Source organism: Embleya sp. NPDC008237 (assembly GCF_042956465.1).
In the GTDB taxonomy this organism is placed as follows: Bacteria; Actinomycetota; Actinomycetes; order Streptomycetales; family Streptomycetaceae; genus Embleya.
Map to the genome: position 1 here is coordinate 450,603 of NZ_JBIBGL010000004.1, position 230,686 is coordinate 681,288.

General features: G+C 72.3%; 183 protein-coding genes, 2 pseudogenes and 2 riboswitches (2 of these 187 only partly in view). Of the genes and pseudogenes, 99 read left to right on the top strand and 86 right to left on the bottom strand.

The window, feature by feature from the left end; genetic code table 11:
- The 4 genes from ACFZBU_RS12495 to ACFZBU_RS12510 form a co-directional block, all read left to right on the top strand.
- A protein-coding gene (locus ACFZBU_RS12495; protein WP_391583476.1) for a DUF742 domain-containing protein crosses the window boundary here: on the top strand, positions 1 to 195 show its 3' portion. Its footprint begins 174 nt before the window's first position; the window shows 195 of its 369 coding nt (coding positions 175-369); its start codon lies beyond the left edge, outside the window; it ends in the stop codon at positions 193 to 195.
- Positions 176 to 784 carry an ATP/GTP-binding protein gene (locus ACFZBU_RS12500; protein ID WP_391583477.1) on the top strand — a complete coding sequence of 203 codons (609 nt, stop codon included), beginning with the start codon at positions 176 to 178 and terminating at the stop codon, positions 782 to 784. Before ACFZBU_RS12495 ends, ACFZBU_RS12500 begins: the two co-directional genes overlap by 20 nt.
- Positions 785 to 942: 158 nt before the next feature.
- The gene (locus tag ACFZBU_RS12505) at positions 943 to 2,172 is read left to right on the top strand and encodes a cytochrome P450 (RefSeq protein WP_391583741.1); all 1,230 of its coding nucleotides are present in this window, start codon (positions 943 to 945) and stop codon (positions 2,170 to 2,172) included.
- 248 nt (positions 2,173 to 2,420) lie between these two features.
- A complete protein-coding gene (locus ACFZBU_RS12510) occupies positions 2,421 to 3,674 on the top strand; it encodes a cytochrome P450 (protein WP_391583478.1) in 1,254 nt (417 codons plus the stop codon).
- Positions 3,675 to 3,741: 67 nt separating this feature from the next.
- Here the strand turns inward: ACFZBU_RS12510 and ACFZBU_RS12515 are convergent, their stop codons facing one another.
- Together ACFZBU_RS12515 and ACFZBU_RS12520 are read right to left on the bottom strand one after the other, a co-directional pair.
- Positions 3,742 to 4,500, bottom strand: a complete 759-nt coding sequence (locus ACFZBU_RS12515) for an enoyl-CoA hydratase/isomerase family protein (RefSeq protein ID WP_391583479.1) — start codon at positions 4,498 to 4,500, stop codon at positions 3,742 to 3,744.
- A gap of 347 nt (positions 4,501 to 4,847) precedes the next feature.
- A complete protein-coding gene (locus tag ACFZBU_RS12520) occupies positions 4,848 to 6,467 on the bottom strand; it encodes an alpha/beta hydrolase (RefSeq protein ID WP_391583480.1) in 1,620 nt (539 codons plus the stop codon).
- Between the two features lie 457 nt (positions 6,468 to 6,924).
- Here ACFZBU_RS12520 and ACFZBU_RS12525 point away from each other — a divergent pair, with 457 nt between their 5' ends.
- Complete coding sequence (locus ACFZBU_RS12525; protein ID WP_391583481.1) at positions 6,925 to 8,706, top strand: glycoside hydrolase family 3 protein; 1,782 nt, start codon at positions 6,925 to 6,927, stop codon at positions 8,704 to 8,706.
- A gap of 44 nt (positions 8,707 to 8,750) precedes the next feature.
- Here the strand turns inward: ACFZBU_RS12525 and ACFZBU_RS12530 are convergent, their stop codons facing one another.
- The 6 genes from ACFZBU_RS12530 to ACFZBU_RS12555 all read right to left on the bottom strand — a co-directional run bounded on the left by ACFZBU_RS12530 (position 8,751) and on the right by ACFZBU_RS12555 (position 13,540).
- Positions 8,751 to 10,217, bottom strand: coding sequence for an MFS transporter (locus ACFZBU_RS12530; protein ID WP_391583482.1), 1,467 nt, complete (start codon positions 10,215 to 10,217; stop codon positions 8,751 to 8,753).
- A gap of 203 nt (positions 10,218 to 10,420) precedes the next feature.
- Positions 10,421 to 10,981 (bottom strand): DinB family protein, encoded by a 561-nt coding sequence (locus ACFZBU_RS12535; RefSeq protein ID WP_391583483.1) that lies wholly within the window; start codon positions 10,979 to 10,981, stop codon positions 10,421 to 10,423.
- A gap of 149 nt (positions 10,982 to 11,130) precedes the next feature.
- Positions 11,131 to 11,883: a class I SAM-dependent methyltransferase gene (locus ACFZBU_RS12540; RefSeq protein ID WP_391583484.1), complete on the bottom strand. Its 753-nt coding sequence runs from the start codon at positions 11,881 to 11,883 to the stop codon at positions 11,131 to 11,133.
- 104 nt (positions 11,884 to 11,987) lie between these two features.
- Complete coding sequence (locus ACFZBU_RS12545) at positions 11,988 to 12,455, bottom strand: MarR family winged helix-turn-helix transcriptional regulator (protein ID WP_391583485.1); 468 nt, start codon at positions 12,453 to 12,455, stop codon at positions 11,988 to 11,990.
- 217 nt (positions 12,456 to 12,672) lie between these two features.
- Positions 12,673 to 12,996 carry a plasmid stabilization protein gene (locus tag ACFZBU_RS12550; RefSeq protein ID WP_391583486.1) on the bottom strand — a complete coding sequence of 108 codons (324 nt, stop codon included), beginning with the start codon at positions 12,994 to 12,996 and terminating at the stop codon, positions 12,673 to 12,675.
- A gap of 154 nt (positions 12,997 to 13,150) precedes the next feature.
- Complete coding sequence (locus ACFZBU_RS12555; protein WP_391583487.1) at positions 13,151 to 13,540, bottom strand: helix-turn-helix transcriptional regulator; 390 nt, start codon at positions 13,538 to 13,540, stop codon at positions 13,151 to 13,153.
- A 199-nt stretch (positions 13,541 to 13,739) separates the two neighbouring features.
- Here ACFZBU_RS12555 and ACFZBU_RS12560 point away from each other — a divergent pair, with 199 nt between their 5' ends.
- Positions 13,740 to 14,213, top strand: a complete 474-nt coding sequence (locus ACFZBU_RS12560; RefSeq protein WP_391583488.1) for an STAS domain-containing protein — start codon at positions 13,740 to 13,742, stop codon at positions 14,211 to 14,213.
- A gap of 66 nt (positions 14,214 to 14,279) precedes the next feature.
- Here ACFZBU_RS12560 and ACFZBU_RS12565 read toward each other — a convergent pair whose 3' ends face one another.
- From ACFZBU_RS12565 to ACFZBU_RS12580, 4 genes are all read right to left on the bottom strand, one after another.
- Positions 14,280 to 14,768 carry a DUF6328 family protein gene (locus ACFZBU_RS12565; RefSeq protein ID WP_391583489.1) on the bottom strand — a complete coding sequence of 163 codons (489 nt, stop codon included), beginning with the start codon at positions 14,766 to 14,768 and terminating at the stop codon, positions 14,280 to 14,282.
- Positions 14,769 to 15,058: 290 nt separating this feature from the next.
- Complete coding sequence (locus ACFZBU_RS12570; RefSeq protein ID WP_391583490.1) at positions 15,059 to 15,670, bottom strand: dihydrofolate reductase family protein; 612 nt, start codon at positions 15,668 to 15,670, stop codon at positions 15,059 to 15,061.
- A gap of 168 nt (positions 15,671 to 15,838) precedes the next feature.
- On the bottom strand, positions 15,839 to 16,915 hold the full coding sequence (locus tag ACFZBU_RS12575; protein ID WP_391583491.1) for a cation diffusion facilitator family transporter: 1,077 nt from the start codon (positions 16,913 to 16,915) through the stop codon (positions 15,839 to 15,841).
- A 657-nt stretch (positions 16,916 to 17,572) separates the two neighbouring features.
- Positions 17,573 to 18,700: a M20 family metallopeptidase gene (locus tag ACFZBU_RS12580; protein ID WP_391583492.1), complete on the bottom strand. Its 1,128-nt coding sequence runs from the start codon at positions 18,698 to 18,700 to the stop codon at positions 17,573 to 17,575.
- 314 nt (positions 18,701 to 19,014) lie between these two features.
- On the opposite strand from ACFZBU_RS12580, the gene ACFZBU_RS12585 reads away from it, so the two are divergent.
- The 4 genes from ACFZBU_RS12585 (at position 19,015) to ACFZBU_RS12600 (ending at position 22,778) form a co-directional block, all read left to right on the top strand.
- Positions 19,015 to 19,341, top strand: a complete 327-nt coding sequence (locus ACFZBU_RS12585) for an SCO0607 family lipoprotein (RefSeq protein WP_391583493.1) — start codon at positions 19,015 to 19,017, stop codon at positions 19,339 to 19,341.
- Between the two features lie 110 nt (positions 19,342 to 19,451).
- Positions 19,452 to 19,898, top strand: a complete 447-nt coding sequence (locus tag ACFZBU_RS12590) for a PPOX class F420-dependent oxidoreductase (RefSeq protein WP_391583494.1) — start codon at positions 19,452 to 19,454, stop codon at positions 19,896 to 19,898.
- Positions 19,899 to 20,110: 212 nt separating this feature from the next.
- Positions 20,111 to 21,388, top strand: a complete 1,278-nt coding sequence (locus ACFZBU_RS12595) for a cytochrome P450 (RefSeq protein ID WP_391583495.1) — start codon at positions 20,111 to 20,113, stop codon at positions 21,386 to 21,388.
- A 181-nt stretch (positions 21,389 to 21,569) separates the two neighbouring features.
- On the top strand, positions 21,570 to 22,778 hold the full coding sequence (locus tag ACFZBU_RS12600) for an acyltransferase family protein (RefSeq protein ID WP_391583496.1): 1,209 nt from the start codon (positions 21,570 to 21,572) through the stop codon (positions 22,776 to 22,778).
- 120 nt (positions 22,779 to 22,898) lie between these two features.
- Here the strand turns inward: ACFZBU_RS12600 and ACFZBU_RS12605 are convergent, their stop codons facing one another.
- A complete protein-coding gene (locus ACFZBU_RS12605) occupies positions 22,899 to 23,417 on the bottom strand; it encodes a hypothetical protein (RefSeq protein ID WP_391583497.1) in 519 nt (172 codons plus the stop codon).
- A gap of 225 nt (positions 23,418 to 23,642) precedes the next feature.
- On the opposite strand from ACFZBU_RS12605, the gene ACFZBU_RS12610 reads away from it, so the two are divergent.
- From ACFZBU_RS12610 to uppS, 3 genes are all read left to right on the top strand, one after another.
- On the top strand, positions 23,643 to 25,151 hold the full coding sequence (locus ACFZBU_RS12610) for an MFS transporter (RefSeq protein WP_391583498.1): 1,509 nt from the start codon (positions 23,643 to 23,645) through the stop codon (positions 25,149 to 25,151).
- A 36-nt stretch (positions 25,152 to 25,187) separates the two neighbouring features.
- On the top strand, positions 25,188 to 25,475 hold the full coding sequence (locus tag ACFZBU_RS12615; protein WP_391583499.1) for a hypothetical protein: 288 nt from the start codon (positions 25,188 to 25,190) through the stop codon (positions 25,473 to 25,475).
- A 431-nt stretch (positions 25,476 to 25,906) separates the two neighbouring features.
- A complete protein-coding gene (gene uppS, locus ACFZBU_RS12620; protein WP_391583500.1) occupies positions 25,907 to 27,880 on the top strand; it encodes a polyprenyl diphosphate synthase in 1,974 nt (657 codons plus the stop codon).
- Between the two features lie 29 nt (positions 27,881 to 27,909).
- Here the strand turns inward: uppS and ACFZBU_RS12625 are convergent, their stop codons facing one another.
- From ACFZBU_RS12625 to msrA (ACFZBU_RS12635), 3 genes are all read right to left on the bottom strand, one after another.
- Positions 27,910 to 28,905, bottom strand: coding sequence for an ornithine cyclodeaminase family protein (locus tag ACFZBU_RS12625; protein ID WP_391583501.1), 996 nt, complete (start codon positions 28,903 to 28,905; stop codon positions 27,910 to 27,912).
- Complete coding sequence (locus tag ACFZBU_RS12630; RefSeq protein WP_391583502.1) at positions 28,905 to 29,939, bottom strand: proline racemase family protein; 1,035 nt, start codon at positions 29,937 to 29,939, stop codon at positions 28,905 to 28,907. Before ACFZBU_RS12630 ends, ACFZBU_RS12625 begins: the two co-directional genes overlap by 1 nt.
- 152 nt (positions 29,940 to 30,091) lie before the next feature.
- Positions 30,092 to 30,640, bottom strand: a complete 549-nt coding sequence (msrA, locus tag ACFZBU_RS12635) for a peptide-methionine (S)-S-oxide reductase MsrA (protein WP_391583503.1) — start codon at positions 30,638 to 30,640, stop codon at positions 30,092 to 30,094.
- Positions 30,641 to 31,337: 697 nt separating this feature from the next.
- Here msrA (ACFZBU_RS12635) and ACFZBU_RS12640 point away from each other — a divergent pair.
- Both ACFZBU_RS12640 and ACFZBU_RS12645 read left to right on the top strand, forming a co-directional pair.
- Complete coding sequence (locus ACFZBU_RS12640) at positions 31,338 to 31,847, top strand: hypothetical protein (RefSeq protein WP_391583504.1); 510 nt, start codon at positions 31,338 to 31,340, stop codon at positions 31,845 to 31,847.
- A gap of 272 nt (positions 31,848 to 32,119) precedes the next feature.
- Complete coding sequence (locus tag ACFZBU_RS12645; protein WP_391583505.1) at positions 32,120 to 32,917, top strand: hypothetical protein; 798 nt, start codon at positions 32,120 to 32,122, stop codon at positions 32,915 to 32,917.
- 107 nt (positions 32,918 to 33,024) lie between these two features.
- On the opposite strand, the gene ACFZBU_RS12650 is transcribed toward ACFZBU_RS12645, so the two are convergent.
- Positions 33,025 to 33,723, bottom strand: a complete 699-nt coding sequence (locus ACFZBU_RS12650) for a hypothetical protein (protein ID WP_391583506.1) — start codon at positions 33,721 to 33,723, stop codon at positions 33,025 to 33,027.
- 147 nt (positions 33,724 to 33,870) lie between these two features.
- Positions 33,871 to 34,377 (bottom strand): MarR family winged helix-turn-helix transcriptional regulator, encoded by a 507-nt coding sequence (locus ACFZBU_RS12655; RefSeq protein ID WP_391583507.1) that lies wholly within the window; start codon positions 34,375 to 34,377, stop codon positions 33,871 to 33,873.
- Positions 34,378 to 34,469: 92 nt separating this feature from the next.
- Here ACFZBU_RS12655 and ACFZBU_RS12660 point away from each other — a divergent pair, with 92 nt between their 5' ends.
- Both ACFZBU_RS12660 and ACFZBU_RS12665 read left to right on the top strand, forming a co-directional pair.
- Positions 34,470 to 35,423 (top strand): EamA family transporter, encoded by a 954-nt coding sequence (locus ACFZBU_RS12660; RefSeq protein WP_391583508.1) that lies wholly within the window; start codon positions 34,470 to 34,472, stop codon positions 35,421 to 35,423.
- Between the two features lie 38 nt (positions 35,424 to 35,461).
- Positions 35,462 to 36,379, top strand: coding sequence for an SDR family oxidoreductase (locus ACFZBU_RS12665; RefSeq protein WP_391583509.1), 918 nt, complete (start codon positions 35,462 to 35,464; stop codon positions 36,377 to 36,379).
- Here ACFZBU_RS12665 and ACFZBU_RS12670 read toward each other — a convergent pair.
- From ACFZBU_RS12670 to ACFZBU_RS12680, 3 genes are all read right to left on the bottom strand, one after another.
- Positions 36,336 to 37,484, bottom strand: coding sequence for an erythromycin esterase family protein (locus ACFZBU_RS12670; RefSeq protein WP_391583510.1), 1,149 nt, complete (start codon positions 37,482 to 37,484; stop codon positions 36,336 to 36,338). The two genes, ACFZBU_RS12665 and ACFZBU_RS12670, sit on opposite strands and share 44 nt — an antisense overlap.
- Positions 37,485 to 37,785: 301 nt before the next feature.
- A complete protein-coding gene (locus ACFZBU_RS12675) occupies positions 37,786 to 39,021 on the bottom strand; it encodes a sensor histidine kinase (protein ID WP_391583511.1) in 1,236 nt (411 codons plus the stop codon).
- Complete coding sequence (locus tag ACFZBU_RS12680; protein ID WP_391583512.1) at positions 39,018 to 39,686, bottom strand: response regulator transcription factor; 669 nt, start codon at positions 39,684 to 39,686, stop codon at positions 39,018 to 39,020. Before ACFZBU_RS12680 ends, ACFZBU_RS12675 begins: the two co-directional genes overlap by 4 nt.
- 318 nt (positions 39,687 to 40,004) lie before the next feature.
- Between ACFZBU_RS12680 and ACFZBU_RS12685 the strand changes: the two genes are divergently transcribed.
- Positions 40,005 to 41,513 carry a S41 family peptidase gene (locus tag ACFZBU_RS12685; RefSeq protein WP_391583513.1) on the top strand — a complete coding sequence of 503 codons (1,509 nt, stop codon included), beginning with the start codon at positions 40,005 to 40,007 and terminating at the stop codon, positions 41,511 to 41,513.
- A gap of 108 nt (positions 41,514 to 41,621) precedes the next feature.
- Here ACFZBU_RS12685 and ACFZBU_RS12690 read toward each other — a convergent pair whose 3' ends face one another.
- The gene (locus tag ACFZBU_RS12690) at positions 41,622 to 42,473 is read right to left on the bottom strand and encodes a siderophore-interacting protein (protein WP_391583514.1); all 852 of its coding nucleotides are present in this window, start codon (positions 42,471 to 42,473) and stop codon (positions 41,622 to 41,624) included.
- 431 nt (positions 42,474 to 42,904) lie between these two features.
- Between ACFZBU_RS12690 and ACFZBU_RS12695 the strand changes: the two genes are divergently transcribed.
- From ACFZBU_RS12695 to ACFZBU_RS12730, 8 genes and pseudogenes are all read left to right on the top strand, one after another.
- The gene (locus ACFZBU_RS12695) at positions 42,905 to 43,876 is read left to right on the top strand and encodes a FecCD family ABC transporter permease (RefSeq protein ID WP_391583742.1); all 972 of its coding nucleotides are present in this window, start codon (positions 42,905 to 42,907) and stop codon (positions 43,874 to 43,876) included.
- Complete coding sequence (locus ACFZBU_RS12700; RefSeq protein WP_391583515.1) at positions 43,873 to 44,961, top strand: FecCD family ABC transporter permease; 1,089 nt, start codon at positions 43,873 to 43,875, stop codon at positions 44,959 to 44,961. Before ACFZBU_RS12695 ends, ACFZBU_RS12700 begins: the two co-directional genes overlap by 4 nt.
- Positions 44,962 to 45,283: 322 nt before the next feature.
- On the top strand, positions 45,284 to 46,060 hold the full coding sequence (locus ACFZBU_RS12705) for an ABC transporter ATP-binding protein (RefSeq protein ID WP_391583516.1): 777 nt from the start codon (positions 45,284 to 45,286) through the stop codon (positions 46,058 to 46,060).
- Positions 46,061 to 46,396: 336 nt separating this feature from the next.
- Positions 46,397 to 47,776 (top strand): lysine N(6)-hydroxylase/L-ornithine N(5)-oxygenase family protein, encoded by a 1,380-nt coding sequence (locus ACFZBU_RS12710; protein WP_391583517.1) that lies wholly within the window; start codon positions 46,397 to 46,399, stop codon positions 47,774 to 47,776.
- Positions 47,777 to 47,779: 3 nt separating this feature from the next.
- Complete coding sequence (gene entS / locus ACFZBU_RS12715; RefSeq protein WP_391583518.1) at positions 47,780 to 49,174, top strand: enterobactin transporter EntS; 1,395 nt, start codon at positions 47,780 to 47,782, stop codon at positions 49,172 to 49,174.
- Positions 49,175 to 49,180: 6 nt separating this feature from the next.
- Positions 49,181 to 49,390 (top strand): MbtH family protein, encoded by a 210-nt coding sequence (locus tag ACFZBU_RS12720; protein ID WP_391583519.1) that lies wholly within the window; start codon positions 49,181 to 49,183, stop codon positions 49,388 to 49,390.
- A 231-nt stretch (positions 49,391 to 49,621) separates the two neighbouring features.
- Positions 49,622 to 50,070, top strand: a pseudogene (gene panD / locus ACFZBU_RS12725) (aspartate 1-decarboxylase).
- 124 nt (positions 50,071 to 50,194) lie between these two features.
- A complete protein-coding gene (locus ACFZBU_RS12730; RefSeq protein ID WP_391583520.1) occupies positions 50,195 to 50,515 on the top strand; it encodes a DUF6191 domain-containing protein in 321 nt (106 codons plus the stop codon).
- Between the two features lie 33 nt (positions 50,516 to 50,548).
- Here ACFZBU_RS12730 and ACFZBU_RS12735 read toward each other — a convergent pair whose 3' ends face one another.
- Genes ACFZBU_RS12735 through ACFZBU_RS12745 form a run of 3 tightly spaced genes read right to left on the bottom strand, consistent with a single transcriptional unit; the run spans position 50,549 to position 69,036 of the window.
- Complete coding sequence (locus ACFZBU_RS12735) at positions 50,549 to 51,640, bottom strand: ABC transporter substrate-binding protein (protein ID WP_391583521.1); 1,092 nt, start codon at positions 51,638 to 51,640, stop codon at positions 50,549 to 50,551.
- Positions 51,641 to 51,646: 6 nt separating this feature from the next.
- A complete protein-coding gene (locus ACFZBU_RS12740) occupies positions 51,647 to 61,369 on the bottom strand; it encodes an amino acid adenylation domain-containing protein (RefSeq protein ID WP_391583522.1) in 9,723 nt (3,240 codons plus the stop codon).
- Positions 61,366 to 69,036 (bottom strand): amino acid adenylation domain-containing protein, encoded by a 7,671-nt coding sequence (locus tag ACFZBU_RS12745; RefSeq protein ID WP_391583523.1) that lies wholly within the window; start codon positions 69,034 to 69,036, stop codon positions 61,366 to 61,368. Before ACFZBU_RS12745 ends, ACFZBU_RS12740 begins: the two co-directional genes overlap by 4 nt.
- Before the next feature lie 182 nt (positions 69,037 to 69,218).
- Between ACFZBU_RS12745 and ACFZBU_RS12750 the strand changes: the two genes are divergently transcribed.
- The 3 genes from ACFZBU_RS12750 to ACFZBU_RS12760 all read left to right on the top strand — a co-directional run bounded on the left by ACFZBU_RS12750 (position 69,219) and on the right by ACFZBU_RS12760 (position 77,267).
- On the top strand, positions 69,219 to 72,752 hold the full coding sequence (locus ACFZBU_RS12750; RefSeq protein ID WP_391583524.1) for an amino acid adenylation domain-containing protein: 3,534 nt from the start codon (positions 69,219 to 69,221) through the stop codon (positions 72,750 to 72,752).
- A 661-nt stretch (positions 72,753 to 73,413) separates the two neighbouring features.
- Positions 73,414 to 76,113: a SpoIIE family protein phosphatase gene (locus tag ACFZBU_RS12755; protein ID WP_391583525.1), complete on the top strand. Its 2,700-nt coding sequence runs from the start codon at positions 73,414 to 73,416 to the stop codon at positions 76,111 to 76,113.
- A 224-nt stretch (positions 76,114 to 76,337) separates the two neighbouring features.
- Entirely contained in the window at positions 76,338 to 77,267 is a 930-nt protein-coding gene (locus ACFZBU_RS12760) for an alpha/beta fold hydrolase (RefSeq protein ID WP_391583526.1), read from the top strand.
- A gap of 6 nt (positions 77,268 to 77,273) precedes the next feature.
- Here the strand turns inward: ACFZBU_RS12760 and xylB are convergent, their stop codons facing one another.
- Positions 77,274 to 78,731 (bottom strand): xylulokinase, encoded by a 1,458-nt coding sequence (xylB, locus tag ACFZBU_RS12765; RefSeq protein WP_391583527.1) that lies wholly within the window; start codon positions 78,729 to 78,731, stop codon positions 77,274 to 77,276.
- A gap of 1 nt (position 78,732) precedes the next feature.
- The gene (gene xylA / locus ACFZBU_RS12770; RefSeq protein WP_391583528.1) at positions 78,733 to 79,890 is read right to left on the bottom strand and encodes a xylose isomerase; all 1,158 of its coding nucleotides are present in this window, start codon (positions 79,888 to 79,890) and stop codon (positions 78,733 to 78,735) included.
- A 1,051-nt stretch (positions 79,891 to 80,941) separates the two neighbouring features.
- On the opposite strand from xylA, the gene ACFZBU_RS12775 reads away from it, so the two are divergent.
- Entirely contained in the window at positions 80,942 to 82,135 is a 1,194-nt protein-coding gene (locus ACFZBU_RS12775; protein ID WP_391583529.1) for an ROK family protein, read from the top strand.
- A 74-nt stretch (positions 82,136 to 82,209) separates the two neighbouring features.
- Here the strand turns inward: ACFZBU_RS12775 and ACFZBU_RS12780 are convergent, their stop codons facing one another.
- Entirely contained in the window at positions 82,210 to 82,515 is a 306-nt protein-coding gene (locus tag ACFZBU_RS12780) for a hypothetical protein (protein WP_391583530.1), read from the bottom strand.
- Between the two features lie 136 nt (positions 82,516 to 82,651).
- Between ACFZBU_RS12780 and ACFZBU_RS12785 the strand changes: the two genes are divergently transcribed.
- Together ACFZBU_RS12785 and ACFZBU_RS12790 are read left to right on the top strand one after the other, a co-directional pair.
- Complete coding sequence (locus ACFZBU_RS12785; RefSeq protein WP_391583531.1) at positions 82,652 to 83,497, top strand: amidohydrolase family protein; 846 nt, start codon at positions 82,652 to 82,654, stop codon at positions 83,495 to 83,497.
- A gap of 2 nt (positions 83,498 to 83,499) precedes the next feature.
- On the top strand, positions 83,500 to 84,462 hold the full coding sequence (locus tag ACFZBU_RS12790; RefSeq protein ID WP_391583743.1) for an IclR family transcriptional regulator: 963 nt from the start codon (positions 83,500 to 83,502) through the stop codon (positions 84,460 to 84,462).
- A 58-nt stretch (positions 84,463 to 84,520) separates the two neighbouring features.
- On the opposite strand, the gene ACFZBU_RS12795 is transcribed toward ACFZBU_RS12790, so the two are convergent.
- Entirely contained in the window at positions 84,521 to 84,874 is a 354-nt protein-coding gene (locus ACFZBU_RS12795; RefSeq protein ID WP_391583532.1) for a GNAT family N-acetyltransferase, read from the bottom strand.
- 111 nt (positions 84,875 to 84,985) lie between these two features.
- Between ACFZBU_RS12795 and ACFZBU_RS12800 the strand changes: the two genes are divergently transcribed.
- Positions 84,986 to 85,474: a carboxymuconolactone decarboxylase family protein gene (locus ACFZBU_RS12800; RefSeq protein WP_391583744.1), complete on the top strand. Its 489-nt coding sequence runs from the start codon at positions 84,986 to 84,988 to the stop codon at positions 85,472 to 85,474.
- A gap of 123 nt (positions 85,475 to 85,597) precedes the next feature.
- On the opposite strand, the gene ACFZBU_RS12805 is transcribed toward ACFZBU_RS12800, so the two are convergent.
- Positions 85,598 to 87,700, bottom strand: a complete 2,103-nt coding sequence (locus ACFZBU_RS12805) for a SpoIIE family protein phosphatase (protein ID WP_391583533.1) — start codon at positions 87,698 to 87,700, stop codon at positions 85,598 to 85,600.
- 323 nt (positions 87,701 to 88,023) lie between these two features.
- On the opposite strand from ACFZBU_RS12805, the gene ACFZBU_RS12810 reads away from it, so the two are divergent.
- Entirely contained in the window at positions 88,024 to 88,530 is a 507-nt protein-coding gene (locus ACFZBU_RS12810; RefSeq protein WP_391583534.1) for a hypothetical protein, read from the top strand.
- Between the two features lie 250 nt (positions 88,531 to 88,780).
- Positions 88,781 to 89,524, top strand: coding sequence for an SDR family NAD(P)-dependent oxidoreductase (locus ACFZBU_RS12815; protein WP_391583535.1), 744 nt, complete (start codon positions 88,781 to 88,783; stop codon positions 89,522 to 89,524).
- Positions 89,525 to 89,599: 75 nt separating this feature from the next.
- Here ACFZBU_RS12815 and ACFZBU_RS12820 read toward each other — a convergent pair whose 3' ends face one another.
- Complete coding sequence (locus ACFZBU_RS12820; RefSeq protein ID WP_391583536.1) at positions 89,600 to 91,735, bottom strand: MMPL family transporter; 2,136 nt, start codon at positions 91,733 to 91,735, stop codon at positions 89,600 to 89,602.
- A gap of 233 nt (positions 91,736 to 91,968) precedes the next feature.
- On the opposite strand from ACFZBU_RS12820, the gene ACFZBU_RS12825 reads away from it, so the two are divergent.
- Entirely contained in the window at positions 91,969 to 92,187 is a 219-nt protein-coding gene (locus tag ACFZBU_RS12825; RefSeq protein ID WP_391583537.1) for a hypothetical protein, read from the top strand.
- Between the two features lie 326 nt (positions 92,188 to 92,513).
- Complete coding sequence (locus tag ACFZBU_RS12830; protein WP_391583538.1) at positions 92,514 to 92,870, top strand: hypothetical protein; 357 nt, start codon at positions 92,514 to 92,516, stop codon at positions 92,868 to 92,870.
- A gap of 187 nt (positions 92,871 to 93,057) precedes the next feature.
- Here ACFZBU_RS12830 and ACFZBU_RS12835 read toward each other — a convergent pair whose 3' ends face one another.
- The gene (locus ACFZBU_RS12835; RefSeq protein WP_391583539.1) at positions 93,058 to 94,248 is read right to left on the bottom strand and encodes a serine hydrolase domain-containing protein; all 1,191 of its coding nucleotides are present in this window, start codon (positions 94,246 to 94,248) and stop codon (positions 93,058 to 93,060) included.
- 301 nt (positions 94,249 to 94,549) lie between these two features.
- Between ACFZBU_RS12835 and ACFZBU_RS12840 the strand changes: the two genes are divergently transcribed.
- Entirely contained in the window at positions 94,550 to 95,725 is a 1,176-nt protein-coding gene (locus tag ACFZBU_RS12840; RefSeq protein WP_391583540.1) for an epoxide hydrolase family protein, read from the top strand.
- 121 nt (positions 95,726 to 95,846) lie between these two features.
- On the opposite strand, the gene ACFZBU_RS12845 is transcribed toward ACFZBU_RS12840, so the two are convergent.
- Positions 95,847 to 96,521 (bottom strand): class I SAM-dependent methyltransferase, encoded by a 675-nt coding sequence (locus ACFZBU_RS12845; protein WP_391583541.1) that lies wholly within the window; start codon positions 96,519 to 96,521, stop codon positions 95,847 to 95,849.
- A 1,049-nt stretch (positions 96,522 to 97,570) separates the two neighbouring features.
- Between ACFZBU_RS12845 and ACFZBU_RS12850 the strand changes: the two genes are divergently transcribed.
- The 7 genes from ACFZBU_RS12850 (at position 97,571) to hutH (ending at position 105,796) form a co-directional block, all read left to right on the top strand.
- Positions 97,571 to 98,044 carry a pyridoxamine 5'-phosphate oxidase family protein gene (locus ACFZBU_RS12850; protein ID WP_391583542.1) on the top strand — a complete coding sequence of 158 codons (474 nt, stop codon included), beginning with the start codon at positions 97,571 to 97,573 and terminating at the stop codon, positions 98,042 to 98,044.
- 69 nt (positions 98,045 to 98,113) lie between these two features.
- Positions 98,114 to 98,284: riboswitch (cobalamin riboswitch) on the top strand.
- A gap of 197 nt (positions 98,285 to 98,481) precedes the next feature.
- Entirely contained in the window at positions 98,482 to 99,981 is a 1,500-nt protein-coding gene (locus ACFZBU_RS12855; RefSeq protein ID WP_391583543.1) for a CoA-acylating methylmalonate-semialdehyde dehydrogenase, read from the top strand.
- 4 nt (positions 99,982 to 99,985) lie between these two features.
- Positions 99,986 to 101,128 (top strand): acyl-CoA dehydrogenase family protein, encoded by a 1,143-nt coding sequence (locus tag ACFZBU_RS12860; protein ID WP_391583544.1) that lies wholly within the window; start codon positions 99,986 to 99,988, stop codon positions 101,126 to 101,128.
- Positions 101,125 to 102,204: an enoyl-CoA hydratase/isomerase family protein gene (locus ACFZBU_RS12865; RefSeq protein ID WP_391583545.1), complete on the top strand. Its 1,080-nt coding sequence runs from the start codon at positions 101,125 to 101,127 to the stop codon at positions 102,202 to 102,204. Before ACFZBU_RS12860 ends, ACFZBU_RS12865 begins: the two co-directional genes overlap by 4 nt.
- Positions 102,201 to 103,127 carry a 3-hydroxyisobutyrate dehydrogenase gene (gene mmsB, locus ACFZBU_RS12870; protein ID WP_391583546.1) on the top strand — a complete coding sequence of 309 codons (927 nt, stop codon included), beginning with the start codon at positions 102,201 to 102,203 and terminating at the stop codon, positions 103,125 to 103,127. Before ACFZBU_RS12865 ends, mmsB begins: the two co-directional genes overlap by 4 nt.
- A complete protein-coding gene (locus tag ACFZBU_RS12875) occupies positions 103,124 to 103,900 on the top strand; it encodes an enoyl-CoA hydratase (RefSeq protein WP_391583547.1) in 777 nt (258 codons plus the stop codon). The genes mmsB and ACFZBU_RS12875 overlap by 4 nt, the downstream gene beginning before the upstream one ends.
- A 132-nt stretch (positions 103,901 to 104,032) precedes the next feature.
- Positions 104,033 to 105,796 carry a histidine ammonia-lyase gene (gene hutH / locus ACFZBU_RS12880; protein WP_391583548.1) on the top strand — a complete coding sequence of 588 codons (1,764 nt, stop codon included), beginning with the start codon at positions 104,033 to 104,035 and terminating at the stop codon, positions 105,794 to 105,796.
- Here the strand turns inward: hutH and ACFZBU_RS12885 are convergent.
- The 5 genes from ACFZBU_RS12885 to ACFZBU_RS12905 all read right to left on the bottom strand — a co-directional run bounded on the left by ACFZBU_RS12885 (position 105,762) and on the right by ACFZBU_RS12905 (position 109,821).
- The gene (locus ACFZBU_RS12885; RefSeq protein WP_391583549.1) at positions 105,762 to 106,385 is read right to left on the bottom strand and encodes a S26 family signal peptidase; all 624 of its coding nucleotides are present in this window, start codon (positions 106,383 to 106,385) and stop codon (positions 105,762 to 105,764) included. The genes hutH and ACFZBU_RS12885 overlap by 35 nt on opposite strands.
- An 11-nt stretch (positions 106,386 to 106,396) precedes the next feature.
- Positions 106,397 to 108,262: an ABC transporter ATP-binding protein gene (locus ACFZBU_RS12890; protein WP_391583550.1), complete on the bottom strand. Its 1,866-nt coding sequence runs from the start codon at positions 108,260 to 108,262 to the stop codon at positions 106,397 to 106,399.
- Positions 108,259 to 108,816 (bottom strand): hypothetical protein, encoded by a 558-nt coding sequence (locus tag ACFZBU_RS12895; protein ID WP_391583551.1) that lies wholly within the window; start codon positions 108,814 to 108,816, stop codon positions 108,259 to 108,261. Before ACFZBU_RS12895 ends, ACFZBU_RS12890 begins: the two co-directional genes overlap by 4 nt.
- A gap of 2 nt (positions 108,817 to 108,818) precedes the next feature.
- Entirely contained in the window at positions 108,819 to 109,382 is a 564-nt protein-coding gene (locus ACFZBU_RS12900; RefSeq protein ID WP_391583552.1) for a MauE/DoxX family redox-associated membrane protein, read from the bottom strand.
- Between the two features lie 238 nt (positions 109,383 to 109,620).
- Entirely contained in the window at positions 109,621 to 109,821 is a 201-nt protein-coding gene (locus ACFZBU_RS12905) for a hypothetical protein (RefSeq protein ID WP_391583553.1), read from the bottom strand.
- A gap of 769 nt (positions 109,822 to 110,590) precedes the next feature.
- Between ACFZBU_RS12905 and ACFZBU_RS12910 the strand changes: the two genes are divergently transcribed.
- Positions 110,591 to 112,918: a HelD family protein gene (locus ACFZBU_RS12910; RefSeq protein ID WP_391583745.1), complete on the top strand. Its 2,328-nt coding sequence runs from the start codon at positions 110,591 to 110,593 to the stop codon at positions 112,916 to 112,918.
- A 247-nt stretch (positions 112,919 to 113,165) separates the two neighbouring features.
- Here the strand turns inward: ACFZBU_RS12910 and fxsT are convergent, their stop codons facing one another.
- The 6 genes from fxsT to ACFZBU_RS12940 all read right to left on the bottom strand — a co-directional run bounded on the left by fxsT (position 113,166) and on the right by ACFZBU_RS12940 (position 124,188).
- A complete protein-coding gene (gene fxsT, locus ACFZBU_RS12915) occupies positions 113,166 to 117,158 on the bottom strand; it encodes an FxSxx-COOH system tetratricopeptide repeat protein (RefSeq protein WP_391583554.1) in 3,993 nt (1,330 codons plus the stop codon).
- Positions 117,155 to 118,357 carry an FxsC protein gene (gene fsxC / locus ACFZBU_RS12920; protein WP_391583555.1) on the bottom strand — a complete coding sequence of 401 codons (1,203 nt, stop codon included), beginning with the start codon at positions 118,355 to 118,357 and terminating at the stop codon, positions 117,155 to 117,157. The genes fxsT and fsxC overlap by 4 nt, the downstream gene beginning before the upstream one ends.
- Positions 118,358 to 118,390: 33 nt before the next feature.
- The gene (locus ACFZBU_RS12925) at positions 118,391 to 120,520 is read right to left on the bottom strand and encodes an AAC(3) family N-acetyltransferase (protein WP_391583556.1); all 2,130 of its coding nucleotides are present in this window, start codon (positions 120,518 to 120,520) and stop codon (positions 118,391 to 118,393) included.
- Complete coding sequence (locus tag ACFZBU_RS12930) at positions 120,517 to 121,665, bottom strand: FxsB family cyclophane-forming radical SAM/SPASM peptide maturase (RefSeq protein ID WP_391583557.1); 1,149 nt, start codon at positions 121,663 to 121,665, stop codon at positions 120,517 to 120,519. Before ACFZBU_RS12930 ends, ACFZBU_RS12925 begins: the two co-directional genes overlap by 4 nt.
- Positions 121,666 to 121,707: 42 nt before the next feature.
- Complete coding sequence (fxsA, locus tag ACFZBU_RS12935; protein ID WP_391583558.1) at positions 121,708 to 121,917, bottom strand: FxSxx-COOH cyclophane-containing RiPP peptide; 210 nt, start codon at positions 121,915 to 121,917, stop codon at positions 121,708 to 121,710.
- Between the two features lie 102 nt (positions 121,918 to 122,019).
- Positions 122,020 to 124,188 (bottom strand): tetratricopeptide repeat protein, encoded by a 2,169-nt coding sequence (locus tag ACFZBU_RS12940; RefSeq protein WP_391583559.1) that lies wholly within the window; start codon positions 124,186 to 124,188, stop codon positions 122,020 to 122,022.
- Between the two features lie 221 nt (positions 124,189 to 124,409).
- On the opposite strand from ACFZBU_RS12940, the gene ACFZBU_RS12945 reads away from it, so the two are divergent.
- On the top strand, positions 124,410 to 124,706 hold the full coding sequence (locus ACFZBU_RS12945) for a hypothetical protein (protein ID WP_391583560.1): 297 nt from the start codon (positions 124,410 to 124,412) through the stop codon (positions 124,704 to 124,706).
- A 138-nt stretch (positions 124,707 to 124,844) separates the two neighbouring features.
- Here ACFZBU_RS12945 and ACFZBU_RS12950 read toward each other — a convergent pair whose 3' ends face one another.
- On the bottom strand, positions 124,845 to 125,702 hold the full coding sequence (locus ACFZBU_RS12950; RefSeq protein WP_391583561.1) for a haloalkane dehalogenase: 858 nt from the start codon (positions 125,700 to 125,702) through the stop codon (positions 124,845 to 124,847).
- A gap of 153 nt (positions 125,703 to 125,855) precedes the next feature.
- On the opposite strand from ACFZBU_RS12950, the gene ACFZBU_RS12955 reads away from it, so the two are divergent.
- Complete coding sequence (locus ACFZBU_RS12955; protein ID WP_391583562.1) at positions 125,856 to 126,365, top strand: MarR family winged helix-turn-helix transcriptional regulator; 510 nt, start codon at positions 125,856 to 125,858, stop codon at positions 126,363 to 126,365.
- Between the two features lie 336 nt (positions 126,366 to 126,701).
- Here ACFZBU_RS12955 and ACFZBU_RS12960 read toward each other — a convergent pair whose 3' ends face one another.
- A complete protein-coding gene (locus ACFZBU_RS12960; RefSeq protein WP_391583563.1) occupies positions 126,702 to 127,127 on the bottom strand; it encodes a hypothetical protein in 426 nt (141 codons plus the stop codon).
- 320 nt (positions 127,128 to 127,447) lie between these two features.
- Between ACFZBU_RS12960 and ACFZBU_RS12965 the strand changes: the two genes are divergently transcribed.
- The gene (locus ACFZBU_RS12965) at positions 127,448 to 127,762 is read left to right on the top strand and encodes a PadR family transcriptional regulator (RefSeq protein WP_391583564.1); all 315 of its coding nucleotides are present in this window, start codon (positions 127,448 to 127,450) and stop codon (positions 127,760 to 127,762) included.
- 125 nt (positions 127,763 to 127,887) lie between these two features.
- Here ACFZBU_RS12965 and ACFZBU_RS12970 read toward each other — a convergent pair whose 3' ends face one another.
- From ACFZBU_RS12970 to ACFZBU_RS12980, 3 genes are all read right to left on the bottom strand, one after another.
- Positions 127,888 to 129,153 (bottom strand): APC family permease, encoded by a 1,266-nt coding sequence (locus ACFZBU_RS12970; RefSeq protein WP_391583565.1) that lies wholly within the window; start codon positions 129,151 to 129,153, stop codon positions 127,888 to 127,890.
- 224 nt (positions 129,154 to 129,377) lie between these two features.
- The gene (locus ACFZBU_RS12975; protein WP_391583566.1) at positions 129,378 to 129,776 is read right to left on the bottom strand and encodes an SSI family serine proteinase inhibitor; all 399 of its coding nucleotides are present in this window, start codon (positions 129,774 to 129,776) and stop codon (positions 129,378 to 129,380) included.
- 202 nt (positions 129,777 to 129,978) lie between these two features.
- Positions 129,979 to 130,179, bottom strand: coding sequence for a hypothetical protein (locus ACFZBU_RS12980; RefSeq protein ID WP_391583567.1), 201 nt, complete (start codon positions 130,177 to 130,179; stop codon positions 129,979 to 129,981).
- A gap of 452 nt (positions 130,180 to 130,631) precedes the next feature.
- On the opposite strand from ACFZBU_RS12980, the gene ACFZBU_RS12985 reads away from it, so the two are divergent.
- The 6 genes from ACFZBU_RS12985 (at position 130,632) to ACFZBU_RS13010 (ending at position 137,554) form a co-directional block, all read left to right on the top strand.
- A complete protein-coding gene (locus ACFZBU_RS12985; RefSeq protein WP_391583568.1) occupies positions 130,632 to 132,251 on the top strand; it encodes an ABC transporter substrate-binding protein in 1,620 nt (539 codons plus the stop codon).
- Complete coding sequence (locus tag ACFZBU_RS12990) at positions 132,251 to 133,210, top strand: ABC transporter permease (RefSeq protein WP_391583569.1); 960 nt, start codon at positions 132,251 to 132,253, stop codon at positions 133,208 to 133,210. The genes ACFZBU_RS12985 and ACFZBU_RS12990 overlap by 1 nt, the downstream gene beginning before the upstream one ends.
- Positions 133,207 to 134,106: an ABC transporter permease gene (locus tag ACFZBU_RS12995; protein ID WP_391583570.1), complete on the top strand. Its 900-nt coding sequence runs from the start codon at positions 133,207 to 133,209 to the stop codon at positions 134,104 to 134,106. Before ACFZBU_RS12990 ends, ACFZBU_RS12995 begins: the two co-directional genes overlap by 4 nt.
- Positions 134,103 to 135,176 (top strand): ABC transporter ATP-binding protein, encoded by a 1,074-nt coding sequence (locus tag ACFZBU_RS13000; RefSeq protein ID WP_391583571.1) that lies wholly within the window; start codon positions 134,103 to 134,105, stop codon positions 135,174 to 135,176. Before ACFZBU_RS12995 ends, ACFZBU_RS13000 begins: the two co-directional genes overlap by 4 nt.
- Positions 135,173 to 136,012, top strand: a complete 840-nt coding sequence (locus tag ACFZBU_RS13005; RefSeq protein WP_391583572.1) for an ABC transporter ATP-binding protein — start codon at positions 135,173 to 135,175, stop codon at positions 136,010 to 136,012. Before ACFZBU_RS13000 ends, ACFZBU_RS13005 begins: the two co-directional genes overlap by 4 nt.
- 93 nt (positions 136,013 to 136,105) lie before the next feature.
- Positions 136,106 to 137,554 carry an amidase gene (locus tag ACFZBU_RS13010; RefSeq protein ID WP_391583573.1) on the top strand — a complete coding sequence of 483 codons (1,449 nt, stop codon included), beginning with the start codon at positions 136,106 to 136,108 and terminating at the stop codon, positions 137,552 to 137,554.
- Between the two features lie 390 nt (positions 137,555 to 137,944).
- On the opposite strand, the gene ACFZBU_RS13015 is transcribed toward ACFZBU_RS13010, so the two are convergent.
- From ACFZBU_RS13015 to ACFZBU_RS13035, 5 genes are all read right to left on the bottom strand, one after another.
- Positions 137,945 to 138,535 carry a TetR/AcrR family transcriptional regulator gene (locus tag ACFZBU_RS13015; RefSeq protein ID WP_391583574.1) on the bottom strand — a complete coding sequence of 197 codons (591 nt, stop codon included), beginning with the start codon at positions 138,533 to 138,535 and terminating at the stop codon, positions 137,945 to 137,947.
- Between the two features lie 151 nt (positions 138,536 to 138,686).
- Complete coding sequence (locus tag ACFZBU_RS13020; protein WP_391583575.1) at positions 138,687 to 140,210, bottom strand: MFS transporter; 1,524 nt, start codon at positions 140,208 to 140,210, stop codon at positions 138,687 to 138,689.
- A gap of 312 nt (positions 140,211 to 140,522) precedes the next feature.
- Entirely contained in the window at positions 140,523 to 142,166 is a 1,644-nt protein-coding gene (locus ACFZBU_RS13025; protein WP_391583576.1) for an alpha/beta hydrolase, read from the bottom strand.
- Positions 142,167 to 142,454: 288 nt separating this feature from the next.
- Positions 142,455 to 143,021, bottom strand: coding sequence for a dihydrofolate reductase family protein (locus ACFZBU_RS13030; protein WP_391583577.1), 567 nt, complete (start codon positions 143,019 to 143,021; stop codon positions 142,455 to 142,457).
- Positions 143,022 to 143,307: 286 nt separating this feature from the next.
- Entirely contained in the window at positions 143,308 to 143,676 is a 369-nt protein-coding gene (locus tag ACFZBU_RS13035; protein WP_391583578.1) for a VOC family protein, read from the bottom strand.
- Between the two features lie 63 nt (positions 143,677 to 143,739).
- On the opposite strand from ACFZBU_RS13035, the gene ACFZBU_RS13040 reads away from it, so the two are divergent.
- Positions 143,740 to 144,198 carry a MarR family winged helix-turn-helix transcriptional regulator gene (locus ACFZBU_RS13040; protein ID WP_391583579.1) on the top strand — a complete coding sequence of 153 codons (459 nt, stop codon included), beginning with the start codon at positions 143,740 to 143,742 and terminating at the stop codon, positions 144,196 to 144,198.
- Positions 144,199 to 144,326: 128 nt separating this feature from the next.
- On the opposite strand, the gene ACFZBU_RS13045 is transcribed toward ACFZBU_RS13040, so the two are convergent.
- The gene (locus ACFZBU_RS13045) at positions 144,327 to 144,821 is read right to left on the bottom strand and encodes an NUDIX domain-containing protein (protein ID WP_391583580.1); all 495 of its coding nucleotides are present in this window, start codon (positions 144,819 to 144,821) and stop codon (positions 144,327 to 144,329) included.
- A 502-nt stretch (positions 144,822 to 145,323) separates the two neighbouring features.
- Here ACFZBU_RS13045 and ACFZBU_RS13050 point away from each other — a divergent pair.
- A complete protein-coding gene (locus tag ACFZBU_RS13050; protein WP_391583581.1) occupies positions 145,324 to 146,745 on the top strand; it encodes a DUF2252 domain-containing protein in 1,422 nt (473 codons plus the stop codon).
- 119 nt (positions 146,746 to 146,864) lie between these two features.
- On the opposite strand, the gene ACFZBU_RS13055 is transcribed toward ACFZBU_RS13050, so the two are convergent.
- The 3 genes from ACFZBU_RS13055 to ACFZBU_RS13065 all read right to left on the bottom strand — a co-directional run bounded on the left by ACFZBU_RS13055 (position 146,865) and on the right by ACFZBU_RS13065 (position 152,119).
- Positions 146,865 to 149,408 (bottom strand): ABC transporter permease, encoded by a 2,544-nt coding sequence (locus ACFZBU_RS13055; RefSeq protein WP_391583582.1) that lies wholly within the window; start codon positions 149,406 to 149,408, stop codon positions 146,865 to 146,867.
- Complete coding sequence (locus ACFZBU_RS13060) at positions 149,408 to 150,157, bottom strand: ABC transporter ATP-binding protein (RefSeq protein ID WP_391583746.1); 750 nt, start codon at positions 150,155 to 150,157, stop codon at positions 149,408 to 149,410. Before ACFZBU_RS13060 ends, ACFZBU_RS13055 begins: the two co-directional genes overlap by 1 nt.
- Before the next feature lie 1,068 nt (positions 150,158 to 151,225).
- Entirely contained in the window at positions 151,226 to 152,119 is an 894-nt protein-coding gene (locus tag ACFZBU_RS13065) for an NAD(P)H-binding protein (protein WP_391583583.1), read from the bottom strand.
- Between the two features lie 204 nt (positions 152,120 to 152,323).
- On the opposite strand from ACFZBU_RS13065, the gene ACFZBU_RS13070 reads away from it, so the two are divergent.
- Positions 152,324 to 153,184 (top strand): LysR family transcriptional regulator, encoded by an 861-nt coding sequence (locus ACFZBU_RS13070; RefSeq protein WP_391583584.1) that lies wholly within the window; start codon positions 152,324 to 152,326, stop codon positions 153,182 to 153,184.
- 136 nt (positions 153,185 to 153,320) lie between these two features.
- Here ACFZBU_RS13070 and ACFZBU_RS13075 read toward each other — a convergent pair whose 3' ends face one another.
- Positions 153,321 to 154,169, bottom strand: coding sequence for a DUF4344 domain-containing metallopeptidase (locus ACFZBU_RS13075; protein ID WP_391583585.1), 849 nt, complete (start codon positions 154,167 to 154,169; stop codon positions 153,321 to 153,323).
- Positions 154,170 to 154,810: 641 nt separating this feature from the next.
- On the opposite strand from ACFZBU_RS13075, the gene ACFZBU_RS13080 reads away from it, so the two are divergent.
- Both ACFZBU_RS13080 and ACFZBU_RS13085 read left to right on the top strand, forming a co-directional pair.
- Positions 154,811 to 156,460, top strand: coding sequence for a serine/threonine-protein kinase (locus tag ACFZBU_RS13080; protein ID WP_391583586.1), 1,650 nt, complete (start codon positions 154,811 to 154,813; stop codon positions 156,458 to 156,460).
- Positions 156,461 to 156,555: 95 nt separating this feature from the next.
- Entirely contained in the window at positions 156,556 to 157,839 is a 1,284-nt protein-coding gene (locus ACFZBU_RS13085) for a serine/threonine-protein kinase (RefSeq protein ID WP_391583587.1), read from the top strand.
- 102 nt (positions 157,840 to 157,941) lie between these two features.
- On the opposite strand, the gene ACFZBU_RS13090 is transcribed toward ACFZBU_RS13085, so the two are convergent.
- Positions 157,942 to 159,198: a serine hydrolase domain-containing protein gene (locus tag ACFZBU_RS13090; protein WP_391583588.1), complete on the bottom strand. Its 1,257-nt coding sequence runs from the start codon at positions 159,196 to 159,198 to the stop codon at positions 157,942 to 157,944.
- 716 nt (positions 159,199 to 159,914) lie between these two features.
- Here ACFZBU_RS13090 and ACFZBU_RS13095 point away from each other — a divergent pair.
- Positions 159,915 to 160,874 (top strand): LysR substrate-binding domain-containing protein, encoded by a 960-nt coding sequence (locus ACFZBU_RS13095; protein ID WP_391583589.1) that lies wholly within the window; start codon positions 159,915 to 159,917, stop codon positions 160,872 to 160,874.
- 223 nt (positions 160,875 to 161,097) lie between these two features.
- Positions 161,098 to 162,603 carry a S1 family peptidase gene (locus tag ACFZBU_RS13100; protein ID WP_391583590.1) on the top strand — a complete coding sequence of 502 codons (1,506 nt, stop codon included), beginning with the start codon at positions 161,098 to 161,100 and terminating at the stop codon, positions 162,601 to 162,603.
- Between the two features lie 241 nt (positions 162,604 to 162,844).
- Here the strand turns inward: ACFZBU_RS13100 and ACFZBU_RS13105 are convergent, their stop codons facing one another.
- Both ACFZBU_RS13105 and ACFZBU_RS13110 read right to left on the bottom strand, forming a co-directional pair.
- The gene (locus tag ACFZBU_RS13105; RefSeq protein ID WP_391583591.1) at positions 162,845 to 163,363 is read right to left on the bottom strand and encodes a DUF1990 family protein; all 519 of its coding nucleotides are present in this window, start codon (positions 163,361 to 163,363) and stop codon (positions 162,845 to 162,847) included.
- A 301-nt stretch (positions 163,364 to 163,664) separates the two neighbouring features.
- On the bottom strand, positions 163,665 to 164,522 hold the full coding sequence (locus ACFZBU_RS13110; protein WP_391583592.1) for a class I SAM-dependent methyltransferase: 858 nt from the start codon (positions 164,520 to 164,522) through the stop codon (positions 163,665 to 163,667).
- A 76-nt stretch (positions 164,523 to 164,598) separates the two neighbouring features.
- On the opposite strand from ACFZBU_RS13110, the gene ACFZBU_RS13115 reads away from it, so the two are divergent.
- Positions 164,599 to 165,207 carry a TetR/AcrR family transcriptional regulator gene (locus ACFZBU_RS13115; protein WP_391583593.1) on the top strand — a complete coding sequence of 203 codons (609 nt, stop codon included), beginning with the start codon at positions 164,599 to 164,601 and terminating at the stop codon, positions 165,205 to 165,207.
- Positions 165,208 to 165,294: 87 nt separating this feature from the next.
- On the opposite strand, the gene ACFZBU_RS13120 is transcribed toward ACFZBU_RS13115, so the two are convergent.
- Complete coding sequence (locus ACFZBU_RS13120) at positions 165,295 to 165,660, bottom strand: hypothetical protein (protein WP_391583594.1); 366 nt, start codon at positions 165,658 to 165,660, stop codon at positions 165,295 to 165,297.
- Between the two features lie 268 nt (positions 165,661 to 165,928).
- Positions 165,929 to 166,795 (bottom strand): class I SAM-dependent methyltransferase, encoded by an 867-nt coding sequence (locus ACFZBU_RS13125; RefSeq protein ID WP_391583747.1) that lies wholly within the window; start codon positions 166,793 to 166,795, stop codon positions 165,929 to 165,931.
- Between the two features lie 308 nt (positions 166,796 to 167,103).
- On the opposite strand from ACFZBU_RS13125, the gene ACFZBU_RS13130 reads away from it, so the two are divergent.
- Complete coding sequence (locus ACFZBU_RS13130; RefSeq protein WP_391583595.1) at positions 167,104 to 167,496, top strand: hypothetical protein; 393 nt, start codon at positions 167,104 to 167,106, stop codon at positions 167,494 to 167,496.
- 65 nt (positions 167,497 to 167,561) lie between these two features.
- Here the strand turns inward: ACFZBU_RS13130 and ACFZBU_RS13135 are convergent, their stop codons facing one another.
- The gene (locus ACFZBU_RS13135) at positions 167,562 to 168,377 is read right to left on the bottom strand and encodes a class I SAM-dependent methyltransferase (RefSeq protein WP_391583596.1); all 816 of its coding nucleotides are present in this window, start codon (positions 168,375 to 168,377) and stop codon (positions 167,562 to 167,564) included.
- 141 nt (positions 168,378 to 168,518) lie between these two features.
- Positions 168,519 to 169,517, bottom strand: coding sequence for an EamA family transporter (locus ACFZBU_RS13140; RefSeq protein ID WP_391583597.1), 999 nt, complete (start codon positions 169,515 to 169,517; stop codon positions 168,519 to 168,521).
- A 103-nt stretch (positions 169,518 to 169,620) separates the two neighbouring features.
- On the opposite strand from ACFZBU_RS13140, the gene ACFZBU_RS13145 reads away from it, so the two are divergent.
- Entirely contained in the window at positions 169,621 to 170,133 is a 513-nt protein-coding gene (locus tag ACFZBU_RS13145) for an Lrp/AsnC family transcriptional regulator (RefSeq protein ID WP_391583598.1), read from the top strand.
- A 315-nt stretch (positions 170,134 to 170,448) separates the two neighbouring features.
- Entirely contained in the window at positions 170,449 to 171,429 is a 981-nt protein-coding gene (locus ACFZBU_RS13150) for a universal stress protein (RefSeq protein ID WP_391583599.1), read from the top strand.
- A 162-nt stretch (positions 171,430 to 171,591) separates the two neighbouring features.
- Here ACFZBU_RS13150 and ACFZBU_RS13155 read toward each other — a convergent pair whose 3' ends face one another.
- A complete protein-coding gene (locus ACFZBU_RS13155) occupies positions 171,592 to 171,858 on the bottom strand; it encodes a hypothetical protein (RefSeq protein WP_391583600.1) in 267 nt (88 codons plus the stop codon).
- 613 nt (positions 171,859 to 172,471) lie between these two features.
- On the opposite strand from ACFZBU_RS13155, the gene ACFZBU_RS13160 reads away from it, so the two are divergent.
- From ACFZBU_RS13160 to ACFZBU_RS13170, 3 genes are all read left to right on the top strand, one after another.
- The gene (locus ACFZBU_RS13160) at positions 172,472 to 173,410 is read left to right on the top strand and encodes an alpha/beta fold hydrolase (RefSeq protein WP_391583601.1); all 939 of its coding nucleotides are present in this window, start codon (positions 172,472 to 172,474) and stop codon (positions 173,408 to 173,410) included.
- Between the two features lie 192 nt (positions 173,411 to 173,602).
- A complete protein-coding gene (locus ACFZBU_RS13165) occupies positions 173,603 to 174,385 on the top strand; it encodes an SAM-dependent methyltransferase (protein WP_391583602.1) in 783 nt (260 codons plus the stop codon).
- Between the two features lie 240 nt (positions 174,386 to 174,625).
- Entirely contained in the window at positions 174,626 to 175,405 is a 780-nt protein-coding gene (locus ACFZBU_RS13170; protein WP_391583603.1) for a tRNA-dependent cyclodipeptide synthase, read from the top strand.
- Positions 175,406 to 175,527: 122 nt separating this feature from the next.
- Here the strand turns inward: ACFZBU_RS13170 and ACFZBU_RS13175 are convergent.
- A pseudogene (locus ACFZBU_RS13175) lies at positions 175,528 to 176,541 on the bottom strand (FAD-dependent oxidoreductase); the annotation flags it as partial.
- Positions 176,542 to 176,986: 445 nt separating this feature from the next.
- Between ACFZBU_RS13175 and ACFZBU_RS13180 the strand changes: the two are divergent.
- Positions 176,987 to 178,096, top strand: a complete 1,110-nt coding sequence (locus ACFZBU_RS13180) for a glycosyltransferase family 4 protein (protein ID WP_391583604.1) — start codon at positions 176,987 to 176,989, stop codon at positions 178,094 to 178,096.
- Positions 178,097 to 178,283: 187 nt separating this feature from the next.
- On the opposite strand, the gene ACFZBU_RS13185 is transcribed toward ACFZBU_RS13180, so the two are convergent.
- Together ACFZBU_RS13185 and ACFZBU_RS13190 are read right to left on the bottom strand one after the other, a co-directional pair.
- Positions 178,284 to 178,781 (bottom strand): Asp23/Gls24 family envelope stress response protein, encoded by a 498-nt coding sequence (locus ACFZBU_RS13185; RefSeq protein WP_391583605.1) that lies wholly within the window; start codon positions 178,779 to 178,781, stop codon positions 178,284 to 178,286.
- 213 nt (positions 178,782 to 178,994) lie between these two features.
- Complete coding sequence (locus ACFZBU_RS13190; protein ID WP_391583606.1) at positions 178,995 to 180,149, bottom strand: alpha/beta hydrolase; 1,155 nt, start codon at positions 180,147 to 180,149, stop codon at positions 178,995 to 178,997.
- Between the two features lie 419 nt (positions 180,150 to 180,568).
- On the opposite strand from ACFZBU_RS13190, the gene ACFZBU_RS13195 reads away from it, so the two are divergent.
- From ACFZBU_RS13195 to ACFZBU_RS13205, 3 genes are all read left to right on the top strand, one after another.
- Positions 180,569 to 181,210, top strand: a complete 642-nt coding sequence (locus ACFZBU_RS13195; RefSeq protein ID WP_391583607.1) for an FMN-dependent NADH-azoreductase — start codon at positions 180,569 to 180,571, stop codon at positions 181,208 to 181,210.
- Positions 181,211 to 181,223: 13 nt separating this feature from the next.
- Positions 181,224 to 181,667, top strand: coding sequence for an NUDIX domain-containing protein (locus tag ACFZBU_RS13200; RefSeq protein WP_391583608.1), 444 nt, complete (start codon positions 181,224 to 181,226; stop codon positions 181,665 to 181,667).
- A 137-nt stretch (positions 181,668 to 181,804) separates the two neighbouring features.
- Complete coding sequence (locus tag ACFZBU_RS13205; RefSeq protein WP_391583609.1) at positions 181,805 to 182,428, top strand: hypothetical protein; 624 nt, start codon at positions 181,805 to 181,807, stop codon at positions 182,426 to 182,428.
- Positions 182,429 to 182,620: 192 nt separating this feature from the next.
- On the opposite strand, the gene ACFZBU_RS13210 is transcribed toward ACFZBU_RS13205, so the two are convergent.
- Complete coding sequence (locus ACFZBU_RS13210) at positions 182,621 to 184,804, bottom strand: transporter substrate-binding domain-containing protein (RefSeq protein WP_391583610.1); 2,184 nt, start codon at positions 184,802 to 184,804, stop codon at positions 182,621 to 182,623.
- A 216-nt stretch (positions 184,805 to 185,020) separates the two neighbouring features.
- On the opposite strand from ACFZBU_RS13210, the gene ACFZBU_RS13215 reads away from it, so the two are divergent.
- From ACFZBU_RS13215 to glpK, 3 genes are all read left to right on the top strand, one after another.
- Positions 185,021 to 186,685, top strand: coding sequence for a glycerol-3-phosphate dehydrogenase/oxidase (locus ACFZBU_RS13215; RefSeq protein ID WP_391583748.1), 1,665 nt, complete (start codon positions 185,021 to 185,023; stop codon positions 186,683 to 186,685).
- Entirely contained in the window at positions 186,682 to 187,539 is an 858-nt protein-coding gene (locus ACFZBU_RS13220; protein ID WP_391583611.1) for an MIP/aquaporin family protein, read from the top strand. Before ACFZBU_RS13215 ends, ACFZBU_RS13220 begins: the two co-directional genes overlap by 4 nt.
- Before the next feature lie 65 nt (positions 187,540 to 187,604).
- The gene (gene glpK, locus ACFZBU_RS13225) at positions 187,605 to 189,119 is read left to right on the top strand and encodes a glycerol kinase GlpK (protein ID WP_391583612.1); all 1,515 of its coding nucleotides are present in this window, start codon (positions 187,605 to 187,607) and stop codon (positions 189,117 to 189,119) included.
- Between the two features lie 52 nt (positions 189,120 to 189,171).
- Here the strand turns inward: glpK and ACFZBU_RS13230 are convergent, their stop codons facing one another.
- From ACFZBU_RS13230 to ACFZBU_RS13240, 3 genes are all read right to left on the bottom strand, one after another.
- Positions 189,172 to 190,539, bottom strand: a complete 1,368-nt coding sequence (locus tag ACFZBU_RS13230; RefSeq protein WP_391583613.1) for an NtaA/DmoA family FMN-dependent monooxygenase — start codon at positions 190,537 to 190,539, stop codon at positions 189,172 to 189,174.
- Between the two features lie 64 nt (positions 190,540 to 190,603).
- The gene (locus tag ACFZBU_RS13235) at positions 190,604 to 191,830 is read right to left on the bottom strand and encodes an LLM class flavin-dependent oxidoreductase (protein ID WP_391583614.1); all 1,227 of its coding nucleotides are present in this window, start codon (positions 191,828 to 191,830) and stop codon (positions 190,604 to 190,606) included.
- 493 nt (positions 191,831 to 192,323) lie between these two features.
- Positions 192,324 to 192,503 carry a hypothetical protein gene (locus ACFZBU_RS13240; protein ID WP_391583615.1) on the bottom strand — a complete coding sequence of 60 codons (180 nt, stop codon included), beginning with the start codon at positions 192,501 to 192,503 and terminating at the stop codon, positions 192,324 to 192,326.
- Positions 192,504 to 192,540: 37 nt separating this feature from the next.
- Positions 192,541 to 192,651: riboswitch (SAM riboswitch) on the bottom strand.
- 231 nt (positions 192,652 to 192,882) lie between these two features.
- Between ACFZBU_RS13240 and ACFZBU_RS13245 the strand changes: the two genes are divergently transcribed.
- Complete coding sequence (locus tag ACFZBU_RS13245) at positions 192,883 to 192,978, top strand: putative leader peptide (RefSeq protein ID WP_391583616.1); 96 nt, start codon at positions 192,883 to 192,885, stop codon at positions 192,976 to 192,978.
- Positions 192,979 to 193,231: 253 nt separating this feature from the next.
- Positions 193,232 to 193,948, top strand: a complete 717-nt coding sequence (locus tag ACFZBU_RS13250; protein WP_391583617.1) for a GNAT family N-acetyltransferase — start codon at positions 193,232 to 193,234, stop codon at positions 193,946 to 193,948.
- 87 nt (positions 193,949 to 194,035) lie between these two features.
- Here ACFZBU_RS13250 and ACFZBU_RS13255 read toward each other — a convergent pair whose 3' ends face one another.
- From ACFZBU_RS13255 to ACFZBU_RS13285, 7 genes are all read right to left on the bottom strand, one after another.
- Positions 194,036 to 194,242, bottom strand: coding sequence for a hypothetical protein (locus tag ACFZBU_RS13255; protein WP_391583618.1), 207 nt, complete (start codon positions 194,240 to 194,242; stop codon positions 194,036 to 194,038).
- A 29-nt stretch (positions 194,243 to 194,271) separates the two neighbouring features.
- Complete coding sequence (locus ACFZBU_RS13260) at positions 194,272 to 194,679, bottom strand: hypothetical protein (RefSeq protein ID WP_391583619.1); 408 nt, start codon at positions 194,677 to 194,679, stop codon at positions 194,272 to 194,274.
- Between the two features lie 340 nt (positions 194,680 to 195,019).
- Positions 195,020 to 196,537 carry a sensor histidine kinase gene (locus tag ACFZBU_RS13265; protein ID WP_391583620.1) on the bottom strand — a complete coding sequence of 506 codons (1,518 nt, stop codon included), beginning with the start codon at positions 196,535 to 196,537 and terminating at the stop codon, positions 195,020 to 195,022.
- The gene (locus ACFZBU_RS13270) at positions 196,534 to 197,298 is read right to left on the bottom strand and encodes a response regulator transcription factor (RefSeq protein WP_391583621.1); all 765 of its coding nucleotides are present in this window, start codon (positions 197,296 to 197,298) and stop codon (positions 196,534 to 196,536) included. The genes ACFZBU_RS13265 and ACFZBU_RS13270 overlap by 4 nt, the downstream gene beginning before the upstream one ends.
- Positions 197,299 to 197,526: 228 nt before the next feature.
- On the bottom strand, positions 197,527 to 198,039 hold the full coding sequence (msrA, locus tag ACFZBU_RS13275) for a peptide-methionine (S)-S-oxide reductase MsrA (RefSeq protein WP_391583622.1): 513 nt from the start codon (positions 198,037 to 198,039) through the stop codon (positions 197,527 to 197,529).
- A 222-nt stretch (positions 198,040 to 198,261) separates the two neighbouring features.
- Entirely contained in the window at positions 198,262 to 199,935 is a 1,674-nt protein-coding gene (locus ACFZBU_RS13280) for an alpha/beta hydrolase (protein ID WP_391583623.1), read from the bottom strand.
- A gap of 382 nt (positions 199,936 to 200,317) precedes the next feature.
- Entirely contained in the window at positions 200,318 to 200,656 is a 339-nt protein-coding gene (locus ACFZBU_RS13285) for a hypothetical protein (RefSeq protein WP_391583624.1), read from the bottom strand.
- A 547-nt stretch (positions 200,657 to 201,203) separates the two neighbouring features.
- Here ACFZBU_RS13285 and ACFZBU_RS13290 point away from each other — a divergent pair.
- The 3 genes from ACFZBU_RS13290 to ACFZBU_RS13300 all read left to right on the top strand — a co-directional run bounded on the left by ACFZBU_RS13290 (position 201,204) and on the right by ACFZBU_RS13300 (position 204,976).
- Positions 201,204 to 202,034, top strand: coding sequence for a hypothetical protein (locus ACFZBU_RS13290; protein WP_391583625.1), 831 nt, complete (start codon positions 201,204 to 201,206; stop codon positions 202,032 to 202,034).
- A complete protein-coding gene (locus ACFZBU_RS13295) occupies positions 202,027 to 202,695 on the top strand; it encodes a class F sortase (RefSeq protein WP_391583626.1) in 669 nt (222 codons plus the stop codon). Before ACFZBU_RS13290 ends, ACFZBU_RS13295 begins: the two co-directional genes overlap by 8 nt.
- Before the next feature lie 232 nt (positions 202,696 to 202,927).
- Complete coding sequence (locus ACFZBU_RS13300; RefSeq protein ID WP_391583627.1) at positions 202,928 to 204,976, top strand: hypothetical protein; 2,049 nt, start codon at positions 202,928 to 202,930, stop codon at positions 204,974 to 204,976.
- Between the two features lie 175 nt (positions 204,977 to 205,151).
- On the opposite strand, the gene ACFZBU_RS13305 is transcribed toward ACFZBU_RS13300, so the two are convergent.
- Complete coding sequence (locus tag ACFZBU_RS13305; RefSeq protein WP_391583628.1) at positions 205,152 to 207,146, bottom strand: hypothetical protein; 1,995 nt, start codon at positions 207,144 to 207,146, stop codon at positions 205,152 to 205,154.
- A 97-nt stretch (positions 207,147 to 207,243) separates the two neighbouring features.
- Between ACFZBU_RS13305 and ACFZBU_RS13310 the strand changes: the two genes are divergently transcribed.
- The 3 genes from ACFZBU_RS13310 to ACFZBU_RS13320 are packed head-to-tail and all read left to right on the top strand — an operon-like array spanning position 207,244 to position 208,459.
- Complete coding sequence (locus tag ACFZBU_RS13310; RefSeq protein WP_391583629.1) at positions 207,244 to 207,468, top strand: helix-turn-helix domain-containing protein; 225 nt, start codon at positions 207,244 to 207,246, stop codon at positions 207,466 to 207,468.
- Positions 207,469 to 207,495: 27 nt separating this feature from the next.
- Complete coding sequence (locus ACFZBU_RS13315; RefSeq protein ID WP_391583630.1) at positions 207,496 to 208,014, top strand: Clp protease N-terminal domain-containing protein; 519 nt, start codon at positions 207,496 to 207,498, stop codon at positions 208,012 to 208,014.
- 7 nt (positions 208,015 to 208,021) lie between these two features.
- Positions 208,022 to 208,459, top strand: a complete 438-nt coding sequence (locus tag ACFZBU_RS13320; RefSeq protein WP_391583631.1) for a hypothetical protein — start codon at positions 208,022 to 208,024, stop codon at positions 208,457 to 208,459.
- Between the two features lie 177 nt (positions 208,460 to 208,636).
- Here ACFZBU_RS13320 and ACFZBU_RS13325 read toward each other — a convergent pair whose 3' ends face one another.
- Positions 208,637 to 210,088: an aminopeptidase P family protein gene (locus ACFZBU_RS13325; protein ID WP_391583749.1), complete on the bottom strand. Its 1,452-nt coding sequence runs from the start codon at positions 210,086 to 210,088 to the stop codon at positions 208,637 to 208,639.
- A gap of 272 nt (positions 210,089 to 210,360) precedes the next feature.
- On the opposite strand from ACFZBU_RS13325, the gene ACFZBU_RS13330 reads away from it, so the two are divergent.
- Together ACFZBU_RS13330 and ACFZBU_RS13335 are read left to right on the top strand one after the other, a co-directional pair.
- Positions 210,361 to 211,299, top strand: coding sequence for a polysaccharide deacetylase family protein (locus tag ACFZBU_RS13330; RefSeq protein ID WP_391583632.1), 939 nt, complete (start codon positions 210,361 to 210,363; stop codon positions 211,297 to 211,299).
- A gap of 93 nt (positions 211,300 to 211,392) precedes the next feature.
- Entirely contained in the window at positions 211,393 to 212,379 is a 987-nt protein-coding gene (locus ACFZBU_RS13335) for an NAD-dependent epimerase/dehydratase family protein (protein WP_391583750.1), read from the top strand.
- Between the two features lie 36 nt (positions 212,380 to 212,415).
- On the opposite strand, the gene ACFZBU_RS13340 is transcribed toward ACFZBU_RS13335, so the two are convergent.
- Positions 212,416 to 213,174, bottom strand: a complete 759-nt coding sequence (locus ACFZBU_RS13340; protein ID WP_391583633.1) for a DeoR/GlpR family DNA-binding transcription regulator — start codon at positions 213,172 to 213,174, stop codon at positions 212,416 to 212,418.
- A 300-nt stretch (positions 213,175 to 213,474) separates the two neighbouring features.
- Between ACFZBU_RS13340 and ACFZBU_RS13345 the strand changes: the two genes are divergently transcribed.
- The 7 genes from ACFZBU_RS13345 to ACFZBU_RS13375 all read left to right on the top strand — a co-directional run bounded on the left by ACFZBU_RS13345 (position 213,475) and on the right by ACFZBU_RS13375 (position 221,518).
- Positions 213,475 to 214,359, top strand: a complete 885-nt coding sequence (locus tag ACFZBU_RS13345) for an endo alpha-1,4 polygalactosaminidase (protein ID WP_391583751.1) — start codon at positions 213,475 to 213,477, stop codon at positions 214,357 to 214,359.
- A 301-nt stretch (positions 214,360 to 214,660) separates the two neighbouring features.
- Positions 214,661 to 215,977, top strand: coding sequence for an extracellular solute-binding protein (locus ACFZBU_RS13350; protein ID WP_391583634.1), 1,317 nt, complete (start codon positions 214,661 to 214,663; stop codon positions 215,975 to 215,977).
- Positions 215,978 to 215,993: 16 nt separating this feature from the next.
- Positions 215,994 to 216,944: a carbohydrate ABC transporter permease gene (locus ACFZBU_RS13355; protein ID WP_391583635.1), complete on the top strand. Its 951-nt coding sequence runs from the start codon at positions 215,994 to 215,996 to the stop codon at positions 216,942 to 216,944.
- Positions 216,941 to 217,837, top strand: coding sequence for a carbohydrate ABC transporter permease (locus ACFZBU_RS13360; RefSeq protein ID WP_391583636.1), 897 nt, complete (start codon positions 216,941 to 216,943; stop codon positions 217,835 to 217,837). Before ACFZBU_RS13355 ends, ACFZBU_RS13360 begins: the two co-directional genes overlap by 4 nt.
- Positions 217,838 to 217,993: 156 nt before the next feature.
- Entirely contained in the window at positions 217,994 to 218,950 is a 957-nt protein-coding gene (locus ACFZBU_RS13365; RefSeq protein ID WP_391583637.1) for a carbohydrate kinase family protein, read from the top strand.
- Positions 218,950 to 220,260 (top strand): alpha-glucosidase/alpha-galactosidase, encoded by a 1,311-nt coding sequence (locus ACFZBU_RS13370; RefSeq protein ID WP_391583638.1) that lies wholly within the window; start codon positions 218,950 to 218,952, stop codon positions 220,258 to 220,260. The genes ACFZBU_RS13365 and ACFZBU_RS13370 overlap by 1 nt, the downstream gene beginning before the upstream one ends.
- A gap of 4 nt (positions 220,261 to 220,264) precedes the next feature.
- Positions 220,265 to 221,518: a Gfo/Idh/MocA family protein gene (locus ACFZBU_RS13375; RefSeq protein WP_391583639.1), complete on the top strand. Its 1,254-nt coding sequence runs from the start codon at positions 220,265 to 220,267 to the stop codon at positions 221,516 to 221,518.
- A 112-nt stretch (positions 221,519 to 221,630) separates the two neighbouring features.
- Here the strand turns inward: ACFZBU_RS13375 and ACFZBU_RS13380 are convergent, their stop codons facing one another.
- Positions 221,631 to 222,842, bottom strand: coding sequence for a GNAT family N-acetyltransferase (locus tag ACFZBU_RS13380; RefSeq protein ID WP_391583640.1), 1,212 nt, complete (start codon positions 222,840 to 222,842; stop codon positions 221,631 to 221,633).
- A 189-nt stretch (positions 222,843 to 223,031) separates the two neighbouring features.
- On the opposite strand from ACFZBU_RS13380, the gene ACFZBU_RS13385 reads away from it, so the two are divergent.
- Positions 223,032 to 223,340 (top strand): chaplin, encoded by a 309-nt coding sequence (locus tag ACFZBU_RS13385; RefSeq protein WP_391583641.1) that lies wholly within the window; start codon positions 223,032 to 223,034, stop codon positions 223,338 to 223,340.
- Positions 223,341 to 223,569: 229 nt separating this feature from the next.
- Entirely contained in the window at positions 223,570 to 224,832 is a 1,263-nt protein-coding gene (locus ACFZBU_RS13390; protein ID WP_391583642.1) for an MFS transporter, read from the top strand.
- Here the strand turns inward: ACFZBU_RS13390 and ACFZBU_RS13395 are convergent.
- Positions 224,823 to 225,044, bottom strand: coding sequence for a hypothetical protein (locus ACFZBU_RS13395; protein WP_391583752.1), 222 nt, complete (start codon positions 225,042 to 225,044; stop codon positions 224,823 to 224,825). The two genes, ACFZBU_RS13390 and ACFZBU_RS13395, sit on opposite strands and share 10 nt — an antisense overlap.
- A 463-nt stretch (positions 225,045 to 225,507) precedes the next feature.
- Between ACFZBU_RS13395 and ACFZBU_RS13400 the strand changes: the two genes are divergently transcribed.
- The 4 genes from ACFZBU_RS13400 to hpaD all read left to right on the top strand — a co-directional run.
- Positions 225,508 to 227,031, top strand: a complete 1,524-nt coding sequence (locus tag ACFZBU_RS13400) for a fumarylacetoacetate hydrolase family protein (protein WP_391583643.1) — start codon at positions 225,508 to 225,510, stop codon at positions 227,029 to 227,031.
- Entirely contained in the window at positions 227,028 to 227,969 is a 942-nt protein-coding gene (gene dapA, locus ACFZBU_RS13405) for a 4-hydroxy-tetrahydrodipicolinate synthase (protein ID WP_391583644.1), read from the top strand. Before ACFZBU_RS13400 ends, dapA begins: the two co-directional genes overlap by 4 nt.
- On the top strand, positions 227,966 to 229,486 hold the full coding sequence (gene hpaE / locus ACFZBU_RS13410) for a 5-carboxymethyl-2-hydroxymuconate semialdehyde dehydrogenase (RefSeq protein ID WP_391583645.1): 1,521 nt from the start codon (positions 227,966 to 227,968) through the stop codon (positions 229,484 to 229,486). The genes dapA and hpaE overlap by 4 nt, the downstream gene beginning before the upstream one ends.
- Before the next feature lie 127 nt (positions 229,487 to 229,613).
- Positions 229,614 to 230,686, top strand: partial view of a 3,4-dihydroxyphenylacetate 2,3-dioxygenase gene (gene hpaD, locus ACFZBU_RS13415; protein ID WP_391583646.1) — the 5' portion only. 49 nt of this gene lie beyond the right edge of the window; 1,073 of the gene's 1,122 nt are visible here — the first part of the coding sequence; its start codon is at positions 229,614 to 229,616; the stop codon falls past the right edge of the window.

Genomic DNA, 230,686 nt, shown 5'->3' on the forward strand with positions numbered 1-230,686 from the left:
GCCCTGTGCCGCGGCGGGATCCTCTCGGTCGCCGAGGTCGCCGGACACCTGAAGCTGCCCATCGGCGTGGTCAAGGTGCTGCTGTCCGACCTCATGGACACCGGCCTGGTGGCCACCCGCCGACCCATCCCCGCCGCCGAGCTTCCCAAGGCCCAACTTCTACAGGAGGTGCTCGATGGGCTCGCCCGTCTCTAACGGCGCCGCCACCGACGTCTACCTGGCCGACTCCGTCAAGGTCGCGGCGAAGATCCTGGTGGTCGGGCACTTCGCCGTCGGCAAGACCACTTTCGTCGGCACGATGTCGGAGATCCGTCCCCTCAGCACCGAGGAGACGATGACGCAGGCCGGCGCACACGTCGACGACCTGACGGGCGCGGGTCGCAAGACCACCACCACGGTCGCGCTGGACTTCGGCCGACTCACCCTCAGCGACCGACTCGTGCTCTACCTCTTCGGCACGCCCGGGCAGCAGCGCTTCGCCCAGGTGTGGAAGGACATGACCCTCGGCGCCCTCGGCGCGATCGTCCTGATCGACCCACAGCGCTTCGACCAATCCTTCGACGTCATCGGCCTGTTGGAGGAGTACGACGTGCCCTACGCCGTCGCCGTCAACCGGTTCGACGGCGCCCTCGAACATCCCCTGGAGAAGCTGCGCGCCGCGCTCGACCTGTTGCCGGAGACCCCGTTGGTCACCTGCGACGCCCGCGACCGCGCCTCCTCGACCGAGGCCCTGATGGCCCTCGTCCGCTACCTCCAGCTCCGGGCATCCAAGGAACTCGCGTGAACACTGGCCCACTCGACCGTCCGGCATCCTCGTCCGGCGATCACCCCACACCGCCCCCGGGCTGCCCCGCCCACCACGCAGGCGGAGCGATCCCCCTGTACGACAAGGCGTTCTCGGCCGACCCGCGCGCCGCGTACGAACACCTGCGCCGCCAGGGCGTGGCCGCGCCGGTGGAACTGGCGCCCGGAGTCGACGCGATGCTGGTCACCGATCACGCCGCCGCGCTGCGCGTCCTGCACTCCCCCGAGTTGTTCGCCAAGGACCCACGACGCTGGCTCGCGCTGGCGGACGGTACGGTCCCCGCCGACAGCCCGGTCGTGCCCATGATGATGCACCGCCCCAACGCCCTGTTCTCCGACGGCGCCGAGCACCTGCGGCTGCGCCAGGCCGTCACCGACAGCCTGGACCGGATCGACCCGTACCAGCTGCGCCGCTTCGTCGAACGCAGCTCGGACTACCTGGTCGACCAGTGGTCCGGCGCCGGCACCGTCGATCTGCTGAACTCCTACGCCAAGACCCTGCCGCTCCTGGTGTTCAGCGAACTCTTCGGCAGTCCTCCCGAGTTGGGCGACCGCCTGGTCGCGGGCATCGCCGGCATCTTCGACGCCGTCGGGGACGCGGAGGCGGCCGACCGGATGCTCACCGGCGCCCTGATCGAACTCGTCGCGCTCAAACGCGAACAGCCCGGCGCCGACGTCACCTCCTGGCTGATGGCCCACCCCAACCGGCTCACCGACGAGGAGATGATCCATCAACTCGTCATGCTCATGAGCGCCGGTACCGAACCGCAACGCAACCTGATCGCCAACGGATTGCGGCTGATCCTCTCCGACGAGCGCTTCTCGGTCAGCCTGTTCGGCGGCGGGGCATCGGTGGAGGACGCACTCGACGAAGTGTTGTGGACCGACCCGCCGATGGCCAACTACGCCGTGCACTACCCGGTGCGCGACGTCGACCTGGCCGGCGTCCCGCTCCGCCGGGGCACCCCGGTGGTGATCAGCTTCGCCGCCACCAACAGCGACCCCGCGCTGTTCGCGAACGGCCGCAGGCCCAACAACCGCTCCCACCTGGCCTGGAGCGCGGGACCGCACGCCTGCCCGGCCAAGGATTCCGCCTGGCTGATCGCCACCGCCGCGATCGAAAAGCTGCTCAACCGCCTGCCCGACCTCGAACTCGCGGTCCCGGTCTCGGAGTTGGACTGGCGACCGGGCCCCTTCAACCGGGCGCTCACCGCGCTGCCGGCCCGCTTCACCCCCGTCGCGCCGCGCAGTGCGGCCCGGCCCGCCGATCCGGCACCCGCACGCCCCGCCGCCCCCGAGCGGCCGGACCCCGGCGCGCGCAAGGGCGGAGTGTGGAGCTCGTTCCTGAACTGGTGGCGAGGCCAATAGCCGCACCCTGACCCGCCGCCCGGGCGGGCCGCACCCACCGCCGGGACCCGCCGTGGCCCGGGAGACGCGCGTCTTTCGGGCCCGTCGCCGATGCCCACGGGCGGGGCGTTCGACATGCGTGCCGAACACCCCGCCCGACAACCGCAGACACCCTTCACCGTCGGTCGCCCACACCCGGGGCGGCCGATCGATCAACGCTGTGTCGAGTCGTCGTCAGCCGACCTCGTGTCGAGCCAGAAGGAGCCGTCGTGCAGTCTTCAGCGCCCACCACCGTCATCGACAGCCGAAGTGTCGTCGCCCTGTTGTCCCGGCTGCGCTCCGTGGCCGGCCAGGCGGATCCCCTGCCGCTGTACGCGAGTCTACGCGAGATGGGCGAGGTGGTGCCCGCGCCCTGGGGCGGCTTCCTGGTGACCGGTCACCGTGCGTGCGACGAGGTGCTGCGCAGCCCCGACTGGCTCGCCCTGGACCGGGCGTGGCGGGCGCGGCAGACGGAGGGCTCGCGCTGGTCGACGCCGTCGTCCCGCGAACTCGAACAGACCCTGGTGGCACTCAATCCGCCGGAGCACACCCGGATTCGCAGGTCCGTGAACAACATCTTCGACCGCGGCACCCTCGAAGCGCTGCGCCCGACGGTGCAACGAGTGGCGAACACCCTGCTCGACACCCTGATCGAGCAGGCCGGGGACACCGACGCGGACTTCGCCGAACTCGTCGGCGAGCAACTGCCGGTGGCCACCGTCGGACACTGGCTCGGCCTGCCGCCGGAGGACTTCGACCTGCTCCGCGCGCTCACCCACGCGCAGGCGTACGCCCAGGAGTTGTTGCCCACCAAACGGCAACTCCTGGCGGCGGACGACGCCATCCGGGGGTTGCGCGAGTACTTCACCACGCTGATCGCGCGCCGCCGCGCCGACCCCGGCGACGACGTGATCTCCGGATGGCTGCGCGCCTGGGACGCCCTCGAACCCGATCGCGAACTCGCGGACGAGAACGTCTACTCGCTGGCCATGTTCGTGGTCATCGCGTCCCTGGAGACCACCTCCACGCTGCTGTCCACGATGATCTGGACCTTCGACCGGCACCCGGCGCAGCGGGCGTGGCTGCGCGCGCACCCGGCGGCCCTGGCCGATGCCGTCGAGGAGGTCTTCCGCTACGACCCGCCGATCCATGTGACCACCCGCCACGCGGGCAGGGACCTGATTCTGGCCGGTGTGCCCATCGCCCGCGGCGAGGTCGTGCACACGATGCTGGGCGCGGCCAATCACGATCCCGCCCTGACGCCCGACGCCGGCACCTTCGACGTCTCGCGCCGGGCCCGGCACATCTCCTTCGGCGGCGGCATCCACTACTGCATCGGGGCCGGCCTGGCCCGCCTGGAGGCCGGTGTCCTGCTGGAAACCGTCCTGCGTCGCCTCCCGGCGCTGCGGGTGGTGGCACCGCCCACCTGGGAGCCCCGGCTGGCCTTTCGTCGGATCACCCTGATGCCGGTGAGCGTGCGCTGAGCGATCGGCCGGCGGGGGGGGGGGGGGGGGCCCGGCCCCCCCCCCCCCCCCCCCCCCCCCGCCGGCGTCAGCGCGCGGTCCCGGCGCCCAGGAACGCGGACAGGAAGTGGCCGTCGAGCATGGACAGATCACCGAACCGGTCGCCCCGGCTGTAGGCGTTCATCAGCGTCTTCGACGCGTGCAGTGCCGCGACGGGCCTACGGATCACCGGCTTGACCCAGCGGCTCACCGCGCCGTCGAGTTCCTCGGCCGGCACGACCTGATGCAGGATCGACAACCGGTGCGCCGTATGGGCGTCGAACGCGTCGGCGGTCAGCACGAGTTCGCGGATCCGGGCGGCACCGACCTCACCGATCAAGCGGGCCATCGCCCCACCCCACGCGGTCGGCAGTCCCAAGGCCAACTCCGGCATCCGAAACCGTGTCCCGGTGTCGCCCACCCGCAGGTCGCAGAAGATCGCCAGAGCCAACCCGGCCCCGACCACCTGACCGTGCACCCGGGCGATGGTGACCGGATCGGCCGCGGCAAACCCCTCGCACACCGACCGTGCCTTGTCGCCGATCCGGCGCACGGCCGGTCCGCCGGGGTCCTCGGCGGCCAGCCGCAGCAACTCGCCGCGGTCACCGCCCAGGCAGAAGGAATCGCCCTCCCCCGACAGCACGAGCACGCGCACGTCGGTGCGCGCACGCAGGTACGAGAGCACCGCCAGGAGGTCGTCCAACATCTGCTCGTCGAGCGCGTTGCCGACCTCCGGCCGGGCCAACCGCACCTGCAACACCGCCCCTTCGAGGCTGGTGCGCACGGTCTTCAGATCCAGCGAGTCCACGAACGTGGCCCCTTCCGGTCATGGGAAACGCCGCCGCACCAGCGCGGAAGCCCCGTCGATCACCAGATCGTCGCATTGATGATCACGACTTGAGGAGCCGAATCCACGCCATTCGACGGCTCCCCCGGGGCGTCGACGCCCCGCCGCGCACGGCCGGTCGACCGGCGTCGATCGCAGGATGTCGGTCGACCACGACACACAGTGCCTGGCCTACTCCGTAGTGCATTCGCGGCGCCGCGATCGCCGCGGGCGAAATGTCGCCACAGCACCGCGGAAGTCGCTTCCGGACCCCTGGAAGCGTGCATTCCACGCCCCCCGTGCCGGCTGAAACCATCCGTTGCCGGCCACTAGCGAAGCACGCCGCGGACGGCTTCGGGGTCGGTGGGCGGGAGCGGAGTGGCCGCGCCGGCGGTCCTGGCGGTGAGCGTCGGGGTCACGTAGACGGGGGTGGGATCGGCCTGGGGGGCACACGTCTTGGCGATGCGGCCACCGCCCCTGGGGAGGCTGCCGTCGCGGAGGTACGCGGTGAACGTGTCGTCCAGGCAGGCGTTGCCGTGGAACAGGATCTCGTGGAAGCTGCCGCCGGTCTGGACGACCAGCTTGGAGCCGGGCAGTGCGTCACGCATGGCCAGTCCGCCCTCGTACGGCGTGGCGGCGTCCTCGGTGGCCTGGAAGAGCAGGACGGGCGGCAGGCCCTTGCCGGTGATCTTCATCCGACCCGCCGGGTTGCCCTGGCCCGGCCAGAACATGCAGGCCGCGTTGTACCACATGTTGTTGTAGGTGTAGAAGGGCGCGGTGGCGTCGACCCTGGCCTGGTCCTTCTTCCAGAACTCCCAATCGCGCGGCCAGGCGTTCTCGTTGCACTGCGCCGCGTTGTACGCCGGGAAACCGGCGTCGTCGGTGCCCGGCGCCGCGTAGCGGTTGTACGCGATGTTCAGCGGTCGGGTGTCGTGTTGCGTGACGTAGGCGGAGAGCACGGTGGCCATCCTGGGCCAGCGCAGGAAGTTGTAGCCGCCGCCGTAGAAGGTGTCCTCGAACTCGGCGGGGCCGATCTTGCCGGGGGCCGGGGCGGCGTCCACCGGTTCGGTCCGCAGGGCGGCCTCGACCCGGTCGTACGCCCTCTTGACGCCGGCTGCGTCGGTGCCCAGGTGGTAGACCGAGTCGGCCTTGGCCGTCCAGTCGGCGAAGGCGTCGAAGCGGCGCTGGTGTTCCTTGTCCTGGAGGATGTTGTGGTCGTACCAGGGGATGGTCGGGCCGACGATGCTGTCCAGCACCATGCGCCGCACCCGCGAGGGGAAGAGCTGCCCGTACGTGGAGCCCAGCGAGGTGCCCCAGGAGCCGCCGTAGAAGTTGATCTTCGGGGCTCCGAGCGCCCGCCGGATGCTGTCCATGTCGCGTGCGCTGTCGACGGTGGTCATGTGCGGCATCAGCCAGGACCAGTCGGCCGCGCAATCGGCGGCGTACCCGGCCGCCTTCGACAGCCAAGCCTTGGAAGTGCCCTGATCTACCCGGTAGTCGGGCCGCGGGCCATGGAAGTACTCGGCGTCGCAGACCACATGGGGTTCGCTGCTGTTGGTGCCGCGCGGGTCGAAGCCGATCCAGTCGTAGGTAGAGGCGACGTCCTGCGGGATCTGCCCGGAGATGAAGGCGGGCATCCACAGCCCGGAGTTCCCGGGGCCGCCGGGATTGAGCAGGATCGGACCCTGCTGCCTGTGCCTGGGCGCGGTGGCGGGAAGCCGGTTCACCGCGATCTTGATCTTGGGGCCGTGCGGGTTCGCGTAGTCCACCGGCACATCGAGCATCGCGCACTGCAGCGCGGGCGTGGTGGCGTCGTTACAGGAGCTCCAGACGAGTTTTCCCTGCCCGGTGTCCTCGGGGCCGGCGGAATCGGGTGCGGCGCCGACGGAGGCTCCGCTGAGGGCGACGAGTGCCACGGCTGCCGAGAACAGGGCTATGACTTTTCTCATGCACGCATGATGTGACATGTGAAATTGTATCGCCGCTCATACGGATCGGACGTTACCAAGCTGTGACCAACGCCGGCTCGGGACCCGGTGCGGACCGGTTCCCGGCCGGGATCCCGGATTACAACCTTCCCCACCGCAAGCGTTTGCACTACTGTCGCCTGGCAGTTGTGCCACTCGACCGGGGGGCTGAGCTGATCCACCCCGACACCGGCGTGCCGGGCGCACCGGCGGACCCGGTTGCCGCGAGCACGTCGCCCTCGGCAACGGCCCCTGCTCGCCGTCGACCCGCCTCCCCTCGGCCCCGCCGTCCGGCTGCCGGTTCCGCACCCGCTGCTTCGAGTGCGACCGGGCTGCGCGCGACCGCGGACCCTCGATACGCGCCGTCGGCGAACAACGCACCGTCGCCTGCCACCACCCGCTGCCCACACCGGTCACCCACCACAAGGAGTCATCCGCCATGCCCCGGACACTGCGCCACCACGACGGCACCCGCTTTCGCGACCTGAACCACAACGGGACCATGGAGCCCTACGAGGACCCTCGGCTCCCGATCGACGAACGCGTCGCCGATCTGCTGGGCCGAATGACCCTGGAGGAGAAGGCCGGACTGATGTGCTGCGGCCGGATGATCCCCGGCGACGGCGCCCGCAGACCCTCCGGGGCCGAACTGATCGCCGAACGCGGCATCAACACCTTCGGGTTGACCGCCATGCCCACACCGGTGGAAATGGCCCGGTGGAACAACCACGTGCAGGACCTGGCCGCCGCCACCCGCCTGGGCATACCCGTCACCCTCGCCTCCGACCCCCGGCACGGCTTCACCGAGAACCCGGCCACCGCGTTCACCGGCGGCGCCTTCAGCCGCGGCCCGGAACCGATCGGCCTCGCGGCCACCGACGACCCCGCACTCGTCGAGGAATACGCCGCCGCGATGGCCGCCGAACTGCGCGCCGTCGGCGTCCGCGTCGCCATCCACCCGATGGCCGACCTGGCCACCGAACCCCGCAAGCCGCGCACCGGCGGCACGTTCGGCGAGGACGCGGACCGCGCCGCACGCATCCTGGCCGCCTACATCCGCGGCTTCCAGGGCGAACGCCTGGGCGCCGACAGCGTCGCCTGCATGACCAAGCACTTCCCCGGCGGCGGACCCCAGGAGAACGGCGAGGACCCGCACTTCGCCTACGGCACCCGCACCGTCTATCCGGGCGGCAACCTCGACTACCACCTCAAGCCCTTCGAGGCGGCGTTCGAGGTGGGCACCGCCCAGGTCATGACGTGCTACTCGATCCCCGTCGGCACCGCGCTCGCCGAAGTCGGCTCCTCGTTCAACCGCGACGTGCTCACCGGCCTGCTGCGCGAACGGTACGGCTTCGACGGCGTGGTGTGCAGCGACTTCAACGTGCTCACCGGCATGGAGATCCCCGGCGTCGTCGCCCTGCCGGCGCGCAACTGGGGCGTGGAACACCTCTCCCTCGCCGAACAGGCCGCGATGATGCTGCACGCCGGCGTCGACCAGTTCGGCGGCGAGACCCGATCCGACCTGATCGTCGACGCGGTGCGCTCCGGCGCCGTCGAGGAGAGCCGCATCGACGCATCGGCACGGCGCATCCTGCGCGACAAGTTCCGACTCGGCCTGTTCGACGACCCCTACGTCGACCCCGAGGTCGCCGCGCAGGTGGTGGGGCACCCCACCCGTACCGAACTCGGCCGCCGCGTACAACGGCGCTCCCTGGTCCGCCTCACCGGGGACGCGTTCGCGGCAACTCCCCGGCACCGGCTGTACGTCGAGAACATCGACCCCGAAGTCGCTTCCCGCTACGGCACGGTGGTCGAGCGCCCCGAGGACGCGGACCTGGCCGTCATCCGGATCGACGCCCCCTACGAACCCCGCGAGGGCCTCCTGGAACGCCACTTCCACGCCGGCTCCTTGGACTTCTCCGCCGCCGAACTCGAACGGCTGCGCAAGCTGTGCGCGACCGTACCCACCGCCGTCGACGTCTTCCTCGACCGCGCCGCGATTCTCACCGAACTCGCCGGCTGCGCCGCCGCCCTCCTGGCCGACTTCGGCGCCGACGACGACCTGGTTCTGGACGCCGTCTTCGGCAACAGCCCCACTCCCGGAACCCTGCCCTTCGACCTGCCCTCGTCGATGCGGGCCGTCGAGGAGTCCCGCGAGGACGTCCCCTTCGACACCCGCGACCCGCTGTTCCGCTGCGGCCACCCGCACGCCCCCCGGTAACGACGCTAACCCGTCGGCCGGTTCGCCGCTCCGCTCGTCGGGTGTCAGGAGCCTGCCCGGGATGCCCGGCGGAGCGGGCCACGCGCCTCGACCCCGGCGGGGTGGACCGCGGTGCGCGGGATCGCCGCCGCGGTGACCGCCGCGGCCAGCGCCGCGGCGGCGGCGAGCGCGAAGACGATGCGGTAGGCGTCGAGCGAGGCGTACCTGCCGCCCCCCGCCGCGGCCGGCAGGGTCGACGTCACCGTCGTCAACACGACGGCGACCACGGTGCTGCACAGCGCCTGGCCGATGGTGCGCATGAGCACGTTCAAGCCCGTCGCCGCCGCCGTCTGTTCCGCGGGCACCGCCTGGATCACCAGCGTCGGCAACGCCGAGTACACCAGGCCGGTCCCCACCGAGCACAACGTCGCCCCGGCCGCGATCGTCCACATCTGCTCGCTGGTGAACACCCGCACGACGTACGCCCCCGCGATCACCAGCGCCCCCGCCACCAGCGTCGACCGGGCACCGCGCGCCGCGGACAGCCGAGCCGACACCGGCGACATCGCCACCATCGTCAACCCGCCGGGCAGCAGGCACAGGCTCGCCACCAACGCGGACGCCCCCAGGCCGTACCCGGTCTCCTCGGGCGCCTGCACCAACTGCACGGTGGCAAGCCAGTTCGCGTAGAAGGCGAATCCGGTCACCAGAGCCGCCAGGTGCGGCAGCAGGACCGTACGGCGGGCCGCGAGGCGCAGATCCACGAGCGGTTCGCGCACCCGCAGCTGATGCCATCCCCAGATCGGCAGGACCAGGACACCCGCCGCACCCACCCCCAGCACGAGCGGGCTCCTCCAGCCCCAGTCACCACCCTTGGAGACCGCGAGCAGCACCCCCACCAGGCCGGCGGTGAGCAGCAGGGCCCCCACGACGTCGAAACGGCCCGGGGTACGCGTCGCCGAGCGCGGCACCACCCACCACGAGAGCGCCACGCCGAGCCCGCCCAGGCCGGTCGTCACCCAGAACAACATGTGCCAGTCGGCGTGCTGCACCACGATCGAGGCCAGCGGCAGCCCGGCGGCGGCCCCGATCCCCACCGTCGAGCTCATCAGCGCGACCGCCGAGCCGACCCGGTGCGGCGGCAGTTCGTCCCGCAGGACGCCGGTGGCCAGCGGCACGACCGCGGCGGCCGTGCCCTGCAGGGCACGCGCGGTGATCAGCACGCCGATGTCGGTCGTCATCGCGCACAGGGCCGATCCGACCGTCATCACCGCGAGGGCGCCGAGCAGGATGCGGCGCTTGCCGTACATGTCGCCGGCACGGCCCAGTACGGGGTTGAGCACCGCACCGGACAGCAGCGTCGCGGTCAGCATCCAACTCACCGTGCCCGGCGACGACCCGGTATCGCCGGGAAGTGCGGGCAGCAGCGGCACGATCACCGTCTGCATGAGTGCCATGAGCGTGCCGCCGAAGGCCAGGGTGGGCACGATCAGGCGGGAACGAAGGCCGGACGAAGGTACGGCGGTTGCCATGTGACGGCTCCCGGATCCAGGGGCCGCCAACCGAACTGACGACCCGTCAGATCAGTTGTGTCACGATCTCCCCTCGAACGCCGGCACACGTGACGGAGGTCGCACCACGACCCGCCCCGTCGACCGCGTCGGCACTGGTCGCGGCATCGCCGTCGAGCCGGGAGCGGTCGCGGGAGCGGTCGCGGCGGGCCCGAGGGGGCGGGTCACAGGCCGATGGCGCCGTCGATGCGTTCGCGCAGCAGATCGGCGTGGCCGTTGTGGCGCGCGTACTCCTCGACCATGTGGATCAGCACCCAGCGCAACGACACCGTCCCCCGCCACCCGTCGTCGCCCGCCACGTCGAGGTCGGGTGCCTCGATCGTGAAGCGCTCGGCGAAGGCGACCTCCGTACGCCATGCCTGCCACGCCTGCTCGACGACCACGGCGTCCGGCACCGCGCCGTCGAAGTCGCCGTCGGGGTCTGCGCGGGAGGAGAAGTGGGCCGGTGCGTCCTGCCCGGCCAGGACGTGCCGGAACCAGCGGCGCTCCATGTCGGCGAGGTGCCGCACGATACCGAGCAGGGACAGTGTGGAGGGCTCCACGGATCGCCGGGCCAGTTCGGTTCCCAGACCCGAGCACTTCAGTTCCAGCGTCGAGCGCTGTGCGGCCAGGACGTCGATCAGGATGGCGCGCTCGTCGCCCGTGGTGGGGCCCTCGAACCGACGGTTGCCGGCAACGCCGACGAACAGGTCGCCTCTTCTGGTCGGATCGGTCGTGTCCGTCATGGTCGGCCCTACGATCTGCCCGGTGCGGGCCTCGGAATCGTCGAATTGTCGGCGGGATCGGTTCTCGCGGTGCCTCGGGGTGCATGGGGCCGTCGACAGCACATCGGGACGTGGCCCGCAGCCCTGGGTCGGGACCCGGAGGCCGCCGGTCAGACCTTGACGGCGTGCAGGATCCGGATGCCCCTCGGACCCGCCGTGTCGTCGCGAACGTCGAGTCCGGCCCGGCGGCACTGTTCGCTCAGCCAGTCCGAGCCGATGCGCAGCTTGGGATAGCTGCCGGCTTGCAGGTTCCAGGAGTCCCCGGCCCGGGTGTGCACAAGGTCGTGAATCATGACGGTGTCCTCGTCGACGTACTCCAGGAAGCACGTGAACACGCGGTCCCGGTCGCTGCGTACGGGGATGAACCGGTCCGTCCCGCGCAGCGGACGGGACTGGTCGCGGTAGGTGGCCACGAACCGGCCTCCCGGAGCGAGCGCACGGGCGGTGTCGGCGAGCAGCGCCGTCACGTCGGCCCTGCTCGGCAGGTGGGGAAGGGTGTCGCCCATGCACACCACGACGTCCACGGTCCCGGGCCGGGCGACCCGGGGAAGTACGCCGCGTATGTCGGCATGGACCGGCTCGATCCCGCCGAGCCCCCGGACGTGCCGGGCGAGTTCGGCCAGCAGGGCCGTGTTGCCGTCGACGGCGATCACCGACGCGAAGCCGGCGCGGGCCAGGGCGAGCGTCTGTTGGCCGGGGCCGCAGCCCAGGTCCACGGCCACCCCCGGGGTCGGCCCGGGGACCACGCCGAGGTCGCGGAGCAGCGCGCCCTGTTCGGCGGCGAGGGCTTCGATGTCGCCGCCGAGCATCCAGGTGTACTGCTCGGCGAGGAGTCGGTCGTAGTGAACGGCTGCGTCGGTCATCGGTCCTGGTCCTTCGTTCCGGGCGGGGCGGGGCCCATCGCACAGGCGTCGGCCGCCGATTCCGGCCTGTCGGCGTCGGCGTCGGGTCAGGTACCGGCGGAGGGTCACGTGCCGCGGACCCAGCCGGCGAGTTCGGCCAGGTGGACGTTCTCGCGGGCTGCGTGCAACTCCGCGCCGAGTGCGGCCCGGTAGGTGGCGGTCGCCTGCTCGTAGCGGAGGTGCCCGGCCGTACTGACGGTGGCTCGCACCCCTCGACCGTCCTCACCGCCGACGGAGGTTCGTTCCGCCATGCCCTGGGCCTCCAGTCGCCCGACGAGTCGGGTGACCGAGCTGACCTTCAGGCCGATGCGCTCGGCCAACTCCCCCATCCGCAGGCTTCCCCCGCTGTCCTCCCGGCTCAGCGCGCACAACGCCCGATACTCCGAGAGCTGTAGACCATGGGCCTGTTGCAGGGCCCGATCCAAGCGCTGTTCGATCCGACCCAACAGACGCACCGCCATACACCAGCGGTCGTCCTCGTCATCACCGGCAGGCTCCACCTCGGACCCGCCGGTCGGCGTGAAGTCCGACATGGCCTCAACCTACATACTGCTTGTACAAGCAAGCAACCCGTCTCGGCATGGAAACAGCCGAGCCGGTCCGCATGTGACGGTCGGTCGGCTCGGCTTCAGGACGCAGGCAGGCGGCCGGCTCGCCGGCAGAAGGTGCGTCGGGTCCCGGACGCCTGCCTGCCGTTCCCGACACGGGCCCGGATCGGCCGCCGACATCGGGCAGCCGAGGTCGGCATACTCAGCGACCGAGGGCCTGCTCCAGTTGTTTCTTGTTCATCGACGAACGCCCCTTGATGCCGCGACGTTTGGCGTCGGCGTAGAGCTGGTCGTAGGTGGGGCCCTGGGCGCCACTGTGCGAGCGCAGACCGCCGCGCCGGGACGAGGACATGTCCTGGAGGGAGGTCCGACTCGCCGTCTCGGCCTCGCCGGCGCGGGCGCGTTCCTTGTTCACCGTGCGGGCCGCGATCTCCTCGGCGCGCTTGGTGCTTTCGCCGCGATTCTTCGCGCTTTCCCTGATGTGCTCGTACTGGCGTTCCCGCTTGGGACTCGATCCCCTCGGCATGGCACTCACCTCGCATCTCGCGCAGTCCGACGCTCGAACCGCGCTCCCAGGCTCGAACACCGAGCCGCTACCCGATGTCCGACCGGGCATGCGGAACGGACGGAGCGGAACGGTCGGGGAGGGCGCGGACCGACGCCGGGGGCGAGGTCGTCGGTCAGCCGCCGGAATCCGAGCGTTCGCGCCGCCCGAACTCCCGGTCGCCCGCGTCGGCCCGAAGCAGGTCCGCGTCCGCGTCCGTCCCGTCCGGAGGCGCCTGTTCGGGCAGGTCGAGGGCGTCGGCGACGGCCCGGCCCCGGTCGGCCGGATGTCGCACCTCGGTTCCGGGCACGACTCGATAGATGTTGCGCCGTCCGCTGCGCTGCCGGGTCAGATACCCGCCGTCCTCCAGGTCCGCCAGGATGGCCTGCACCGCGCGCTCGGTCAGCAGACACGCAGCCGCGATGTCGCGCACCCGCACCTCGGGATCACGGGCGATCACCGAGAGCACACGGGCGTGATTGGTGAAGAACGTCCACGACGGCCTGGACTGCTCCGCATCGCTCATGCCCACCATCATAGGCGCGATCGTTCCGGCAACTCGATACACGAATTGCAGTTCATGAATTACTTGACGCACGTTCGGCGACGACCGATGCTTGACACACCGCAGGCCGGAACCACCGGCCACCCGAATCCCGCGAAAGCACATGTCGCCCCCCAACGATCGAGGTCCCCGCCCGACATGCCAGGGAGGGAAGCCCGTCATGGCCGCCCCACGCCGCCCCGCCACCCGCCAGTCGCTGCGCCCACCGGGCCGCCCCAGGATCCGCCATCGCGAAGCCACGCCGAAGCACCTGCGCATTCGGGTGACCGTCGTCGACGACGGGGTTCTGTTGCGGATCGGCGGTGAACTCGACATCGACACCGGGCCACCGCTGCGCCGCGCCCTCGACACCGCGCTCGACTCGGGTGCGCCTCGGGTGGACGTGGACATGAGCAGCATCACCTTCTGCGACAGCACGGGTCTGCACGCCCTGCTCTATGCGCGTGCCAGAGCCCTGGAAATCGGGACCCGACTCGGTCTCGTGCCCGGCGACAAATTCCGCCGCCTGCTCGAAGTCACCGGCACGGCACACCTGTTCAACCCGCTCGCCGTCCCGCCGCCGGCTCGTGGGGCCGGGGACGACACCGGCGCAGGGCCGAGCCGCGGGGCGGCCCAGGAGGAGACGACGCCCTGAGCGCCCCGGCCGTCGCGGGCATTGCGACCGCGAACCGACTCCTCGTCAGCCGGGCGTCGCGGGGCTTCACTTCCCCGTGGGCGACCCCGGTACGCGCAGCCGAAGGACCAAGGGCAGGACGAGCCACCAACAGAGGAACCACACCGCGGCCAGCGTCGTGAGCACCGCGGCCGTCACCGTGTCGGTGGCCACCCGCAGCAGCAACAACAACGAGCAGCCGATGGTGCACGCCAACAGCCCCACGCCCACCGTGAGAAGGTGGTTCGCCAGGTGCACCAGGCGGGGTTTGAGGTGTTGTCCGGCGACCGCGCGGTGCAGCGAAACCATGGACACCAGGACACCCATCGAGGCCGCGCCGAGCACGACGGCGGCCACGTAGAGGCCGTTGTCGAAGTCGCCCAGCGTGTCGAACTTCGGCGTGAAGACGACGCTCAGCAGGAATCCGAACAGCACCTGCGCGCCGGTCTGTACGACGCGGACCTCCTGAAGCAGTTCGTTCCAGCGCCGATCCGCGCGCTCGTCCGCGCGCTCGCGTCGGCCGTCCTGCTCGCCCATGGTGTGCCTTCCGTCGGCGGTTCCGCGTGTGGGGAAGACGATTTCCCGGCACTCGCCGGACCACACCGGCGCAGTTCGCCGCCCCCGCCCCACGTGTTGTTCCGGGACCGGATTCGAGGTGGCGCGCGGGAGCGTGACCCACCGCTCCCGCGTGCCACCTCGGGCGAGGGCATCCCGGACGGGCCCGATGTCGGGACACCGCCATTCGGACCGCCCGGCCCCGATGCCGCCCCCGACCGGACACCGCCATCCGGCGCCGAGGTACGACACCGGCCTCCGACGCCTACCGGCTATGCGCCCTGGGGCAGGTGCGGCTTCGCCTCCTGATACGTGCCGCCGTCCGTCGACTCGGCCCGAGCGTAGACGAGGTGCATCACACCGGTGCGGAAGGTCCGGGACGAGATCAGGGTCAGCGCAAGCGTGCTCTCCGCCTCCTCGAACAGGCGCATGCCCTTGCCCACCACGATCGGGTGCAGCAGCAGGTGCAGTTCGTCCAAGAGGCCGGCCACCAGGAGGCTGCGGACGATCGAGATCGAACCGCTCAGCGAGATGCCCCCGCCCGGCTCGTTCTTCAGGGCGGTGACCGCCTCCACCAGGTCGCCCCGCAGTTGCTCGGAATTGCGCCAGGTGAATGTGGGCCGCCCGGTCGACACGACGATCTTGCGCGTGTCGCCGAGGACCTTCGCAAACGTGGCGTCCTCGCCACCGGCCGCCTCCCGCTCCGGCCACGCGCCGGCGAAGCTGTCATAGGTCTTGCGGCCGAGCAGGAGGGTGTCGCCCGCCTGGGCGAGGGCGCCGACGGCCGCGCCCATCTCGTCGTTGAAGTACGGGAAGTGCCACTGGTCGGGCGCCTCGACGACTCCGTCGAGGGAGATGAACAGGCCGGCGGTGATCTTCCGCATGATGTTTCCTTCGCGCGAGGTGCTCGGTGAACGTTGTCCATGGTTGGACTGCGCGCGGCGAGCGAACTCATCGGTCGGAGCAGCACGCATCGACGGGCGACCGTACGTGCCGGCATCCCGGCCGACGGGCGCCGCGATCGCGGGCTGCCGCAGACGGCCGACCGTGGCTCACTCGACCGACCGCGGCTCGCGGTCCGCCGCGGCCTCGTCCAACGACGCGCGGTACCGGTGCGCCTCCCGCCGCTCCCCGGCACCGGCCCGCGTCACGTCCAGGAAGACCTGGTCCACATGTGGCCATCGTTCGCCGATGGAGCGCTTGAGTCGTACCGACATCACCTCGACGGCCTCGCTGTCCAGACCGTCGGCCAGGTCGATGCGTGCCGCGAGCAGCGTGGAGTGCAGGCCCAGGCGCATGGTCAGCAGTTGGGTCACCACGTCGATCTCCGGCTGCGCGTCCAGGTACTTCAGGATGTCGCGTTGCAGTGCCACGTCCACGGCTTCGCCGATCAGCTCGCCGCGCGCCTCGCGGCCGAGCCGGTAGGCGATGAGCACCAGCAGCAGGCCGATGCACAACGACGCCGCGGCCTCCCAGACCGCATTGCCCGTCGCCATGTGCAGACCCAACCCACCCATCGCGAGCAGAACGCCCAGCACGGCGGTGGCGTCCTCGGCCAGCACGGTGCGCAGGGCGGGGTCGTCCACGTCCCGGATCGCGCGCATCACGGAGACGCCCGACTCCCGGGCCTGCCGGCGTACCTGGAGCACCGCGCGCACCAGCGACCCGCCCTCCGCGCACAGCGCCACGAACAGGACGGCCAGGCCCGCGAGATAGCCGGCGACATCCGGCTCGCTCTCCTCCCGCAGCGCCTCCCACGCCTGGAAGAAGGAGAAGCCGCCGCCGAGCACGAAGATGCCGACGGCCGCCAACAGCGACCAGAAGTAGCGGTCCTTGCCGTACCCGAAGGGATGCTCGGCATCCGGTGTGCGCCGGCTCCGGTCGAGCGAGGCGAGCAGGAATGCCTCGTTGAGGGTGTCCGCCACCGAGTGCGCCGCCTCCGACAGCAGGGCCGGCGCTCCGGCGACGAGACCCGCGACCGCCTTCCCGACCGCGATGACGAGATTGGCCGCGAGTGCCACCAATACCGTCAGGCGGGTCCCCGCATCGTCGTCACGACCGCCCGCGCGCCGTGCCGGGTCGGAGTCGACCTCGTCCCCCGCCGCGTTCTCGTGAGTTCGAGCTCCCACGCCCGATCACCCCCCACTCCACGATCCCCATGGCGCCACCCGTCGAGACGAACGACGCCTTTCCGCCTGCCGCTCGTTCACCGCGGGCAGGTGCGTGGACCTCGACGATCGGCCCGACCCCGCCCCGGTGTACGGACCGGTGGCCAGGAACGACTACCCCCCGATGCGAGCACCACACGGACCCTTCGGCCCACCGGTTCCCCGCCGTCCGCTCTCGCGCCCGGGCGACGACGGAGGGGTCCCGGTACTCGCGTACCGGTCTGCGCCGGACACGACCGGTTTCGTCTCCTCCTGCGGTAGCCCGAGTCGGCCGACCGGCCGACGCGCTCGCTCGGCCCGCAGGGCGACGCGCGCCGGAAGCGATCCCTGTGACCATGGGATCAGCCCGACACCGGGAGGGATCCACCGACGTGCGCACGAACTCCGAGCGAAACGAGCCGCGTCGGCCGGGTACCCGTTGAACCACCCGACCCACGTCCGGTCCGTACCGGACGTGTCCCGTCGTCGCGGACACACCGGCTCTCCCGGCCCGCGACGACGGACCCGCGCCGGATCCGGCCGACCCTCCCCCCGTGGGGCCGGCCGGACCGGCGCGGCGCTCCCCGACGGAGCCGACGGGCCGACGGGCCGACGGGCCGACGCACGGTCGGGCCCGGGCTACTCCTCGCCGCCGAGTCGGTCCAGCGTCGCGGCCAGAAGTGCCGTACGGGCGGGCATGGTCGCGATGTCGACGAATTCGTCGCGGGCGTGCGGATGCCCTCCCACGGCGCCCATTCCGCAGAGGGTGGGCACGCCGATCGCGGCGGTGAGATTGCCGTCCGAGCCGCCGCCGGAACGCACCGACCCCGGTTCGGGGATGCCGATCTCGCGGGCCGCGGCGCGTACGTGGGCGAACAGTTCGGCAGACATCGCCTCTTCGAGCGGGTAACGATTGACACCGCCGGTCACGGACAGCTCGGCCTGCGGCAGGGTGGCCCGCAGACCGTGCATGTGCCGTGCGACACGGTCGAGTTCGGCCCGGCTCCAGCCGCGAACGTCGATGTCGAGCGTCGCCGTCTCGGGCACGGTGTTGATGGTGGATCCGGACGTGGCGACGGTGGGGGTGACCGTGGTGCCCAGGTCGATGCGCTCCGCCGACAACATCGCGATCACCTGGTGGGCGAGTTCCACGGTGGCGTTCACCCCGAGTTCCGGTTCGAGGCCCGCGTGGGCGGCCCGGCCGCGAACCGTCACCCGGAAGCGGGCCACGCCCTTGCGGGCGACCTTGACCGCGCCGCCGTCCCCGCTCGGTTCGCCCACCAGTACGGCGCCGGACTTGGCGGCGAGTTCCTCGACCAGGGCACGAGAGATGATCGATCCGGTCTCCTCGTCGCCGGTCAGGAGCAACCCGACGCGATCATGCGCCGCGGAGATCCGGGCCGCGTACAACATCTGCACGATGCCGGCCTTCATGTCGAACACGCCCGGGCCGCGTGCGACACCGTCCCACGTCGAGAAGGGCAATTCGGCGAGGGAACCCATCGGCCACACGGTGTCGTAGTGCCCGAGCAGCAACGGGCCGCTCCCCCGCGGCCGCCAGACCAGGTTCGTGACGCCGCCCAGGACGACCCGCTCGGGTTCGCGTCCGAGAAGCCGCGCGCCGACCGTGGCCAGCAGCTCCGCGCACCGGTCCAGGGCCGCAGGGTCCTCGGACGGGGATTCACAGGTCACCAGGTCGCCCAACAGGGCCACCATCGCGTCGAGTTCGGCCGACATGTCGTCGAGATACCGCTGAGAGGGAGCCATGCCCGGATACCTGTCCAGCCGAACGGCCCCGGTCACCTCGAAGGCGGTCCCGGTCGGGCGTGGCCGGTGCGTACGGATGCGGCGGTGGACCTTCGTGCCCGGCGACGATGGCAGGCCGCCCGGTCCGCCCACCGTGATCGTTCTCTTCGGCACGCGCCGCATTCCTCGCGGTGACCACCGGCGGCAAGGGAGTGGTCGCGACCCGGCTCGGCGCCACCATGGGGCCGCATCGGGAGGTGTGTGCGCGACGCCCCGGGGGCAGGCGTCGACGGAACGACCGAACGACGGAAGGGAGTGGGCGGATCGTGTGGATCGTGCGCACACCCCGCCGGGTGCCGAGCGCCGTCGTCGCGAGCCGCGGCTTCCGCGGCGTCGTCGTCCCCCTCGTCGGGACGGCGGCGGTCGCGTGCCTCCTGACGGCCGGGTGTTCGATGCGTGAGCGCGTCTGCGGTTCCGGCGAATATCCGGTCAAGGCCGTCGGCAGCGGCACCGGCCGGGCGTGCGTGCCCGACGGCCGGCCGCCGGACCCGGGCTGGGTGCGCTATCCCGAGGGCAAGGTGCCCCGCTATCTCGACGACAAGTGGGACAGGCACTGGTCGACGGTCGTCTTCGACGCCGACGGCAACGTCGTCGCGAGCTGACGCGCGGCACCCGCGGAATCCCATGGCCCGCCGGTAGTGTCTTGCTGCGGTCCGGTGCGGCGAACCGCCGTGAAGAACCCACCGCGGCCGGACACCGACGAGGAGGACACATGTCGAAGCCACCGCTGCCCGAAAAGGCGATCGCGATGTTGCGGCAGCCCAATCCCGCAGTCGTGACGACGCTCCGGGCCGACGGACAGCCCGTCTCCACGGCGACCTGGTACCTGTGGGACGAGGGGCGCATCCTGCTCAACATGGACGAGGGACGCAAACGGCTGAACCACATCCGCAACGATCCCCGGGTCTCCCTCACCGTGCTCGACACCGGGAACTGGTACACCCACCTCAGCATCATCGGCCACATCGACGAGATCCGCGACGACAAGGACATGGTCGACATCGACCGGCTGGCCCGTCACTACACCGACCAGGAGTACCCGCAGCGGGAGCGGGGTCGAGTCAGCGCCTGGGTCCGGATCGACCGCTGGCACGGCTGGGGCACGCTCAAGGACAACGACCAGGCCGGCGGCAGCCGGAACACGACGGACACCGAGTAGCCGAACCCGGCCCCGGACACCGGGTCCACGCCGAGCGGCACGGGCGAGCCCGGAACGAGTGCTCCGGGCAAACCCGGTCGGCACGGGTCGCGCGCCCACCACCTGGGCTACTTGTGCGACTTATCAATTTCGTTCCCAAAAACCCCGCTCATACGCTTCGACCCGTCGGTGGCGGCCCGTCGGGCCGCCATCTCCCGATGGTTCGGAGATCCATGATCTTGCAAGAGTCGTTGTCCGCGCCCTGGTTGCATGCCCCGTCGCTGTACTGCCCGGCGGTGCCCGCGCAGGACTTCGCCGAGCGGTACCCGGAGCCGCCGGCCCGGCCCGGTGTGATGGCGGTGCGTCTGGCCGGCGGGCTGCCGGCGTGGGCGGTGACGGGGCACGCGGCCGTCCAGGCCATGCTCACCGACCCGCGGCTGGTCAACGACATGACCATGGTGGGCACCCTCCCCACCGGAACGCCGCACGGGCTGCCGCACGCCCGCTATCCCGAGAGCTTCCTGTCCACCGAGCCCCAACTCCTCGCGCGCGACGGCGCCGAGCACCGCCGGATGCGCCGGATCGTCAGCCCCTACTTCCAGGCCACCGGAGCCGGGCTCGACGAGGCCGAACTGGAAGGCCTTACCGCCGACTTGGTCGAGGCCCTGGCCCAGCGGCCGCAGGCCGACCTGGTCGCCGACCTCGCGGTGCCACTGGCCGCCGCGGGCGTCTCCGCCGTGCTCGGGCTCACCCCGGAGCGGGCGACGGCCGTCGTGCGGGCCACCACGGCCGCGGGCCTGGCCGGCCACCCCGACACCCCGCACGGCCGGGCCGCGAACCAGGCCTTCGTCCTGCGGGTCGTGCAGATCGTGGCCGCCGCCCGCAGGACACGGCGGGACAATGCCGCCCGAGCGCTGCTGACCGCCCACGACGAAGGACGTCTGACCGGCCCGCAGACCGCCGCGATGGTGGGACTGCTGCTCGTCGGCATGGTGGAGTCGCTCACCACCGTCATCCCCACCGCCGCCCTGATCGCCATGCAGCGTCCCGAGGTACGAACCGCGCTCCGGTCCGGCGACGCCGCACGCACCGACGCGGTGGTGGAGGAACTGCTGCGCCTGTCCGCGCCGTTCCACCACAGCGCCTGGCGCATGGCCCGCGAGCCGCTGGTCCTGGACGGCACGCGCATCGCGGCCGGCGACGTGGTGGTGGCGTCCTTCCTGCACGCCAACCTCGACGCGCGGCGCTGGCCGCAGCCCACCGAGGTCTGCCCCGCCCGCCCGACACCCCGCGGCCACCTCTCCTTCGGGCACGGCGCGCACTACTGCCTGGGCGCCGCCCGCGGTCGCACCCAGACCCGCATCGCACTGACCCGCCTGTTCACCCGCCTGCCGCACCTCGCCCCGGCCGCCGACCCGGCCGAGTTGTCCTGGCATCGCGGCGGTCTGCGGCACCTGCACAGCCTGCCCGTGCACACCACCGGCCCGGCCGGCCGGGGCGACGTCCACTGACGATCGCCGGAAGCCGCCCGGCGCCGTCTCCTTCGCGCGTCTTCCCCGGTGGGCCCGGCCTCCCCGGCGGGCCCCGCTTCCCCGCTCGGCCCCGGCGCGCTCCGCCGGCCCTAGGTGCACAGGCGCACCCCCGTTACGCCTCCCCGAAGTGCCGGCCCTGCCCGGCCAAGGAGATCAGCCCGTGTCCGACCAGGTCCTCCCCGCACGTCTTCCGTCGCTGACCAGCCTGCGGTTCGTCCTCGCCCTCGCCGTGGTGCTGTGTCATCTCACCCTCATCTCGGGCATCTTCGACATCGGACCGGAAAGTCCGCCGGCACTGCTGGAACCGATCGCCACCGGCGCGGTCAGCGGCTTCTTCGTGCTGTCCGGATTCGTCCTGACCTGGGCCCACACCCCGGGAGAAACACGCCGGGCGTTCTGGCGCCGGCGCTTCTGGAAGATCGCCCCCAACCACGTCCTCGCCTGGGCCCTGGCCGTCGCCTTCTTCGGCGTCATCGTCGCCACACCGGCCACCGTGCTCGCCGACGGCGACAGTACCGGCGCCGCGGTGGCGGACCTGTTCCTGGTGCAGAGCTGGATCCCGGACCCGGACTTCTTCTTCAGCTTCAACGCCCCGAGCTGGTCGATCTCCTGTGAAGCCTTCTTCTACGCCGTCTTCCCCACCCTCCTGGCCGCGGTGTCGCGGATCCCCGCGCGCCGGCTGGGCAGTTGCTGGGCGGCGCTCGCCGCGGCGACGCTCCTGATGCCGCTGGTCGCCACCCTCGTGCCGGGGCCGCCACTGTACGACTGGCTGCCCATCAACGCGAACAGCATGTGGTTCGTCTACCTCTGCCCACCGATGCGGCTGTCGGAATTCGCCCTGGGGATCCTCACCGCCCGCCTGGTCCGGACCGGCCGTTGGCCGCACCTGAACCGGGTGCAGGTCACCGTCCCCGCGGTGGCCGTCTTGGGGCTACTGCCGTGCCTGCCCGCCCAGTACGCCCTCGGCATGGCCATGGCCGCCCCGCTCGCCCTGATCATCGCCGCCCTCACCCGGGCCGACCTTCACGGCCGCGCCCGTCTGATGCACCACCCGTACCTCATCGCCCTGGGCGAGGCATCCTTCGCCCTCTATCTGACCCACTACCCGCTCATGCTGACCGTCCGCCACATGCTCGGCGTGGAACGAACCTTCGCCGCGCTGCCCGGCGTCGCGATCATCACGGCCCTGACCACGCTCTCCATCGCGGTGTCCCTGGCGGTGTACCGCTACTACGAACTCCCGATCATGCGCCGCTGGTCCCGCCCTCGGACCCCGCCCGCCGCCGCCCCCGCACACCTCGCCACAGGCACCACGGCCACTCCCGCACCCCGACGACCCGTCGCCGACCGCCGATCCGATCACCGCTGACGAACCCGACCACCCGACCACGCCGGCCGAACGAGGGCGGGTCGAGCTCCCCGAACCCGTCACCGGACCACCGGGTTCGCGGGGGTGGTCGGCCCGGTCCGACCGCCCGCCGCGAACGGGCTACGCGACCTCGGTGGGTGCGCCCGAGCCCTTCGGGAGCCAGGTGAGGCCCAACTCGCTGCCTGCGGTGGCGGTCCAGCGGACCAGGATGCGATCACCGGCGGCGATCGGCACGTCGAGAGCGTTTTCCGTGGGTGGACGGGACATGTCGGAGTTGTCCGAGGTGAACTCCGCGCGCCGGGAGCCGGCGGTGATCCGGACGACCGCCCGGGTGCCGGGTGATCCGTTCCAGGTGAGTTCGACGGTCTTCCCGTTGCCCACCATCAGTGCGCTCGCGCGCAGGTCGGCGAAGGTGAAGCCGGAGGGGAACTTGCCGAGGACGGTGCCGTCGGTCTCGGCTTCGTAGTTCAGCGACTCGCCCGGTTTCGGCGCGGTGATCGCGGTCCCCGCCCCGATCACCCGGGTGGTGCCGTTGACCTCGAGGTTGCCGGCGATCAGATCCGGACGCTCCACGGTGACGGCGGTGGTGAGCACGTGTTCGACCTGTGTGCCGTCCTCGGTGATCCTGGCACGCAGCATGAAACCGGTGGTGCGGGTCAGCCCGCGTGGCGTGGTCCGACACGGTCCCGCACCCCCGAATCGGCCCAGCCGCACACGACCGAGCCCGCGGACCCCGGACGGTCGGCCCTTCGATCCGCACGGGCGACGAACCCGTCTCCGGCGGCAACGTCCCGATCAGGAAAGGGGTTTCCCGGGCCGATGCTCGGGCAGCCGCGAAAGCGAACTGATCGGAGGACCCCCGCCATGCCGACCGCGACGACCCCAGGCAGCAACACACCGGCCGAGCCCACGACCTTCAGCACCGACGTCCCGGCTCGCCTGGACCGATTGCCGTGGTCACCGTGGCACTGGCGGATTCTGATCGGTCTCGGCACCGTCTGGATCCTCGACGGTCTCGAAGTGACCGTCGTCGGCAACGTCGCCGGCCGGCTGTCCGAGCCGGACAGCGGCCTCGACATCACGGCGGCTCAGGTCACCGGGCCCGGCGCCGCGCTGTACGTCGCGGGGGCGTGTGTGGGCGCGCTGCTCTTCGCATGGCTGACGGACCGGTTCGGCCGCAAGAAGTTGTTCATGGTCACCCTCGCCGTCTACCTCGTGGGCACCGCGCTGACCGCACTGTCCGTCCAGGCCTGGATGTTCTTCCTGTTCCGCTTCCTGACCGGCCTGGGTATCGGCGGCGAGTACGCGGCGATCAATTCCGCCATCGACGAACTGATGCCGGCCCGCTACCGAGGCCGGGTCGACCTGGCCGTCAACGGCACCTACTGGGCCGGGGCCGCCGGCGGCGCGCTGCTGTCCGTGCTGATGCTCGATACCGCGTTCTTCCCCGCCGATCTCGGCTGGCGGCTGACCTTCGCCCTCGGCGTCGTGCTCGGTCTGGTCATCCTGCTGGTCCGCCGGCACGTCCCCGAATCCCCGCGCTGGCTCTACCTGCACGGCCGCGGCGACGAGGCCGAAAAGCTGGTCGCCGACGTCGAGCGGGAGGTGGTGGCCGAAACCGCGAAAGGCACCGGCGACCGCCGTACGCTGCCCGAACCGCACGGCGAACTGACCATCGACCCGAGCAAGGCCACCGGCCTGGGCGCCATCGCCCGCAGCGTCGTGCGCGAACATCCGCGCCGTTCGGTCCTGGGCCTGTCGTTGTTCATCGGACAGGCGTTCCTCTACAACGCCATCACCTTCGGCTTCGCGTCGATCCTGGAGACCTTCTACGACGTGCCGAGCAACCGCGCCGGGTACTACTTCGCCGTCATCGCCGTCGGCAACCTGCTCGGCCCGCTGCTGCTGGGCCCGCTGTTCGACTCGATCGGTCGACGCGTGATGATCACCTCGACCTACATCGGCAGCGCCGTCGCCCTCTTCGCCACCGCCTGGCTGTTCGGTGCGGGCCACCTGAACGCGACTACGCTGACCGCGTGTTGGTGCGTCGTACTGTTCCTCGCCTCCACCGGTGCCAGCAGCGCCTACCTGACCGTCTCCGAGATCTTCCCGATGGAGGCCCGCGCCTCGGCCATCGCGCTGTTCTACGCCGTCGGCACCGCGGCGGGCGGCATCTCCGGCCCCCTGGTCTTCTCCGACCTGACCAAGTCCGGCGACGTCGCGGACACCGTCCTCGCCTTCTGCATCGGCGCCGTCCTCATGCTCGGCGCGGGCATCGTGGCCGCGTTCCTCGCCATCAACGCCGAAGGCCGTTCCCTGGAAGACATCGCCCCACCGCTCTCCTCCGTCGACCGCAACTCGGCGCAAGCCTGACCGGCGGAATCGGACGGAGCGACGCAGACTCGGACGATGGAGATCCACCACGCCAAGGGACACCTCACGATCCCCGGCCACGACACCGAGGTCGAGGTCGCACTCGACCTCTTCGACTGGCCCATCGACGGCGAAATCCTGCCCCGCACCTGGAGCGCCATCATCGACAACGGCCCGGTCCTGGACGTCGGCACCGAAGGCGCCCTGCGCCTGAGCACCGAGCCCGCCACGGTCGCACACCCGTTCGTGGTCACCGCGAGCGGCTACCACGTCATCCGAATCAACGGACGCGAAACGCCGCGAGCGGGTGGTCGACCCTTCTGACCGACCACCCGCGGGCGGCCGACGTACATCCGGACCGCCTCGCCCGGCGAACGCCCGCGCCGGGCGAGGCGGTCCGCGCCGCCGCACAGAGTGCGTCCCGTCCACACCCCGGAGATCCCGAACCGGCCCGGGCGAGGAAGCACGTCCCCGACGCATGTGCGCCGTCGGCGGGAGCCTCCCACGCACGACCGTCACCCGTTCGGCCCCCTCCGCATCACTCCTACGAGGCATTTTTGAGCCATTCGCGTGACACCGCGCGCCGCCGGCCGGTTGTCTCTTCCCGTGTCCGGGCCATGCGCCAACGCCGCGTCGTGGCATGGGCGTTGCCCGGTACCGGGTGGGATCCGCGCGGTCTCCCCCGAGGAGTGTGCCGTCCCGCACCACGATGCCCGCCGCCCGGTGGATCCCGTCACGTCCGGCCGAGGAGTCCCATGCCGCGTCCCCGCTCCGTCTACCGCGCGGCCGCGATCGACGACCCGCATCTGGTCGAAGCCTACGAGGCGTGCCGCACGGCGGTCCGCAGGGCGGGTGGTACGGAGTACCGAACGGCGCAGCTGATGCCACCGGCGTTACGGCCGGCGCTGTGGGCGATCTACGCGGCCGGCCGGGTGATGGACGACATCGCCGACACGGGTGATCCCGGCGGCCGGAAGGCACTGTTCGACGCCTGGACCACCGCGTTCCACGACGACCTGCGAAACGGCGCCGGCACCGACCCGGTACGCCGGGCCCTGGTACACACGATGCGCACGTGGGACCTGCCGACCGACGGCCTCTCCGCGGCCTTCGCCGCGACCCGCGCGGACATCGACGGCCGTACCCACCCCACCTGGCAGGCGTGGAGCGCCTATTCCCAGGCCGTCAACACCTCCTTCTTCGCCCAGGGCGCGGCGCTGTTGGCCGCCGCGGGCCTGTATCTGCCGCTGCGGCTGCGCTACCTGGAGGCCGCCCGGCAGTGGGTGGACGCGCTCGGCATCATCGACAACCTCGAAGACCTCGCCGAGGATCTCGCCCAGCGCCGGATCACGCTGCCCCTGGAGGTGCTCGACGAACATGCCCTCACCGCAGCGGATCTCACGAGCGCCGCCCGGGACGCGACCCGGAGCGGCCACCCGAGCGGCGCACCGGTTGCACCCGTCGAGGCCCTGATCGGCCGGCTGGCCGCACGGGCCCGGCGCGGGCTCGCCCAGCCCGACCTGTTCCGCGAACTGCCGCCCGCGCTCGCGGTGGTGGCCCGCGCGGTGTCCGACATCGGCCGGCTGCGGCTGGACCGCGTCGAGCGCGCCGGGGCCGACCTGCTGCGCCGCAGGCCCCGCCTGCCCCGCCTGGCGACCTGGCGCATCTTCATCCCCGCCCGGCTGAAGGCCCACGTCGCGTGGACCTTCCTCACCCCGATCTCCCCCGCCCGGTCCGGACGCGACGGCACGACCGCGCGTCCGCCGACCCTGGCCGGCCTGCTGCCGACCCCCCGCTCGGACACTCCCGCACCCGCCCGTCCGCATCCCTCCGGCGCCCGCCCGCCGGCCTGGCCCGCGCACCGGCTCCCGGGGCACGTGGCCGTCGTGATGGACGGGAACGGCCGCTGGGCCACCGACCGGGGCCTCCCCCGCACCGAGGGCCACCGCGCGGGCGGGGAATCGATGCGGGACGTCGTTCACGGCGCCTTGGAAGTCGGCCTGCGCCACCTGACCCTCTACGCCTTCTCCACGGAGAACTGGCGCCGCCGACCCGAGGAGATCGACGGCCTGCTCGCGCTCGTGCGCGACAACATGGTCGAGGAGACCGTCCTCGACCACGACATCCGCGCCCGCTGGGCCGGTTCCGCCGAAGGGCTGCCCCAGGACATCCTGGAGAAGCTGGTCCGCCTGGAACACGTCACCGGCAAACGCACCGGCCTGACCCTGACCCTGTGCATCAACTACGGCGGCCGGATCGAACTCACCCGGGCCGCCGCCTCCTTGGCCCGAGCCGCCGCCGCGGGCCGGATCGACCCGGCACACATCTCCGAGCGCACGTTCGCCGCCCACCTGGCCCTGCCCGACCTGCCGGACGTCGACCTGCTGTGGCGCACCGGCGGCGAACAACGCACCTCGAACATGCTGCCCTGGCACGCCGCGTACGCCGAGCTGCACTTCACCGACACCCGCTGGCCCGACGTCGACCGTCGCGACCTGTGGCAGGCCATCGCCACGTACACCGACCGGGCCCGCAACTTCGGCGCCGCCCCGGGGCCTTCGGCACCGGCAACCGTCGTTCCGCAGCCGGCCGCGCCGCCGGCGGTCCACGGGCCGACACCGCCCCCCGGCACTCCCGGCCCCGGACTCGGGCCCGAGTCCGGGGCCGAGTCCGGGCCCGGGTCCGCCGCAGGGCAACCCGCTTGCGACGCGGACGCACCTGGCCGCTGAGAAGGCCGCCCCGCACGGACACCGCGCGTTCAGTGGCCGGCCGGAGCAACCGAATCGGCGCGGCCCGGCATCGACAAGCGCCGCGCCGGAGTCGTCGGCGAATCGGTGTCGACCTCGGTGCGGCGGTGGAGCTCGACCGCGACGGCCAGGTCCTGCCAGGACATGCCCACGCTCTTGAACAGGCGGGGTCGGTCGGCGGGAACGGCCGCGCTCCCCCGCACCAGTTCCGCGAGGTTGGTCGGCCCGGAGCCCTTCTCGAAGATCTCGTCCCACCCGGCGACGAGCAGGTCGCCGGCCTCCCGGGCTGCCGCGGTGCGGGCCTCGACGTACACGGCGGAGCGACGTACCAGCGCGGTGTCCACTTCCCGCGCGGTCGGTTCGTGCGAGCCGACCGCCGCCACGGCCGCGTGGGCGGGCACCAGGGTGCCGTCGAACAGCGGGGTGCGGGCCGTGGTGGCGCACACCACGAGGTCGGCGTCGGTCACGGCGTCCGCCGTCCCGGTCGTCGCCGCGAGGCCGAGGGAGCGGGCGTGCTCGACCAGCGCCCGGGCCGGGGCGGGGCTGCGGGCGACCACGGTGAGCCGGGTCAGCGGACGGATGGCGAGCATCGCGGCCAGGTGCCCGTACGCCTGCGGTCCGGTGCCGAACAGCACCAGGTGCGCGGCGTCCGGAACGGCGAGGCGACGCATGGCGACCGCGGTGACGGCCGGGGTACGCACGGCGGTGAGTGCGGCGCCGTCGAACAGGGCCAGCGGCCGGAGTGTGGGTCCGTCCAGCAGCAGGTAGCTGCCGGTGATCCGGGGCAGGCCCCTGGCCGGGTTGCCGGCGGCCACTCCGGCGATCTTGACGCCCACGTGCGACTCTCCGGCCGCGGGCATCAGCAGCAGTTCGCCGGCGGGCACGGCGACGCTCGACCGGGGTGGGGCAGCTTCGGGATCCAGCCCCGCGAGCAGCGTCCGCTCGATCGCCCCGACGGCCTCGATCGGCGTCAACGCGACCGCGATCGTGGGGAGTTGCTCCGCCATCACAGGAGGAACCCCGTTCCGAGGGTGTCCTCGACATCGAGGATGAAGCGGTGTTCGCCGGTGCGATGGGCCGTGCCGGTGACCTCGGTGATCACCCCGCCGGAGTGGGTTGCGACGACCCGGCCGGTGAAGACCGTGCCGATGATGGATTCGTGGCGCAGTTCGTCGTTCGGTCCGATCAGTCCGCTGTCCGCCAGCAGGGCGAGGCGGGCGGAGGTTCCCGAGCCGCAGGGGGATCGGTCGATCTGTCCGTCCGCGAACACGGTGACGTTGCGCTGGTGGGGACCTGCCGGGCCGGCGGGGAGATCCTCGTACAGGATCACGCCGTAGACGCCGGAGAGTCGCGGGTCGTCGGGGTGCCGGGTGGCGGGTTCGTCCGCGAGGGCGGCGCGGATCTCCCGGCCGATCGCGGTGATTTCGGGAAGGCGGTCCGGGCTGACGACGAGGCCGAGCGAGGTCGCGGAGACGGAGGCGTAGCACGCGCCGGAGTGGGCGAGGTCGACGTGCACGACGCCGCGGGAGGTGGCCACCGGGATCTTTCTGGCGGCGACGGCCGTGGGCACGTTGCGGAAGGTCACCGAGGTGGTGCGGCCGGTGCGACGGTGCACGATGGCGGTGACCCGACCGGAGGGCACGTCGATGTACACCCGTGCCGGACCGTCCGCGGGCGCCGCGACCAGCCCCGAGTCCACGGCCCACGCGCCGAGTGCGATGGTGCCGTGGCCACAGGCGGTGGAGTAGCCGTCCTTGTGCCAGAAGAGCACTCCCAGGTGTGCCTCGTTGTCGTCCGCGGGTACGACGAAGCCCCCGTACATGCCGCTGTGTCCGCGCGGTTCGTGGGTGAGCAGCCGTCGGATGTCGTCGAGCGGACCCGGACGCGGGGCGGTGGCGGTACCGCCCGTGCCGAGGGCGATCGCGCGGCGTTCGGCGACGGTGTCGCCGGCGATGACGGGCAGCCCGCGGGAGACGATCCGGAAGGGTTCGCCTGCGGTGTGGTAGTCGACGGTGTCGATGATCACGGGTTCGGGGCTCATCTCGACGTCCTCGTAGACATGACGACTCCTTTGTAGGATGTGACATTGTACTGAGGTGCGGCAAGACGTCGCAAGGGCCTCGACCGGCGACCGACCCGGCGATCGGGACCGGGCCGGCGCCGGCATCCTCGGCCGCGGCGGCCGGTTCGGGCTCAGTCGGTTTCGAGCCCCAGCGTGCGCAGTTTCGGTTCGATGACCGCGCGGCAGTACGGCTCGAAACGGTGCCTGTTGTAGAAGTCCTGCTGGTCGGATTCCGCCTCGATGAACTGCCCGTACGGCCGCAGATCGGTCACGATATCCCGGCCGAGTTGCCGCCGTACCGAATCCATGACTTTCTCGGAACGCGCCCGTTGTTCCTCGTCGGCATAGAAGATCGTCGAGTGGTAGATGGAGCCGTGGTCGGCGCCGCTCTGGTTCGGCGTGGTCGGATCATGACTCCGGAAGAAGAAGATCAATACTTCTTCGAAGGAGATCTCGTCCGGCCGGAATGTCAGCTGTACCGCCTCGACGAATTTCTGCGGGTTGAGCCCGTGGCGTACGTACGCCTCGTAGTCGGGCGGCGGACCGCTATCCCCGGCGTATCCCGCGACGCTCGAGGCGATCCCGGGGGTCCGACGCGCCACCGCATCAAAGGACCAGAAACAACCGGGACCAAGTGTCACCGTCTCGCTATTGCCGTCCGCGGACATTGCCTCGACCATCGGAATCCTCCCCCGGAACTCTTCCGTATTCTGCGCCGAAGAGTAGCAGGATCGAACCTTTCGGTTACCGGATGGAACCTTTTTCATTCGGGTCGAAGCCCACCCGGGTCGGCGCCTCCCCCGGTGCGCTCCCCGATTGCTGCGGGAGGCTCGTGTGCGCCGTCGGTGCGCCGCTACCGATCTTGCCGCGACCGATGCCAGGCTCTCGCGCATGGCCGAACGCCGAGCGCGGCCGCGAGCAGATCCCGGGGAAAAAGAAGCGCCGCACAGGCAACCGGACGGATCCGGGAGTCGTATTTGGTCAAGAGCGGCCGACTATGCCCGGCGCCCACGCACACCCCGGACCGCAACCCGCACGAGGCGGCCATCGCCCCACTGTGTTGTGCCGTCGTCAGGATCACATTCCTCGCCGGTATGGGTCTCGTCGTCCTTCGTGTTGTGCCGGTTCGGGTGCCGGTCGGCGGACGAACGGACGCCGTCGGCCGCAATGTTCATGGAATTCACGCACAATCCGCACAGTCCCGCACAATCCGCCCAGACTCTCACAACTCGCACAACCGTACGGATTCGTATCGATTCACACCGACTTATGGCACACCGGCGAACCGGCCGTCGAGACTCGGATCCGCCGCCCACCCGCACGCGACCACCATCCGCACCGCGCCTTCCCCGAAGGCCCTCGACCCAGGAGAGTTCCGTGAACCCCGACGACAAGCACATCGACCAGATCCTCGGCGGCCGGGCCGCCGGGGCCCTCGTCAACGCGTGGATCGACGCCTTCATGACCGACGACCTCCTCAGCCGTGCGGCCGCCACACGCGTGGCGTGCGAGCGGCTCGCCGACCGTTCGCCCTGGCTGATCGCCGAGACCGGGCAAACCTGGCGCCTACGCGGGGACTTCACACCCACGGCGGACTTCTCTCCGGGTCTGGTCCGGGTGCTTGCCGTGCGCCATGCCGTCGACCTGCGCCCGCACGAAGGCACCGCGGCCGTCCTGCTCGGCGACGCCGAACACGACCCCGGCCACCCCATCGGCTGGATGGACCTCTGCGACTTCGACATCCTCTACGCGCTCGACGGCTGGCCCCGGCCGAGTTCGACGACCCGCGACTCCGACCCCGCCGTGGACGCCGCTTCGGCGACCGAACCGCCGCCGCAACGCCTCCAGGAGTTCGAATGCGGCCTGCGCGACCAGGGCATCGAATGACCGATGCCGGCAACACCCGTACCACTCGCCCGAGTTGACCCGAAGCCGGCCTCGGCACCACGTCCTCCCGGGGCAGCGGAGCACTCCGCACCCGCCTCCGGGCGGCGGGTGTTCGGGCGGGCCCGGGCCCGATCGATGGATCGACATCCGGCCATGTGTAGCCGAATCACCTGGTGAAGCACGGAGCTTGGCGCAATACCTACCTGCGGGGCGTTCGCTGAAAGTGATTGGCTGACTTCTGTCGGTTATCGCGCTGAGGTGGGGAGTCACGCGTGATCATTCAGTTGTACGGCGAACGGACCGGGCGTTCGGATACGGTCGCCGGCTACGAAAAGGCGGTGGCCGGCTGTCCGAGCCTGGCCTACCGGCACGGAGGGCATCTCGCCGTCGGGCGGCGCACGTTCGAGCGCGCCGCGGTCGACAAGGGCCTCGCCCTCTACATCGACGTCCCGCACCATCTGCTCGGGTTCGACGATTCCGGCGCCCGTGGCATCGCCGAGATCAAGCCGAACAGTTGGGACGGCGGCTTCCTGAACTTCGAGGTGGGTGGTGGCCGGCACTGGACCGACGGCCTGGTCACCGCACCCGAATCGGTGCTGTGGCAGGCGATTCACGCCTACTGGAGCGTGAAGGTGCCGGAGTACGAGGGCGCTTCCGCTCGCGAGCGGCAGGCATATCGCCGGGGGCGTCTGCCCTCGGACGCGAAGGGAGTGCCCACCATCGAAGACCTGTCCGGCCTGATCGACTACGGCCGGTGTCGGCAGTCGGGGCCGGTTCTGGTGGTGAGGGGCTGGAGCATGGAGTTCGAGGAACCCGACAGCCGGGACGAGGAGTTGCCCTTCCTCGTCGCGTTGTCCGACCCGCTTCGCCATCCGGTCCCGCTCACCGGCCCGTACGGCTCAGGGGGCGACCGGGACGAGATCGCGCGGCTGGAGCGGATCAGGAACCAGGATTCCCCGATGCGCATGGGCCGCCGCCGGTGGCCCCGGCCGGGGCAACGTGGTCGACCGCCGAGAAGTCGTGCGTTCGATCACGGAAGGATCGACCCGGGACGCTCGCTCGCGCATTGATCACGCCGATCCGCCGACTCCGCATCCGGCGGCCCGGCAGCCCGGCAGCCCGTTCCGGGGTATCGGAGCGGGCCGCCGGGCGTCGCGGGACGCGGGCGCGAGTCGGGTCAGTGGCCGCCGCCGTCGCCCGGCGCGGCCTCGGCCTTGTCGGTGTGCCAGTTGGTGACGATCGGCTTGTCGATGCCGGTGTCGCCACCCCTCGGGGTCAGCTTCACCCCGGTGCCGCCGTCGGTCAGGCCGATGTGGAAGGAGTCGAACAGGATCTCGTTGTTGTCGTTCGTCGTCTTCGGGTTGATCCCCGCGTAGGCGGACGAACCGCCGCTCAGGGTGAGCTTCGGGCCGACCGAGTGTTCGGCGGGCGAGGCCTGCGCCTTGGAGCCGAACGTGACGACCGGGTGCGTCTCCGGCAGCACGCAGGTGACGCCACTGTTCGCGGTCGCCTTCACCAGGAAGTAGCCGCCCGCCACGCTCTCGGTGGTGACCGAATAGGTCAGGTCGTCGTCCTTGCACTGCCGGGCGCTCCCGCCCCCGCCCCCGGTGCCGCCCGTGCCGCCGCCGACAGCGGAGGACGTACCCGTCCTGGCGCCTCCGGTAGGCGGTACGGCGGCCGATCCACCCGCGGCGCCGGCCGTGCCCGGCGCCGAGGGTGTCGTCCGGGTGGAGGGTACGGCCGCGGGGGTGGTGGGAGCCGTGCCCGCGGCGTTGTCCTTCGAGTCGTCGTCGTTGCACGCCGTGGTCAGGGAGATCAGTGCGGCGCAGGAGAGGCCGAGCACGGTCTTGAGGGCGGATTGCCGAAACGAACGCATGAACTTCCAACTCCGGAACCGATGGGACGTCGGAGCGCGTGGGCTCCCGTTCGGGGATGGACACGCCACGGGATCGTCCCGGGTTGCAAAGGAGTTCGCGGATGTTGGCTGGATCTCATCCGCGTGCCGCCACCTCCCGACGGGGGCCTACGTCCGGTCGGATGCCCCGTCGCCGAGGCCGATCAGGAGTTTGCGCAGCAGCCCGGCCAACTGTTCCTGCTCGGTGGGGTTCAACGGCGTCAGGAGTTCCTTCTCGCGGTCGACGTGGTCGACGAGGATCTCGTCTACGAGTTCGCGGCCCTGATCGGTCAGCGTGACCAGGACGCAGCGTCGATTGCTGGAATCGGTCTCGCGGGTCACCAGTCCCCTGGCGACCAGGCGGTCGATGCGGTTGGTGATCGCCCCGGACGTGACCATGGACGCCTCGACGAGAGCGCCCGTGGTCAGCCGGAAGGGGGGCCCGGCCCGGCGCAGCGTGCCCAGTACGTCGAACTCCCACAGTTGCAGGCCGTGGGTGCCGAAGTTGTGGTGCAGTTCGCGGTCCAGGATGCGCGAGGCGCGCTGGATCCGGCCGACCACACCCATCGGCGCGGGGTCGATGTCCGGTCGCTCGACTCTCCACTGGTCCAGGCGCCAGTCGACGTTGTCCCGCACGGCACTCCTCAACGTTGAACTGTTTGACCTGATGCTAACAGGAGCACTACCGTCGGCCAACGTTGAACAGTTCAACGTTGAAAGGACGGGCGATGGCCCAGACTCATGAGGTCACCGGCCCCGCCGCCGGCACCGGCGCCGCCGGGAACCCGGCGCACATGTGGGGGTTCACCGGTCTTGCCGCCGTGGCGCCGGTGACCTGGGGCACCACCTACCTGGTGACCACCGAATTCCTGCCTCCGGGCGTTCCCCTGGGGGCGGGCGTGATCCGAGCGCTTCCGGCGGGGTTGCTCCTGCTCCTGATCTCCCGGACGCTGCCGCGCGGGGACTGGTGGTGGCGCTCGGCCGTGCTGGGCGCGCTGAACATCGGGGCGCTGTTCGCCCTGCTGTTCGTCGCGGCCTACCGGCTCCCCGGCGGTGTCGCGGGCACGCTCAGCGCCGTACAGCCACTCCTGGTCGCCGGAATCGCCCTCGTGCTGCTGGATGTACGCCCCACTCGATGGCAACTCGGCTGGGGCTTGGCCGGCGTGGTCGGGGTCGGCCTGATCGTGCTCCGCGGTCAGGTCTCGTTCGACCTGATCGGCATACTGGCCGGCCTCGGCGGCGCCGCGTCGATGGCACTCGGGCTCGTGCTGACCAAGCGCTGGGGGCGTCCGCCGGGCGTCGGGGCGCCGGCCTTCGCGGGCTGGCAGCTCACCGCGGGCGGTCTGTTGCTCGTCCCCGTCGCGCTCGCCGTCGAGGGACTGCCGCCGGCACCGGACGCCGCCGCGCTCGGCGGATACGCCTGGCTGGCCCTCGTCGCCACGGCGCTTGCGCACTCGTTGTGGTTCCAGGGACTGGGCCGACTCCCGGTCACGGCCGTCTCGTTCCTCACGCTGCTGTCACCGGCGGTGGCCGCGGCCCTGGGTTGGCTGGTGCTGGATCAGTCCCTCACTCCGCTCCAGGGTGTCGGGTTCGCCCTCGCCCTCGCGTCGATCGCCGCCGCTCAGCTCACCCCCGACGCCGCACGCGCGCTGATCCGCAGGAAGCGCACCGACGTTCGCTGATCGACGACAACCCCTCACCTCACGAAGGACGCAGAACCTTGGACCGCACCCTGCTGATCACCGGAGCCACCGGAACCGTGTCCGGCGCTTTGATCGAGGCCCTCCACGACTGCGGGTTCCGGCTGCGGGCACTGATCCGCGACCCGTCGAAGGCGGAACCGCTGCGGGCGCGCGGCATCGACGTCCGCATCGGCGACCTCGACGAACCACGCTCCCTGCCCCCGGCCTTCGAAGGCGTCCACGACCTCTGGCTGGTGGTCCCCAACGGCCCACGGGCAGCCGAGAACAACATGAACGCCGTCTGGGCGGCTCGCCGGGCGAACGTCGAGCGTGTGGTGCGCCTGTCCGCGGTCGGCGCGGCCCACGATGCCCCCACCCGCAGCGGACGCCTGCACGCGCTGTCCGATCACGAAGTCCGACGGTCCGGACTCGGCTGGACCGTCCTGCGCCCGCACTGGTTCATGCAGAACCTGCTCGCCGAGGCCGACGACATCGCAACCGAGGGCACGTTCCGGCTCAACACCGCGGACGGTCGCCTCGGCATGGTCGACGCACGCGACATCGCCGCACTCGCCGCGAAGGTACTCACCGACGGCCCGAACCACCACCACGAGAGGATCTACACCCCCACCGGGCCGCAGTCGATCGGCTTCGCCGACGTGGCGCGACAATTCGAGCGGGTACTCGGCGCACCCGTCCGCTACGTCCCGACCGCGGACGACGAACGCGAGGCGCGTCTCCTCGGGTTCGGCGTGCCGGCCTGGATCGTCGGAATGCTGACCGAGTACGCACGGGCCTATGCATCCGGCTGGGGAGACTTCACCACCACCGACGTCGAGGACGTCACCGGCCGACGGCCGCGCGGCATCGCGGACTTCGCCCGCGACCACGCCGACGCGTTCACGGGCGGGGTCAGCGGCGGTGGGTCGGGCCGATGTGGTGCAGATGGACGATGATGTCGTGGGTCGGGAGCAGGCGGGTGTCCTCGTATTCGCCACAGGGCCGGTACGCGCCGATGTTGCGGGTGGGGCGGGCGGCGGCGAGCCAGTTGCGGGCGGTGCCGGCGGCCACGGCGCGGGTGTCGAGGTACCAGTCGCGCCGGGAGACCCGCTCCAGGACGTCCTCGCTGCCGTGCGCCATCGCCGGGCCGACGTCGAACCGACGCCAGGGCGTGCCGGGGGCGTTCGCGTCGATGGCGTTGAACGACCCCTGGCCGAAGGTGAATCCGACGTTGACGTAGCGGGAGCCGAGGTGTTCGCGCAGGAGGCGGCCCAGGGTCGCGGGCCGCCGGTCGGGCAGCGCGGGGCCGGCGGCGACCTGGCTGTTGTGCGCGGACAGGAAGACCTTGGTGCCGGTGTGGCGCTGCCACCACAGGGTGGTGTCGGCAGGCCCCCGGTCGCGGTGGCGCAGCGCGGCTTCGTCGGTGGGACCGGGCAACGCGGAGTCGGCGTGGTCGGCACCGTTCCCGGCCACCCGGACCGGGCTTTCGGGGTGGCGCACGTTCCAGGTACGCATCCACCGGAACAGGTCCCGCGTCTCGGTGGTGTTCCACTGGCCGCTGCCGGCCCGGAATTCCTCGTCCATGATCGTCCGCAGGTGGCCGGTGCCGCGCAGTACCCACGCGTCCAGGCGGACGCCGGCATCCCAGGAAGCCCCGAAGACGAAGCTCCGGAACCCCTGGCCTTCGACCAGGTGCCGGAACAGCCGATGCTTGACGGTGCAGAACTCGCTCGAACCGTACGTGGCCGCGCCCACCGCGACCACGTCCGCACCGCGGACCATCGTGTCGAACGCCCGGAGATCCGCCCCGGAACCGCCCGGCACGGTGCTGCCCAACGTGTACGCGGAGCGCGCCAGCCCGGACACCGGGTCACCACGTGATGTGGCGCCGGTCGTCGGCGTCGCGAAGGGGGTGGCGGTCCACGTGGGCGCGGTGGCGGTCGTATCCCACGGCGACAGGACCGGCATCGGGCCCCGGACCGGGTGCGACCCCGGCCCGTGCCGGTACCCGGCCGTCCGGGTCTCGACGCCTTGGGGTGGGGGAAAATCATCGGATTTCATGACTCCGACGCTAGGCAATGCACCGCACCGTGCGCCTCGTCCGAAAGACCCAGGACTCCGGTACCCCTTCCGTCGGATACGACAAGTACCCGGGGACCGGGAAGCCGCCGCCGCAGGGCGGGCGCAAGCCACCTGCATGGGCTCTCACCTGGGAAGACACCACTGGGAAGACACCCGCCGACAGGCAGGGCTCCTCCGGAGCGCCCCGTCGCTCCGGCCCCGTCGGCGTGCTCCTGTTCCACTTGCCGTTCGCCCGATGCGTCGACCGGCCGTGATGCCGCCCCCTCGTCCGGATGCGCGCTCAGACCACCGGGATGCCCCGCCCGGCCGGGCTCTCGGTCGTCGCATGGGGGACGGGACGATCCGGTGGGAATGTCACGGTCACCGTGAGGCCGCCGTCGGGGCGAGGGGTCACGGCGAGTTCGGCGCCGTGGCAGGTCACGACGGCGTGCACGATGGCCAGGCCCAGGCCGTGCCCGTCGCGGGCGGCGGTGCGGTCGCGGCCGAGGCGCCGGAACGGCCGCAGGAGGCCGGGGATCTCGTCGGGACGGATGATCGGGCCGGTGTTGGCCACGGTCAGCGTCGCGCCGCCGGCGGGCGTGCTCGACGTCGCCACCTCGATGCTGCCGCCGGGCACATTGTGCCGTACGGCGTTGTCCACCAGGTTTGCCACGAGCCGTTCGACCAGGCGAACGTCTCCCCACATGGGCGCCACCTCGACCCGGGAGCGGATGCGGGGGCGCGGGGTCGGCGTGGCCTCCTCGTCGGGGGCCGCGGCGCTGCGAAGCGCGTCGCGGGTGATGCGGTCGAGTCGGAGGCGGTCCCGGCGTTCGACGCCCCGTTCGCCGCGCGCGAGGGTCAGGAGCGCTTCGATCAGGCGTTCCTGGTGGCGACCGGCGATCAGGACGCGCTCGCACACTCGGCGCAGTGATTCGACGGTCGGTTGTGGGTCGGCGAGGCCGACTTCGACGAGGGTGCGGGCTCGGGTCAGCGGCGTGCGCAGCTCGTGCGAGGCGTTGGCGGCGAAGGAGCGCTGTGCGTTGAACGCGGCTTCGAGCCGGGACAGCAAGTCGTCGATGGTGTCGCCGAGTTCCTTGAGCTCGTCGTCGGGGCCGCGGAGCGCGAGGCGGCGATCCAGGCTGCCGGCCGAGATGTCGCGCGTGGTGACGATGATGGTGCGCAGCGGACGCAGCACGCGACCGGCCGTGAACCAGCCGAGTCCGACCGACACCACGGTCATGATCGCCACCGCGATGCCGGACTGGGTGAGGAGTTCGTGCAGCAGGTCGGTGGAGCGCGCGTCGACCCGCTGTTGCAGCCCACCCTCGGCCGGGGGCGGGCCGGCGGCGGGCGATGCGTGGTCTCCGCCGCGCACGGTGCGTTCGGAGAACGGCGCTTGGCCGGATTCGTGCGCCACGAGCAGGTAGGTGATGGCCAGGAGGGCGATCCCGGAGACCAGGAAGAGTGTCCCGTACAGGACGGTCAGCCGCAGTCGCACCGATTGCCGGCGGCGTGTCGGCGACGCCGGGCGGGTCACGACGGATCCTCCCGGACCCGGTAGCCCGCCTGCGCGACCGTGTGGATGATCCGCGGCTCGCCGAGTTTGCGGCGCAGCCGGCTGACGGTGACCTTGACGGCGGTGGTGAACGGATCGGCGGCTTCGTCCCAGACGCGTTCGAGCAGTTCCTCGGCGGACACCACCCGGCCCCGCGCGGCCAACAACAGTTCCAGGACCGCGAACTCCTTCGGACCCAGGTCGAGGCTGCGCCCGCCGCGCGACGCGTGTCGGCGGGCCGGGTCGAGGACGATCCCGCCGCCGACCAGCACCGGTGGCACCGCCGGGTGGGCGCGGCGCAGCAACGCCCGGATGCGGGCGATGAGTTCGGCGAAGGCGAAGGGTTTGCCGAGGTAGTCGTCGGCGCCCCGGCCGAGGCCGTCGACCAGGTCCTCGGTCGAGCCGGCGGCGGTCAGCATCAGGACCCGGCTGCCGCGTTCGGCCGCGATCAGGGCCGCGCACACGTCGTCGCCGTGCAGAAGCGGCAGATCCCGGTCGAGGACGATCACGTCGTAGGTCGTGACCAGCGCACGTTCCAGTCCGGCGGCGCCGTCGAAGGCCACGTCGACCGCCATGCGTTCGCGCCGCAACCCGAGCGCGATCGTCTCGGCAAGTTCCTCGTCGTCGTCGATCACGAGCACGCGCACGCTGGTCCCTTCGCGGATGAGGTCGACACCGCCCATGATGCCCGGCCGCGGGTTGCACGGAGGTGACAGCGCGCGCCACGGCCCAGCAACCGGTGCGTCCGTAGAACTGGTGGCCGTGGCCCGCCGGTTCGGCGCGTCGCCTCCACCCACTCGTGAATCGTCTGAACGGGAGTACGGATGTCCGAGGAAAAACCGACCACCGGGGCTGTCGCGCCGGGCCGCGATCGGCGTGCTCACTCGCGCCGCACCGGGCGACCGGGCACGGCGTCCCGCAGGATCGGCGCGGGGACCGTAGTGGTCGTCGCGGCGGCTCTGGCCGTGAATATCGGGGTCGCCGGTGCGAACGCGTCCGACGGTGGCGCGAGCAAGAACCGCGACAGGCCGCCCGCGTGCGTGCAGCTGGACGACAACAAGCCGCCGGAGCACCCGCCGACACCCCGGGCGGCCGGCCTCACCACCCTGGAGCAGGCGTACCACTGCATTTTCGACAACTCCTACAGCGGACCGATCCTGGACTCGCGGACCCTGCTGGTCGGCGCGTTCGGCGCATTCACCAAGGAGCTGCGGCGGCGCGGTTCGGATCGGGCGAATGCCGTCCTGCCCGCGTTGACGGGTCAACGCTCCCGGGACTGGCGGGCGTTCGCCGGACGGTACCAGGAGATCCTGGACACTCTCGCGGACGACGCCGAGCTGCGCCAGGCGCTGTTCACCGCTTCGGTGCGCGGCATGGTCGCGGCGTTGCACGACGATCATGCCGCCGTCGGCACGCTGTTCGCGCCGCCCGGGGGATCGGAGGCGTCGTTCGGGTTCGGGTTCCGCACCTTCCCGGTCGGCGGGCACAACCCGACCGCCACCGAAGGCGTCACCGAGCCCGTGTACCTGGACGATGTCACCCCGGGAACGCCGGCGGCGCTGGCCGGGCTCAGGCCGGGCGATCTCGTCGTGGCGGTCGACGGCGTACCGGCGTTCTCGAACGGGGTCCTCAACGGCGGCATCTTCGCGCTGTTGTATCCACTGCGCACGCAGACCGATCCGGTGCGACTGACCGTTCGGCGGCCGGCCGACGGCGGGACCCGGACGGTGGAGATGACACCGACGCAGCTCGGCCCCGGGGGCGGCCCGGCACCCGGCGGAGGCCCCGCCACCGGAGGTGATCCGGCACCCGGGGGCGGTCCCGCGCCCGGAGGTGGCCCCGCACCGGGAGGTGGGCCGGGGCCGGGCGGCGGGCCGGAGGCGACGCTGCTCCCGGGCGGCATCGTCAAGGTCCGGATGGCCGGGTTCTCCCCCGGCATCGCCGGACGGGTTCTCCAGGCCATCGCCGACTTCCGCCGGGCCGGCTCGGTGAACGGGGTGATCCTCGACCTGCGCGGCAACCATGGCGGCGATCCGGCGGAAGTCGGCACGCTGCTGGGCGCGTTCGTACACGGCAAGGTGTGGGGCCACAGCTGCGATGTCAAGGACCATTGCAAACCCATCCACCGAACCGACGACACGGTGCCGCTGCTGAATCTGCCGCTCGTCGCGCTCACGGACGGCCAAACCGTTTCCGCGGGCGATGCGTTCGCCGCCGCCGTCAAGGACTTCGGCATCGGCACGCTCGTCGGCGACCGCACGGGAGGCATGGCGTCCGGGGACGCGCACGGCTATCTGCTCGACGACAACAACACCGTCATCGGCATGCCGTCCACCCACATCCTGGGCGGCAACCGCGAGATCATTTCTGGCATCGGCGTGCCGGCGGACCACCGGATACCGACCACCCCCGAGGACATCTCGGCCGGTCGCGACCCGGCCACCGACAAGGCGGTGGAAGTGCTGACCCACTGACCCCGCGCGCACCCGCCGACCGGAACTCCCGCCCCGCCGAACCGCCCACGCGGCGCGGCGGGGCGACCGGCCCCGGGGTCGGGGTTGTTCCGGCCGGGCCGGCCGCCCTCAGCGGTCCGTGTCCTCCGGTTCCGCCAGCCACTCCTCCACGGTCTTCCCGCGGCGCCAGTAGCCGGCGGCGTGCAGGGTGTGCCGACTCAGGCCGCGTTCGTTGCGCAGGTAGCGGCGGATGGTGCGGACGGTGAGTGCCTCGCCCGCGACCCAGGCGTGCACGGTGCCGTCGGGCCAGGGAAACTCGCAGACCGCGTCGGCCAGTCGGTCCTCGTCGGGGTCGGTCGCCCCGTCGCGGTGCAGCCAGTGGATGCGCACGTCGGTGTCGGGGGCCGCGGCGAGGTGCTGTTCCTCGTGCCGGTCGGCGACCTCGACGAAGACGTGTGCGCGGGTGCCGGGGGCGAGGCGTTCCAGGATCGAGGCGACGGCCGGCAGCGCCGTCTCGTCGCCGGCGATCAGCAACTGCCCGGCGTCGGCGGGCGGGAGCTCTCCGAGGGCGGGGCCGGCGATGCCCAGTACGGCACCGGGTCGGGCCTCCCGGGCCCACTCGACGGCTCGACCGCTGCCGTGGATCACGAAGTCGATGTCGAGTTCGGGCCCGGCCGGGTCGAAGCGTCGCACCGTGTAGTTGCGTGCGTGCGACGGAGTGGCGCCGGCGGGGTACACCGGGCCGTCCGGGCCGAATTCGGGCAGCACCGGGATCGGCTCGCCCTTCGACGGAAAGAACAGTTTGACCCGTTCGTCGGCTTGCCTGCCGCCCTCGAAGCCGCGCAACCCGTCCCCGCCGAGCGTCAGTCGCAACATCCTGGGCGTCACCTCGACCGAGCGCACGACCGTGGCCAGACAGGTGCGGATCGGCGAACGCCCGGTGCGTCCGCGGCGGTCGGTGGCCTCGTCGTCTCGCGCCATGGGGGCTCGCTCCTTCGTCGTTGCGGACCCGATTGCTCCGGGTCGTCGTGGCCGGGATCGTCTGCCGGATGCGCGCGGTCGGGCGGGTGGACGAGCGGGGCGGCCGCCGGGTGCCCCGCGCGCGATCGGGCGAACGCTCGCCCACCGGGTCGAGCCGCGCGACGCCGCCGCACCCCGAGGCGAGCGAATCCCGCCGCCCCACACCCGAGTTCGGAGGCGGGAGCACCCCGGACCGGCCGTCGATAGCCCCGCCCCGGATGCGACGCTGGGCGGGATGCCACCGTGACCGGGCACACTGGGCAAGGTGGTCAGGCATGCCTTACCTTACTGGAGTGTCTCTCCGGGTCGATTCCCCCGATGCTCCGTCCGTCGTCGGCGCCGCGCCCGATGCCCGGGCCGGGTCCGGCCGTTCGCGACGGCTCGCGCTGCTCGTGATCCTGGCCGTGCTGTTGCTCGGCGCACTGTTCGCATCCCTGGCCATCGGCACCCGCAACGTCGCGCCCGGCGAGGTGTTCGCCATGCTCGGCGGCGAACGCGCGGGTGACGCCGGGCTGATCCGCGACCTGCGGGTTCCCCGTACGCTCCTGGGGCTCCTGGTCGGCGTCGCGCTCGGCGTGGCGGGTGCGGTCGCCCAGGACGTGACCCGCAACCCGCTGGCCGACCCCGGACTTATCGGAGTCAGCGCGGGTGCGGCATTCGCGGTCGCGGCGAGTGTGGGGTTGCTCGGATTGACCGGATCGCACGGCTACCTGTGGTTCGCCTTCGCGGGCGCGGCGATCGCGGGCGCGATCGCCTATCTCGTGGGCGGCGCGGGCGTGGGCGGCGCGACGCCCGCCAAGCTCGCGCTCGCCGGGGCGGCGGTCAGCGCCCTGCTGGAGGCCGGCACCAGCGCTCTCGTACTGAGCGACCCCGGTTCACTCGGTCGCTACCGGTCCTGGGCGGTCGGTTCGCTTGCCGGCCGGGACAGCGAAACCACACTGTTCCTGGTGCCGTTCGTCGTGGTCGGCGTGTGCCTCGCGCTGGGTCTGACCGGCCGGCTCAACGCGTTGGCCTTGGGCGACGAACTCGCCACCACGCTCGGCACCCGAGCGGGCACCACCCGGGCCCTGGGCGCACTCGCGGTGGTCGTGCTGACCGGCACGGCGGTCGCCGCCGCCGGACCGATCGTGTTCGTCGGCCTGGTGGTCCCGCACGTGCTGCGGGCCTTCACCGGGCCCGACGCCCGCTGGCTGGTGCCGTGTTCGGGGCTGGCCGGCGCGGTGTTGTTGCTGCTCGCCGACGTGATCGGGCGAGTGATCGCGCGCCCGACGGAGGTGGAGGTGGGCGTGGTCACCGCCTTCCTCGGGGCGCCGTTCCTCATCCATCTGGTCAGGCGCGGAAGAATCGGGGAGCACTCCGGATGAAGACTGCCCGGATCGAAACCGCCCGGCGCGTACCGCACATCGTGCGATGGGAGCGCGGTCCGCTCGGGATCGCCGTGCACCCGCGCACGCTCGTCGCGGTCGCCGCCCTGATCGCGCTGGTCTTCGGTGGGCTGATCGCGTCGCTGGCGTTGGGCGACTACCCGCTCGGATGGCGTGACGTGGTCACCGGCCTGTTCTGGGCCGGACCGGCCGATGCCGAGTTGGTGGTGCACGAACTCCGGCTACCGCGCGCCCTGGTGGGGATGCTGGTCGGGCTCGCGCTGGGGATGGCCGGCGCGGTCTTCCAGGCCGTGACCCGCAATCCGCTCGCCGGGCCGGACCTGATCGGGATCACCGCCGGTGCCGGTGCCGGCGCCGTCCTGGCGATCCTGTTGGGCGGGGTGAGCACGACGCGGTCGACGACCTACGGCGCGGTCCCGCTCGGCGCGCTGATCGGCGCGCTCGCGACGGCTGCGGCCATCTACCTGTTGGCGTTTCGCGGCGGCACCATCTCCGGCTACGGCTTCGTCCTCGTCGGCATCGCGGTCAACGGCATGCTGGCCGCCTCCACCCGCTGGATGCTCGCGCGCGTCGACATCGACGCCGCGACCCGGGCCACCTCGTGGCTGACCGGCAGCCTGGACGGACGCGAGTACACCCATGTGCGCTGGCTCGGCTATGCGCTCGTCGTGCTGGTGCCGGCCACCATCGCGCTCGCGCGGCCGTATCGCATGCTCCAGTTCGACGACGACACCGCCGCGAGCCTGGGAATGCCGGTCACCCGCTCGCGGATCGCCCTGCTCGTGCTGGCCACCGCGCTGACGGCGGCGGCGACCGCGTGTGCGGGGCCGGTGGTCTTCGTCGCGCTCGCCGCCCCGCAGATCGCCCGCAGGTTGGCCGGCACCCCCGGGCTGCCCCTGGTCGTCAGCGGCCTGGTCGGAGCGGCCCTGGTGGTCCTGGCGGACGTGGTCGCACGAACCGCGTTCCCCACCGAACTCCCGGTCGGCATCGTCACCGGCGCCGTCGGGGCACCGTACCTGCTGTGGTTGCTCGCCCGGAACAACCGGGCCGGAAAGGGAGGCTGACGTGGGTTCCGCGCCAGAGCAGACCAGGCCGACGGGGCACCCGGACGGCACGGAGCCGACCGAACCGACCGGGTCGAGGCCACCGATCGCACCGGCCACACCGACCCGACCGACGAAACCGAGCGTCTCGACCGAACGGGCCGAACGGGCCGAACGGGCCGAAACAACCGCGCATGCGGAGCACATGAGGCAACACCGCGAGTCGGCGACGCAAGACGAGGCTCGGGCTCCGAAGTCCGGCCCCGTGTCGACTCTGCCGCACCCGTCCACCACTCCCGGCTCCCCCACCTCCCCGGCGACATCCCCCGCGCCCGCTCCCGGGATGAGCGCCGAAATGCTCACCCTCGGCTACGGCGAGCGTGTGGTCGCCCGAGACCTGGACCTCGACATCCCCGCAGGCCGGGTGACCGCCCTGGTCGGCCCCAACGCGTGCGGAAAATCCACCGCGCTCCGGGCGCTGGCCCGATTGCTGAAACCGCGTCAGGGCACCGTCCTCCTCGACGGCGAGAGCGTCGCCCGCTTGTCCGGACGGGACTTCGCCCAACGACTCGCGCTGCTCCCGCAGTCGCCGACCGCCCCCGAGGGCATCACCGTGCGCGACCTGGTCGCCCGCGGTCGTACGCCCTACCAGCGCTGGTGGCGACAGTGGTCCTCCGCCGACGACGCCGTGGTGGACGCCGCACTGTCGGCCACCGGCGTGGACACCCTGGCCGGACGAGCCATCGACGAACTCTCCGGCGGCCAGCGCCAACGCGTATGGATCGCCATGGCATTGGCCCAGGACACCCCGGTGCTGCTGCTCGACGAACCCACCACCTACCTCGATCTGGCCTACCAGGTCGACGTGTTGGAACTGGTGGCCGACTTGGGGCGGGCGGAGGGCCGCACGGTGGTGATGGTCATCCACGAGCTCAACCACGCGTGCCGGTACGCCGACCACCTGATCGCCATGCGCGACGGCCGCGTGGTCGCCGCCGGACCACCGGCCGAGGTCGTCACCCCCGACCTGGTACGGGAGGTATTCGACCTGCGCGCCGCAGTGATCGAATGCCCCATCGCCGGAACCCCCTTGGTCATCCCTCTCGGCGGCCGTCGCTAGGCCGTGTCCGGTGGATCTCGGCGGCCCCACCAAGATCCGCCGGACACGGCCTGGTGCCGCCCGGCGGAACCGGGCCCAAAGCCGTGCCGCAGGCGGGCCGCAGGCCCGCCCGTGTCGGGGTTCCGCGCCCCAAAGCGCGGTCCGGCAGCAGGAGTTCACACTCGACCCGGTCGGACCCCGCAGCCTCCGCGATTCGGCACACAAGCAGGTCGGGGAAGCCGGAACACCGGCTCCGACCTCTGGTCACATCCGACGAAGTTAGGTTAGCCTCGCCTACGGAAGGCCGTAAGTGCTCTGTGTGCCCTTCGAGGCCACCACCCGGAAGGGACGCGTGCATTGACCTCATCTCGGCACGACGGAAAGACCGTTCACGACCTCGTGGGGGTCGGATTCGGGCCTTCGAACCTGGCGCTCGCCGTCGCGATCGAGGAGCACAACGCACTCGCCGCCCCTGACCACCGGATGGACGCGCTGTTCCTGGAGAAACAGCCGGCCTTCGGCTGGCACCGCGGCATGCTCGTCGACGGCGCGACGATGCAGGTCTCGTTCCTCAAGGACCTGGCCACGATGCGCAATCCGACCAGTGACTTCAGCTTCGTCGCCTACCTGCACTCGATCGACCGCCTGGTCGACTTCGTCAACCACAAGGTGTTCTTCCCGCTCCGGGCCGAGTTCCACGGCTACCTCGAATGGGCCGCGAACCGCGTCGCCCACCAGGTGCGCTACGGCGCCGAGGTCCTCGCGATCGAACCCGTCGTCACCGACGGCAGGATCACCGCCTTCGACGTCGCCGTCGCGAACGACCCGGTCGTACACCGCGCCCGCAACGTCGTCCTCGCCCCGGGCCTGACCCCGCACCTGCCCGACGGCGTCGGCACCACCGCGCGGGTGTGGCACAACTCCCGCCTCGTGCCCAACGTCGCCGCCCTCGACCCGGCCGACGTGCGCACCGCGGTGGTGGTCGGGGCCGGCCAGAGCGCCGCCGAGACCGCGGACTACCTCCACCGGCGTTTCCCCGACGCTCAGGTGCACGCCGTCTTCAGCCGCTACGGCTACTCCCCCGCCGACGACAGCCCGTTCGCCAACCGCATCTTCGACCCCGGGGCCGTGGACCACTACTTCGAGGCGCCCGAGCAGGTCAAACGCCAACTGACGGAATACCACCGCAACACGAACTACTCGGTGGTGGACGGCGATCTGATCGAGGAGCTGTACCGGCGCGTATACGAGGAGCGCGTCCAGGGCCGGCAGCGCCTGCACATCCGCCACGCCACCCGGGTCGTCGAGGTCCGCGAGGATCCCGAAGCCGCCCACGTGGACGTCGAGTTCCTGCCCACCGGCAAAACCGAGACGCTGCGCGCCGACGTGGTCGTGTACGCGACCGGCTACCGCCCGGGCGACGGGCTCGCCCTCCTGGGCGACACCGCCGACGCCTGCGCACGCGACGAGTACGGGCGCCCCCGGCTGGGCCGCGACTACCGCGTGGTCACCGAACCCCCGCTCGACGCCGGGATCTACCTCCAGGGCGGGACCGAGCACACCCATGGCCTCGGCTCCACGCTCCTGTCCAACATCGCGGTCCGCGCCGGCGAGATCCTCGCCTCGATCGACGACCACACCGGCCCGGACCCCACCCCCGAGGCCGAGACCGCGCCCCCAGCCATGACGGGCACCGCCACCGCGCCCGGCCCGGTGACCTCCTCCCGACAGGGCTGATCCGTGCGTCTGGGCGAGATCGCGGTGGACGTGACACCGCTGCGGGCCAACCGCGACTTCCGACTGCTGTTCACCGCGACCGCCCTGTCCATGCTCGGCACCGCGTTGACCTCGGTCGCCGCGAGCATCCAGGTGTACGACCTCGGCAACTCCTCGCTGCACGTGGGGCTGGTCAACCTCGTGATCGGCGTCAGCCTGTGCGTGGGCCTGCTGGCGGGCGGCGTCCTGGCCGACCGCACCGACCGGCGCCGACTGATCCTCGCCACCCGCGCCGGCTCCGCCGTCGTGGTCCTGGCCCTGGCCGGCAACGCCCTCGCCCCCGAGCCGCAACTGTGGTTCGTCTACCTCGCCGCCATCGCCGCAGGCATCGCCGGCGGCCTGGGCGCGCCCGCGCTGATGGCCGTCACCCCCGCCCTCGCCGGACGCGAACACCTGGCCGCGGCCGGGGCGTTGCTCACCCTGACCACCCAGTTCGGCGCGATGGTGGGTCCCAGCCTGGCGGGCCTGATCGCCGCCGGCCCGGGCGTCGCGGTGTGTTACCTGATCGACGCGGCCGGATTCGTGCTCGGCGCGGCCCTGCTGTGGCGGCTGCCGCACCTGCACCCCCGGCCCGACGAGGAGGACACCGACACCGACCACGCCGCAGCCCAACACCCGGTGCGGGCCATCCTGGACGGCCTGCGGCACGTGCGCGCGAACCGGGTCATCCGCGGACTCATGCTCGTCGACCTGGCCGCAGTCGTGTTGGCGATGCCGTACGCACTGTTCCCGGAGATGGGCAACGAGGTGTTCGACGGCGGGCCCACCGCGGTCGGCCTGCTCTACACCGCCCCCGCCGTGGGCGCCTTCCTGGGCGCACTGGCGAGCGGCTGGATCGGCCGGGTCCGCCGCCCCGGGGTGACCCTGATCGTGGTGGCCGCGCTCTGGGGCGCGGCGATCGCCGCGTTCGGCCTGAGCCGGCACCTGTGGCTCGGCCTGCTCCTGCTGGCCCTCGCGGGCGGCGCCGACACAATCTCCGAGATCCTGCGCCGTGCACTTCTCCAGCAGCACACGCCCGACCGGCTCCAGGGCCGGGTGGGCAGCCTGTGGCTGGCCCAGGCCACCGCGGGCCCGGCCACCGGCAACGCGCTCTCCGGCGGCGTCGCCAGACTGCTCGGCCCCGGCACCACCCTCGTGGCGGGCGGCGTCGCGTGTGTCGCCGCGGTCCTCGCGGTCGCCGGCGCGCTGCCCGCCCTGCGCGCCACCGGACCGACGTCCGCGCCGATCGCGGACGAGACACCGACAGCCGGCCCGGCCCGGACGCCGGAGGCGCCCGACCGGGTCCCCGCCGCCGACCGATCCCCCACCGACTCCCCCGCCGGCTCGCCGACGACGAACACGACGACCACGAAAGGCTGATCCGCCGTGACGAATCCCTTCGACGACGATTCCGGGACGTTCCTGGCCCTGCTCAACGACGAGGGCCAGTACTCGCTGTGGCCCGCGTTCCTCGACCCGCCCGACGGCTGGCGCACCGAGCACGGTCCCGCGTCCCGAGCGCAATGCCTGGAACACATCGAGAACCATTGGACCGACATGCGACCGCGTTCCCTCGTGGCCGCCACCGAGAACTGAGCGGAGAGCAACGGTGTTGCGCACCCTGCTGAGCGGCTAGGCCGTGTCCGGTGGATCCTGGTGGATGAGGTCGCGTCGTCCGGTGCCGTGGCTCGGCGTGCCGGAGAAGCGGCCGCATGGTGGTTCCATTCGGCTGTTTCTCCGGTGCGGCGAGACGAGCGCAGCGAGGAGCCCGCGAAGGGCGGATGCCAGGCGGCGCGGCCCCACCAGGATCCGCCGGACACGGCCTGGATCCATCGGGCCCGGGTGACCCGGGCCGACCTGCACTACGTCGGATCACTGACGGTGGACGAGGACCTGCTGGACGCGGCGGGCATCACCGGGAACGAGGTGGTCCAGGTGGTCGACATCGACACCGGGGCGCGTCTGACCACGTACGCGATCCCCGGCCCCGCGGCAGTGGTGTGATCGGCGCCAACGGGGCCGCCGCGCGGCTGATCCACCCGGGCGACCTGGTCATCGTGATGGCCTTCGTCCTCCTGGACGAGACCGAGATCGCCGGACACCGGCCCCGCGTCGTGCACGTCGACACGGACAATCGCATCATCGCCCTCGGCAGCGACCCCGCCGAGCCGGCCCCCGGCATGCCGGGCCGGATCGCCGGTACCACCATCGCCGTGCTCCGACCCGCCCGACATCTCGGTGTAGGCCCCAACTCCGCTGGGCGGCCGCCTGGTTGAGGCCTCAGGCAGATCGCGCGGCTACCGGTGATCGCTCGGCCCGACGAATCCCCGGGCCGGGACGAGAACGGAAATCCTCCTGAAGGAGCATGCCGGTTCGCGTCTCGCGTTCGGTACTCGAACCATGCAACTCGTCGTCTTCATGGCCTTGCCCACCCTGGTCGTCGTGCTGACGTTCGTGGCCATCGTCGATCAGCTACTGCTGCGCGCGGGCCGAGCCGGGCTGTTGCCCTGGCGCAACAGCGTGCGCCAGGGGCAGATCTCGGCAACCGGCTTCGAACAGCTGCACGCGACGTTCTCGCCGGGAAAGCAGCACGAGCTCACGGAACGCCGGACGGCGCTCATGCTGCGCGACGACGAGGAGGACGGGGCGCCCCCGAACCGCACGACCGTGGATCTCGACCGCGAAACGGCCGTCGTCCGCCTGCCGCACACCGACCGGTGACGGCGCCCCCATCCGAGGGTACGTCCGCCGCGCTCAGCTCTTCGCGGCCTGCGCCGCGACGTCCACCCGCGGCATGATCTTGTCGACCACGTACTCCACCGCCAACGGGGTGGGTGCGCGCAAGGCCCAGAAGTCGTTGGAGTCCAGCGGCACGTACGACCCGCGCTTGACCACGTTCAGTTTCGCGAACTGCGGATTGCCCTCGATCGCCTTGCGCAGCACGTCGTCGCCGTTGTAGTTGCTCAGCAACACGCCCACTTCGAGTACGTCCAGCCGCTCCATGCTCAACTCGGCCGCGAATCCGGCCCCCGGCAGGCCCGCCAGGTTGTCCGGGAAGGTCATTCCGAACCCGGCGAGCAGCTTCACCGACGTGTCGGAGCGATCCTTGAGCACCGCTACCGTGCCCGCGTTCTGCGCATTGGTCAGCGCGAACGACTTCCCGGCGATCGCCGGATGGCGCTTGGCCACACCGGCGACCTTGGCCTCCAGGTCGGTCACCAGCTTCTCGGCCTCGGTGGACTTGCCCAGCGCCTTGCCCACCTGCCGGGTCACCTGCTGCCAACTGTCCTGCGAGGGGCCGGTCTCGAACGCCGTGGTCGGCGCGATCTTGCTGAGCTTGTCGTACTCCTGCTCGACCCAGTAGTCGGTGTTCGCCAGGATCAGGTCGGGCTGGAGCGCGAGCACCTTCTCCAGCGGCGCGCCGTTCTCGCCCATCGTGATGATCTGCGGCTTGTCCCCGCCCAGCTTGGGCTTGGCCCACGGAGCCACCCCGTCCGGCGGGGTCGTCTCGACCATGCCGGCCAGCTTGGTCGCCAGCGCGAGCGCGGCGTCCTGATCGCCCTCTCCCAGCGCGACGATGCGCTTCGGCGCCTTCTTGATCGTGGTCGTGCCCAGTTTGTGCGTGATGGTGATCGGATACGTCGGCGCCGCCGCTCCGCCCGCCCCGGGAGAGGCCGGCGCCGGGGCGGGCCCGCTGCCGGCGGAGTCCTTCTTGTCGTCGCCGTCGCCACAGGCCGCCAGGCCCAACACGAGGGCCGCGGCTATCCCGGCCGCGGCGAACCGGCCGGGGCCGGGGCGGCGGGCGGTGTGCCGGCGGGCGAAGGCCGGCGCTGCGAATGTTCGCATGATGGATCAGAGCCTCTCTCGGTGTGGTGCGTCCAACCGTCGGCGTACGTGCGGGCCCCACTGGTCCACCGCGGCCGAGGTCAGCAGATCGTCGTGCGCGTGGTCGACGACGTGCTCGTCGACCACGCCGAGAACGTGCGCCGCCCAGGCCCGGCGGCCGGTGCGCTCGGCGTTCTCGCGCGCGGCCACGCACAACACGTCGCCGCGAAAGGCCGGGTAGGGCTCGGCGGGCGCGAGGTGTTCGTAGGCGACCCGCGTGCGCAGCAGTGCCGCCACCAACTCCTCGCCCAGCGCGCCGGCCGGGTCCACCCCGCCCGGGGTCGCCCGCAACAACTGCGCCCGCGCGGCCGCCTCGCCGAACCCGTTGCCCTCGGCAGCCGCCTCGGCGCTCGATCGCGGCACGGGCGGCTCCGCGTCGATCAGCACCAGCAGGTCCACCGGCTCGCCCGCGCGCTGCAACTCGGCGGCCAGCGCGTAGGCGAGTTCGCCACCGAAGGACCAACCCAGAAGCGAGTAGGGGCCGTGCGGCCGGATCGTGCGCATGCTGCGCAGGTGCTCGGCGACCACGTCCTCGAAGCGGGCCGGCGCCGGGGCCCCGGACAACATCGCGGACTGGAGGCCGTACATCGGCCGCTCGGCCCCCACGTGCGAAAGCAGCGTCGTGTAGGGCCAGGCGAACCCGAATCCGGCGTGCACGCAGAACAGCGGCGGGAGTTCGCCGCCCGCACGCAGCACCGCGACGGGCGCGGTCGGGTCGTCCGCGTCGCCGCCTGCGCGCAGCCGCTCCGCGAGGTCGGCGACCGTCGGCGCGGTCAGCACCGCGGCGACGGTGACGGTGTCGGCGTCGCGTACCGGGCCGGCGGCCCGGATCGCGCCGACCAGACGGACCGCGAGCAGCGAATGTCCGCCGAGGGTGAAGAAGTTGTCGTCGATGCCCACCCGGGGCAGGTCCAGCACCTCGGCGAAGACCCGGCACAGCACGGCCTCGACCGTGTCCCGAGGGCCTCGGTCGGTGACCGCGGCGGCGAAGTCCGGCTCGGGCAGCGCGGCCCTATCCAGTTTTCCGTTGACGGTCAGCGGCAGCACCTCCAGCGGAACGAACGCGCTCGGCACCATGTAGTCCGGCAGCCGGGCCGCGGCCCACGTGCGCAGCGCCTGCGATCGGGCTCCGCCGACCACGTAGGCGGTCAACCGCGACCCGTCCGCGCTCGGCACGACCGCGGACCGCAGTACGTCGGGGTGCGCATCCAACACACCCTGGATCTCGGCCGGTTCGATCCGGTGGCCGCGGATCTTGATCTGGTCGTCGGTGCGGCCGAGGTAGTCGATGATGCCGTCCGGGCGGCGCCGGGCCAGGTCGCCGGTGCGGTAGAGCCGGGAGCCGGGCGGCCCGAACGGGTTGGCGACGAAGCGGGCCGCGGTCGGCGCGGGGCTGTCGAGGTAACCGCGGGCGAGGCCGATCCCGGTGACGTACAACTCGCCCGGCACACCCACCGGTACCGGTTGCAGGTTGGCGTCGAGGATGTGGGTGGCGGTGTTGAGGATCGGCCGGCCGATGGCGGGTGTGGCACTGTCCTCGGTGCCGGCCCCGAGGGTGTTGATGGTGTATTCGGTGGGCCCGTACAGGTTGTAGCCCAACACGCCCTCGGTGTCCCGCAACCGGTTCCACACCGCGTCCGACACCGCCTCGCCGCCGAGCAGCACCAGACACGGCCGATGCCGGCCCTGCGCCGGGTCGCCGTCGACCAGGCCGAGGTCGAGCAGGTGTTGCGCGTAGGTGGGGGTGACGTTGACGACGTCGATCCGGTGGCGGTCCACGTACCGGGTCAGCGCATGTGCGTCACGGCGCAACTCCTCGTCGCACACGTGCACTTCGTGCCCCTCGACCAGCCACAACAACTCCTCCCACGACATGTCGAACGCGAACGACACCGTGTGCGCCACCCGCAACCGCCGCCCCGCCGCGGCCACCACCGGATCGAAGATCTCCCGACGATGATTGACCTGCATGTTCGTCAACCCGCGATACGGAGTCACCACACCCTTGGGCCGACCCGTCGAACCCGACGTATAGATCACATACGCCGGATGCTCCAGGCGCCGCGCATCCCCCCGCACGAAATCCGCACGCTCCGCGTCCGTCAGGTCCGCACCCGACAGGCCCGCCAACTCCGCCCGCACCGACGCATCGTCAAGATCGACCGTGTTCCCGGGCACGGTGTCGTCACCGGCGGTCAGCACGCAGACCGGGCGGGTCTCGTCGACCATCCACACACTGCGCTCGTGCGGCAGATCACGCTCCAACGGCAGATAGGCGGCGCCGGTCTTGAGCACCGCGAACAGGGCGGCCACCATGTCCGCGGTGCGCGGCAACGCCAGACCCACCACCCGCTCCGGACCCGCCCCACGCACCCGCAACAACCGGGCGATCCGATTCGACCGCTCGTTCAACTCCCGATACGTCCACACCAACGGCGCCGCACCATCCGGATCCTGCACCACCGCCACCACATCCGGAACCGACGCCGCCCGCTCCTCCAGCAGATCGGCCACGGTGGCGTCGGGGATGGGCAGTTCGGTCGCGTTCCACTCGTGCACGATGCGCGAGCGCTCCGCCGCCGACAGCAGCTCGTAGGCGCCCACGCGGCGGTGCGGGTCGTCGGTGACCTCGGCGAGCAGGCGCAACAAGCGCTCGGCGAAGTCCTCGGCGGTGCCGTGGTCGAACAGGTCCGCCGCATACTCGATGCCCAACTCGACCGCGCCGTCGGGCACGGCCGCGAGATCGGTCTCGCGGAAGACGAAGTCGAGATCGAACTTGGCGGTCGGCGGGGTGAATCGTGCGCCGACCGGTGCCATGTCGCCGAAACGGACCTCGCCCACACCCTGGTTCTGGTAGCCGACCATCACCTGGAACAGCGGGTTGCGGCCGAGCGAGCGGGCCGGGTTGAGCTCCTCCACGAGGCGCTCGAACGGCAGGTCCTGGTGGGCGAAGGCGTCGAGGTCGGTGTCCCGCACCCGGGCCAGCAGTTCCGCGAAGGTCGGGTTTCCCGTCACGTCCGCGCGGATCACCACGGTGTTGACGAAGAATCCGATCAGCTCGCCCAGTGCCTCGTCGTCGCGTCCGGCCACCGGGCTGCCCAGCGCGATGTCCGTACCCGCGCCGAGCCGGTGCAGCAGGGTCGCGACCGCCGCCTGATAGAGCATGAACGCACTCGCGCCGGCCGCCGAGGCGACGGCGCGCACCCGGTTCGCGAGTTCGGCCGGGATCAGCCGTTCGACGGTGCCGCCGCGGTAGCCGGCCACCGTGGGGCGCGGGCGGTCGGAGGGCAGCCCCGGTTCCTCCGGCAGCCCGGCCAGGGCCGTTTTCCAGTAGGCGAGTTGGCGGGCATAGCGACCGGCGGGGTCGGCCGGGTCGCCGAGCAGGTCGCGCTGCCACAGGGTGTAGTCGGCGTATTGCAGCGGCAGTGGCTCCCACGCGGGCGCGTGTCCGGCGGCGCGTGCGGTGTAGGCCGCGGCGAGGTCCTGCGCGAACGGCCGGATGGACCATTCGTCGATCGCGATGTGGTGGAACACCGCGAGCAGCACGTGTTCGTCGGGACCGACCCGGAAGACCGTGGTCCGCAGCGGCAGTTCCGTGGCCAGGTCGAACGGGCGTCGGGTGGCCTCGGCGACGAGCCCGGCCAGGTTCTCCTCGATTCGCCCCACCGGCTCGGCGGCGGCAAGGTCGACGAACTCGACGACGGCCCGGGCGTATTCCGGTTCCAGGATGTGCTGGTACACGTCCGCGCCGCTCTCGGTCACCCCCTGCGCCGCGACGCACACCGTACGCAATGTCTCGTGACGGTCGGTGACATCCTGTACGGCCGCGTGGAGAGCTACCCGGTCCAGGTTTCCGCGCAGCCGGACCGCGATCGGTTCGTGGTAGGCCGCGCTCGCCGTCTCGAACTGGCCGAGCAGCCACAGCCGCCGCTGCGCGAACGACAGCGGCACCCGGTCGGGACGCTCCCGACGCGTGACGGCCGGACGCAGCGGCTCGGCGTCGGGGGCGTGTGCTCCGGCGCGTTCGGCGAGCAGTGCGGCCAGTGCGGCGGTGGTGGGGGCGGTGAAGACGTCGCGGATGGCGATCTCGACGCCGAGCGCGCCGCGGGCCTTGGCGGCGAGTCGGGCGGCGAGCAGGGAGTGGCCGCCGAGGTCGAAGAAGTTGTCCTCGGCGCCGATGTCGGCGACGCCGAGCACGTCGGCGAACAGGGCGCTCAGCGCGAGTTCGGCGGCGCCGGCCGGTGGGCGGGTGGTCGTGCGGCCTGCGCCGGCGTCGGGCGCGGGCAGTGCGCGGCGGTCGAGTTTGCCGTTGACGGTGAGCGGGAGGCGGTCGAGCGGGACGAATCCCGCGGGCACCATGTACTCGGGCAGCCGTTCGCGCAGGTAGGCGCGCAGTCGGGGGACGAGGGTGCCCGCCTCGCGCGCGGCGGCCGGGTGGTTGGCGTAGCCCGACGGGTCGGCGCGACCGGCCCCGGTGGGCACGTACGTCCCCAGCACGCCGTACTCGGCCGCGTCGCCGGCGGTGAACACGGCGTCGAAGGCGCCGAGGCCACCGGCCGACCAGGTCGCGGCCACGGTGTAGCCGAGTTCGGCGCCGAGCGTGTGCAGCGTCTCGGGTTCGACCGCCGCGTCGCCGGCAGCCCGCTCGGCCTCGGTGCGGGCCGACCGGGCCCGGGCCGTGCTGCCGCCGTTCGCCAGGACGCGCTCGGCGGCGAGTTCGCCGGCGAGACGGGCGTTGGGCACGCCACGCAGGCGCAGCGCCTCGGGGCGATCCGTGGTCAGTCGGCGCACGATCGCGTCGGTTCCGGTAGCGGCGTCCCACGCCAGGATCGGTACGTCGGTGAGGTCCGTGGCGCGGGCGCCGCCGGTGCGGCGCAGGACGGCGTCGTAGCGGTGTCGGGTCAGTTCGTTGTGCAGGTGTCCGCGTTTGATCCGCAGGTCGACCCCGGCGAGGTCGGGCAGCAGGTCGGCCAGGCCGGCGAAGTAGTCCGGGTCGACCAGGAGTTCCTTCTCCAGCAGGACGGCACGTTCGATCGCGGCGCGCACGGTGGCGTCGTCGGTGTCCGGGGTCGCCTGGCCGAGTCGGATCGCGCTGTGGAAGGTGCGGGCGAGTCGTAGATTGCGGATGTCGCCGAGGAAGACCGCTCCGCCGGGGCGGACCAGGGCGAGGGCTCGGCGCAGGACGTCGGTGAGGTAGTCCAGACTGGGGAAGTACTGGGCGACCGAGTTGATCACGACCGTGTCGAAGAACGCCTCGGGCAGGTCGCCGAGTTCGTGTGCCGGGGCGGTGCGCAGTTCGACCTTGGCGGCGAGTTCGGGGTCGCGGGCCAGGTCCGCGCGCAGCTTCGCGACGACCGGTGCGGCGAAGTCGGTGGCCCAGTAGCTCTCGCTCGCGGGAGCGAGTTCGCCCAGGAGCAACCCGGTGCCGACGCCGATCTCCAGGATTCGGGACGGATGCAGTTCGGTGATGCGGCGTACGGTCTCGGCCCGCCATTCGCGCATGTCCGCGAGCGGGATCGGTGCGCCGTCGTAGCTGCTGTCCCAGCCGGCGAAGTCCTCGGTGAACACCGCCGTGTCGATGGCGGTGTATTCGTCGGCGTAGATCTGCCGCCACTGGGCGAGGTGCTCGGCGTCGGCGTGGGCATCGCCGGTGCCGGCGGTCTCGGGGACGAGGTAGGCGGTGAGCTGTACGGCGCCGTCCGGGCCGGTGGTGGGTACGACCGCGCTGCGGGCCACCTGCGGGTGGGCGTCCAACACGCTCTGGATTTCCCCGGGTTCGATCCGGTGGCCGCGGATCTTGATCTGGTCGTCGGTGCGGCCGAGGTAGTCGATGATGCCGTCCGGGCGACGCCGGGCCAGGTCGCCGGTGCGGTAGAGCCGGGAGCCGGGCGGCCCGAACGGGTTCGCGACGAAGCGGGCCGCGGTTTGTCCGGGGTCGTTGAGGTAGCCGCGCGCGAGCCCGATGCCGGTGATGTACAGCTCGCCGGGCACGCCGACGGGTACCGGTTGCAGGTTGGCGTCGAGGATGTGGGTGGCGGTGTTGAGGATCGGCCGGCCGATGGCGGGTGTGGCACTGTCCTCGGTGCCCGCGCCGAGGGTGTTGATGGTGTATTCGGTGGGCCCGTACAGGTTGTAGCCCAACACGCCCTCGGTGTCGCGCAGCGCGGCCCAGACGCCGTCGGAGACGGCCTCGCCGCCGAGCAGGACGAGGGCGGGTCGATGGCGTCCGGCGGTGGGGTCCGAGTCGAGGAGACCTTCCTCCAGGAGGTGCTGGGCGTAGGTGGGGGTGACGTTGACGACGTCGATCCGGTGGCGGTCCACGTACCGGGTCAGCGCATGTGCGTCACGGCGCAACTCCTCGTCGCACACGTGCACTTCGTGCCCCTCGACCAGCCACAACAACTCCTCCCACGACATGTCGAACGCGAACGACACCGTGTGCGCCACCCGCAACCGCCGCCCCGCCGCGGCCACCACCGGATCGAAGATCTCCCGACGGTGATTGACCTGCATGTTCGTCAACCCGCGATACGGAGTCACCACACCCTTGGGCCGACCCGTCGAACCCGACGTATAGATCACATACGCCGGATGCTCCAGGCGCCGCGCATCCCCCCGCACGAAATCCGCACGCTCCGCGTCCGTCAGGTCCGCACCCGACAGGCCCGCCAACTCCGCCCGCACCGACGCATCGTCAAGATCGACCGTGTTCCCGGGCACGGTGTCGTCACCGGCGGTCAGCACGCAGACCGGCCGGGTCTCGTCGACCATCCACGCGATGCGCTCGTGCGGCAGGTCGCGCTCCAACGGCAGATAGGCGGCGCCGGTCTTGAGCACCGCGAACAGGGCGGCCACCATGTCCGCGGTGCGCGGCAACGCCAGACCCACCACCCGCTCCGGACCCGCCCCACGCACCCGCAACAACCGGGCGATCCGATTCGACCGCTCGTTCAACTCCCGATACGTCCACACCAACGGCGCCGCACCATCCGGATCCTGCACCACCGCCACCACATCCGGAACCGACGCCGCCCGCTCCTCCAGCAGATCGGCCACGGTCAGTTCCGGTACCGGGTGCGTCGTGCTGTTCCACGTGTCGACCACACGCCGGCGTTCGGCCGGCGCGAGTACGTCGATACGGGCGCAGGCCCGGGTGGGATCGTCGGCGAAGGCTGCCAGGATCCGCAGGTAGCGTTCGGTGAGCACTTCGACGTCGGCCCGGGCGAAGGCGTCGTCGTGGTACATCGCGCGCAGCCGGGTCACCTCGCCGGGGGTGATCACCACGGACACCGGGTAGTGGGTGGCGTCGCGGACGCCGTGGCCGAGCACTCGCAGGGCCGCGTCGGGGCCGAATCCGCGGTTCTTGTCCGGCAGGGGCAGGTTCTGGAACACGAAGAAGGTGTCGAAGAGCGGGCCTGCGCCCACCATCGCCTGGAGTTCGCTCAGGCCCAGGTACGGATGGTCGTGCAGGTCCGTCTTGTCGTCCTGGGTGCGCCGCCACAGGTCGGCGATCGGCTCGTGCGGTGCGAGGCGCACGCGTACCGGGACGGTGTTGAACAGCACGCCGACGGTCGTCTCGATGCCCTCGACGTCGGGATGCCGGCCGGAGACGAGTGCGCCGAAGACGGTGTCGTCGCGTCCGGTGAGCCGGCCCAGCAACAGGCCCCAGGCGCTTTCGTAGAGCGTGCCGACGGTGACGCCGGCCTCGCGGGCACGGGCCGCGAGGCGGGCGGCGAGGGCTGCGGGCACCTCGCGGTGGATCTCCCCGGCCGAGGCCGGGGTGGCGTCGTCGCCGGGCGGGCGCGGGCCGGCCAGGAGAGTGGGCTCGGTGACATCGCCCAGGTACGCGGACCACGCGTCGCGGGCGGCGTCGTGGTCGCGGGTGCCCAACCAGCGCAGGAAGTCCCGGAACGGGGTGGTGGGTCGCGCGGCTTCGGCCTCGGCGTCGGTGTAGAACTCCAGGAGCGAGGTCAGTGCGAGGCCGCCGGACCAGCCGTCGAGCAGGGCTACCTGTGAGGTGAGCAGGAGTCGGTGGCCGTCGGCGGAGGTGCGGGCCAGCGCGAAGCGCATCAGCGGCGGGCGGGCCGGGTCGAACGGGATCGCCCGTTGGGCGTCGGCGAACGCCTCGAACGCGGCCTCGACGTCCGCGACTTCGCCGTCATGGTCCGCTTCTCCGGTTCCGGTGAGGTCGGCGTAGGCGAACGGCACGGCGAAGCGCTCCGGCACCACCTGCACGGGTCCGTCCTCGGTGCCGACGAAGCCGGCGCGCAGGTTCGGGTACTTCTCCAGGACCCGGCGCGCCGCTTCCGCGAGCCGGTCGGTGTGCACGGGGCCGGTCAGGAACAGCACGGCCTGCTGTACGTAGATGTCGCGGGCCGCGCCGTCGAGCATGAGGTGGAAGAGCAGGCCCTCCTGCAGCGGGGACAGCGGCAACACCTCGGCCACGCCCGCCCCGCCGATCGCGCGGTCGAGCGCGGCCTGGTCGACGCGGGCGGGCACCTCGCTCGGGGGCGGGACGGCGTCGCGGAGGGCCGGGAGCAGGGCGCCCCGCCAAGCCTGGAGCAGGGCCGCGACGTCGAGTTCGGGCAGCGTCTTGGGGTCGGCGACCACCCGCAGTGCGATCCGTCGCCCGGCTCCGGTGGGCGAGTGGTCGACCCACAGGTCCAGGCGCAGCGGATAGCGCGAGAAGGAATGCCCGTCGCTGTCGCGGTCGTGCGCGAGCAGGGGGTCGTCGCCGAGGTCGGTGTGTCCGTAGGCCAGGAGGACGCCTGCCTCGGGCGCGTCGGCGAGGGCGCCCGAGGTCTGCTCCGCGAGGTGGAGCGCGATGCCGAAGTCGGCCGCGCTGCGCGGGTCGGCGGGCAGCGCGCCGGGGGCCCCTTGTCCGGCCTCCAGCAGGGCGGGGAAGACGCGTCGCAGGTCGCCGACGGTGTGTGCGAAGCGCCCGCCGTACCGGTCGCGGTCGTCCTCCGCGACGTCCAGGTACAGCGGTCCGGGGGCGAGCTCGCCCAGCACCTCGGCCACGGTCGCGGCCAGGATCGTGCGCAGCGGCCTGTGCGGGGCCAACGCCTGAGCCTCGGCAGGCAGTTCGAGGATTTCGGCGACGGCGACGGGAGGCGTGTCGGGGATGCCGCTTTCGCCAAAGGGCCACGGCGCGGACGCATCCAGCTCGTCCACCCGGTCCATCAGGGTGAACCAGCGGGTGGCGCGGTCGAGCAACTGCGGGTCGGCGGCGTCCAGGGCGACGGCGGCGGCGTAGTCCGCGGTGGTCGCGGGTTCGGGTCCCATCGGTGCGCCGCGCAGTCCCGCACGCAGTTCGTCGGCGAGGATGCGCCACGAGGTTCCGTCGGCGATGCCTCCGGGCAGTGCGACGACCAAAAGTCCCGGGCGGGTCGGGCCGCGATCCACCCACCCGGTGGCGGGTGTCGCCGCCACGCGGGCCACTCGGGCGGTGGAGCGCCGGGCGTCCGCACCGACGGTGAAGGTGCCGCACCACGCGGTGGGCTCCTCGGTGCGCAGGCAACGATGTCGGGCCAGTACCTCGGTCGCACGCAGGTGTGCCATGTCGGCGGTGATCTCGGGCGGGGCGACCATCGCCCGCACGGTGGGTGGCGCGTGCTCGAACGCCTCGCGCCGCCACAGTCCTGCGGGGGTGTGGGTCGGGCGGTCGTTCGAAGGGTTGAGGTCGCTCACGTCGTCCGCCCCGGGTCCGTGTTCGGTGTGGTCGTCTCGCTGTCGGTGATGGTCCTCGCGCCCGGGATGCGGGCACGCGTCTCCGCGGCCCAGGTCGCGAGCAGGCGGCGGGCGTCGTCCGCGTCGACGGTCGGTCCGGCGCACAGGGTGAGCCGGCATCGGGGTCCGTGCTCCCCTGCCGCCACGGCGATCGCCGCGTCCAGGGGCCAGCGCGTACTCACCGCCGAGGGCACGTCGTCGGCCCACCCGTGGGCGGGCGCATCCCGCAGCACGATCTCCGCGTGGGCGACCCGGCCCAGCACCCGGGCGCCGGATCGGCTCGCGTAGCGCACCCGGGTGTAGCCGGCGCCCCGCAGGTCGGCGGCGGACAGGTCCGGCGCGGGTCCTCCCCGGGTGGCTGCGAGCGGGTAGGCGTAGGCGAACGAGCCCACCGGGGGCGCCGATTCGGGCGCCCGGTGCCGATGTGGGTCCACTATCCGGTCGATCAGCAGCCGGTCGACGTCGGGGGTGCGTGCGTGCAGGGCGGCCAGGAACGCCTCGCCGGCGGCGGCTCGGACGGCCTCGATCGAGGCGGCGGCCTCGCCGCTGCCGTCGCCGAGCTCGGGATCGCCGCCGGCGAGGACGGTCGCCAGGAACAGCGTGCGACCCGAAGCCGTGCCGAGTAGCGCCGGGGCCGGCACCGCGCCGCGTAGTTCCTCGGCCCACGTCGTCTCGTCCGCCTCGACCGGTGCCACATCGACCCGCTCCGGGTCGGACATCTCGGCGGGCGGGGCCGGTGTCCTCGGTCGCTCCTGCCCCAGCGCGGCGGCCAGTTCGTCCGCGACCCGTTCGACCGCCGCGGCGTCCAGCACGAGCGCGTGCGCCACCACCAGCAGCCGCCCGGGTGTCAGGGTCACCGCCAGTGTCGGTCCGCCGGTGACGTCCAACTCGGCCATGGCCCGCTCGAGTTCCCCGGCCGTGCCCTGCGGCGTGCCGGCCACGACGCGCACCCTCGGGTTCGCCTCGGCGACCGAGGTGGTGCGCCACAGCCGCTTGCCGACCGTCTCGATCCGCAGCCGCAACGCCGGGTATCGGCGTTCCAGTTCGGCGACGATCCCGGTCAGGAGGCGGTCCCGGCCGGCCGCGACCGGGCGGACCGCGCACACGTGGTGGCCGTTCGGCCCGGTCCCGCCGTCGCGGAACACGTGCGACAGCGGCGGATCGGCGAGCATCACCGGTGCGGGCGGCGACGCCTGCGGGTCCTCGCGTCGGGCGACGCGCGCGAGCGCGCTCACGCTCTGGTGCCGGAAGACGTCCTTGACGGTGAACCGCAGCCCGATCGATCGGGCCTTGCCGGCCACGAGCGTGGCCCCGATGCTGTCGCCGCCCAGCGCGAAGAACCCGTCCCGCACGCCGACCCGCTCCACCCGCAGCACCTCGGCGAAGATCCGGGCGAGTTCGGCCTGTGCGCCGTCGCTCGGCGCGGTGTCCGGGGTGTGCGGTGCGACGTCGGGGTCGGGCAGCGCGGCGCGGTCGAGTTTGCCGTTGGGCAGCAGCGGCAGCGCGGGCACGACCACGATCGCGGCCGGGACCAGGTGTTCGGGCAGACGATCGGCCAGTTCGCCGCGCAGCGCCTCGGGATCCACGTCGGCCGCGGGCGCGGGCACCACGTGGGCGACCAGGATCGGCGCACCGGTCGGCCCGGGCCGGGCGCCGACCACGGCAGCGGCCAGATCGGCCCGAGCGGTCAGGTGCGCCTCGATCTCGCCCGACTCGATGCGCACGCCGCGCAGTTTGACCTGGTGGTCGGTCCGGCCGAGGTAGACGAGTGCGCCGTCGGCGCGCCGGCGCACCAGGTCTCCGGTGCGGTACATCCGGCTGCCGGGGGGTCCGTACGGATCGGCGACGAAGCGTTCGGCGGTCTGTCCGGGGCGGTGCAGGTATCCCTCGGCAAGTTGCGCGCCGGTCAGGTACAGCTCGCCCGGCAGTGCGATCGGGGTGGGCCGCAGCCGGGCGTCGAGGACGAGGGCGCCGGTGTTCCACACCGGTCGTCCGATCGGCACGGCGTCCGCGTCGAGGGCGCCTGCGGGGTTCCACGCGGTGGCGGTGATGGTGGCCTCGGTGGGCCCATAGGTGTTGTGCGGCGTCGGGCCGAGCAGCCGGGCGCTGCGGCGGGCGGTGGCCGGCGGCAGCGCCTCACCGCCGCACAGGAGCAGTCGCAACGACGTGATGCGCGGGGCGGACGCGGCTTCGACGGCGTCGAGTACCGCGTCCAGCATCGGCGGGACGAAGTGCGCCACGGTGACCGCGTGGGTGTGCGCGAGCGCGGCGAGGTGGGCCGGGTCGCGGTGGCCGTCGGGTGCGGCCAGGACGACGGTGGCGCCCTCGCACAGCGGCCAGAACACCTCCCACAACGACACGTCGAACCCGATCGGCGCCTTGTGCAGCACGCGGTCGGCGGGGGTGAGCGCGTACTCGCCCTGAACCCAGGCCAGTTGGTTCGCCAATGCCGCGTGCGAGACGAGCACGCCCTTGGGCCGGCCGGTCGAGCCGGAGGTGTACAGCACGTACGCGGGGTGCGCGGCCTGCGGCGGCGGCATCGGGCCCTCGGCAGCGTCGGGCTCGGCCGGGTCGTCGCCGATCACGACGACCGGCCGTCCCCAGGGTCGTTGCGCGTGCGCGGTGTCGGTGAGCACGAGTGTGGGCCGTGCGTCGGCGATCGTCTCGGCCAGGCGTGCGGGCGGGTCGTCGGCGTCGAGCGGTACGTAGGCCGCCCCGCTCGCGAGCACCGCCAGGAGGGCGACCACCAGGTCGGGCGAGCGCGGCAGCGCGACGGCGACCAGGGTGTCGGGCCCGGCACCGGCGCCGATCAGCCGCCGGACGTTCGCCTCGACGCGGGCGGCCAGCCGGCCGTACGTGGTCACCGTGCCGTCGGCGGCGATCAGGGCGGGTGCGTGCGGGGTGCGCCGGGCCCGGGAGGTGAAGCGTTCGACCACGGTGATGGTCGGCACGTCGTGTGCGGTGGCGTTGACCTCGTGCACGAGCAGCCGGCGTTCGGCGTCGGTGAGCAGGTCCAGGCTGCTCAACGGCGTGTGCGGGTCGGCGAGCACCTGCGCGAGCAGTCGGTGCAGCCGCTCCAAAAGCGCGACGACGGTGGCGTGTTCGAACAGGTCGCATGCGTATCCGGCGTGGATCCGAATGTCGTCGTCGGCCGATTCCACGAACCGCAGGTCGAGATCGAACATCGCCGCGCCCGTGCCCGGTGCGAAGGGTTCGGCGTGCGTGTCGGGCAGCGCGAGGTCGATCTCCTCGGCGCGGTGATGGGTCAGGGTGGCCTGGATCAGCGGGTGTCGGGACAGGGTACGGGTGGGCCGCAGTCGATCCACCACCCAGTCGAAGGGCACGTCGGCGTGCGCGAACGCGGCCAGGTCGGCGTTTCGGGTGCGGTCGAGCAGGTCGGCGAAGGTCGGGTCGCCGCCGACGTACGTGCGCAGCACGACGGTGTTGACGAACAGGCCGACCACGCCGTCCAGATCCTCGTCGGTGCGGCCGGCGACGGGTGCGCCGAGCAGGATGTCCTCGCCCGCGCCGAGGTGGTGCAGGACGGCGACGACGGCGGCGTGCAGCGTGGTGAACACGCTTGTGCCGGTGTCGTGCGCGAGGCCGCGCAGGGCGTCGGCGAGATCGGCGGGCAGGGTGTGCTCGGCGCTCGCGCCGCGGTGGCCGCGCTCGGCGCGGCGCGAGCGGTCGGCGGGCAGCGCCAGTTCCTCCGGAGCGTCGCGCAACACAGCTGCCCAGTAGTCGAGTTGGCGACGTGTCAGATCGGTGGGCGTGTCCCGCGTGCCCAGGATCGCGCGCTGCCAGGCCGCGTACGCGCCGTGTCCGGTGACCGGTTCGGGACGCGGCGGCGGCACCGTCCCGGCCGAGCGCGCGACGTAGGCGGCGGAGAGGTCGGCCAGCAACGGTCCGAACGACCAGCGGTCGGCCGCGCTGTGGTGCAACACCAGGGCCAGGACGCTCTCCCCGTCGGGCGCGCCGACGAACAGCGCGGCCCGGACGGGTGGATCGACACCGATGTCGAAGGGCCGCTCCGCGAGGGCGGCCACCTCGGCAGGGACCTGCTCGGGCGATCGGGTGTGCGCCGCCACGACGGCGCAGTGCATCCCGGCATGCGCGGCCTCGGGCGTGAGCACCTCACGCACGGGTGTACCGTCCGCGCCGGGCACCAGCAGGGTGCGCAGGCTCTCGTGCCGCGCGACCACGTCGTGCAGTGCCGCGCGGAGCGCCCCCGGGTCGAGCCGGCCGCGCAGCCGCAGGCCCAGCGGCAGGTTGTAGGCCGCGGACGGCCCGCGCACCTGTTCCTCGAACCACAGGCCGATCTGGGCGAAGGACGCGGGTGCCGGGCTCGGTACGGCGATCTCGCGCACCCGGGGGCGCACCGGTTCGGCCGTGTCGACCAGGCGGGCCAGTGCGGCGGGTGTGGGTGCGTGGAAGACGTCGGGCACGGCGAGTTCGACCGCGAAGGTACGGCGCAGCCGGTTCGCCAGCCGCGCCGCGAGCAGCGAATGGCCGCCGAGGGCGAAGAAGTCGTCGTCCGGGCCGATGTCGTCCGCTGCCAGGCTGAGGAATTCGGCGAAGATCGTGCACAGTTCGCTTTCGCGCTCGTCGGCCGGCGCCCGCTTGGGCGCGGTGGACGTCTGCGGGGCGGGCAGCGCGCCGCGGTCGAGCTTGCCGTTGGGGTTGAGCGGGAACGCGTCCAGCACGACGTACGCGTCGGGCAGCAGGGCTGCGGGCAGGGTGCGGGCGAGGTCGGCGCGCACCGCGTCGATGTCGATGCGAGTGCCCGGGGTGGGCACGAGGTAGGCGCACAGGGCGGTGCCGGAGCGGATCGCGACCACGAGCGCGCGGGCGATGCCCGCGTGCCGCAGCAGGCAGGCTTCGATCTCGCCGGGTTCGATCCGCACGCCGCGGATCTTGATCTGGTGGTCCGCGCGGCCCAGGAACTCCAGTTCGCCGCTCGCTCGTCGGCGCACCAGGTCGCCGGTGCGGTAGAGCCGGGAGCCCGGCGGCCCGTACGGGTCGGCGACGAAGCGTTCGGCGGTGGCGGCGGGTCGGCCGAGGTAGCCGCGGGCCAGGCCGTCGCCGGCGAGGTGGAGCTCGCCCGGGACGCCGATGGGCACGGGGCGCAGCGCGGCGTCCAGGACGCGGGCGCGGGTGCGGGCGATCGGCCGGCCGATCGGCACGGTCGGTGACGCGGTGGCACTGCTCGGGGTGTGGATGTGCGCGAGGCTGTCGCCGGCGGCTTCGGAGCAGCCGTACAGGTTGACCACGGTGGTGTGCGGTCGGCGGGCGACGACGGCGTCGGCCAGGGCCTTGGGCAGGGGTTCGCCGGAGCAGATCCAGGTGTGCACGCTTGCCAGGGCGCCGGGCGGGGCGGTGTCGAGGAGGGTCTCCAGCAGGCTGGGGACCACGGTGAGTACGCCGGCGCCGCTGCGGTCGGCGAGTTCGGTCAGGCGCAGCGCGTCGCGGGCGGTGGCGTCGTCGGCCAGGACGAGCATGTCCCCGGCGACGAGGGCGCCCAGGAGTTCGGTGCTGCCGTCGATGAAGGCGAGCGCGCTCTTGGCCAGGCGCACCCGGCTCGCGCCGGGCCCGGGCGGCAGCGCGGTGCGACCCCAGCGCAGGCGGTTGGTCAGGGCGCGTTGGGTGCCGACGACGGCCTTGGGGCGGCCGGTGGAGCCGGAGGTGAAGACGACGTAGGCGGGCGTCTGCGGGTGGATCGGCGGGCGGGCCGGGGCGGCGTCGGCGAATGCGGCCGGGAGGTCGTCGAGGTGCAGGACGGGGGTGGTGTCGGTGGGCGGGGTGTAGTCGGCGCCGCAGAGCAGGAGGTCGGGCGCGGCGTCGGCGAGCATGGCGGCGATGCGCTCGGGCGGGTGGGTGCGGTCGAGCGGCAGGTAGGCGGCGCCGATGCGCAGGATGGCGAGCAGGGTCGCGACCAGGTCGGCGGTGCGCGGCAGGGCCAGCGCGACGACGGGTTCGCCGCCGATGCCGCGCGGGTGCAGGGCGTTGGTGAGGGCGGCGGCGATGTGCTCGGCGCGGGCGTCCAGGTCGGCGTAGGTCCACGTGGTGTCACCGGCCCGGACGGCCGGGGCATGGGGGCGCTCGCGGATGACGGCCTGCACGAGTTCGGCGACGCCTCCGGCGGGGAAGTCCTCGATGTCGTCGGCGGGTTGCTCGGGCGCCTGGTCCGGCGGGGTCGCGTCGAGCAGGGCCAGGGGTGTGTCGGGCCGGGCGAGTGCGGCGGTGAGCAGGGTTTCCAGGTGGGCCAGCAGGCGTTCGATCGTGTCGGGCTCGAACAGGGGTGTGCGGTAGGTCGCCTCCACGAGCAGGTCCTCGTCCCGAAGGAAGCCTTCCAGGGCCAGGTCGAACTGGGTGGTGCCGTTGTGCACGTGCCGCCAGGAGGTGTCCAGGCCGGGCAGGTCGAGGTCGCCGAGGTCGCGGGTGAGCAGGCCGAACATCACGTCGAACAGCGGTGGTCGGCCCGGCCTGCGTGGTGGTCGGACCTCGTCCAGGACCCGGTCGAACGGCACGTTCCGGTGCTCGAACGCGTCGGTGCACACGTCGCCGAGCCGCGCGGTCGCCTGACGGAAGGTCAGTTTCCGGGTGTGGTCGGAGAGATCGGCGCGCAGCACGACGGTATTGCCGAAGTTGCCGATCAGTTCGGCGGCGTGCGGGTCGGTGCGGTCCATCACGAGCGTGCCGATCGGCAGGTCGGTGGACCCGGTGTGGCGGCGGAGCAGCTCCGCGAACGCGGTGAGCACGACGGTGAACGCGGTGACGCCGCACTGGGCGGCGAAATCGCGGATGCGGGGCGGTATTTCCGGGGACAGTCGGCGGGTGCACCGGCCGCCGCGTTCGTCCGGGGCCGGTGTCCTGGGACCGTCGGCGGGCAGGTCGGGCGGGAGCGGCGGCGGGGTCAGCCGGGCCCGCCAGAACTTCGTTCCGGCCTCGTCGGGGGGCCTGCCGTGCGCCCATGCGGCGATGTCGGCGTACTGCACGGCGGGCGCGGTCGCGGTGCGGGTGCCGTCCGGGCCGGCGGCGCGGCGGTAGAACGCGGCGAGGTCGCGCGCGAGCACGCCCCACGTTCCGCCGTCCCACGCGATGTGGTGCACGACCTGCACGAGGGCGTGGTCCGCGGGCCCGAGGGCGAGGAGTTCGTAGCGCACGGAGCGTTCGCGGGCCAGGTCGAACGGGCGGGCGGCCAGGCGCCTGGCGACGCGCTCGGCCTCGGTGTCCCGGACGTCGGCCGGCAGTCGGGTCAGGTCGCGGACCGGCAGCGGGTCGTCGGGCGGGTCGGCGATCGTCTGGTAGGGAACACCGGTGGCGTCGGCGTGGTAGGTGGTACGCAGGACCTCGTGGGCGCACAGGAGTTCGCGGGTGGCCACGCGCAGCGCGCCGACGTCGAGCGGGCCGCGGACGCGGATGAGCAGGCAGCCGTTGTAGGACGTGCCGGCCGGGTTGGCCTGCTGGTGCAGCCACAGACTGTGCTGCACGGCGGACAGGGGTGCGGGGGTGCTTCGGTCGCGGGGGCGGATGCCGTCGGCTGGGGTGTCCGGTTGTACACCCGCTTCGGCCAGCAGTCGCCGGATCAGCTCTCGGCGGCGTTCGTCGGCCGGGTTCGCACTCGTCAAGTCCGGGCCCCTTCGGCGCCGACTCCGGGGAGCCGCGCGTTCTCGAACAGTCGAAAAGCCTTGCCTGACTTAGGTTTGCCTACCCTATATTTGTGACGCCGGAGGCGAGTGTCAAGAACGGGTCGCCCGGGCGACCGCCCACTCGCGTCCCGCGGACCCTTTCGCGATCGAAGGAGAACAGCGTGCGGCTGACCGTCGAGGACGTACGACGCGACGTGGCGCAACTGCTCGAAGTGGCACCGGAGTCCCTGCACGACGAGGACGACCTGATCGCGCTCGGACTCGACTCGCTGCGACTGATGCGCCTGGCCGGCGGCTGGCGCCGCAGCGGTGCCCGGGTCACCTTCGCGGACCTGGCCACCGTCCCGACCCTCGCGGCATGGATCGCCCTCCTGGACGACGACACCGCACCGCCGCCGCCCGCTCCGCAGCCCGCACCCGCAGCCGAACCGGCGAGCGAACCCGCCCCGGAATCGGGAACGTTCGCGCTCGCGCTGATGCAACACGCCTACTGGATCGGTCGCTCCGAGGCACAGCCCCTGGGCGGCGTCGCCGCGCACCTGTACACCGAGTTCGACACCGAACCCGGCGACGCGGTGGACCCCGCCCGCCTGCACGCCGCCGCACGCACCCTGATCGCCCGCCACCCCATGCTGCGCGTACGCGTCACCGACGACGGCCGCCAGGAAATCCTGCCCACCGCGCCCGGCGAGGCGCTGCGGGTGCTGGACCTGCGCGACGCGGACATCGACACCGTCGCGGACCGCCTCGACCGCATCCGCGACGAATGCTCGCACCAAATGCTCGACATCGAATCCGGCCGCGTCATCGACCTGCGCGTGACGCTGCTGCCCGGTGGGCGCAGCCGGCTGCACCTGGACGTGGACATGGTCGCGGCCGACGCGCTCAGCTACCGGGTGCTGCTCGCCGACTTGGCCCAGCTGTACGCACACCCCGAACACCCGCCGGCCGAACCGGGCTACGACTACCGCGACTACCTCGCGGCCCGGCCCCCGCTGCGCCGCGCCGCCGCCGAGCGCGCCGCCGCGTACTGGACCGAGCGCCTGCCCGACCTGCCCGGCGCACCCGAACTCCCGCTGCGCAGCCCGCTACCGGCCGACCTGACCCGGGTGACCCGGCGCCACATGTGGCTGGACCCGGAGGAGCGCGGCCACTGGTCGGCGCGAGCGCACGCCCACAGGATCACCCCCGCGATGGCCTTCGCGACCGCGTTCGCCGCCGTCCTGGCCGGCTGGAGCGCCACTCCCCGATTCCTGCTGAACGTACCGCTGTTCGACCGCGAGGACCTGCACCCGGACGTACCGCGCCTGGTCGGCGACTTCACCGGTTCCGTGCTCCTGGACGTCGACATGTCCGAGCAGCGCTCCTTCCTCGATCACGCCCGCGCGCTCCAGCTGCGCATGCATCGCGACGCCGCGCACGCCGACCACTCGGGCCTGCACGTGCTGCGCGATCTCGCCCGCGCCCGCGGCGAACAGGTACTCGCGCCGATCGTGTACACCAGCGCCCTGGGCCTGGGCGAACTCTTCGACCCCGACGTGCGCCGCCTGTTCGGCGAACCGTCCTGGATCGTCTCGCAGGGACCGCAGGTGCTGCTCGACGCCCAGATCACCGAGGTGCGCGGCGGTCTGCTGATCAACTGGGACGTGCGCGAGGACGCCTTCCCCGACGGGGTCGCGGACGCGATGTTCGCCGCCTACCGCGAGTTGCTCACCCGCCTGGGCACGGCGCGGGCCGACTGGCGCGAGCCGATCCACGAACTGCTGCCCGCCACCCAGCGGGCCGTCCTCGATCGGGTCAACGCCACCGACGGCCCACGCTCGCACCGCGCCCTGCACGACGGCTTCTTCGCCCACGCCGCCACCCGACCGCACGCACCCGCCCTCGTGTGGGGCCTCGCGGACACCGACGGCGGCACCCTGACCTACGGCGAACTCGCCGACCGCGCACGGCGCGTGGCCACGGCCCTGCGCACGCGGGGCATCGCGCCCGGCGACACCGTCGCGATCACCCTGCCCAAGGGGCCGGACCAGATCGTGGCCGCTCTGGGCGTACTCGCGGCCGGCGCCGCGTACGTCCCGATCGGCGTCGAACAACCACCCGCACGCCGCGAACGCATCCACCGCACCGCCCGGGCCCGCCTGGCCCTGGACGCCGACGGCGCCACCGGCGACTCGCCGCTCGCCGCCGCCCTCGCGCTCACCGAAGCCCTCGCCCACCCCGCCGAAGACCTCGTTCCGGTGCCCGTCGACGAGGAGAGCGTCGCCTACGTGCTCTTCACGTCCGGCTCCACCGGCGAGCCCAAGGGCGTCGAAGTCCCGCACCGCGCCGCGATGAACACCATCGACGACCTCGTCGACCGGTTCGCGCTCGGCCCGGACGATCGCGCACTGGGCCTGTCCGCACTCGACTTCGACCTGTCGGTGTTCGACGTCTTCGGCCTGCTCTCGGTCGGCGGCGCGGTGGTCCTGCCCGCCGACGAGGACCGCCGCGAGGCCGGCCGCTGGGTCGACCTGGTACGCGAGCGGCACGTCACCGTCGTCAACTGTGTGCCGGCCCTGCTCGACATGCTGCTCACCGCCGGCGCCGCGGCCGGCTCGGCGGGCCTGGGCACCGGGTTGCGCGTCGTGCTGCTCGGCGGGGACTGGGTCACCGTCGACCTCCCGGGGCGGCTGCACGCGCAGGCCCCCGGCTGCCGCTTCGTCGCACTCGGCGGCACCACCGAGACGGCCATCCACTCCACCGTGTACGAGGTGCCCGCCGGCACCGAACTCCCCTCCCACTGGCAGGCGATCCCGTACGGCACCCCGCTGCGCAACGTCCGCTGCCGGGTCGTGGACGCGGTCGGCCGGGACAGCCCCGACCTGGTGCCGGGCGAACTGTGGATCAGCGGCGAGGGCGTGGCCGCCGGCTACCGCGGCGATCCCGCACGCACCGCGGACCGCTTCCGCGAGGTCGCGGGCCGCCGCTGGTACCGCACGGGCGACCTGGCCCGGCGACTGCCCGACGGCATCCTGGAGTTCCTCGGCCGCGCCGACCACCAGGTCAAACTGCGCGGCTTCCGGATCGAACCCGGCGAGATCGAGGCCGCCCTGGCGGGCGTGGCCGGGGTCCGGCGCGCGGTGGCCGGCGTGCACGAGGGCGCCCTGGTCGCAGCTGTCGCCGCGGAACCGGACGTGAGCATCCACCGCCTGCGCGACGCGGCCGAGAAGTCGCTGCCGGCCCACATGATCCCCGAGCACATCGCCCTGGTCGACGAACTCCCGCTGACCGCCAACGGCAAGATCGACCGCCGGGCGCTGGCGCCCGTATGGGCACGCGGCCCCGCCGGCCCGCCGCCCGAGCCGCCGCGCACCGACCTCGAACGCCTGATCGCGTCGATCTGGCAGGAGGCGCTGCCCGCCGGCACCCGCGAACTCGGCCGCGACGACGACTTCTTCGCCCTCGGTGGCGACTCGATCCTGGCCACGGCCATCGTCGGCCGACTCCGCGAAACCCTCGGCCCCGACACCGTGACCGTGCGCCGACTCTTCGCCTCCCGCACCGTCGCTTCCCTGGCCACCCACCTACGCACGCACGAGCGAACCCCCGGCCGCCTGGAGCACATCGCCCGAATCCACCTCCAGGTCGCGGCCCTCTCCGACGACGCGGTAAACGCCGCCCTGACCACAACCCCCGGCTCGCCGCCGGCCTGATCGCGGCCGGCGGGACGCACCACGAGGCCTCGCAGACAGGCCTGGTCACGGGTGCGACGGGAGCGGTCTGCGACGGGGGCGGGCCGCGACGCCTGAGGCCGGCTCGTGAGCCTGGTTCGTGCGGCCGGCTCGTGAGTCCGCTTCGTGCGGCCGGTTCGTGCGGCCGGTTGGCGAGCCCGGTCCGGCGGACAGGATCGCTTGGGACCCGTGGAGCGTGCCGGGCCACTACCATCGGTCCCGAGCACTCCACCATGGGTGATGCGCGCGGGCGGGTATTGCGCCGCGGGGGGCGAGTGCCGCCGTCGGAACGGCGCCGAGCAGACCTCCGGCGTGGCCGCCGCGTCCGCAACCGGGCGGCGTTCGCCGTACAGGAACACGTCACGTGGAGGTCACCCGGAGGTCCGGCGCGCCACCCGCGCCCGGCTCGCCCGGGCCGGGACGGCCGGGCGCGTGCATGGCCGCGGACGCCGCTTCGGCCGGGGGCGCGCACCGGCCCGCGTCGGAAAGATCCCGCCGCGTGCGAGGCGACTCGCGCCCGCCCACCCCGCCGACCGCGTTGCCGTCGCCGACCGCACAGTTGCCGACCGCGTCGCGGTCCCCGGCTGCCCCACCCGAGTGTCGCTCTTGGTCAGAGGCGGCCGAGCGGGGTAGAACGATAGACATGGCCGACAGTTTCGGCCGATTCCGGGGCGCATCGGTTCAGTCGCCGTCCGACCGGCGCCCGAGAAGCGTCGCCGGGCAGGTTTTCGTACTGCAAGTGGCCGTCGTGATCCTGCTCGTGGCAGGCGCGGTGCTCGCGCTCGTGCTCCAGTCCCGGTACGACAACGACCAGGAGGCCCGGCAGCGAGCGATCTCCGTCGCGCAGGCTTTCGCGCACTCCCCCGGCCTCGTGGCCGCGTTGGAGTCCCCCGACCCCAGCAGCGTGCTGCAACCGCTGACCGAGGCCGCCCGCCGGGAGGCCGACGTCGACTTCATCGTCGTCACCGACACCCAGGGCATCCGCTACACCCACCCCAGACCGGAACTGATCGGGCAGCGCGTCGTCGCCACCATCGAACCGGCGTTGGCCGGCCACACCCTCGTGGAGAGCGTCCACGGCCCGCTCGGCCACGAGGAACAGGCGGTCGTGCCGGTGATGGATGCCGCCGGCACCGTGCACGGCGTGGTCATCGCCGGCCTCAAGGTCGAAAACGTGAACGGCGTGCTCGACCGGCAGCTGCCGATCATCCTCGGCACCGCCGCGGCCGGTCTCGCGGTGGCCACCGGTGGAACCGCGCTGGTGACCCGTCGGTTGCGGCGCCAGACCCACGGCCTGGACCCCGCCGAGATGACCCGCATGTACGAGCACCACGACTCGGTGCTGCACGCCGTCCGCGAAGGTGTGCTCATCGTCGGCGCGGACACCCGCCTGTTGCTGGCCAACGACGAGGCCGCCCGGCTGCTCGATCTGCCACCCGGCGCCGAGGGCCGGCGGATCACCGACCTGCCCGACCTCGACCCGGGCATGGCGCAATTGTTGGCCTCCGGTCGCCTGGTCACCGACGAGGTACACCTCGCCGGAGGCCGGTTGCTGGCGGTCAACCAGCGGCCCACGGACCGTCACGGCGGCCCCAGGAGCTGGGTCGCCACCATCCGCGACTCCACGGAGCTGACGGCCCTCGCCGGCAAGGTCGAGACGGCGGGCAGGCGACTCAGGCTGCTGTACGACGCCGGCGGATCCATCGGCACCACCCTCGACGTGGTGCGCACGGTCGAGGAACTCGCCGAGATCGCGGTCCCCCGGTTCGCCGACTTCGCCACCATCGACGTGGCCGACCCGGTCCTGGCGGGCGGCGAGCCCACCGGAAACGACGCCAGGATGCGCCGGATCGCCGTCCGCGGCATCCGCGACGACCACCCCCTGTACCCGCGCGGCATGCTCATCGACTTCGTCTCCTCGACCCCGCAGGCGCGCGGACTCGGCAGCGGCCGACCCGAGATCGTCGCCGACCTGTCCACCGCGACCGGGTGGCATGCGCAGGATCCGGAGCGGGCGGGCGAGATCGTCGCGTACGGCATCCATTCACTGATCACGGTCCCGGTCCAGGCCCGCGGCGCCGTGCTGGGCGTGGCCAACTTCTGGCGCCTGGAGCGGCCCGAGCCGTTCGACGAGGAGGACCTGTCCCTGGCCGAGGAACTGGTCGCCCGCGCCGGGGTGAGCATCGACAACGCCCGCCGCTACACCCGCGAACACACCCTCGCGGTGGCCCTGCAACGCAGCCTGCTGCCGCGCGCCCTGCCCGAGCAGAGCGCCCTGGAGGTCGCGCACCGCTACCTGCCCGCACAATCCGGAGTCAGCGGCGACTGGTTCGATGTGATCCCGCTCTCCGGGTGCCGGGTGGCGCTGGTCGTCGGCGACGTCGTCGGCCACGGTCTGCACGCCGCCGCGACCATGGGGCGGCTGCGCACCGCCGTGCACAACTTCGCCACGCTCGACCTGCCCCCCGACGAACTCCTGGATCACGTGGACGACCTGGTCGCCCGGATCGACCAGGACGAGACCGATTCCGCCGTCGGCTCCGGCATCATCGGCGCCACCTGCCTGTACGCGATCTACGACCCGGTCTCCCGACGTTGCACCATGGCCCGGGCCGGACACCCGCTGCCCGCGCTGGTCGACCCCGACGGCCGCGTGGAGTTCCCCGACCTGCCGGCCGGGCCGCCGTTGGGACTGGGCGGCATGCCGTTCGAGACCGCCGAATTCGAGGTGGCCGAGGGCAGTTCGCTCGTGCTCTACACCGACGGCCTGATCGAGGATCGCACCCGGGACTTCGACGTCGGGATGGACCTGCTGCGCCGGGCCCTGGCGCACGCGGGCCGATCGCCGGAGGAGAGTTGTCTGGCCGTGCTGGAGGCGCTCCTGCCCTCGCGCCCCAAGGACGACGTGGCGTTGCTGATCGCCCGCACCCGCGTCCTGGGGCCCGACCGGGTGGCCGACTGGGACGTGCCCGCGGATCCGGCCGCCGTCGCCGGGATGCGCGAGGCGGTGTCCGCGAAACTGGACGAATGGCAGTTGGAGGACCTGTCGTTCGGCACCGAACTCATCCTCAGCGAGTTGGTCACCAACGCCATCCGCTACGGCACCGAGCCGATCAGGGTACGGCTGTTGCGCGACCGCAGCCTGATCTGCGAGGTCACCGACGGCGGCAGTACCGCACCGCACATGCGCTACGCGGCAACGATGGACGAGGGAGGCCGCGGGTTGTTCCTGGTCGCCCAGGTGGCCGCGCGGTGGGGCACCCGCTACCTCCCGGAGGGCAAGGTCATCTGGGCGGAGCAGCCGCTGCCGACCACCGGACCCGCCGGCGAGGGCAAAGGCTGAGCCGACCGAGCCGAGCGCCCACCTCGACACGCCGACAAAGCAGCATCCGGGCGGGCGGCGACGCACCCACCCGCCCGAAAATTCTAATGCCTCAACTCATCTTGACGCATTAGATAGTTCGCCTCTAATGTTCATGGAGTCACCTTCGCATTAGAAGAAGCGGGCTGGGTGTCATGCCGACCACCGGACCCGCCCCACGGCACCATCGACCTCGGAGCACTGCCATGAACCCCATCGCCACCACTGCCACTGCCACTGCGGCCACCGAGACCACCACCGCCGCCGACGCCCGTGTCGTGCGCAGCCACACCGTCGAGATCGACGGTCTGCCCGTGTTCTACCGCGAAGCCGGGAACCCGGCGGCCCCGACCATCGTGCTGCTGCACGGATTCCCCTCCAGTTCCGCGATGTTCCGCGACCTGATCCGCGAACTCGCCGACGACTTCCACCTCGTGGCACCCGACCACATCGGCTTCGGCCGATCCGCGATGCCGTCCGTCGACGACTTCGCGTACAGCTTCGACGCACTGACCGACATCACCCTGGCCCTGCTCGACCGACTCGGACTCGACCGCTTCGCGCTCTACATCCACGACTACGGCGCCCCCATCGGCCTGCGCATCGCCTCCGCGCACCCCCAGCGCGTCACGGCGATCGTCAGCCAGAGCGGCAACGCCTACGTGGAGGGCTTCACGCCCTTCTGGGACATCCTGTTCGCCCATGCCAAGGACCGCGCCACCCACGAACCCGACGTCCGCGCACTGTTGGAAGCCGACGCCACCCGGTGGCAACACACCCACGGCGTGCCCTCCGACCGTCTCGACCGCGTCGACCCGGACGCCTGGCACCTCGACCAGGCCTACCTGGACCGGCCGGGCAACAAGGAGATCCAGCTGCAACTGTTCTGGGACTACCAGTTCAACCTGGACGGCTACCCGACGTTCCAGGAGTACTTCCGCACGCACCGTCCCCCGACGCTGATCACCTGGGGAGCCAACGACGAGATCTTCGGCGCCGAAGGCGCCCGTGCCTATGCCCGCGACCTGCCGGACGCGGAAATCCACCTCCTCGACGCGGGCCACTTCGCCCTGGAAACCCACGGTCCCGAAATCGCCGACCACATCCGCGACTTCCTCGGCCGCAACCGCACGTGACCGGAATCAGCGCGGCGCGGCGGGAGTGAACGCGCCCGGGCCCGGCCCACTTTCGGGTCGGTCGAGGTGGTGCCTGCGGGCCGCCGCGTAGCGTGCGCGGACGGCGGCGTCGGAGCGGCCCGGGGTCAGCACGGTATGCGGTCGGTGCCAGGTCGGCGGGAGGGCGTCGTCCCCGGCCAGGGCCCAGGCGGCCTGGCGGGCCGCGCCGAGGGCGACGTACTCGGCGGGTTCGGGCAGCACGACCGGGCGTTCGAAAAGCGCGGGGGCGATCTCGGCGACGGCCGCGGACCGGGCGGCGCCGCCGGTGAGCACGACCCGCTCACCGGCGACGCCGGCGACGGCCAGCGCGTCGAGGGCGTCCGCCAGTCCGCACAACATGCCTTCCACCGCGGCCCGGGCCAGGTGCGCGGGGGTGGCGGTACGCACGGTGAGGCCGTGCACGGCGCCGGTGGCGTCGGGGAGGTTGGGAGTGCGTTCGCCGTCCAGGTACGGCACGAGCACCAGGCCGTCGGCGCCGGGTGGGGCGGACACGGCGAGTCGGGCGAGCCGGGCGTGGTCCACGCCGAGCATGCGCGCGGCGGCGTCGAGCACCCGGGCCGCGTTGAGCGTGCACACCAGCGGCAGGAACGCTCCGGTGGCGTCGGCGAAACCGGCGACGGCGCCGGTCGGGTCGGCGGTGGCCCGGGTGGTGCGCGCGTACGCGGTGCCGGAGGTGCCCAGGGACACGACGATGTCCGTGCCCGCCGCGCCCAGGCCCAGGGCGGCGGCCATGTTGTCGCCGGTCCCGACGGAGACCGGCGTGCCGCGGTCGGTGTGTCCGGCCAGGGCGCGGGGTCCCGACACCCGGGGCAGCACGGGTGTGCGACCGAAGGCCAGGCGCAGCAAGTCCTCCCGGTAGGCGTCGGCCGCGGGCGACCAGTAGCCGGTGCCCGACGCGTCGCCTCGGTCGGTGACCAGGTCGGCGAGGTCACGACTGCCGGTCAGCCGCCAGGTGAGGTAGTCGTGGGGCAGGCAGACCGCGGCCACGCGGGCCGCGTGGGCGGGTTCGTGTTCGGCGAGCCAACGCAGCTTGGTCACGGTGAACGACGCGACCGGGACGCTGCCGACGGCCCGGGCCCAGGCCGTCGGGCCGCCGAGTTCGCGCACCAGGTCGGCGGCGGCGGGCGCGGACCGGGTGTCGTTCCACAGCAACGCGTCGCGGACCACCCGGCCGTCCTCGTCCAGGCAGACCAGGCCGTGTTGTTGGCCGGCGATGCCCACGGCGGTGACGTCGGCCAGGCCGCCCGCGTCCTCGATCGCGCGACCGAACGCCTGCCACCACGCCTCCGGGGGCACCTCGGTGCCGTCCGGGTGCGGGGCGCGGCCGTGCCGCACCACCGTGCCGGTGTCCGCGTCGCAGACGACGACTTTGCAGGACTGGGTGGAGGAGTCGACGCCGGCGACGAGGGTGTGGGCGGCGGGCATGTCAGCGGGCTCCCAGGATGTGCTCGACGGCCAGTTGGTCCAACCGCTCGTAACCGAGGCCGCGTTCGGCCGCCGCGGCCGGGTCGAAGTCGTCGCCGACCAGGTCCGCGTAGGTCTCGCCGGCGGCGAGCGTGGGCACCGCGAGCCGGTCCAGGCCCGCGGCGGCCATGGCCTCGCGGACCTCGGGGTCCGCCCGGAAGGCGCGGGCGCGCTCGCGCAGCAGCAGATAGGTGCGCATGTTGGCCGCGGCCGAGGCCCACACGCCGTCGGCGTCCTCGGTGCGCAGCGGCTTGTAGTCGAAGTGGCGCGGCCCGTCGTAGCCGCCGTGTTCGAGGAGGTCGACGAGGAAGAACGCGCTCTTGAGGTCGCCGTGGCCGAAGACCAGGTCCTGGTCGTACTTGGGTCCGTGTTGGCCGTTGAGGTCGATGTGGAACAGCTTGCCGGCCCACAGCGCCTGCGCCACGCCGTGCACCACGTTCAGGCCGGCCATCTGCTCGTGCCCGACCTCGGGGTTCACGCCCACCATGTCCGGGTGTTCCAGCCGTTCGATGAAGGCGAGGGCGTGGCCGACCGTGGGCAGGAAGATGTCGCCGCGCGGCTCGTTGGGCTTGGGTTCCAGCGCGAACCGCAGGTCGTAGCCGCGGTCGAGGACGTAGCCGCACAGGATGTCGACGGCCTCCTTGTAGCGGTCGAGTGCGGCGCGTACGTCGGTGCCGGCGTCGGATTCGCCGCCTTCGCGTCCGCCCCAGAACACGTAGGTGTGCGCGCCGAGTTCGGCGGCCAGGTCGAGGTTGCGCATCACCTTGCGCAGCGCGAACCGGCGTACCGAGCGGTCGTTCGCGGTGAACGCACCGTCCTTGAACACCGGGTGGGTGAACAGGTTCGTGGTCGCCATCGGCACCACGAGGCCGGTGGCATGCAACGCGGCACGAAACGCGGCGATCCGCTTGTCCCGGACGGGCTCGTCGGCGCCGAACGGGACCAGATCGTCGTCGTGGAACGTCACCCCGTACGCCCCCAGTTCGGCCAGCCGATGCACGACCTCGACCGGCTCGACCGGCGCCCGAGTGGCATCGCCGAACGGATCACGCGCCTGCCACCCGACCGTCCACAACCCGAAACTGAATCGATCCCCCGGCCGCGGCGCCAAGACGCTCACAGGACCTCCACCCCAATAAGTCTACCCACTGGACTAAACCCCCACCCAACCCCCACCCACCCGACCCTGTCAACCAACCCCGGCCGCCCGACCGCCTGCCCGGGGCGCAACGCGGCGCGGAGAGCGAGGCAAGCGGGCTGCGACGCAGCGTGGGGCGGAGCGGAGGCACGGAGCGTGGGGCGGGGCGGGGCGGAGCGGGGCGGAGGCACGGAGCGTGGCAGGGGCGCGGCAAGGCGGCGAGCGCGGCGGGGCGCGGCAAACGCGGCGGGGCGGAGGCGCGGAGCGGCGCTAGGCGAACGAAACGCGGCGCGGCGCGCTGTGGCAGGGCGTCAGGGCGGCGGGGCAGCGCGGTGCGGCGGGGCAGCGGCGGCGGGGGGGGCGATGCGGTGAGGGGCGGCGCGGTGGAGCGGGGTGTGGCGGAGCGCGGTACGGCGGGGTGCAGTGGGGCGCGGCGCGGCGCGGCGCGGCGCGGAGGAGCGGGGTGCGGCGGGGTGCGGCGCGGTGGGGCGCGGCGCGGTGGAGCGGGGTGTGGCGGGGTGCGAGCGCGGTGGGGCGCGGCGCGGCGCGGTGGGGCGCGGCGCGGCGCGGCGCGGCGCGGAAGAGCGGAGTGCGGCGCGGTGCGGCGCGGAAGAGCGGAGTGCGGCGCGGTGCGGCGCGGAAGAGCGGAGTGCGGCGCGGTGCGGCGCGGAAGAGCGGAGTGCGGCGCGGCGCGGCGCGGAAGAGCGGAGTGCGGCGCGGCGCGGCGCGGCGCGGAAGAGCGGAGTGCGGCGCGGCGCGGCGCGGAAGAGCGGAGTGCGGCGCGGCGGGAGCGCAGCGGCAGGTACGGCGCATACGGCGGGGGTGGGTATGTCAGCCGAACGGTGCGGGGGGTTCGGCCGATGCTGCGGGTGCACGAAGTGCGGCGGGGGCGGTGGGTGCGGGCCGAGTGCGGCGAAGATGGCCGGCGCGGGGTGGGGCGAATGCGGCGAGGTGGCGGCGCGAGGACGTGTCGTGGGCGGCGTGGGAGTGCGTGGTGGGTGGGGTGGGCGGGGGCGGTGCGAGGATTGTCGGCATGAGTACGCCGCGGCCGACGCGCGTTGGCACCATGCGTGAGCGCAACCTTGTGTTGGTCCTCGGCGAGATCGCTCGGCACCAGCCGGTCACGCGTGCCCGGCTCGCCGAGTTGACCGGGCTGACCAAGACCACCGTGACCGCGCAGGTGGCCACGCTGGAGGAACTGCGCCTGGTCACCGGTGCGCTGCCGGTGCGCGAAGGCACCCGGGGACGCCCGGGGGCGCCGCTGTCGCTCGCCCCGGGACCGGTCGCGGGCCTGGGCCTGGAGGTCAACGGGCACTACCTGGCGGCCTGCGTGCTCGACCCCACCGGCGCGGTGCGGGTGCGCGAGAGCCTGGTCTGCGACAACCGGGGCCGCGAACCGCAGGAAACCGTCGCCGCCCTGGCTGCGTTGGCCCGCCGGATCACCGCCCGGGCCGCCACCGCCGGCCTCGACGTGGTCGGAACGGCCGTCGCCCTGCCCGGCGTCATCGTCGAGGACCGGGTCAACGCGCCCAACCTCGGCTGGGAGGCCGTACCCGCCGCAGCACTGCTCACCGACGCGCTCCCGGCCCAGGCGCTCGGCGTCACGGTGGACAACGAGGCGAACCTCGGCGCGCTGGGCGAGCTCTGGTACGGCGCGGGGCGCGGCGCCGGCAGCTATCTGTACCTCTCGGGCGAGACCGGAATCGGCGCCGGCATCGTGGTCGACGGCGAACTCTTCCGCGGCGCCCACGGCGCGGCCGGCGAACTCGGCCACGTCGTGGTCGACCCCGACGGACCCGCGTGTCGCTGCGGCGGGACCGGCTGCCTGGAGCGGGTCGCCGGCCTCGACGCGGTACTGGGGGCGGCGGGCGTATCCGCTGCGAGCGGACGGTCCGAAACCCGACTCGCCGAGTTGATACGGCGTCTGCACGACCACGACCACGACGCCGTGCTCGCGGTGGGTGCCGCCGGACGCGGGCTGGCCGTCGCCCTGGTCGGAGCCGTGAACCTCCTGGACCCGGACACGATCGTGCTCGGCGGCCTGCACGCCCGCCTCGCGCCGTGGCTCATCCCGCCGATCGAGGCGGCCCTCGCGCCCGGCGGCGGCACGCTACGCGGCCGCACCCCCGCCCTGCGCGCCTCGACCCTGGCCGCGGAGAGCGCCGTACGCGGCGCCGCCGGAACCGTCCTCGCCCGGATCCTCACCGACCCGCTCGACCTCGCCTGACCGGCCCCGGCCGAGCACAGACAAGCGCGAACGAACGCGGCCGAGTCGAGGTCGCCACGCCGGTGCGCCCCCGGTCACCCACCCGCGTCGCCCGGATAGGCGATCTCGACGAGCCATTCCGCGCGGGCGAGTGCGTTCAGGTGTTGTTCGGCCATCCGCCGGGTGATGTGCTTGGGCACCAGGCAGGTCGGGCACGCCGTGGGACCGGCCGTGACGGTCAGCGTGACGCCGAGGGCGCCGGTGCAGCTCACCTCCAGCCGGAAGTCGTCGGCGGCGAGCACCGTCGACAGCGGCTCCAGGGCGCGGGTGATGTCCTCGGGGGACGGCGGCATCCTGCTCTCCTTCTCCTGCTGTTCGCCGTGGTCGACGGCGCGCCTCACCTTAGCCGTGTTCGAAATAACCATCAACGAAGTACGAGTATTCGAACCACTCTGCAACTGCCGGCCGCGTCGCGTTGTCCCGGGTGGCCCGGACTTCTAGGATTCGAATATGCGACCTGCTGATCCGACTATCCGGATGCCCCTGGTCGTCGACGCCCACGTGCACGTGGCCTCGGCGGACCGTGAGCGCTTTCCGCTCGCGCCCTCCGGGGTCGGCAGCCCCTGGTTCCACGCGGACGACGTCGGCGCCCGCGAACTGTCCGCCGCGATGCACGCGGGCGGGGTGCACCGCGCGGTGGTGGTGCAGGCGGTGGGCGCCTACGGCTACGACTGCTCGTACGCGATCGACGCCGTGCGGGCCGACCGGGACCGATTCGCCCTGGTCGGCGCGGTGGACATGGACTCCGCCGACCCCGCCTGCGCCCTCGCCGCCCTCGCCCGCCGGGCGGGCGAACTCCTGCGCGGGGTCCGGATGTTCGGCGCACACGGGCACCGGCCGAGCTGGCTGGAGGACGGCCGCGCGGACGAGGTGTGGGCCCTGGCCGGCGAGCTCGGGCTGACCGTGGTCCCGGTGCTGTTCCCCGACGCACTGCCCCGGCTGGGCGCGGTAGTCGCCCGGCACCCGGACGTCCCGGTGGCCCTCGACCACTGCGGCTTCGTGGACCTGACGGGCGGCGCCCCGTTCGCCGCCGCGGCTCCGCTGTTCGACCTGGCCGCCCTCCCGGCGATGCGGGTCAAGGTCTCCACACACGTGCTGAACCGCGCGGCCGTCGAGGGCGACCCGGCCGACCTGGTGGACCGGCTCGCGCAGACATTCGGCGCGGACCGGATGGTGTGGGGATCGGACCACCCGCAGACCGTCGGCTCGCCGTATCCGGCTATGGTCGCCCTGGGCCGGCGGGCCGCACGCCGACTCTCCCCCGCGGATCGCGACGACTTCCTCGGCCGCACCGCACTCAGCCTCTGGTGGAGCGCCACGTGACCATGCCCCAGCCGCCCCACCCGCCCGGGCACGCCCCCGCCGACTCGGGCGATCGATCCGCGTCGCCGCCCACCGACCGGGTGATCGCCGTACTCGACCTGCTCTCGGCCCATCCCGGCCGCGAGTTCACGCTCACCGAGATCATCCGGTACAGCGGGATCAGCAAGGCGACCTGCCACGCGGTGGTGCGCCGACTGGCCGACGCGCACTACCTGTTGCACACGCCGACCGGGTACTCGCTGGGGCCCGCGCTGATCGCGGTCGGCCACTCGGCCGAGCGCTCGTTCCCGGCCGCGCGGGCCGCGCAGCACCATCTGGTGTCCCTGGCCGAGGAGTTCGGCGTACCGTGCACCGCCGCGGTGCACGACAGCAAGACGATCACGGTCGTGGACGCGGCCGGGCCGCGACCCCCCGGCGACGCCTTCGGGAGCGGCCTGCGCATCCCCCTGGTGCCGCCGTACGGCGCGGTGCAGATCGCCTGGTCGGGCGAGGACGAGATCCGAGCCTGGCTCGATCGTGCACCGCGCGCCGACGAGGAGTTCCGCAATCGACTGATCGGCGAACTGGAGACCATCCGCCGGCGCGGCTACGACGTGCATCGCGAGAGCACGGCGTCGATGCGGCTGCGCGAGGCGCTGTACGGGCTGATGCGCGAGGACCTGTCCGCGTCCCAGCAGGAGGCGGTCACCCTGCTCTACACCGAGCTCAGCCACATCGATTCGCTGCCGGAACGTCTCGACGACCGCACCCGCTACAGCGTGAACACGATCTCCGCCCCCGCGTTCGACGCCGACGGACGCACCTCCGTCGTGCTCTCCCTGCTGATGGCCAAGCCGCTGCGCGGCGCCGAGATCGCCCGCGCCGGCAAACGGCTGCTGGCCGCCGCCGCCGACATCACCAGGTCCACGGGCGGCCGGCCCGCCGAGCGCAATAGGGAGTCCCGCCCCACCCGCGCGCCGAAGTAGCGCCGACCCGGCACCCGAGTAATGCTCGAGTAGCGCCGAGCAACCCGGTCCGCATCCCCTATCCGGCAGCCTCCTGCTTGGCGGCCTCGTCGAGCCATTGCAGGATCTCGGGGGTGACCGGGTCGGTGATGTCCGCGAACTCCTCGTGCTTGCCCAGGAATTGCTTGACGTAGGGGCAGACCGGCACGATCCGCTTTCCCGCGGCGCGCACGTCGTTCAGCGCCTCCCGCACGAGTACGGAGGCCAGGCCCCGTCCGGAGAAGGCGTCGTCGATCCTGGTGTGGTAGAAAACACGCTGCTCGCCCCGGTCGCGGTACATCGTGAGACCGGCGAACGCGCCGTCGATCCGAATCTCGTAGCGGTGCCTGTCGGCAACGTTTCGAACGGTGGGTTCCACGGCCTGACCCGTCATCCGCATTTCCTTTCCCTGCCATAAAGTTCCAATTTCAACAATTCCCGAATCGATGATAGGACGAGCGACGAGAGATCGCGCGATGAGGGAGTGCACGTGACGGAAGCGGCAATGGCAGTGGCGACCACCGGCGGACGGGTGTACGTCGACAAGCAAAGCCCGCGGGCGTACAAGGCATTGGTCGCGACCGCCGAGGCCGTTCGGGAGGTCGCCGCCGAGGCGGGCCTGGACCGGCCGCTCGTGGAGCTGATCAACATCCGCGTGTCCCAGCTCAACGCCTGCGCGTTCTGCCTCGACCTGCACACCCGAACGGCCCTGCGCGCGGGCGAGACGACCCAACGGCTGGCGGTGCTGCCCGCCTGGCGCGACACCGCACTGTTCGGCTCCCGGGAACGGGCCGCACTGGCCCTGGCCGAGGCCACCACGCATCCCGCGGACGCCGGCGCCCAGGAGAGCGCCTACGCCGCGGCGCGGACCGTGCTGTCCGACGACGAGATCTCCGCGGTGATCTGGGTCGCGATCACCATGAACGCCTTCAACCGGGTGTCCGTCATGAGCAAGCACCCCGTGCGCCCGGCCGTCCCGACGCCGTCGGCCTGACCGGCGGGTCACCGAGGCCGACCGAGGAGCCCGACCCGGCGACCCGCCGGGCCGGGGTCGGCGTTCGTGCCACGAGCCGGGTGCGGCCGCACGAAGGCCCGAGCGACGATGGGCGAACCGGCGTCAGCCGAGGTCCCATACGTCCGCGGCCGGCGCGATCTCCTGCTCGGCCCAGATCGTCTTGCCGCGCCGCTCGTAGCGACTCCCCCAGCGGCTGGTGAGTTGCGCGACCAGGAACAGACCGCGCCCGCCCTCGTCGGTGGAGCGGGCGCGGCGCAGGCGCGGTTGGGTGTTGCTGGGGTCGGAGACCTCGCAGATCAGGACGTCCCGGCCGCGGACGAGCCCCAGCGTGATCGGGCCGTGTTCGCCGTAGCGGACGGCGTTGGTGACCAGTTCGCTGACGACCAGTTCGGTGGTGAACACGAGGTGGTCCAGGTCCCAGGCGCCGAGTTGCGCGGTGGTCAACTCGCGGGCCCGCGCCACGTGTTCCGGGTCGGCGGGCAACTCCCAGAACACGCTGTCCCGGTCGGGCAGCTTGCGCACCCGGGCCAGCAGCAGGGTGGCGTCGTCGTCGCGCGATCCGGCCGCCCCGGCGTCGAGCAGTTCGCGCCCGACGTCGCCCAGGTCCCGATGGGTGAGGCCGCTGTGTTCGAGGCGCCCCCGAAGGCGGCGCATGCCCGCGGCGAGGTCGTGGTCGGGTCCGGAGACCAGGCCGTCGCTGTAGAGGATCAGCACGCTGCCCGGGGCCAGGTCGATCTCGGCGATCTCGAACGGCATGCCGCCGACCCCCAGCGGTGGGCCGGCCTCCAACTCCACGAAGCGGGCGCGCCCGTCGGGTTCCAGGACCACCGGCGGCGGATGTCCGGCCGAGGCCATCCGGCACCGGCCGATCACCGGGTCGTATTCCACGTACAGGCACGTGGCGCCGGTCACCTCGGCGGTATCGCTCGACCGGCTCGGGAAACGCTGGACCAGGTCGTCCACGTGGGTCAGCAACTCGTCCGGGGGCAGGTCCATGTCGGCGAGCGCCTGAACGGCGGTACGCAGGCGGCCCATCGTCGCGCTGGCCTGGAGGCCGTGCCCGGCCACGTCGCCGAGCACGAAGGCCAGGCGCAGCGAGGACAGCGGGATCATGTCGTACCAGTCGCCGCCGATCCCGGCCGAGGAGGAGGTGGGCAGGTAGGCCGCGAACGTCTCGGCGGCCGGTTCGTCGGTGCCCTCCTCGGGCAGGAGGCTGCGTTGCAGGGCGAGCGCGACGTTGCGTTCGCGGGTGTAGCGACGCGCGTTGTCCACGCTCAGCGCGGCGCGCGAGGCGATCTCCTCCAGCAGGCGGGCATCGCCCTCGTCGAAGGGTTCCCGGCGGTCGGTGCGCCACAGTTGCACGGTGCCGAGCACATGGCCGCGGGCGAACAGCGGTACGGCCAGCAGACTGTGGGCGTTGTCGGGCACGACACCCACGGCGTCGGCCGGGAGCACGGCCAGGTGCGGGATCAGCAGGGTGGCGCCGCTCTCCATGGCCCGGACCTCCGGGATGTCGGGCGGGACGGGCAGGCGTTCGCCGACCTGGACCAGTGCCGCGGGCCATGCCTCGCCCGTTTGGGCCACCCCGGCGCGGACCTCGGGCGTGTAGCCGGTCACCGGGTCGACCGCGGGCTCCTCGCCGGCCAGGACCGTCTCGGCGAGGTGTACGGCGGCCAGGTCCGCCAGGCGCGGCACGACCAGGTCGGCGAGTTGCCGGGCGGTCTCGGCGACGTCCAGGGATGCGCCGATGCTCTCGGCGGCCTCGCGGACCACGTCGAGGCGGGATTCGGCGCGCGCCAGCTCGGTCGTGTCGTTCATCGTCACGAGCAGGCCGAGGGTGCGACCCGGCGTGCGCTCGACGCGCAGGATGCCGACGCCCAGATGCAGGAGGAGGTCGCCGTTCGCGGCGCGCGCGGGGAGCGGTTGCCATCTGCGCAGGACCGGGCCCGCGGGCGACAGCGCCGCTTCGAGGGCGGGCACCAGCTGCTCGAGGCCGAGGGTGGTGAGGGCGGCCCGCATGTCGTCCCCTCGGCTCATCGGGGTGCGCGGGAAACGTTCGGCGGACGCGTTGGTGGCGATGATCCGAAGGTCGGGGTCGACGGCCGCGAGGACCATCGCACCCTGGTCGAAGACGGCGCGCGCCAAGGGTCCCGTCCACTCCGCGGGCAGCTCGAGGTCGGACCCGCCGTGACCGTCTTCCGTCACCCTTCGATCCCTCCGGACACCGAGGACGATTTGCCCAGTATCTACCACTTGGCACGGCCATCCACACGATCCCGGACCGAACGGGGTCACGCCCTGCCGCACCCGGAGCGCCCCGGGCACGCAACGGCCCCTGCCCGTTGATCGACGGACGGTCGAGGCGAATTCGGGTACCGCCTCACCCGCCGCCGACCCCGAGCTCGGCCCGGGCGTGTTCGGGGACGCGCAGCCGGCAAGGGCGCGTCGTCGCACGGCGGCACCGGGTCTCGGTGCGCCCGTCGAGCACGAGGCCCCGGGCCTCGCACGACTCCGCGGCGACCGCTCGGATGACCGCTCCCGACGCCGGCCCCGGCCTGGTCGCCCGGGCGGGCGAGCCGGAGATCGCGCGCCGGCTCGGCCGCGCCCCGCACGCCGACCCCGCCCGCACCCGTCACTTCCGCGACGTGCCGGCCACCGTGCGCCGGCGCGGCTACACCGTCGAGAGCGACACGCCCGCCTCCCGGCGCCTGCGCGCCCTCCGGGTCGAACTCGACTCGCTCTCGCCGCGCCAACGCCCGGCCGTCACCGAACTCCTGCACGAGATCGGCACCATCGAGTACCTCGACGACGACCTCCGCGAGGCCCGCACGTACTCCGTGGGCGTCATGTCCGCCCCGGCCTTCACCGGCGACGGCGCCGGCGCACTCGACATCAGCGTCTACGTGTGGGCCGACCCGGACCCGGCCGGCATCCGGGCGATCGGCGACCGCCTGCTCGCCGCTTCCCGAGCGATCACCCACAACCTGGGCGGGACGGCCCCACCCGACTTCCCGCAGACCTCGGCCGACACCTGAACACCGGCCCCCCACCCGCCGCGACGCCCATGGGCGGCCTCGCCGACAACGCCCGGGCCTGCCCCACGAGCGCGAGACCGATGCCTGACGCCGGGACGTCCGGGGCGGTGGGCGGCACGGATCCGGCCGGGCCGGTCCCGAAGCCGCCCGCGGGCCGCGTGAACGCGACGTCCGATTGTCGCCGGACTTCCTGTCGGAGGCGCGGGAGCATCGATCCCGTCTGCACATCCGATCGAGGGAACGAGCGAACATGACTGCGGTATTGCACGGCAAGGTGGCTTTCGTGACCGGTGGCAGCCGGGGCATCGGGGAGGCCGTGGCGCTGCGGTTGGCCGAGGACGGGGCCGATGTCGCGGTGACCTACCGGGACGGGGCCGAGGGCGCGGCGGATGTGGTCGAGCGGATCGAGGCGCTGGGCCGGCGGGGCCTGGCGGTGCAGGCCGACAGCGCGGACCCGCGCGCGGTGCGCGACGCGGTGGATCGGGCCGCGGCGGAGTTCGGGCGGCTGGACATCCTGGTCAACAATGCCGGGATCGGCGTGCTCGGCGCGGTCGAGGACCTGTCGTTGGACGACGTCGACCGGGTGCTGAGTATCAACGTGCGGGCACCGTTCGTCGCGGCACAGGCCGCCGCCCGGCACATGGGCGAGGGCGGGCGGATCGTCAACATCGGCAGCTGCATGGCCGAGCGGGCCGCGGTCGGCGGGGCTTCCCTGTACGCGATGAGCAAGACCGCGCTGATCGGCCTGACCACGTCGCTGGCCCGGGAGTTGGGCCCGCGGGGCATCACCGCCAACATCGTGCACCCCGGTCCGATCGACACCGACATGAACCCCGCCGACGGGGCCTCGGCCGACACGCAGCGGGATTTGACGGCGCTCGGGCGCTACGGGAAGCCGTGGGAGATCGCCGCGACCGTGGCGCACCTGGCGGGCGACGGCGGCGGGTACATCACCGGCGCGTCGGTCGCCGTGGACGGCGGCTTCGCCGCGTGAGCCCCGGGTGGTCGGCGGGCCCGGGGGCGCCGACCACCCGCAGGTCGAACGCGTACCTCGGCCCGGCGTACGTCCTCAACGGCGTCGGTGGCTCGGTGGCGCGTCCGCGGGCCGGGCGCCCCTGCGCCACAGGGCGCTCGGCCACCACATGCGCTCGCGCAGGTCGAGGATGAGGGCGGTGACGACCACCGAGCGGACCACCATGGTGTCCAGCAGCACACCGAGCGCCACCGCGAAGCCGATTTCGGCGAACCCGACGATCGGCAGGGTGGCCAGGGCCGCGAAGGTGCCGGCCAGGACCAGCCCGGCCGAGGTGATCACGCCGCCGGTCGCGGCGAGCCCGGTCAGCGCACCGGTGCGAGTGTCGCTGCGGATGCTCTCCTCGCGCACCCGGGTGGTCAGGAAGATGTTGTAGTCGATGCCCAGGGCGACCAGGAAGACGAAGACGAGCAGCGGGAACGAGGTGTCCTCGGCGGCGAAGTCGAACACGTGCCGAAATGCCAGCGCGCTGATGCCCAGTGCCGCGGTGAAGGACAACACCACGGTGGCGATCAGCACGACCGGGGCGACCAGGGCGCGCAGGAGCAGCCCCAGGATGATCAACACGACCGCGAGGATGACCGGGATCAGCAGCTTCTCGTCGCGTTCCGAGGCCCGGTTGCTGTCGAGCTGGGCCGCGGTGCCGCCGCCCACGAGCGCGTCGGCCTGCGGTACCGCGTGCACGGCGGTGCGGGCGTCGTCGACGGTGTTCCGGGCCGCGCTGCTGTCTGCGGCGTCGACCAGGGTCGCCTCCAGGTACGACCGCCCGTCGCGCTCCGCCGGCACCCCCGGCGGGACCAGCACGCTGTCCGGGACCACCCCGGGCACGCCCGCCAGCGATGTGCGGACCGCGTCCACCGAACCGGTGTCGGTGATCACCTGGAGTGGTTGCCCGGTGCCTGCCGGGAAGTAGCGGGCCTGGACCTCCTGGCCGACCACCGAGTCCGGCTTGTCGGTGAAGCTCTCGGCGGTGGTGAGGCCGGTGGAGTTCAGGGCCAGCATGCCCAGGGAAAGCGCGGCCAGGATCGCCGAGGTCCCGATCCAGACGGCGCGCGGTCGGCGGGCGATGCGTCGGCCGATCCGGGCCCACAGCCCGGTCTCGGTCGGCTCGGGCGAGCCCAGGTGCGGGATGACGGGCCAGAAGATCCACCGCCCGACGATGAGCAGTACCGCCGGGAACAGGGTCAACATCGCGAGCAGCGCCACCGCCACACCGATCGCGGCGACCGGTCCGAGGCCGTTGGTGGAATTCATCTCGGCGGCGAGCAGGCACAGCATGCCGATGATCACGGTGGAGGCACTGGCGATCACCGCTGGGCCGGCACGGTGCAGGGCCAGTGCCATCGCCTCGTGTCGGTCCTCGTGCCGACGCAGTTCCTCCCGGTAACGGGCGACGAGCAGCAGCGCGTAGTCGGTGCCGGCGCCGAACACCAGGACGGTCAGGATGCCCGCGCTCTGCGCGTTGACCACCAGGGACGCGTGTCGGGCCAGTACGTAGATCACCGCCTGGGCGGCCAACAGGGCACCGACCACGCAGAAGACCGGGACCAGGAGCAGCGTCGGGCTGCGATAGGTGAACAGCAGGATCACCACGACCACGCCCAGGGCCGCGAACAGCAGGGTTCCGTCGATGCCCTCGAACGCGTCGCTGCTGTCGGCGGCGACGCCGCCCGGCCCGGTGATGTGGGATTCCAGCCCGGTGTCGGGATCGGCGTCCAGGATCGCGCGGATGTCGTCCACGGCCTTGGCGATGCTGTTCCAGCCGTTGTCGCCGAAGGTGATCGGCACCAGGACCAACGCGGCACGCGGGGCGACGGGGCGGTCGGGGACGGGGCCCTGTACCTGGGCGCCGACGATCCCGTGCTCGGTGAGGGTGCGCATCCGTGCGGCATCGGCGGCGATGGTCGCCTCGTCGGCCGGGGTCAGACCGGATGCGCGGGCGAACACCACGACCGCGGTGACGTTTTGCGGCAGGAATGCCTTCGATTGGTCGACGACCTTGGTCGACTCGGCGTTGCCGGGCAACCACGCGGAGGCATCGTTCTTCTCCGCGTCCATCAGCTTGCTCGCGGCCGGCCCGGCCACGACCAGTACCAGAATCCAGATCACGAGAATGATCCACTTGGCACGCCGGCCGCAGACCAGTCGCGCGACTCGCCCCGCTCCGCCCATCCCGGCCACCTCCACCGCTCGAACGTGTTCCGGTGTCGCCCGAGGAGCACTCTCCTCAGGATGGCATCGGGGTCGGCATCACGCGTCCGCTGGCGCGGCACCGGGCGTCGCGGGTGCGGCGATCGGTTCCCTCCGGCGGGCCCTGCGGGGGGATGCGCACGGGCCGCTGCGGACCTGCCGAACGGGTCCGGCGGGGGTGGCCGATCGGGTCCCGGTGCGCGACCGTGGAAACCATGAGCGACAAGGCGCACGGCCGTTTCGACCTCGTGGTCGAGGCGTATCGCCCGGGTGACGACTACCGGCTGGTGATGCTCGCCGACGGCACCTACCGGCAACTGCACAGCCGCCGGGAGCTGGACGACCTGGCCGCCCGGCTCGGCCTCGACCCGACCGATCGGGACCGGGTGGCCTGGGAGGGCGGCGACGAGTGGCCGGCGGACGACGCCGGGTGACGACGCCGGCTGACGGCGCGAGGTGACGGCGCGGGGTGACGGCTGAGCCCCATTCGACCGCTCGGTGTGCGCTCGGCCGCTCTCGGGACCGACTTCACACCCCGCAAGCGTGATTCGTGATCGATCCGCGTGGCGCTGCGATCCGGCTCCGGCTACGCTTCGGCGGCCGTCGGACGTGCCGGTGTGGGCCGGCCGGTCGCCGCCAGGCCCGGTGCTGCCCTCGATTTCGTCTCGTTTGCGTATCGGACCGTGCGGGGACTCCCGGCGTGCGGTGGACTCGAAGAAGCGGAACGCCCCGCCCCTGCGGGCGTGTTCTTCGACGTGGGATGGGGGAGACAGTGGTCGACACCTGGGCCTGTGAGTGTCTGGTGGAGCAGGGCCGTGCGCGGGTGGTGGTACCGAGGACCGTGGACGCGTCCGTCGCGCACCGGCTGCGCAAGGATCTGGTGGCGCGGATCAACGCCCTGCCCGACGACGTCGTCGAGGTGACGTTCGACCTGATGGACACGGACGTACTGGACGAGGCGGGCGCGGCGGCGATCGCCTCCGCCTACCGACACGCCTTCCTCCTCGGCCTGCGCCCCACCTGGTGCGCCGCGGCACCGACCACGCGCGCCACGCTGATCGGGGCGGACGGCGAGCTCCGCACCGGCGAACACGCGTTGTACGCCCATCCCGGGTGACTCGCGTACCGCACACGTGCGTACGAGCACGGTGGTCGCCGCTCCCCCGAGGGTTCGGGCCCCGGGGGTTCGGACCTCGATGGTTCGGGCTTCGGGGGTTCGGCCCCCCGGGGGTTCGGGCCTCGGGTCCGCGGCGGAGTCCGCCGGGCTCCGCCGCGGGCCATCGGCTGCGACGAGTGGGCGCAGGCTACGCGGGTGACCCGGGGAAGACCTTCGCCAGGATGAGTTTGGTGAGTTCGTTGGCCGGGGCGTTGCCGTCGGGCGACTGGTTGAGGTTGACCAGGACCACGACGGTCGCGCAGGACTGCGGGTTGTACCCCACGAAGCTGTTGTAGCCGGGCAGTTGGCCGTCATGGCCGAGGAAGCCGGCGAAGTCCGCGATGGCGAGGCCGTATGTGGGCGCCCCGGGTTGGTCCGACGCGGGCACGAACTTCAGCCGCTCGCGCTGGATCTCGGGGCTGAGCAGGGTGCCGGTGGCCAACGCCGGGGCCCAGCGCAGCAGATCGTCGACGGTGGAGACCGCGGCGCCGGCCGCCCAGGCCCACGAGGGGTTCGCGTCGGTGACGTCCTTGGGATTGCCGGCCGACCAGTCCGCCCAGGCCGCTTCCTTGCCGGTCAGTACCGGCGCGGTCAGGCTCTCCACGTTCCCGATGAACTCGTAACCGTGGGCGTGCGGGAGCGGCAGTCGGGAGTCGTTCGGCAGGCTGCTCTCGGACATGCCGAGCGGGCGGAAGATGTGCTGTTGGTACAGCTCGGCGAGCGGTTGGCCGGTGAGCTTCTCGGCGATCAGGCCGAGCAGCACCGTGTTGGTGTTGGAGTAGTGGAATCCCCCGCCGGGCGGGAAGTACGACGGATGCCGGAACGCGATCGCAAGCAGCTCGTCCGGAGTCCACCGGGTCTGCGGCCGCTCGTCCAGAGTGCGGTTGAAGTCGGGATCCTCGGTGTAGTTGTACAGACCGCTGGTCATCTGGAGCAGTTGGCGGATGGTGATGTGTTCCCCGTCGGGTACGTCCGACCGGAACGCGGACACCGGGTCCTCCAGCGACAACCGTCCCGCCTGAACGAGTTGCAGGATGATCGTCCCGGTGAAGGTCTTCGTGATGCTGCCGACCCGCATGTGGTCCGCGGTACGCATGGGTGTGCCGTCGGCGAGGTCGCCCGTGCCCAGGGTCGTGGTCCACGTGCCCCACTCCGGGGTACGGATGGACACGATCGCCCCGGGGATGCGCAGCCGCTGCATCATCGCGACGAGTTCGGGGGTCAGCGTCTTGACGAACGACGGCACCTGCTGCGCGGATCCGGCCGGGGCATCGGATCGCACCGAGGTGCCCGACGGCGGTGCGGCGGCCGTCACGCTCAGCAGCGCCGCCACCGCCACCGCGGCGATTCGGGCACGCCTTCGGGCCGACCCGGCGCGGCGTGGACGTCGTTCGGGGATCGGGAGCTGACGCGGCAGTCGGGTTCGCACGAGGAGTCCGTTTCTTTCGGGAGCGAGGGACCCCACACATACCTGGCCGATTCGGCCCCGGACCGATGTTGCGCCACCGGTGGGCGTGTTCGCACACCACCGCAGCGCGCGTCGAGCGCCTGCCCCCGGTCCGGTGGGGGCTACGCGCGAGATGTGGCAGGCGGCGCGGCCCACACCAGGATCCACCGGGCGCGGCACTAGCATGCATGGCATGTCGGATGCTCTGCCTCGCCCGGAACCGTTCACCTCCCGGACCGCGGCCGCGGATCTCGAGGATCTTCGGGCGCGGTTGCGCGCGACGCGTTGGCCGGACGCGCCCGAGGAGGCCGGGTGGTCGCTCGGTACCGATCTCGACTATCTCCGTGAGCTCGTCGCCTACTGGGCGGACGGCTTCGACTGGCCCGCGCAGGAGGCGGCACTGGCCCGGCTGCCGCGCTTTCGCGTCCCGCTCGGCGGGCTCGGGATCCACTTCGTGCACGCTCGGGCCGTCGCACCGACCGGGCCCGTGCTGCCGCTGGTGCTCGGCCACGGCTGGCCGGACTCGTTCTGGCGGTACACGAAGGTCGTCCCGCTGCTCACCGATCCCGGCGCGCACGGCGCCGATCCCGCCGACGCGTTCGACGTGGTGGTGCCCGACATGCCGGGCTACGGGTATTCCGACCGCCCCACCGGCGCCCCGCTCGACTCGATCGCCGTCGCCGGCCTGTGGGCCGAACTCATGGACGTCCTGGGCTATCCGCGCTTCGGCGCGGCCGGTGGCGACATCGGCAGCCATGTCAGCCGTTACCTCGCCCTCGACCACCCCGACCGGGTCGTCGCCGTGCACCGGACCGACGGGGGCGTGCCCCTGTTCACCGGGGACCCGGCGGAACTCACGCCCGAGGAACGCGCCTGGATCGAGAGCGTCGCCGTCTGGGGCGGTGCCGAGGGCGGGTACGCCGCGATGCACCGCACCAAGCCGCAGACCGCCGCCGTCGGGCTCAACGACTCGCCCGCCGGTCTCGCCGCGTGGATCGTCGAGAAGCTCCGGGCCTGGAGCGATTGCGACGGCGTCGTGGAACGGTCGTTCACCCGGGACGAGATCCTCACGAACCTCACGCTGTACTGGTTCACCGGGACGATCGGCTCGTCGATGCGCATGTACCACGCGAACTCCGCGATCCCGCCCGCGCAGCTCGCCCGCCGGGTGGAGGTACCGTCCGGCTTCTCGCTCTTCCCCGGTGACATCGTGCGCCCGCCGCGGGCCTGGCTCGAACGTACGACGAACCTCGTGCGGGTGACCGAGCCCGCACGCGGCGGGCACTTCGCGGCGTTCGAGGAGCCCGAGTTGTACGCCGAGGAACTGCGCGCGTTCTTCCGGCCCTACCGGGCGGCGATGACGCGGTGACGCCCCGGCGGTGTGCCGGCACCGCACACCGCGCACCCGGAACGGGCATCGCGAGCGCGCCGACCCGGGATCCCTGCTCCCCCGCACCGGAGCGGCCCGCGCTGCCCACTCCCGGCGCGTGTCAGTGGAGGGCCGTGACGACCGCGCGGTCGCGGGGGCCGGACAGGGGGCCTCGGTAGTTGATCGTCGCGGTGGTCGCGTCCCGGAAGCCGGCCTCTTCGGCTTCGTCGGCCAGGGCGAGGGCGCACAACCAGGAGAAACCGGGAACGTCCGGGCCGGTCCGGGCGTCCGGGTCGACGTGGAGCGGGTCGTCGGACAGGACCAGGCTGCCGATGCCGGGCTGCGACCAGGTATGGAAACGTTCCAGGGCCGGGCCCAGACCCCGGGTGTACCGGTGCAGGTCGCCGGCCAGGCCGTCGGCGTAGACGACGGTCCAGGCGCGGGTCGGCGGCGTCCACACCAGGACGTCCGCGCAGACGGCGTCCACGCCCTTGCGGTGGGCGAGGTCGACGGCCTCGGGCAGGGCGTCCACGGCGAGCACCCGGTGGCCCGCGCGTACCAACTCGGCCTCGACCATCGCATTGCCGCAGCCCAGGCTCAGCAGCGCGGAGTCGGGGCGTCCTCGGTCCAGCAGGCGTGCCAGATGGGCGACCATCCAGGTCCGGTACTCGGGATCGCAGGTGGCCGGGGTGATCGAGTCGCCCACGGCGCGGCCGACTTCCCATGCCTGGTAGCGGCTGGGGCGGCCGTCGGGGGTCGCGGCGTAGTGGGCGCGCAGCGATTCGAGGTCGGTCATCGGTGCCTCGGATTCCTGGCAGGCGTCCGGTCGCCGCACGGCGGCCGGACGGGCGGGCGGGATCGGGCCGGCGGTGCGGTGGGGTGGGCGACCGCGGTGATTCGCTTCCGCCCCACACCTGCTCCCGTCCCGCGGATCACATCATGGGCGGCCACACCCGACGACGACGCACCGATGCCCGGTGTCGCGTGTGCATCCGTGCCCGACCGCTCGGCCCGCGACGCACGCCGCGGACGGAGTGCGGAGGCACGAACGGGGCGCGTCCTCGTGGGAACGTACGCCCTTGGACCTCACGGCGAGCCGGTCGGCGGTCCGCCGCGCGCTCCTGGTGTTCGACGTCCCCATGCAGCCGATTGGAGCGTAGGAGACCCCTCGACCACATGCAACGCACGTGCAGCAACTTGCCGATGTCAAACGCTGATCCGAGCCCGATTCCGTCGGTGGCGACGGCACCGGTCGGGCGCCCGTCCGTTCCGTCTCGGGGGCGTCCCGTCCCGGTCGTGCGCACACGAAGGGACCTTCGCCGGAACCGACCGGGCCGAACGGCTCTGCCCGACGTTGCGGACGGGGAGCAGAGTCGGGCGTGCGGGCCGGCCCAGCGGGCAGGCTCCGGTAGCCACGGGTCGAACCCGATCGACGTCGCTCCGTGCGCACCCATGATCGGCCCGGCCGCCGTACCCATCGCCCGGGAAGGCGGCCGGGCCCAGGGCCGCCCGCATCCGCGCTGCGCCGCGTTGCGTCGGTGGCGGGCCGCCCCCGTCGTTCCTGCCCCGCCCGGCGCAACTCGCCGTCGCCTGGGTGCGTTCGCAACGTGCCCGTCCCACGAGGTCGACCCGGTCCCGGCGGCAACCGGCCGTTGGGCCTGTGGGATCGGGTCGGTCGGCCCTGGTCTGGGCGTCGGGCGCGCGGAAGGCTGAGGTCAGGGTCCGGGAGAGCAGACGCGCGGTCGAGCGCGCGGGGCGTCGGGCCCGGCGTCGACACGAGGGAATCGACCGGCACGAGCCCGTCGGCCCCGTGTCGGCGCCCGCGCGGGATTCGAGGGTTGAGACATGAGCGAACACGCCGTGATGAAACGCCCCCTCGGGCGCCACGAGGCACTGGAGCTGATGGCGAGCGCGGGGGTGGGACGCGTCGTGGTGAGCGAGGGCGCTCTTCCGGCCGTGCATCTGGTGGCGTTCGCCCTCGACCGGGAGTGCGTGGTGTTTCGGGCTCCGACCGACTCGCCCCTCGCGAAGGCCGCGCTCGACACGGTGGTCGCGTTCCAGGCCGACCGCATCGACCGCGCGGCGCAAACCGGTTGGACGAGTACGGTGACGGGCCACGCCTCCCGGGTCCGCGATGCCTCCGCCGTCGCGCACCTGGATCGCCTGCTCCCCGACATCGACGGCGACGGCGCGGAAACGGTGTGGATTCGGGTCACCACGGAATTCGTCACCGGACTCGTCGCCGAACGCCGGGACCACACCGGGAGGCCCGCGGGACCCGACCTTCCCTACGCCCGGAAGCCACCGCCCGTGGCCTGACGCACCAGGCCGGTCGCGGTCGCCGGGACCGGGTCGGCTGGACTTACTAGGACGTCCGACTATATCGTCTTCAACAACAAGGTCCGCGGTGCAGGGAAGTCGGTGCGAATCCGACATGGTCCCGCCACTGTGACCGGGGAGTGCGCTGCCGCAGCACCAAGCCACTGGCGAAGGCCGGGAAGGCGGGCATCGTGCGTAGATCCGGAAGTCAGGATACCGGCCGCGGGTATATCCGTGTTGTCCACGAGGATGGAGCAAACACGCATGACACCGGTCTGCGCACCCGCCCCGGATGATCCTGCGAACGTCGAACCCACCAGGTTTTCCTGACCACTTCGACGTCGACCCGCCCGGGCAACCACGCGCACCCGCGCCGACGTTGCGTGGTCGGGTCATGCCCCGCCTCCGGATCGCACCTGACGAGAGACAGGTCGTTCATGATCCGCGAGCTTTCCCACTTCATCGGCGGCAAGCACGTCCTCGGCGCATCCGGCGCGTTCGGCGACGTGTACGACCCCAACACCGGGCGGGTACAGGCACGCGTTCCGCTCGCGGATCGCGCCGACACCCTGGCCGCGATCGACGACGCCGAGCGGGCCCAGCCGGCCTGGGCCGACTGGAACCCGCAGCGGCGCGCCCGGGTCCTGGCCCGCTTCCTGCAACTGATCGAACCCGAACGCGAGTCGCTGGCCCGCCTGTTGTCGGCCGAGCACGGCAAGACCATCGCCGACGCCCACGGCGACCTGCAACGCGGCTTGGAGGTCGTGGAGTTCGCCATCGGTATTCCGCACCTGCTCAAGGGCGAGTTCACCGACAACGCGGGCACCGGCATCGACGTGCACTCGCTGCGCCAGCCGCTCGGCGTGGTCGCCGGCATCACCCCGTTCAACTTCCCCGCGATGATCCCGCTGTGGAAGATCGCCCCGGCCATCGCATGCGGCAACGCGTTCGTGCTCAAGCCCTCGGAGCGCGACCCCTCGGTGCCGCTGCGCCTGGCCGAACTCTTCCTCGAGGCCGGACTGCCGCCGGGCGTGCTGAATGTGGTCCACGGCGGCAAGGAGAGCGTGGACACGCTCCTGGAGGACCCGCGCGTGCAGGCGCTGGGCTTCGTCGGCTCGACCGCGATCGCCGAGTACGTGTACACCTCGGCCACCGCGAACGGCAAGCGCGCCCAGTGCTTCGGCGGCGCCAAGAACCACCTGATCGTGATGCCGGACGCGGACCTCGACCAGGTCGTCGAGGCGCTGATCGGCGCCGGATACGGCTCCGCCGGCGAGCGCTGCATGGCCATCTCGGTGGCGGTCCCCGTCGGCGCCGAGACCGCAGACGCGCTGGTGGACAAGCTCGTCGCGCGCATCGCCACCCTGCGGGTGGGCCCCTCCCACGACCGGGACGCCGACTTCGGCCCGCTGGTCGGCCGGGACGCACTCGAACGGGTGCACGGCTACCTGGACATCGGCGTCGCCGAAGGCGCCGAACTGCTCGTCGACGGCCGCGACGTGCACGTCCCCGGCCACGAGGACGGCTACTTCGTCGGCGCGTCGCTGTTCGACCACGTGACGCCCTCGATGCGGGTGTACCGGGAGGAGATCTTCGGCCCGGTGTTGTCCGTGGTCCGCGCGGCCTCCTACGAGGACGCGCTGCGCCTGGCCAGCGAGCACGAGTACGGCAACGGCGTGGCGATCTTCACCCGGGACGGCGACACCGCCCGCGACTTCGGCCGCCGAGTGAACACCGGCATGGTCGGCGTCAACGTGCCCATCCCGGTGCCGGTGGCCTACCACACCTTCGGCGGCTGGAAGCGATCCGGATTCGGCGACCTGAACCAGCACGGTCCGGACTCGATCCGCTTCTACACCCGGACCAAGACCATCACCTCGCGCTGGCCGTCCACCGCGCGCGAGAGCGCGAACTTCGACATCCCCACGATGGACTGACCCGATGACCGCACTCACCGACGACCAGCTCGCGATCGTCGAGACCACCCGGGACTTCGCCCGCGAACACCTCTCCCCGCACGCGATCGAATGGGACCGCACCGGCCACTTCCCCGTCGACGTCCTGCGCAAGGGCGCCGATCTCGGCCTCGGTGGCATCACCGTCGGCGAGGATCGGGGCGGTTCGGGGCTGAACCGACTCGACTCCGCACTGATCTACGAGGCGCTGGCCGGTGGTTGCCCGACCATCGCCGCCTACTACTCCATCCACAACATGGTCGCCTCGATGATCGACCGGCACGGCACGCCGGCGCAGCGCGCACGCTGGCTTCCGGGTCTGTGCTCGATGCACGACCTGGCCAGCTACTGCCTGACCGAGCCGGGAGCCGGCTCGGACGCCGCCGCGCTGACCACCCGCGCGACCCGCGACGGCGACGACTATCTCCTGCACGGGGTCAAGCAGTTCATCTCCGGCGCCGGATCCTCCGCGGTGTACGTGGTGATGGCGCGCACCGGAGCGGACGGCGCCGACGGGATCTCCGCGTTCATCGTGGAGGACGACAGCGCCGGGCTGTCCTTCGGACCGAACGAGCGCAAGATGGGCTGGCATGCGCAGCCCACCCGCCAGGTGGTCCTGGACGGCGTGCGCGTGCCCGCGACGCACCGACTCGGCGCCGAGGGCGACGGGTTCAGGATCGCGATGGGTGCCCTCGACGGCGGCCGGATCGGCATCGCCGCGTGCTCGCTGGGCGGCGCACAGGCCGCGCTGGACGCCGCCGTGCGCCATCTCACCGACCGTGCGGCGTTCGGCTCGCGGCTCATCGACGCGCAGGCTCTGCGCTTCCAACTCGCGGACATGGCAACCGAGCTCGAAGCGGCCCGCACGCTGGTGTGGCACGCGGCCTCCTCGCTCGACGAGGGCGATCCCAGGGCGTCGCAACTGTCCGCGATGGCCAAGCGGTTCGCCACCGACACCGCCTTCTCGGTGGCCGACCGCGCGTTGCAACTGCACGGCGGGTACGGCTATCTCGCCGACTACGGCATCGAGAAGATCGTGCGCGACCTGCGGGTGCACCGCATTCTCGAAGGAACCAACGAGATCATGCGCGTGATCGTCGCGCGCGGACTGATCGGAGCGGCCCGATGACCCCCACCCCCGAGCAGGACCCGGTGCAGACCCACCGGCAGGCGGCCATGGGCCGGATCGTGCTGAACCGGCCCAGGGCGCTCAACGCGCTCACCCACGACATGGTTCGGCGGATCGACGCCGCGCTCACCGCGTGGGAACACGACGACGGCGTACGGCTGGTGGTGATCACCGGTGCGGGCGAGCGCGGCCTGTGTGCGGGCGGCGACATCCGCGCCATCCACGCCGACGCCGTCGCCGGCGGCACCGCGAGCCTGGACTTCTGGCGCGACGAGTACCGGCTCAACGCCCGCATCGCCCGCTACCCCAAGACGTACATCGCCGTCATGGACGGCATCGTGATGGGCGGCGGGGTCGGCATCTCCGCGCACGGTGCGTTGCGCATCGTCACCGAGCGCTCGACGGTCGCCATGCCGGAGACCGGAATCGGGTTCGTTCCCGACGTCGGCGGCACCCACCTGCTCGCCCGGGCTCCGGGCGAGTCGGGCACGCACCTGGCGCTGACCGGCTCCTCGATCGGCGCCGGCGACGCCATCGCCTGCGGCCTGGCCGACCACTTCGTGCCCTCGCATCGGCTCGACGCGGTGATCGAGGCGCTGGCCACGCGCGAACCGGCGGAGGTCGTCGCGCGGTTCACCGAGCCGGCCCCGGCCGGCGAACTCGCCGAGCGTCGCGCCTGGATCGACTCCTGCTACGCGTGCGACACCGTCGAGGAGATTCTCGAACGCCTCCAGGGCAGCGGGGAACCGGCGGCGAAGCAGGCCGCCGAGCAGATCCGTGCCAAGTCGCCCACCGCGCTCAAGGTGACCCTGGCGAGCCTGCGCCGGGCTCGCGAACTCGGCTCCCTGGAGGCCGTGTTGGAGCAGGAATACCGGGTGTCGAGCGCGGCGCTGAGCGCGCCCGACCTGGCCGAGGGCATCCGTGCCCAGGTGATCGACAAGGATCGTGCGCCGCGTTGGTCGCCCGCGACGCTGGAGGCCGTGGGGGCCGAGGACGTCGCCCGCTTCTTCCGGGCGCCGGCCGAGGGTGCGTCGAGCCTGGAACTCGCGTCCGCGACCTCGGAGGCCGGCCGATGACCGACACCGTCGCGTTCGTCGGGCTGGGCAACATGGGCGGCCCGATGGCCGCCAACCTGGTCGCGGCCGGACACGTCGTCACCGGGTTCGACCCGGCGCCGCAGGCCCTGGAGCAGGCCCGGGACAACGGTGTGCGGATCGCCGGGTCGCCCGCGGAGGCCGTCGCCGGCGCGGACGTGGTGATCACCATGTTGCCCGGCGGGGCACACGTCCTGGACTGCTACCTGGGCCCGGAGGGCCTCCTGGCCGCCGCACCCGCCGGCGCGGTGTTCGTCGACTGCTCGACGATCGACGTCGCCGACGCACACGCCGCGCACGAGGCGGTACGCGCGTCCGGGCGCCGCGCCCTGGACGCGCCGGTGTCCGGCGGAGTGGTCGGCGCGGTCGCCGGCACGCTCACGTTCATGGTCGGCGCCGACGACGCGGACTTCGCCGCGATCGAGCCCGTGCTGACCGCGATGGGGCGCCGCGTCGTGCACTGCGGACCGCCCGGGGCCGGACAGGCCGCGAAGATCTGCAACAACATGATCCTGGGCGCCACGATGATCGCGGTGAGCGAGGCGTTCGTGCTGGGCGAGCACCTCGGCCTCTCCCACCAGGCGTTGTTCGACGTCGCCTCGGCCGCCTCCGGACAGTGTTGGGCGCTGACCACGAACTGCCCGGTGCCCGGACCGGTACCGGCCAGTCCCGCCAACCACGACTACCGACCCGGCTTCGCCGGAGCCCTGATGGCCAAGGACCTGCGGCTGGCCGCCAACGCGATCCGCGCGGGCGGCGTGTCCGCCGAACTGGGCCTGCACGCGGCCGAGATGTACGCGGCGTTCGCCGAGAACGGCGGCGCGGAGCGCGACTTCTCCGCCGTCATCCACACCATCAGGGACCACACCGCCACCGCCACCGGCGAAGGGAACGACCCGGCATGACCGAGTACGAGACCATCCTGGTCGAGCGTCACGATCGCACCGCGCTGATCACGCTCAACCGTCCCAAGGCGCTCAACGCCCTCAACCTGCAGGTGATGGCCGAGGTCGTCGACGCCGCGACCACGCTCGACCGCGACCCGGACGTCGGCGCTCTGGTGATCACCGGGTCCGCGAAGGCCTTCGCCGCCGGCGCGGACATCAAGGAGATGCAGCCCAACGACTACATGGACGTCTACCTCTCCGACTGGTTCTCCGCGTGGGACCGACTCGGCGACGTCCGCAAGCCCACCATCGCCGCGGTCTCCGGCTACGCGCTCGGCGGCGGCTGCGAACTCGCCATGATGTGCGACGTCCTCCTCGCCGCCGACACCGCCGTCTTCGGCCAGCCCGAGATCAAGCTCGGCGTCATCCCGGGCATCGGTGGCTCACAACGGCTGACCCGCGCGATCGGCAAGGCCAAGGCGATGGACCTGTGTCTGACCGGCCGCACGATGAACGCGGACGAGGCCGAACGCGCCGGCCTGGTCTCGCGCATCGTCCCCGCCGCCGACCTCCGCGCCGAGGCGCTGGCCACGGCTGCGACCATCGCGGGCATGTCGGCCCCGATCGCGATGATGGCCAAGGAGAGCGTCAACCGCGCCTTCGAGACCACGTTGGCCGAGGGCGTGCGCTTCGAACGTCGGCTGTTCCACGCCACGTTCGCCACGGCGGACCAGAAGGAGGGCATGGCGGCGTTCACCGAGAAGCGCTCGCCGTCGTTCACCCACCGCTGAGTCGGTCGGGACGTCGGGCGGCGCCGCCGCCCGACGTCCTCGGTCGTCCGTGCCCATGCGATGCGATCGGTCCTGAATGTCACTGTTCATCCGACTATTCAAGTATCCCGGTGATCGGTCGATGGCCATGACGTGAACGTATTTCTCTCTCTCCGCCGTGCGGCATCCCGGCCCGACGCGGCGGCCTCCCGCCGGCGCTCGGGCCCCGCGCGGCGCCGGCGTTCGACCGGAGTCGTCCTGGCCGTCGCCGTGTCCTCGGCCCTGGTGACCGGCTCGGCCGGCCCCGCGCCCCGGCACGCCGCGCAAGCGGTCGCACCCACGGGTGGCAAGAAGGCGGTCGCAATCACCCTCGACGGGGACCACCTGACGGTGGCCCAGATGCGGGCGGTGCTGCACGGCAACGCCGGACCGGTGCAACTGGCGCCGGCCGCCGCCGACCGCATGCGCGCGGCTCGCGAGGGTGGGTTGCTCGCGCTGAGCCGCGGCCAACGCGTGTACGGCTGGAACCAGGCACTGGGTCCGCTCAAGGACCGCCCCCTCACCGACGCCGAGCAGCGCGACTTCCAACGCCGGGTGCTGCGCTCGCACGCGGCCGGCACCGGAGAGGAACTCCCGCCCGGTGTCGCCCGGTTGGCCCTGGTGCTGCGGGCGAACGCGATGGCCCGGGCCCGGATGGGGGTGCGGCCCGAGATGGTCGAACGCATGCTGGCGCTGGTCAACGCGGGCGTGACCCCGGTGATGCCATCGATCGGATCCCTGGGCACCGGGGACCTCCAGCCGATGGCCGCCGCGGGGCTCGTGCTCACCGGCGACGCGGGCACGGCCCGGCTGCGCGAGGGGCCCGCACGCGGGGCGGCCGAGATCCTGCGCCAGGCCGGTCTGCCGGTCGAGTTCCCCTTGGAGGCGGGCGAGACGCTGCCGCTGATCAGCGGCAGCGGTGTGCTGACGGCCCGCTACACGGCGTCGGTCGACCGGGCCGAACGGTTCCTGGACCAATTCCGCGGCGCATTCGCCCTGTTCCTGGAGGCCACGCGCGCCGAGGCCGGTTCCCTGGACGAGCGCACCCACGCCGAACGCCGCATCCCGGCCCAGGAGCACGAGGCCGCCCGGCTGCGCGAACTCACCGCGGACAGCGCCTGGATGACCGAACAGGGCCGGGAGAGGTACGGCGAGAAGTCCCCCCGCGTGCAGGACGCGGTCTCGGTCCGCGCCGCCCCGCACATCACCGCGACCGCCCGCCAGACACTGGACGAGGCCCAGACCATCATCACCCGCGAGGCCAACGCCTCGACGTCCAACCCACTCCTGTTCGAACGCCCGGACCACACCTGGGAGTTCGTGATGGGAGGCAACTGGGACGGCGCCCGGATCGGGCACGCGATCGACACCCTCAACGCCCAGATCACCGATGTCGCCGTACTCTCCCACGAGTTGTCCGGTCGCCTGATCGCCTCCAAGTGGAGCTACGGACTGCCCGACAACCTCGCCGGCCCGCCGGTCGGTCTCAACTCCGGCCTGGTGCAGGTACAGACCGTGGGAGCGGCCCTGATCCCCGAGATGCAGACCCGCGCCATGCCGGCCGGAGTGCTCTCGCGCCCGGAGAAGTTCGGGCAGGAGGACCACAACACGATGGCCATGGCCTCGGTGCGCAACCTCGACGACAACCTCTCCCGCGCCGAGATCGTGCTCGCGGTGCAATTCCTGCTCGCCGCCCAGGGCATCGACCTCGCCCGACCCACCATGGGCGACCTGCCCCTGGCCAAGGCAACCGACGCGCTCCACCACCGACTCCGCGAACGGGTCCCCGCCCTCGGCGACGACCGCTGGCTGACCCCGGACGTCGACGCCGCCATCGACATGGTCACCCACGGCGCCCTGCGCCCCGACGGATCCTGAGCCCGCCCGCCCGGGCCGACGGCCCGGGCGGCACTTCCGGCCCCGGCCGGCCGCCGGGGCCGGCTCGGCGACCGGGTCCAAGCCCGCGGATCACGACCCCGAGGATGTCGGCGCGTTCGAGGTAGCCGATGTGGCGGGAGTCGTGGCTGTGCGCGGCGTTGTCGCCCAGCAGGACGAACCGTTGCGGCGGCACGGGCCGCCCGGCCTCGGCGGCGAGGGCCGGGCCCAGGCCCCGGGGAACCGGATCGCCGGGGCCGGCCGCGACCCGTTTGATCATCCGGCCGCGGGCATCGGGCGGCGCGCAGGCTCGCCCGTCGGGTGACGTGTGCGGCGCCGCGGGCTCTCCCGGCGGCGCACCCGAGGGTGGTCGCCACGTGGCGACCACGACCCGACCGGTGACCGAACCGGCCGGCTCGCGCCGGCCGAACCGCCGCACCAGCACCCGGTCGCCGCTGCGGTAGGCCGGTTCCATGCTGGCGCCGGCGACGGTGATCACGGCGAGCAGACGCCGGGCCGCCAGGGCGGCCGACAGGGGCGTCCCGATCACCACGATCGCGAGCGGCAACAGCCGTCTGCCGACCGGCCACATGGTGTACCTCCTCAGGAGACGAGCGAGTCGGGGACGTCACCGGATCCGCGCCGGTAGCCGTCGGCCTGCATCGTGAACAACCGGGCGTAGGCCCCGCCCGTGCGCATCAGTTCGTCGTGCGTGCCCTGTTCGACGATCCGACCGTGTTCGAGCACGACCAGCGGATCGGCGTCGCGCAGCGCGCCGAGCCGGTGCGAGATCAGCAGGCTGGTCCGGCCCGCTCGGTGTTCGCGCAGCCGCAGATGGATCTCCTGCTCGGCTTCGGCGTCGAGTCCGGAGCTGGGTTCGTCCAGGATCAGCAGGTCGGCGTCCGCGCGCAGCAACGAACGCGCCAGCGCGATGCGCTGCCACTGTCCGCCGGACAGGACGACGCCGGTGCCCGGGTCGCCCTTGTCCTCCTCGGAGAAGAAGATTCGGCTGAGCATGGTGCGGTAGCCGTCGGGCAGGCGGGATATCGTTTCGTGCATGCCGGACAGGCGCGCGGCGCGTTCGATGGCGTCCCGCTCGGTCAGCCGGTCCAGGTCGCCGAGTCCGATGTTCTCGCCGGCGGTGAGGTCGTATTCCATGTAGTCCTGGAAGGTGGCCCCGATCCGCCTGCGCAACTCGACGGGGTGGAACGCCCGCAAGTCGGTGCCGTCCCACAACACTCGGCCGCGCTCCGGGTCGTACAGCCGACACAGGAGCTTGATCAGCGTCGTCTTACCCGCGCCGTTGAGCCCCACCAGGCCCACGCAACGGCCCGCGGGAATCGTGAGGTTCACCCCGCGCAACACCCAGGGGTGGTCCGGGCCGTAGCGAAACCACACGTCGCGCAGTTCGATGCCGTGCCGGAGCGCGGGCACCGGCTCGGGGCGGGCGCGCACCGGCAGGTCGTCCCCCGTCTCCCGGACGACGACGTAGTGGTCGAAGAGCAGGAGCGCCTGGTGTCCACCCGCGATGTCGTTGGCCAGCGCGGCGAGTGCCGTCTGTACGGCGGGCAGTGCGGCCACGAGCAGCGCGACGTCGCCGATGCCGATCCGGCCCCGTCCCGCCTCCCGGACCGCCCACAGCAGGCCCAGTCCGGCCACCACCGACGCGAGCACCCCGAGGCCGATTTGGATGGTCAGCTCCCGGCGGTCCACCGCCTGTTTCGCCGCGTCGGCCCTGCGTCGTTCGGTGAGCATGCGCTCGCGCAGGAATCCGCCGATCCCGAACAGCCGGATCTCCTTGGCGGCCTGCGCGTTGGTCAGCACTTGGAAGTAGAACATCTCACGGCGCTCCGCGGGCCCGATGTCCCAGAGCATCGCCGCCCGCCGCCGGCTCATCGCCAACTCGCCGAGCAGCACCGGCACCCCGGCCAGGAGCACGGCGGCGGCCAGGAGCGGGCTCACGACGATCAGCGAGCCGAGGAAACCGCCGATGGTGAGCACCCCGCCCAGCACCCCCAGTGTGCTGTTGACCGCCTGCATCGGCGTCATGCCGCCGGCTTGCTGGGCCAGCCGCAGCCGGTCCAGGAACCTCGGGTCCTCGAACCTGCTCAGACCGGTCAGGCCGTCGACTGCTCGGTAGAGGGAGTCCTGGGCGCGCAGCGCGGTCGCGCGCTGCGTCTGCGCCTGTACGTACCGCGCCAGATGCGGCACCGCAGCGGCGGCCACTCCGGTCGTGGCGAGCAGCCCGGCCGGCACGAGGAGCGCCTCGACCCCGCCGCCCGCGGCCAGCCGCTCCAGCACCGCCCGCACGGTCCACGCGGCGGCGATCGGCAACACCGCGCCCAGCGCGGTCAGCAGCGTCAGGACCGCCAGATGCCGGGGCGCCGCCCGAAAGGCCAGTCCCGTCGCCGATCGCAGCACCGCGGCCAACCGCCGCGACCCCGGCGACGACGCCGTCTCCGCACTCACGGGACCGCGGGCACGAGGGCCGGCAGCACGTGGTCGCCGACGGCCTCCACCACGAGTTCGTCCCCGACGGCGCGCACCCGGCAGATCACCGGGAAGGCGCGGGCCGCGAACGCCTCGGTCACGGGTCCATCGACGGATTCGTGCACGACCCGGGTGACCGGTGCCAGTTCCTCGATCATCTGCCGGGTGTCCGGATCCGCGGCCCGTCCGCCCGCGACGACGACAACGGCCGCATCCGCGGAAGTTGCCCGCAGCGCCGCCGCCACCCGCGGCAACTTCTCATGGCACGGCGGGCATCCGGGCGACATGAACACCACGACGGTCCCGGTGCGAAGGTCGCGCCTGTGCAGGGGTCCGCCGTCGACGGTGCGGGTCTCGAAGGCCCCCACGAGGGCGCCCGGAGGCAACATGCCTTCGTCGTCGACCATGTCCGGGGACCGGCGCGGGCCCTGGGCCTGCTGCGTGCGCAGTCTTCGAACCAGGCCCACGGTCAGCAGGAGGTCGAGCAGACACAGCGCGCCGACGAGCACGACGGCCGCGATGAGATACGGCATGGTCACCCTTGCCCTTTCCGTGCGGCGACGGGGAAGGCGTCGCGCAGCAACTCGGATACGTCGTCCAGAACGGTCACCGTCACGCCCGTGATCAGGCCGATGCCGATGGTGACCGCAAGGCCGCCGGGGGCGTCCGGCAGGCCGTGGGGCGCCCCGACCGCGCCGATGGCCGCCACGACGATCAGGAAGCCGTTGCGACCGAGTTGGAGCGGGCCCGTGTCGATCGCGGAAGCCCCGAAGCAGCGGCAGGACACCCGCACGCCGCGTCGAAGCGACACCGCCATCGCGAGGGTGAACACCGCGAGCAGGCAGCCCACCAGCACGAATCCCACGAACGCCGCCGGTCCCGGCGACGACAACAACACGATCCCGGCGGTTTCCGCCCCGACGACAAGGCAGCCCACGGCACGGGCGCGGCGGGCGGGCACCACGGCGAACGCCCGGACCGAGCGCACGAACGCCGCGAAGGATCGCGCGGAGTGGAGCTTGCTCACCACCGCGACCGCGAGAACGACCCACAGCAGGGCCCGGCAGGACATCGCGGCGAGTTCCATGGCGCAGGCCACCCTTCGATCGTGACGGCTCGACGCCGTCGGGCCGGTCGGCCCACGAAGCGAGAACAGGGACGGGGACAAAGACCTGACACAGGGCGTGAACGGGAGTCGAGAACAAGAACGGGACAGCACCCCCGGAAACGGATCGGGGGCGCCGGTGGACCCGCGTGGAGACCACCGACGCCCCCTCACTCCTGCGGTACGGACCGAGTCCGCCCCCGTGCCCGAGGACTCCTCCGACCGGCCGGCGTCAGCAGCCGCAGTGGCCGAATGCGTAGTAGTAGCTGCCGTCGTCACAGTTCATCCGGTACTGGGTGTACTTGCTCTGGCCGGCGCAGCTGCCGTTGATGCACTTCGAACCGGCCTTGTGGCAGGCGACCGCGTGGGCCGTACCTGCGGGAACGAGCCGTTCCACCAGGCGATCGGCGATCGCTCGCGTGAACTTGGTCATGGATCTTCTCCTTCGCTGACGCCGCGTCGCCGTTGCTCGACGCGGTCGAACCGGAATGCCCTCGGCCCGGCGGGCCACGACAGAGCCTGGGCGAGCGGGCCCGGCGCCCACAACGGCCCGGGCCCGTTCCGAACAGCCCGGCGGCCGTCCGCCCTGGTCAAACGGCTGTCCGAGCGTCGTTCGGGACGACCGGAACAGCAAACGGAACAGTTGGAATCGCGGGCTCCGACACTCGCGGACCTTCGTGGGGATGCTCCCGACGCCGGGCATGCGGACGGCCGGACCGGTCCGAGTGAGTCGTTACAGCACTACCTCCCGGGCCTGCTCGACGGGTCGTTCAAACCCGTCACCGTACGGCAGTTGCCGAACCACACCAGCGGCATCCGGGCCGGCGACGGTCTCGGGGACTCCCACGGTCCGGCCGACGTCGAGACCAATTGGACCGACATGCGCTCGCGCAGTCCGGCCGAATCGATGGACGCGACGACCGGCCGAGCCGTGCGCCCGCGGGTATTCGGGCAATTCGCTCGCGGCCCGCAAGCGAGTCGATTCCATTACCGGAACAAGGATGCGGAGAGGTTAGGACGCGCCGGGCAATGACGCGAGAGACAACGAGAAAACCCCGAGCGTCGAGACGCTCGGGGTTTCTTGACATCCGGGGTTTTGCACGAGGTATATTGGATGGTTCTGAATACCGGTTGTTCACAGTATTCGGGAAGCTGAATGACGACATTGTATCCGGCCGGGAGTCGAATTGTCAAACGCCGAATTGCGACACGAGCAGGAATTCGTCGATGTGTTGTACGCACGCCTCGCGGAGCTGCGTGCCCAGACGGAGGCCGCCGTGACGAGCGCGCTCGGGCGCGAGCACGACGGCACTCGGCAGGCGCGCGTCGAGCGGGACATCGCGGTGTTCGAGCACTCGGGTCTGCTCGCGGCATTCGACGCCGGCGCGAACGGCCTGTGCTTCGGGCGATTGTTGTTCCGCGACGGCGCCGACCACCACATCGGCAGGATCGGCATCCGCCGCGACGACGCCGAGCACACCCCGATGGTGATCGACTGGCGCGCCGACCTCGCCCGGCCGTTCTACCTGGCGACCGGGCACACTCCGATGGGTCTGCGGCGCCGGCGGCACATCACCACCTCCGGGCAGCGGGTCACCGGGCTGCACGACGAGATCCTCGACCTCACCGACGACACCCGCACCGGCTTCGAGGGCTCGGACGCCGACGCGGTCCTGCTCGCGTCGCTCGACGCGGCACGCACCGGGCGCATGCACGACATCGTGCAGACCATCCAGGCCGAGCAGGACCGGATCATCCGTGCGCCGCACCGCGGCGTGCTCGTGGTCGAGGGCGGCCCGGGCACCGGCAAGACGGTCGTCGCCCTGCACCGCGCGGCATACCTGCTGTACGCGAACCGCGAGCACCTGACCCGCCGCGTCGTACTCGTGGTCGGCCCCAACCCCGCCTTCCTCGGCTACATCGAGGACGTCCTGCCCTCGCTCGGCGAGACGGGCGTGCAGTTCGCCACGCCCGGCGAGCTGTTCCCGGGCGTCACCGCGACCGCCATGGACACCCCGGAGGCCGCCGAGGTCAAGGGCCGGGCCGCGATGGCCGAGGTGCTGGGCCGCTTCGTGGCCGACCAACAGACGGTGCCGGCGACACCGTTGGTGATCGGGCACGACGACGGCGACCTGTTCCTCGACGCGGACATCGCGAAGGCCGCCCGGAGCAGGGCGCGGGCAACGCTGCTGCCACACAACCTCGCCCGGGCGGCGTTCGCGTCGCGCGTGATCGACGGCCTTACGGAGCAGTTGGTCGACCGGCTCGGTGCGGACCCGTTCGGCGGGCCGAACTTCCTCGGCCCGGGCGAGATCGCGCAGTTGGCGATGTCGGTCGCCGAGAGCCCGGCCGTGCAGGCGGCCGTCGACGAGTTGTGGCCGCGCCTGACTCCGCAGGGCCTGGTCGCGGACTACCTTGCCGAACCCGTGTACCTGTCCGAGGAGGACGCGGCGGCGGTCCGGCGTCCGGCCGTGTACGACCCGGTCTTCGGGACTTGGACGAGCGACGAATGGACGGTGGCCGACGTACCGTTGCTCGACGAGGCCGCCGAACTCCTGGGTGAGGACGACTCGTTGGCGCGGGCTGCGGCGGCGGCCGAGCGGCGCCGGCAGATCGCGTACGCGCAGGGCGTGCTCGACCTGTCGTACGGCTCACGCACGCAGGAGTTCGAGGACCGCGACGACGAGGAGTCCGAGGTGCTGAGCGCCCACGACCTCGTGGACGCCGAGCGCCTCGCGGAACGTCAGGAGGAACTCGACCACCGCACCTCCGCCGAGCGCGCGGCGGCGGACCGCACCTGGGCGTACGGCCACATCGTGGTCGACGAGGCCCAGGAACTGTCCGCGATGGCCTGGCGGTTGCTGATGCGGCGCAGCCCCACCCGGTCGATGACCCTGGTCGGCGACCCCGTGCAGACCTCGGAGCCGGGCGGGTGCGGGTCGTGGGAACGCATCCTGGTGCCGTATGTCGAGGGCCGCTGGGAACGGGTCCGGCTGGGCGTGAACTACCGTACGCCGACCGAGATCATGGACGTCGCGGCCGAGGTCGTGCGGGCCGCCCACCCGGGGTTCGAGCCGCCGAAATCGGTGCGCTCGACCGGCGTGAAGCCGTGGTCGCTCCACACCGCGGACCTGCCGGCGGCCGTGGCGTGGGCGGTCGCCCACGAGGGGGTCGCCGACCCGGCGGCCGCTCGGGAGCCGGGCACGCGGGAAGGCACCGGCGGCGGCGAGCCGGGCACTCCGGTCGACGGGCGGCTCGCCGTGATCGCGCCGCGCGAGCTGATCGATGCGGTGGCGGCCGCGGTTCCGCACGCCGAACGAGGCGTCGAGCCGGACCTCACCCGGCCGTTGGTCCTGCTGGACCCCAAGCAGGCCAAGGGGCTGGAGTTCGACGCCGTGATCGTGGTGGAGCCGGCCGCGTTCGCGCTTGCCGACCTGTATGTGGCGCTGACCCGGGCGACGCAGCGACTCGGCGTCGTGCACACCCGCGACCTGCCATCGGGCCTCACCGGCCTCGCCCCGGCGGGGTGACGGGGGCGGTCCCGACGGAGGGTCGGGGGCCTCGGACGAGGTACCGGAGCGGCCCCCTCGAAGTACCTCCACCCGGCCTGCTCCCGCCGCGGTGACCGGCGGGCAGGCCGGGCGGGGGTGACCGGGGCGGCCCGGCGGGGTGACCGGGGCGCCGGGGCGAGGCCCATCCCGCTCGCGTGCGCGCGCCGCCCGTCCGCCCCCGTCCGGGCGCGGCCACGCCGTTCCGCGCCCGCGCCGCGCGGGTGGGTCAGATCGGGGGAATCTCCACGTCGAAATTGATCCGGCGCCCCCGGAGCATCTGCTGGTACGTGGGGTGTCGGCTGCCCGAATGGGACTCGACGCGTGCCATCGCTTCGCTGACCTCGCGTTCGGCTCCCGGAGCTCCGGACAGTCGGCGCTCCAGCGCCGCGTTGTAGGCGGAGCACAACACCCGCGGGGGATGATCGGGAGCGAAGACCCGGCGGAATCCCGCGTTGGCGACGGCGTCCTCGGCCGCCGCCTCCTCGTGCCGGCCCAGGACCGAGAGAGCACCCGCACGCGTGGTCCGGCAGGCCAGCGTCATCGGGTGGTCCGCGCCCAGGGCGTCCTCCATCGCGACCAGCGTCACCGTGCTCGACCGGAGCGCGAGGGCGGCTTCGCCGTACAGCGTGTTGAAGATGGCCAGGTTGGTGGCGCAGGCGAGCGAGAACGGATGCGTGTCCCCGAGCCGATCGCGGTACCGCTGGTAGGTCTCCGTCGCGATGTCCACCGCCTCCGCGTAGTTGGCGGGGTGTTCGCGCCCCAGCGTGGCCAGGTCGCACGCAAATCCGATCGCGCACGCCAGCGTGTCCGGGTGCAGTTCGCCGAATCGGCTGCGCAGCGTGGTCAGGATGTTCCGGCTCAGCGTCAAGGCGGCTTCGGCATCGCCCATCCGCCGGTGCGTGACGGTCAGGAACCGGTCCGTGACCAGGACCACGTCCCCGCTCTCGCCCTCCTTGGCGACCTGCCGTTCGCGCGTGTCCAGCAACAGGCTCAGCGATCCCTGGTAGTCGCCGGTCTCCCGGCGGTCCAGCGCCAACCGGTTCGCCGAGTGCCAGGTCGCCGGGTGGTTGTCGCCGAAGATCTGCCGGCGGCGACGATAGTTCTCCTCGTTGAGGCGCAGCGATTCCATCGGGCGCCCCACGAGGCTGAGCGAGATGCTCAGGTTGTTCGCGGCGCGGAGGGTGTCCGGGTCGTTCGGGCCGAACGCGCGCTTGCTCAGTTCGTAGGTGCTCTGTTCCTGCTCGAAGGATTCCCGGTACCGGCCCAGGGCGCGCAGGTCGGCGCCGTAGTTGCGGGCCGTGACCAGGATGTGGCGTTGGTTCGGCTCGACCAGCAGGCGCTGTTTGCCCAGGGTGTCCTTGTCCCGGTCGTGTGCCTCCTGGTAACGCCCCAGCGAGCGCAGCGGGTTCGCGACCTGCGCGGCGAGCCGCAGGGTGTCCGCGTCGTCGGGAACGATCCGTTCCCGCCATCGGGTCAGCACCTCGTCGCCGAGGTCGACCGCCGCCTCGTGGTCGCCGGTGCGCCACATGTGCCGGACCTGACCCACGATCCATTCGCGCACTGCGGGAGCGGCGCTGTCGATCGCTCCGGAGACCTGTAGGTGTGGCAACAACTCGGCGTATTGCGCGCGGACTTCGGCGCTGCCCTCGTTCACCCCGGTCATCGGGCGGGCCGCGGCCAGCGCCTCGTGCACCAGGTGCCGGGTCGCCTCGTACGTCTCGGCGTCCTCGGCCAGCCACTCCCGCACCGCGGCCTGGAGGAGCCGGTGGACCTGCACCGTCTCGCGTTCCACCCGGGCCAACGCGTAGTGGCCGAGGTCGCGGATCAGGTCGCCGAGCACCATCGGGTCCCGCACCGCCGGTTCCAGCTCCGCCAGGTGGCTGCCGACCACGTTGCCGTACAGCAGTCGGGTGGCGATCGGCTCGGGCGACAGGAACGCGCACAGTTCCAGCAGGCGAGCGGCGGCGGGCCGTTCGGCCTTCAGGCGGTTCACCGAGAGCCGCCAGATCGCGGTCAGCGGGGTGCCGTCGGAGGACGCCGTGCCCTCTCCCATGTTCCCGACCACGGCCAGTGTGCGGCCCACTTGGCCGCGGACCTGCTCCAGGTAGGTGTCGACCGGCATGCCGGTCTGCCGCAACCAGGCCGCGGCCTGCTCGACGGCCAACGGAAGGTCGCCGAGTTCGGCGGCCACCGCGGACGCGTCGTGTACGGACAGGTTCCCGACCCGCCGCCGGAGCAGTGCGATGCTCTCCGGGCGGGAGAAGACGTCGACCTGGAAGGGCTCCGATTCGTCTCGGGCCGCCGCGTCGCGGGAGGTGATGATCACATGTCCCGGGCCCCGGGCCGGCAGGTAGCGGCGCAGCCCCTCGGGATTCTCCTCGCTGTCCGCGTTGTCGTAGACCAGCAACCACGGCCCGTTGGCGTCGCTCTCCAGCGCGATCAACGCGGCCTGGCTGCGTTCCGCGACGTTCGAACCCGCCACGTGCAGGTGGTCGCCCAACTCCGCCAGGGCCGGCGGGATCCGACGGTGCTGGTTGGCGCCGATCCACCAGATCACGTCGTACTGCGCGCCGTAGCGGTGCACGTACTCCAACGCGATCTGGGTCTTGCCGATGCCGCCGAGGCCGTAGACCAGCGCGACGCCGGGGGGGCTCGTGCCGTCGAGGGGGTGGGCGCCGAGCAGGCCGCGAAGGTTTTCCAGGAGTTCGTCGCGACCGGTGAAGACGCCGTAGCGCGGTTGGGCGTTGCACACCCTCGCCTCCCGTCCCGGGAACCTGGGGTCGGGCGACACCGGCGTATCGGGCGGGGTCAGGGCGAAGGCGCCCAGGATCACCGCACGCGCCTCCTCCGCACCGAGGTTGTTCAGCGCCACCAGCGTCGCGCCGGGCAGGTTGAGCAACACCGGTTCGTCGAGCACGGGTTCCAGCGGCTGCACGCTGATCACCCGCGGCGCGTCGGGCCTGGTGTCGACGGCGAGTTGCAGCACCTCCCGGGCGAGCGGAGTGAGCGCGAACTCGTGCGACAACAACGCGATCACCACGTCCGGCGCGCCGCCGGCCGCGGTGGATCCCGCCGGCATCGGCGGCGGTTCGACCGCGACGCCGGCGGCCCGCAGCGTGACCGTCATCCCGACGGCGCGCAACTGCACGGCGATCCACTTCGCCCACATCCGGTCCCGCTGCGCGTACTCGATGCGGACCCGGGCGGAGGCCGCCTCGGCCTCGTGCGGGCGGACCCGTTCGAACCGGGCCAGCAGCGTGCGTCGTTGCTCCTCCGGGATCGCCACGAGCGACCCGACCCGACCGCGGCTGATCACCGAGGTCAGGCGTTCGTACGCGGCCAGCAGGCTGGTGTCCTGGCGCGGGCGGTCCCCGATGGTGGCCAGGATCTCCTCGTAGGAGTAGAAGGGCTTGTACGGAATCTCCACGTCCGCCCAATACTTCTCCCGCCCCGCGGCGGAGAGGTGGGCCAGGAAGGGCTCGAACCTGCGGCGGGCGTAGTCCCGGCTGACCTCCAGCTTGATCATTTCCGAGTAGTCGACCCGCATCGGCACGGGCAGGATCCGCACCCGGGGGGCCGCGTGTTGCACGTCTCGGGCCACGCTCGCCGCACCGTCGACGGCCTGGGTGCTGAGCGTGAAGCAGTTCACCAGCACGTCGGGGAGCAGCAGGGTCGTGATCCCCGAGGTGTCGCTGAAACCGGTGCGACTGTCGATCAGGACGTAGTCGTAGTGCTCGCGGATGTCCGCACCCAGCGCGAGCAACAGCTCCTTGCCGTCCCGCCGTTCGTAGAAGCCGCGCCAGTCGTAGGTGTTGACCGTCTCGGAGTACTCCGGTGTGCGCTTGCCCGAGGAGACGAAGTCGATGTAGCCGCCGTCGGCGAAGTTCCAGCGCAGCGAGGACGCGTAGCGGTCGACCCGGGCGTACTCGCGAAGGTGTTCGGGCGCCGGTTTGGGTTCGAGCATGTCGAAGGTGCGCACCAGGTCGATCACGCCGGGCGTGGAGTCGAGGCCGCGGTCGCCCAGAAATGGACCGAAGTACGGGTGCAGGCCGGGGGCTTCGAGGTCCCAGTCCATGGTCAGCACACGCAGGCCGTTCCCGGCCAGGATCCACGCGACGTTGGCCAGCGCCATGGTCCGGCCGGTGCCGCCCTTGAAGGAGTAGAACGTCACCACGGTGCCGGGGGCCGAAGGTTCGGGGGCGGCCGGGTCCTGGTTCACGAGGAGGAACCTCCAAGCAGGGGGAGCCTGTCGAAACTTCCGGTCGGCATGACGGGGGATCGTCGGTACGTGTCCGCCTTCATGGCGTCGTTCTGTGCCCGTGCCAGCGTCTCACGCAGGGCGCGGGTGAAGCGATCGCGATCGGGCACCGCCCAACAGCCGCTTTGTACCGGATACTTGCCGCGCAGTCGGGGCAGACATCGATCCAGGGCTGCGTCGAGCACGTCCGCGTGGGCGGCGGACTCCGTGTCGTCTCGTGCTCTGGGCTCCAGCACGGCGGCCGAGACCACGGCGTCGTCGACGGATGTCAGCAGCGAACACAGGGCCGCCGTCCGGGTGATCCAGGCGTCCAGGAGCAGCACGGTCAGCTGTCTCGGGTTCGGCCGCCGGTCGGTCAGCGCGGGCAGGGTCTCGTCGAGGAGCTGCACGGTCGAGGTGAACTCCAATTCGCCCGCGGTCTCCCGGGCGAGCGCGACCAGGGACCCCGTCTCGGTGGGATCGTAGGGCGCCCAGTCGAGCGGATCGGCTCCGTAGAACCTTCGATTCGTGCGCTCGGCCGGGAGTTCGTCCACCCCCGGGGCGGACAACACGAAATCCACCGTGTGGTGCGGCGCGGCGACCGGAACCGGCCGGGCCCGCCCGTTGAGGCCGTGGCCCGGCGGCGCGACCCGGGCGCGGGGGGAGGTCGACGGGGACAGCAGGCGGTCGGCGACGGCGTGCAGGACCTCCTCGTACTCCCGGTGGTAGCGCGGCTTGAACCGCAGCAGGTGCAGCAGTCCCTCCTGCTCGTAGGTCGGCGACGAGACCCGGATCTCGGCGGGCCAGTCCCCGCTCGGTGCGATCCGCTCCACGCCCGGCGGCATCGGGGTCCAGATGATCGGGACGATCACGTCCATCGAGCGTTTGGTGCGCGACCAGTGCACCTCGGTTCGCTGTTGGAAGAAGGCCCACTCCCGGGTGCAGTCCTCCCGGGTGAAGTAGCGCGACGAATGCAGTACGACCAGCTTGAGACAGCGGTCCATCAGGTCGGCGGACGGCGGGCCCGGGCGCCGGTCGGGCAGCACGCCCACCTGTTCCGTGGATCCTTCGGTGCGTTCGGCCACCACGAGCGACAGATCGCCGAAGAACTCGCGGACCCACAGATCGTCCGTCCTGCGGACGTGGCTCAGGTAGAAGTAGTGGCTCGTCGTGTCCCCCATGCGTCCCCCTTCACACATCACACGATTGCCGGATCAGCGATCCGGGCGGTGCTCCCGCAACCACGTCGTGGCGAAGCCGACGGCCTCGTCCAGTCGGAACAGCCTCGCCCGCCGCTGCCCGGCCGCGGCCACGCGCACCGCCCCGGTGCGTTCGAACGCCTCCCCCAGCACCGCGAAGTCGTGGTTGCCCAGTCGGGTGTCCACCGTGTCGACCCATCGTCGGTCGCCTCGGGCATCGCGCACCAGGCTGCGGTATCCGGTCGTCGGCGGCTGCCCGACGCGGTATTCGGCCAGGTGGAAGGCGATGTTGGCGGCGAAGCCGACGTCCCACAACAGCACGTGCGCGCCGACCCGCTCCATGCGGCCCAGCGGTGAGCGTTCGCCGTAGTGGCAGTCGGGCGCGTGGCCGCGCATCAGGGCCGTGGCGTGTGGCCCGATCCCCGCGAACGATGTCCTGGGGTGGTCGCTGCGCACGGCTCCGGGCAGTCGGCGTACCTGCTCTGCGAGCGCGCCCATCCGGTGGCTCGGCGTGTGTGCGGGTTCGAACGGCGGCATCTCCGCGCGCAGTCCCGGCCACCAGTCGGCGGGGACCGGGCTGCGGCACGTGCGATGCCAGGTCGAAGGGTCGGTGTTGTCGCTGGTGGCCGTCGGTACGACCAGGGTTCCGTGCTCGCCCAACGCCTCGCGCAGCGCCCCGATCAGCGGGTCGGGGCCGCCGTCGACGCGGGCGAGCGGGGTCGAGGGTGCCAGCACGAGCAGCACCGCTCCGCTCCCGAGCCCCAGGTCCGCCAGCGCCGCGGCCGTCTCGCGGGCCGGGTGCGCGACCCGGCGGCTGCGCACGACGCCGGGTCGCGGCGGGCCCATCCGGTCGACGCGGGCGCCGCGTGTGCGGTCGGCGGCCTCCGCTGCCATGTGGTCGACGAATCGGCGTCCCAGCGCCGTCAGTTGCCGACAGTCGCCGAGTACCGCCAGCGCGGCGTCCACCTGGTCGCGGTAGCGTACGAACCGCCGTTCGGCGCGGGTTCGGGCGACCGGCGGCACCAGGTGTCGGTAGTGGCCCCACAGACCGGTCAGCGCGAGGTGTGCGTAGGTGCCCTGGAGCACGGCCTCCAGCGGGCGCCGGTCCGGTCGCCAGCCCACGGTGTACCGCTGGGTCGCGCCCCATTCGTGCAGGTCCACGAGGTCCGTCAGGGCGCCCAGCGCGATGTGGCTCGTCTCGTGGACCAGTGCCTCCGCCAGCCGCACCGGATCGGCCGCCTCGGTGATCCCGATCGCGCCGTGCGCGTCGCGCACCGTGACGCTCATCGCCCGGCCGGACCGCGGCGCGAGCGGCACCACGCTGGTGCACAGGCTCGCGCAGATCCGGGCCCGATCCGGGAAGTGCTCGCACAGCACGGCCCAGGCGTGGCGCAGTGCCGTGTCCCACCGCGCGGCCCGTTCCGGGGTGAGCCGCGGCGCGATGTCCTCGCGGTGCGCGTCGCGATAGGGATCGCCGTCCTCCAGCACGACGCGCAGCACCGGACCGGCGTCGGGCGCGTGGGCGGTCACGACGCGGGTGGGTTGCCAGTACGGGAGCGCGCCCTCGGTCGTGCTCGCGCGCACGTCGCGGGCGGGGCCGGCGGTGTCCGTGATCGGCACGCGGGCGTGGCCGCCGGGGAAGTGGAGCACCCCGTCCTCGAACCGCACCACGGCGATGTCGGCGGGCACCCGCATGGACCCGAGGGTGGGCAGGGACACGATCCCGGCGCGGACGGGCAGTTCCAGCCGCGCGGGAAGTCCGGCGCGGGTGGCCGCGGCGGCGGCGACGGCGGTGAACCAGGCGAGTTCGTCCCGGATCCGGAAACCGGGCGACCTGCCGTGCAGCCCGCGCAGGCAGCGGGTGGCCCAGACGCCCAGGTGGGGGTGCATCAGGACGGTCTCCAGGGCGCCCCGGTCGTGCCGGGTGACCTCGGTCAGCACCGCCTGTGCGTGCTCGGCCCCCGATTGCCGCCAGGGCATGGGAAAGCGGGTTCGGGCCGTCCGGGCCAACGTGTGGATCAGGAGCAGCCGACGGCTGAGCTGACCGGTGCGCAGCGTGTGCAGGGCGGTGGGCCCGGGTCGGCCGCGGGCCAGGTCGTCGAAGTCCCGGGACGTCAGACGCACGCCGGCGAGTCCGGCGATCACGGCAGGCTCCGCAGGAGTTCGCGGGTGTCGGCGCGAACCCGATCGCGGATGTGGCCGGTCAACTTCTCCAAGTCGGCGCAGTAGACGGAGGGGTTCGCGAATCCCGAGGCCGGCAGGTAGCGGTGCGCGCGGATCCCACCGCCGCACAGCTTCATCACCTCACACGCGCGGCACGCGTCCGCCAGCCCCGCCTCGCCCAGGCGCCATTGCGCGATCTGCGGGTGTCGGGCGGCCGCGTCGAAGTCGTGCGCGAGGACGTTCAGGCCGGTGGCCGCCGCCCGGTCGTAGCTGGAGTGCAGCGAGTCGGCCTGCTCGATGGCCCCGTCGGTGGCCACCACGAGAAATCCGGGTACCGACAGGCCGACGGCCTCCGAACGCGAGGAGCCGCCCAGGCACACGGCCATGATGTCGTCGAACAGGCGCACGGACGTCTCGCGTACGGGGCTTTCGTACCAGCGGGTGAAGACCGCGAGCAGCCAGCGCGCGTAGGGCGTGCCGAGCGGGTCGTGGCCCGGGGGCGGGAATTGCCGGTTGGCGTGCGGGAGCAGGAAGTCGATCCGGGCGGGCTGGTGCGCGAGCAGCGCCTCGTAGGTGCGCACCGGGTCGTTGGCGAGGTCGACCGTGCACAACAATCCCGCGTACAGACTGCGGTGTTCGGGGCGGCGCAGCAGCGCGATCCCGGCAATGGCCGCGGTGTGGCTGCCGGTACCGTCGCGCCGGCGCCGGTGCCGGTCGTTGGCGTCCGCGTCGCCGTCGAGGCTGACTCCGACGCGGATGCCGTGGCGGTGGAACAGGGCCATCCACTCGGGGTCCACAAGCGTGCCGTTGGTCTGCACGGACAGCTTCAAGGCGGTCGCGGCGGGCAGGGCCGCTCGCAGTGTGCCGGCCAGTGTGTCGACCCGGTCCCGACCGGCCAACAGCGGTTCGCCGCCGTGCAGGGCCACATGGACGACGGGCAGCTCGTGGCGGTCGGCGTGCCGGGCGATGCGTTCCGCGAGTCGGCGCATGATCGGCGCGGACATCGCCCGCGGCCGGCTGCGCCAGGACGTGTCGCGTGCCTCGTAGACGTAGCAGTGATCGCACGCGAGGTTGCAGCGGCTGTGCAGCTTGACCACGAATTGGCGAAAGGGCGGCGGCTGCGTCATCGTGCCCCCCGGGGACCCGAGTCGGGGCGCCTGGGCATCGTTTCAGTCCTCGAACGCCGAATCGAAGGCGCAGAAGACGGATTCGTCGCTCAGCGCGTCCCGCAACACCCGCCGCAGTGCCGAGGCCAACGCCGTGTCCGGCAGGGCGTCCAGGTCGCCCGGCGTGAGGTCGGAGAGATCGAGTACGTCCGAACGCACGTCGTCCGCCGCCCCGGTCTGCGTACCCGTCGGCGGTTCCTCGACAGGGGACACGCGGCCAGACCTCCGTCCACGTGGCGGCCGACAACGTCGGACCCTGCCGAAATACCGGGTCGATGAACTGCGTTGCCCAGCCTAGCCGATTGTCGACGTCATTCAGGCGGAGTCGCGGCCATAGCGCTCGACGAAGATGCCTTGTGCGTGCAGCGTGCCCGGGTCCGCTGCGCCCAGGTGGGTCCGGTGCAGTTCGAGCGCGTCGACGAACAGGGGGCGGGCGGCCGCGAGCCCGTGCACGCCCGCGGTCGCGAGGGCCAGGTCGAGCGCGGTGCGCAGGGTGTCCGGATGGCCCGCGCCCAGCAACCCCTGCTGCCGCCGCAACACTTCCTCGTACAGCGGCAGGGACGCGCGCGGATCGGGCGACTCGTCCGTGACGACCGCCAGGTTGTGCATGGTCTGCAGGGTCGCCCGGTGATCGGAACCCAGCGTGGCGCGCTGGCGATCGAGCACCCGGGACAGGATGGGCAGCGCGACCGAGGGGCCCTCCAGCGCCCGAACGACCATGGCCAGGGCATGCCAGGTCTCCAGCGCCGCCGGGTGATCGCGGTCGAACGCACGCTCCTGCCGCGCCAGTACGTCCTCCAGCCGGGCGCGCGCCGCCTCCGGGCCCTCCGACTGCCAACTCGACAGGGCCAGCCGGTGCAGGGTCGCGAGCGTGGAGGGATGGTCGGCGCCGAGCACGCGTTCCCGGTCCTCGTGCACCCGCTCCAGCGCCGCCGCGGCGGCCTCGGCGTCACCGAGCTCGTGGATCACCAGGCAGCGGTTGTGTCGGGTGCCCAGGGTCGAGGGATGGTCGGATCCCAGCACCCGGCGTTGCCGCTCCAGTACCTCGTCGAGCAACCGCAGGGCCGCCGCGGGCCCTTCGAGCCAGTCGAGGACCAGGGCGAGCCCGTGCCGGGCCCCGAGCGTGTCGGGGTGGTCCCGGCCCAGGTTGTGTTCGCGCGCCTCCGCGACGTCCAGGAACAGGCGTCGGGCCTGTTCCGGTTCGGTGTCCGTGCACAGGACCGCGAGCAGGTGCAGGCTCTCCAGGGTGCCCGGATGCTCTGCGCCCAGGGCCCGCGCGCCGTCCGCCGCGACCGCCTCGGCGAGCCGGACGGCCTCGGCCTGGTCGCCCGCCGCCCAGGTGAGCGCGGCGAGCGAGCGCCGCAGGGCCAGGACGGTGGGGTGGTCCGGGCGCATGCCCCCGGCCGCCCGCTCGACGAGTTCCACGAGCGACGCGCGGGCCTGCCGCACCTCGCCGGTGTCCCCCACGGCCAGCGCGTACGCCCCTTCGGTCTCGAAGGTCGCGGCGTCGTCCGCACCGAACACCGCCCGGAAATCGGGCACCAGATCGGCCAGCATGTCGCGGGCGGAGAACCAGTCGCCGCGTGACCTGGCGACCATGGCCCCGCCGCGCCGCGCGGACAGCACGATCCGGTCCCGGGAGCCGTATCGGGCGGTGTCGGTGCGGATCAGCCGGGCGTACTCGGCTCGGGCGTCCTGCAACCAGCCGCAGCGCCAGGTGAGTTCCGCGCGGAGCAGGCCGGCCCGGCGGGTCAGCGGGTGCTCCTCGCCCAGTGCCCGGGCACAGTCGTCGAGGACGTTGCCGGTCAGGTGCAGGGCTGCGGCCGGTGCGCGCACGTGTCGGGCGAACAGCGCCACCGCGTAGCGGGCGGCCAGGCTGGTCGGATGGTTCGGGCCCAGTTCGGCGCGCGCCCGCCGTTCGAGGAGTTCGGCGCTCGTGCAGGCGAGTTGCGGTGCGCCGACTTCCTCCGCCAAGCCGATGATCACGAACAGCTTGCCCAGGTGTTCCAGTTCACCGGTCGGACCGAAGCCCAGTTCCGCCCAGGGCACTCCGAGCAGCGAACCGTCGAGCGGGGTCCGGTCCCACGCACCCGCCGGCTCGGTGGCGACCGGCGCATCCGGCCGCCGCGGCGATCGCCCGCGCGGTGCGGAGGCGTCGATGAGCGACTGCCAGCCCCGTTCCCACCACACCAGGTCGTCCAGCGGTGGCTCCACCGGCAGTTCGCCCTGACGAGCGTGGCGCAGGAGGCAGATCAGGACCGACCGTACCGGGTCCCACTGGGTACCCACCGGGGTGTTGCGGTTGTCCATGTAGTTCTGGGCCGTGCTGTGCGAGAAGGGCCGCATCGGCACCGACGGATTCGCGGCCGACCGCTCGGAGGATTCGGCCAGGGATCGAAATGTCGGGTCGCCCGCCATCGCCCGCAGCCGGCGCAACGACGCGCGGAACTCCGTCCACGATTGCGGCATTCTCGCCTCGGTCACGCTCGCCCCCTCGCGCACTGCGCGTCGGGCCCGCGACCGCAGCTGTCTTGGACACTCGGACAAGACACGTGACAGCCGGGCTTGGACACTCGAACACCGCACCGCGGATGTCTTTTTCGTCCGGATCACGTATTGGATCCGAACTCCCGGCCCCGGACCGGTCTGTACTCGAAGCCTAGCCGGGACGAGGTGCCCGGGAGGGATCGGGAGACGAGGATCCGATGACCACGATGGCGCTACACCTGTCCGAAGTCCCGCACTTGGCCGTGCTCTCGGTGATCCTGGTGCGCGCCGTGCTCGCACTGGTCGCAAGCGTACGGTCGGCCGACCGCAACGACGCACGGCCCACTCCGCCCGACCGCACCGACACGCCCGAGCCGGCCGGCGAGGACGTCGTCCGCCCGGACGCCGACGACGCGACGGCGGAGCCCGTCCGCCGCCGACGCCGGACGGGAGACGCCACGCTCGATGTCCTGGCACCCCTGGCGGATCTGCTGCAACTCCTCGTTCGGCGCTGACGTTTCGCGGGCCACCCACCACCCCGAAACACGGAGCGCCCCGGACATCTGGCTCGTCGGCGGCGGGGAGTCGGCCGGCGCCCTCTACGCCGAACTGCGTGTCCGGCCGCGTGCACCACGCACGCGGCCGGATACGGCCTACCGGCGAAGGGCGTGCTCGTCCAGCCAGGTGGAGACGGCCTTGGCGATCGCCTCGGGCTGGTCCTCGGTGGCGTGGTGGCCGGCAGGGCCGATGTGCTCGACCCGGAGAGCGGCGATGTTGTCCCGGCACCAGGCGGCGACCTCGGGGGTGATGAGGAGGGTCGGTGCCGAGTCGAAGGTGAGCAGGAGCTTGGGAACGTCGCGGCTGTCGGCCAGCCAGGGGCCGTACGCCCGGATCCGGGCGGTCACGTCGGCGGGGTCGCCGTCGATCGGCAGGGAGCGGGTCCAGTTCAGCAGCGGACGACGGCTCTCGCGGGTGGGGTACGGGGCCCGGTAGACCTCGATGTCCTCGTCGCCGAGCGGGTCGAGCACGCCCCCGGTGTAGGCCGCGTTCACCATGAAGTGCCCGTCGAGGACCAGCGACTCGCCCTCATCGGAGCGGAGCTTCACCGAGCGGGCACGAGCCTGTTCGGAAAGCTCGTTCGAGGCGATCGGGCGGACGATCGTCTCGAAGAAGGCGAGGCCACGCACCCGGTCCGGGTGTCGGGCCGCCCAGTCGAAGGCGAGCGAGCCGCCCCAGTCGTGGCCGACGAGCACGACCTCGTCCAGGCCGAGCGCGTCGAAGAACGCGTCCAGGTAGCGGGCGTGGTCGCCGAACCGGTAATCGCCGACGGGCTTGCCCGAGCGGCCCATGCCGATCAGGTCGGGGGCGATCAACCGGCCCTCTCCGACCAGGGGCAGGACGTTCCGCCACGTATGGGAGGAGGAGGGGTTGCCGTGCAGGAAGACGACGGCGGATCCGCTGCCGTGGTCCTCGTAGTGGATGGTCGAGTCGAGAACGTCGATCGTGGGCACGAGGTGCTCCTCGGAGGCTGGATGTGAGGGGTTGACCCGAACCGCGCCGTGGCCCTACTCGTTCGTCGAACGAATGTTTATGCCCCGAACGTTTCCGGTATGAACGAACCTATATCGTTAGCCCGACTAACGCAACGGGGTAGGATCACCGCCATGACCAGCGACGCCGAAGCGATGGACGTTCCCGACTGCGAGAGACGGACGCCGGACAGGCTGCGCAAACAGGCGAGCCGGTTGCTGGCACAGCTGTCCACGCAGTCGGATCGGCTGGTCGCCGAGGGCTTGGCCCGCCTCGATGCCCGCAAGTGGCACTACGCGGTGCTGGCCTCGTTGGAGGAGTACGGCCCGGGCAGCCAGGCGACGCTGAGCCGACGCACCGGCATCTACCGCAGCGACATGGTCGGCGTCCTCAACGACCTGGCCGCACGCGATCTCATCGAGCGCACGCCCGATCCCGACGACCGCCGGCGCAACATCATCACGATCACCGACCAGGGCAGCGGCCGCCTCACCCTCCTCGACCGGGCCCTGGACGACCTCCACGAACAACTGCTCGCGCCCTTGGCCCCCGCCGAACGCGAACAGTTCGTCCGGATGCTCACCCGCCTGCTGGACCACCACACCCCACAGCCACCGCACCTCGGCGCGTCGGGCGACCGCTAGCCGATCGGTGCGCAGCGCCGTGAGTACGTCGAGCTCGGCCGCGCGCGGGGCCGGCCAGGATGCCCACGATCGCCGCGAGGATCAGGAAGAGCAGCATCCTGTCCCACCGGATGACCACGGTCAGGTCCTTCGTGGAGCGGGCCATGCCCTTCACCCGCCCCGGCGATCAGTCCGAGCAGCACGCCCAAGAGGCCGCCGAAGGACGAGATGATCAGCGACTCCGGGCGGATCACCCGTCGAGTGCGCCGCCGGTCCAGTTCCGTCCGACGACACCCGCGGGGTCCCGGACCCACCGTGAACTCGCCCCGGTTCCGGGTCGGTTCGGGTGGCATCGGCTCAACCCACGCCGATCGCGTTCAGCGCGTACGCCACCGCTCGCGCGAGTTCGTCGGCGCTCACCGGCCGCAGCACCACCGCGTCCGGGTCGTCGGCGTCGCCGGTGCGCTGGTCGATGACGTCCAAGGCAAGGCGTTCGGCGAACTCCGTCACTGCGGCCCGCTCCTCTCGATCCGGATCGGTGTTGCCGGCGGGCGTCTCGAACACCAGGCCCACCCACAGCTCCGGGTCGCGCGTCACCAGGACCTCGCCCACGTGCACCCCGCACCCGGGCAGGCTGTCGCCGACCTCGCCGATCCCGGGCACCCGCCCCCACATCGGCACACCCCACTCGTCGGTGGGCCCGCCGCACGCGTGCGTCGAGTGCGCACCCAGCGGGCAGGGCCCGCCCTCGTCCAGGTCTTCGATGTGGATATCGGAAGTCATCACAGCTCCTGAGGGGACCCGTCGCCGATACGTCGACCGGGCCGCGGACACGTTCGTCCTCGCGCCCACAGCCCGGCACGCCATCGACTCCAGCACGCGCACCCCACCCGCGCGCCCGGAGCGCGCCGAACGGGCGGCCACAATGCCACGAATGCCGCAATCCACTCGACCCGGCGACCCGGACCCGCGCGCACGTCACGGCTCCCCCGCCGTGGCGGGCGCGCCGTCGTGGGCGCGCCGGCACCGGCGGACGCCCGTAGTATCGGAGTTCGATATCGGATTCGTCGCCCTTGGTGATGGAGCGGGAAGGTGGTCGACGCGTGAGGGAGTTCCAACGGGGCGCGGTGCGGCTGCACATCCTGCATCACGCGGCCGAGGAGGAGGTCCACGGTGCGTGGATGTCCCGGGAACTGGCGGGCCACGGCTACCGGATCAGCCCCGGCACGCTGTACCCGACCCTGCACCGGATGGAGGCGGACGGGCTGCTGACCTCCGAGCAGCGGGTGGTCGAGGGCCGCACCCGGCGCGTCTATCGGGCGACGGACGCGGGACGGGCGGCGCTGGCCGAGGATCGACGCGCGCTGGCGGAACTGGCCCGCGAGGTGCTGCCCGAGGCGGACCGGCCGCACCCGTAGCCGGTGCCCGATCCGGCGCCGGCCATGGCGGCTCCGGCCGGCCAGGCGCGGCCGATCAAGCGCAGGCGATCAGGCGCAGGCGATCAGGCGCAGCCGATCACGCGCAGCCGGCCGGCCGCGTCGGGTCAGGCGCGGCCGGTCGCCTTGCGCAGGCCGTACGCGGCGGCGCCGGCCGCAAGCACCGCGGCGCCCCACAACACCGAGGTCGGCGGCAGCGCGAAGGCCAGGACCAGGCACCCTGCCGTACCGACGATCGGCACGATCCGGGCCGGGCGGCCCTCGGCGGGGGTGAGCGTCCGGGCGGAGGCGTTGGCGACGGCGTAGTAGGCCAACACGCCGAAGGACGAGAAGCCGATCGCACCGCGCACGTCCGTGGTCGCGGCCAGGACGGCGACGACCGCGCCGACCGCGAGCTCGGCCCGGTGCGGTACGCCGAACCGGGGGTGCACGGCGGCCAGTACGTGTGGCAGGTGCCGGTCGCGGGCCATCGCCAGCGTGGTTCGTGAGACCCCGAGGATCAGCGCCAGCAGCGAGCCGAGCGCCGCGAGCGCGGCCCCGACGCGGACCACCGGGACGAGTCCCGGGGCGCCGGCCGCGCGCACGGCCTCGGCCAGGGGGTCGGCGGTGTGGGCGAGCCGGTCCGGCCCGAGCACCGCGAGCACGGCCACGGCGACGATCGCGTACACCACCAGCGTGATGCCGAGCGCGGTCGCGATCGCCCGCGGGATGGTGCGCTTCGGGTCGCGGACCTCCTCGCCGAGCGTGGCGATGCGCGCGTAGCCGGCGAAGGCGAAGAACAGCAGGCCGGCCGCCTGGAGCACGCCACCGAAGCCGGCGTCCGCGCCGATGCGCAGGTGCGCGGTCTCGCCGGTGCCACCGGTCAGGCACGCGGTGACCACGGCGGCGAGCACGGCGAGGACGGCGGCGACGATGCCCCTGGTCAGCCACGCGGACTTCTGTACGCCGACGTAGTTCACCGCGGTCAGCGCCACCACCGCGGCGACCGCGACCGCGTGTGCCTGCTCGGGCCACACGTAGGAGCCGGCGGTCAGGGCCATGGCCGCGCAGGAGGCGGTCTTGCCGACCACGAAGCCCCAGCCGGCCAGATAGCCCCAGAACTCGCCCAGCCGCTCGCGCCCGTAGACGTACGTACCACCGGACTGCGGATAGCGGGCGGCCAGGCGGGCCGAGGAGGTCGCGTTGCAGTAGGCCACCACGGCGGCCAGGGCCAGGCCGATCGGCAGGCCCGATCCCGCCGCGTCGGCGGCCGGGCCGAGCGCGGCGAAGATCCCGGCGCCGATCATCGAGCCGAGCCCGATCACCACGGCGTCGAACACGCCCAGGTGCCGTTTCAGCTCGCCCGCTTCGGCAGATGCCGCCGACGTCCCCATCGCTCGCTCCCCGAACATGGCCCACGACTGCTACGGCTCCCGATATCGGCACACGATATAGGACCGCGAATCCCTCCCCACCACTGAGTGGCGCCGCCAGGACGACGCGGTAGCGGTATCCGCGCGTGACGCCGCTCCCATTCGACCGCCGCAATCCGCGGGCGGGCCGATCGAGCAGCCCCGCCCGCACTACCGCCCCGAAGGAAGATCGACCCGAAGGCACATCAGCGCGCGCCCGGCAGGACCGGTACGAGGTTGTCCCAGCGCGCGATCTCGCACCCGTTGGTGCGGTTGAAACCGGCGTCGACCGGACGGCCCGCCCAGGTGCCGGTGATGCGCGCGGTCGCGGGTCCGCCGTAGATCATCGTGCACCGCGCGCCGGCGGGGACCGGCGCGAACGGGTCCCCGTCGGCCGTCGTGGCGTCGAGCCGATCGCATGCCCCCGCGGGCCCCGGGTGACTGCCGCCGGCGGGGTGACACTCCAGCGTGTACGTCTGCACTCCCTCGGGGTTGTCGGCCACCGTCACGATGAGCCGGTCCACCGTCCGGGCGGCGACGGAGGGAATCGGGCACTGAGCGGCGACGACGACGGCTGCGGCGACGACAAGGCGACGGAACAACATGGGCGACTCCGGGGATGAACGCACGCCATCGCATGCGGGGGGGTGGGCAAGAGATCGAGGCGAATCCGCACGCCCGGCCCACGCACCGCCGATCCGACCGGGCACGACCCCGAACGGCACCCGAGCATGGGGCAGCGGCGGAAGAGCGAAGACGTCGCCGCACGGACGCATCAGCGTCGGGACGCGGACGTCGGTCCGGACGTCATGGATCCGGACGATGGCGCGGCGGATCGAAAACCCACGCGCCGAACGGCTCCGGCACGCCACGCAGTTCCCTGAACGATCCAAGCTCGATCATGGCAACAGCGTAATCAACCAGACACGCTGCGCGAGCATCCGGCGACAAATCCCCCATCACCGTCGCTGTCGCCGTCGCGGCTGTCGCTGCCGTCGCCGTCGCCATGGCCGCCATCCGCACCCACACCCACACCAGGCAGCGCCCGCAGCTCACCCAGGCCCGCCGTCCGCCACCAACGCCCCCGACCCCGCGCACGCCCGGCGCCGACCCCATCCCGCACCGAGCCAACGCATTCGGCGCGCCCCACCCGCCCCCTTCCCGACATCGCGACCCCGCGCGGCTCCCGTCCCCCGGCACCCCACCCCACCCCACCCCACCAGGCACTCCCCGTCCTCGCCACCGTGCGTCCCGATCTCGTGACGGGTCGTCAAAAGACGCCGGCGCACCGCCTCGTGACGTGTTGGAAACCTCCTCGCCATGCGTGAGATGCCTGCTCGCAAACCCTTGCGCGGGAACGTTCCCGCGTCAATACTCACCGGCACCTGTCCTGACGCGTGCCATGCCGCATCCGTCTCCGTGCCTTCGCCGTCCCTCCGAAAGAGGTGGGTTACTTGCGCATGCCCAAAACCGCCGCCCTCGCCGCCGTCGTGGCCCTGACCGCCGTCGGGTGTTCCGGCGGTGGCGGCGACGACTCGTCGGCCGCGGACCCCGGCTACCGCATCACCAAGGACAGCCCCGCCGCCAAGGGGCCGCTCGACAGGGTGAAGTGGTCGCTGTACGCCGAACCGCAGACGCTGGACTACGCATACGGTTTCGACTACCCGATCAACACCGTGCTCGCGAACGTGTGCGACCAACTCCTGCGGATCAACCCGGACCTGACGATCACCCCGGGGCTGGCCGCCAAGTACACCAACCCGGACCCGCTGACCTGGGTCTACACCCTGCGCGAGGGGGTCAGGTTCCACGACGGCACCACCATGACCGCCCAGGACGTCGTGGCGAGCCTCAAGCGCCAGATGGACCCCGAGGTCGGCGCCGCGTACAGCACCGCCTTCAAGGACGTCGAGTCCATCACCGCCTCCGGCCCGCTCGAGGTCACCATCAAGCTCACCCGCCCCAACGTGCTGCTCAACCAGCAACTGGGCGCGTCGGCGGGCACCATCGAAAGCGCCGCCTTCCTGGCCAAGGCCGGCAAGGACTACGGCAACCCGCAGGGCGGCGTGAACTGCACCGGACCGTTCTCCGTCAAGGAGTGGAAGCCCGGCACGTCCATCACGCTCAAGCGCAACGACGCCTACTGGGACAGCACGCTCATGCCCAAGACGGGCGAGGTCGAGTTCGTCTTCATCCAGGACCCCGCCGCCCGTGCCAACGCGCTGCTGACCGGCGAGGTCGACGGCGGGTACCTGCTGCCCAGCAACTCCTACGACAAACTCAAGTCCGGCGAAGGCAAGCTGTACTTCGGTGACATCACCGGCAGTTACTCGGCCGCGATCACCAACCTCAAGGGTGCCCTCGGCGACACGCGCGTGCGACGCGCGCTGTCCATGGCGATCGACCGCGAAGGCATCGTCCGGGCGGGCCTGAACGGCTACGGAACGGTCGCCAAGGCGCCCGTGCCCGTCTCCGGTTGGGCCACCATCCCCGCGGAGCAGGCGCAGAGCATGTACAACGCGCTGCCCGCCGTCACCACGGACGTCGCCGCCGCCAAGAAGCTCGTCGCGGAGGCCGGCGCGACCGGCAGGAAGGTCGTCGTCGCGACCAGCAACCTGGCCCCGGAGATCAGCGTCGCCGCCAACGCCATCCAGGCCGCGGGCAAGTCCATCGGCCTCGACGTCGAACTCAAGACCGTCGCACCGGACGCGTACACCGCGCTGTTCACCGACCCGTCCACCCGGGCCGGCATCGACGTGCTGGTCACCAGCGGCTACGACGTCACGCCCGATCCGCTGGAGTTCTACCAGACCCTGCAGACCGGGGAGTTCGCCAACTACGGCAACTGGTCCAACCCCGAGTACGACGCGATCGCGCAACAGGCACTGGGCACCACCGACCCGGCCGCCCGCGCCCAACTGACCGCCAAACTCCAGGAGATCGCGCTGCGCGAACTGCCCGGCATCCCGTTGTGGGACTCCCCGCTGTCGCTCTACCAGGGCAAGCGCGTCACCGGCGCCACCCCGAACATCACCCAGCTCTCCTTCCCGTGGGCCGCGACCCTGGGTGCCGCGAACTGATGAACCGTCCTCTGCTCCGCTTCCTCCTGGGCCGCCTCGTGGGCCTGGTACTCGTGCTGCTGGCGACCTCGTTCGTGGTCTTCAGCGCCGTACACCTGGCCCCGGGCGACCCGGTGTCCTTCCTGATGCGCGGCCGCCCGGTCACCCCGCAGGCCCGCGCCGCGCTGACCGCCCAATACCACCTGGACCAACCGTTCGCCAAGCAGTACCTGCTGTGGCTCGGCGACGTGCTCGGCGGCGACTTCGGGCGCTCGGTGCAATTCCGTCAGGACGTCGGCGAGTTGATCTCCCAGAAGTTGCCGACCACGGTCTTCCTGGTCGGGTACGCGATGGTGCTGGTCACGGTTGTCGGGCTGATCCTGGGCATCGCCTCCGCGCTGCGGCCCGGCCTGATCGACAAGCTCGTGCTGGCCTGGACCGGCACCTCGATCGCCATCCCGTCCTACATCGCCGCGACCGTGCTCACCTCGGTCTTCGCCGTCAAACTGGGGTGGTTCCCGCTCTACGGCGCCGGCGAGGGCTTCGGCGACCGGTTGTGGCACCTCACGCTCCCGGCCATCGCCCTCGCCCTGACCTTCACCGGATTGCTGGCCAGGGTCACCCGATCCGCGATGCTCGACGAACTCTCCCGCGAGCACGTCGAGGTGGCCCGCTCCCGGGGCGTGCCCGAGAGCCGGGTCATCCGCAAACACGTGCTGCGCAACGCCCTCGGCCCGATCGTCACCGTCGTCGGCACCATGGTCGCGAGCATGCTCGTGGCCACCTCGATCGTGGAAACGGCGTTCAGCGTCAAGGGAGTCGGTTCGCTGCTCATCAACTCCGTCACGGTCAAGGACTTCCCCGTGGTGCAGGCACTGACCCTGCTGGTGGTCGCCGCGTTCCTGATCGCGAACCTGATCGTCGACCTGCTCCAACCACTGATCGACCCGCGCGTCGCGCTGGGAGGTGACCCGAAGTGAGTGCCTCCGCCCCCGCGTCCGTCAAGGACGCGACCGCACCGACGCCGCCCCTGCGGCGCGGCGCACCGGCCAGGATCCGCAAACTGGCCGCCCAGGGGCCGCTGTTCACCGCGGCCGTGCTGGTCCTGGCGCTGCTCGTACTGCTGGCGGTGTGCGCACCGCTACTGGCACCCTACGAACCGGACGCCATCGACCTGAAGAACTCGCTGGCCGGCACCGGCCCGGAACACTGGCTGGGCACCGACCAGTCGGGCCGCGACATCCTCAGCCGGCTGCTGTACGGAGCCCGCACCGGACTGCTGGGACCGCTCGCGGTGGTCGGCGTGTCCACCGTGCTCGGCATCGCCATGGGCGTCGTTGCCGCGTGGCGCGGCGGCTGGGTCGACGCGCTGCTCTCCCGCTCGATGGATCTGCTGTTCGCCTTCCCCGCGATGTTGCTGGCGATCCTGTGCGTGGCGGTGTTCGGCGCGGGACTGACCGCCCCCGTCATCGCCATGATGATCGCCTACACGCCGTACGTCGGCCGCCTGGTGCGCTCCATCGCCCGCCAGGAACAGGCCCGGCCCTACATCGAGTCCTACCGGGTCCAGGGCTGGTCCGGCTGGTCGATCTGCACACGGCACCTGATCCCCAACATCACCCCGACCGTACTGGCCCAATCGGCGATCAACTTCGGCTACGCCCTGATGGAACTCGCCGGCCTGTCCTATCTCGGCTTCGGTGTCCAGGCACCCACCGCCGACTGGGGCGTCATGGTCAGCGAGGGCCAGAACCCGCTCCTCAAGGACGTCATGCTGCCCGCCCTCGCCCCCGCGACCGCCATCGTCATCGCGGTCGTCGCATTCGGAATCGTCGGCGAGGGCCTCGCCGACCGCGTCTCCAAGCGGGAGAGGTGAGCGCCGTGTTCGACAAGACGACGGCCGACGACCCGGCCACCCGGCCCGCCGCATCCGGCACCCGGGCCGACGCCCGCGCGCGCGCCGACTCGGGTGAGCGCGACGTACCGCTGCTCGACATCACCGGCCTGACCCTGCGCCTGCCGGACCACGCCGCCGCGCGACCCATCCTGGACCGGGTCGACCTGCGGGTCGAACGCGGCGAAACGGTGGGCCTGGTCGGCGAGTCCGGCTCGGGCAAATCGGTGGCCTGCCGCACCGTGCTGGGCCTGCTGCCCAAGGGGGCGAGCACCGAGGGCAGCGTCCGCGTGGAAGGCACCGACGTACTCTCCCTGGGCGCCGCCGGACTGCGCGAGGTACGCCGGAACAAGGTCGCGATGGTGTTCCAGGACCCGCGCGCATCGGTCAACCCGATGCGCCGGATCGGGGACTTCCTCACCGAGGGACTGCGGATGCGCGGAACCTCCAGGGACCAGGCACTGGCCCGGGCACAGGAATTGTTGACCGAGGTCGGCATCCGCGATCCGCACGGCGCGCTGCGCCGCTTCCCGCACCAGTTCTCCGGCGGCATGCTCCAGCGTGTGGTGATCGCCGCGGCCCTGGCCGGCGACCCCGCACTCCTGCTCGCCGACGAACCCACCACCGCACTCGACGTCACCACCCAGGCGGAAGTCGTCGGCATCCTGCGGCGCCTGCAACACCGGCACGGCACCGGCATGTTGTTCGTGACCCACGACCTGGAACTCGCGGCGGCGATCTGCGACCGCATCTACGTCATGTACGCGGGACGCATCGTCGAATCCCAGCCCGTCGCCGACCTGTTCGCCCGACCCAGGCACCCCTACACGGCCGCGCTGTTGGCCTCCACACCGCGCCTGGAGGCGGACGCCGCGCCGCCGCAGCCGATCCCCGGACGGCCCGTGTCGCTCGCGGAGGCGCCCACCGGCTGCGCCTTCGCGGCCCGCTGCGCGTTCGCGATCGCGCGGTGCCGAACCGAGGCCCCCGCACTGGTACACGACGGTCCGGCGGCCGTCGCATGCCTGCGCGCGGACGAAGGGATCCTGCAGTGAGCACACCCGCCTCCCCGACTCCGGCCGCCCTCGAAGTCCGCGGCTTGTGCCGCACGTTCGGCGATCACAAGGCGGTCGACGACGTCGGTTTCACCCTGCCGCCGGGGGGCTCGCTGGGCATCGTCGGCGAATCCGGCTCGGGCAAGACCACCACCGCCCGCATGCTCGTCGGCCTGGAGACCCCGGACGCCGGCAGCATCACGGTCGACGGCCGCGAACGCGCCCACCGACCGCGCACCCGGGCGGAACGCCTCTCCCGGGCCAGGGAGATCCAGATGGTCTTCCAGGACCCCTACCTCTCCCTCGATCCGCGCATCACCGTCCACGACAGCATCGACGAGGTCCTGCGCCTACACGCCGGCGAAACCGACCGGTCCGGCCGCGCCGCGCGCCTGGCCGAACTCCTCGACCAGGTGGGCCTGGGCTCCCGCGAGGCCGGCGCCCTGCCGCGTCGGCTCTCCGGCGGCCAACGCCAACGCGTCGCCATCGCCCGTGCGTTGGCGGCCTCGCCCCGGGTGCTGATCCTGGACGAGGCGGTCGCCGCACTCGACGTGTCCATCCAGGCCCAGATCCTGGACCTGCTCGCCCGCATCCGCCGCGAGCAGGGCATCGGCTACCTCTTCGTCAGCCACGACCTGGCCGTCGTCCGACACATCACCGACGACGTGGTGGTGCTGCGCAACGGCCGGATCGTCGAATCGGGCCGCACCACGGAGGTACTCTCCGCACCGCGACACCCGTACACCAGGCTGCTGATCGACTCGGTACCGGGCGTGGGCTGGGACCCGGAACGCATCGCCGAAAGCAGAAGAGCACTCGCCGCACCGGAGGCATGACGGCCGGCGGGTCCGGCAGATCCCAAGAATCCGCCAGGGCCCGCCGGGCCGCCGCCATCGCGAACCATCCATCGATCCTGCTTGGGAGTCACCGTGTCCGCAGGTACATCCACCGACCTCGCCTATCTGACGGCGACGGAGGCACTCGCCGCCTTCCGCACCCGTGAGCTGTCGCCCGTCGAACTGCTCACCGCGGTCCTGGACCGGGCGACCGCCGCCGAACCCGTCGTCAACGCGGTCGTGGAATCCCTCCACGACCAGGCATTCGCGGCGGCCCGCGAGGCCGAACAGCGCTACCTCGGCAAGGGCCGGGGCGACATCCGGCCGCTGGAGGGCATCCCGGTCGCCGCCAAGGAGGAGCACGCCATCGAGGGACACCCCCTCCAGCAGGGGTCGTTGTTGCTCGCGGACGAGGTCGCCACGGAAACGCACCCGGTGCTCCAGCGGATCGCCGACGCGGGCGGCATCATTCACATCCGTACCAGCACACCGGAGTTCTGCGCCGCCGCCTTCACCCGATCGAAGCTGTGGGGCGTGACCCGCAACCCTTGGAACCCCGAGTACTCGTGCGGTGGTTCGTCCGGCGGCTCGGGCGCCGCGCTGGCCGCCGGATACGCGCCACTGGCCACCGGATCCGACATCGGCGGCTCGATCCGCATCCCGGCCTCGTTCAACGGTGTCGTAGGGTTCAAGCCGCCGTTCGGCCGGGTCCCGGCGATGCCGCCGTACAGCCTCGACCAGTACTGCCACGACGGCCCGATGGCACGCACGGTCGCCGACTGCGCGCTTCTGGAGAACGTCATCGCAGGACCGTGGAAGGGCGACGTGGTGTCGCTGCGCCCGAAGCTGGTCTTGCCCGAGCAGTACGCCGGCGCGAGCGGGGCGGAGGGCCTGCGCATCGCACTGAGCGTCACGCTCGGCGACCACTCGATCGACCCCGAGGTGGCGGCCAACACACGGGCCGTCGCCGAGGCCCTGCGTGCCGCGGGAGCGGTGGTCGAGGAGGTCGAACTCGGCTGGACCCGGGAAATGGTCAACCGCGCCCTGATGGCCCATTTCGCAGCGATCATGGGGGCCGAGGCGGGCGAGGCGATCAATGCCGCGCCGGACCTGGTGAACCCGTACCTGCGGGCCTTCCACGAGAAGGCGGCGGCCACCCGGACCTCGTTCGCCGAGGGACTCGCCCTGGAAGGCGCCATCTACGCCGAACTGGGCGAACTGCTGGACCGGTTCGACGCGTTGATCTGCCCCACCACGGCCATCCCGGCATTCGTCGCCGACGACGACTACACCGAGACCAAGGTCGTCGTGGACGGCAGGGAACTGGACTTCTACCTGGACGCCGCCCTCACCCCGCCGTTCAACATCTGCAGCCGGGTACCGGTACTGGCGGTGCCGTCGGGCTTCGCTTCCAACGGCGTGCCGACCGGTGTGCAGATCGTCGGAAAGACCTACGACGACGAGATGGTCTTCCGCATCGGCGCAGCCCTCGAAGTGGTCCGCCCCTGGTCCTACACACCGGAACGCCGCCCCTCCTGCTGAACCAACGCCCGCCCGGTCGCACCGGTCCGGCCCCGCATCCGCCGCTGGAGGGCGCGGCCGAGACGAGCAGGGCCGGGCAACCCGTCGACGGCCGCCCTCGTGGTCGGCCCGGACGCCCGGTGCGCCGTGGTCACCGACACCGCCGGCACCGGATCGCCCGCTCGACGGGTCCCGACGCACGGCCGTCGCGCCGTCGCCGCCACCCGCGGTGAGGGTGGCCGCACGACGCTCGGCCGGCCCCGCCCCGAGACGACCCGGGGCGTGGCCGGCCGGCGGATCGGATGGCGCGCGACGAGCCGGGCCTTCCCAGCGGGGCGCGCGGGCCGCGCAGGTCACCGCGGTGGCCGGGCATGCCTGCGGCCGGGTGGGTGTCGCCGGCGCGAGGCGTCCTCAGCGGGGCGTGGCGAGGGCCGAGCGCAGGGTGGCGGCGATGGTGTCGCCCGCTGCGGCGCGGTCGAGTCGGCCGGCGTCGACCTCGTCCGCCGCGGTGTGGATCACGCCGTAGTAGGTCGCGGTCAGCCACGCGGCCGGGAGGTCGGTACGGATGTCGCCTTCGCTGCGGCCGCGCGCGACGAGTTCGTCGACCCTGGTCAGGACCCGGGCGTGTTGGCGACGCAGGCTCGCCTCGCCCAGCGCCTTCAGGGCTGCCCGGCGCAGGCCGCGGGTGCGGTCCAACACCTGCCAGCCCTCGCGGGCGAGTCGTACCAGTGCCTCGTCGGCCGGTCCGACGGTGATCCCGACGTCGTCGAGCAGCACGTCGACTTCGCCCAGGGCCTGCCCGATCGCCGCCTCCAGGAGCACGTCCCGGGAGCCGAAGTGCCCGTACAGGGTCACCCGTCCGACGCCGGCCTCCCGCGCGATGTCGGTCATCGTGACCTCGGGGTCGCGCGCGAACGCGCCGAGCGCGGCGGCGAGGATGGCGGCGATGTTGCGTTCGGCGTCGGCCCGTCGCCGTACGCCCGGCGATGATGTCGCACCCATGCTGGTCAACCCTACTGTCGGAATCTTCACGCCGGCCGCGGCAGGCGAGGTCGTCGTGGTGGTCGTGTCGGTCTTCTCGCTCGTGCCGGATATCCCGGTCCCGATGCCATAGTTGCCGGGTTCGTCCCGGTCAAGGTCCCGGTCGCCGTGGTCAGTGCACGTGCCGCGGGCCGTCGGAGGCCGGCGGCCTGCCCGCCGGAACCAGTACGAATGCCACGAGCGCCGCGACCACGGCGGTGCCCGCGCAGGCGAGGAACGCGTCGGTGTACCCGCCGACTCCGCCGCCGCCCGCGATGCCGGGCGCCGCGATCGCCGACACCAGGGCGACGCCGATTGCGCCGCCGAGTTCGTGGAACGTGTTCACCACACCCGAGGTGATGCCGGCCTCGTCGTGGTGTACACGGGACATCGCCGTGGTGGTCGCCGCGACGAACGCGGGACCCAGGCCCGCCGCGGCCAGGGCCAGTCCGGGGACCACGTCGGACATGCCGCCGTGCTCGGGCAGCCGACTCAGCCACAACGCACCCGCCGCGGCGAGCATCAGGCCGCCCGCCCCCACCGGCCGGGCGCCGATGCGGCCGACCAGCAGGCCCCCGACGTGCGCTCCGACGGTCACCGCGACGGCGACCGGCAGGAAGGCCAACCCGGTCCGCAACGAATCGAAACCCAGGGTGTGTTGCATATGGAGCGAGCCGAGAAAGAACAGCGGGATCAGCAGTCCGCTCGCCACCAGCATCACGAACGCGCCGGAGATCACGGGCCTGCGGGTCAGCAGGGCCAGAGGCACCAGAGGATCGGCAATCGTGCGCTCGACGAGGACGAAGAGCGCGTAGCCGACCGCCGCGCCGGTCAACGACAACAACGTCCAAGGCGACGCCCATCCGACGTCGCCCGCACGGGTCACGCCCAGGATCAACGCCGCGGTCCCCGCCGTGGCCGCGAGCGCTCCCGGCAGGTCCGGACGGGTACCCGAGGCGATACGCGGCCGGGCCGGGATCACCGACGCGGCCAGGGCGAGTACGGCCACACCGATGGGCACGTTGGCGAAGAAGATCCATTCCCATCCCGGGCCGGCGGTCAGCAGTCCGCCGACCAGAACGCCGGCCGCCGCCCCGGTGCCGCCGATCGCCGCCCAGACGCCGAGTGCGCGGTTGCGCTCGGGACCGTGGAAAGTGACCGTCACGAGCGCAAGCGCGGCCGGCGACAGCAGCGCGGCGGCGGCGCCCTGCGCGACTCGGGCGGTGAGCAACATCGCGCCGTTCGGGGCGAACCCGGCGGCCAGCGACGCGGCGGTGAAAACACCCAGGCCGAGCAGGAACGCGGTCCGCCGGCCCAGCGTGTCGGCAATCCGCCCACCGAGGATCATCAGACCGCCGAACGCGAGCGCATAGGCGGTGACCACCCAGGTCAGCGGCTCCCGCCCCAGGCCCAGATCCGCGCCGATGCTCGGCAGCGCGACGTTCACCACCGTGACGTCCAGGATCAACATGAACTGCGCAAGGCACACCAGGGTCAGGACGAACCAGCGCCGCGGCGTGGGCGCATGTGCGTGAGTGTGGCCGCCGGCGGTGTCGCCGTGTGGGTCGTGCGCACCGTGTGGGTGGTGTAGGTCGTGTACGTCGTGCGCACCAAACGCGTCGTGCGCGTCCTGCGTCGATCGACTGTCGCGAGACATCGTTTCGCTCCTCGAAGTGCCGCCCCGAGCGGGCGGGCCGCCGACCGGGTTCGGCCGCCGAAACCGCCCGGCACATCTCGTACAGGCGTGTTCGAGTAAGCGAATCGCATCCACCCATGCCGTACAACCGTGTTCGAGTTAGCCGCTCGAGCCCCGGCGAACGTCCTGCCGCGCGACCTGCGCAGCCCGTGCACCTCGTGCGACCCGCGCACCCGCGAGGCCACGGATCCCGGACCGCCGCGCTACGACGACACGTCGACCGGGATCACGTCGCCCCTTCTCCCAACGCGACGCAGTGGGCGGCTTCGGCGGCTACTTGCCGTCGGTGCACTGCGTGCCGGCGGCCGGCAGCTTGCCCTCGATGATGTAGGCGGCCACCGCCGCGTCGACACACTTGCTGCGGCCGAACGCGCCGTGGCCTTCGCCCTTGAGGGTCAGCAGGCTCGCGTGCGCGAGGTCCTTGGCCAGCTTCTCGGACGCGGCGTACGGCGTGGCCGGGTCACCGGTCGTGCCCACCACCAGGACGGGCGCGGCGCCCTCGGCCCGGATCACGTGCGGCTTCTCGGGAGTCTTGTACGGCCAGAACTCGCAGCCGGGGCCCTCGATGTCCGATGCGACGGTGTCCTTGGAAAGCAACGGAGCATCCGCCTTGAGCTTCGCCAGGACCTGTTCGATCCGCTCGGGGGAGGGCGCCGGAGCGGCGCCGTCGGCACAGCGTATTGCCGAGCGCGAGTCCGTGCTGTTGTCGTAGTGACCCTTTTCGTCCCGGCCGAGGTAGTCGTCGGCGTAGAAGAGCAGGGCGCTGCCGTCCTTCCTGTTCATCGCCAGGGCAAGGGCCTCCCGCAGGTACTTCCACGCGGTTTCCTTGTCGCCGTACAGCAGGCTGTTGGTGCCCGTCCAGCCGAGGGAGGAGGTCAGCTTGCGGCCGTCGTAGGCGGTGCGCAGCGGCTTGTCCTGCAACGCGTCGAGGAAGGTCGCGCCGATCTCCGCGGCCTTGGCCGGGTCGCCACCCAGCGGACAACCCGCCCGGGCCGCGCAGTCGGCGGCGAACGCGCGGAACGAGCGCTCGAAGCCGACGGTCTGGTCGATGCTCGCGTCGAGCTTGTCGGCCGCCGGGTCCACGACCGCGTCCAGGACCATCCGGCCGGCGCGGTCGGGGAACTCGTCCAGATACATGGTCCCGAGGTAGGTTCCGTACGAGATGCCCAGGTAGTTGAGCTTGTCGTCACCGACCGCGCCGCGCAGCACGTCCATGTCCCGAGCCGCGTTGCGCGTGCCCACGAACGGCAACAACTCGCCGGACTCGGCCTGGCACGCGGCGGAGAACTCCTTGCCGCTGCGCTCGCTGCGCGCCTTGCGTTCGACCGGATCGCGGGGCGAGTCCCGGGCGTTGCGCTCGTCACGGGCCTTGTCGTCCAGACACCGTACGGGCGCACTGTCGGCCACACCACGCGGGTCGAAGCCGAGGATGTCGTAGCGGTCGTGCAGAGGGCCGTCGAACTCGCCGAACCCGTACTTGACGAAATCCTGGCCCGAGCCCCCGGGTCCGCCCGGATTCAACACGAGCGAGCCGATCCGCTGATCGGGCTTGGCAGCCGGGTGTTGCATGACGGCGATGTCCAGCGACTTGCCGTCGGGCGCGGTGTAATCCAGCGGCACCTTGAAGGTCCCGCACCGGAATTCGCCCTCGTCCTTCTTCTTCGTCTTCGGGTCGTCCGGGCACGCCTTCCAGGAAATCTTCTGTTCGTAGAAGGCACGCAGCGCCGGGTCCGCCGCTCCCTTGGGCTTCGGCGGGGTGGCCGCGGCCGTCCCGGTCACCTGCGTGGGGACCGGCTTGCCGTCGGCCGTGTTGGACGCGCCGTCACCGGAGCCCCCGGTACACCCGGCCGCCAGCAACAGGGCCACGGCCACGGGTATGGAACGACGGAAGGACGCCGCCTGAAAAGGAGTGATCACGCGCCAAGGACTATCAGTCGCCGCTCCGGCACGGCACACCGATATCCCCGCCACCGGCAAAGGCACCGTCCGCACCGGACGTTCCACTCAAAACGGCCTTCGAAACGATGCAATACGTTCGAACCGGGCGCAAGAAGGCCGGCGGGCACGCCCCGCCCGCGCAGGGTGAACGCGCCCCTCGCCGGGTACGGCCACCGCGCCCGACCATCGGACCACGTCCGGGCGCTCGACGCGCCCGCCCGCGCCGGCCGGAGGTACGCGGACGAGAGCGCTCGCGAGCGTGACGGTTCAGTCCTCGGCCCGTTCGTAGCGCAGCATCACGGTGCGTGCGTCGAAGATCCGCGAGTCGATCAGGTTCAGCGGGCGACGCCGCTCGTCGGGGCGGAAGACCGGCCTGCCGCCGCCGAGCACGACCGGGTGCACGAAGATCATGTACTCGTCGATCAGTCCGAGTTCGGTGAGTGCGTTCGCGAGTTCGGCCCCGCCGGTGAGCAGAATGTCCTTGCCGGGTTCGTTCTTGAGCGTGGTGATGTCCTCGGCGAGGTTCTTGCCGATCACCTCGGCGCCCCACTCGGCCCGCTCCAGCGTGGTGGAGACGACTACCTTCCGCATCGCGCGCCAGATGGGCGCGAACCGCAGGTTGTGCGGGTCCGTGGAGACGGAGTCCGCAGTCGGCCAATACGCCGCCATCATTTCCCACACCACGCGCCCGTACAGGAACGTGTCGACCCCGTCGTTGACGGTCCGCCCGAACTCCGACAGTTCGGGAGTCATCCGCGGCCAGTCGAATTCGCCCTTCGGACCCTCGATGTAGCCGTCGACCGACTGATGGACCAGGTGGATGATCTTCCGCATCTTCGACTCCCGTGCAGTGCACTGCTCGTATCCGGTGTTCTCACGGGGAGGTCGGAGCCCATGAGCCGTTCTCGACATGCCTTCCACCGAATTCCCGAAAGAAATCTCTGCGCCAAGTCCCGTACCCCGAGTCGGCTCCGCCGTCGCCGGCTCGACGCACCGCCCATCCGGAGGCGACGCCGGCGTCTACCGAGGCCCCGCCCCGCCGGTGCGAAACGGCGAACGAGGGGCACACGCGGAGCCGGCGGTCTCCGGGACCGGTGATCGTCCGGTGGCGTCGGGCGGGTCAGGGGCGGTCGTGGAGCGTGACGTGGTAGCCGTCGGGGTCGGCGAAGGTGAATGTCCGGCCGAACGGGCCGTCGATCGGTGCGGAGACGATGGTGTGACCGTCGGCGACGAGAGCATCGTGGATGGCCTGGACGTCGGTGGCGTGGAGCCAGATCGCGGCACCGATGCCGGGCTGGGCAACGGATGCGAGATCGGTGCCGGGAACGATGTCGCGGAGTGCGAACGCGATCGGTTTCGTCTCGAAGACGACGGCGTGCGGAGGTCCGGCCTGCGAGCGGACGAGGCCGAGGTACTGCTCGTAGAACGCCTGCGAAACGTCGAGGTCGCGCGCCTGGAGCGAGATGAAGTCGGGGCCGGTGGCGGGCATGGTGATACTCCTTCTCTCCGTGTCAGATTCCTGACACGGATCAATGTATGTCAGAATTCTGACATGAGTCAAAACGGTGCCGGCGTCGACCTGGACAAATCACTGGGCTACCTGCTGAAAGAGGCTTCGAGCGCCCTGCGCGCAGCCATGGAGGAGGTGCTGCGGCCGCTCGGGATGAGCGTGACGCACTACTCCTGCCTCGAGCTGCTGGCCCAACGGCCGGGCTTGTCGAACTCCGAGCTCGCGCGGGGCGCGTTCGTGACCCGGCAATCGATGAACGTGCTGCTCCAGGCCCTGGAACGAGATGGCTACGTGACCAGGCCCGCGGAGGCACCCGTCGGGAAGGTTCTCCCCACGCGGCTCACGCCTCGCGGCCGACGAAGCCTGGAGAAGGCGACCGTGGCGGTCCGATCCGTCGAGCTCAGAATGCTGGCCGGCATGACCGAGACCGAACAGTCGAGCGCGTTCCGGATCCTGCAAAGCATGATCCACTCCCTACGCGAGAGCAACGACGGTGCATAGCCCCTTCCCCGCCGCCGGCCCTGGCGCCCGCCGCCGCGTACACGCCCGGTTGGAGCACTGATCGGCAGCCGGCCCCCGGCGCTCGGTTCGGTGAAGTCCCGTCGCCGGCGGGTGGGCCGGGTCCTGGCTCAGCGGGCCTGGAAACTTCCGGTTGCAAGGTACGCGTGGTACATGTCCAGGACGGCCCGGGTCGGGGGATGCAGGGGCTGGGGTGGCCGATCCCGTGGGAAGAAGGCCGCCTCGACGACCTCCGCTTCTTCCGGCGCCATGTCCCCGGTCCATCGATGGGCGGCGAAGCACAGGGCGAGGCAGTGGATCAGGTCGCCGTTGGGGTATTTCACGACGTGGACCGCCGGGTCGGAAAGCGAGCCGAAGGGGATCAGATCCTCCGGCCGTACGGAGAGTCCGGTTTCCTCTTCGAGTTCCTCGATCGCGGTGTCGGTGAAGCTGCTTCCCTCCTCGCAGGAGCCGCCCGGAAACTCCCAGACGCCGGTGTCCCGCCGACGCTGGAAGAGACACTCCCCCTGCTCGTTCACGAGCATCACCTGCGCCCCGGGAATCAGCAGCAGACGGGATCCGAGTTTTTGCCGGATCACCCAGATGTAGGACCCGATATAACCCACAGCTCTCCCAGGCTCGAGATCGAGACCGTTCCGCGCCTGCCGGAGCCCGGCGGTGGCGGACCGGACCGTGGCGGGCCGGACCGTGGCAGCCCGGACTGTGGCCGACGCAGCACCATGATCGCCCGCGGAGCCGGGCCGGTCTCGGGAATGGCCGATTCCCCGCGAAGTCTTCTCCGACCGCACCCACGAGGCCACGCATCCACCAATCCACGGACTCACGCGCACACGAGCGCACGGACACACCCGCACACGGCCCACGCGCGCATCGGCCCCCGCCGTCACTCGTTGGAAGCACCCGGCTCGCCGGAAGCCGTGGGCTCCGGTCTCCTGAGGGGTGAACGGTGTCTCGTCCCCGGCCGATACCGATGTCGGGGCCGGGCCCGGCGCCAGGGTCGGTGAGGCCGGGAACCCTGCCGCCGCCCTGGTGGCGGCAGCCCGGCGCAGCGGCGGCGGCGCCGACCGGTGATGGCGGGTTTGTCGATGCGGGTCCGGAGGACATGTCATGACGCCGAAGGCGGGTACCACCGCGCGCGATACCTCGTGGCCGTCGCCGCGGGAACGGGCCGATCGTGGCAGGGCGGCGCGGACGAAGGCGTCACGGTCCAGTCATGGCGAGTACGCGCCGGGTCCGCGCCGGCCGGATCCGGTGGACGTGATCGAGGCGCAATCGGCCTCGCGGGTACCGGAGTTGGTGCCGATTCGCTATGGACGCATGTCGGAGTCGCCGTTTCGGTTCTATCGGGGAGCCGCCGCGATCATGGCGGGTGATCTCGCGGATACGCCGGCGTCGGGACTTCGGGCGCAGTTGTGCGGTGATGCGCACATGTTGAATTTTCGACTGTTGGCCTCGCCCGAGCGGCTTCTGCTCTTCGACCTCAACGACTTCGACGAGACGTTGCCGGGTCCGTGGGAGTGGGACGTGAAGCGGTTGGCCACGAGTCTGGTCATCGCGGGGAGGGAGAACGGCTTCTCGGATCGGGAGCGTACGACGGTGGTCGGCGCGACGGTGCGTTCCTATCGGGAGCAGATGCGCCGGTTCGCCGGGATGCGCAATCTCGACGTGTGGTACGCCAAGGCCGATGCGGACCTGCTCCGGGCGTTGGCGGCGGGGCAGTTGCACAAGCGTGGGCGCAAACGCATGTCCCGGGCGCTGGCCAAGGCGCGTACCCGGGACAGCCTCCAGGCGTTCGGCAAGCTCACCCACGAGGTCGACGGCCGGCCGCGGATCGTCTCTTCGCCGCCGCTGATCACTCCGGTCTCCGAACTCATCCCCGACGGCGAGCACAATGCCTTGCAGGAGCGCCTCGACGAGCTGTTCGAGCGGTATCGAGGCACGCTGCGCTCGGACCTTCGTCATCTGCTCGGGCAGTACACCGTGGTGGACATGGCCCGCAAAGTGGTGGGGGTCGGCAGTGTCGGCACCCGCTGCTGGATCATCCTGTTGCTGGGGCGGGACGGCCGGGATCCGCTGTTCCTCCAGGCCAAGGAGGCGGACGCGTCGGTGTTGGCGGCGCATGCGGGCGCGAGCGAGTTCCCGACGCAGGGGGAACGGGTGGTCGCGGGTCAGCGCCTGATGCAGGCCGCGGGCGACATGCTCCTTGGCTGGGAGCGCCTGGAGGGCATCGATGGTCAAGAACGGGACTTCTACGTACGCCAGTTGCGCGATTGGAAGGGCATCGCGGAGCCTTCGCTGATGGTCCCGCGGGGCATGCGCGCGTTCGGCGAACTGTGTGGCGCGACGCTGGCCCGCGCGCACGCCAGGTCCGGGGATCGAATCGCGATCGCGGCCTACCTGGGCGGCGGTGACGTGTTCGACCGGGCGGTGACGCGCTTTGCGGAGTCCTACGCCGACCAGAACGAGCGCGACCACGCGGCCCTGCTGGAGGCGGTGAAGTCGGGACGGGTGGCCGCCGAGGACGCGTAGCGAAAATCGCAAGGCGCGGCGGCCACGACGATGGGTCATCGCCCAAGCCCACACGCCGCCGCCCGCCGCCACCCCGGGCAAAGGGGATGGCAGCGGGCGGCGCGCCCACGTGGCGGCGACTATTCCTTCGCTCCGACCGCGTCGATCGGTTCGATGCGGAGGAGGCGTCGGGTGACCGGGGCCACCGAGAGGGGGGCCAGGAGCAGAGCGGCGGCGCTGATTTCCAGGAGCAGCGGGATCGGGATGTAGGGGGTGCTCTCGCCGAAGGCGCCCTTGCCGAACGGGACGAGGGTGATCATCGCGATGGTCAGGCCGAGGGCGAGGCCGATGACGCCGACCAGGACGGCTTCGCCCCGCATCACGCCGCGGACCTGGGCGTGGGTGCTGCCGATCATGCGCATGAGGCCGAGTTCGCGGCGTCGGGCGACGGTCGAGACGATCATGGTGTTGACGGCGGCGATGGTGGCGAAGCCGGCCAGGATGATCAACATCACCTGGTTGACCCACTTGTTGGTTTCGCGGGCCTGGTCGCGTTCGGCGGCGTATCCGGCGCGGTCGGCGATCTTGGCGGCGGGGTGTTGTCCGGTGACCTTGGTGAGTGCGCTGTCCACGGCGGCGGGGTCGGCGCCCGCGGCGAAGCGCACGAGCAGTCGGCCGTCCAGGGCGGCGTCGACGTGGTGCTCCACGGTGGCGCGCGGGAGGGTGACGGCGGCGGTGCCCAGGCCGCGGTCGTACGTGGCCACCAGCGTCGGCTTGATTTTGGTGCCGTCGCCGAGGCGCATCTCGATGGGCTTGCCGACCCGCGCCTTGACGGCGTCGGCGGTGAGTCGGTCCATCGCGACCGCGCCGCCGGCGGGCTGGGCCGCGCCGGGGCGCAGGGCTTCGATGCTGCCCTTGCGGATGCCGAGGTCGAGGACCTTGGCGAGGTCGCTGTCGGTGCCGCCGATCGCCTGGGTGGGGTACTTCTCCAGTGCGTCGGAGGTGGACATGACCACGCTGGTGGTCAGGACCGAGGTGACCGCGTCGACTCCCGGGATGCGGGCGACGTCGCCGGCGGCACGCGCCGGGAATCCCGGGCCGGTGACCACGCGGTCGGCGGTCAGGGCGGCCTTGGACTGCTTTTCGCTGTAGTGGTCCTGGGCGGCGAACATGAACATGAGCGTGGTCGCGAAGGCGACGGTGAGCGTGATCGGGGTGATCGCGGAGGCGAGCCGGCGCGAGTTGCTGCGGGCGTTGTCGAAGGCGAGTTGTCCGGGGGCACCGAACAGCCGCAGAACGACCCCGGCGAGCCGAACGAACAGATGTGCGATGAGCGGGCCGAGCAGGCCGATGCCCAGCATGAACAGCATGATCACGCCGGAGGCCGCCGCGACCGCCTGGTCGCCGCTGACCTTCATGGCGAGGCCGGAGAGGGCGGCGGCACCGGCGACGGCGCCCAGACCCAGGACGAGGCGGAACCAACCGAGGCGGGCCCGCTCGATGCCGGCTTCGCCGAGGGCCTCGGTGGGCTTGGTACGAGCGCTTGCCCTCGCGGCCAGGAGTCCGGCGAGCACCGCGGAGACGACGCCCGCACCGACGGCGGCGAGCATCGGAAGCGGGCCGATCGCAAGGGTCACGCCGCTCTCGATCATGCCGCGGTCGACCATCCGGTCGAACCACAGCCGGGCGAGCAGGGTGCCGGGCAACAGTCCGACCAGGCCGGCGACCAGGGCCACGCAACCGGCCTCGGTGGCGATCATCCGGCGAATCTGCCAGGGAGTGGCGCCCACGGCGCGCAGGAGGGCGAAGTCGCGGCGGCGTTGGGCCACGGACAGCGAGGTGGCGCCGGCGACGACGAAGACGGAGACCATGGCGACGACGCCGCCGAAGGATGCGCCGACTCCGGTCAGCATGGCCTTGGTGTCGCCCAGGCCGGGGTGGTCGACCTCGCCGCGCCCGTCGCCGGTGCGGACCTTCACGTCCGCGCCCGTGAGGGCCTTGCGCAGGTCGCCGGCGACCTTTCCGGTGGAGGCGCCGTCGCCGAGGAGCACGCCGAACGCGGTCACCTTGCCGGGATTCCCGGCGAGTTTGGGTGCCTCGGCGTCGGCGACGTACAGGTGCGCACCCCGGCCCGGGACCACGGCCGCGACCTTGAGGGTGCTCTCGCCCGAGGGGGTGGTCACGCGCAGCGTGCCGCCGGGGACGACGCCGCTGCCGGCGCGGGCTGCGGCGTCGGCGGTCAGGATCGCCTCGCCGGCCCGTGGGGCCGTACCGCTCTGCGGGGTGCCGGCCAACCGGGCGGCGGACCAGGGGTGGGCGTCGAGGACGGCGGTGGGGGTCTGGGCGGGGAAGGTGAGGTCGGGCAGGACGGTGGCGACGCCCGGTACGGCGGCGATGCGCGCGGCGAGCCCGGCGTCGATCCGGGAGCGCTCGGGCAGGGCGACGGAGACCTCCTCCTTGTCCTCGCCGCTGCCGAAGGTCTTGTGCACGCTGTTCTGGCCGGCGACGACGATCGGGGTGTCGGCGTAACGGCCGGGCGGTACGTGCGCGCGCAGCCCGCTTTCGAGGAAGATCCCGCACATCGTCACCAGGGTGGCGGCGAACAGCAGGGCGATGAAGGATCCGGCGAAGGAGGCGGGCCGAAACCGCACGGAGGTACGGGCGAGCCCGTTGGTGCGCAGCATCAGGCGGCCTGCCCCTGCGCTCGGGCCGGCTGCGACAGCGCGACCATACGGGCCGCGACCGCTTCGGGGGTGGGTGCGTGCAGGTGGCCGGCGAGTCGACCGGCGGCGAGGAAGACGACGCGGTCGGCGTAGGAGGCGGCGACCGGGTCGTGGGTGACCATGACGATGGTGGCGCCGCTCTCGTCCACGGCCCGACGCAGCAGTGTGAGCACATCGGCGGCGGTGGTGGTGTCCAGCGCCCCGGTGGGCTCGTCGGCGAACAGCACGTCGGGTCGGGTGACCAGGGCGCGAGCGATCGCGACGCGCTGTTGCTGGCCGCCGGAGAGTTGCGCGGGGCGGCGGTTGGCGTGCTCGTGCAGGCCGACCATGGCCAGTACCTCGGCGGCACGGCGGCGGTCCGCGCGGTCACCGGCCAGGCGCAGCGGGAGCAGGACGTTCTTCTCGACGGTGAGCGAGGGCAGCAGGTTGAACGCCTGGAAGACGAAGCCCAGGCGGGTTCGGCGCAACCGGGTGAGCTGGTTCTCGTTCATCGCGGTGAGGTCGTCGTCGCCGAGCAGCACGCGGCCCGAGCCGGGCTTGTCGAGTCCGGCGGCGCAGTGCAGGAAGGTGCTCTTGCCCGAGCCGGAGGGGCCCATGACGGCGGTGAAGGTGCCCTTGGGGATCTGCAGGTCGACGCCGCGCAGGGCGTGTACGGTCTCCGCGCCGCTGCCGTAGGTCTTGACGACGCCTTCGAGCCGTACGGCGGGCACACCGTCGGCCGCGGGCGCCGGGTGGGTCGAGTGTGCGGGGTGGTCGGGGTATGCCCGGTGGGCCGCGTGCCCGGGGTGTTCCGGGTGCGCGGAGTGGCGCGGGCCGTCTTGGGGTCGGCCGCGGTGTGCGCCGGCGGCGGGTGCGGTGGCGGGTGCGTACGGGAAGGCGGCGGGCTCGCCGGGGTACGGGCCGGCCGGGTGCGGGCCCGCGGAGTACGGCTCGGCGAGGTGCGGGCGGGCCGGGTACGGGTCGGCCTGGTGCGGTGGGAGGTGGTGCGGTCCGGGCCGGTCCGGGCGCGGGGAGGCGGCGGGCCCCGTATTCGCCCGTCGGTCGCCTCGTTTGCCTCGCCCGAACATGGTGCCTCCCGTAGAGATTTCGACCGTCGAGAAATTCGGCGACCACGACGCGATGGGGTCTGCGGCGACGGATGTCCGTGCCGACCGGGGTGGGGGGTCCCGCACTCCGGCGGTGCGCGGGGCACCGGTGACTCGTCGTGGGGTCCGGCTGCGCCGAAGTGGCGCGGCCGAAGCTCGATTCGGGGACTCGATCGGTGTTCCGAACCGCCCCCGTGCCTTGTGATCACAACTCTGCCAGGGCATTCGGGGCGGTCCGTCGTGCGACGGGACGAGAATTCCGCGCGGGGGCGGTACCGGAGTACCGGTACCCGAGGTGCCCCTGCACGGGGCCACATCCCGCCCAGGGGGCGGTGCGGGGGCGGACGGGCGCGGGCACGAGGTCGGCCGACGCCGCGTGCCGGCCGGACGGGAGGTCGGGCGCACGACTCCCGACCTCGTGTGCCACGGGCCCCGAGCCGAAGCCGCCGAAGTCGCCACCGCCTCCTTTGCGGTGCGGCACGGCGCCAACCGGCTGCGACAGCAGGGCCACTTCCGCGCCTTGCTCGTGAACTCGGTTCTGCGGCAGGACAGTTCGACGTCGGACTCCGACGGCGCGCACGGACGTCGGTTCCCCCGAGCGGCGCCGCGCGGCTTCGGGGGGTTCGCGCCCGGGCGGTACGGGAGCCGTCTCGCAACGTACTCCGTACCGCCGGGCGTGCCGGGAGGCGGCGGTCAGCCCTGGACGGCGGGCTTGAGGACGTCGTGGCACCAGCGGCGGAAGTCGGTGGGTGCGGATTCCGGGGTACTGGGTGCGTCGATGCCGTAGAAGCCCTGGTCGTCGATGGCCGTGACCATGTCGGCGAGTCCCTGTGCCCAGGCTTCGCTCGTGCCGTGGCGCATGGCCGTCGCCTTGTAGTCCGCGCTGCCGGTCCGGTGCACGCGGATCGCACGTCCCAACACCTCGGAGGCCACCTGTGCCATGCCGTCCGGGGAGAGGTCGTCGGGTCCGACCACCGGGACGTCCTCCTGGCCGGTCCATGTGTCGTCGAGCAGCAACCGGGCCGCGGTGGCGGCGATGTCGCCCGTGGTGCAGGTGCGCAGCACGCGGTCCCGGGTCAGGGCCAGGAAGAACATGCCCGCGTCCCGGATCGACTCCGCCTGGCCCAGCAGGTTCTCCATCAGGAACGGCGCGCACAGCGCCCGGTAGTGCACGCCCGTGGCCTCGATCGCCTCGTCCATGGCGAGTGACGCCGAGATCTGCCCGGCATTCCGGGCCACGCCGCGGCCCAGCGTGGACACGGCGACGACCCGCCGGATGCGCCCGTGCCGGATCTCCTCGCACAGCGGCGTGGTGAAGGCACGGAAATGGCCCTCCATGCTGTCTGCCGTCGGGGTCGGGGGTACCAGCCAGAACACGCCGTCCGCATCCGCACAGGCCTTCGTCAGCACGGCGGGGTCGGCGTGCGATCCCTGGACGACCTCGACGTGCTCGCGCACCCGCGGGGACAGCCGGGCGGGGTCGCGGACGATCACTCGAATTCCCGGGTTGGTGGGGCCGGGGGTGTCGAGGAGCCGGTCGAGGACCTGTCGGCCGATCCGGCCGGTCGGGGTGGTGACGACAATCATGAACAACTCCGAGGAACGAGAGGGAGAAAGCGCGGAAGGCATGCTTCGCGGGGATGCTTCACAGGAAGGAGGGCCTCGCGGGATGCCCTCGAGCCTGCCGCGTGCCGAGCCGGAACTGAAGGACCGTCCCGCTCCCGCTTGTTACCCTCCGGGTAATACCGGGGGCCATACGGAGCTCCGCACCAGCCGAACCGAGGGCCGACCATGGAATCCCGCCCGCTGCGCTACTTCGTCGCCGTCGCCGAGGAGCTCAACTTCGCCCGCGCCGCAGAGCGACTGGGCATCTCCGCGCCGCCGTTGTCCCGCGCGATCCGCCGCCTGGAGGCCGACCTGGGCGTCACCCTGTTCGAGCGAACCACCCATACCGTGGCGTTGACCTCGGCCGGTACCGTGCTCCTCGCCGAAGCCCGGATCGCCCTGGATGCCCTGCAGGCCGCCGTACGCCGGGCCCAGCGCGCCGCCGACCCGGAGTCGAAACTGGTCCTGGCCGTCAAGGCCGACGGTGACGCGGGACTGCTCGAACCGATCCTGGATTGCTACGCTCGCGAGCCCGGCGCCGTTCCGGTCGCCATCCGGCTGTGCGGATGGCACGAACAACCGCGTCTCCTGCGCTGTGGCGAGGCCGATGTGGCCCTGATCCACGAGCCGTTCGACCACACCGGCCTGGACGCCGAGCCGCTGACCGCCGAACCTCGCGTGGTCGCCCTCGCCGCCGCCCATCCGCTGTCCGACCGCGACCACCTCACGCTCGCCGACCTCGGCCTGCACGCCGGCGACCTGTACCGCTTCCTCGACGAGATCCGCCAGGAGACCCGCGACCTCGCCCAACTCCTCACCCTGGTCGGCCTGGGCCGCGTCAATCCCCTGCTGCCCGCCTCCGTCGCCGCCCGATACCCGCGCCCCGGCGTCGTCTACCGTCCGGTCTCCGATGCCCCGCCCTCAGTCCTCGCCATCGCCTGGCCCCAACAATCCCGCTCCACGGCGACCGCAGCCCTCATCCGCACCGCCGCCACCACAGCCGCCACCGCCCCGGACCACCAAGCGGGCCGGACTCGCACCCTGTAGCCGACGCGGCGCCGGAGACGGATGGTGGCGAGATCCTCGACCAGCACATTCGAGCCGGAGCCGTTCTCGACCACGGCCCAAGGGAACCCGTCCCCAAGGGAGCGCTGTCGATGGAGCACCGAAGGCGCAGCCGGCGTCACTGCTTTCGGAGGATGGGAGCCAGGTTCTTCATCCAGGCGTCCCGTACCCGCGCCCACTCGTTCGCACATCCCGTGACACGCGGTGGGGGAAGAAGGCGCTCACTCGCCGGATCACGTTGCCGGCCGGGCGCGGAACCGTAGAGATAGCAGAGGTGATTCGCAGCGCGTACGAGGTCCGGGGAGTGTTCGTCCTTGCGATCGTTGTCGCCGGCGGTGACGTCGTCATCGGCCGCGGAAAGCTCGTACTCCCGGACGGCCATCAGCAACTGCCTTTCGCCATCGGCGCCTTGACGGAGAAGCAGCAGTGCCGCGAACTGATCCGCGGCGTCTTCCTCGGCCCGCTCGGTGAACGAGAGACGCAACGTATCGATGATGTGGTGGGCGGCCTCGTGGTAGATGGTTTCCACCAACACGGCGACGACTTCGTCGTCGGCCGGGCGGTGTCCCGCGCGCTCGAAGAGTTCGCGCTCCTCCCCGATCTGGTCGTAGCAGATCACGATGCGCTTCGCTTCCGGGTCGTACTCGGAGCCTTCTCCCCCGCACGAACGGGCGACGACGAACGCCTGGTGATCCAAGCCGACGAAGGCGTTCAGGCGAGCCGAGGCGGCTTCCATTACCTTCCGGTCATGCAAAAAGGCGGCATGGCCACGATCCGCCTCGGCGGGCTGCTCGAAGCGGATCACGAAGCCGAGCTGCTCCGGCGATCGACTGACATCCCGGTCGGTTTCCTCGATGCCTTCGATCGCATCGTCCGACGCGGTGCAACCGGCCAGCACGATCGCGAGCAGCCCCGCCCATAACCTGCCTCGCCCGTGCCCACGACCACGCCGCATGGAAATCCGCATATGCAAAACCTTCCCGAGGATTTCGACAACCTCCGAGCACCCGACGCGATACGCACCCAACACCGAGGCCGACACATCGCCGCCACGACAACCGCCTTCGCGCGTTCGCTCCGCAACGGTCTCACTTCGGGGGTCGACGCCGACCTCACGCCCTCGAAGTGCCCCGAGTCCTCGGAGCCCTCGATGCCGGCGGAGCCATGGCGTCGGTCCCATGGAGCAGGGTGGTCCCCCGCTTGGGGGATGGGCGGAGGGCGGAATGGCTGATGTGACCGACCGGCGAGCCGGGTGAGCATGCGGCGTCTCGTTCCGCTCCCGACCCGGAGGTCGCCGTGGCCGTCCTCGCACCGGTACCCACGGATCGCACGAAGTCGCCGCCGACATCGGCCCGTTCCGGGTGGCCGCGGCGATGGCCCGGCCGGGCGCCGCGGCGACGGGGAGCGTGGTGTAGGCCGCCGTACAGGCGACCTGGGCCGTGACCGCGACCACCGTGCCGTGAACGCGGCACACCGCGTATGCGCCACTCGCCCAGCGCGCCGGGCCTGGGCCCTCCGGGCCACCAGCGCAGCTCGAACTCGCGGCAGCCGCCCTGCGGTTGGGTGTCGGATACACTGCCGGCGATTCATACGGGGGAAGGGGCGGGCATGTCCGGACCGGGCATCGAGCCGTTGCACGACGACGATCCGACATGGCTCGGGTCCTATCGGCTGCTCGGCCGGATCGCCTCGGGCGGGATGGGCCGGATCTATCTCGGTCGCGGCACCGACGGTGATCTCGTCGCGGTCAAGACGCTGCTCGCCGACGGCGAGGTGGGCGCGGTGACTCGGCGTCGGTTCGCTCGTGAGGTCAAGGTTGCCCAGCGAGTGCGCGCCGAGCACACCGCGCGCGTCCTGGCCGCCGACCCGGACGCCGAGCGCCCGTGGATGGCCACCGAGTACGTCCCGGCGCCCTCGCTCGCCGAACTGGTGCAGCAGGCCGGGACGTTGTCCGGTTCGGCGGTGCGCTGGGTGGCCCGCGGCACCGTGGAGGCGCTGGTCGGCCTGCACCGCCAGGGCATCGTGCATCGGGACGTCAAGCCGCAGAACCTGCTGTTGCCCGCCGAGGGGCCGTGTCTGATCGACTTCGGCATCTCGCATGCCCAGGACCTGACCCGGACGTCGCTCTCGCTCGGCACCGTCGCGTTCACCTCCCCCGAGCAGGCCCGCGGCGAGGAGTCGACCGCCGCGTCCGACGTCTACTCGCTGGGGGCCACGCTCTTCCACCTCGCGGTGGGTCGTGCGCCCTACCCCGCGGGCGAGGACATGATGCGGCTGCTCGCACGGGTGGCCGAGGCGGATGTGGATCTCACCGGTCTGCCGGCCGAGTTGGCGCCGGTGATCGGACCGTGCCTGGCCCTGGAGCCGGGCGATCGGCCCACATCGGCGGAGGTGCTGTCGAAGGTGGCGGTGGACCTCGCGGAGGCGCCCACCGCCGAACGGATCGTCGGTTGGTTGCCGCCGCGGTGGTCGGCGTTGGTGGCGGAATATGCCCGGTACGGGCGGGACTTGTCCGCGTGGTCGTGGGGCGAGGACGCCACCCACGCCGATACCGACAGCGACGCCGACGCCGACACCACCACCGCTCCCACCACCCTCGACCACGCCACCACCGACCTCGCCACCGCTGCAGAGCCACCGGAGCCTCCGCTCGGAAGGCGGGCCCGGCTTCTCGTTCGAACCGTCCGGCTGTTCATGGTGTCCATCCTCGTCGCCATCGCCGGCTTCTTCGCAATCGCGTACTGGCATTACGAGCAGGCCAAGAAGCCCAGTACCACCGATCGGGCCTTCCAAGCACTGGCTCCGGGCGACTGTCTGGGCTCGACGCCGGTCGCCGGCGAGTGGGTGAAGCGTGCTCCGAACGTGGTCGACTGCGGTCTGCCGAACGCCTACGCGCGGGTCACCTCGGTTCCCGGCGTGAACGGCGGATCCTGCCCGATCCGCCCCGAAGTCATCGCCTGGTTCCGCGCGTTCCCGCAGGGAGAAACCTTCAAGCTGTGCGCCGAACGCCTGTACCGGGTCGGCCAGTGCACCGTGGGCAAACGCGAAGGGCGGCACTTCACGGATGTGCAGCTGCACGAGGTCTGGGATTGCCACGCAGCACAACGTCCGGTTGGTTACCCAGAGTTGCTCAGAATCACCGAATACCCGGCAACCGGGCAAGAGTGCCGCAGGAACGACCGGGATACGGCGAATTCCGGCGAGTACGTCCGCTATGTGGTCCGGACCGGTGAAGTCGCGTGTCTGGTCCGGCTGTGAGCGGCTGCCGCCGACCGGTGACCCGCGCCCGCACCGCCGACCGACACTTACCGAGGTACGGCCTTCGATGAACGACCTCAGATGAACGGCACCCGATGAACGCCCCGAACATCCCCAACACGCCGCCCCCCTCGGCGATCCGGCTCGACCCGTTGAGCCGCGACGACCCGGACCGCCTCGGCGATTACCGCCTGATCGGCCGGCTCGCCTCCGGTGGCATGGGTCGCGTGTACCTGGGTCGCTCGACCGCCGACGGCAGTCTGGCCGCCGTCAAGACCCTGCTCGCCCGGGACGGGATCGGCGAGGTCGAGCGTCGCCGGTTCGCGCGCGAGGTCGGCCTTGCCCAGCGCGTACGCGGCGAGCACACGGCGCGGGTCCTGGCCGCCGACCCCGAGGCGGCCCGTCCGTGGATGGCGATCCGGTACATCCCGGCCCCCTCGCTGGCCGAACTCGTCGCCTCCCGGGGCGTCGCCGACGAGGCGTGCGTGCGCCGGCTGGGCGCGAGTTGTGCCGCGGTATTGCTGGAACTGCACGAGGGGGGCATCGTGCATCGTGACCTCAAGCCGCAGAACATCCTGCTGCCGACCGCGGGTCTGCGGTTGATCGACTTCGGCATCTCGCACGCCGTGGATGTGACCCGGACCCACCTGACCCTGGGCACCATCGCGTTCACCTCCCCCGAGCAGGCTCGGGGCGAGCCGTCCACCGCGGCGTCGGACGTCTACTCGCTCGGGGCCACGCTCTTCCACCTCGCCGTCGGGCGACCGCCGTACCCGGAGACGGGAAACGACCTGCGGCTGCTGGCCCTGGTCGCCCGCGCCCGGATCGACACGACCGATCTTCCCGGCGGGCTCCGGGAGTTGATTCTCCCCTGCCTGGCCCTCGACCCGAACGATCGGCCACGGACCGCGGATCTGCTCGGCGTGTTCACCGAGCCGGGGCGGTCGCCGAGCCTGCTGAACGCTGCCGACCTGCGGATCCCCGACGGCTGGCGCGTACTGATCGACGCGTACGAACACGAGGGTCTCCGACTCGTCTCGGCCGACCCGCCCTTCGCCCACCCCACAATCGTCACGGCACCGCCGGAGCCGACCTCACCGGCGCAACCCGCCGCCACCCGAGTCGATCACTCCGCACCCGAACCGGCACCCCAAGGGAGGTCCGGCGACCGGCCCGCCGATTGGCCCGGCAGTCGGCAAGGCCGCCGGCCCAGTGAACCCGCCGACACCCCACGCAGGTTCGCCGGCCTGTCCGCGACCGGTTGGCGCGCCGCGGCGAGGGCCGGTACCGCGCTGACCGTTCTCGTCGTCTACGCCCTGCTGCTGTTCGCGGTCCTGGCCGTGGTGGTCGTCATCGTCGTCGCGGTCGCCCGCGAATGACGCCCGGCGGGACCGCCCTTCCCGATGCGCTCCGCGGTCCCGCCGTCGTCGCGGTCGCTCGATCCGCCGCCGGCGGCCGACGCGGGCCGCGGCGTCGACCGGCTATCGCCCGATCGAGCCGGCGGCCTCCTCCTCGGGCAGCGGCGCGGCGGCCGTCAGTGCGCGCGGCTTGGGTGCCGTGCCGCAGAAGGCCGACTCCAGGGTGTCGCCCAGAACCGTGTTCACGGCGCCGTTGTTGGTGGCGTTGGCCACGGAGGTGACGCTGCGTCGGCCGTCGCGGGTGGTGAACGCGTAGGTGTAATAGCCCTGCACGGTACCGGTGTGCCCATACACCGAGATGCCACAGGAGAGGTCCCGTCGGCGCAGCCCCAGCCCGTAGAAGCGGGTGCCCGACGCATCGCTGGGGGTCATTTGGAGCATCTGGTCCAAGAGGTCGGCACGCAGCAGCCGACCGCCGAGCAGCGCGGAGACGAACCGGTCGAGGTCGCCCGGGCTGGAGATCATCGCGCCGGCCGACTGGGCCCAGGAGACGGTCTGTTCGGTCGAGTCGACCAGCGGCGCTCCGGCCTCGTCCGGGGTGAGGTAGCCGCGGATCTCCTTCCCGGGGATGGTGGTCTCCGGGTGCACGTATGCGGTGTCCCGCAGGCGCAGGGGGCGGATGATGCGTCGCTCGTACTCCTCCTGCACCGACCGTCCGGTCAACTTTTCGATCAGGGCGCCGACGACGACGAAGTTGGTGTTGGAGTACTGGTAGGTGGTCCCGGGCACCGCCGTGGCGGGGTGCGCGGTGGAGAGGTCGATCAGCTCGCGGAAGGTAAAGACCTTGTTGCGTACCGCCTCGAACCCCGGGATGGTCCGGGCGAACATCTCGTTCGAGTAGTCCCACAGCCCGCTCGTGTGCGTCAGGAGCCGGCGCACGGTGATCCGGGTGTCGGGCAGGACGCCCGGCAGGTATCGATCGACGGGCGCGTCCGGATCGACGGCGCCCGAGCCGACCAGTTGCATGAGCACCACGGTGGAGAAGGTCTTGGTCACGCTGCCGATGCGGAAGCGGGCGTTCGTGTCCATGCCCGCGCCGGTGGAGGTGTCGCTCACGCCGGCCGTCTCGCGGTGGACGGTGCGTCCGTCGTCGATCCGGGTCATCGCCCCCGGGGCGCCGGCCGCGAGCGTCCGGGTCAGGGCATCGCGCAGTCCCGCCAGGTTCGGTGCCGGCAGCGTCGTCGCGCTCTCGGACCGGACGGATGTGCCGGCCTCCCTTCCCGAGACCTCGGCCGCGGCCGCGGTCGTGGGTCCTGCGGTGACGACCAGGCTCAGCAAGGCTGTTGCCGCGGCGACACGTGTCACCAGAATGCGTCGCAAGGCATTACTCCCATGTTCTCCGGACGTTCACGGCCGGGAATTCGATGCGCCCATCGAGCGCGCCACGGGCCGGCCGAGGCAGCACAGGGCACGCGGGCCCGGTCGCGTGGACTCGCGAAATCCCGTCGATCCGAAGGTAGTCGATCACGAAGCGCCGACCGGCCACACGACGCGCCGATCCCGGCCGAATCGGCCACCACTTCGGCGCGGCGCCCGGAGCCCGGCGCGCCGGTCGCCGACCCGTCCTCCTACCCGCCGAATCGGCCCGGCCGGGCGATCTGCAAACGCCCGTGCGGGTGTTCGCGGTGTTCGCGACTCGTCGGGGCGTACGAGATCGACACCGGGCTGCCCGTGACGCGGAGCGGGAGCCGGGGCGGAGGGGCCGGAGGGTGCCGTCGAGGTGTTCGACCCCGGTGACTCCGCGGCCGGGAGAGGTGTCCGCCTCGCCGCCGTGGGTCCAGCGGATCCGGGCCGTCCGGGCGTCGGGTGTGGAGTCGGCGAGGCGGAACCCGCATTGCCGTACGTTGTCCGGCGACCCGATCTGCCGACCGTGCCCGCACGCGCGGGTTCGCGCGTCGGCGAGCGTCCCCGGCCCGCGCCGCCGGGCCGATCCCGACCGTCGGCGTCCGTACGGCGACTCGGCGCCTGTGTCATGTGCAGCGTGACGGCACGTCAGTACCTTGTAGCCGCCACCGGTCGGCCGTACCTTGCCGGGCATGGACATGGAATTGCGCCATCTGCGCACCATTCGGGCGATCGCGGATGCGGGCAGTCTGACCCGCGCCTCCGCCGTTCTGGGCTTGGCCCAGCCCGCGCTCAGTACCCAACTCAAACGCATCGAAAAGGCCCTGGGCGGAGCCCTGTTCGAGCGTGGCCGCGACGGTGTCACCTTGACGCCGCTGGGCGAACTGGTCCTGGATCGGGCCCGGGTGCTGCTGCCCGCGGCCCGGGAACTCCAGGAGGAGGCCGTCCGGTTCGCCAACCGGGGCGAGGTGGCTCCCAAGTTCCGCCTCGGCGGCACCCATGGGCCGCTGCTGGGCGGGCTGGTCGACCGCCTCGCCGAGGAACACAGCGCCGACGCGGTCACGACCCACATGTCGTGGTCCAACCGGGAGTTGGCCGCCATGGTGGCGACCGGACGGCTGGACTTCGTACTCGTGGGCGCTTGCGGCGAGAGTCGCCCGGCACACGACGGTGGTCTCGCCTGGCGCGAGGTGGGCACGGACCCGGTCTTCCTGATGCTGGCGCACGATCACGCGCTCGCCGGCGAGCCGGAGGTTGACCTGGCGGCGCTGGCCGGCGAGACCTGGGCGGTGGTTCCCGGCGAAGGCTGCTTCGGCGACTGCTTCTCCACCGCGTGCGCCCGGGCGGGCTTCGCGCCGAAGGCGATCTACGAGACGGACGTGGCCTCGTGCGTGCACCTCGCCCAGGTCGGCCGGGCCGTCGGACTGTGTCGGGCGACGATGCCGCCGACGCCGGGCATCGCCCGGATACCGCTGGCCGGCGTACCGCTGTCGTGGCGACACCTGATCGGCTGGCATCCGCATGCGCCCGCCGCGCGCACGGCTGCCCTGGTGACCGCCCAGGCCCGCGCCGCACACGCGGCGGCGGTTCGGGATGCGCCGCGCTACCCGGACTGGCTCGCCCGGCACGACGGCTACGGAACGGCGAACTGACGCCGTGTCACCCACCCCCTCGACCGTCCCCGCACGCGCACCTGACACGGCGTCAATCCCCGTCCCCACCAGGACATTCGGCATCTCGCCGGGCTCATGTACGCCCACCGCACCCAGCCACCGGACGCCGGGCCATAACACCGCGACAGGGGGTTGTTGACAGGTACCTCGCCCGACCGCTCGAAGATACGTTTCTGTCGTCCCCACCGACAGGAGTCCCCCCATGCGCCTCAAGCGCGTCGCGGCCGCGTCCTGTGCCGCTCTGCTCACTGTCCTGACCCTCGGAGGCACCGCCTCCGCCACCGGAGCCGACCCCACTCCCCCGCCCACCGACGACGCCCTCGTCGTTCCCGTCGACCCCGCCCCCGCCGCCCCCGAGGGCATCGTCGAAGCACTCCAACGCGACCTCGGCCTCACCGCCGACGCGGCCAAGGCCCGCCTGGCCAACGAGTATCGGGCCGGGATCCAGGAGCCGTTACTGCGCCAACGCCTCGGCGCGCACTGGGCCGGCGCCTGGCTGAGCGGCGACACCGCCGAGTTCGTGATCGCCACCACCGACCGGCGCGACGTCCGGGCCATCGAGGCGAACGGCGCGACCGCACGCGTGGTCCCGCACTCGCTCGCCGACCTCGATCGGATCCGCGAGGCGCTCGACCGCTCCGCGCTGCGTCGGAGTCCGGTCGACACGCCGCTGTGGTACGTCGACGTCGCCTCCAACAAGGTCGTACTCCAGTCCCACGACACGGCCCGCACCCGCGCGTTCGTCGTGGCCGCCGGAGTCGACGCCGCCGGTGTCGAGATCGTGCCCTCCGCCGTGCAACCGCGCGCACTGGCCGACCTGCGCGGCGGCGACGCCTACAACATCAACGGCAACACCCGCTGCTCGATCGGGTTCCCGATCACCCGCGGCACCCAGGGCGGCTTCGTCACGGCCGGCCACTGTGGCCGGGTCGGCTCCACGACCACCGGAAACGGCGCGGCCCAGGGCACGTTCCAGGGATCGTCCTTCCCCGGGAACGACTACGCGTGGGTCGCCACCAACGCCAACTGGACCCCGCAGCCACTGGTCAACCGCTACCCGGGCACGGTACCGGTCGCCGGATCCACCCAGGCCCCGGCAGGCTCCTCCATCTGCCGCTCCGGCTCCACGACCGGCTGGCACTGCGGCACGATCCAGCAGCACAACACGTCCGTGACCTACCCCCAGGGGACCGTCACCGGCGTCACCCGCACCACCGTATGCGCCGAACCGGGCGACTCGGGCGGCTCGTTCATCTCGGGGAGCCAGGCCCAGGGGGTCACCTCGGGCGGATCCGGGAACTGCTCCTCCGGCGGCGAGACCTACCACCAGCCGGTCAACGAGATCCTGCAGACGTACGGTCTGACCCTGGCCACCGGCGGCGGCAATCCGCCCACCGGATGCGCGGGGGCACAGAACACCTACTCCGGCACGCTCGCATCGGGCGCGCAGGCCGTCCAGCCCAACAACTCGTACTACGAGACCACCGCATCCGGCACGCACACCGGCTGCCTGACCGGCCCGGCCGGCGCGGACTTCGACCTCACCCTGCAGAAGTGGAACGGCTCCACCTGGACCAACGTGGCCGAAGGCACGACCCCGGAGGCGGACGAGACGATCTCCTACAACGGAACCGCCGGCCGCTACCGCTACATCGTGCTCGCCTACAGCGGCTCCGGCAGCTACACCCTGGGCGTGAGCAAGCCCTGACCATCACCGCGCCCCGCCCCTGAACGCCGGGGCCTCCACCGGCCGATCGGGTGAACGGCCGACAGCACACCGCCGCACGGGTACAGGCGTCGATCCGGACGCCTGTACCCGTCGTCGCATACGACACCCGGGGGCAAACCATGCGCGGGCTCCGGGACCGCCGATCCGCGAGGCGGGCTGTTCGGGACACCGGGCCGGACCCGGACGGTGCTCGCGTCGGCAACCGTCGTGCGCTGCCGGGTCACGGCGTGCCCGCGAGCCGGCGCGCCGCGGCGAGGTAGCGGGTGGTCACGCGGTGCTGGACCGCGCGGGCGGCGGGGCCGCCCAGGTACGACCACCACGTGCCGGGTCGGCTGAAGGCGCGGATGCTGAACCACACGACGCCGTCGGCGTCCCGCTCGACCACGAACGCCTCCTCGCCCGACTCGGGATGCCCGGGCAGTGTGCCGTACGCGAAGCCGGCCCGGTCCGGCTCGTCGAGCACGCCGACCACCCGGCACGGCGCCGCGAAGCGGACCGGGCCCAGCCGCAGCGTCGACGTCACCTCGGCCCCCTCCGCAACGCGCACCGCATCGGTCCGCACCGCGAGACCCGCCCCGCGCGACACCTCCCAGCCCAACACCCCATCCGCAACGCGCCGAAACACCTCCGCCCCCTCGCCGACCCGCACCCGCCGCTCGACATGGTGGTACCCGGCCGGCATCGCCCGCCCACCCCGCAACGTCGCCCCGACCTCGGGGTATGTCAAAGCTCTCGGCATACGCGCCATTCTCCACCCGCTCACCCGCATCGAACGCCACCCGAATCGTCACCATCGAACGGGTGGGAAGAGCACGACTTCAGGAGCCGCCATCGACGCAGTACGTACGCCCGGCCGCCGGCCCGCTCCCGCGCGCCGGACACGCCTGCCACGACCGATGGCCCGCGACCCGGTGCGACTCAGCCCGTCCGGCCTCACAAGGCAGTGGTGCGAGTCACCGACGGGCTCACCCGACATCCATGCGGACCGACCCCGCCCCGCGTCGAAGCCGACACGCGCCGACTTGCCGACGGCGGATGCGTCAGCCGCCGGGGTGGGCAATGTTCGGGTTCGTGACGGGGCTTCGTGTCGCGGTGACGGTCATGGTCGTGTATCGCATCGTGAAACTGCCGCCGAGCGTGTCGAGGGCTGCTCCGATGCCCTCCGACACCCGCGCCATCGTGGCCGGCGGGAGACGGGTGAAGGCGCCCAGGGTGGGCATCTGGTCCAGCCACACGTCTCGGGAGTAGGACCACTCCCAGTCGTATCGCCACTGCTCCGGTTCGCCGAATCCGCCGACCTGGCGGATGCCGTCGGCCGCCCGGGCGGACATCGCCCGGTAGGCGTCCAGGGGTTCCTTCGTCATCGCCTCGATGTCGAACGGCGCGTCGGGCAGGGCCCGCCGGCAGACGTCGACGATGGCATCCGCCACGTCGGGCGGAAACCCGAACACGTTCCAGAACAGCGCCAACACGCCTCCCGGGCGCAGCACCCGAACTGCCTTGGCCGCACCCGCGACCGGGTCGATCCAGTGCCAGGCCTGGCCGGCGACGACGGCGTCGAACTTCCGGCCGTTCGGGTCCCACTCCTCGAAGGCGGCCACCTCGATCTCGCTGCCGAGCCCCCGTGCCAATTCGGCCATCCGCAGGTCGGGTTCGACGCCGAGCACCCGGCAGCCGAGTGCCTGGAACTGTCGGGCGGCGATCCCGGTGCCGCAGCCGACGTCGAGCACGTCCGGGCCGGGGGCGGCTGCGCCGATCCGCCGCACCATGGCGTCCGGATAGCGCGGTCTGGCCCGGTCGTAGCGTTCGGCATCCGCGCCGAACGACCGTGCGACTGCCCGGTGTTCGGCCGGCTCGGGTTCAGGGAGAGGGGCTCGCCCCGATGGTATGGTGGGCATGTGCCCACTATGAGTGGGCGGTCGCCCACTCGTCAACCGGGTGGGCCCGGAGAACCGATCGAACGAGGGATGCACGGTGCCGACAGGCGTAGCCATCCGCGACGCGCGCGAGCAGCTGTTCGACGCCGCCGAACGTGTCCTGCTCCGAGCCGGACCAAGCGCGCTGACCAGCCGGTCGGTGACCACCGAGGCGGGCTGCGCCAAAGGCGTCCTGCACCGGCACTTCGCCGACTTCGACGACTTCCTCGCCGAACTCGTGCGCAACCGCATCACCCGGCTCGACGCCCGGGCCGCCGTCCTGTACGACGCCGCCGGCACCGGCACCGTCGCCGACAATCTCACCGAGGTCCTGCGGGACCTGTTCGGATCCGTCGCCGTGGCGATCGTCGGCCTGATCACCTCCCGGGACGACCTGCGCGCCCGTCTCCGCCGCACCACCCCGGCAGGCATCCCCATCCTGACCGAAGCCGCCGCCGCGATCGCCGCCTACCTCACCGCCGAACGCGCCCTGGGCCGCATCACGGCCGACGCCGACGTCGACACCCTCGCTCCCACCCTGATCGGCACCGGCCACATGCTCTTCGCCGACCGCAAGGCCACCCCACCGGAGGCGGCAACCGTCCACAGGGTCGTCACCGCAGTCATCGCCGGCGTCGTAACCCGACCGGGCACGCCGAATCGGTGATCGCACGAGCGCGTCCCGCATGGCCGCCGGCTGATCCGCGCGTCACCCGTTCTCGACCATCGAGGCGGCCGGAGCAGCGGCGACGGATCAACCCATCGTGGACTTGACGTGGTCGATCACCTCGGTGAATTCCTTCGTCGGCGAGAAGTCCACGTACTCACAGTCCTCGAGCGCGTCCGGCACGTGACCGGGTTCCCAGTAGAACGCCTGGCCGGCCTCGTAGACGTCGGCCCCGTCCTTGGTCCGCATCCGCAGCCGCCCCTTGAGCAGGTAACCCCAGTGGGCACACTGGCACATGTCGTCGGGCAGGCCCTCGAGGCCCGGCCCCATGTCGGTGCCCTGCGGGAGTCGCACGAATGCGACGGACATTCCGCCGCCGACGTCGCGTGTGCGTAGTTCGACGCCGTCGCCCTGGATCGCGACGGGTGTGTCGTCGCGGGTCGTTGCGGTCATGGCTCCTCCACGGGCCGGTCCGGACCGGACCTCGGATCCATGGCATGGGTCCACGGGCCGCCGCGCGGACCGCGGAGATCCGGTGTGGCCCTTCCGGCGTGACACCGGCCCCGGGTGTGCGCGGAACCGCCGGCTCCACCCGACCGAGCCGGCCGCTTCCCGAGCCGCATCGGGCCGGATAGCGCCGGCCCCGGCCGGATCGAACGAGGCCGGTCGGGGTTCGCAGGCATCGGCTACGTGCACGAACCCGGCACCTGCGACGGGCGGCTCACCCATCCGCTGCGGGTGCCGCATCGGCGGGCACCTTCCACCGGACGAACACCTCGGTGCTCGGCAGGCGTTCGGAGAATCGGCCCGATGGGGACGCCTGCCGCAGCAGGCGACGCAGGTCCGCCTCGAAGTCGCCGAGGCGCATCCCGAACAGGTGCGGAGCCGAGTACGACATCGAGAACACTCCGGCGACCACGTCGTCGTAGGTGCGTTCGAGCGCCTGCCCGCCGGGAACGACGAGGCGCCGACATCGAGCGAAGCCCGCCCGGGCGTACACCTCCGCCTCACCGCCGGGCGTTCCGTGTCGCAGTACCCCGCGGCCGGCGCGTCGGACCGGTCCCAGATGCTGCTTGACCAGCTCGCCGATCGCCACGTACGGCACGGCCGGGTGCGGCAGGCCGTCGACGGTGCGGGGCTCCGTCTTCAGGTCGCAGATGTGTACCAGTGCGCCGTCGGGCGTGAGCATGTCCCGAATCGTGGCCGCCACCCGGTCGCGATCCATCCAGTGGAACGACTGGGCGAAGGTCGCGACGGTGAACACGCCGAGCCCGGCGGGCAGTTCCTCGGCCCGCGCCCGCACCCATCGCGTCTTCGCGGCAACCCCGCGGTCGGCGGCATCGCGACGGGCCCGGGCGATCATCCCGCCGTCCGGGTCCACGCCGACGATCTCGCCGAACAGGTGTGCCAGGCTCAGCGCGACCGTGCCGGGCCCGCATCCCACGTCGATGAGCCGGCCACGCCCGTCGAGCCGCAACGCCTCGGCGAGCGCATCCGCCAGCCCGGGCGCGTAGGGAAGGCGCCCGCGTCGGTAGTACTCGGCCGTACCCGCGAACAAGGTCTCGTCCCACTCCCAACCGGCCTCCACGCCGACCCACCTCCCTTCGCCGAACACGCAACCGAGGACACGAGCCGGGAACACGTACACGGGAACTCGTAACCGGGAACGCGTGCACGGGAACTCGTACGCGGAAGACATGCACGGGGACACCTGCACGGTGACATATGCGGCGACCCGTGCACGCGACGAGTGCACGGCGACGCGCGCACAGCGACGACGCAGCGCGCCGGGCGCCGGGCGCCGAGTCGGCGTGACCGTGCGTGCCCCGCGGCAGTTGACAGGGAATGAGTCGCAAGAGTCGGGTGCGTGGCGGGCGTGTGGCGGTTCCGGGGCCCATGGCGGCGGCCGAGGTGCCGTCGTTCACGCGGGGCGTGGTGTTCCGCGAGCGGATCGAGGTGGTGGGCGACCGGGTGTTCCCGGCTACGCACCGATTCGACCTCGAAGGCACGCCGCTGGATGTCGACGCCGCCAAGGCGCTGTGGGCGCTGGGCCACGGGCTGATCCCGGCCAGGACCGAACGCGCGACGGCCGCCGTGGTGTTGATGTGCCTGAACACCCACCCGCTGCTGCTGCCGGGCGAGGAGGAGCCACCGGCCGACGTGGACGCCGTACTCGACGTCGCCCGCCGCCTGGTCGCGGTCGGCGCCGTCGGCCACGACGACGAGCGCGGCGGCTACCTCGTCCCCCGCTACCACGTCCCGGCAGCCTTCCGCGGCACGACCCACTGAGTGCCCCCGGCCCGACGGCATCCGCAAAGACCACCGGCGCCGCCGCAGCCACCGCGCCTCGGCCGCTACGCCTTCGTCGCGCGCAGGGAGTAGATCAATGGAACGCGCGGGTGGCCTGCCGGAAAGCGATAGATGCCCTCGTTCCGGTCCAGGACCGGGAAGCGGGCGAAAAGCGAGAAGTCGTGTTCGTGCAGGAACTCCAGGCGCAGCCCGGCGGCGGTCAGGGCGCTGACCACGTCGCCGATGCCGTGTTGCCACTCGATCGTGACGTTCGCGGAGGTCGGCGCGGCCATGTCGGCATAGGTGCCCGGCTCGTCCCACATCCGCGCATCGCGGCGGAAGTAGTCCGACTCGACGGTGCGGCCGTCCTCGGCCAGGACGTCGGCGAACGGATGGAACTCGGCCAGGTACAGGAAGCCGCCCGGTGCGATCAACGCCGCCACCGTGCGGGCCCAGCGGTCGACGTCCGGGAGCCAGCACAGCGCGCCCAGTCCGGTGTAGACGATGTCGAAGGTCCGGCCTTCGAGGGTGTCGACGGCGTCGTACAGGTCCGAGGTGACGAATCGGGCCGTGTCGATCCCGATCCGCGTGGCGAGGTCGGTTGCGGCGGCCACAGCCGGTTCGGAGAAGTCCAAGCCGGTGACGGTGGCGCCGCGGCGGGCCCACGCCAGGGTGTCCTGGCCGAAGTGGCATTGCAGGTGGAGCAGCGTCCGGCCGGCCACGTCGCCCACCTCGGCGACCTCGAAGTCGCGCAGCGATTCCTTGCCCGCGACGAAGCCGTCGACGTCGTAGAACTCGCTTGCCGTGTGGATCGGGACCCGCTCGTCCCAGTTGGCCCGGTTGACCGCGCGCCAGTCCGCCGATGCGGAGATCTCCGTCATGACGGGCACGCTAACCGTCCGCCCGACAGCCATCAATCGATATACGGCTCGGTCGCTCCCGGCCGTCCCCCTGACCAGCCCCCGGGCCCGAGAGCGGGCCACACGGCGCCGCGCCACGTCCCGCACACGTCGCGCCCCGTGTCATCGGGCCCGCTCGACCCTGGCGGTCTCCTCGGCCGGCTTCGGGATCCCGGCCGTCGGTGTGCCGCTCCCGTCGGTGTCCGCGGGCTCGGAGGTCGGTGTGGCCGGGCGGGAGCCGCGCGAGCGGGTGGCGACGATCAGGGCCACCGACGCGACGATGATCGCGCCGCCGAGGTAGACGTTCGGACCCACCGACTCGCCCGCGATCGCGGCGCCGAGCAGCACCGCGATGACCGGGTTGACGTACGCGTAGGTCGCCACCGTGTCGTTGGGCAGCACGGTGTTGACGTACAGGTACGCGCTGAACGCGACGATCGAACCCGCGAAGACGAGCCAGGTCAGGCCCAGCCACGAGGCGGTGGAGATGTCGGCCACGTGCAGCCGGCCGAACTCGCCGCGCAGCGCGGCCAGGACGAGCAGGGCCACGCCCGCCGTGATCATCTCCAGCGAGGCGACCACGAGCGGGTGCCTGGGCAGCGGCGCGGTCCGCGCGTACACCGACCCGGCCGCCCACAACACGCACGCGATCAGCACCATCACCGTGCCGCCCGCATGCACGTCACCGCCCGGACCGCCGACCAGGACGCCGATCCCGACGGTGCCCAGGAGCAGGGCCAGCAGGACCGGGCCCGACACGCGCGTCCTGGTCACCAGCGCGTTGATCAGCACCATCCACACCGGCACCGTGGCCACGATCAGCGCGGCGAAGCCCGAGTCGAGGTGTTGTTCGCCCAGGCTCACCAGGCCGTTGCCGCCGACCAGGAGCAGGCCGCCGATGATCGCCGCCGAGCGCAGGTGCGGCCAGGTCGGTCGCTGCGCGCCGCGCGCGTGCCGGGGGCCGACGACTGCGAACATCAGCAGGCCGGCGGTCAGGAACCTGGCGCCGGCCGCGAGCAGCGGCGGGATCGTCTCGATCGCGTAGCGGATGCCCAGATACGTCGAACCCCACAGGATCCAGACGGTCACGAGCGCGACCCATGGCAACAGTCGATCCCTCATTAGAGGAGTCAAAGCCATCCCTGTACCTCAGTAAGTTAAGTGGAACTGGCTGCTAGCCTTTTTTAGAGTAGGTCCATCTCATTCGCGGAAACAAGGGGATTCGATGACGCGGCCGCTGGACGACATCGACCGGGCACTGCTTCGCGCGCTGAGCAACGACGGACGGCGGACCGTACGCGCGCTCGCCAAGTCGGTGGACCTCTCCGAGCCGGCGGTCCGCGATCGCCTCCAGCGGCTGGAGCGCGACGAGGTGATCACCGGCTACCACGCGGCCTTCGCGCCGGAGGCGGTCGAGGCGGGCACTGCCGCGTTCATCGCGTTGCGCTTCGACGCCGGCAAGGCGGCCCGCGACCAGGTGGAGGCGGCGATCCGCCGCGAGCCGGCCGTCCTGGAGGCGCACGAGGTCGCCGGCGAGGACTGCTTCTGGATCAAGGTCCGGGTCGCCTCGACGGCCGACCTGGCCGACACGCTCGACCGCATCCGGGCGGTCCCGGTGATCCGGGGCACCGGAACCACGATCGTGCTGCGCACGGTGTTCGAACGACCGCTGCTGTCGGCCGACTCCGCCGGAACCGACGTTTCGCCCCCGGAAGCCGACGAGCGCTCGGAGATGTGACCCGAGGGATCCGGGGTGCCTGGGGTGTCCGGGGTGTTCGAGCTGTTCGAGGCACTCGGGGTGTTCGAGGTGTCTGAGATACCCGACGTGCCGGGAGTGCCGGGAATGCCGGGAGTGCCGGGAGTGCCGGGAGTGCCGGGGGCGCAACGCGAATCCGGTGCGCACCGTGCCCGTCATCGCGCCCGTCGTCGGCTCCGAAGACCTCCCCGGAGGTGCCCCGGAGTCCTCCGGGCGCGGCACGGAGGCGCTCGCGGAGAGACAGTGGAAGGCAGCACCGCAATCGAGGCGGATTCCCCAGGGTGATCGGGAGCTGTCATGACAACCGGACGACGGCCCGTGGTGGCCGGAGTGGAGAATTCGGCGGCGGGCCTGCTCGCCGTCGGCTGGGCCGCGGACGAGGCCGTACGACACGGGCTGCCACTGCGCCTCGTGCACGCGTCGGAATGGCCGGCCGCGCCGGCGGGAGCGGAGGCCCCGCAGCGGGCGGCCCGGCACGACGGCCGATTGCACACCGCGCACGCATTCGACTGGACCGCGGTCGACACGTATCACGAGGCCGGGGCCGGGGCGACCGTCCAGCGGCCCAGTTGGGCCGAGCGGCGCCGGCTGGCCGACGAGGCGTTGTTGGAGAGGGCGCGAGTCGTGGCGACCACCGGCAGGGCGGGGCTGGAGGTGAGCCTGGCGACCGTCGAGGGCAGCCCGGTGGACGTGTTGCGCGGCGAAGCGCCCGACGCGGCCATGCTCGTGCTCGGCTCGCGCCGGTTGTCGGCGCTGGCGGAGCTGTTCACCACGGGCAGCATCGCCGTCCCGGTCAGCGCGCATGCGCCGTGCCCGGTGGCGGTGGTACGCGGTCCCGAACCCGCCGCGGGTGTGCCGCCGACGGTGGTGGTCGGCGTCGACGGTTCGGCCGGCTCCGAGCCGGCCGTCGGCTACGCCTTCCAGACCGCCGCGCTGCGCGGCGCGGCCCTGCGGGCCGTCCAGGTACGCCCGCCGACGCCGGACATGGTCGCCGCGTTCGGCAGCGAGTCCGAGGTGGAGGAGTCGGTGATCCGCCTGAGCGAGACGCTCGCCGGGTGGGGTGAGAAGTATCCGGAGGTAGCGGTGGAGCGCGTCACCGTCCTCGGCCACCGGGTCCGCGGCCTCGCCGACGCCGCTCAGGACGCCCTGTGCCTGGTGGTCGGCTCCCGAGGAGTGGGCGGCTTCCGCGGCATGCTCCTCGGCTCGGTCACCCATGGTCTGATCCACCACGCGCCGGGGCCGCTGGTGATCGTTCCTCGGCAGGAGGCCACGAGGTGACGGTGCCGATGGCTGCGCACATCGAGGCGCCCCCGGCGCCCTGGTGCCGGTCCACGTTTCACGGTTCACGCCTCCGGCGACGGCGTGAAGCGGGGCCGTGGCCGGCGCTCCGGGCGGCGGGCGGGTGATGACGGGCGGTTGCGATGGCGGTGGCGGCCTCCCTCAGGCCGCCGCGTACGCGCAGGCCCGTTGGGCGATCGTGACCGGTACGCCCTCGACCCCCGTGAGCAGGCTTCGGCAGGCCGACACACCGGACGGACCGTTGCCGCCGTATTGGCATGCGGTGCCGGTGATCATCGAGTTGTAGCCCTCCACCGCGAGGTAGGCCACGCAGGCGGACGGGGTGGCGTGGGCGGTCGGCGCGGCTGCGGCGAGACCGCCCAGGGTGAGCGCCAGGGTGCCGGTTGTCGCGGCGATGCGACGGGACATGCGCATGGGTCACCTGCTTCTTTCGGTCACGGACACGAACAAAGCGGCGCCGCCCGCGCGTTCGGGCGGCCGACACGGACCGACCCCACACCGGTCCGCCCGCCACCGTAGGGCGATCCCCGGTTCCGGACAAGCGTTGTGAACATGCCCCATGTCGGCCGAAATCCGCGCCTCGTTCGCCTCGTTCGCCTCATCCGCCTACGTCACGTCCGTCGCCTACTTCCCGGGAAGCACGCGCGCGCGGACGGCATGCCTCCCACGGAGGCCGCGGAAAGCCTCCTCGGGTCGGACGCGGGGACGATGGCCCGCGGGCGAGAGTTGTCCGGGTAAGGAACGACCACCCGGGGCGCCCGATCCGATGGGGAAGGCGCTTCCATCCACCAACGGGGCGCACGCTTTGGACCACGCGACAACCGACGACAAGACGGGCGACGACCCGAACCACGACCGGGAACGGAGTGCGGACGACCATGAGGCAGACGAGCACGAAGCGAACGAGCGCGAAGCAAACAGGCACCCGGCGAAAGAGGAGGAATCCGCAACTCCCGTCCCCGACAAGCCGCCACGGTCGCGGCTGCGGCGCTGGACCCGCCGAATCGCACTGATTTGTGCCATGACGCTGGTCGCCGTGACGATCGCGTCCTTCACGTACAACGCGTTCACCGACGACCGCGCCGCACCACCCTCGGGGCTGACCTACGTACAGGCGGCCGACATACGCACGCGCTACCAGACGTGGGGCACGTCCGGGTCGCCGGTCGTCCTGGTGCACGGCGCCTTCGAATCGGTCGACACGTGGTCGCGGCTGGCTCCGCTGCTGGCGCGCGACCATCGGGTCTATGCCCTCGACCTCACCGGCTACGGATACAGCGAACGGCGCGGCCCCTATACGGTCGACCACCTGACCCGCCAACTCCTGGGCTTCCTCGACGCCATGCATCTGGGCACTCCGGACGAACGGCCGGTGCTGGTGGGCCACTCCAGCGGCGCGGCGATGGTCGCCGAGGCCACGCTGCGCGCGCCCGAGCGGATCGGCGGCGTGATGCTCCTGGACGGCGACGCGCTCGACACCGGCGCCGGCCCCCCGGCCGCGCTCGAGTACGTGCTCATCGATCCGTTCCGCACCAGCCTGCTGCGGATCGGGCTCGGCACGGACTGGCTGATCCGCAAGGTCTACGGCGCACAATGCGGCCCCGGGTGTCCCAGGCTCGACAAGGCCGGTGTCGACGAATGGCGGCGCCCCTTCCGGGTGGCGGGTGCCGAGGGCGCGCTGTGGAGCATGCTCGGTGAGGGCGTACTGGGCATCCCCGCCGAGCGGTTGGCCCGGCTGCACGACGTGCAGGTGCCCAAGTCGGTGGTCTTCGGCGCCGACGACGATGTCTTCGACGATGACACCCCCACCGACACCGCCACCCGCATCGGCGCGCCGGCGCCGACCATGATCCCCAAGTCCCGGCATCTGCCCATGATTTCCGCTCCCGCAGCAGTCGCCTCCGCCGTCGACGCGCTGATACCCCCGCCACCCGCCCCGCCCGCCGGTCCCTCCGGCTGAGCGCCGGGAGGCGGCGACCGCGCCTCGCGCCGGCCCCGGGCCGCCCGCCCGCGTTCGAATGTCGCATGCAATGGGGACGAAAGCATCGGCCCGGTTGTCCGATCCCCGACCCGCTTATACGTTCCATGGATGCACGCCAGGACGCGAACTGATCCCAGCGCGTCACCAGTTGGAAGGCAGGAGTGGCCGACGATGGTTCAGGTGGACACGACGGTTCCGCATTCGGCTCGGATGTACGACTACGTCCTGGGCGGCAAGGACAACTACCTCGCCGACCGCGAAGCGGCCGAGGAAGCCCTGAAGGTGTGGCCCGAGCTGTGGACGAGCATGCGGGTCAACCGGGCGGTGATGCGGCGGATGGCGCACTGGCTGGTCACCGAGGGCGGCATCCGCCAGTTTCTCGACATCGGTACCGGCATCCCCACGTCGCCGAATCTGCACGAGGTCGTGCAGGACGCCGCGCCCGAGTCGCACGTGGTGTACGTGGACAACGACCCCATCGTGCTCGTGCACGCCCGCGCTCTGCTCTCCAGCTCCCCGGAGGGCCGAACCGCCTACGTCGAGGCCGACATGCGCGATCCCGACCGGTTGTTCTCGACCCCCGAGCTGCGCGAGACCCTGGACCTCGACCAACCGGTGGGGGTGACGGTGATCGCGATGTTGCAGTTCGTCGAGGACGCCGCCGGGCTGATCGAGAAGTTGACGGCGCCGCTCGCGCCGGGCAGCTACCTGGCGATCACCGCGGCGACGGCGGACCTGGCGGTCGGCTCCACCGCGCTGGCCGAGGTGTACACGCGCCGGGGCGTACCGATGTACCTGCGCTCCCGCAGCGAGTTGGAGGCCCTGTTCGCCGAACGGTGCGACCTCGTCGACCCGGGCGTGGTCCCCATGCAGCACTGGCGCCCCACCGCCGACGAGCCACCGGTCGGCGTCGAGCACACCAACATGTTCGCCGGCATCGGCCGCATCCGCTGACCCGCGTGCCGCCGCCCGCGACCGAGCGAATCGACGCGACCGACTCGGCGGCCCCACGCAGCGCCCGAGCCCGACCGAGCCGGACCGAGCCCGGTGGGGCGCGACCGGGGCGCATCGGCACGACGACCGCGGCCGACCCCGCCCCGGCACGCCGCGTGCCGGCGGTGGGCCCGGAATGGGTCGGTTCGGTGGTGTGTTCCGGCGATGGAATCATGGAGGGAACGCTAAGGAGTCGATCGCATGGGATTCATGGTGTGGCCGTGCACGCTCGGTAGCCGAAGCGTCCTCGAGCGGGCGGAGCACGTACTGATCGGGCTCAGCCCCTGGAACAGCTACTACAAGCCCCGCAGGGTCGAGGCCCTGGTGCAGTGGGCCTGCGCGAACTTCGTCAGGGTCGACGTCTTCGTTCCCGGAGACGAGGCCGCGCATACGCTGACCGCGGCCGGCGTCCAGCCCTCGGAGGCCGTCCGCCGCGCCCGGTACGCCGTCGGCCGGTTGCGCAGCCCCGCCCGACGCGGCCTGCGCAACGCGGGTGTGGCCGACCCGGAACACCATCTGCACACCTGGACGCAGTTGTCCGAACGCCCCGCGTACCAGCACTCGCTGAAGCGCGTGCGCGACGCCTACCACACCGACCAGGCGGTGCGTGGCGCCTGTCGCCGCACCGCGCGCGGAGCGGTCCGGCGGGTCGCCGGGCAGGAGCCGACCGAGGAGCAGATAGACCACGCCGTGGGCTACGCCCTCGCCGAGTTGCCGCTGGTCCTGGACGGGCCGGCGATATTCGGGACCGCGTCGTCCCTGTTCGTCTACCACCGGGAGATGGATCTCCTGGCGCCGTTCATCAACGGCGAGTCCGCCCGGCTTCGTCCTGCGCCCGGCCAGGGATACGCCGTGGTGCGACCGCCCGACCAGGACGCCACGCCCGCCTCGCTCTCCCGGCCGTGGCCCGAGGGCCGAGCCACCCCGCCGGCGGGCGACTACTCCACCGGCTCGCCCCCGAACCCGCTGCTCCGCCCCTGACCCCGGGCCTGCGCCGCACTACCGCACCGCAACCGCACGACACCGCCGCACCGCCCGTCGCAGGCCCGTAGCGCGCTTCCCGATGCCACCCGGGCGCGGTCCCGCCCGGCCCGAAGCCGCTGCTACCCGTTTCCGGCGAACAGCGCGATCAGGCCGTGCGGCGTGTCGTCGCCGAAGAAAAGCTCGTGGAGCCGGGCGCCCTCGGTGGCGGCGGCTGCGCTGCGCGGGAGCATGGCCTGCTCGTATGCGTTGAGCGGGGGCCTCGACGTCGTCGGGGTGTACGGCGAGGGCCTTGCCCGGTTCGGCACCGTCGAGCATGGCCAGGTTGGCGCCTTCACCGTCCGGAGCCGAGACGTGGGCGGCGTCGCCGAGCAGGGTCACCCCCGGCACCCGATCCCAGCGGTGTGCGATCGGCAGACCGTCGAGGGAACGCAGGACCGGCGCGGTGTCACTGTCGGTGATCGACGCGGTGAGTTCCGGTGCCCAGCCGTCGAACTCCCGCGCTGTCCGCGCGGTGGCCGCGGCGGCATCGGTGAAATCGACGGTGGCGAACCAGTCCTGCGGCTTGGAGAGCACCACGTAGGTGCGAAGGGTGTCGTCCGTCTCCCGGTGGGCCCGGATCGCCTTGCCCGGCGCGAGCGCGAGCAACCAACCGCCGCCGACCGCCTTCGCGGCGGCCGGATGCCGGGTGTCGGCGTCGAACGGAAAGGTCTCGACGAACGACCTGCCGACGTACTCGGGTGTGGCGTCGGAGAGCAGCGGCCGGACCCGTGACCAGGCGCCGTCCGCGCCGACCAGCAGGCTCGTGACGACGGTGCTCCCGTCGGCGAACGTCACCTCGCGGCGGCCCGCGCCGAGGGCAAGGGCGCCGCCGACCTTGTGGCCCCACCGGACGGTGCCGGCCGGGAGCGAGTCGAGCAGGATCCGGCGCACTCGCCGCGTTGTACCTCGGGGCGTCCGCGCGTGCCGTCGTCGGGCTGGTCGAACAGGACGGTCCCGTCCGGGGCGAGGACCAGTGTCGCCTCGCGTCCCGCCAGGATGAGGCCGCGGAACTCGTCCGTCAGGTCCGCCGCCCGGAGAGCCGGTTGGCCGGTGTCGTCGTGGATGTCGAGCATCCCGCCCTGCGAACGGGCCGTAACCGCCGGACTCGGGCGCTCCGCCGAACCGCCCGAGTCCGGCTCGAAGTTGAACCATTCCTCCCGGTCCGCCCGTTCCGATGGCATGAGACCAACGGGCCGGCGCGGCACGGGCCCTGCCCCGCCGGCGGTTCGGGAGCGGAGCCCGACCCGGGGCCGCTCCTCCCGGCCGGCCGCCGACACCCCGGTCGGCGCCGCGGCCCGGGTCTTGTTTTCCGCAGGCGCCGACAATAGATTCCGGCCGCCGCAGACAATGCGCTCGAACCGTCGGGCGACCGCACCGAAATCGGCTCTCGCCTCCCCCGGCCCCCGAGAAGGGACATCCTCGTATGACGGGGGCGCGACACTGCGGCGGCCGTGCATCAGGGGGGCGACGATCGGGGTCAGGGGGACGCCGCGCGGGCAGGGGGGCGCGGAGGGGCGCGGGTCGCTACGGGTTTTGCTCGTGGTGGACGACCTGCGCATCGGCGGCGCGCAGCGGCAAGTCGCGGGATTGGCGGGCGCGTTGGCTGCCTGTGGGCACACGGTGGTGCTGGCGTGCACCGAGGACGGACCGGCCGGCGCCGAACTCGCCGCGGCGGGCGTGTCGGTCGTGGTGCTGGGCAGGCGACGGGTGGCCCGCCTGGTCAGCCCGATGCTGGCGCTGCGGATCGCGCGACTGGCCCGGGTGGGCCGATTCGACGTGGTCCACGCACACGTGCACGCCGCCACGATGGCCGCGGCCCTCGCCGGCCTCCTCGCCCGTGTCCCGGTGGTGGTGACCGAGCACAGCATGGCCTCCTGGCGCGGTCCCCTGGCGCGCGCCTACAGCCGCCCGCTGTACCGCCGATGCGCACTGATCCTGGCCGTCTCGGAGCAGATCGCCGACCGGCTGCGCCGAGTCGACGGGGTTCCCGCGGCGCGGGTCCGGGTGGTGGGCACCGCCGTGTTCGGCGGCCCGCCGGCCGCGCCCGCGTACCGGCGCGATGCGCCCGTGACGGTCGGGGTGGTCGGGCGGTTGGAGCCGGAGAAGGGGGTGGAGTTCTTCCTGCGCGCCGCCGCCCGGCTCGTGGATCGGCATCCCGGGGTGGCCTTCACCGTCGTGGGCGACGGCCGACTGCGCGAAGACCTGCACGCGTTGGCACGGCACTTGCGGCTCGGGGACCGTGTGCGCTTCCGGGGGATGCGGACGGACGGCCCGGCGGCGGTGGCCGCCTTGGACATCCTGTGCGTCCCGTCCCTGACCGAGGGTGCCCCGCTGGTCGTCCTGGAGGCGATGGCCGCGGGTGTACCGGTGATCGCCACCACCGTCGGCGCCATTCCGCACCAACTGGGCCGCGGCCATGCGGGCGTCCTGGTCGAACCCGCCGACGTGACCGCCCTGACCCGAGCCCTCGACAGCCTCCTGACCCATCCGCGCGAACGCCGACGCCTGGGCCGAACCGGCCGCCGGCACCTGACCGGCCTCGCGAACGCGAACACGGTGACCGACGCGGTCTGCACCGCCTACCGCGACGCACTCCACCACCCGGGCGGCCCAAGCGACCCGAACCGCCGAGACGGCCACGACGGCTGAACGAACGGGCGGCCCGGCGCGACGACAACGCCCGCACCGAGCCGCCACCCCGACCGGCGCGCCCAGGCCCGACGTCGCCGGCCAGGCGGGATCCCACGCCGGCCGAGCACCACGGCCGACCCGGCTCGGAAGCGCCTCCCCGCCCCGAACCGCGCCCACCCACCGGCCCGTTGCGGGACGTACCGGCCTATTCGACCCGAGCCGACACGTGCGAGTCCCGGTCGGGCAGGTGGATGTCGTCCACGGCCACGTTCACCTCGACCACTTCGAGACCGGTCATCCGCTCGACGGTGTCGATGACGTGCCCGCGCACCGCCTCACCCAGTTCGGCAATCGGCACGCCGTACTCCACCACCAGGTTCAGATCGAGGGCGCACTGCCGCTCCCCGACCTCGACACTCACGCCGTGCGCCACGTTCGGCCGACCGCCCGGAACCCGCTGCCGCACCGCATCCAACGCTCGCGTCATCGAACCGCCCAGCGCATACACACCCTCGATCTCCCGGGCGGCCACCCCGGTGATCTTCGCGACCACGCCGTCGGCGATCGCGGTACGACCGCGCATTCCCGCGGCCGGCGACACCGGTTGCGGCGAACGATCCGGCCCACCCGGCACGAGTTGCGCCCCATCGCCGGCATACGGCGACACCGCCACCGTGTCCGTCACGTCCCTCGGATCAACCATCACACGCGACCCTTCCTCGGCTTCGGCCCGCACCCACCGTTCACAGGCACTGTGCCCGGCCGTCTGCCCGACACGGCCATGCTCAACCCTGCCGAAGGGGATCATCCCGGTTTCGCCCAACTCCATTGCAGTAACACGGACTTGCCCGCACGCACGGCGGGCCCGACCGACGCGGGTGGATGCGTCGGTCGGGCCCGGTCCGGGCCGGCTCGCCTACCGGGCGACCCACGGGACGTTGCCCGTGTTGCCCGTGCGGCCGTTCTCGGTGCAGTGGGCGGGCGGCGTGCTGCCGTACACGTACTGGACGAAGTCGCGCAGGTCGTTGCGCCAGTAGTCCCAGCCGTGTTCGCCGGGGCCCGTGCAGTAGCGGGGCGTGAACGAGGTGCCGATGACCGTGCGCAGTTGGTCGTTCCACGTCTTGATGTCGGACTCGCCCTGGCCGCTGGGCACGCCCTGGCCGTCGGCACCGCCGGAGTACATCGCGAACTTGCCCGCGTAGCCCGCGTACTTGCCCGCCGCGGCCATGCCCACCGGGGTGATCGCCGCCCAGTTCGCCTGCGGCCCGTAGACCGCTTCGGTGCGCTCCAACGGACTGCCGAACACCCGGTAGTTCGGATCGGCGAGACCGTTCCAGGAGGTCGCCGCCCCGTAGCCGAGCATCGAGTCGGCCACCCGGTTCAAGGCGCGGTCGTCGGCCAGGGTGGTGCCGCCCGAGAACGCCCCGACGGCCGAGAACCGGTCCCGCAGGTCGGCGGCGTAGCGCAGCGCGCCCAGTCCGCCCATCGACACACCCGCGATCGCGCGTCCCGAGCGGTTGTCGACGGTATTGAAGTTCGCGTCGATCCAGGGCACCAACTGCCGCATGTGGAAGGTCTCCCACAACGGCGCGAAATTGCCCTGGGTGTGTCCCGCCCAGTCCGTGTACCAACCGGCCTTGCCGCCCTCGGGCATGACCACGATGCCCTTGAACGTGCGGCGGTCGATCGTGTTCAGGATGTCGCCCGCGTCGGACTTGGACCACTGCTCGAAGTCCCCGAATCCGCCGTGCAGCAGGTAGAGCACCGGATACGCCCTGGCCGGGTCGGTCACGTAGTCGTCGGGCAGCCAGATCCGCACCTTGACCGGCACGGTGACCGGGTCGATCGAGGGCGTGCCGCCGCGCGGCTGCATGATCGCCGAGGTGGTCATCGTGGCGTCGAACATCCTGCGGTCGCTGAGCAGGTTCGAGTTCGTCCACTGGGTGAGCGTGATGCCGTGCGAGTTCGCCGCGGGCAACGGCGGTGCCGGCGGCGGCGGGAAGGCCTGGGCCCGGGTCGGCAGGCCCAGCACGGCCACCATCAGCGCCGCCGCGACCGCGAACACGGTCACGACGCGGTGTGCGCCTCGGCGGCTTCGTCCCGGTGCGTGTGTTCCGTTCGTTCTGCCTGTGCCATCCACGGATACCCCCGACGCTTCTCACCGTATCGATGTGCCCGCACGCGGGCCCGACCTGGCGCAACACTGGCCGAGCCGGCGCGGACTGTCGTCCCGCACGCGGTGGACATCGCGGGTAAACCTGCGCGGTAGCACCCGACCCGATCTCCGCCGACCGCGGTACCGCGACGCGCCGCGGGCGGCGAACCCTCGTCCCGCGCCCGAGCACGGCGTTGCCCTCACGCCCGCGTCAATGTCTACGGTCGTGGACATGCGGTGCCGAGACCGAGCCCGTCCGTCGCCGCCTCGGCCCCATCGACTCGACTGTCCCTCTCCCGGCACCCTCCCGCCGCCCGAACGATTCGAGGTCGTGCATGCCTTCCCTGCTGCACCTGGACGCCAGCATCCGCCACAGCGGCTCGGTGTCCCGCGAACTGTCCGCCCACTTCGCCACGCGCTGGCGCGAGACCCACCCCGACGGTGGCTACACCCACCGCGACCTGGCCGCCGAACCCGTCCCGCACATCACCCACGAGGTCCGCGAAGCGCTGCTCGACCCCGGCCGCGGGCACGGCGAGCCGCCGCGGGAACGAGCCCTGACCGAGGCCCTGAACGCCGAACTGCGCGCGGCGGACACCGTCGTACTGGGCGTGCCGATGTACAACTACTCGATCCCGTCGACGGTCAAGGCCTGGCTGGACCGCGTCGTGACCCCGGCCACCATGGTCACGCCGGACGGCGGCCCCGGTCCGCTGGCGGGCACGTCCGTCGTGGTGATCACCAGCAGGGGCGGGTCCTACGCTCCCGGCACGCCGCGTGCGGGCTGGGATCACCAGGAGCCGTACCTGCGTGCCGTGCTGAGCTCGATCGGCCTCGCGGACGACCTGGAGTTCGTCCACGCCGAACTGACCCTGGCCACGATCGTCCCGGCGATGTCCGCCCTCAAGCCGCTGGCCGAGAAGTCGCTGAACCAGGCATACGAGACACTCGAAGCACTGGCCACCCGCACCCGATGACAGAATTCGATACATGACGCAGCAGAATCCGACGGATTCCATACCGAAGGTCGAGGCGAACGGTCCGCTGGTCGTGGTCGCGGCGGCAATCGTGCACGCGCGGCGCCTCATGGTGGTGAGCAAGAAGGCGGCACCGGACCTGTTCTACCTGCCCGGCGGCAAACCCGACCCGGGCGAGAGCCCGCTGGAGACGCTGCGCCGCGAACTCGACGAGGAACTGGGTGCGCGGCTCGTGGAACCCCGATTCCTGGCCGCCGTCGACTCCGTCGCCGTCCTGGAGGGTCTGCCGATGCGGCTGACCGTCTTCGCGACGCGCCTGGACCGCGAGCCGGTCCCGGCGGCCGAACTGGCCGAACTGCGCTGGACGTCCGGCCGGGACGACGACCTGCGGCTCGCTCCGGCGGTCACCGATCACGTCCTGCCCCTGCTGCGCCGCACCGGCGCGCTCGCGGCCTGACCGGTCCGCCGGCCGCGCGACCATCGCGGCGCGTCGACGGGTGTCACGACGGCACGCACCCGCCCGCGACGCACCGGCGCCTCGGTCGCGGTGGGTGGGTGCGGCACCGATCCGAGGGGCTGCGATACCGTCGATCGATGATCGATACCCAGTGGGACATCCTGCTCCTCGGTGGCGCCTCGGGCCTGGGCAAGAGTCGGGCGGCGGCCGAACTGGCCAGGGAGTCGGGGGCGTTCGTGGTGGAGTTCGACGACGTGGTAAGCGCGGTCCAGGCCATCACCGACGTGGGGACCCACCCCGGCCTCCACCACTTCGATCGGCTTCCCGATTCCGCGCCGAGCCCCGACCGGGAGTTGCAACTCCAGATCGCCACCGCCATCGCGCTGGAGCCCGCCGTCGTCGGCGTGGTCGGCAATCGGCTGACCGTCCCCGTACCGGCCGTCGTGGAGGGCGACTACATCACCCCGGCCTCCGCCGCCCGGGCGATCCGCGCGGGTGCCGCCGCCGGGCGCAGCGTACGGGCGGTGTTCCTGCACGAGGACGATGTCGCCCGGGTCGTCGCCAACTACGCCGACCGCGAGCCGGAACACGGCAGCCAGACGCAGCGCGCCGAGGTCGGTGTGCGCTACTCCCGGTGGCTCGCCGAGCAGGCCGAGCAGCACGGGCTGCCCGTGGTCGCCTGCCGCCCCTGGCACACCCTCACCACACGCGTCACGCAGGCCACCGTCCCACGCAGCAGGTCGGCGCTCGGGCGCGGCTGACCCGCGGCGCCGGGCTCGGTCGGGGCGGCGAGGAACCGGCAGATTCCCACCACGCGGCGCGCCACCGCCGGTACCCGGCGGCTCGACGACCGCGGCGGCCCGGCCGAAGCAGTCCGACACCTCTCCGATCCCGTGCGTGTCGCGAAGCTCGCCGATCACATGCAACTCGCCCGGGATCAGGATGTAGGTGAATCAGCCGCCGTTCACCGTCACCTTCGAGACGGCGCCGGCCGAGAGTTGCCATCGGGCCACGATGCGCTGATAGTCACCGCCGGCCAGCAGGCGCTCCAGTGCCTGCCGGATCGCGTCGCGCAGTTGCGTATCGGTGTTGCGGAAGGCGATTCCGTACGGCTCGGCATCGATCTGTTCGTCCACGACCTGGAGGCCGCCGGCCGAGTTCTGCGCGGCGTACACGGCGGCGGGATAGTCGAACAGACCCGCGTGGGCCTCGCCCCGACCGATCCGCGTGGCCGCTTCTTCCATGGTGGGATAGGAGACCTTGGCGACTCCGCCGCCGGATGTGCACATGCGGCCCGCCGTGCCGACGAGATCGTCCTGGAACGTGCCCTGGATGATCGCCACCTTGCACCCGCACAGGTCGGAAAGGCTGCGGATGCGCCGGGGGTTGCCAGTGGGGACCACAAGCACGGTGCCGGCCCGGAAGTAGTCGACGAAGTCGATCCCGTCGGCCCGGCGCTCCGGCGTATCCACCATCGAGGAGACAATCAGGTCGATCCGCTCGGACTTGAGCGCGGGCACCAGCGTCGCGAAGGGCATGTTCCCCAAATCCAGTCCGACACCGAGTTGTTCGCCGATCGCCTTGGCCAGATCGGCGGTCATCCCGATCACCGTCCTGCCGCCGGAGTCCAGGAACTCGTTGGGCGGATAGGTGGCGTCCACCCCGACGGCCAGGGGCCGCCCGGCCTTGTACTTGTCGGGCAGCAGGTGAGACAGCGGAGCGGCGCCGGCCGGGCCCGAACCCACCGGTGGCTGCGCGCCGTTCGCGCCCGGTGCGCCTTTCGCCGGCACGTTTCCGGACGAACTCGCGCTCGGCGAAGACTTGTTCGCCGCCGGGCCGGTATTCCCGCCGTCGTCCCGGGTGAGCAGGAACGTGGTTCCGCCCGCGAGCGCCGCGGCCACCACCGAGCCGCCGATCAACAACCGACGGCGCGCCATCCCGGAACCCTTCCCGGGCGGCGCGAACTCCGGCCGCGGCGGCACCGGAACCGGCGCCCACTCGGGAGCCCGCGCGGAAGCCGGAGCCTGCGCGGGGGTCGGAGCCTGCGCGGAAGCCGGCGACCACGCCGGGGCCGCCGGTTGCGCGGGCCGAGACGGTGGTTGCCCGGCCCCGGCCGGCGGCGCCGTCGCGGTGACCGCCCCCGGCGGCTGCCTCGGGTACGTCGGCGGCACGCCCACCGCCTCCGCCTCCGTCGCCGTCACCGGCTCCGTTGCCGGCTCGCTCACCGGCTCCGCGGGCCGGTTCCGCACCAGCGCGGAATGCGCCGCGGGCAGCCAGTCGTCCGCCGCCGGCCGCGCCGACCCGCCCAGCAGCCCGAGCAGCCGCGCGGGCGTCGGCCGTTCCGCCGGATCCTTGTGCAGGCAGGCCGCGACCACGGGCCGCAGCCCCTCCGGCACGGCGTCCAGCCGTGGCTCTTCGTACACCACCCGGAACAACAGTTGCGCCGCTTCCCCCGTGCCGAACGCCGACCCGCCCGTGGTCGCATAGGTCAGCACCAGGCCGACCGCGAACACGTCGCTCGCGGGCCCGACCTCGTCCCCCCTGGCCTGCTCGGGCGACAGGAAGCCCGGCGAGCCGACCAGGTGCCCGGTCCGGGTGAGTTCGTTCGTGCCGTGTACCAGCCGGGCGATGCCGAAGTCGATCACCCGCGGGCCGTCGGCGGTCAGCAGCACGTTGGACGGCTTCAGGTCGCGATGCACCAGGCCGACCGCGTGGATCGCGACCAACGACTCGGCCAGCCCGGCGGCCAGCAGCCGCGCGCTCGACTCGGGCAGCGGCCCGTGCGCGGTCACGGCTTGCGTCAGCGAGGGGCCGCTGATGTACGCGGTGGCCAGCCAGGGCGTCTCGGCCTCGGCATCCGCGTCGACGAACGCGGCCGTCCAGAAGCCGCCGATCCGCCGCATCGCCGAAATCTCGGCTGCGAACCGGCGCCGGAAGTGCGGATCCGCGGCCAACTCCGCATGCACCGTCTTGACCGCCACCAACCGCCCGCCGGGCGATCGGGCCAGGAACACCTGCCCCATGCCGCCCGCCCCCAGCCGGCCCAGCACCGCGAACGAACCGATCCACTGCGGATCCTCCGCCCCGACCGCGTCCACCACTGCCCCGACTCCCGCCCGTCGATCCGTCGCAGGCATCACCGTACGGGATCGGCGATCGGCCGCTCGGTCACCCCGATCGGGCGAACCCACGACCTCCCGCGTTACTCCGCCCGGCCCACAGCCGTCCGCCGCTCGACGTGCGGGCGACGGCCGCAGGCCATCGAATGTAGGGGCCAGCGTTTCCCTGCCGAGGAGTCCGACGTGAAGCCCGTCGCCCTGTCGCCGAAGGCCCGCGAAGATGCCCTGACCGCCATGGGATCCGGCCGCGAGCTGGACATCCTGGTCATCGGCGGGGGTGTCGTCGGCGCCGGGTGCGCACTGGACGCCGTCACCAGGGGCCTGAGCGTGGGCCTGGTCGAGGGCCGGGACTGGGCCAGCGGCACCTCCAGTCGCTCCAGCAAGCTCATCCACGGCGGGCTGCGCTACCTGGAGATGTTGGACTTCCGGCTGGTCCAGGAGGCGCTGCGCGAACGCGGCCTGCTGGTGCAACGGCTGGCCCCGCACCTGGTGCGCCCGGTGAAGTTCCTGTATCCGCTGACCCATCGCGGATGGGAGCGGCTGTACGTCGGCGCCGGTGTGCTGCTCTACGACACGATGGGTGTGACCTCCGGCAACTCCCGGGGCCTGCCGCATCACCGGCATCTGACCCGGCGCAGCGCGCTGCGCGAGGTGCCCGCGCTCAAGTCGGACGCGTTGATCGGCGCGGTGCAGTACTGGGACGCGCAGGTGGACGACGCCCGGCACACCATGACCATCACCCGTACGGCCGCCGCGTACGGCGCGCACGTGGCCAACCGGACCCGGGTCACCGGCTTCCTCCGGCAGGGCGAGCGGGTCACCGGCGCGACGGTCGTCGACGTCGAGTCGGGCCGGGTGTTCGAGGTACACGCCAAGCAGGTGATCAACGCGACGGGCGTGTGGACCGACGACACCCAGGCGATGGCCGACACCCGGGGCCAGTTCCACGTACGCGCGTCCAAGGGCGTGCACGTGCTCGTGCCCCGGGATCGGGTGAACTCGCGGTCCGGGTTGATCCTGCGCACCGAGGCCAGCGTGCTGTTCGTGATCCCGTGGGGCCGGCACTGGCTGATCGGGACCACCGACACCCCCTGGGACCTCGACAAGCAGCACCCCGCGGCGAGTTCGCGCGACATCGACTACCTGCTGGAGCACGTCAACCGGGTGCTGGCCACGCCGCTGTCCCGGGACGACGTGGAGGGCGTGTACGCGGGGCTGCGACCGCTGCTGGCGGGCGACGCGGCCGAAACCAGCAAGCTGTCCCGGGAGCACCTGGTCGGCCATCCCGTCCCGGGCCTGGTGGTGATCGCCGGCGGCAAGTACACCACGTATCGCGTGATGGCCAAGGACGCCGTGGACGAGGCGGTGCGCACGCTGGACGGCGCGCACCCGGGCCCGTCGGTGACCCACGACGTGCCGCTGCTGGGCGCCGACGGATACCAGGCGCTGCGCAATCGCCGACACAGCCTGGCCCGGGCGTCCGGGCTGCACGTGGTGCGGATCGAGCACCTGCTCGCCCGGTACGGCTCGATGATCGGCGAGGTGCTCGAACTCATCGAAGGAGACCCGGAGTTGGCCACGCCATTGCCCGGTGCGGACGACTATCTGCGAGCCGAGGTGGTGTACGCGGTCACCCACGAGGGCGCACACCACCTGGACGACGTGCTGACCCGGCGCACTCGGGCCTCGATCGAGTCGTGGGATCGCGGCGTGGAGGCCGCCGAGATCGCGGCGCGGCTGATGGCCGGGCCGCTGGGTTGGGACGAGCAGCAGATCCGCGACGAGATCACGCACTACGGGAAACGGGTCGAGGCCGAACGCGACGCGCAGCGACAACCGGACGACCTCACCGCCGATGCGGCGCGGCTGGGCGCCCCCGACATCGTCCCGGCGCCGTGAGCGCGGGCGCGGCGCCGGACACCGGGGCCCGGCGGGCGGCCCCGGCCGGGCCGCCGAGCGAGCGGTGGGAGCTCGGCGGCGAGTTGGTCGCCGAGTTCGTCGGCACGATGGTGCTCATCCTGTTCGGCGCCGGCGTGGTGGCCCAGGTCGCCGCGGCAGACCTGGGCAATCACGACAGCATCGCGTGGGCCTGGGGCCTGGGGGTGACGTTCGGGGTGTACATCGCCGCGCGCACCTCGGGCGCGCACCTGAATCCGGCGGTGACGGTGGCGCTCGCGGCCTTCCGCGGCTTCCCGTGGCACAAGGTGGCGCCGTACGCGCTCGCGCAGACCGCGGGGGCGTTCGTCGCGGCCCTGCTGGTGCGCTGGAACTACACCGAGGTGCTGGCCCAGGCCGATCCCGGGCACACGATCAAGACCCAGACGGTCTTCTCCACGCTGCCGGGCAACGGCACGTTCCCGGTCAGCGAATGGGGTGCGCTGCGCGACCAGATCATCGGCACCGCGATCCTGCTGCTGGTGATCATGGCGCTGACGGACGTGCTCAACACCGCGCCCAAGGCCAATCTCGGCGCGCTGCTCACGGGCCTGTTGGTGGTCGCGATCGGGATGGCGTTCGGTACCGACGCCGGCTACGCGATCAACCCGGCCCGCGACTTCGGCCCGAGGCTGGCCAGTTTCCTGACCGGATACGGCGGTGCGTGGCGCGATCAGTACGGCAACCTGTACTTCTGGGTACCGATCGTCGGGCCGTTGATCGGCGGTCTGCTCGGCGCGGGGCTCTACCGCTGGTTGATCGCGCCGTTCCTGCCCACATCGGAGCAACCGGCGGGCAGAGTGGTCGAAGCCGACTGACGGCCGTACGGCACATCCGACGCCGCGCGGACAGGTCCGGGCGTCGCCACAGTGGAGGATTCGAGATGGCGGATTTCGTCGCGGCAATCGACCAGGGCACCAGCAGTACCCGGTTCATGGTCTTCGATCACGGCGGCACCGTGGTCGGGCGCGAGCAGTTGGAGCATCGGCAGATCATGCCGCGGGCGGGGTGGGTGGAGCACAGCCCGGTGGAGATCTGGGAGCGCACCCGTTCGGTGATCGCCAGTGGGCTCAATCACCACAACCTCACGCCCGCGGACTTCGCCGCACTGGGCATCACCAATCAGCGCGAGACCACGGTGGTGTGGAATCGGCACACCGGCAGGCCGTACTACAACGCGATCGTCTGGCAGGACACCCGCACCGACCGGATCGCCCGCGCGTTGGACGAGGACGGTCGCGGCGAGGTGATCCGGGCGAAGGCCGGTCTGCCGCCGTCGACGTACTTCGCGGCGGGCAAGGTGCAGTGGATCCTGGAGAACGTCGACGGCGTGCGCCGGGACGCCGAGCGCGGCGACGCGATCTTCGGCACCATCGACACGTGGTTGTTGTGGAACCTGACCGGCGGGGCCCGCGGCGGGGTGCACGTCACCGACGTCACCAACGCCTCGCGCACGATGTTGATGGACCTGCGCACGCTGGACTGGGACGACGAGTTGTTGTCGTTCTTCGACATCCCGCGCGGCATGTTGCCCACGATCCGCCCGTCGAGCTACCCGGACGGCTACGGCAGGTCACCCGACGCGAGTCCGCTGGTGGGGATTCCGCTGACCGGCACGTTGGGCGACCAGCACGCGGCCACGGTGGGCCAGGTGTGCTTCGCCGAGGGCGAGGCGAAGAACACCTACGGCACCGGCAACTTCATGCTCCTCAACACGGGCAACCGCATCGTGCGCTCCGAGCACGGCCTGCTCACCACGGTCGCCTACCACTTCGCGGGTCAGGACCCGGTGTACGCGCTGGAGGGGTCGATCGCGGTGACCGGGTCGGCGGTGCAGTGGCTGCGCGACCAGTTGCACATCATCAAGAAGGCCGAGGACAGCGAGACCCTGGCCCGGCAGGTCGAGGACACCGCCGGGGTGTACTTCGTGCCGGCCTTCTCCGGCCTGTTCGCGCCGTACTGGCGCAGCGACGCACGCGGCGCGATCGTCGGCCTGGCCCGCTACCACGACGTGGGCCACATCGCCCGGGCCACGCTGGAGGCGATCTGCTACCAGAGCCGGGACGTGGTGGATGCGATGGCCAAGGATTCCGGGGTGGCGCTGAGCGTGTTGAAGGTGGACGGCGGGGTCACCGACAACAGCCTGTGCATGCAGATCCAGGCCGACGTGCTGGGTGTGCCGGTGATCCGGCCGACGGTTCCCGAGACCACAGCGCTGGGCGCGGCGTACGCCGCCGGTCTCGCGGTCGGTTTCTGGCGGGACACGGACGAGTTGCGGGCCAACTGGAATCAGGACGCCCGCTGGGAACCGGAATGGGATGGCGAGCGCCGCGAGAGCGGGTACGCCGACTGGAAGCGGGCGGTGGAGCGCACGTTGGACTGGGTGCCCAACGGGTGAACCGGCCGGGCCGGGGACGGAACGGGCCGCTCCCGTCCCCGGCCCGGGCGCATCACGCCACGCGCGCGATGGCACCCGCCTGCTCGACCGGTGGGATGCCCAGGTTCTCGCGGAGTGTGCCGCCGGTGTAGTCGGTACGCAGCGAGCCGCGTTCCTGGAGCAGCGGAACGACCCTGTCGACGAACTCGTCCAGGCCGGTGGGGGTCAGGTAGGAGCCGAGGATGAAGCCGTTCGAGCCGTCCTGTTGGACGAACGTGTCGATCCGCTCGGCCACTTGGTCGGGCGTGCCGACGAACTCGGTGCGGCCGAACACGTGGATGGCCAGGTCGCGCAGCGAGTACTTGTTCGCCTCGGCCAGCGCGCGCCATTCGGCGACCCGGCGATGCGCGTCCTCGGCGATCCGCGCCCGGCCCTGCACCAGGGGTGGGCCGTCGGGGTCGGGGTCCACGTCGGGCAGCGGGCCGTCCGGGTCGTAGCCGGACAGGTCGCGGTTCCAGACCGTCTCCAGCAGGATCTGTGCGGTGCGTCCGCCGATCTGGCGCCGGGTGATGTCGCGGTGTCGCTCGACGGCGTCGGCTTCGCTCTCGCCGAGTACGAAGGATGCGTGCGGCAGCAGCTTGACCGAGCCGGCGGGCCTGCCCAGGCGGCCGGCTCGGGCCTGGATGTCGCGGTAGAACGCCTGCGCCTCGTCGAGGCGGTGGTAGGGCGAGAAGATCGCGTCGGCTCCACCGGCGGCGAAGTCGCGGCCCTGCGGCGAGACGCCGGCCTGGAGGATCACCGGCCGGCCCTGCGGGCCGCGCGGCGTACCGAACCGCCCCGAGATGTCGAACTGCTCTCCGGAGAAAGCGAATTCGCCGGCCTTGGCATCGCGCAGGAAGACGCCCGTGTCCCGGTCGGCGGCCACCGCGTCCGCCGCCCAGGAGTCCCACAGTTCACGGGCGGCGGCCAGGAACTCGCCGGCCCGGGTGTAGCGGTCCTTGCGGTCCAGGAAACCGCCGCGGCGGAAGTTCGCGCCGGTGAACGCATCGAAGGAGGTGACCACGTTCCAGCCCGCCCGACCGCCGGACAGGTGGTCGAGGCTGCTCAACTGGCGGGCCAGTTCGTAGGGTTCGTTGAAGGTGGCGTTGATCGTGCCGATCAGGCCCAGGTGTTCGGTGACGGCGGCCAGCGCGCCGAGCACGGGCAGTGTGTCGGGGCGCCCGACCACGTCCTGGTCGAAGATCAGGCCCAGGCGTTCGCGCAGGGCCAGGCCCTCGGCGAGGAAGAAGAAGTCGAATCGGCCGCGTTCGGCGGTCCGGGCGACGTGCCTGAAGGTGGAGAAGTCGATCTGGCTGCCGGCTTCGGGATCGGACCACACGGTGTGGTGGTTCACGCCTCCCACGTAGGCGCCGAGAATGATCTGCTTGCGCGAGGTGCTCATCGGGATGGGTCCCTTCGGACGGTGGCCGGGACGGCGCTGTGGTGGATGGTGGTGGCGGTGCGGGTCACGAGGCCGCCGCCGTGGGCGTGGCATAGCGGCTGTCCGGGCGCGGCAGGCCGAGTCGAGAGCGCAGCGAACCGGCCTCGTAGGCGGTGCGGAAGGCACCGCGGCGTTGCAGTTCGGGCACCAGGTCGCGGGTGATGGCGTGCAGGTCGTGCGGCAACGCGGCCGGGCGCAGCCGGAATCCGGTCAGGCCGGCGTGCTGCCAGTCCTGGAGGAGATCGGCGAGGTCGGCGGCGGTGCCGGTGAACACGAGTGCGTCACTGTCGTATTCGGCGCCGTCGAGCTCGTCCAGCCGCGCCTTGCGGTCGCGGGCCGCGGCGGCGCTCTCGTCGAGGAGGACGACCAGGTCGCCGAAGACGTGTACGGTCTCCGACTCCCTTTGCGCGGCCCGTTGTTCGGCGCGGATCTCGGTGACGATGGCGCGGGCGTCGTCGTGGTCGCGCGGCGTCACGTACACCACGTCGGCGGAGCGGGCACCGAGCCGGTACGGCACCGTGGCATGGGCCAGTACGGTGACCAGCGGCTGCCCCTGCGGCGGGCGCGGCACGATCGAGGGGCCGCGGACCCGGAACCGGGGCCCGACGAAGTCGATGTAGTGCAGCTTGCCGCGGTCGATGAACCGGCCGGTGGCCGCGTCGCGGATCTCCGCGCCGTCCTCCCAGCTGTCCCACAGTCGGCGCACCACCTCGACGAAGTCCTGTGCCTCGGCGAAGTTCTCCGCGACCGTGGCCGCCACGTCCGGCCGATCGAGGTCTTCGACGGTGAACGGCCTGTGCTCGCGGCGGCCGAAGTGCGCGTTCTCGGCCGGTCGGGACACCTGGGCGCGCCACCCGGCGCGGCCGAGGCTGACGAAGTCGAGGGTGGCGATCGCCTTGGAGACGTGAAACGGCTCGGTATGCGTGACGGTGGCGGTCGGAACCAGTCCGATGTGTTCGGTCGTGGGCGCGACGCGCGCGGCGATCAGCACCGCGTCGAGTCGGCCCCGGACCTGGTCGGTGCGGGTGTCGGGGCCGTCGAAGCGGGTGGATTGCAGCGAGAGCGCGTCCTCGATGGTGACGAAGTCGAGCAGACCCGCCTCCGCCTCGGCGACCAGGTCGGTCCAGTAGCGGGCGGTGAACAACTCGGCCGGACGGGCGTCGGGTTCGCGCCAGGCGGCCGGGTGCCAGCCGGCGCCGTCCAGCGCGACGGCCAGGTGCAGCGGGCCGGGGGTGTTCGGGGTGGTCGTCATGGGTGGATCTCGCTTTCCGGTGAGTGGCTGACGCGGGTTTGTGGGTGGTTGGGGGGGGTCGGTGGGTGGTGGGGTCCCTGCGTGGCGCAGGGTCGGTACGTCGCGCTAGATCGGTGGGTGTCGCCGGTGGGGCAGGTTGCGTCACGGACGGAGAAACGAGGCGGACCGCGGGCGAGCGGGCGTCACGGCAGGGCCGGCGGACGCTGATCCGTCGGCGAATGCGGGACTGCGCCGGTCACACCGGGGTCGGGCGGGCGTGTATCGCGGTGACCGGGCGCCAGGGGTTCCGCTTGCCGGGCGCACGGATGCCGATGCCCGAACGCCCCTGCGGCGGCGAACTCGAGGTGGTCCGCAGTGGGTTCATCCGGCGCGGCGGAATCGGCGCGGGAGCGCGGGCCGGGCGCGGCTCGCCGGTGGAGCGGCATGCCGACGCGACCGCGGGAGCGCCGTCCGATCTCCCGTCGAGCGCGGGGATCGAAGAAGCCTTAGCGGGTCAGTGACACAGGGAGCCGGCGGAACGGCGCAGGTCGATGAACAGCCGCCGGGTCAGTCGGGCCCGGGGTGAATTGACCTGTCGGCCAAGGGAGTTCGTCCGGTGGGCGGCCAGGGTCGGCACGGTGGGCACGACGGATGCGGCGGCGCGGCGCTGCGGCGCGTTCACCCACCTGTCCATCACATCGTCCCCTTGCCCCCGGGCCCGTTCGAGGCGGGCCCCGCGTTGCCACGCGAAAGACGCGCGGCCGTGTCCTCACCCGGGGCACCCCGTCGCGGAGGAGGGTTGCCGACCAACAAGCCGGGGCTGAACGTTGGCACTCGTGACACGTACTGCGGCGACGACCGATCCCGGCCGACATCGCGACGCTAACGCAGCCCTCGGGGTCTTGTCCATCGACCCGGACGGCGGCAACAACCGGGCGGGGCAGGCGTCTTACCGCTGCCGCGAGCGGCGCCCCGAAGGGGCGGATCCGGCGGGCCGGCGGCCGAGCGGTGTGGGTGCGTCGAGTCGTGGACACCCTTTGACGGGGCGCGATCAAGCTCGTAACCTGCCGATCATGCAGGCTCGGATCCGGTTGGCGACCCGCAGGCACATCGACCTGCTGCGGGTGAGCAGTGCCGCGTGTCGATCCGCGCTGCCCGGCTCCTTCTGAGCCGCACGATCGGTGCCACCCGACCGCGCCGTGCGCTTGCGCCGTATCGGAGCCGGTCGAACAAGCCCGCCGACCGGCCGACCGGTGCGCCGCCGGCCGCATCCGGCGCGACCTTTTTCCCGCAGGGCCACGGATGTGCGGTGTGACGTCGCCGAGTTCGGCGCGTGGGCACTGGCCCGACCGCCCTCCCCCAGACGACGCGAGAGCGGAGTGGATCGACGATGTCCCCATCCCGAGTGACGGTCGGCACGGCATGAACGACGTGCGCGTGTTGGACAACGTGGCCTACTCGTCCCTGACCGGCCCGCACGCCGGGCTCGCCGAACGCAGAGGTCGGGTCGTGCGCTATCTCCCCGATGTGGCGCCGTTCGCGGCCCTGCCGGATGATCCGGGCCCGGCGGACTGGGCGGATCTGGCCGCACTGGCGGCTCCGGGTGCCGTCCTGCCGCTGGCCGACGGCGATGCCTTGCGCCCGCCGGCCCCGTGGGAGGTGGTGATGCGGATCGGCGGGGTGCAGATGCTGGGCGACGCCGTCGCCGGGCGGCCGGACGACTCGCTCGTGCGGCTCGCCGCCGACGACGTGCCCGAGATGCTCGACCTGGTCGCACGCACCCGACCGGGCCCGTTCCTGCCCCGGACCATCGAGTTGGGCACCTATCTGGGGGTGCGCCGCGACGGCGCGCTGATCGCGATGGCCGGGGAGCGGCTGCATCCGCCGGGCTGGACCGAGATAAGCGCGGTGTGCACGGATCCGGCGTGGCGCGGGCAGGGCCTGGCGGGCCGCCTGGTCCTGGCGTTGGTGGCCGGCATCACCGCACGCGGCGAGACGCCGTTCCTACACGCGGCGGCCGAGAACGTGACCGCGATCCGGCTGTACGAGTCGTTGGGTTTCCGGCTGCGGCGTACGCCGTCCTTCGTCGCGGTGCGGGTCCCGGCCGGGGAGCCGGCCGAACCGGTGGTCGCGGGGTAGGCGACGCGGTCGCTTCGGGGTCGACCGCGTCGTGGGTCGCCGCCGTGCCGGCGAGCCGCCCAGCACGGAGCGGCTCGCCGGTCCGGGTCAGCCCGGCGGGGTCTCCGGCGCTTCGGCGTCCCGGTCCGCTCGGTCGGCCGCCTGCTCCGCCTCGCCCACGATCGACGCCAGTTCCGACGGCAGGTCGGTGGGAGTGGCCCGAGTGCCGGCCGGAGCCCGGCCGCCGCCGTTGTCGTCGTGCGATCCGCCGCATGCGTTCAGCGCCGGACCGAGCGCGAGGACCGCGATCAGCACGGCGACCGCCCGACGGGGACGTCGGCCGGTCACTTGCCTGCGGCGGGCTGCTGGGCGTCGCACCAGGTCTTCACGCTCGCCAGGTCGGTCCGGCGCTTCTGGAGTTCCGGCAGCAGGCGCTGCCGGGTGGCCAACTTGTCGTTCAGGTAGGTCTTGACCGCCGGGCGGTCCAGCTTGTCCGCGGTGGCGATCCGCTCCTGAAGGTGAGCGATGGACCCCTTCACGGCGGCGGCGCCGTTCAGCCGATCGATCGCCTTGCCCAGTCGGGCGTCGATGGCGGGGACGCGCTTGCAGATGCCCGGCTTGTGCTTGTCGGCACCGGGCATGGCGCCGGCCTGCGCGGCGGGTGCCGCGGCCAGGGCAGCGATCGTCGTCAGGGCCGCGAGGGCGCCGAGCGTCGCGAATCGTTTGGGTGCGGTCGTGCTACGGCGAGACATGGTGGTTCTCCCGAGTTTCACGGTTCACCACCCCGCTGCGGAGTGGCGTGCCGAGACGGTATGACCCCGTTCTGTGGGCTTCCTGTGGGCTGTCTGTGGGGTTCTTGTGGGCCCGACGCAGTTCCCGTCGGGAAGCCCGGCCGGGGCCCGATCCGGTGGTCGAGACGAAGCCGAACCGGGCCGAGCCGACACCAGTTCCAGTGACCGGCGCCGACTCGCGCCTGCGGGACGGCGACCCGGAGCCCGACCCGACCGGGACTGTCCGGAGGTCTTCGCCATGATCAAGACCCGACTCCGTCAACAAAGCTCGTGGTCGATACACCTGGTGCCGCGCCGCCGGTCACCTCCGCTGCGTGGTTTCCGCCGGCTCGCGGATCAGCCAGTCGTGCCGGATCCCCCCGGTCCCGCCGGCCGGTTCGTCGGGGCGCCGCAGCGGCAGCCGCACCTCGATGCGGGTGCCGGAGCCGGGCGGCGCGGTGCCCACGGCGACGTGCCCCCGGTGCAGCGCCACCTGCTGGGCGACCAGGGTCAGGCCCAGGCCGGCCCCCGGGCTGTCCGGGCCGCGACGGAATCGCTCGAACACCTCGTTGCGCCGCTCGACCGGTATTCCCGGCCCGTCGTCGTCCACCCGGATCCGGGCGCCGTCCGGGTCGACGTCGACGCCGATGCGGATCGAGGCCGCGCCGTCCGGTCCGCGTCCGTGTACGAGCGCGTTGCCGATCAGGTTGTCCAGGAGCAGCCGCAGCCCCGGCCGCAGGCCGTCCACTCGGATCTCCTGCGGGGCGGACACCGCCACGTCCGCGTCCGGATGCCGCATGCGCGCGTCGCGGGCCGCCTCGTGCGCCAGTTCGCCCAGGTCGACCCGCTCGAAGGTCTGCCCGTCGGCCAGATCCCCCTGGGCGAGCGCACGCAGCGACGCCAGCAGGGACAGGATGCGCTCCTGCCCGGCCGTGACGTCGCCGAGGATCTCGGCGCGTTCGGCCGACGTCAGGTCGGGATAGGCGGCGAGCACGTCCAGGTCGGTCCGGATGCCGGTGAGCGGCCCGCGCAGTTCGTGGTCCACCGTCGCGGCGAACGCGCGTGCCGTCTCCAGTGCTTCGCGGGTGCGGGCGGTCTGCGCGTCGTAGCGACCGAGCACCGCCGCGAGCGTGCGGCCCAGGTCGTCCACCTCGGCCACGCCGGACGGCAGGTGTACATCCGGGCGCGCGTCGTCGTCCGGCTCGATCGCGGCCGCACGCCGACGCAGGGCGCGCAGCGAGCGGGTCGCGCCGGCGCCGACGGCGAGGCCGGCCAGCGCGGAGATCGGTACGGCGAACGCGGCCACGACGAGTACCCGCCGACGCAGCAGTGCCGTCCGCGCGTCCGTCTCGGAGGTCGGCTGGAACACCCGCAGGGTGCTCCCGCCCCCGCGGCCCGCGCCGAGCGGACGGGTGACCATGCGCCAGGCCTTGCCGTCCGCGCGGACCGTGACCGGGCCGCGGCGCCGCGCGTCCGGCAGCGGCACGTCCGGCGGCGGTTGCGGTCCCGCGGACACCGGTCCGCCGGGCAGTTCGATCCGCACGCCCAGGTCGAGCGCACCGTCGAGCAGCTTGTTCTCCCGGGCCCGGACCGCGTTCTCCCGATCGTTCTCCACGGCGCGCAGCAGTGCCCGCGCGTCGGGTGCGAGGTGGTCGGCGCGTTGCCGCAGGGCCGCGTCCTGACGGTGGGTCACGTCGGCGGTGGCCCAGCGCACGACCAGGGTTCCCGCGGCGATCACCAGGAGCGGGACGAGCACGCCCACGGCCAGCGCGATCCGGGTGGACAGCCGCATGGTCGGCCGGCGGCGGGCTCCGGCCGCGCGCTTGTCGGGAAGGGTCATCCCCGGCCGCCCGGCACGCGCAGCACGAAGCCGACTCCGCGCACGGTGTGCAGCAGGCGTGGCCGGCCGCCGGCCTCCAGCTTGCGGCGCAGGTAGCTGACGAAGGTGTCGACCACGTCGGTGCGGACCTCGAAGTCGTATCCCCAGACCCGGGCCAGCAGTTGATCACGGGTCAGCACCTGGCCGGCGTTGCGTACGAACACGTCCAGCAGGGCGAACTCGCGCCTGGTCAGGTTCACCGGCTCGCCCTCGTGGGTGGCCAGATGAGCGGCGGCGTCCAGCACGAGCGGGCCGGCCCGGAGCACCGCATCGCCCGGGGCGGTCGGGGGCCGGCGGCGTAGCAGCGCCCGCAGGCGGAGTTCGAGTTCGCGCAGGTCGAACGGTTTGACCAGGTAGTCGTCCGCGCCCGATTCCAGGCCGGTGATCCGGTCGGCCGTCTCGTCCCGGGCGGACAACATCAAAACCGGGGTCTCGATGCCTCGGGAGCGCAGCGTGGCGCAGACCTCGATGCCGGAGCAGCCGGGCATGGCCACGTCCAGGACGATCACGTGCGGCGCGCGGGGTGTCGGGTGCTCGGCGGTGCCGGTGACCGCGAGCGCGGCGGCGCCGTCGGAGGCGAGCAGCACCCGGTAGCCCGCCAGACGCAGGCCGCGTTCGAGGGCGCGGCGGATGGCGGGGTCGTCGTCGACGACGAGGATGCGCGCCGGCTCGCCCGCGTCCCGGCCCCGGCCCTCGTCGTCGATTCCTGGAGTCGTGGTCATGGTGTGCCGTCCCGCGTTCGCCGGCCCCCCGGAGGTGGGGAGGGAGACTCTACGTCGATCCGCGGTGGGGGACGCGGCCGGTCGGTCCGCAGTTCCACGCGCCCGGTCGGTGCCCGGTTCCACCCGCCCGGTCGGCCGGTCCGCAGTTCCACGCGCCCGGTCCGGACACGGCGGCGCCCCGCACCGGGACCGGGACCGGGGTCCGGTGCGGGGCGCGGCGGGCTGCGCTCAGGCGCCGGCGCGCCGCGGCAGCTTCCAGCCGGGGCGCGGGAAGTGGCAGGTGTAGCCGTTCGGGTAGCGCTCCAGGTAGTCCTGGTGTTCGGGCTCGGCCTGCCAGAAGTCGCCCAGCGGCTCCAGTTCGGTCACCACATCGCCCGGCCACAGGCCGCTGGCCTGCACGTCCGCGATGGTCTCGACGGCCGTCGCGCGCTGCTGCTCGTCGGCGTAGTAGATCGCCGAGCGGTAGCTCCGGCCGATGTCGTTGCCCTGGCGATCGCGGGTGGTCGGGTCGTGGATCTGGAAGAAGAACTCCAGGATGTCGCGGTATGTCGTCACCGACGGATCGAAGAGGATCTCGATCGCCTCGGCATGGTCGCCGTGGTTGCGGTAGGTCGCGTTCGGCACGTCACCGCCGGAATAGCCGACCCTGGTGGCCGTCACGCCCGGTTGTTTGCGGACGAGGTCCTGCATCCCCCAGAAGCATCCGCCGGCCAGAACCGCCTTCTCCACCTGAGTACTCATGTCACCACTCCTGACTCCTCGACCTGCTGCGGAGGAAAGAACACGCGACGCGGCACGGGTGTTCCCGTCGGCCGGCGAAGCCGGGGATCGTGCCCGTCAGCCTATCGAGGCAACATTTCGTCGAAACCGGGGACCCCGACGATGGGCACCCTGTCGATGCCGGCACCGGTCCCGGATGCGCGAGGTGTGCACCGCCCGCACTGCGGCGATCGGCGGGCCCGGTCAGCCGATTCGTTCGAACCCTTCGTCGGCGCCGGGGGCATCCGTGCGCGTCGTGCGGGCCACGGCCGGCGTGCCGGTCGGATCCGCCTCGTCGGCGCAGACCGTGCCCGGCGGCGGCAGCTTCAGGTCGACCAGGTAGGCCGTCGCCGCCGCCTTGGCACACCCGCTGCGACCGAACGCGGTGTGTCCCTCGGCACGGAAGGTGAGCAGCCGAGCGTTGTCCAGCCGTTCGGCCAGCGCGACCGCGTCTCGATACGGGGTGTCCGGGTCGCCGGTGGTGCCCAGGACCAGGATGGGCGCCGAGCCACGTGCGCGGTAGGAGCCCTGATGCCGGCTGACCCGCTCCCCGGTCCACTGCACGCAGGCCGGGGCGTGGTTGTGGTCGTAGGTGGGCGGCCCGAAGCCGATGGCCGGGCCGAGCAGCGGTGCGTCGCGCACGTTGGCGCGCACGTTGCGCTCGAGCCGGGCCATGTCCTGGGGGTAGACCCGGTCGACGCACTCGACGGCGATGTTGGCGGTGAGAAAGTCGAAGCTCGCCGGCGACGGCGGGCGGAGCAGGAACGCGGTCCCGTCGCGCAGTTCCGCCTGGCGCAGCGCCGCACCGAACGCGGGCCACACCGCCTTGCCCTCGTTGATGTTGAACATCAACCGATAGGCCAGGGTGTAGCCGTTGGCGAGGGCTCCGGAGGGGGTGGCGACCGGATGGGCGTCGAGTTCGTCGATCAGGCGGTCGAAGGCGCCGCGCGCGTCGCCGCCGCCGAATCCGCAGCCGGCCGGATCGCTGCCGCACCAGTCGAGGAAGCGGCCCATCGCGCCGTCGAGCGCGAGGTATTGCGGCCGGTCGTACTCGTAGGGGCGGCTCGCGTAGTGCACCGGGTCGTAGGCGCCGTCGAGCACCATGGCGCGGACCCGTCCCGGGTAGCGGTCGGCGTAGACGGTGCCGACGAAGCTGCCGAACGAACGTCCGTAGAAGGAGAGCCGGCGCTCCCCCAGTGCCCGGCGCAGCAGGTCCAGGTCGCGGGCGACGTAGTCGGTGCCCATGAAGGGCAGTACGTCGCCGGCCTTGCTCGCACAGGCGGCGTCGAAGTCCCGCGCGGTGGACACCGCCCGTTCGTACCCACCTGGGCCCGGGTGTCCCGGCGACTGCGCGATCTCCTGGGTGTAGCGGGCGTCGTCCCAGCACTCGTACGGCGCGCTGCGCGCGATCCCGCGCGCGTCGAAGCCGAACACGTCGAATCGCTCGCGCAGTTCGGCGGGCAGCGCGGCGTGGTTGCCGCGGACGAAGTCGACGCCGGAGTTGCCCGGCCCGCCCGGCTGCATGACCAGGGTGCCCAGCCGCCGGGTCGGATCCGCGGCCTTGTGCCGGATCACCGCCAGGGTGAGCGTGCGGCCGCGCGGGTCGCGATAGTCCAGCGGCACCGTGGCGTTCGCGCAGTCGAAGGTCGCGTCCTGCGCGCAGGGGGCCCAGGCCAGGGTGGGCGTCGGCGGCGTGTCCGAGGCGGCGGCGGAGGCGTCGGCCGAGCCGGCCCCGATGATCGCCAGGCCCGCGACGGCGACTGCGGCGACTCGCAGGCGCAGTGGGCGCCGCCGGCTCGCGGAGGCCGGCCGGTGGCGGCGGACGGACAGGCGGGTCGGGTCGTGCGTGGCACCGAAGGCGTGGCGGTCGGGCGTCATGGTCACCGTTTCCGTTTCCGTTCCGGGTGTGGGCGATCGCGCTCGCCCGCAATATCCCAGACGGACGCCTCCCGCGGGGTGGAAACACGCGGTTCGTAGGCCGTCGCCCGTGCCCGGCCCGGCCCCGCCCCGTCCGGCGGACTCCGGTGGGGTCGGTTCGCCCGGGGTCCCGTCCGCGGATCTCGGCACACCACCCCACGCCGTCCGGTGCCGGGTCTCGGCAGGCCGGGGAAGCGGCCGCGCGGTGGTTGTCGTCGGCCGTTCTCCGGTATGGCGTGGCGCGGGCGGCGCGGAGCCGGCGGGGCGGATGTCGGGCGGCGCGGACCGCCGAGATCCGCCGGAGGTCCGCCGGAGCGGGCGCCGCTGCCCGTCGTCGGTCGACTCAAGGCAGGATGCCGGCGTTGATCTGCACATGGTGCGTATCCAGGCCGCAGACGAACCACTTCCCGTTCTCCCGCCGCAGGTCGACGGCATACGGGGACGCGGTGTGGTCCTGGCCGGTGATGTTCACGTTCACCGTGGCCGCATCGTCCTCCTGGAAGGAACTGTCCATCGTGAAGGTGAATCCGCCGCCCTCCCCCGCCAACGCCCGTTCGGCGTTCCCGCCGTGCTTGCCGCCGCAATCGCCGTAGAACGGTGCCGGCGAGGCACCACCGGCGACGGCGCGCAGGTAGTCCCGCGTGACGTCGTGTACCGGGCCGTCGAACATGTCCGGTGTCATCGAGCACGAGGCGACCACCAGGGCCGCCAGGATCGGCGCGATCCCGGACGTCGCCCGTGATCGCGTTCTTCGCCTGCCGGCGCCGCCCGTCATGGTTCCCCCACTCGATTGTCGAGACGGCTGGAATGTAGCGCGAACACGCTTGCGGGCACTGGGGCTTCTCCCTCTGTTGCCGCCCGCGCCCGCGCCGCGGGCGATGCACCCCGGGTTGCCCGGATCAACACAGTCGAGCCGTCGCACCTTCGGGCGCCGCGACGTGCCCGATGTCGCACGGCGGAGCCTCGTCCACCCGTGTGCGCCCCGCCGATCGAGGCCGGGCCGCCATCCGGCCGGCGGGCTTCGGGCAACTCTCCGGATCGACGCCGGAGTTCGTCGCCTTCGCCCGCCGTCCGCATGCACGGTACCGATGCGCACCGCTCGCCCATAAGTGTTACATAAAGCTACTTAGGGTGATTTTCGCACCATAAGAGGAAACTTTCCGTTTTGCCGTCGCGTTCCCCATCGGACCGCCGATCACGCGCCGGCTGCGAAGGAGAGATCGTCCCTGATGCGTACCAGTCGTGTCTTTTGCAGCACCGTAGCCGCCGGCTTGTTGGCCGTAGCCATGGGAGGCACCGCCGCTGCCGCCTCCGAGGGCCCCGGCGCGCAGACCAAGGACATCAAGGCCGAGGCGCCGAGCGCCGGGTCCGCCGACGAACAGGGCGCCAAGAAGTCGGGCGGTGCCCCGAACTGCCCCCGCCCGACGCACGACTGCTCGTCCAAGCCGGCACACAAGCCGGCCGAGAAGCCGGCCGACAAGCCCGTGCACAAGCCGGCCGAGAAGCCGGCCGAAAAGCCCGTCCACAAGCCGGCCGAGAAGCCGGCGGAAAAGCCGATGGACAAGCCCGTCCACAAGCCGGCCGACAAGCCCATGGACAAGCCGGAGCACAAGCCGGCCGACCAGCCGGTGCACAAGCCGGAGCACAAGCCCGGTCACCGGCCGAACGGCGACTCGACGCTGATCATCGGCAACGTCACCAACACCGTGGTCACGAACAACCACATCACCAACAACCACAACCACACGACCAATGTGGTGAACAACCACAAGACCGTCGTGGTCGACCACGGGCCCGCCAAGAAGCCCGAGGCGTGGAAGAAGCCCGCGTCGCACAAGCACAAGCACAAGCACGTGACGCCCAACCGGCACCACGAGGCCCGTCCGGTGACGGCCCCGGTCGCCACCCAGACCAGGATCGTCCCGGTCGGCGCCGTCGCCGGCGGTGCGGGTGGCACCACCGGGGTCGACGACAACCTGCTCGGTTTCGGCGCCGCCCTCGCCGTCGCCGGTGCCGGTGTCGGCGCATTCGTGCTGCGTCGGGGCAGCCTGCGTGGCTGACACACCTCTCACCCGCCGCGCCGGCCGTCGCCTCGTCCTGGCGGCGGCCGTCGCGGTGCTCGTCTGTGGCATCGTGCTCGCCGTCATCGGATATCAGGACCGGCGACCGCCCGCCGCGGCCACGGCCGCGCCCAAGGTCGTATCCACGGCAACCCCCTCCCCCGCCGCTCCGGCCGCGCCCGCGGTCGAGGGCCCGCTCCTGGCCCGCTCCGAACCGGCCACGGTCGACATCGCGGAGATCGGCCTGCACGCCCCCGTCACCGCGGTCGGCCTCGACGCCGACGGCGCCGTCCAGGTACCGCCCCCCGACCAGGAGCGACGGGCCGGCTGGTACGACCAAGGGCCCACACCGGGCGAACTCGGCCCAGCCGTGCTGGTCGGCCACCTCGACTCGACCACCGGCCCCGCCGTCTTCTACGACGTGGGCACCGTACGCGCGGGCAGCACCGTCGAGATCCACCGCGCCGACCGGAGCACGGCGGTGTTCACCGTCGACGCCGTCGAACGTTTCACCAAGACCGACTTCCCCACGCAGCGCGTGTACGGCGACCTGAACCGGGCCGAACTGCGCCTGATCACCTGCGGCGGCGACTACGACCCCGAGCACGGCGGGTACCAGGACAACACGGTGTTGTTCGCCCACCTGACCGGATCCCGCTGACCCTCGCGGCTCGGCCCGCCCTGCCGCGGCCGAGCCGCGATCGGGCGTGCCGCCGACGCCTACACGTGCTCCGCGCCGCCGCCCCCGGTCGAGGCAAGTAGGGCCGTGGCAAGCCGAGTTCGGGTGGCCGCCCGGTTGGTCGGATCCGCTCGCCGGCACACTGATCCGATGGGCGGCGACCGTTCGACGCCCACGCGTCGGCCGTCGGCGCGGACGGAAGGGGCGAAGGACCGTGCCGAACAGGGCCATCTCGACGCTGTGGCGGCACGCCGATCCGAACCTGATCATCCGGCTCGTGGCACGCTGCGATCCGGGTGTGCGCGGTCGGCGGTTGGCCGAACTGTCGGATGTTCCGGGAGTGGCCGACTGGGCACTGAGCCACGGCGAACGCAGCGACCACCTCGCACTCGCCCGGCACGATCGCCTGCGGCGCGCGGTGTTGGAGCAACTGGTCGAACTCGACGACCCCGAGGTGGATCGGCACGTCTTCGTCAATCCGCGCGCGGACACCCGCATCCGGCGCCGGATCCTCGGCCGCGACCTGGACCCCGCGCTGCACGAGGTGTTGTCGTCCACCCGGACCGGCGTCCACGCGTTGGCCCTCGTCCATGCACGGGACGCCCGGCTGCTCCGGCACGCACTGGTCGTACTGGGCCGGCTGCCGAACCGGCCCCATGTCGAACGGGCCCGGCTCCGGGCCCTGGTCGGGCTGTGGCGGGCCGAGGGACCCGAGGCGGCGTCCGCCGCGCTGTCCGTCGGGCGCTACCGCACCCGGGTGGTCGCCCCGCTCGTGCGCGCGGCGCTCGACGCGCCCGAGGGGCTGATGCTGCTGGAGGTCGGGGCCTGCGCCGCACCGGACGGCGACGAACTGATCGCACTGCTGCGGGCCCCTGGGTTGCGCCGCGGCGAGGCCCGACACGTGCTCTCGCTCGCGGACGCACCGCCGGACTGGGCCGCGTTGCTGCGGGCGCATCGGGCGACCCCGTTCACCCCCGCGGTGACCGCGGCGCTGGCCGGCACCGAGGGCTGCCCACCGGAGGCGGTGGTCGAGCTGGACTTCACCGTCGACCACAACAACCGCCCGCTGGAACGGGCGCTGTTGGAGCATGTGCTCACCCCCGAACGTTTCCTGCACGCGGCGCGCCCCGCGTGGCACGTCCTTCGCTCCATCGACGAGTTCGCCCCGCGCTCCGCGCAGACCGCCGCGTTCGGGCCGCTGCTGACGGCGCTGGCCCCGCTGCTGCCGGGCGACGTGCCCGGCTGGCTGCGTCTGGCCCGCCGGGGACCGGGCCATCCCGGGACGGTCCCCGAACTGCTGCGGCACGTCGCGCGGCCGGCCGGCGGACCGGACCCGACGAACGACGCACCGGGAGCGCCGGCGCTCCCGATGGTGCCGCCCGCCGGCGCGTCCGAACTGCTCCGCGGCGCCGCCAGTCCGTTGTCGCTGCTGCTGAGCCGGGCCGATCCGAACCTGGCCGCCGAAGTGGTGTCCGCGCTGGATCCGGCCGACCTGTCGGAATTCGGCGCCGGCCGGCACACCCCGGCGCCGGCGGTCGCGGTCGCGCTCGCCCGCCGTTGGCCCGGCGAACTGCCGCCCCGGCTCGCCCGACGGATCAGCGCACGCTACGACGCGGCCCGGGCCCTGGAGACGGTGGGCGACCGGCTCCCTCCGGAAGTGCTCCGACCCCTCTCGGCGGCGGACGAGGGCATCTGGTTCTTCGATCCGCGAAGCGGACAGATCCGATACCGCGTCGAGGGCTGCGCGTCGGCCGCGGATCTGGCGACGTGGCCGACCCCGTGGCCGCTGCGCGCGCTGCCGCCCCGGGTGCCGCCCGCGTTGTGGGTGCGCCTGGCCGAGGAACCGGACCGCGCACCCACGCCCTTCCGGGATCCGGCGGTCGCCGTCGCGGCGTATCACCCGGAGTGCCCCGAAGCCCTGATCGCCACCCTCGTCCGGCGCCAACCGGGGTTCTTCTCCTCCGGGTCGATCCGATCACCCACGGTGGCACGCGCCCTGTTCGCCGACCCTCCCGTGCGCGATGTGCCCATCTGGGAGGTGGGCGACCTCCTGCGCGACGGCCTGCTGACCCCCACGGAGATCCTCACCGGAGCCCGACCGGCGGCGCACGCCCTGCTCGTGTGCCGCGACTACGCCGGCGACCTGGTGCGCGGGCACCTGCGCGAGAACGTGGACGCCTGGATCGTGGCGTCGAACCTGCTCTCCGACTTCACCGGAACCCTCGGCGAACTGCTCGCCACCGCGGCGGCCGTGGCCGCCTGACCCGACCGGCACGGCACCCCCCGCCGGCCACCCGGGAGCGGTCGACGGGCGCGGGTGGTACCACCGGCCGAAGGCAATCGAACAGCCGGCCGACGTCGAGGTGAACGAGCTCGTGGTGGCGACCCGTCGCCGGGGTGCGGTCCGCTCCGGCGCGGGTCCGTTCCGGCGCCGCGCCTCATCCGGGTCCCTCGCCCCGCTCGACCGACTCCCAGGCGTCGGCGAACAGTTCGGGCAGCGTGCGGTCGAGGACGACGCCGTCGTGGATCCCGCCGTCGTAGCCGGCGACCTCGACGCCGAGGAACGCCGCCTTCCAGGTCTCCATCGGCCGGTACGGCTTTGCCGCCGGCGCCCACGCACCCGGCAGGAAGACGCCCCGCCCGGCTCGGGAGCGCTTGTCGGCGACGGCCAGGCCCGCCTCCACGAGTGCCGCGACGGCCTTGCGGTGCCGCGTCGGCGTCCAGCCGTTCCAGGTGCGCACGCCGCGATCGGTGGGCGCCTCCAGGGCGAGCAGTTGCAGGTACAGCGCGGCCGGGTCCGGGGCCAGGCCGAGCGCCTTCGCGGCGCGTTCGACCAGATCCGGCACGCTCGCGGCGGGGTTCGCCTCGTACGCGCCCACCGGCAGCGCGCCGGATTCCACGCGGGCGACGATCCGGGTGAAGTAGTCGCCGCGCAGTCGGCGCACGCCCGCGAGCACGCTCTCGCCACCGAAGCCGAGCGTGTCCCGGAGCCGCTGCGCGCGGGCGTCGTCGCCGAGTACGGCGGGCCGAAAGAACAGGCGGGGATGGTGCCGGTGTCGGCCGTAGAAGGACGGCGGCGCGGCTCCGGCGGCCACCGTCAGGCCGTCGTCGAACGCGGGCGCGGAGAGCGGCTCCGGGGCGTCGTACGGGTGCGGCCCGAACCGCACACGGAGCTCGTCGACCGTGGTCTCGCCGAAGAGGTGGCCGGCGGCGAGCAGCAGCCCGGGGTGGTCCAGGCGGGCGCGGGCGTTGCGCACCAGAGCGGGCAGGCCCTCGCGGATCGGGTCGCCGGCCGGGAGTTCGGCGTACACGGTCGGCACGAGGGCGGCCAGGTCCTCGATCAGGTGCTCCATCCGACGCGGCGCGGAGCCCCGACCCGTGGCGTCGACCAGCCCGATGTCGCCGTCGTGCGGGGCGTTCAGCCACGTGTCGAGGTCCTCGGCGAGCAGCGGGTCGGCCGCGGAGTGGGCCAGCGCCTCGCACAGTTCGGCCGCGGGCAGCCTCGACTCCTGCTCGGCGATCAGCGCGCGCGAGGTCTCCGGGATCGGGACCCGCCGGCCGTGGCGCAGGTGCCACGCGGCGGCGATCCGGCCGGCGAGGTGCCGCGGGGCGTCGGGCGCCCACAGGTCGGCGGGATCGGCCGGGAGTACGCCCGCGAGCAGGTCGAGCCACCCCTGTTCCTCGAGGCGTCCCGACTCGACGCGTGCGGTCTCGACTTCGCCGGCCTTCAGGTCCAGCAGACGGCGTTCGTCGGCGTCCAGGAACGGCTTGTGGAACATGTCCGTCCCGGGCGTACCCGCGAGTGCGAGTGCGGCGGCGGCGCGGGACATCCCCGTGTCGGCGGCCAGTCGCGCCACCGCTTCCGGGTCCCACGGCATCGGCCCCCGCTCGCGGACCAGGGCGACCAGGTCACGGAGCTGCCGGGCACTGCCCCAACCGTCGTGCGGCAGTTCCTCGACCTCCTCCAGCGGCCCCAGGCCGGGCGGCTCGGCGTCACCGGTGCGCAGTTCGAGCACCCGGATGCCCTCCCGGAGGTGGCAGACCAGGATCGTGGCGCCGCGCTCGTCGCGCACGGCGTTCGACTGCGGGTCGCGCACCGTTCCCCGGCGCATCCGCACCGTCGGGTCGACGAATACGCTGTCCGCCCACATCTCCAACAACGCGAGCAGCCGTTCCCGGCGCTCGGGCCGGGTCGACGGCGCCGCCGCGCGCAGCGCGATCGCCCCGGTCCGACCGATGAACCCGGTCCACTCGCCGGCGCCGACCCGTTCCGGAGCGTCCCGCCCGGCGGGCAGGTCGGTGCCGGCCAGATATCCGCCGATCCGCTCGATCCCGGCGAGCGCACCGGGCTTCCAGTAGAGGAAGCCGCCGATCAGTCCGGTGAGGGCGGGCGGGACGCCCTTGTCGTCGAGCTTGTCGAACGTCGCTGTCATGCCCCCTTCGTAGCGCGCCGCCCCGACACCCTCGACACCGGATCCACGTCATCAACTTTTGTTGACGTGCCGATCCGCCATCAACTAAAGTTGATGCGTGATCGAGGCCAAAGACGTTCCCTCGCCCGAGCGTCCCGAGGACGCGTTCGCGGCCGTGGTCGCACTGCGCAACCTCGCGGCCGCGCTGGAGCGATCCGCAGTGGACCACGCACTCGCCCAGGGCTGGACCTGGAACCACATCGGCCAAGCCCTGGGCATGAGTGCCCAGGCCGCCCACAAACGACTGTCACCGAACCGACGAGCACCGCAAGAGGACCGGTGACCAACCGGACCGGCAAGGAGAACGACCGTGGGTATTCGCAGCGCAATACACGACATGGGCGCCATGAAGCGCCTGTTCACCGCCGCCGAGGAGGAGGCCCGGGCCCTCGGTGAGGAGTCCCCCGGCCCCGAACACCTGCTCCTGGCCGCCCTCACCCTGCCCGACGACTCCGCCCGCACCGCCCTGGCCGGCTCCGGCGCCGGCGCCGGGATCGAGGACGTACGCCGCGCCCTCGCCGAAACCCATGCCGCGGCCCTGCGTTCGGTCGGCATCGACGCCGACGCGCTCCCCGCCGCCCCGCCCGCCCCCGCCCCGCGCGGGCCCTACCGCGCCACGGGCAGTGCGAACGAGGTGTTCCAGCGGGCCGTCGCCATCGCCAAGGCCGAGCGCCCCGGGAAACTGCGCACCGCGCACGTCCTGATCGCCGTCGCCGAACTCGAACACGGCACGGCCGCCCGCGTGTTGCGCAACCTGGAGATCGACCGCCCGACCCTGATCGCGGCCGCCCGGGCGAGCGTCCGCGACGAGAACCGCAACGGCCGGTGAGAACCCGATGACCGTCGTGCATCGCACGACCTTCCGACCCGTCCCCAGGCCGTGGGACACCCTGTCGTGGGTGCACGTGCCCGACGGACTGGAGTTCACCCTCTACGCCGTCGTCGAGCACCGCGCGGGCCGCAACCCCGTCGTCCCCGCCACCCACGACGAGGAGACCCTGTGGCGGTGGGCCCACGACACCTTCGAGACCGAACTGCGGGCCGCCGACGCCGAGGTCCGCCGGGCACACGGAATCCGCACCAGGTCCGGTTTCATGGTCGACGTTCGCCAGGTGCGGCTGCGCCGCTACGACCTGATCCCGGGCCGCGGGAAACGCTCCCGTCGGGCCTGGGAGCACTGCGCGGCGCGCATGCACGCGGCCGACGCGCTCTATCGGCCGATCCGCGAGGAGATCGAGGCACGCCTGGCCCGCACCGGTGCGGCCGAATCCTGATCCCGACCGGCCGGCGCCCGCCGCCGACCGGCCCCACTGCGGCCCGACACCCGCCCCGGGGCCGCCGGTTGCCCCCGAAGTGGGCAACTCCCGCAACTGCCGGCGACGTTGCGGAACACACGCCGCAGGCCGCCCTCCTCGGACCTCGGGGAGGGCGGCCTGCGATGCGCACCCGCGTCAGCCGCGCAGGCGCGCCATCCACGACTCGATCTCGTCCGCCGCCCGCGGCAGACCGGCCGACAGGTTCCGGTTGCCGTCCTCGGTGACCAGGATGTCGTCCTCGATCCGCACGCCGATACCGCGGTACTCCTCGGGCACCGTCAGGTCGTCGGCCTGGAAGTACAGACCGGGCTCCACCGTCAGACACATGCCCGGCTCCAGCGCACCGTCCACGTACGACTCGGTGCGCGCCACCGCGCAGTCGTGCACGTCCAAGCCGAGCATGTGGCCCGTGCCGTGCAGTGTCCACCGGCGCTGCAGGCCCAGCTCCAGGACCCGCTCCACCGGCCCCTCGACGATGCCCCAGGCGACCAGGTGCTCGGCGAGCACGCGCTGCGCCTCGTCGTGGAACTCGCGGTACTTGGCGCCGGGACGCACGGCGGCGATGCCGGCCTCCTGCGCGGCGAACACCGCGTCGTAGATCCGCCGCTGGAGCTCGGTGAAGCGGCCCGTGATCGGCAGCGTCCGGGTCACGTCCGCCGTGTACAGCGTGTGCGTCTCCACCCCCGCGTCCAGGAGCAGCAGGTCGCCGGCGCGCACCGGGCCGTCGTTGCGCACCCAGTGCAGCGTGGTCGCGTGCGGGCCGGCCGCGCAGATCGAGCCGTATCCGACGTCGTTGCCCTCGACCCGCGCCCGCAGGAAGAAGGTGCCCTCGATGTAGCGCTCGGAGGTGGCCTCGGCCCGGTCCAGCACCCGCACGACGTCCTCGAAGCCGCGCACGGTCGAGTCCACCGCCGCCTGGAGCTGGCGGATCTCGAACTCGTCCTTGACCAGCCGCTCGTCGGCCAGGAAGACCCGCAGTTCCTCGTCCCGGTCGGCGTTCAGCCGGTCACCGAGCGCACCCTCCAGCCCGGCGTCGTGCCCACGCACGATGCGCACGTCCGCGCCGGCCCGGACCACCTCGGCCGCGGCCTCGCGCACGTCGCGGCACGGCAGCCCGTACAGCGCCTCGCCCTCGCGCAGACCGGGCCGCCGGCCGACCCACAGCTCGCCCTGGCCGTCCAGCCAGAACTCGCCGTTCTCCCGGTTCGAGCGCGGCAGCAGGTACAGCACCGCGTCGTGTCCGTCGGCGACCGGTTCCAGGACGAGGACCCCGTCCTGGGTCAGGTCGCCGGTCAGGTAGGCGTACTCGCTCGCTGCCCGGAAGGGGTACTCGGTGTCGTTGGATCGGGTCTTGAGATTGCCCGCGGGAATCACCAGGCGCTCGCCCGGGAAGCGGGCCGACAGCGCGGCCCGTCGGCGGGCGGCGTTCGGGGCCTGTTCGATCGGCGCGAGGTCCTCGCGCGCGGTGTCGGCCCAGCCGGCCCGCATGTTCGCGGCCAGTTCCTCCGAGACGCCCCGGTACAGGCCGTTCTTGCGCTGCTTGATCGGCTGCGCCTGCTCTGCGGACTGCCCGTTCTCGGCACCCACGCCTGCCTCCTCGGCTCGACTCCTGGTCACGGTGCGATCGTGCGGGCATCGTGTGCCCGCCCGATCGGGTGTAGGCGCCCATTCTTGCCGACCCGCCTCCGGCCACCGGCACGGCGGGGCGGACGGCCCCGGATGCCCGCCGACCCGATCGGAGCACGCCCGCACGCGCCGGATGCCGATCGACCTGCCCACGAGCGCGGATCGAACGAATGTCCTGGTTCGGATCGGCGTGGGAATGGGCACCAGACGCCGCCATGGGCTGTGTGGATTCGATGACGTCCCGCTCGCGGCGAGTGCTCACCCGCTGCCGTGTCGCGCTGGGCCTGTGTCTGTGTCTCGCCGTCGCCGGGTGCGCGGACTCGGCGACCGTGCCGGTCAAGGCGCCGCAGCGGGTGGCGGCGCAGGACCGGGCGGCGCCGGCCGAGCCGCCCGGGCAGGGCGGCGGCCAGGCCCGGGGCGCGCACCCGGACCTGGCGGAACGCGAGGCCGCCACGCGTCGCGAACGCGCCGCCGTGGCCGCCGCCGCGCGCAAGTGGGGCCTGGCGGCCGTACCGATCGCGGCCCCCGCGCCGCCGGCCACCCGCCCGGTGCTGCGGCCCGGCCCGGGGGTGAAGCTCTACGGCGACCTGCCGGCCGTGGTCCACCGGGTGCCCACCGAGGAGCGGGTCGTCTTCCTCACCGTCGACGACGGCGCGGAGAAGGACCCGGAGTTCGCCCGGATGGCCCGCGAACTCAAGGTGCCGTTCAGCGCGTTCGTCAGCGGCTACCTGGCGCGCGAGGACTACGGCTACTTCCGCCGGCTGCACGAGCAGGGCGTGACGGTGAACAACCACACGCTCAACCACCCGGATCTGCGCAAGCTGGGCTACGCGGCCCAGCAGCGGGAGATCTGCCGCCAGCAGGACGAATTGACCCGCGAGATCGGCAGCACGCCCCGGCTGTTCCGGCCACCGTACGGCGAGTTCAACGAGGACACCCTGTACGCCGCGCAGTCCTGCGGGATCGTCGCGTTCCCGATCTGGAACCAGGAGGCGTTCCCGGACCGCATGGAGTATCGCTACGACCACGTCTTCAAGCCGGGTGACATCATCCTCACCCACTTCCGCGGCCCCGGGCAGTGGCAGGGCGACATGACCCAGATGCTCCGCCGGGTCGTCGACACGGTCACCAGCCAGGGCTTCGCCCTCGCCCGCCTGGACGACTATCTGTAGCCGCAGGGTGGCGCTGCGCCCCGGGACCGGGGCGGATCCGCCCTCGGCGAAACCCTCTTGGCCCCTCGCTACGCACGATGCTTGAGTGGCGGGATGGAGATCCTGGTACTCGGCGGTACGGCGTGGGTGGGTCGTGAGGTGTCCCGACAGGCGATCGAGCGCGGCCACCGGGTGACCTGCCTGGCACGCGGCGAAAGCGGCGCACCCGCCGAGGGGGCCGTGCTCGTGGCCGCCGACCGACACGATCCCCGGGCGTACGCGCCGCTGCTCGATCGCGACTGGGACGCGGTCGTCGAGGTGTCCTGGCAGCCCGACTTCGTGCGCGGCGCGCTCGACGCGCTGGCGGATCGGGTCCGGCACTGGAGCTACGTCTCCTCGATCAACGTCTACGCCGCGCACGCCGTGCCGGAAGCGGACGAATCCGCCGATCTCCTGGCGGCGACCACGCTCGGCGAGGTCGATCGCGAGCTGTACGGCGAGGCGAAGGTGGCCTGCGAGCGGGCCTCGCACGACGCGGTGGGCGGGCGACTGCTGATCGCGCGCGCGGGCCTGATCGGCGGTCCGGGCGATCACAGCGGCCGGTCCGGCTACTGGGTGGGGCGGGCCGCACGCGATCCGCACGGCCCGATGCTGGTGCCCGACTCGCCCGCGGCGCCGACCCAGGTCGTCGACGTCCGCGACCTCGCCGGTTGGCTGCTGGAGGCCGCGGCGGCCGGCACCGTCGGCACCTACGACGCGGTGGGCCCCACGCTCGCCTTCGCGGATTGGATCGCGCTGTCCCGCACCGTCGGCGGACACCGCGGCCCGGTCGTCACCGCCGACCCGCAGTGGCTGCTGGCGCAGGGCGTGGCCGAGTACATGGGTCCGGATTCGCTGGCGATGTGGATGGTCGCGGCGGACCATGCGGGCTGGTCCGCCCGCACCGGAACGGCCGCGCGCACCGCGGGGCTTCGGCACCGCCCGCGCACCGAACTGCTCGCCGACACCCTGCGCTGGGAACGCGAACAGGGCCTGGACCGCCCCCGCCGCACCGGCCTCACCCCGGCCCGGGAGCGCGAACTGCTGGACGCCCTGGGGTAGCGGCCGGCCGAACGGGTGCCCCGCACCGCGCCCGGTTCACACCACGGTCACCGCGACGCCCGCCTCCTCGATCGCGGCCAGTTCCTCCGGCGGGGCGTCCCGGTCGGTGACCAGGTGGCCGATCCGGCTCAGCGGGCAGATCCGCGCCAGGGTCACCTTTCCGATCTTCGAGTTGTCCGCCACCACGACGGTGTGACCGCTGCGGTCGGTGAAGGCTCGGTCGGTGGCGGCCTCCAGCTGGTCGTGGGTGGTGCAGCCGTGCGCGGCGCTGATGCCGTCCACGCCCAGGAAGGTCACGTCGGTGAAGTAGTCCGCGAGGGTCTTCTCGGCGATCGGGCCGACCAGCTCGTAGCTTTCGTTGCGCGCGGTGCCGCCGATGACGACGAGTGTGACGTCCTTGTGCAGGACCATCTCGGCCGCGATGTTCACCGCGTTGGTGACGATGGTCACGGGTCCGCGGTCGGCGAGGATGCGGGCGATCTCGGTGGCGGTGGATCCTCCGGTCAGCCCGACCACGGCCTTGGCCGGCACCAGCGCGGCGGCGGCCCGGGCAATGGCCAGCTTCTCCGGTCGGCGGCGCTCGCTGCGGTACTGCATCGGCGTCTCCAGGCCGATGTTGCCCACGGACGCGCCGCCGTGGGTGCGGCGCAGCAGGTTCATCGCGTCCAGGTGCTGGAGGTCGCGCCGCACCGTGGCTCCCGAGACCGCCAATACCTCGGACAGCTCCTCGACGCTCACGCTCCCCTTCGCGGAGACGTGTTCGAGGATGCGCGCGTGGCGCTCAGTTCTCAGCATCCGCGCAGCATATCCGTGCGCATTCGCGCAGTCATCGGATTCCCGGAACGGCTTCGGTACACGATATTTCGGCGCCGCGAGCGACAACCGCCGTGCGCGCCCTGCGCAAAGACGATCCCTTGACATGACGAATGTTGCTCGATTTACTGCTGCGACGCCGAGGGCAGTGCAATCGGCGTCAAAGGTACGCCCAGCCGGTAGGCGGCATGAAGCCGCAAGCCCGGACAAAGTCGCCAGGATGTCCGCGATGTCTGTGGACCTCCGAGGCGGGGACGTATCCTCCGCATCTGGAGTTCGATGATGAACACCTTCCTCCCGCGCAGATCGGCCCGACGCTTCGCCGCAGTCGCGGCGACCACCGCGGCGATCGCGGGCACCCTGTTCCTCTCGACGTCCGCCGACGCGAGCACCGGCGCGGACTCGGGCGCCGAGGCGGGCAGCACGGCGAGCGCGGGCGCCCCCGCGAAGGCCGCGGCGATCACCCTGCCGCCGGCGCACGCCGACTTCGACTACCAGATCGGCGGCGCCTACACCCCGCCGACCGGAGTCGAGGTGGTCACTCGCGACCACGGCGCCTCCCCGGTCCCCGGGCTCTACAACATCTGTTATGTCAACGCCTTCCAGGCCCAGCCCAAGCGGGAAGGCGACTGGCCCGCCGACCTGTTGTTGCGCCGCTCCGACGACTCGATCGTCTACGACGGCAAATGGAAGGAAGCCCTGCTCGACCTGCGCACCCCCGAGAAGCGCACCGCCGTCGCCAATAGGGTCGATGCCCTGATCGACGAATGCGCGAACAAGGGCTTCCAGGCCGTCGAGCCGGACAACTACGACAGTTTCACCCGCTCCGAGGACCTGCTCACCGACGCGAACGCCCAGGACTACATCGCGCTGCTGTCCGCCCACGCGCACCGCCGCGGATTGGCGATCGCGCAGAAGAACACGGCCGAGCTGGCGGGGAACCGCACGGCGCTGGGACTCGACTTCGCCGTCGCCGAGGAATGCGGCCAGTGGAACGAGTGCAACGACTACACCAAGTACTTCGGCAACAACGTGATCGTGATCGAGTACACGGCGAAGGGCCTGTCCAACGCCTGCTCCAAGTGGGGCGACAAGCTCAGCGTCGTACGCCGTGACGTCGACGTGACTCCCGTCGGAAACAGCAAGTACGTGCGCAAGACCTGCTGATCCGCCCACCACCCGCGGCCCGGCGCGCACCGTTCGTGCGCAGCCGCCGGGCCGCGGGCCCGGCCGCCGCGTGCCCGCCGCGGACGCGCCCCGCCCCGACCGATGCCGACGGCATGCGTCCCGGGCCCGCGTTCGCCCGCTCGCCGTCCCCGGGTCCGCCCGCGCCCGCCGATCCGATCGCCTGCGCGGCCTCTCCTCCACCCGTATCCGCCCGGCGTGAGTGGCCCCTTCCCTCGCCCGGTGCGCGTCCGCGCGCACTGCGGAGCCCGCCTCACGCGTTTCGAAGTCTCCTGGAGGTCCAGTGGTTCTCGGCCGGCACCATCCCGCAGGTCTCTCCCGCCGCGGCGTGCTGCGCGTCGGCGCCGGTGCCGCGGTCGCCGCGGCGCTGTCCGCGTGCGCCGGCACCGACGACGGCGTGGGTACGGACGGGCGCGTCACGATCGAGATGTGGCACGGTCAGACGGACACCGGCCGCGCGGCGCTGGAGGCCCTGGTGGAGAAGTTCCACCGCGCCCAGTCGGGCATCCGGGTCGACCTCGGCGGCGGCGTCCTCGCCGACGCGATGTTGCAGAAGATCACCGCCGCCCTCGCCTCCGGCTCCTACCCGGACATCGCCTACATCTTCGGGTCCGACCTGGCCGGCGTCGCCCGCAGCCCCAAGGTGGTCGACCTGGGCGAGAGCCTGCGCTCGGGCCCGAACCCGTGGGAGAACTACTGGGAACCCACCAGGGCGGCGGTGACGATCAACGGCAGGGTGCGGGCGGCACCCGCCGTGATGGACGCGCTCGCGGTGATCTGCAACAAACGGCTGTTCCAGGACGCCGGCATCCCGCTGCCGCAACCGGGCTGGACCTGGAACGACTTCCTGGCCACCGCGCAACGGCTGACCGACGCACAACGCGGCGTCTTCGGCACCGGCTGGCCGGGCGTGGGCGACGAGGACACCGTGTGGCGGCTGTGGCCGATGGTGTGGGACCTGGGCGGCGACGTGGTCGCCGAGGACGGTCGCAACATCGGCTTCAAGGACGTGGGGGCGCGCGCGCTGGAGACGGTGGACGCGCTCGCCCGGAGCAAGAGCGTCTACATCGACCCCAAGCCCGGCAGCGAGCAGATGTACCAGGTCTTCGCATCGGGCCGGATGGGCATGGTGCTGACCGGCCCGTGGCAGATCCCGGACATCGCCCAGGCCGAGATCGACTATCACGTGGTGCCGCTGCCCACCTACAGCGGCCGGCCGATGACCATCTGCGCACCGGACACCTGGACGGTCTTCGACAACGGCAGTGCCCGGGTACGGGCGGCGCGCACCTTCGTGTCCTGGCTGATCCAGCCCGAGCAGGACGTCGGCTGGGACGTCGAGGCCGGCAGCCTGCCGCTGAGCCGGGCCGGCGAGGCCAGGTCCGAATGGCGCGAGCACACCGCGCAGACCGCCGGCCTGGAGGTGTTCACCAAGGCGCTGGAGACCGCGCGCGTGCGTCCGGTGCATCCCGCCTACCCGCAGATCTCGATGGCGCTCGGTGAGGCCATCGTCTCCGTGCTGCTCGGCAAGAGCAGTCCGACCCGGGCATTGAACCGCTGCGCCGCCGCGGCCAAGGCCGCCCTCGTGATCCCGCGTTGAGTTGAGGAGCCCTCTCATGTCGTCACTGCCCGCTCCACTCACGCTCTCGGACCAGGATCGACAACGGCGCACCCTGCGTCGCAGACGCCGGCGCGAGTCGGCCACCGCGTGGACGTACATCCTTCCGGCCGTCGTGGTCATCCTGGGTCTGAGCGTGGTGCCGTTCGTCTGGTCGCTGCTGCTCTCCTTCCGGGCCGACGACCTGGTCACCCCCAGTCGCTGGGTCGGCCTGGACAACTACGACGCGCTGACCCAGGACCCGCACTTCGGCCAGGCCGTGCGCAACACGCTGCTGTACACGGCGTTGTACGTGCCGCTGAGCATGGCCTTCGGGTTGTTCCTGGCCCTGGTGTTGAACCGGCGGATCCGACTGGTGGGCGTGTACCGCACGCTGATCTTCGTGCCGTTCATCATCTCGGCGACGGCCCAGGGGGTGCTGTTCTCCTTCATCCTGGACCCGGAGTTCGGCGCGGCCAACTCGGTCCTGCACGCACTGGGGATCGGCCGGCAGGGTTTTCTCACCGACCCCGGACAGGCCCTGTTGGTGCTGGTGGCCATCTCGGTGTGGAGCGGAACCGGGTTCTGCGTGGTGATCTACCTCGCGGCGCTCCAGGACGTGCCGCCCTCGCTGTTGGAGGCGGCCCGTCTCGACGGCGCCGGGCGATGGCAACTGCTGCGCCACGTGGTGCTGCCCACGCTCACACCGGTCACCGTCTTCCTGCTGCTCTGGCAGACGATCAACGCGCTGCAGGTCTTCGACCTGGTCTATGTGACCACCAAGGGCGGGCCGTTGGGCTCGACCACCGTCATCGTCTACTTCATCTGGGAGCAGGCGTTCAAGAACTTCACCGCCGGCTACGGCGCGGCGGCCGCCTACGTGCTCGCCGTCGCCCTGTTGGTGATCGGAGTGGGCATGCGGTTCGTACGCGGTCGCAGGCCCGCCGCCGTCGAAGGGGCCGCACGATGACCACGACCACCGCCGCACCCGTGGAGGCCGCCCGTCCGCGCAGCGATGCGCGCCCGGCGCCGGGCTCGCGCCGGCGCCGCCTGCTCCCGTTCAGCCCGTGGCATCTGCTGCTCGCGCCGCTGTCCCTGCTGTTCGCGCTGCCGCTGGTGTGGCTCGCGCTCAGCTCGGTGATGACCAACGCGGAGATCAACCGGTTCCCACCCGCGTTGTGGCCCTCGGGGATCCACCTGGGCGGCTACCGCTACGTGCTGGGCAACGCGATGTTCCCGCGCTGGTTCATGAACTCGCTGATCGTCTCGGCGGTCGCGGTGGCCTCCAACCTGGTCTTCGGGGCGTTGGGCGGGTACGCGTTCGCCAGGATGCGGTTCGCGGGTTCGCGGGCGCTGATGGTGGCGATGCTGGCCACGATGGCGATCCCGTTCCAGCTCACCATGATCCCGACGTTCCTGATCATGAAGCGGCTCGGGCTGATCGACACGCTGGGCGCGCTGATCATCCCGTCCCTGGTGACGCCGTTCGCGGTGTTCATGCTCCGGCAGTTCTTCCTGTCGCTGCCCCGGGAACTGGAGGAGGCCGCCTGGATCGACGGCTGTTCCCGGCTGCGGGTGCTGATCCTGATCGTGCTGCCGCTGTCCCGGCCCGCACTGAGCACCGTCGCCGTGCTCACCTTCCTGACCACCTGGAACGACCTGACCTGGCCGCTGATCGCGATCAACCACGACACCCAGTACACCCTGCAACTGGGCCTGACCACCTTCCAGGGGCAGCACCACACCCAGTGGTCGGCCGTGATGGCGGGCAACGTGATCACCGTGCTCCCGGTCCTGCTGGCCTTCCTGGGCGCGCAGAAGGCGTTCATCCAGTCCATCACCTCCAGCGGGCTCAAGGGATAGCGGTGTCACGGGAGTTCGACCCTTCCGGGGACACCCGCCCCGACGGCGCCGCCGTCCGACCCGATCCGAACGACCACCGCTGACCGATCGGTGCGCTCGACCGCGCCGCAGACCGGCCCGGCAGTTCGCCGGCACCACCCGCACCCAGGAAGCCCGATGCCGCACACCTTCGACCTTCTCGTCATCGGCGACGCCAATCCCGATGTCGTCCTCGGTCCCCTCGACGAGCCGCCCGCCTACGGGCAACGCGAACGACTCGTGCCCACCGGCCTGCTCACCCTCGGCGGATCCGCCGCGATCACCGCGTGCGGCGCGGCCCGGCTGGGACTGCGCGTGGCCATCGCCGGCCGGGTCGGCGACGACGACGCGGGCCGCTTCGTGCGCGCCGCGTTGACCGCCCGGGGCGTCGACACCGCCGCGCTGCGCACGGACACGCGGTTGCCGACGCCGCTGACCACGGTGCTCACCCGCGGCGACGGCGACCGCGCGATCCTCACCGCCGCCGGCACCCTGGCCGCCACCGGACCCGACGACGTACCCGAGGAGTTGCTCACACACAGCAGACACGTACACGCCGCCTCCTACTTCCTGATGCCCGAACTCGCCGCGTCTCTGCCCGAGTTGCTGGGCATCGCCCGGGCGCACGGCGCCGGCACCTCGCTGGACACCAACGACGACCCGACCGGCCGCTGGGACCCCGCCGGGCTCGCCGCCGTCCTGCCCGTCGTCGACATCCTGCTGCCCAACGCCCGGGAGGCGCTGGCGCTGGCCCTGCTCACCACCGGCACCCCCGAGGACGCCGCCGCGCAACTGGCCGCCTACGGCCCGACGGTGGTGGTCAAGAACGGCGGCGAGGGCGCGTTCGCACACGACGGCCGCACGGTGCTGCGCACCCGCGGCATCCCGGCCCGGCCGCTGGACACGGTCGGCGCCGGCGACAGCTTCGACGCCGGTTACCTGGCCGCACTGCTCGGCGGCGAATCACCCGCCCGAGCCCTCGAATTCGCCGCCGCGTGCGGTGCCCTGTCCACCCGGGCACACGGCGGCACGCCGGCCCAACCCACCTGGGACGAGGCTGTCGCAGCCCTCGCCCGCAACGGAAAGAACCAGTGATGACCCGCACCAAGATCGTCTTCGTCGGCGCCGGCAGCGTCGTGTTCACCCAGGGGCTGCTCGCCGACCTGTTCGCCTTCCCGGAGTTGCGGCAGGCGCACATCGCACTGCACGACATCGACCCGGAGCGGCTGGCCACCGCGCAGGGCGCGGCCCGCCTGATCGCCGCCGAACGCGGCGCGGACCCGCACATCAGCACCCACCTCGACCGTCGCGAGGCACTCGTCGGCGCCGACTTCGTGATCAACATCATCCAGGTCGGCATGCGCGAGGCCACCCGCATCGACTTCGAGGTGCCCGCCCGCTACGGCCTGCGCCAGACCATCGGCGACACCCTCGGCATCGGCGGCATCTTCCGGGCCCTGCGCACCTTCCCGGTCCTGCGGGCGCTCGGCGAGGACATCGCCGAGATCTGCCCGAACGCCTGGTTGCTGAACTACACCAACCCGATGGCGATGAACGTCGGCTACCTCACCCGCGCCACCGGCCTGACCCGCGTGGTGGGCCTGTGCCACTCGGTCTACTGGACCATGCAGGGCCTCGCGGACCTGGTCGGGATCCCGTACGAGGAGGTCGACTACCGCGCCGCCGGCGTCAACCACCAGGCCTGGGTGCTGCGCTTCGAACACAACGGCGCCGACCTGTACCCGAAGCTGGACGCGCTGATCGCCGAGGACGCCGAACTGCGGCGTCGAGTCCGGGTGGACATGTACCGCCGGCTCGGCTACTACCCGACCGAGACCAGCGAGCACTCCAGCGAGTACGTGCCCTGGTACCTGGGCCACGACAGCGAGATCACCCGGCTGCGCCTGCCGGTGGGCGCCTACCTCGGCATCGTCGACGAGAACATGGCCGCCTACGAGCAGACCCGTCGGGCGCTGGCAGCGGGCGAGCCGGTCCCGGTCGAGTCCACCATGGAGTACGCGCCGCAGATCATCCACAGCATCGTCACCGGCACCCCGCGCACGGTCTACGGCAACGTGCCCAACCACGGGCTGATCGACAACCTGCCCGCCGACGGTGTCGTCGAAGTCCCGTGCCTGGTGGATGCGTTGGGCGTACAGCCCACCCGGGTCGGCGCGCTGCCCGCGCAGTGCGCCGCGCTCAACCGCGCCTACCTGAGCATGAACGACCTGGTCGTGCGCGCCGCCCTGGAGGACGACCCGCGGCACATCCGGCACGCCGCGATGGCCGACCCGGCCACCGCCGCCGCGCTGCCGGTCGAGCGCATCTGGGACCTGTGCGACGACATGGCCCGCGCCCACGGCGACCTGCTCCAGCCCGCGCTGCGGGCCACGCTCGGGAACTGACCCGATGGACGAGCTACGCGTGGGCGTCGTCGGGGTCGGGCAGCGCGCCGCCCTGGCCGTGCAGGCGCATCGGCCGGGTCGGTCGCGGGTGGTCTCCTGCGCCGACCCCGCCGCGCGCGGACGGGCCGACGCCGTCGACCTGTTCGGCCCGGACGTCGCCGTGCACAGCGACTGTCGACGCATGCTCGACGACCGGCTCGACGCGGTCTTCGTGCTCACCCCCGACGATCGACACGTCGAGCCCGGCGTGTTCTTCCTCGCCGCCGGCGTGCCGGTCTTCGTGGAGAAACCGCTGGCCATCACCGTGTCCGACTGCGACCGACTGCTGCGCACCGCCCGACAATCGCGGACCCGGCTGTACGTCGGGCACAACCTGCGGCACCTGCCGATGTTGCGGCGGATGCGCGAGTTGATCGACGAAGGCGCGATCGGCCGGGTCCGATCGGTGTGGTGCCGGCACTTCGTCGGGCACGGCGGCGACTTCTACTTCAAGGACTGGCACGCCGAACGCGCGCGGACCACCGGCCTGTTGCTCCAAAAGGGCGCACACGACCTGGACGTGATCCACTGGTTGGCCGGCGGCTACTCGCGGGACGTGGTCGCGATGGGCGACCTGGCGGTCTACGGCGGCAATCCCCGGCGCGATCCGGTGCTCGCCGGCGTCGGCCGGGACGCGGCGGGCCGGGTGGAGGAACAGGCATGGGCCCAGGACGGCTTCGCGCCCGAGGTCTGGCCGCCGACGGCGGTGACCGGGCTCAACCCGATCGTCGACGTGGAGGACATCAGCATGATGCTCACCCGCCTCGACAACGGCGTCCTGGCCAGCTACCAGCAGTGCCACTTCACGCCCGACTACTGGCGCAACTACACCGTCATCGGGGACGAGGGTCGGCTGGAGAACTTCGGCGACGGCCTGGAGGACGACCACCCCTCGATCAAGCTGTGGAACCTGCGCCGTTCCGGATACCGGGCCGATGCCGACCGCAGCGAGTCCGTGCCCGGCGGCGGCCTGCACGGCGGCGCGGACCGGACCCTGGTCGCGGAGTTCCTGCGCTTCGCGGTCGACGGCGGGCCCACCCGCACCTCGCCGGTCGCCGCCCGCGAGGCGGTGGCCGCGGGAGTCGCCGCCACCACCTCGCTGCGCGCGGGCGGCGTGCGCACCGCGGTCCCGCCGCTCGACCCGGACCTGGTGCGCTACTTCGCGGCGCACCAGAACGAGCCGCCCGACCCACCCCCGGGCCCCGCGGCGAGCCTCTGACGAGGGGATCGCCAAGGCCCCGGGTCGCCTGCCCGGCCGCCCCGGGCCGGCCGGGCGACCCGGGGCGCACCACTCGCCCACTCGCGTCCGGCGTCGAGTCGGCGGCGGGTGCTCAGTAGTCCTCGTGGGCGAACGGCAACAGGTCGGTGCGCAGCGCCGCGTCCAGGCGGGCCGCCGCGCCCGGCGTGTGCTCCACGACCAGTCCGGCCGCCACCAGGCGGGCGACCGGAGTGCCGCCGAGGTAGCCGGCCGCCAGTTCGCGTACGTCCAGGGTGAGTTCGGCCGGCGCCTCGGTCGGCGTGCAGGTCGCGCCGTCGGGGTCGGCGGTCAGGCGGAACCTGCCGTCGTTGGCGGGCACTCCCCGGTCGCGGACCTGAAGAACCACGTCGACGGTTGCCGCCCACGAGCGCGCGGTCAGCGCGGCGGGCACGTCCACCAGGCGGATCCACAACGCCGGGAACTGCTTGGTGACCCGCACCTGGTCCCGATCGGCCGCGAACAGCAGCAGCGGATCGTCCAACGGCCGGATCCAGGCCACCACCTTGCCGGTCAGGTCGATCGAAGCGAGGTAGTCCCACAGCGCGGCGGCCACCGGGGCGCTGTCGGCCTCCAGTTCGCGCACCTCGACCACCCGCGGCGTGCCGGCCGTGACGTGGTAGACGGCGTAGCCGGCCACGGGGGCACCGGGCTCGCCGAGCACGACGATCCGGGCCGGCCCCTCGTCGTCGTCATCGTCGTCCGAGTCCAACACGTGCTTGGCCCACCACGCCTCGTCCCGGGCGAAGCGGCCCGGGCGCAGCGCGCGCGCCGCCTCGTACACGGGATCGAGCACGGCCGGCGCCTTGGCCGCGTCGATCAGCCGCAGCGGGCGCGGGTCCGGGGTGATGCGCAGGGCGAGCGGGCGTCGGCTGTCGATCTCGACGGTGTAGCCCTCGGTTCCGGGGGCGTAGCCGAAGCGGCCGTAGATCGCGTTCTCGGAGGCCCACAGACAGGACAGCGCCTGGCCGGCCGCGGCGCACCGGCGCCACTGCTCGGCCATCATCCGGGCCAGCAGCCCGCGGCGCCGGTGGGTGGGCGCGACGGCCACGAAGTCCAGCCCGGCGCAGCCCAGTTCGGTGCCGGGCACGGACAGCGCGAAGCGGTGTGCGGCGACCTGGCCGACCAGGGTGTCGTCGTCGTACGCCCCGATGCGGTCGCATCTGCTCAACACGTCACGGTAGCGCTCGCGTTTCTCGTCCGAATCCTTCTCGTGGAAGGCCAGGTCGGCGAGATCCAATATCTGGTCCAGGTGTTCTTCGGGGATCTCCCGGATGTCGAGGCTCACCGTCGTGACGCTAGCCGGGCCCGGTCGGCATCGCCATCGGGTTTCCGGACACCGGCGACCCGACGCGGCGGGCCTGCCCCGCGTTCGGGTGAACGTCGACACCGACCGGTTGCCCGGGGCATTCGGCCTCGTTGCACAGCGAGAACGCGCCCCATCCGGGCGGCGCGAGGGTCGATACGGAGAACCCCAGTGAGCTCGTTCAAGAAGGCAACCGTGATGGCCGCCGGCACCGCCGCCCTGGTCATGGCCGGCGCGGGTGCCGCGAGTGCCGCCGCCGAGGCCGAGGGCGCCGCAGTGGGCTCCCCCGGCGTGGTCTCCGGCCTGAACGTCCAGGTCCCGATCCACATCCCGGTCAACTTCTGCGGCAACACCATCGACGTGGCCGGCTTCATCAACCCGACGTTCGGGAACTTCTGCGCCAACATCGACGGCGACCACGACGACGACCTCGAGGCCGGCCACCACGGCGCGGACGTGGTCGGCGGCCACCACGGCTGATCCGCCAGGCCCCCGGTTCGGCCCTCCTCCCCGACCGGGTATTCGGGGCTCCGCGTGTGTGTCCGCGGAGCCCCGATCGCTGTTCCGGACCGCGCCGACGCCCACGGGCGCACGGGGTACAACCCATGGTTGTGTCTTCGTGGTCGATCGGTTGTTTGCTCTCGCCGTCCGTCACTCGCTTTGATGCCGGTGGTCAGCGGGTTCGGGCTCGGCGAGGGGTGCGTTGGGGATGGCGGGTCGGCGGGCGCTGGGGCGGCGGTTCGGGCGGTTGTGGGCCGCGTATGCCGTCAGCGCGTACGGCACCTCGCTCGGCTTCGGTGCGTTTCCCCTGATCGCGGTGCTCGTACTGGACTCCGGGCCGGCCCAGGTGGCGGTGCTGGCCGCGGCGGGGCGTGCGGTGGGGGCCCTGGTGGCGGTACCCCTCGGCCCGTGGGTGGAGTTCCGTCGTAAACGGCCGGTCATGGTGGCGATGGACCTGATCCGGTTCGCGGCGTTGCTGAGCATCCCCGCCGCGTTCGCGCTCGGGCTGCTGAGCTTCGCCCAACTCCTCGTCGTATCCGTCGTCGTCGCCGCGGCCGACATCGCCTTCAAGGCGGCGGCCGGTGCGTATCTGAAGACGCTCGTGCCGCCGGCGGACCTGCTCGTCGCGAACAGCCGATTCGAGTCCACGACGTGGACCGCGATCACGGTCGGACCACCGCTCGGCGGGGCGGCGATCACGTTGTTCGGCCCGGTGACGACCGTGCTCGCCGATGCGGTCAGCTACCTGCTCTCGGCGCTGGGCATCCGCTCCATCGGCGGGTCGGAACCACGGACCGCCGCACCGCGGTTGCGTGCGCGCGATCTGCCCGAGGGGTGGCGCCACATCCTCGCCCACCCGGTGTTGCGCCCGCTGTTCCTCAACACGATCGTGGTCAGCGGCCTGATCATGGCCTCCGAACCGCTGATGGCCGTGCTCCTGTTGCGCGATCTCGGATACGCACCCTGGCAGTACGGTCTCGTGTTCGCGTCCCCCTGCGTCGGCGGCCTGCTCGGTGCCCGCCTCGCACCCCCGCTGGTGGCGCGGTTCGGGCGGCACAGGGTGCTTCGCACCGCCGGAACGCTGCGCGCGTGCTGGCCCCTCGGACTGGCGTTCGTGCGGCCCGGCGTCCCCGGCATCGTCCTCGTGGTCACCATCCAACTCGGCCTGGTGACCTGCTGCGGCCTGTTCAACCCGGTGCTGGCCACCCACCGGCTCGAACACACCGACCCGGACCGGATCGCCCGCACCCTGACCGCCTGGTCGGTCAGCGCAAGCGCCGCCATCGCGGCGCTCACCGCGGCTTGGGGCCTGCTGGCCGCGGTCATCGGCCCCCGGGGCGCGATCGCAGCCGCCGGAGTGCTCCTTCTGGCCACCCCGTTGCTGCTCCCGCGCCGCGAGCACGCACCATCCACGAAGCCGGCCGAACCGGCCGCGAACCTCCCTGAGATGCCGGGCGGAAACTACCGGTAGTCGTCCTCGTCCAGTTCGACGACCCGGGTCTGTTCGACGGCGTCGCCCTCGTCGGCGGCGTCCGGGTCGACGCGGGTCAGTGGTGCGTCGCGGTCCCTTCGGACGTCGATGTGCTGCTCGGCGGCGTCCGCTTCGGGCGTTTCCGCAGCGAGCTCCGTCGCGTCGTCGTCCTCTTCCTGGAACGTTTCCGGATCGCTGGGGTCGACAGCCACGTGGATCTCCTCGTTCTGCTCGGCGGTGACGCGAGACGACCGTATCGGTGCAGCCACCCGAACCGGCGTCGGCACGCGGGTGCGGTCACGCGTGATCGTTACCCGGCCACCGCGCCGCCGACCCGCGCCGGGCGCCGGCGCCGTCGGGCCGGGCAGCCCGCACCGGGGCCCGCGTGCCTCCGCCCGCACGCGCCACCTCGCCCACCCGCCCCGCCCGCACACCCTTCGCCCACGTGTCCCCGCTTTCGCGCCGCCGCCCCCCTGCCTGAACCCGCGCGCCCCTCCCGCCTCACCGGCACGCCCTCACTCGCACATCCCACCACCGCCCCCACCCGCACGTGCCGCGAACGAGCGTGCCCGCCCGGGTGGTTGACAGTGGAACCGAGATCACCTCTATTATTCTATCCGGAATCATATACGTTCCGAGATGGCATCGCTGATCCGAGGCGCAAAGGGGTGGCGAGTGACGCACGATGCGGTGACCGCGGCGACGGGGCGGCGACCCGGCAAGGTGCTGGCCGTGCACCTGAACTATCGCTCCCGCGCGCAACAACGCGGGCGAGTCCCCGATCACGCCTCGTATTTTCTCAAACCGAGCAGCTCGCTCACCGGATCCGGCCCGGTCGAGCGGCCGGTCGGCGTCGAACTGCTGGGCTTCGAGGGCGAGATCGCGCTCGTGATCGGCCGCACCGCCCGCCGCGTGTCCCCCGCCCGGGCCTGGGCGCACGTCGGCTGGGTGACCGCCGCCAACGACCTGGGCCTGTACGACCTGCGCTATGCGGACCGCGGCTCCAACGTCCGGGCCAAGGGCGGCGACGGCTTCACCCCGCTCGGGCCGACCCTGCTGCCCGCAGCCGACCTGCGCCCCGAGGCGCTGCGCGTACGCACCTGGCTGGACGGCGAGTTGGTCCAGGAGGACACCACCGCGACGCTCCTGTTCGGCTTCGCCGAACTGATCGCGGACCTGTCCCGGCTGCTCACCCTCGAAGTCGGCGACGTCATCCTGACCGGCACCCCCGCCGGCGCCTCGGTGGCCGGGATCGGACAGCGGATCGAGGTCGAGGTGGACAGCCTCGACCACCCCCACCACAGCACCGGCCGGCTGCGCACCGACGTGCTCACCGGCCGCGAACTCCCCGCCTGGGGCTCCCCGCCCAGGGTCGACCCGGCCACCCGCGCGGACGCCACCGGCACCCGACCCGAGGAAGTCGACGCCGGCGAGGCCCCCGCCCCCGTCGGCCTCACCGACGACCTGCGCACCCGGCTCGCCGGCGTCGCCGTGGCCACGCTGAGCGTGCAACTGCGCGCCCGCGGCTTCGACACCGTCAGCATCGACGGCGTGCGCCCCCTCACCCCGGGCACCCGCCTGGTCGGTACCGCCCGCACGCTGCGCTTCGTCCCGTTCCGCCAGGACCTGTTCGCCGCCCACGGCGGCGGCTTCAACGCGCAAAAACGTGCCGTCGACTCGCTCGAACCGGGCCAGGTCCTGGTGATGGAGGCCCGCGGCACGGCCGTCGCCGGCACCCTGGGCGACATCCTCGCGCTGCGCGCCAAGACCCTGGGCGCCGCGGGCATCATCACCGACGGCGCCGTGCGCGACAGCGCCGCCGTGGCCGCACTGGGCCTGCCCGTGCTGGCCGCCGGCGCGCATCCCGCCGTGCTCGGCCGCCGGCACGTGCCCTGGGAGACCGACGTCACGATCGCGTGCGGCGGCGCCACCGTACAGGTCGGCGACGTCGTGGTCGCCGACGACGACGGCGCCGTGGTGATCCCGCCCGGCCTGGTCGCCGAGGTCGTCCGGGCCGCCGAGGAGCAGGAGTCCCGCGAGCGGTTCATCGCCGAACAGGTCGCCGCCGGCGCCGGGTTGGCCGGACTGTACCCGCTGGGCCCGGACTGGGAGCCCGCCTACCGCGCGTGGGCCGCGACCGCACCCGATCCCGTCGCCGCAAGCACCGCCCCGACCACCACTCGCGAGGAGCACCGATGAAGTACCGCGCCGACCCGTCCCTGATCTGCGGCTCGATCGCGCCGCTGGTCACCCCCTTCACCGCGGCGGGCGCGGTCGACGACGCCGCGCTGCGCCGCCTGGTCCGCTGGCAGCTCGCGGCGGGCTCGCACGGCATCTCGCTCGGCGGCTCCACCGGCGAGCCGTCCGCGCAGACCCTCGCCGAGCGGGCCGAGGCGATCCGGGTGGTCGCCGCCGAGATCGACGACCGGGTGCCGTTCCTGCCGGGCACCGGGTCGACCAAGCTGGACGAGACCCTGGAACTGACCGGGATCGCCCGGGACGCGGGCGCCGACGCGGTGCTGATCATCACGCCCTACTACGCGCGGCCCACCCAGGAGGCCCTGTTCACCTGGTACTCGACGATCGCCCGCGAGTATCCGGACCTGCCCGTGGTGATCTACAACGTGCCGAGCCGCACCGCCGTGGAGATCGATCCGCCCACCGTGGCCCGCCTGTTCCGGGCGCACGAGAACATCGTCGGCATCAAGGAGACCACCAAGGACTTCGAGCACTTCTCCCGGGTGATCGAGGCCGCCGGCCCGGAACTGCTGGTGTGGTCCGGCATCGAACTGTTGTGCCTGCCGGTGCTCACCCTGGGCGGAGCGGGCTTCGTCTCCGCCCTCGCCAACATCGCGCCGAGCGCGGTCGCGCAGATGTACGAGGCCTACCAGGCGGGCGACCTGGGCCGCGCCCGCGAACTGCACTACGCGGTCCAGCCGTTGGTGGACCTGCTGTTCGTGGAGACCAACCCGGCACCCGCCAAGTGGCTGATGCACCAACGCGGCCTGATCGGCTCCGACTTCGTCCGGCCGCCGTTGCTGCCGCTGTCCGAACGCGGCCGGGCGCGCGTGACCGACCTCGCGCAGAGCCGGCTCGACCTGCTGACCGACCCCGCCCTTGGAGAAGAAGCCATATGAGCACCACCACGACGACGCCCGTCGAGCACTCCGAGGTGCCCACCGCGCTGCCGACCCGGCTGCGCCACTTCATCGACGGCCGACACGTCGACTCGCTGGACGGCGCCACCTTCGAGGTCTGCGCGCCCGCGTCCAACCTGCCCTACGCCACCGCCGCGGCGGGCAAGGCGGCCGACGTGGACGCCGCGGTCACCGCCGCCCGACGCGCGTTCACCTCCGGCCCGTGGCCGCACATGCAGGCCAAGGACCGGGCCGGGGTGCTCAACCGGATCGCCGACGAGGTCGAGCGCCGGGACGCTCGACTGGCCGAGTTGGAGACGTTCGACACGGGCCTGCCGATCACCCAGGCGCTGGGCCAGGCGCAGCGCGCCGCGGAGAACTTCCGCTTCTTCGCGGACCTGATCGTCGGTCAGACCGACGAGGCGTACAAGGTGCCCGGTCGTCAGCTCAACTACGTCAACCGCCGGCCGATCGGCGTCGCCGGCCTGATCACGCCGTGGAACACGCCGTTCATGTTGGAGTCGTGGAAGCTGGCACCGGCGCTGGCGGCCGGGTGCACGGTGGTGCTCAAGCCGGCCGAGTTCACCCCGCTGTCCGCGTCCTTGTGGGCGGACATCCTGACCGAGGCGGGCCTGCCGCAGGGCGTGTTCAACCTGGTCGGCGGATTCGGCGAACAGGCGGGCGCGGCCCTGGTCGAGCACCCGGACGTGCCGCTGATCTCGTTCACCGGCGAGACCACCACCGGCCGGACGATCTTCGGCTCCGCCGCCCGGCACCTCAAGGGCCTGTCGATGGAACTCGGCGGCAAGTCCCCGGTGATCGTGTTCGCCGACGCCGACCTGGACGACGCGATCGACGCCGCGTTGTTCGGCGTGTTCTCGCTCAACGGCGAGCGCTGCACGGCCGGTTCGCGAATTCTGGTGGAGCGGGCGGTGTACGACGAGTTCGTCGAGCGGTTCGCCGCCCGGGCCGAGCGCATCGTGGTGGGTCCGCCGCAGGACCCGGCCACCGAGGTGGGCGCGCTGGTGCATCCCGAGCACTACGAGCGGGTGCTCGCCTACGTGGAGGTGGGCCGGCGCGAGGCGCGGCTGGTCGCGGGCGGCACCCGGCCCGCGCACCTGCCGGTGGGGAACTATCTGGCGCCGACCGTCTTCTGCGACGTGCCGGTGGACGCGCGGATCTTCCAGGAGGAGATCTTCGGGCCGGTGGTGGCGCTGACCCCGTTCGCGGACGAGGCCGAGGCGATCGAGCTGGCCAACGCGGTCCGCTACGGCCTGGCCGGCTACGTGTGGACCAACGACCTGCGCCGGGCGCACCGGGTCGCGCAGAGCGTCGAGTCCGGCATGGTGTGGATCAACTCGCACAACGTGCGCGATCTGCGCACCCCGTTCGGCGGGATCAAGGCCTCGGGGCTCGGCCACGAGGGCGGCTACCGCTCGATCGACTTCTACACCTCGCAGCAGGCCGTGCACGTGGCCATGGCGCCGCTGCACACCGCCCGGTTCGGTGCCGCGTGACGTGGCGTCCGACGCGGCCGGGCCGTAGCCCGATCCCGGGGCGGAGCGCTAGTTTCCGGATCGGGCCCCGGTGACCGGGTCCGCTCGCGCCGGCCGAATCCGGCGCCTCGAACAGGAGGAGAGTGCGATGCCGACTTCGTCCGTTCCGCCCCTGCCGCCCGTGCCCACCACCCGTCCCGGGGCGCCCGCCCCCGAACCGCGCGCGCTGCCCTGCCCGGACATCGTGCGCGCCGCGTACGCCGAGCTGGTGGTCACCGACCTGGCCGCGTCCCGGGAGTTCTACGTGGACCTGCTCGGGCTGGTGGTCACCCACGAGGACGAGGACGCGGTGTATCTGCGCGCCTTCGAGGAGTATCTGCACCATTCGCTGGTGTTGCGGCGGGGTACCGCCGGCGCGCTGGCCGCGCTGGCGTACCGGGTGCGCGCGCCGCAGGAGGTCGACGTGGCCGAGCGCTACTACCGGGCGCTGGGGGTGCCGGTACAACGCCGCGCGCCGGGCGCCACCCGCGGTATCGGGCCGGCCGTACGCGTGCTGGACCCGCTGGGGTTCCCGTTGGAGTTCTTCTACGAGGCCGAGCACGTGCCGCGGCTGCATCAGCGCTACGACCTGCACGGCGCGGGCGCGATAGCCCGGCTGGACCACTTCAACATCGTGGTGCCGGACGTGGCCCGGGCCGAGCGCTACTACCGCGAGCTGGGCTTTCGGGTGACCGAGGACATCCGCGGCGAGGACGAGACGCTGTACGCCTCCTGGCTGCATCGCAAGGACACCGTGCACGACATAGCGCTGACCGGCGGCGACGGGCCGAGGCTGCACCACATCGCGTTCAGCACGCACGAGCGCGGCCAGGTGTTGCACGTGTGCGACCTGCTCGGCGCCCGCCGCCGGTCCGCGCACATCGAGCGCGGGCCGGGGCGACACGGGGTGTCCAACGCGTTCTACGTGTACGTGCGCGACCCCGACCTGCATCGGGTGGAGATCTACACGACCGACTACTACACGGGCGATCCCGACCACCCGGTGCTGTCCTGGGACGTGCGGGACAACCAGCGGCGGGACTGGTGGGGCAACCCGGTGGTGCCGTCCTGGTACGCGGAGGCGTCCCCGGTCCTGGACCTGGCCGGGAGCCCGCAACCGGTGCTGGCCCGGCAGGAGAACCACGAGGCGGACGTGACCGTCGGCGCCGACGGATTCTCCTT

What these genes read in the sequence shown, in the direction of transcription:
- ACFZBU_RS12500 (WP_391583477.1), top strand. Translation starts at nt 176, where the DNA reads ATGGGCTCGCCCGTCTCTAACGGCGCCGCCACCGACGTCTACCTGGCC.
- ACFZBU_RS12520 (WP_391583480.1), bottom strand. Translation starts at nt 6,467, where the DNA reads ATGAGAAAAGTCATAGCCCTGTTCTCGGCAGCCGTGGCACTCGTCGCC.
- ACFZBU_RS12525 (WP_391583481.1), top strand. Translation starts at nt 6,925, where the DNA reads ATGCCCCGGACACTGCGCCACCACGACGGCACCCGCTTTCGCGACCTG.
- ACFZBU_RS12530 (WP_391583482.1), bottom strand. Translation starts at nt 10,217, where the DNA reads ATGGCAACCGCCGTACCTTCGTCCGGCCTTCGTTCCCGCCTGATCGTG.
- ACFZBU_RS12535 (WP_391583483.1), bottom strand. Translation starts at nt 10,981, where the DNA reads ATGACGGACACGACCGATCCGACCAGAAGAGGCGACCTGTTCGTCGGC.
- ACFZBU_RS12540 (WP_391583484.1), bottom strand. Translation starts at nt 11,883, where the DNA reads ATGACCGACGCAGCCGTTCACTACGACCGACTCCTCGCCGAGCAGTAC.
- ACFZBU_RS12545 (WP_391583485.1), bottom strand. Translation starts at nt 12,455, where the DNA reads ATGTCGGACTTCACGCCGACCGGCGGGTCCGAGGTGGAGCCTGCCGGT.
- ACFZBU_RS12550 (WP_391583486.1), bottom strand. Translation starts at nt 12,996, where the DNA reads ATGCCGAGGGGATCGAGTCCCAAGCGGGAACGCCAGTACGAGCACATC.
- ACFZBU_RS12555 (WP_391583487.1), bottom strand. Translation starts at nt 13,540, where the DNA reads ATGAGCGATGCGGAGCAGTCCAGGCCGTCGTGGACGTTCTTCACCAAT.
- ACFZBU_RS12560 (WP_391583488.1), top strand. Translation starts at nt 13,740, where the DNA reads ATGGCCGCCCCACGCCGCCCCGCCACCCGCCAGTCGCTGCGCCCACCG.
- ACFZBU_RS12565 (WP_391583489.1), bottom strand. Translation starts at nt 14,768, where the DNA reads ATGGGCGAGCAGGACGGCCGACGCGAGCGCGCGGACGAGCGCGCGGAT.
- ACFZBU_RS12570 (WP_391583490.1), bottom strand. Translation starts at nt 15,670, where the DNA reads ATGCGGAAGATCACCGCCGGCCTGTTCATCTCCCTCGACGGAGTCGTC.
- ACFZBU_RS12580 (WP_391583492.1), bottom strand. Translation starts at nt 18,700, where the DNA reads ATGGCTCCCTCTCAGCGGTATCTCGACGACATGTCGGCCGAACTCGAC.
- ACFZBU_RS12590 (WP_391583494.1), top strand. Translation starts at nt 19,452, where the DNA reads ATGTCGAAGCCACCGCTGCCCGAAAAGGCGATCGCGATGTTGCGGCAG.
- ACFZBU_RS12595 (WP_391583495.1), top strand. Translation starts at nt 20,111, where the DNA reads ATGATCTTGCAAGAGTCGTTGTCCGCGCCCTGGTTGCATGCCCCGTCG.
- ACFZBU_RS12605 (WP_391583497.1), bottom strand. Translation starts at nt 23,417, where the DNA reads ATGCTGCGTGCCAGGATCACCGAGGACGGCACACAGGTCGAACACGTG.
- ACFZBU_RS12610 (WP_391583498.1), top strand. Translation starts at nt 23,643, where the DNA reads ATGCCGACCGCGACGACCCCAGGCAGCAACACACCGGCCGAGCCCACG.
- ACFZBU_RS12615 (WP_391583499.1), top strand. Translation starts at nt 25,188, where the DNA reads ATGGAGATCCACCACGCCAAGGGACACCTCACGATCCCCGGCCACGAC.
- uppS (WP_391583500.1), top strand. Translation starts at nt 25,907, where the DNA reads ATGCCGCGTCCCCGCTCCGTCTACCGCGCGGCCGCGATCGACGACCCG.
- ACFZBU_RS12625 (WP_391583501.1), bottom strand. Translation starts at nt 28,905, where the DNA reads ATGGCGGAGCAACTCCCCACGATCGCGGTCGCGTTGACGCCGATCGAG.
- ACFZBU_RS12630 (WP_391583502.1), bottom strand. Translation starts at nt 29,939, where the DNA reads ATGAGCCCCGAACCCGTGATCATCGACACCGTCGACTACCACACCGCA.
- msrA (WP_391583503.1), bottom strand. Translation starts at nt 30,640, where the DNA reads ATGGTCGAGGCAATGTCCGCGGACGGCAATAGCGAGACGGTGACACTT.
- ACFZBU_RS12650 (WP_391583506.1), bottom strand. Translation starts at nt 33,723, where the DNA reads ATGCGTTCGTTTCGGCAATCCGCCCTCAAGACCGTGCTCGGCCTCTCC.
- ACFZBU_RS12660 (WP_391583508.1), top strand. Translation starts at nt 34,470, where the DNA reads ATGGCCCAGACTCATGAGGTCACCGGCCCCGCCGCCGGCACCGGCGCC.
- ACFZBU_RS12670 (WP_391583510.1), bottom strand. Translation starts at nt 37,484, where the DNA reads ATGAAATCCGATGATTTTCCCCCACCCCAAGGCGTCGAGACCCGGACG.
- ACFZBU_RS12690 (WP_391583514.1), bottom strand. Translation starts at nt 42,473, where the DNA reads ATGGCGCGAGACGACGAGGCCACCGACCGCCGCGGACGCACCGGGCGT.
- ACFZBU_RS12700 (WP_391583515.1), top strand. Translation starts at nt 43,873, where the DNA reads ATGAAGACTGCCCGGATCGAAACCGCCCGGCGCGTACCGCACATCGTG.
- ACFZBU_RS12705 (WP_391583516.1), top strand. Translation starts at nt 45,284, where the DNA reads ATGAGCGCCGAAATGCTCACCCTCGGCTACGGCGAGCGTGTGGTCGCC.
- ACFZBU_RS12730 (WP_391583520.1), top strand. Translation starts at nt 50,195, where the DNA reads ATGCAACTCGTCGTCTTCATGGCCTTGCCCACCCTGGTCGTCGTGCTG.
- ACFZBU_RS12735 (WP_391583521.1), bottom strand. Translation starts at nt 51,640, where the DNA reads ATGCGAACATTCGCAGCGCCGGCCTTCGCCCGCCGGCACACCGCCCGC.
- ACFZBU_RS12755 (WP_391583525.1), top strand. Translation starts at nt 73,414, where the DNA reads ATGGCCGACAGTTTCGGCCGATTCCGGGGCGCATCGGTTCAGTCGCCG.
- ACFZBU_RS12760 (WP_391583526.1), top strand. Translation starts at nt 76,338, where the DNA reads ATGAACCCCATCGCCACCACTGCCACTGCCACTGCGGCCACCGAGACC.
- xylB (WP_391583527.1), bottom strand. Translation starts at nt 78,731, where the DNA reads ATGCCCGCCGCCCACACCCTCGTCGCCGGCGTCGACTCCTCCACCCAG.
- ACFZBU_RS12775 (WP_391583529.1), top strand. Translation starts at nt 80,942, where the DNA reads ATGAGTACGCCGCGGCCGACGCGCGTTGGCACCATGCGTGAGCGCAAC.
- ACFZBU_RS12785 (WP_391583531.1), top strand. Translation starts at nt 82,652, where the DNA reads ATGCCCCTGGTCGTCGACGCCCACGTGCACGTGGCCTCGGCGGACCGT.
- ACFZBU_RS12790 (WP_391583743.1), top strand. Translation starts at nt 83,500, where the DNA reads ATGCCCCAGCCGCCCCACCCGCCCGGGCACGCCCCCGCCGACTCGGGC.
- ACFZBU_RS12795 (WP_391583532.1), bottom strand. Translation starts at nt 84,874, where the DNA reads ATGACGGGTCAGGCCGTGGAACCCACCGTTCGAAACGTTGCCGACAGG.
- ACFZBU_RS12800 (WP_391583744.1), top strand. Translation starts at nt 84,986, where the DNA reads ATGGCAGTGGCGACCACCGGCGGACGGGTGTACGTCGACAAGCAAAGC.
- ACFZBU_RS12810 (WP_391583534.1), top strand. Translation starts at nt 88,024, where the DNA reads ATGACCGCTCCCGACGCCGGCCCCGGCCTGGTCGCCCGGGCGGGCGAG.
- ACFZBU_RS12815 (WP_391583535.1), top strand. Translation starts at nt 88,781, where the DNA reads ATGACTGCGGTATTGCACGGCAAGGTGGCTTTCGTGACCGGTGGCAGC.
- ACFZBU_RS12820 (WP_391583536.1), bottom strand. Translation starts at nt 91,735, where the DNA reads ATGGGCGGAGCGGGGCGAGTCGCGCGACTGGTCTGCGGCCGGCGTGCC.
- ACFZBU_RS12825 (WP_391583537.1), top strand. Translation starts at nt 91,969, where the DNA reads ATGAGCGACAAGGCGCACGGCCGTTTCGACCTCGTGGTCGAGGCGTAT.
- ACFZBU_RS12830 (WP_391583538.1), top strand. Translation starts at nt 92,514, where the DNA reads ATGGGGGAGACAGTGGTCGACACCTGGGCCTGTGAGTGTCTGGTGGAG.
- ACFZBU_RS12840 (WP_391583540.1), top strand. Translation starts at nt 94,550, where the DNA reads ATGTCGGATGCTCTGCCTCGCCCGGAACCGTTCACCTCCCGGACCGCG.
- ACFZBU_RS12845 (WP_391583541.1), bottom strand. Translation starts at nt 96,521, where the DNA reads ATGACCGACCTCGAATCGCTGCGCGCCCACTACGCCGCGACCCCCGAC.
- ACFZBU_RS12850 (WP_391583542.1), top strand. Translation starts at nt 97,571, where the DNA reads ATGAGCGAACACGCCGTGATGAAACGCCCCCTCGGGCGCCACGAGGCA.
- ACFZBU_RS12855 (WP_391583543.1), top strand. Translation starts at nt 98,482, where the DNA reads ATGATCCGCGAGCTTTCCCACTTCATCGGCGGCAAGCACGTCCTCGGC.
- ACFZBU_RS12860 (WP_391583544.1), top strand. Translation starts at nt 99,986, where the DNA reads ATGACCGCACTCACCGACGACCAGCTCGCGATCGTCGAGACCACCCGG.
- ACFZBU_RS12865 (WP_391583545.1), top strand. Translation starts at nt 101,125, where the DNA reads ATGACCCCCACCCCCGAGCAGGACCCGGTGCAGACCCACCGGCAGGCG.
- mmsB (WP_391583546.1), top strand. Translation starts at nt 102,201, where the DNA reads ATGACCGACACCGTCGCGTTCGTCGGGCTGGGCAACATGGGCGGCCCG.
- ACFZBU_RS12875 (WP_391583547.1), top strand. Translation starts at nt 103,124, where the DNA reads ATGACCGAGTACGAGACCATCCTGGTCGAGCGTCACGATCGCACCGCG.
- ACFZBU_RS12885 (WP_391583549.1), bottom strand. Translation starts at nt 106,385, where the DNA reads ATGTGGCCGGTCGGCAGACGGCTGTTGCCGCTCGCGATCGTGGTGATC.
- ACFZBU_RS12895 (WP_391583551.1), bottom strand. Translation starts at nt 108,816, where the DNA reads ATGCCGTATCTCATCGCGGCCGTCGTGCTCGTCGGCGCGCTGTGTCTG.
- ACFZBU_RS12905 (WP_391583553.1), bottom strand. Translation starts at nt 109,821, where the DNA reads ATGACCAAGTTCACGCGAGCGATCGCCGATCGCCTGGTGGAACGGCTC.
- fsxC (WP_391583555.1), bottom strand. Translation starts at nt 118,357, where the DNA reads ATGGGGGACACGACGAGCCACTACTTCTACCTGAGCCACGTCCGCAGG.
- ACFZBU_RS12930 (WP_391583557.1), bottom strand. Translation starts at nt 121,665, where the DNA reads ATGACGCAGCCGCCGCCCTTTCGCCAATTCGTGGTCAAGCTGCACAGC.
- ACFZBU_RS12945 (WP_391583560.1), top strand. Translation starts at nt 124,410, where the DNA reads ATGACCACGATGGCGCTACACCTGTCCGAAGTCCCGCACTTGGCCGTG.
- ACFZBU_RS12955 (WP_391583562.1), top strand. Translation starts at nt 125,856, where the DNA reads ATGACCAGCGACGCCGAAGCGATGGACGTTCCCGACTGCGAGAGACGG.
- ACFZBU_RS12960 (WP_391583563.1), bottom strand. Translation starts at nt 127,127, where the DNA reads ATGACTTCCGATATCCACATCGAAGACCTGGACGAGGGCGGGCCCTGC.
- ACFZBU_RS12970 (WP_391583565.1), bottom strand. Translation starts at nt 129,153, where the DNA reads ATGGGGACGTCGGCGGCATCTGCCGAAGCGGGCGAGCTGAAACGGCAC.
- ACFZBU_RS12975 (WP_391583566.1), bottom strand. Translation starts at nt 129,776, where the DNA reads ATGTTGTTCCGTCGCCTTGTCGTCGCCGCAGCCGTCGTCGTCGCCGCT.
- ACFZBU_RS12980 (WP_391583567.1), bottom strand. Translation starts at nt 130,179, where the DNA reads ATGGCGACGGCGACGGCAGCGACAGCCGCGACGGCGACAGCGACGGTG.
- ACFZBU_RS12985 (WP_391583568.1), top strand. Translation starts at nt 130,632, where the DNA reads ATGCCCAAAACCGCCGCCCTCGCCGCCGTCGTGGCCCTGACCGCCGTC.
- ACFZBU_RS12990 (WP_391583569.1), top strand. Translation starts at nt 132,251, where the DNA reads ATGAACCGTCCTCTGCTCCGCTTCCTCCTGGGCCGCCTCGTGGGCCTG.
- ACFZBU_RS13015 (WP_391583574.1), bottom strand. Translation starts at nt 138,535, where the DNA reads ATGGGTGCGACATCATCGCCGGGCGTACGGCGACGGGCCGACGCCGAA.
- ACFZBU_RS13020 (WP_391583575.1), bottom strand. Translation starts at nt 140,210, where the DNA reads ATGTCTCGCGACAGTCGATCGACGCAGGACGCGCACGACGCGTTTGGT.
- ACFZBU_RS13030 (WP_391583577.1), bottom strand. Translation starts at nt 143,021, where the DNA reads ATGCGGAAGATCATCCACCTGGTCCATCAGTCGGTCGACGGCTACATC.
- ACFZBU_RS13035 (WP_391583578.1), bottom strand. Translation starts at nt 143,676, where the DNA reads ATGCCCGCCACCGGCCCCGACTTCATCTCGCTCCAGGCGCGCGACCTC.
- ACFZBU_RS13040 (WP_391583579.1), top strand. Translation starts at nt 143,740, where the DNA reads ATGAGTCAAAACGGTGCCGGCGTCGACCTGGACAAATCACTGGGCTAC.
- ACFZBU_RS13050 (WP_391583581.1), top strand. Translation starts at nt 145,324, where the DNA reads ATGACGCCGAAGGCGGGTACCACCGCGCGCGATACCTCGTGGCCGTCG.
- ACFZBU_RS13055 (WP_391583582.1), bottom strand. Translation starts at nt 149,408, where the DNA reads ATGCTGCGCACCAACGGGCTCGCCCGTACCTCCGTGCGGTTTCGGCCC.
- ACFZBU_RS13065 (WP_391583583.1), bottom strand. Translation starts at nt 152,119, where the DNA reads ATGATTGTCGTCACCACCCCGACCGGCCGGATCGGCCGACAGGTCCTC.
- ACFZBU_RS13070 (WP_391583584.1), top strand. Translation starts at nt 152,324, where the DNA reads ATGGAATCCCGCCCGCTGCGCTACTTCGTCGCCGTCGCCGAGGAGCTC.
- ACFZBU_RS13075 (WP_391583585.1), bottom strand. Translation starts at nt 154,169, where the DNA reads ATGCGGATTTCCATGCGGCGTGGTCGTGGGCACGGGCGAGGCAGGTTA.
- ACFZBU_RS13080 (WP_391583586.1), top strand. Translation starts at nt 154,811, where the DNA reads ATGTCCGGACCGGGCATCGAGCCGTTGCACGACGACGATCCGACATGG.
- ACFZBU_RS13085 (WP_391583587.1), top strand. Translation starts at nt 156,556, where the DNA reads ATGAACGCCCCGAACATCCCCAACACGCCGCCCCCCTCGGCGATCCGG.
- ACFZBU_RS13095 (WP_391583589.1), top strand. Translation starts at nt 159,915, where the DNA reads ATGGACATGGAATTGCGCCATCTGCGCACCATTCGGGCGATCGCGGAT.
- ACFZBU_RS13100 (WP_391583590.1), top strand. Translation starts at nt 161,098, where the DNA reads ATGCGCCTCAAGCGCGTCGCGGCCGCGTCCTGTGCCGCTCTGCTCACT.
- ACFZBU_RS13105 (WP_391583591.1), bottom strand. Translation starts at nt 163,363, where the DNA reads ATGCCGAGAGCTTTGACATACCCCGAGGTCGGGGCGACGTTGCGGGGT.
- ACFZBU_RS13110 (WP_391583592.1), bottom strand. Translation starts at nt 164,522, where the DNA reads ATGCCCACCATACCATCGGGGCGAGCCCCTCTCCCTGAACCCGAGCCG.
- ACFZBU_RS13120 (WP_391583594.1), bottom strand. Translation starts at nt 165,660, where the DNA reads ATGACCGCAACGACCCGCGACGACACACCCGTCGCGATCCAGGGCGAC.
- ACFZBU_RS13130 (WP_391583595.1), top strand. Translation starts at nt 167,104, where the DNA reads ATGGCGGCGGCCGAGGTGCCGTCGTTCACGCGGGGCGTGGTGTTCCGC.
- ACFZBU_RS13135 (WP_391583596.1), bottom strand. Translation starts at nt 168,377, where the DNA reads ATGACGGAGATCTCCGCATCGGCGGACTGGCGCGCGGTCAACCGGGCC.
- ACFZBU_RS13140 (WP_391583597.1), bottom strand. Translation starts at nt 169,517, where the DNA reads ATGAGGGATCGACTGTTGCCATGGGTCGCGCTCGTGACCGTCTGGATC.
- ACFZBU_RS13145 (WP_391583598.1), top strand. Translation starts at nt 169,621, where the DNA reads ATGACGCGGCCGCTGGACGACATCGACCGGGCACTGCTTCGCGCGCTG.
- ACFZBU_RS13150 (WP_391583599.1), top strand. Translation starts at nt 170,449, where the DNA reads ATGACAACCGGACGACGGCCCGTGGTGGCCGGAGTGGAGAATTCGGCG.
- ACFZBU_RS13155 (WP_391583600.1), bottom strand. Translation starts at nt 171,858, where the DNA reads ATGTCCCGTCGCATCGCCGCGACAACCGGCACCCTGGCGCTCACCCTG.
- ACFZBU_RS13160 (WP_391583601.1), top strand. Translation starts at nt 172,472, where the DNA reads ATGACGCTGGTCGCCGTGACGATCGCGTCCTTCACGTACAACGCGTTC.
- ACFZBU_RS13165 (WP_391583602.1), top strand. Translation starts at nt 173,603, where the DNA reads ATGGTTCAGGTGGACACGACGGTTCCGCATTCGGCTCGGATGTACGAC.
- ACFZBU_RS13170 (WP_391583603.1), top strand. Translation starts at nt 174,626, where the DNA reads ATGGGATTCATGGTGTGGCCGTGCACGCTCGGTAGCCGAAGCGTCCTC.
- ACFZBU_RS13185 (WP_391583605.1), bottom strand. Translation starts at nt 178,781, where the DNA reads ATGGTTGATCCGAGGGACGTGACGGACACGGTGGCGGTGTCGCCGTAT.
- ACFZBU_RS13195 (WP_391583607.1), top strand. Translation starts at nt 180,569, where the DNA reads ATGCCTTCCCTGCTGCACCTGGACGCCAGCATCCGCCACAGCGGCTCG.
- ACFZBU_RS13200 (WP_391583608.1), top strand. Translation starts at nt 181,224, where the DNA reads ATGACGCAGCAGAATCCGACGGATTCCATACCGAAGGTCGAGGCGAAC.
- ACFZBU_RS13205 (WP_391583609.1), top strand. Translation starts at nt 181,805, where the DNA reads ATGATCGATACCCAGTGGGACATCCTGCTCCTCGGTGGCGCCTCGGGC.
- ACFZBU_RS13210 (WP_391583610.1), bottom strand. Translation starts at nt 184,804, where the DNA reads ATGCCTGCGACGGATCGACGGGCGGGAGTCGGGGCAGTGGTGGACGCG.
- ACFZBU_RS13215 (WP_391583748.1), top strand. Translation starts at nt 185,021, where the DNA reads ATGGGATCCGGCCGCGAGCTGGACATCCTGGTCATCGGCGGGGGTGTC.
- glpK (WP_391583612.1), top strand. Translation starts at nt 187,605, where the DNA reads ATGGCGGATTTCGTCGCGGCAATCGACCAGGGCACCAGCAGTACCCGG.
- ACFZBU_RS13230 (WP_391583613.1), bottom strand. Translation starts at nt 190,539, where the DNA reads ATGAGCACCTCGCGCAAGCAGATCATTCTCGGCGCCTACGTGGGAGGC.
- ACFZBU_RS13235 (WP_391583614.1), bottom strand. Translation starts at nt 191,830, where the DNA reads ATGACGACCACCCCGAACACCCCCGGCCCGCTGCACCTGGCCGTCGCG.
- ACFZBU_RS13240 (WP_391583615.1), bottom strand. Translation starts at nt 192,503, where the DNA reads ATGGACAGGTGGGTGAACGCGCCGCAGCGCCGCGCCGCCGCATCCGTC.
- ACFZBU_RS13245 (WP_391583616.1), top strand. Translation starts at nt 192,883, where the DNA reads ATGCAGGCTCGGATCCGGTTGGCGACCCGCAGGCACATCGACCTGCTG.
- ACFZBU_RS13250 (WP_391583617.1), top strand. Translation starts at nt 193,232, where the DNA reads ATGAACGACGTGCGCGTGTTGGACAACGTGGCCTACTCGTCCCTGACC.
- ACFZBU_RS13260 (WP_391583619.1), bottom strand. Translation starts at nt 194,679, where the DNA reads ATGTCTCGCCGTAGCACGACCGCACCCAAACGATTCGCGACGCTCGGC.
- ACFZBU_RS13265 (WP_391583620.1), bottom strand. Translation starts at nt 196,537, where the DNA reads ATGACCCTTCCCGACAAGCGCGCGGCCGGAGCCCGCCGCCGGCCGACC.
- ACFZBU_RS13270 (WP_391583621.1), bottom strand. Translation starts at nt 197,298, where the DNA reads ATGACCACGACTCCAGGAATCGACGACGAGGGCCGGGGCCGGGACGCG.
- msrA (WP_391583622.1), bottom strand. Translation starts at nt 198,039, where the DNA reads ATGAGTACTCAGGTGGAGAAGGCGGTTCTGGCCGGCGGATGCTTCTGG.
- ACFZBU_RS13280 (WP_391583623.1), bottom strand. Translation starts at nt 199,935, where the DNA reads ATGACGCCCGACCGCCACGCCTTCGGTGCCACGCACGACCCGACCCGC.
- ACFZBU_RS13285 (WP_391583624.1), bottom strand. Translation starts at nt 200,656, where the DNA reads ATGACACCGGACATGTTCGACGGCCCGGTACACGACGTCACGCGGGAC.
- ACFZBU_RS13290 (WP_391583625.1), top strand. Translation starts at nt 201,204, where the DNA reads ATGCGTACCAGTCGTGTCTTTTGCAGCACCGTAGCCGCCGGCTTGTTG.
- ACFZBU_RS13305 (WP_391583628.1), bottom strand. Translation starts at nt 207,146, where the DNA reads ATGACAGCGACGTTCGACAAGCTCGACGACAAGGGCGTCCCGCCCGCC.
- ACFZBU_RS13320 (WP_391583631.1), top strand. Translation starts at nt 208,022, where the DNA reads ATGACCGTCGTGCATCGCACGACCTTCCGACCCGTCCCCAGGCCGTGG.
- ACFZBU_RS13330 (WP_391583632.1), top strand. Translation starts at nt 210,361, where the DNA reads ATGACGTCCCGCTCGCGGCGAGTGCTCACCCGCTGCCGTGTCGCGCTG.
- ACFZBU_RS13335 (WP_391583750.1), top strand. Translation starts at nt 211,393, where the DNA reads ATGGAGATCCTGGTACTCGGCGGTACGGCGTGGGTGGGTCGTGAGGTG.
- ACFZBU_RS13340 (WP_391583633.1), bottom strand. Translation starts at nt 213,174, where the DNA reads ATGCTGAGAACTGAGCGCCACGCGCGCATCCTCGAACACGTCTCCGCG.
- ACFZBU_RS13345 (WP_391583751.1), top strand. Translation starts at nt 213,475, where the DNA reads ATGAACACCTTCCTCCCGCGCAGATCGGCCCGACGCTTCGCCGCAGTC.
- ACFZBU_RS13355 (WP_391583635.1), top strand. Translation starts at nt 215,994, where the DNA reads ATGTCGTCACTGCCCGCTCCACTCACGCTCTCGGACCAGGATCGACAA.
- ACFZBU_RS13360 (WP_391583636.1), top strand. Translation starts at nt 216,941, where the DNA reads ATGACCACGACCACCGCCGCACCCGTGGAGGCCGCCCGTCCGCGCAGC.
- ACFZBU_RS13365 (WP_391583637.1), top strand. Translation starts at nt 217,994, where the DNA reads ATGCCGCACACCTTCGACCTTCTCGTCATCGGCGACGCCAATCCCGAT.
- ACFZBU_RS13370 (WP_391583638.1), top strand. Translation starts at nt 218,950, where the DNA reads ATGACCCGCACCAAGATCGTCTTCGTCGGCGCCGGCAGCGTCGTGTTC.
- ACFZBU_RS13375 (WP_391583639.1), top strand. Translation starts at nt 220,265, where the DNA reads ATGGACGAGCTACGCGTGGGCGTCGTCGGGGTCGGGCAGCGCGCCGCC.
- ACFZBU_RS13390 (WP_391583642.1), top strand. Translation starts at nt 223,570, where the DNA reads ATGGCGGGTCGGCGGGCGCTGGGGCGGCGGTTCGGGCGGTTGTGGGCC.
- dapA (WP_391583644.1), top strand. Translation starts at nt 227,028, where the DNA reads ATGAAGTACCGCGCCGACCCGTCCCTGATCTGCGGCTCGATCGCGCCG.
- hpaE (WP_391583645.1), top strand. Translation starts at nt 227,966, where the DNA reads ATGAGCACCACCACGACGACGCCCGTCGAGCACTCCGAGGTGCCCACC.